Raw genomic sequence first — 230,686 nt, 5'->3', positions numbered from 1 at the left:
GACCGACGAACACGGCGGCGACCTGATCTACTTCCAGGGCCACACCTCGCCAGGCGTTTACGCCCGTGCGTTCATGGAAGGCCGCATCACCGAAGACCAGATGAACAACTTCCGCCAGGAAGTCGACGGTCAGGGCCTGTCGTCCTATCCGCACCCTTGGCTGATGCCTGACTTCTGGCAGTTCCCGACCGTATCGATGGGTCTGGGTCCGATTCAAGCGATCTACCAGGCACGTTTCATGAAGTACCTGGAACACCGCGGCTTCATCCAGCCGGGCAAACAGAAAGTCTGGTGCTTCCTGGGCGACGGCGAGTGCGACGAGCCGGAATCCCTGGGCGCAATCTCCCTGGCCGGCCGCGAGAAGCTGGACAACCTGATCTTCGTCATCAACTGCAACCTGCAGCGCCTCGACGGCCCGGTTCGCGGCAACGGCAAGATCATCCAGGAACTCGAAGGCGTGTTCCGCGGTGCTCAGTGGAACGTGACCAAAGTCATCTGGGGCCGTTTCTGGGACCCACTGCTGGCCAAAGACGTCGACGGTATCCTGCAACGTCGCATGGACGAAGTCATCGACGGCGAGTACCAGAACTACAAAGCCAAAGACGGCGCGTTCGTCCGTGAACACTTCTTCAACACGCCAGAACTCAAGGCGATGGTTGCTGATCTGTCCGACGACGAGATCTGGAAACTCAACCGTGGCGGCCACGACCCGTACAAGGTCTATGCGGCTTACCACGAAGCGGTCAACCACAAAGAACAACCAACCGTCATCCTCGCCAAGACCATCAAGGGTTATGGCACCGGTGCCGGCGAAGCGAAAAACACTGCGCACAACACCAAGAAAGTCGACGTCGACAGCCTGAAGTTGTTCCGCGATCGTTTCGACATCCCGGTCAAGGACGAAGAGCTGGAGAACCTGCCGTTCTTCAAGCCAGAGCCAAACAGCGCCGAAGCCCGCTACCTCAGCGAGCGTCGCACTGCACTGGGCGGTTTCGTGCCTCAGCGCCGCGCACAAAGCTTCAGCGTGCCGACGCCGGACCTGGACACCCTCAAGGCCATCCTTGACGGTTCCGGCGACCGTGAAATTTCCACCACCATGGCTTTCGTGCGGATCCTCGCGCAACTGGTCAAGGACAAGGAAATCGGCCCGCGCATCGTTCCGATCATCCCGGACGAAGCCCGTACCTTCGGTATGGAAGGTATGTTCCGTCAGCTCGGTATCTACTCGTCCGTCGGCCAGCTCTACGAGCCAGTCGATAAAGACCAGGTGATGTTCTACAAGGAAGACCAGAAAGGTCAGATCCTTGAAGAAGGCATCAACGAAGCAGGCGCCATGAGCTCGTTCATCGCCGCCGGTACTTCGTACTCCAGCCACAACCAGCCGATGCTGCCGTTCTACATCTTCTACTCGATGTTCGGCTTCCAGCGTATTGGCGACCTGGCCTGGGCTGCCGGCGACAGCCGTACCCGTGGCTTCCTGATCGGCGGCACCGCCGGCCGGACCACCCTGAACGGTGAAGGCCTGCAACACGAAGACGGTCACAGCCACCTGTTGGCTGCAACCATCCCGAACTGCCGCACCTACGATCCAACCTACGGCTACGAGCTGGCGGTGATCATTCAGGACGGCATGAAGAAGATGACCGAAGAGCAACAGGACATCTTCTACTACATCACCGTGATGAACGAGTCGTACCAGCAGCCAGCCATGCCGGCCGGTGCCGAAGAAGGCATCAAGAAAGGCATGTACCTGCTCGAAGAAGACACTCGCGATGCGGCGCACCACGTCCAGCTGATGGGCTCCGGCACCATCCTGCGTGAAGTCCGTGAAGCGGCGAAGATTCTGCGTGAAGAGTTCAACGTCGGCGCTGACGTGTGGAGCGTTACCAGCTTCAACGAACTGCGTCGCGACGGCCTCGCTGTCGAGCGCAGCAACCGTCTGAAGCCGGGCCAAAAGCCTAAGCTGAGCTACGTCGAAGAGTGCCTGAACGGCCGTAAGGGTCCGGTCATCGCCTCTACCGACTACATGAAGCTGTTCGCCGAGCAGATCCGTCAGTGGGTACCGTCCAAGGAATTCAAAGTCCTCGGCACCGACGGTTTCGGCCGCAGCGACAGCCGCAAGAAACTGCGTCATTTCTTCGAAGTTGACCGTCATTTCGTGGTGTTGGCAGCCCTGGAAGCACTGGCTGACCGCGGTGATATCGAACCTAAAGTCGTGGCTGAGGCCATCGTCAAGTTCGGCATCGACCCGGAAAAACGCAACCCACTGGACTGCTGAGGAGACATTTTGTGAGCGAACTCATTCGCGTACCTGACATCGGCAGCGGTGAAGGTGAAGTAATTGAACTGTTTGTGAAGGTCGGCGACCGTATCGAAGCCGACCAGAGCATCCTGACCCTGGAATCGGACAAGGCCAGCATGGAAGTGCCGGCCCCGAAAGCCGGCGTCATCAAGAGCCTGAAAGTAAAGCTGGGCGACCGTCTGAAAGAAGGCGACGAACTGCTTGAGCTGGAAGTCGAGGGCGCCGCTGAAGCGGCCCCTGCTCCGGCTGCTGCGCCAGCTGCAAAAGCGGAGGCCAAACCGGCTGCCGCTCCTGCTGCTGCCGCGCCAGCTGCTGCCCCTGCTGCCGCTTCGGTTCAGCAAGTGCACGTGCCGGACATCGGTTCGTCGGGCAAGGCGCAGATCATCGAGATCCAGGTCAAGGTCGGCGACAAAGTCGAGGCTGATCAATCGCTGATCACCCTGGAATCCGACAAGGCGAGCATGGAAATCCCGTCGCCTGCCGCTGGCGTGGTCAAGGCCATCAGCGTCAAGCTCAACGACGAAGTCGGCACTGGCGACCTGATTCTGGATCTGGAAGTGGCGGGTGCTGCGGCCCCTGCGGCTGCCGCTCCGGCTCAGGCTGCTGCTCCGGCCGCTGCCGCTGCGCCTGCTCCGGCAGCCGCGCCAGCAGCTCCGGTTGCCGACAGCGTTCAGGACATCCACGTTCCGGACATCGGTTCGGCTGGCAAAGCCAAGATCATCGAAGTGTTGGTCAAGGCTGGCGACAGCGTTGAAGCCGACCAGTCGCTGATCACCCTGGAATCCGATAAGGCGAGCATGGAAATTCCATCGCCTGCCGCTGGCGTGGTGGAAAGCGTTTCCATCAAGCTGGATGACGAAGTCGGTACCGGCGACCTGATTCTGAAGCTGAAAGTCAAAGGCGCAGCCCCTGCTGCTGCCCCGGCTCCAGCTGCTGCTCCGAGCGCTCCGGCACCTGCCGCTGCTGCTCCGGCTGCCGCTGCACCTGCTGCCGCTCCAGCCGCCGCACCGGCTGCTACGCCAGCGAAACCGGGCGCGAAAGTTCACGCCGGCCCTGCCGTGCGTCAACTGGCCCGCGAGTTCGGCGTCGAGCTCAACGCTGTCGGCGCCAGCGGCCCGCACGGTCGTATCTTGAAAGAAGACGTGCAGGTTTACGTCAAAGCGATGATGCAGAAGGCCAAGGAAGCACCGGCCGCTGCTGCTGGCGCAACCGGTGGCGCGGGCATCCCGCCGATTCCGGTCGTCGACTTCAGCCGTTTCGGCGAAATCGAAGAAGTGCCGATGACTCGCCTGATGCAGATCGGCGCGTCGAGCCTGCACCGCAGCTGGCTGAACATCCCGCACGTGACTCAGTTCGATTCGGCCGATATCACCGAGCTGGAAGCGTTCCGCGTCGCGCAGAAAGCCGTTGCAGAGAAGGCTGGCGTCAAGCTGACCATCCTGCCGCTGCTGCTCAAGTCCTGCGCGCACATGCTCAAGGAACTGCCGGACTTCAACAGTTCGCTGGCACCAAGCGGCAAGGCGATCATCCGCAAGAAATACGTGAACATCGGCTTCGCCGTCGACACCCCGGATGGCCTGCTGGTACCGGTCATCAAGAACGTCGACCAGAAGAGCCTGCTGCAACTGGCAGCCGAAGCCGCTGCGCTGGCCGCCAAGGCCCGCGACAAGAAGCTTACCGCTGACGACATGCAAGGCGCCTGCTTCACCATTTCCAGCCTCGGCCACATTGGCGGCACCGGCTTCACGCCGATCGTCAACGCGCCGGAAGTGGCGATCCTCGGTGTTTCCAAGGCAACCATCCAGCCAGTCTGGGACGGCAAAGCCTTCCAGCCGAAACTGATGCTGCCGCTGTCGCTGTCCTACGATCACCGTGTGATCAACGGCGCCGCTGCCGCACGCTTCACCCAGCGTCTGGGCAGCCTGCTGGCGGACATCCGCACGATCCTGCTGTAACTCGATCGGCCCTCCGGCAACGGAGGGCCGATTGCTGCACCCTTTCGAGCGCCACACGCTCGTACCTCAACCCCGTCAGTTTGGCGGGGCTTTTTTTTGCCTGAAAAAACTCTCTTCTCGTCTTTTTCCCACAAGCCGTGCTGATTTCGGCCACAACCCTGGTCGACTTGGCCCCGATCTTTTTTATTCGATACACAACTAACCTAGGCACAGCAAAAACAACTAAGCAAACTTAAAAAACCTTCCTGTTTATTCAAATTCATTCGAATGGATTCGACATGTTAAAACCAACTATCGGCCCGATTGTCGGCCACGTTACAACTCGTCATGCACGCATATTCATGCGTGGCGATCGACAGAACAATGCATTGGTATTTGCCGGAATACGTTACCGCCCATCCGGCACAGAACAATGGTCTACCGGCAACTTCGCGCAGCTGAGTGAGCTGCGTGACATGTCGAAAGTTTTCGCCCTCAATAACTTGAGCGAAGATACCGAATATGAATATCAGGCCGGCTGGTTCAGTCCGATGAATCCGGTGCACACGCCGGACAGCGTCGCCGAACTGCCGCTGCAATGGCCGCGCGAGATCTATCGCCTGCGCACTCGGTCCAGCAAGCCCCTGCAGGCCAGAGCGTATATCATCGGCTCCTGCCGATACCTGCGCATGACCGCCGGCATCGCCTCCCTGCCACAATTGGGCGACCGGATCTTTGCATCCATCAATCAGATCATCGAAGGCATTCAGCCACCGATCAGTGCGGTATTGATGACTGGCGATCAAATTTATGTGGATGACTTGAACTTGATCGCACCGGACCGCGAATACAAAGACATCCTCAGTAAATACCGCGCTGCGTTTTCCCAACCGAATATCAAACGTTTGATGTCCGGCACTTCGACTTACATGATTCTCGATGATCACGAAATCGAAGACAACTGGCCCGCCAATGCGAGCAAGTCCGACGCCGACTTATACCGCAATGCAATGGCGGCTTATGAACTGTATCAGGCCAGTCACAGCCCGGTACATCCGCTGACAACTAACGGTGAAATAGATCACTCATCACTTGAGCATTACTGGTATCAATTCAGCGACGGCGATATCGAATGGTTTGTCACTGACAGTCGCACCCGCCGCAACTTGTCCGCCGATGATCGACGCATCCTCGACGAGGCACAGGAACAGGCGCTGCTCAAATGGCTGAGCAACAGCACGGCGCGGGTCAAGTTCGTGGTCACCAGCGTGATGTTCTATCCGGATCGAAAACTTCACGGCGATGACGCCTGGAAAGCCTTCCCCGAACAACGCTTGCGCTTGCTGGAAACCATCCGCACCCGGCGAATCAAGAATGTCGTGTTCATTTCGGGGGACGTGCATGGCTCGCTGACGGCTCGCTTGAGTCACAGTGAAGACCCGGATTTCGAAGTCCACACCGTGGTGTCCTCACCGCTGTGCAACAGCAAACTGCTGCCATATGCCAAAGCGTCCACGTTCATTCTCGATCAGCCGCTGGTGCGTACGGCGGCCGGCGATTATCGACATGAGCTGACCAGCACGGTGGTCAGCGAAGACAATTTCGCCCACATGGTGGTCGAGGCCGGGCAGATTCAGGTCAATTACCACGACCGCGATGGCAAACAGCTGCAGTCGATCGCCATAAAACTGCGCTAAGCCTTGAAGATCGCAGCCTTCGGCAGCTCCTGCAGAGGGCGCATTCCCCTGTAGACACTGGCGCAGGCTGCGATCTTTGGCTCTTTTCAACCATAGGCTGGAGAAATGTTCAGTGCAGCCGACATATTCTTATAGCACTTGGCCTTCATCTCTCTTGTCAGTCGGTGCCGCAATGATGCAACCTTGCCGCAGGCAACAGTAAAGAGGGCGCGAGCCCGGCGCGTTCAGCATATTTCCAAGCGAGTTCCCTTCATGAAGAGCCAACCCGATGCCGCCAGCCGTATGGCGGCCGAGGTAGTGACGCAGTTGCCTGTGCCCTCGCGGCTCGGCATGCTGCGTTTCGAGCGCTTGAATGAAGCCAGTTGGGCCATGCTGTTTCTCGATCCCAACTGCGAACGCCAGTTCGGTCAGCCGGCCGTCGAGCTTTGCGCGCTGGTCGGCTCACCCTACGCCAGCCTGATGGAACCCGAAGCGCGTTATCAACTGCACGACGCGATCCAGCAACAGCTGACCGCCAGCCCGCATTATCTGGTGCGATACACCCTGCACACCGCGGCCGGCGCGCTGAATATCCTGGAACTGGGCGAAGCCTACAAACAACACAATCGTCATCTGCTGCGTGGCTATCTGCTGGCGGTCGATCATGTCTTCGACGAAGCGCCGCCACTGCCCTCCGTTGACCTCGAAACCCAGAATTCCCGCCTGCAGATCGCCCTGGAACTCAACCAGCGCGCCCAGCAGGAACAACTGCAGCACCTGGAGCGCGTACGCGCCCAGCAGGACTTGATTCTGTTGCTCGCTCGTCAGCGTTACAGCACGCACAACTCGCTGCAGGAAGCCGCCGAACTGATCACCCGCTGCGCCTGCGATATCTATGAAATCGACTGCGCCAGCCTGTGGAACCTCGAAGGCCAGCAGCTGGTGCCGATTTCCGCGTACCACCGCGCGACCCAGGAATACATCCTCCCGGACGTGATCGACATCAGCAGCTTCCCCGATTACATGGAGGCCCTGCACGGCAGTCGCGCCATTGATGCGCACAACGCGATGCGCGACCCGCGCACCCGGGAGATGGCCGAAGCCCTGCGCCCGCGCGACGTCAACGCGATGCTCGATGCGAGTATTCGCGTCGATGGCCAAGTGGTCGGCGTGCTGTGCCTGGAGCAGACCGGCGTCACCCGCGCCTGGCAGTCCGACGAAATCGCTTTTGCCGGCGAGCTGGCCGATCAGTTCGCGCAAGTCATCAACAACCACAACCGCCGCACCGCCACCAGCGCCCTGCACCTGTTCCAGCGTGCAGTCGAGCAAAGCGCCAACGCGTTTTTGCTGGTCAATTGCGACGGCGTGGTCGAGTACGTCAATCCAAGTTTTACCGCGATCACCCAGTACACCACCGAGGAAGTCCACGGCCAGCGTCTGTCCGAGCTGCCGGCGCTGGAAAACCTCAGTGAACTGTTGTTCGACGCGCCCTCGGCGCTGGCCAAAAGCAACAGCTGGCAGGGCGAATTCAAAAGCCGCCGCAAGAATCTCGAACCGTACTGGGGCCAGTTGTCGATCTCCAAGGTCTATGGCGACAACCGCGAGCTGACGCACTACATCGGCATCTACGAAGACATCACCCAGACCAAACTGGCGCAGCAGCGCATCGAGCGTCTGGCGTACACCGACAACCTGACCAACCTCGGCAATCGCCCGGCGTTTATCCGCAATCTCGACGAACGCTTCGCCCGCGACAGCGATACGCCGATCAGCCTGTTGCTGGTGGACATCGACAACTTCAAGCGGATCAACGACAGCCTCGGTCACCAGACCGGCGACAAACTGCTGATCAGTCTGGCCCGGCGTCTGCGCAACAGCCTCAGCCCGAGCGGCAGCCTCGCGCGGTTCGCCAGTAACGAGTTTGCCGTGTTGCTCGACGATACCGATCTGGCGACCGGCCAGCAGATCGCCAACCAGTTGCTGGCGACGCTGGATAAACCGATGTTCGTTGACAACCAGTTGATCAGCGTTACCGGCTCGGTCGGCCTTGCGTGCGCGCCACTTCACGGTCGCGACCCGCAAACGCTGATGCGTAACGCCGGTCTGGCGCTGCACAAAGCCAAGGCCAACGGCAAACATCAGGTGCAAGTCTTTACCGAGGCGCTGAACGCCGAGGCCAGTTACAAACTGTTCGTTGAAAACAACCTGCGCCGCGCTCTGACTCAGAACGAGCTGGACGTGTTCTACCAGCCCAAGCTGTGCCTGCGCAGCGGGCGCCTGCTGGGCATGGAAGCGCTGTTGCGCTGGAACCACCCGGAACGCGGCATGATCCGTCCGGACCAGTTCATCAGCGTCGCCGAAGAGACGGGGCTGATCATTCCGATCGGCAAGTGGATCGCCCGCCAGGCCTGCCGTATGAGCAAAGCGCTGACCGCTGCGGGGATGGGCAATCTGCAAGTGGCGATCAACCTGTCGCCGAAACAGTTTTCCGACCCGGATCTGGTTGCCTCCATCGCCAACATCCTCAAGGAAGAAGCGCTGCCGGCCTATCTGCTCGAACTGGAGCTGACCGAAGGCCTGCTGCTGGAAGCCACCGAAGACACGCACTTGCAACTCGACCAGCTCAAACGCCTCGGGCTGACGCTGGCCATGGACGACTTCGGCACCGGTTACTCGTCGCTGAGCTATTTGAAGAAATTCCCGATCGACATCATCAAGATCGATCGCAGCTTCATCCATGAAATCCCCGACAACCAGGACGACATGGAAATCACCTCGGCGGTGATCGCCATGGCGCACAACCTGAAACTCAAGGTCGTGGCCGAAGGCATCGAGACCGCCGAACAACTGGCGTTCCTGCGTCGCCACCGTTGCGACGTCGGCCAGGGTTACCTGTTCGACCGGCCGATCCCGGGCGGCGAACTGATCCAGGCGCTGAAGCGCTACCCGCGCGGCCCGTTGTGCCTATAAACACCGCAAATCCCTTGTAGGAGTGAGCCTGCTCGCGATAGCGGTGTGTCAGCAACAAACCCTCTGACTGACCCACCGCTATCGCGAGCAGGCTCACTCCTACAATGTTGTGCGAGTACCAGCACATTTTGGGTAGTGATTAACCGGGCATCATTGGGCACACTGGCGGTCTGACTTTTTACATCCAACCTGACTGAGAGGAACGATCATGGTTCTGCGCTCGGAAATTCTGGTGAACAAAAACGTGCTCCCGACTAAAGAACAAGCTCTGCCCGGCCGCGAAACCGCGATGACCCTGCCTGAAAAGCACTTCGTTTTCGAAGAAACCCCGCTGCTTGGCCCGTTTTTCCAGGACGTCGATTTTGCAATTTTCGGTCTGGGTTGCTTCTGGGGCGCCGAGCGGCGCTTCTGGCAGCGTGAAGGCGTGGTCAGCACGGTCGTCGGTTACGCCGGCGGTTTCACGCCGAATCCGACCTACGAAGAAGTCTGCTCGGGCCTGACCGGCCACGCTGAAGTGGTGCTGGTGGTGTATGACAAGGCCAAAGTCAGCTACGAAGAGCTGCTGACGATGTTCTGGGAACTGCACAACCCGACACAGGGCATGCGTCAGGGCAACGACATCGGTACGCAGTACCGCTCGGTGATCTACGCGACCTCGCCTGAGCATCTGGATGCGGCGCTGAAAAGCAAGGCGACCTATCAGGCCGAGCTGTCGAAGGCAGGTCTGGGGGAAATCAGCACTGAGATCGAACAGGCGCCGACCGTGTACTTCGCCGAGGCGTATCACCAGCAGTATCTGGCGAAGAATCCAGAGGGTTACTGCGGGATTGGCGGCACCGGCGTGTGCATGCCAGCGAGCCTGGCAGGCAATTAAATCCTGAAAGCAAAAGATCGCAGCCTTCGGCAGCTCCTACAGGAGACCAGTGATCGTCCGCACATTGGTGGACGCCGCCGAACCGTGTAGGAGCTGCCGCAGGCTGCGATCTTTTGATCTTGCCGTTGATCAGCTCTCGGCAATCAACCAATCCATCTGCCACCCGCCCTGAGTCTGCCCAAGCTTCTTCGATAACCACGGCAACAACTCACGCAATTCTTCCTCCAGCCCCCACGGCGGATTGGCAATCGCCATGCCCGAGCCGTTCAGGCTGTTCGGCGTATCCAGCGGGTGCACCAGCAATTCCACGCGCAACAACTTCGGCGCACCGGTGCCAGCCAGATCCTGATAGAAACGGCGCAGCGCACGCTGGTCCTTCACCGGATACCAGATCGCCGCCACGGTTTGACGCATCCGGCCAATCGCCTCTTTCAACGACGCCGCGCAACGCTGCATCTCGTCGAGCTGCTCGAACGGCGGATCAATCAACATCACTGCGCGTTTCTCCTGCACCGGCAGCATCGCTCGTGCAACGTGCCAGCCCTCGCCGAGATGAACTTTGACCCGACGATCACCGGCCATGTTGTCCTTGAGCAGCACGCCGTCTTCCGGGTGCTTCTCGTTGAGCATCACCCGATCCTGCGGGCGGGTCAGGCGCCGCGCCAGCTCCGGCGAACCCGGGTAGTAGCGCAGCTGGCCATCCGGGTTCATCTCGTGCAACACCTTCATGTAGTCGGCGGTCAGCGCCGGCAGATCCGGCTGATCCCACAAGCGCGCGATGCCTTCCAGGTACTCACCGGTACGGTTGGCCTGATCGCCCTGCAAGTCATACAGGCCGATGCCGGCGTGCGTGTCGAGATAGGCAAACGGCTGCTCCTTGCGCGACATCAGGGCGATGAGGCGGGTCAAGGTCAGGTGTTTGAACACATCGGCATGATTGCCGGCATGGAAGGCGTGACGATAATTCATGGCTGCTCCTGCGAAGGGCGCAAAGTTTACCTTTTACCGGGCGGCAAGTCAGGGGTTCGCAGCCGAGCGGACAAAAGCCTGCCCTCACCCTAGCCCTCTCCCGGAGGGAGAGGGGACTGACCGAGTGATCTTGCGAGTTACATCGACCTGAAAGATCAGCGGGATCTCAGGCTTGGCCAAGCGAAGATCAGCGCGGAAGTCGGCGCACATCGCCCAGACAACTCGGTCCGCCCCCTGAAACAACAACTCCATCCAGGCTTGGCCAAGCCAAATTCACCACTGAAGTCGCAGGTCGGCGTACATCACCCAGACAACTCGGTCAGTCCCCTCTCCCTCTGGGAGAGGGTTAGGGTGAGGGGCTTTGCTTTTATGGCGCGGCGCGCAGGCGCCTGCCGATGACATCGAGCACATCGCAGCCGTCACGCAGAGGAATCACGCAGAGCTGGGCGAAATCGCTGAGGATGACGGAGTCGCATTCGACCGAGCCGCGCATGCACATGTTTTCCAGGACCTGGATCACCGCGCGCAGGCGGTGGTTGGCGGCGTCCATAAGGATGTCGAGGGGCACGTGGGTGTCGATGAACAGGGTGGGCATGTCGCTGCAATTGCCGGTCAGGGCCATGAAGCGGTTGTCGGGATGGGGAATGATTTTTTCGTAGGGTGGAGCCGTTCGTATTGTCGTCATTTCTATCTTCCATAGAGTGTAAAAGTGAACTGCCGCATTCCTTCCTACGGGATTGGGTGGCAGCCGTGCGCGGGAGTAGGAAACCGACCCATGGAATTCGGCCACGCCGAAGCGTGTCCCGCACACAGCCGCCGCTGACGACATTGCTCACACAAGTTACGTGCCGCAATTCAAACAACAGCGCTGATGCACCACAGGTAGAGGGCTCCTACACCCTGTCACCACTCTCGCAGTGACAACGAAAAGACTATCCCTGCAACCCACCGCCCACCAGTTCATGAAAACCGCCGCAACTCGAAGGAATCGTCCGAGACCTTCGCCCCGAAAACTCATTCCGACTCTGCCAGCAAAAACGCCAGCAACACCGATTGCGACGATTCTTCCGACATTGAAACCTGAAAAAACCGCCTGACCTTGCAACGCAAAACCGCCTCGGGAAAGGCCTCGAAGACTGCCGGACACTCTTCGCTCAACCACTGCAACGCATTGGCTGTTCGAACGTCATTGCCCTGCTGCGCCAGCACCGATTCCGGCACCTGCCACCAAGGAAATATCCGCCCCGAAACCTGCGCCCTGCCACCGATATCCAGCGCCTGCCCATTGATCAAGCAACGCCCGATCAGCGGAAACAGTTGCGCCGCATCCACCTCATCGGCCTGAAGAATCGGCAACAGAAACCGCCCATCCCAGAAACGAAAAAACACCGTTTTGCCGTCAGGCAACAGCACTTGGGTGAGGCTGCGAAAGTGCGCCAACACCTCTTCAAGACTCGCCGCAGACACCGCCAGCCACCCCCAATCCTGCGACTCGTTGGTTGCAACCCAATGCAGAAACTCACTGTCGGTGGCGACAATTCCCACGTAAGGCATCACCGCATCCCACTCGGCATAGATCGTCTCGGCCCAGATCGGGCTCGCCGTGTCTGGCCAACCCTCAAGCGGCTTCGCCTCGCTGGCATTGCTGAACACCGCGAACAATTGCTCGGATGCTTGCAAAGGTTCGCGCGCCAACCAATCGGCAGGCAAAAGAAAATCAGGCTGCACAGAGACCGTCCTTGCAACGCTCGCACTCTTCGCAGAATGGCGCATCACCCTTGAAACTCATGATTTGTGCAGCGGTGAGCATGGCAGCCGGCGCGGCGGCGAGTTTCTCCAGCAATCCCGGTACAACCGGCGCGGCACTCATCGCCGCCATCGCTGCGCCGCCCACGACAATCGGCACGCTGCTGAAAATGCCACCCGGGCCGATGTTGATCCATTGCCCGCCAGCCTGAATCGTCGCACTCGCGCCGCCGTCGATGACCACTTGCTGACCAGCGCTGACGTGGAATTGCCCACTGGCGCTGATCGCTTGATTACTCACGCGAACATGACGGTCGCCGGTCACGCTCAGATGATCGTCCTGCCTCACTTCGGTCTGGCGCTGACCGTGGGTGATGCGCTGTTCATCAGCCTTCAACTCATGCCGCGCGGTGCCGGTGACGACGATGCTGCGCTGGTTATCAACCTGCACCTGTTGATCGTTCAACACATGCTGCGTCCAGTTACGCTGGGCGCGCAGATAGATTTCCTCAGCGCCTTTCTTATCCTCTATGCGCAGTTCGTTGTAGCCACCGCCGCCGGGGCTGCTCTGACTGCGGAAAATGCTACGAGTCTTGTCCGCCGGCAGATCCAGCGGAATCGGCGTCGCGGCATTGGGCAGGCAGCCCACGACCAAAGGTTTGTCGGCGTCGGCATCGATGAAACCGACCAGCACTTCCATACCGACTCGCGGAATCAACACACTGCCGTAACGGTCGTGCGCCCAATTAGTGGCAACGCGCAGCCAGCAACTGGAATGCTCATTCAATTCACCGTCGCGATCCCAAGCCAGTTGCACCTTGACCCGGCCGTACTCGTCGCAGTGGATTTCGGTATCTTTCGGCCCGGTCACAACCGCTGGTTGATAACCAGGCATGCGTGGTTTTTCCGGCCCCAGCGCCGGGCGGAAAAACACGTCCCACGGCGTGGCGAGAAAGGTATTACGGTAACCCTGAAATCCCTCGCCATCGCTGGTCACCGATTCTTCCAGTACTTGCGGCTGACGGCCGTGGTGTTCAACGGCGGTCAACAGCCACAGGTCATTCCAGCCGTCGCGCGGATGCTCGCTCAGTTGCAGGAAATGTCCGCAAACCAGTGCGGATTCGTCGCTGATGCCTTCGGCCTGACGATAATCGGCGATATGTCGCTCAAGTGCGCGCTGGGCGAGATGCTTGCCGGTCTCCCGATCATTGAATTGGCCAGGGAAGTGATAGTCCTCCAGCACCGGGCGCTGCTCAGCGTCGACACGACTTTGCAACTGCAGTCGCGGCTTGATGAAATTGTAATCACGCCGTGTGACCACGCTGGTGCGGGTTTCCACGCGAACATTGAAACGCTGAATCGCCGGCGCACCAGCGGACATGCCGCTGCCCGGCAGATAAACCGTCGGCTCGGCCAGACGCGGGAACACGGTCTGGTCATCGCCGAACACCAATAGGTGACCTTGCGGGCTGTGCTGAAAGTGGTAATGAATGCCCACCTCGGCACACAGGCGCTGAATAAACGCCAGATCGCTCTCGGCGTACTGCACGCAATACTCACGAACCGGGTATTCACTGCCTAACCGAAAATCGAAAGCATCACGAAGGATCGCGTGGTCCTTAAGCACCTGCGCAACAATTTGCGGCACGCTCTGATGCTGGAAAATCCGCTGATTGATGCGGTGTCCCAGATACGTCAGACGTGGCACGAGGCTTAAGTGATAGCGCGTCAGACGTTTCCCCGAATCGCCCTGCCCGACCTGATAAATCTGACCGTGGATACCGGAACCCTGAGCATCCAGATTCAGAAACGCCTGACAATGCAGCAGGCTTTCGAGATCCAGATCCGGTCGTTCACTGACCAGTTCCAGCTCGAAACGAAAGGGTTGACTGATGGCTTCCTTGCCCGTGAACTCAAGGACTTTGAGGTCATGTTGGGCGCCTTCGAGGGTCAACGTGAAACGCGGTTGATTGGCAGGCGCGAACATCCGATGTCTCTCTGCAGTGTGAGGGCGGGCGATTCTGCATGAGGGGCAACGGGGGATGAATGGGTGACGAGAAAATCAGATTTGCCCTACCTTCATTGACGAAAAACCCTGCAAAAAGCGGCGCTTTCAACTACAGACAAATCCCTCAAGTCATCCATAGAACCCTGTGGGAGCTGGCTTGCCAGCGATAGCGATGTGTCAGTTACTGAATGTTCTGAATGTGCCGCCCTCATCGCTGGCAAGCCAGCTCCCACAGGTTTCTTCAGCGTCGGCAAGAAATCACAGGCACAAAAAAACGGCCCGTATCCTGTAGGAAACGGGCCGTTTTCGGGTGAGCCTCAGCTCAGAACAATCACTTGTTCAGGTGGAAATCTTTTTCCGCCGCTTCGAAGCGCTGCACCATGCCTCTGGTCGGCTCGCCCATCTTGCTGACGATGTAGATGGCCAGGCTGGCGAAGATGAAGCCCGGGATGATTTCGTAAAGACCCAGCAGTTCGAAATGCTTCCAGACCACCACGGTGATCGCGCCGACCAGAATACCGGCCAGTGCGCCGTCGCGGGTCATACCTTTCCAGATCACCGAGATCAGTACAACCGGACCGAACGCAGCACCAAAGCCGGCCCAAGCGTAGGACACCAGGCCCAGTACGCGGTTTTCCGGGTTGGCGGCCAAGGCGATCGCGATCAGTGCAACCAACAGCACCATGGCGCGGCCGACCCAGACCAGTTCAACCTGGGAGGCGGATTTACGCAGGAAGGTTTTGTAGAAGTCTTCGGTCAGGGCGCTTGAGCACACCAGCAACTGGCAGCTCAGGGTGCTCATCACCGCAGCCAGAATGGCCGACAGCAAAACACCGGCAATCCAAGGGTTGAAGAGGATCTTGGCCAGTTCGATGAACACACGCTCGTGGTTCTCGGTCACGGGACCGGCCACTTCCGGGTGTGCCGAGAAGTAGGCGATGCCGAAGAAGCCCACGGCCACGGTGCCGCCCAGGCACAGGATCATCCAGGTCATGGAAATGCGACGCGCCTTGGCGATCGATTTCACCGAATCCGCGGCCATGAAACGCGCGAGGATGTGCGGCTGACCGAAGTAGCCCAGACCCCAGCCCATCAGCGAGATAATGCCGATAAAAGTGGTGCCTTTAAGCATGTTGAAGTTGCTTGGATCTTGCGCTTCGATGGCCAGGAACGTGGTGTCGACGCCGCCGGTGGCCAGCAGAACAATGATCGGCGTAAGGATCAGCGCAAAAATCATCAGCGTGGCTTGTACGGTGTCGGTCCAGCTCACGGCCAGGAAACCACCGATAAAGGTGTAGGCAATCGTCGCCGCAGCACCGGCCCACAGCGCCGTCTCGTAGGACATGCCGAAGGTGCTTTCGAACAGACGGGCACCGGCCACAATGCCGGAAGCGCAGTAGATGGTGAAGAACACCAGAATCACGATCGCCGAGATGATCCGCAGCAGGCCGCTTTTGTCTTCAAATCGGCTGGCGAAGTAGTCCGGCAGGGTCAGGGCGTCGCCGTTGTGCTCGGTCTGCACGCGCAGACGGCCGGCAACGAACAGCCAGTTCAGGTAGGCACCGATGATCAGACCGATGGCGATCCAGCTTTCGGACAGACCGGACATGTAGATGGCGCCTGGCAGGCCCATCAGCAACCAGCCGCTCATGTCGGAGGCACCGGCAGACAGCGCGGTGACGACGCTGCCGAGGCTGCGACCGCCAAGAATATAGTCAGAAAGGTTGTTGGTGGAGCGATAGGCCATCAAGCCGATCAGCACCATTGCTGCGATGTAGATCACGAACGTGATCAGGGTTGGATTGCTTACGCTCATTGAGTTACGCCCTGGCTTTGTTTTTATGTAGCGGCGGTGGTGAACCGCACGCAAACGACGACGTTTGGCAGACGATCCGGGATCCCGCGCATTTAGGACTGATGTTTCCCCAGGAAAGCCATCAGCCGGTACACCGGGTTATTCCCGGTTGCACCTAGGGCGCGAATGCTATGCAACAAATCAAATAAGGTGCAACCAGTTTCGTGAGAATTAGTTGCACCTAGTCGGAATTATCGACAATCACCCCGTTTTTGCTCCCTTTTGTCGCAGTCATGGCCCTTTGCTAGAAGCAAAAGCACCAAGCGTGAGCAGCACTTTCGTACCAGAAAATAATTCCTGACGAGCTGCCTATTATTCCGACAAAAAAAGGGTTGCACCCGGTTGCACCTCTTTCGGCGCACGGCTAATCTTGCCGCCAGCTGATGCCACGCAACTGTGGCAACCATGAGGATAAAAATATGGCTACCACCACCCTTGGGGTCAAACTCGATGACCCGACCCGCGAACGCCTGAAGGCCGCCGCAACCTCGATTGATCGCACGCCGCACTGGCTGATCAAGCAGGCAATTTTCAATTACCTGGAAAAACTCGAGGGTGGTGCAACCCTGACCGAGCTGAACGGTTTGACCGCCAAGGACGCCGATGAGGCGGGCGAAGTCCACACCGATCACGCCCACCAATGCTTCCTCGAATTCGCCGAAAGCATCCTGCCGCAATCCGTTCTGCGCGCTTCGATCACTGCCGCTTACCGTCGCCCAGAGCCGGAAGTCGTGCCGATGCTGATCGAGCAGGCTCGCCTGCCAGCGCCAATGGCTGAAGCCACCAACAAACTCGCCGCAGCCATCGCGGAAAAACTGCGCAACCAGAAAAGTGCCGGCGGTCGTGCAGGCATTGTTCAGGGTCTGCTGCAGGAGTTTTCCCTGTCGTCCCAGGAAGGCGTAGCGCTGATGTGCCTGGCCGAAGCGCTGCTGCGTATCCCGGACAAAGGCACTCGCGATGCACTGATCCGCGACAAGATCAGCACCGGTAACTGGCACCCGCATTTGGGCAACAGCCCGTCGCTGTTCGTCAATGCCGCGACCTGGGGCCTGCTGCTGACCGGCAAACTGGTCTCGACGCACAACGAAGCGGGCCTGACCTCTTCGCTGAGCCGCATCATCGGTAAGAGCGGCGAGCCGATGATCCGCAAGGGCGTCGACATGGCCATGCGCCTGATGGGCGAGCAGTTCGTTACCGGCGAAACCATCGCCGAAGCGCTGGCCAACGCGAGCAAGTTCGAAGCCAAGGGTTTCCGTTATTCCTACGACATGCTCGGTGAAGCGGCGCTGACCGAACACGACGCGCAGAAGTACCTGGCGTCGTACGAACAAGCCATCCACTCGATCGGCAAAGCCTCGCACGGTCGTGGGATTTATGAAGGCCCGGGCATCTCGATCAAGCTGTCGGCGCTGCACCCGCGTTACAGCCGTGCACAGTACGAGCGTGTGATGGACGAGCTGTACCCGCGCCTGCTGTCGCTGACCCTGCTGGCCAAGCAATACGACATCGGCCTGAACATCGACGCCGAAGAAGCCGACCGTCTCGAACTGTCGCTGGATCTGCTTGAGCGCCTGTGCTTCGAGCCGCAGCTGACCGGCTGGAACGGCATCGGTTTCGTGATCCAGGCTTACCAGAAGCGTTGCCCGTACGTGATCGACTACGTGATCGATCTAGCTCGCCGCAGCCGTCATCGCCTGATGATCCGCCTGGTGAAAGGCGCGTACTGGGACAGCGAAATCAAGCGCGCCCAGGTCGAAGGCCTGGAAGGCTATCCGGTCTACACCCGCAAGGTGTACACCGATGTTTCCTACATCGCTTGCGCACGCAAACTGCTGTCGGTTCCGGAAGTCATCTACCCGCAGTTCGCCACGCACAACGCCCACACCCTGTCGGCGATTTACCACATTGCCGGTCAGAACTATTACCCCGGCCAGTACGAATTCCAGTGCCTGCACGGCATGGGCGAACCGCTTTACGAACAAGTTGTAGGCAAAGTTTCCGAAGGCAAGCTAAACCGTCCGTGCCGCGTGTACGCACCGGTCGGTACCCACGAAACGCTGCTGGCGTACCTCGTACGTCGCTTGCTGGAAAACGGTGCGAACACCTCATTCGTCAACCGCATCGCCGACCAGTCGATTTCGATTCAGGAACTGGTGGCCGATCCGGTGGCGCAGATCGAGCAGATGGCGACCGTGGAAGGTGGATTCGGCCTGCCGCACCCGCGCATTCCGCTGCCGCGTGACCTGTACGGCGCCGAGCGAGCCAACTCCAGCGGCATCGACATGGCCAACGAACATCGTCTGGCTTCGCTGTCCTGCGCTTTGCTGGCCACTGCCCACAACGACTGGAAAGCCGCGCCGATGCTCGGTTGCGCTTCCAGCACTGAAACGCCGGCAGCGGTGCTGAACCCGTCGGATCACCGCGATGTGGTCGGTCATGTTCAGGAAGCTACCGTCGAAGACGTCGACAACGCCATTCAATGCGCGCTGAACGCTGCGCCGATCTGGCAGGCCACCCCGCCCGCCGAACGCGCAGCGATTCTGGAACGTGCCGCTGATTTGATGGAAGGCGAGATCCAGCCGCTGATGGGCCTGCTGGCTCGCGAAGCCGGCAAGACCTACGCCAACGCCATCGCCGAAGTCCGCGAAGCAGTCGATTTCCTGCGTTACTACGCAGTGCAGGCGCGCAACGATTTCAGTAACGACGCCCACCGCCCACTGGGTCCGGTGGTGTGCATCAGCCCGTGGAACTTCCCGCTGGCGATCTTCAGCGGTCAAGTCGCTGCGGCATTGGCTGCCGGTAACCCGGTATTGGCCAAGCCTGCCGAGCAAACTCCGCTGGTGGCGGCTCAAGCCGTGCGTTTGCTGCTTGAAGCCGGGATCCCGGAAGGCGTGCTGCAACTGCTACCGGGTCGCGGTGAAACCGTCGGCGCCGGTCTGGTCGGCGATGAGCGCGTCAAAGGCGTGATGTTCACCGGTTCCACCGAAGTCGCGCGTCTGCTGCAACGCAACATCGCTGGCCGCCTCGACAGCCAGGGCCGTCCGATTCCGCTGATCGCCGAAACCGGTGGCCAGAACGCGATGATCGTCGACTCCTCGGCTCTAACCGAGCAAGTCGTCATCGACGTGGTGTCCTCAGCTTTCGACAGCGCCGGTCAGCGTTGCTCGGCGCTGCGCGTATTGTGCCTGCAGGAAGATTCCGCCGATCGCGTCATCGAAATGCTCAAAGGTGCGATGGCGGAAAGCCGTCTCGGCAACCCGGAGCGTCTGTCCGTGGACATCGGCCCGGTGATCGACGCCGAAGCCAAAGCTGGCATCGACAAGCACATCCAAGGCATGCGCGACAAAGGTCGCAACGTCTACCAAGTGGCGATCGCTGACACCGAAGAAGTCAAACGCGGCACCTTCGTCATGCCGACCCTGATCGAGCTGGAAAGCTTCGACGAGCTGCAACGCGAGATCTTCGGCCCGGTGCTGCACGTGGTGCGCTACAAGCGTAAAGAGATCGATCAACTGATCGCTCAGATCAACGCTTCCGGTTATGGCCTGACGCTGGGCGTGCACACGCGTATCGACGAGACCATCGCCAAGGTGATCGACAACGTCAACGCCGGCAACGTCTACGTTAACCGCAACATCGTTGGTGCCGTGGTTGGCGTGCAGCCATTCGGCGGCGAAGGCCTCTCGGGCACTGGCCCGAAAGCCGGTGGCCCGCTGTATCTGTACCGTTTGCTGGCGACCCGTCCTACTGACGCCATCGAACAATCCTTCGCTCGCGGTGATGCTGCCGTGGCCCCGGATGTTCGTCTGCGCGATGCCATGAGCAAACCACTGAACGCGCTGAAAGCCTGGGCTGAAAGCAACAAATACGCCGACCTGAGCACTCTGTGCGTGCAGTACGCTGCGCAATCGCAGAGCGGCATCACCCGCGTACTGGCCGGCCCGACTGGCGAGAAGAACAGCTATGCGATTCTGCCGCGCGAGCACGTCCTGTGCCTGGCGGAGGTTGAAGGTGATCTGCTGACGCAACTGGCGGCGGTGCTCGCGGTAGGCGGTTCGGCGGTATGGCCAGAGTCCGACATCAGCAAAGCATTGTTCGCACGTCTGCCGAAGGAGATTCAGGCGCGGATCAAGCTGGTTGCTGACTGGAACAAGGATGAGGTGGTGTTCGATGCGGTTCTGCATCACGGCCATTCCGACCAGTTGCGCGGCGTTTGCCAGCAGATTGCCAAGCGTGCCGGCGCGATCGTTGGGGTTCAGGGCTTGTCCCAGGGCGAGACCAACATTGCGCTGGAGCGTCTGGTGATCGAGCGCGCGTTGAGCGTTAACACTGCTGCGGCGGGTGGTAATGCCAGCTTGATGACAATCGGCTAAACCGCTGTAAGTCCAGGCGACGGCAATGGTCGCCTGGAATGCATTTCCCCTGTGGGAGCGAGCCTGCTCGCGAAGACGGAGTGTCAGTCGACATCAATGTTGCCTGACCCACCGCTTTCGCGAGCAGGCTCGCTCCCACAGTTGTTCTCGAGCGCCTGTTAAGTCGGCGCGCGGCTCCAACATCACGCTTATCAATCATCCTGTTCAGCCACTATTCCCCCGCCTTAGACTCGGCCCAACCCCAATTTCAGGTAAGCCGCCATGTCCGAGACGCTGCTCAGTTCCCGCAATCTGGCTTTCGAGCTGTACGAGGTCCTTGATGCCGAGGGCCTGACCCGGCGTGAGCGCTTTGCCGAGCACAACCGCGAGACCTTCGACGCCGCCATCGGCACCGCGCGCAACATCGCCGAGAAGTACTTCGCGCCGCACAACCGCAAGGGCGACGAGAACGAACCGCGCTACGAAGACGGTCAGGCGATTCTGATTCCTGAGGTGAAACCGGCTGTGGATGCCTTCCTCGAGGCTGGATTCCTCAACGCCGCGAGAAGTTTCGACGCCGGCGGCATGCAACTTCCTACATTACTTTCGCAAGCCTGCTTCGCGCATTTCCAGTCGGCCAACGCGGCTTCGACGTCCTACCCGTTCCTGACCATGGGCGCGGCAAATCTGATCGAGAGCTTTGGCACCGACGAGCAGAAACAGCGCTTCCTGCAGCCAATGATCGATGGCCGCTTTTTCGGCACCATGGCCTTGACCGAACCCCATGCCGGTTCGTCCCTGTCGGATATTCGTACGCGCGCCGAGCCGGCGTCCGACGGCACTTATCGCCTCAAGGGCAACAAGATCTTCATCTCCGGCGGCGATCACTCGCTGTCGGAAAACATCGTGCACATGGTCCTGGCCAAGCTGCCCGACGCGCCTGCGGGCGTCAAAGGCATTTCGCTGTTTATCGTGCCGAAGTTTCTGGTCAACGATGACGGCAGCCTCGGCCCACGCAATGACGTGCTGCTGGCGGGGCTGTTCCACAAGATGGGCTGGCGCGGCACCACCTCGACGGCGCTGAATTTCGGCGATAACGGTGAGTGCGTCGGCTATCTGGTAGGCGAGCCGCATCGCGGTCTGAGCTACATGTTCCAGATGATGAACGAAGCGCGGATCGGCGTCGGCATGGGCGCAGTGATGCTCGGTTATGCCGGGTATCTGTATTCGCTGGAATACGCTCGCGAACGTCCGCAAGGCCGGGTAGCGGATAGCAAGGACCCGACCACCGCGCCGGTGGCGATCATTCAGCACGCGGACGTCAGACGCATGCTCTTGACGCAGAAATCCTACGTCGAAGGGGCGTTTGACCTTGGCCTGTATGCAGCGCGGCTTTTCGATGACACCACGACGCTTGAGTCTGAAACCGAGCGTAAACAGGCCCATGAGTTGCTGGATCTGCTAACGCCGATCGTCAAATCCTGGCCATCGGAGTTCTGCCTCAAGGCCAACGAACTGGCGATCCAGATTCTTGGCGGCCACGGTTACACCCGCGAGTACCCGGTCGAGCAGTATTACCGCGACAACCGCTTGAATCCAATTCACGAAGGCACCCACGGCATTCAGTCGCTGGACTTGCTCGGACGCAAACTGGCACAGAATGGTGGCGCGGGGCTCAAGCAACTGATTCGACTGATCGCCAACACCGCTGAACGCGCGACGGCGTATGAATCGCTGACCGCACTGCGTGAACCACTGGAAAAACTGGTGGCACGCCTGCAAACGGTGACCATCGGTTTATTGACTGATCTGGCACAGGGCAAGGTCAACAGCAGCCTGGCTAACTCGGCGTTGTACCTGAAGGTGTTCGGCCACACGATGATTGGCTGGCGTTGGCTGGAACAGGCGATTCGTGCAGAAGAAGGGTTAGCGAAGGGGAATGTGGTGGATGCTGACTTCTATAAAGGCAAGCTGCAGGCGGCGCGGTATTTCCTGACGTGGGAAGTGCCGGGCTGCCACCATGAACTGGCATTGCTGGAGGTGCGGGATGATACGTGCCTGGCAATGCAGGATGCATGGTTCTGATTTCAGCGCCATTACCCAGACAAAACACATTATCACGCGCTCCACACCTGTCATGTTTGACAGGTGTGGAAATGAGCCCTGCGCGATAGGCTGTATTCGCCTGACATGTAGTTTGCAGTTTGCCCGGCAAGTTCGGACTTAACGTCCTCTTCTTACCCTACAAAAGAGCGAACGCCATGAACAGCAAAGCGGCCGCAAAAACCATCAAACTTGCCGGACTGGTAACGCGGGACGATTGCGTTCTCGCCTCAATTTCGCAGTTTGGCACGCGAAACGGCACTGAATGGACGCACACGGACTCAGAAGAGTCCATCGTCATCAGCAAGAATCACCAGCATCTCTCTAATGAGAGATCAATTGTCAGCATCACAACGTCACCTGATAAAGCTGTGCCCGGCTTCGAAACGACAGCGGCAGAAATGTTCCAGGTCATTTCGGCAGAAGACCGATATGACACAAATAATCGTGTTGCCTACAAAGAGTTTTCACGCCAGGTCGGCAGTGATTGGCGCTCGGTAGTGTATGGCGGGGCTGATTTGAGCGACCAGTCAGCACCATTGGAGATTGATCCCTACATCATTCTTAACGAAGAACAGTTTATTTTCTCGGCACGATTCAATGACGTGGTGAAAGAACCGAATGCAGCGCGTGTATCAGAAAAGCGTTATATCAAAAAGGGCAAGGACCTCTACCAGGCCATGGTAATTACTTCCGAGTACATCTATGCCACTGTCAGGGATTTCGATAGTTACGATATGTTCAGAACGATCGCGACTGGGGACAAGTATCACGAAGGCTCGCAGGTGTGGACTGTCCAGGAGAAACGAGTGTTTTATTTAACGACAATCGGCAAAATCGATTTTTATGGGCGGGAAATTCTGCTGTTTTGAACACATTGCTCAAGCCAGAGCCGACGCGCTTTTGCAGTGCGTCGGCATAGGACAACCATATGTTTAACTTAAGCGAAACCCACCCATCTGCCGCGCCAGATCATCCGCCAACCTCTGCAACATCTGACAATCCTCACGACAAGCCCTGACCTCCCCCGCCGTCGCCCGCGCCAGATCGGAAATCCCCTGCACATTGCGATTGATCTCTTCCGTCACCGCCGACTGCTCTTCCGTCGCCGTCGCCACTTGATGGTTCATGTCACTGATGCGCTCGACCTGACCGGTAATCGCCGTCAACGAAGCCCCAGTGCGCTGGCTCGACTCAACCCCGGTGCCGGTTGCCGCCTGGCCGGTGCGCATCGACGACACGGCGTTTTCCGCGCCTTGCTTGAGGCTGCCGATCATCTGCTGGATTTCATCGGTGGATGCCTGAGTGCGGCGCGCCAAGGTGCGTACTTCATCGGCAACAACTGCAAAGCCGCGCCCCATGTCCCCGGCGCGCGCCGCTTCGATGGCGGCATTAAGTGCCAGCAGGTTGGTCTGCTCGGACACGCCACGAATCACTGCTAATACAGAGTCGATCGAGGCCACTTGATGTGCCAGCTCACCGACCGCACCCGCCGCTACGCCAATCTCATCCGACATGCTTTCAATATGCTTGATCGAGCCGCCCACCACTTCCCGCGCCTGCATCGCTTCATCCCGCGCGGTTTGCGAAGCGAGTGCCGCGTTACCAGCGTTCTGCGCAATCTCCTGCACGGTCAGGCCCATCTCGTGAACCGCAGTTGCGACCATGTCGGTCATTTCCTGCTGGCGGCCGGAACGCTCAGCGGTGTTCTCCACCACTTTCGCCACTTGCCCCACAGCCGTGCGCAGACGTTCGCTGGTGGTCAGCACTTCGCCGATCATGCCGCGCTGGCTATCGAGGAAACGGTTGAAGCCGCGGGCGAGGTCGCCCAGCTCATCGGCGCGGCTGGAATCTAACCGCTGGGTCAAATCTCCACCGCCGCTACCGATTGCTACGAGCGCGGCTGTTACCTGACGAATCGGCCGCACCAGCCCTTGCGCCAGCCACACCACCAACGCGAGACACACCAGCGCTACCGCCAGACCGATGCCGCCACTCATCCACATCGCCTTGCGGGCCTCGGCATAGATCTGCAACTGCGGCACTTCGGCCACCAAGGTCCAGCCCAGATCACGCAGAGGCAGGCTGAAGGCGAGGAAGTCTTCGCCATCCCTCTGGAAGCTGCTGCTGATCGCCGTTTTCTGGCCCATGACGGATTGCGCCGCATTGGCGCCAATCTGCTCGCTCAAGGTGCGTTTGCCGCTGAACTGCGCTTCGGGATGCACTTGGATCAAACCGTCGGAGCGCACGAGATAGACCTTGCCGCGCTGACCAAAGCTGAAGTTGTGAATCAGCTCCGACAGCTCTTTCATGCTCAAACCAAGCCCGGCTACGCCGACCACTTTACCGGCCTGCTCGACTTTCAGATCGATGAACAGCGCCAATTCTCCGGTGGCGCCGTCGTTGTCGATATTGAGGGTGCGCGGCTGATTGCTGTCGAGGAAGGAATAGAACCACGCGTCGGCCGGTTTGGAACGACTGAGGGTGCGATCCAGGCCTTTTTCGGTGATGTAATGATTGGATTCGGTGCCGATGATCAAAGCGGTAAAGGCTTTATGTTCGGCGCGGATGCCTTCCAGATACTGCGCGAAGCCCGCCGTTTTGCTGCTGTCTTCGCCTGAGGCGAGCCAGTCGCGGACCATCGTATTGCTGGCGATATCTTTGGCCGCCGTCAGCGGTTGCACAAGGATGCGTTCGATATCGTTGCGCGTCGCTTCGATGCTCGATGGCAGCGCTTGCTCGACCAGATAGCTCTGGGCGAGGCGGTTGACCACCAGGGTATAAATGCCAACCACGATCAGGATACTGACCAGCAGGGCGGTGCCCATGCTGAGAATCAGCTGCCATTGAATACTGCGTCGCCACAACTGCATGGAGCACCCCCAAAGAATAAGTGGCCGAAACAATGCAACAGCCGTGCCGATTGTATACAACCCGATCGATAATCTATTCTTTGGTTGTGCGCAACCCGATCAACCCTGATTGATGGTCTTGGCGATAGTGTCGACCGTGGCGCTGACTTGCTCTTGGTAACGGTCGAGTTCTTCTTTGTGCTGCTTCTTCATTTCAATCTGCTGCGAGCACAGATTCATCGCCGCGAGCACCAGCAAGCGGTCACCGATCAATGTCGGGTATTTGCGCTTGGTGTCATCCAGCGCTGCCTTGAGCATCATGGCCGCGTCCAGCAGGGTCTGTTCTTCCCCGGCCGGTGCCTTGATCGAATAGTCCTCCCCGAGAATGGAGACGACTTTTACCCCTGCTGTGTGGTGGTTCATGCGCTGACAGGACCTGCGTTGACGCGATCAACCAGGGCTTGAATGCGGGCTGCGGTGGCGCCGTGCTTTTCTTCCTGCTCCATCAGGTTCAGTTGCAGGCTTTCGTTTTCATCCTTGGCCTGGGCCAGTTCCGTGGACAAGGTCTGGTTGGTCTGCGCAAGGCTCTGGTTCTGTTGCACCAGGTCGCTGACGAGCTGTTCCAATTGGCTGAGGGATGCTTCCAACATTTTGATCTTCCAAGCGTTTTTCAAAGGGCGCGTACGATAAAGAAAAGTCACCACGGATGCCAGGGTTAAACCGGCGCAAGGCCTTGATTTTCCTGGTGGCGGATCGTTCCTGCGAGTTTTAAAGACTGTGATCTGCCGATCTGGTTCCTGCACTTCGTCGCCCCAGCCCTTCTGCGACAAATACGCACAGTGCCTCAAGACTTTAGTCGTATGACCGATAAGTCATCCATATCGCAGTCTCAGCCCGCATGGAAGCGGCCCTCTCTTGGTATCCGCCCATGTCCCTCCGCAATATGAATATCGCCCCACGGGCGTTTACCGGCTTCGCCCTGATCGGCGGCCTGATGCTGATTCTCGGCGTGTTCGCCCTGAATCAGATGAGCAAAATCCGCGCAGCAGGCGAAGACATTGCGACGGCCAGCGTGCCTTCCATCAAGGCTCTCGACGAATTCACCCAACTCACTCTGCGCCTGCGCGTTTTGTCGTATCGGTTGCTGATCAACCGTGAACCGGACGTTCAACAAAAGACTGTCGAACTGTTCGAGTTGCGCAACAAGCAGATCGCCGACGCCCAGCGCGCCTACGAACCGTTGATCGACGGCCCGCAAGAACGTGCGGCTTACGATCAATACGTGCAGTTGCTCGCGCAGTACCGCCAGCTCGAAGACCGGATGAAAACTCTGTCGCGCAACAATCAGATCGATGAACTGAGGCAGATGCTCAACTCGGACTTGCTAAGCAACTCGGAAGCGGTGAACACCGCCCTGGCGCGCCTGCTGGAGATCAACACCCAGCAAATCGCCGACACGGATAAGGGCGCGAGCGATCAGTTTTCGATGTCTTTCAACCTTGTGGTCACGTTGTTGGTGATCGCCACTGGCCTGACCTTCCTCTTCGCCTGGCTGCTGACCGTCAGCATTACCAAGCCGATCTCCAAAGCATTGGACGCTGCGGAAACCATCGCCGAAGGCAACCTGACTCAACCGATCCACGTTGACGGTGAAGACGAGGCAGGACGTCTGCTCGCGGCCATGGCCAAGATGCAATCGAAGCTGCGTGACACCCTGCAGCGTATTTCCGGCTCGGCCACTCAATTGGCTTCGGCGGCTGAAGAACTGAACAGCGTCACCGACGAAAGCGCGCGCGGCCTGACTCAGCAGAACAATGAAATCGAACAGGCGGCCACTGCGGTCAATGAAATGACCAGCGCCGTGGAAGAAGTCGCGCGCAACGCCGTGAGCACTTCGGAAGCTTCGAAAAACGCCACCACGTCTGCCGGCGACGGCCGTGATCTGGTGCAGGAAACCGTCAGCGCGATCGAACGCATGAGCGCTGATGTGCAGAGCACCGCTTCGCTGATCGGGGATCTGGCGAATGAATCCCGTGATATCGGTAAAGTGCTAGACGTGATTCGTGGTCTGGCCGATCAGACCAACCTGCTGGCACTGAACGCAGCGATTGAAGCGGCACGTGCCGGTGAGGCCGGTCGTGGTTTTGCGGTGGTGGCAGATGAAGTCCGTGCCCTGGCGCACCGTACCCAGCAGTCGACCAGCGAAATCGAGCGGATGATCGGCAGCATTCAGAGCGGCACCGAACACGCCGTGGATTCGATGCGCAACAGCACCGAGCGCGCCGAGTCGACCCTGAACATCGCCCGTGGTGCCGGCATGTCGCTGGACACCATCAACACCGCCATCGTCGAAATCAACGAGCGCAACCTGGTGATCGCCAGCGCCGCCGAAGAGCAGGCGCAAGTGGCGCGGGAAGTGGATCGCAATCTGGTGAATATTCGTGATTTGTCGGTGCAATCGGCGACCGGCGCGAATCAGACCAGTGCGGCGAGCAATGAGCTGTCGCGTCTGGCGCTGGACCTGAACAACATGGTTGGGCGGTTCAGCCTGTGATTCAGTAGATCAAGATCAAAAGCGCCCTCACCCCAGCCCTCTCCCAGAGGGAGAGGGGGAAAGGGAGCAGATCGGGGGCCTTTCAGATTTTCAGTTCGGCGCGATATTTCAGGTCGGCGTACCTCGCACAAACACCGCGGTCGATCCCCTCTCCCTCCGGGAGAGGGCTAGGGTGAGGGCAGCAATCGCCCGCCGAACACAAATCCTGATGCTCCGCTGAAAAAGCTTTTTGACAGCATCACATTTCAACAGGTTAGAATCGCTGGCACGCAGACTGCATGGTCAGTTTGTGCCCGTATTTACGCTTCTGGAGTACTGCCTTTGAATGCGACGACCATCAACAGCCTGTTCTTGATCGGCGCGTTGCTGGTAGGCGCAAGCATTCTCGTCAGCTCCCTCTCCTCCCGTCTCGGCATTCCGATTCTGGTCATTATTCTTGCGGTCGGCATGGCCGCCGGGGTCGATGGCGGCGGGATCATTTTCGATAACTACCCGACGGCCTATCTGGTCGGCAACCTCGCCCTGGCGGTGATCCTTCTCGACGGCGGCTTGCGTACGCGGGTGTCGAGTTTCCGCGTGGCCTTGTGGCCGGCGCTGTCGCTGGCCACGGTCGGCGTGTTGATCACCACCGGGCTGACCGGCATGGCTGCCGCGTGGCTGTTCGATCTGAACCTGATCCAAGGCCTGCTGATCGGCGCCATCGTCGGTTCAACGGATGCCGCAGCGGTGTTTTCACTGCTCGGCGGCAAAGGCTTGAACGAACGGGTCACCGCCAGTCTGGAAATCGAATCCGGCAGCAACGACCCGATGGCGGTGTTTCTCACTGTCACTCTGATCGACATGCTCGCCAGCGGCCAGACCGGTCTGCACTGGAGCCTGTTGACCCACCTGATCCGCGAGTTCGGCATCGGTGGTGTGATCGGTCTCGGCGGTGGCTGGCTGATGCTGCAACTGGTCAACCGCATCAATCTGGCGGCCGGTCTGTATCCGATTCTGGTGATTGCCGGCGGTCTGGTGGTGTTCGCCCTGACCAACGCCTTGCACGGCAGCGGCTTCCTCGCGGTTTATCTGTGCGGTCTGGTGATTGGTAACCGTCCGGTGCGCAGTCGCCACGGCATTCTGCACATGCTCGACGGCATGGCATGGCTGGCGCAGATCGGCATGTTCCTGGTCTTGGGGCTGCTCGTGACCCCGCACGACTTGCTGCCGATAGCCCTGCCCGCTCTCGGTCTGGCACTGTGGATGATTCTGTTTGCGCGGCCGCTGTCGGTGATGGTCGGCCTTCTGCCGTTCAAGGCCTTCCATGGCCGCGAGAAAGCGTTTATTTCCTGGGTAGGCCTGCGCGGCGCGGTACCGATCATTCTCGCGGTGTTCCCGCTGATGGCCGGGCTGCCGAATGCGCAGCTGTATTTCAATCTCGCGTTCTTCATCGTGCTGGTGTCGCTGCTGGTGCAGGGCACGAGCCTGCCGTGGGTGGCCAAGCTGTTGAAGGTGACCGTACCGCCGGAGCCTGCGCCGATTTCCCGCGCGGCGCTGGAAGTCCACGTCACCAGCGAGTGGGAGTTGTTCGTTTACAAGCTCGGCGCGGAAAAATGGTGCATCGGTTCGCCCCTGCGCGAACTGAAAATGCCCGAAGGCACACGTATCGCGGCCCTGTTTCGTGGCCAGCAACTGCTCCATCCGTCGGGTAGTACGGTGCTGGAAGTCGATGATTTGCTGTGCGTTATCGGCCATGAACATAACCTCGGCGCCCTCGGAAAACTCTTCAGCCAAGCGCCGCAACGGGGTCTCGATCTGCGCTTCTTCGGTGATTTCGTGCTGGAAGGAGACGCCCAGCTTAAAGCGGTTGCGGCGCTCTACGGGTTGCCGGCCGAAGGCATCGATCCAGACATGACCCTGGGCGCCTTCATTGCACAGAAAGTCGGCGGTGCGCCGATCGTCGGTGACCAGGTGGAGTGGAACAACACCCACTGGACGGTTGCGGTCATGGACGGGAACAAGATCGGCAAAGTGGGCGTCAGATTCCCCGAAGGAAGTCGCCCGGGCCCCGGACTCTTCCTCTAAACTGCGTCCACTCTCACTTGCTTGACCGGTCTCTATGCCTACCCTGCGCTCCTTTTTCGCCGCGGCCCTGCTGGGCCTGAGTCTTACTGTCGGCCCGCTGTACGCCGCCGAACCACCGTCCAGCGACGCCGTGCAGGCCAGTCTCGACAAACTGGCCGACAGCAAACTGCCGGATGCCGATAAGAAGACCCTGCAGACCGTCCTGCAGAACACGCTCAATCAGCTGAACAACCAGCGTGATTACGAGCAGAAACTGATCGATCTCAAGCAGCAACTGGCGAGCGCGCCCAAGCAGACGATTGAAAGCACCCGCGAACTGACGCGCCTCAAGGCTACGGCCGTGGTGCCGGTGGCACAGCGTTTTCCCAAAGAGTCGATTCAGCAACTGGAGCAAATCCTCACCGATCGCTCGACTCAGCAAAGTGACCTGCAAAAAGCCCTCGCCGACGCCAACAGCCTGATCATCACCGCACAGACGCGCCCCGAGCGTGCTCAGGCAGAGATTTCCGCCAGCCAGACGCGCATCCAGCAGATCAACAACATCCTCAAGTCCGGCAAGGACGCGGGTAAAACCGTCACCGCCGAGCAGCGCGACCAGTTGAACGCCGAACTGGCGGCGCTGAATGCGCTGATTCCGTTGCGCCGTCAGGAGCTGGCCGGCAACAGCCAGTTGCAGGATCTGGGCAACGCTCAGCATGACTTGCTCTCGGAGAAGTCCGACCGCCTCGACCGCGAGATCCAGGAACTGCAAACCCTGATCAACCAGAAGCGTCTGGCGCAGTCGCAGGAAACCGTGACCCAGCAGTCGATCGAAGCGCAGAAGGCCGGTAGCAGCAGTCTGCTGGCCATCGAAAGCACGGCCAACCTCAAACTCTCCGACTACCTGCTGAAAAGCACTGACCGCCTCAACGAAGTCACCCAGCAGAATCTGCAGACCAAACAACAGCTCGACAGCCTGACCCAAAGCGATTCAGCGCTGGACGAGCAGATCAGCGTGCTCAAGGGCAGCCTGCTGCTGTCGAAGATTCTCTACAAACAGAAACAAGCCCTTCCGCGACTCAAGGTCGACCGCGACCTGGCGGATCAGATCGCCGACATTCGCTTGTGGCAATTCGACGTCAGCCAGCAGCGTGAGCAACTGAGCAATCCCGCCGCCTATGTCGACAATTTGCTGGCCACTCAGCCGCCGGAGCAGGTCACCCCGCAATTGCGCAAAAACCTGCTGGAGCTGGCCAACACCCGCGCCGACCTGCTGGAGCGACTGAATCGCGAACTGAGCGCCATGCTCAACGAGTCGATCACCCTGCAACTCAATCAGAAACAACTGCTGAGCACCGCGCAGGGGCTGCGTGCGACGCTCGATGAGCAGATGTTCTGGATTCCGAGCAACAAGCCGCTGGATCTGGAATGGATGCGCGCGGTGCCGGAGCGCCTGAAACGCCAGGTCGACACCCTGCCGTGGGCCTCCAGCCTCAGCGAGCTGACCGACGGCCTGACTCAGCGTCCGTTGCTGTTCCTGCCGCTGGCACTGTTGATCGGCGCACTGCTGTGGCGGCGCAAAAATCTGTACGCGCGGCTGAACAAAGTTCACCAGGACATCGGCCACTTCAAGCGTGACAGCCAGTGGCACACGCCGCAGGCGATTCTGATCAATATTCTGTTGGCGATGCCGGTCGCGTTGGGCCTGGCCTTGTGTGGTCTGGCGTTGCAGATCGACGCGCGCGGACAGAACGCCAACATGGGCGCGGCTTTGCTGCAAATGGGTCAGGCGTGGCTGGTGTTCTACACCGCTTACCGGATTCTGGCGCCGGGCGGCGTGGCGGAACTGCACTTCCGTTGGGAGAAACCTCAGGTTGAATTCCTGCAAGGCTGGATCCGTCGACTGGGTCTGGTGGTCATGGCGCTGGTGACCATTGTTGCCGTCGCCGAATTGCAACCGGCGGCCCTGGCCGATGATGTGCTCGGCATGCCGGTGGTGCTGACTTGCTACGCCTTGATGGCATGGCTGCTCAGCCGTCTACTGATCAGCAGCCCGGCCCACGAGAACACCTCGTTGTTCCGCAAGGCCGTCGGTGTGATGTTCACCCTGCTGCCGATCGCGTTGTTCGTGGCGGTGTGCTTCGGCTACTACTACACCGCGCTGAAACTCAGCGACCGCTTGATCAACACCCTGTACCTGCTGATGTTCTGGCTGGTGATCGAAGCGACTTTCGTCCGTGGCCTGAGCGTTGCCGCGCGACGCCTGGCCTATCAACGCGCCCTGGCCAAACGTCAGGCCGCAAAAGAGGCTGGCGACGGCGAAGCGGTGATCGAAGAGCCGACGCTGGACATCGAAAAGGTCAACGAGCAGTCCCTGCGCCTGATCCGTCTGGCCCTGCTCGGCGGTTTCATTGCCGCGCTTTACTGGGTCTGGTCGGACCTGATTTCGGTGTTCTCCTACCTCGACAACATCACCCTCTACGAATACACCAGCGGCACCGGCGCCAACATGAGCATGGTGCCGATCAGCATCGGCGACATGCTCGGCGCGCTGATCATCATCGGCATCACCTTCGCCCTCGCGCGCAACTTGCCCGGCCTGCTCGAAGTGTTTGTGCTGTCCAAGCTCAATCTGGCTCAGGGCAGTGCCTACGCGACCACGACGTTGCTGTCGTACGTGATCGCTGGCGTCGGCTTCGTCTCGACCCTGTCGACCCTCGGCGTGAGTTGGGACAAGTTGCAATGGCTGGTGGCGGCGCTGTCGGTCGGCCTCGGTTTCGGCATGCAGGAGATCTTTGCGAACTTCATCTCCGGCATCATGATCCTCTTCGAACGCCCGGTACGGATCGGTGACACCATCACCATCGGCAACCTGTCGGGCACGGTGAGCAAGATCCGCATCCGCGCCACGACCATTACCGACTTCGACCGCAAGGACATCATTGTCCCGAACAAGACGTTCATCACCGGGCAACTGATCAACTGGTCGCTGACCGACACCATCACCCGCGTCACGCTGAAACTCGGCGTCGATTACGGCTCGGACCTGGATCTGGTCAAGGAACTGCTGCTCAAGGCTGCCCGCGAGAACCCGCGCGTGCTCAAGGAACCCGAGCCGCACGTGTACTTCCTCAACTTCGGCGAAAGCACCCTCGACCACGAATTGCGCATGCACGTGCGCGACCTCGGTGACCGTAACCCGGTACTCGATGAGGTCAACCGCTTCATCAACCGCGAGTTCAAGAAGCAGCACATCAACATCTCGTTCCGCCAGATGGAGGTTTACCTGAAGAACCTGCACGGTCAGGAATACAAGATGGTGCCGATCGAACCGGAAACGAAAACCATCGTGCCGGTCGCCGACGATCAGAAACCGCTGCAAGAGCCGCCGCCGGCCAAACTCGACTAACCGGCCTATACCCAGCAGAATGCTCGGACATTCTGCTGGAGCCGGCCCTTGAAAGCCCTCGACGAACTGACCTTCGATAATCGCTTCGCCCGCCTGGGCGATGCGTTCTCCGCCCATGTGCTGCCCGAGCCGATCGACCATCAGCGCCTGGTCGTCGCGAGCCCGGCGGCGCTGGCCCTGCTTGATCTCGACCCGGCGACCGCCGAAACCCAAGAGTTTGCTGAACTGTTCGGCGGCCACAAGCTGTGGGCCGATGCCGAACCACGGGCGATGGTCTACTCCGGGCATCAGTTCGGTGGCTACACGCCGCAACTTGGTGACGGTCGGGGCTTGCTGCTCGGCGAGGTCTACAACACTGCCGGCGAGCATTGGGACTTGCACCTCAAGGGCGCCGGGCAGACGCCGTTTTCGCGTATGGGTGATGGCCGTGCGGTGCTGCGTTCGTCGATCCGTGAATTCCTTGCTTCCGAAGCGTTGTACGCGTTGAACATTCCTTCGTCGCGCGCGGCTTGTGTGATCGGCTCCGACACCCCGGTCTGGCGTGAAAAGCAGGAACGCGCAGCGATGGTGCTGCGTCTGGCGCCGAGCCACATCCGCTTCGGCCACTTCGAATACTTCTATTACACCAAGCGTCCCGAGCAGCAAAAGCAGCTGGGCGAACACGTATTGGCGATGCACTTTCCCGAATGTCTGGAACAGCCGGAACCGTATCTGGCGATGTTCCGCGAAATCGTCGAACGCAACGCCGAACTGATTGCCAAGTGGCAGGCCTATGGCTTCTGTCACGGCGTGATGAACACCGACAACATGTCGATCCTTGGCATCACCTTCGACTTCGGCCCGTTTGCCTTCCTCGATGATTTCGACACCAACTTCATCTGCAACCACTCCGATGATCAGGGCCGCTACTCGTTCAGCAATCAGGTGCCGGTTGGCCAGTGGAACCTCAGTGCATTGGCTCAAGCGTTGACGCCGTTCATCAGTGTTGAAGCCCTGCGCGAAACCCTCGGCTTGTATTTGCCATTGTTCCAGGCGCACTACCTCGACCTGATGCGCCGCCGCCTCGGCTTCACTACCGCTGAAGACGAAGACCAGAAGCTGCTGGAAGACCTACTGCAACTGATGCAGAACAGCGGCGTCGACTACACGCTGTTCTTCCGCCGACTCGGTGAAAAGTCGGCCGAACAGGCCGTCGCCCGGTTGCGTGATGACTTCGTCAACATCAAGGGTTTTGATGCCTGGGGTGAACGCTACGTCGCCCGGGTTGCCCGCGATGGCGATGCTGATCAAACGCAGCGCCAAGCGCGGATGCATGCGGTCAATCCGCAATACATCCTGCGCAATTACCTGGCGCAAAAAGCCATCGATGCGGCTGAGCAAGGGGATTACTCAGAAGTACGCCGGCTGCACGCGGTGCTGAGCAAACCGTTTGAAAAGCAGCCGGGGATGGACGGTTATGCCGAGCGGCCGCCGGAGTGGGGCAAGCATTTGGAGATCAGTTGTTCGTCTTGAACCAGCATCAGGTAAACACATCGATTGGCACATTGAAGCGCTCTGCCAACCAACGAATCTGGCGCAAGTTAAGCTTGCGCTTGCCGTTCAAAATCTCCGAAACAACCGACTGAGTACCAACACCCGGCAAGTCGCTCTGAGTCAGGCCGTGCTCACGCATCATGTAACCGAGAACCTCTTCGCCACTTGCCTGGGCCATGGGGTGATGGGTGTGATCCCATTCTTCGATCCAGTCACCGATGATGTCGACCAAGCTCATCAACGGGTGCGACTCATCATCGCCGGTAATTTCCAGCAGTTCGTCGACTGCCAATACCAAAGCATCGTAGTCGTCTTCGTTTTTCGGTTTCCGAACCACTGGAGAGACAAATTCCCAGTGCTCGACAACCGTTTTAATCAAAGCATTCATACCCTACCCTCCTTCCATTTACCGCGGTCATATTCGCGGTGATCCATCACATGCTTTATGTAGAGTCTCTGAGAGCGATAACTGACAAAAGCAATCAGTCTCAATTTATTGTCACCGATATCGAAGACATGAAACTCGCCAACCTTGTCGGTCGCAGGAAATATCGATTTCATCGCTGAAAAATCCTTTGGATAAATTCTGCTCGCCAAACGAAACCACTGCGCCAGAGCACTTGCTGCTTGTGGCCATTGCTCCTTGGCCTGTCGAATGGGTTTTTCACTGAACACATGCATGCAACATCCTTATCGCATTCTGCTATGGGGAGTTAATCACAAACCAAAAATATCGCAAGTTGCGATAAAACTAGGCAGACCAATGGATTGGCCTGCTGCGTCTTCAGCCTAGGCACAACGCGAGAGCCTGCACGATTGAAAATATGAGCAAACGTCTCCAACTAGGTGTTATCAGCTCAATTCCGGATTTCGCTCATGACCACCCCACTCCTCATCCCCTGCCCCTCCTGCAACGGCCTCAACCGCATCCCTGCCGAGCGCCTCGCGGACCAGCCCAAGTGCGGACGCTGCAAATCCGCCGTGCTGTCGAGCAAACCGTTCGAACTCAAGCAAGGCGACTACGCCAGCCAGATCAAGGGGGATTTACCGCTGTTGGTTGATGTCTGGGCGGAATGGTGTGGGCCGTGCAAGTCATTTGCGCCGGTGTTCGAGCAGGCGGCGGCGCAGCTGGCGGGCAAGTGCCGCTTGGCCAAGCTTGATAGTGAAGCGAATCAGCAGTTGTCGGCGCAGTTGGGGATTCGCTCGATTCCGAGTCTGATTCTTTTCAAGAACGGAAAGGAAGTGGCGCGGCAGAGTGGCGCGTTGCCGTTGCCGCAATTGATGGCGTGGCTGCGTAGCCAAGGGATCTGACACACCGCCAAACAATGTAGGAGTGAGCCTGCTCGCGATAGCTTCCTTTCAGTCACTCAAGTGTTGGCTGACAGGACGCTATCGCGAGCAGGCTCACTCCTACAGGGGATCTGCGTAGCTCAGGAGATCAGTGATCTTCGAGCAAGTTGTGCAGTTCGACGAATTGCTGGGTCAGCTTATGGCGCGGGTCGAGGTGGATCAGCGGCATGCTGGCCTGGTGCGATTCGCGCATGCGCACCGAACTGGTCAGATACACCGGCAGAACCGGCAAGCCTTCGGCAATCAACTCATCAAGAATCTGCTGTGGCAGGCTCGCCCGGGCCTGGAACTGGTTGACTACGATGCCTTCGACTTCCAGTCCTTCGTTATGGTCATCTTTCAGCTCTTCGATTTCCGCGATCAGGCCGTACAAGGCCTGACGGGAGAAACTGTCGCAATCGAAGGGAATCAGCACACGATCAGCGGCAATCAGCGCCGAAACCGCATAGAAATTCAGCGCTGGCGGCGTATCGAGGTAGATGCGGTCGTAATCTTCAGACAACTCATCGAGCAACTTACGCAGCTTGTTGATCTTGTGCTTGGCCTCAAGTTTGGGCTGCAAATCGGCCAGCTCGGCCGTCGCGGTGATGATGTGCAGGTTGTCGAACGGCGTTTCGTAAATATCCGCCTGATTCTTCTTCGAGAACGGCCCCGAGGACAGCGTCTGCTTGAAGAAGTCGGCAATGCCCATCGGGATGTCGTTGCCAGTCAGCCCGGTCAGATATTGAGTGGAGTTGGCCTGGGCATCAAGGTCCACCAACAGCGTGCGATAACCCTCGCTGGCGCTGACCGCCGCCAGATTGCAGGCAATGCTGGACTTGCCTACGCCACCTTTCTGATTGAACACCACGCGCCGCATGACCAAACCTCCGTGTATCAAAGAATGACCGAGTGTAGATGCGCTCGACCTCGCTTCGCTACCTTCACGGACACGGACTACAAAGTCAGGTGCAAATATCCGCGGACAGATAGGGCAATCGCCGCCATTGATCGCCGAGATGCCCGACAGACAAGCCGCTCACGATCTGGATAATGGCCAAGTGACAGTTTTCTTGCGAACCACTCGGTACATTTCGTTGCGCAAAATGTAACCAGCATTTGCTACACACCCGTCGCACCGGGATAATGCGCGCCACCCGGCGCCATGCGCCACGTCAAGCCTGCTGCGGCTCTGGCCACTCAACGCGTCAACGAATGCCCGCAGGGGCGGGATGAATGTCCGTGATCAACTTCAACATCGCCCAATGGCGCGCGTGGGCTCCCGGGCTCGACAGCGTGGACGCCTGGCAGGCCTGGAGCCGACAACCGGTGGTACTCCAGAGCAGCGATGCCGCGCCCGATGTGTCGTTTTTGCCGGCCATGCAACGCCGCCGCCTCAGCCGACTGGCACGCATGGCGTTCAGCGTTGGCTGGCCCCTCGCCGACGGACGGGAGGATCTGCCGCTGGTGTTCGTTTCGCGTCACGGCGAAACCCCGCGTACCTACGAGATCCTCACCGATCTGGCCAACGAACAGCCCCTGTCGCCGACGCAGTTCAGCTTGTCGGTGCACAACGCGATTATCGGCCTGTGGTCGATCATGCGCGGCGAGACCAGCGAAATGACCGCCCTCGCCGCTGCCGGCGACGGCCTCGAACACGGCATGCTCGAAGCCGCAGCCCTGCTCAATGAGGGCGCCCCGGCGGTGCTGCTGGTGATCACAGAAGAACAACCGCCCGAAGCGTATTCAGCGTGGATCGACGACGTGCCGTTTCCGTACGCGCTCGGCCTTTTGCTCACCCCCGGTACCGACTGGCGGCTGACCCTGAACAGCACCACAGAAACACGGTCAAAAGCGCACTGGCCCCACGCGCTCACTCTGCTGCGAACCCTGCTTGGCCAGCAACCCCTTTGCCAACATGCCTGGAAAAATCGTGTATGGACCTGGCAACGCAACCCGTGACCGAAAAAAACCGCGACGCCTATTACTGGCGCCTGCTGGCTACCGCCGCAAGCTTCGCCCTGTTCGGGCTGGGGGGACTGTGCCTGCGCGTACTGGTGTTTCCGTTACTCGGATGCCTGCCGGGTGATGCGCTGAAACATCGGCAGCGCGCGCGGCAGACCGTCAGTCGGCTGTTCTGGTTTTTCGTGCGCTTCATGGCCCGTACCGGCGTGTTGACGTATGACATTCAAGGGGCCGAACGTCTTGGCCGTCCCGGGCAGATGATCATCGCCAACCACCCGTCGTTGATCGACGTAGTGTTCCTGATCGGACTGGTGCGCCAAGCCAATTGCGTGGTCAAGAAAACCCTGTGGGAAAACCCCTTCACCCGTGGCCCGCTGCGCAGCACCGAATACATCAGTAACGACGGCAGCATGGACATGCTCGATGCCGCTGCCCAGTCCCTGCAAAACGGCCAGACCCTGATCATCTTTCCGGAAGGCACGCGCACCCAGCCAGGTCAGGCGCCGGCCTTTCATCGCGGGGCGGCAGCGATTGCCCTGCGCGGTGCGAAAATAGTCACGCCGGTGATCATCAAGGTCAACCCGACCACGCTGACCAAAGCCGAACCCTGGTATCGGATCCCCAGCCGCCGCGTGCACTTCAGTTTTCGCGTCGGGGCCGATATAGACCCACAGACTTTCGCCGCGCAAGGGCCAGCCCCGCAAGCCTCGCGCAAGCTCAACGATTATTTGCACACCTACTTTATTAAGGAGCTCGCCGAAGATGAGCGATCTGAATCGTGATATCAAACTACTGATCATCGATGCTCTCGGCCTCGAAGACATCAGTGTCGACGACATCGGCGACGAGCAGACGCTGTTCGGCGAAGGCCTGGGCCTGGATTCCGTCGACGCGCTGGAACTGGGTCTGGCGATCCAGAAAAAATACGGCATCAAGATCGACGCCGACGCCAAAGACACCCGTAACCATTTCACCAACGTGGCCAGCCTTGCGGCATTCGTCACGGCAAAACAGGCAGCTTGAGACCGGACCATGCAAACTCGTGACGATATTTTCAACACCCTGCGCGATGCCTTGGTCGAGCTGTTCGAACTGGATCCGGCCCGTGTGAGCCTGGAGTCCAACCTGTATCAGGATCTGGAAATCGACAGCATCGATGCGGTCGATCTGATCGATCACATCAAGCGCCAGACCGGCAAGAAAATCGCCGCCGAAGAGTTCAAATCGGTGCGCACTGTCGGTGACGTGGTCGAGGCGGTCTACCGCCTGGTTCAACCGGCCGCATGAGCCGACTGATCGGCCTCGGCCTGCTGCTGGCCGGTCTGCTGTACCCCTTTGCGGTGTATTTCGGCATGGAGCACTTTGCTCCATGGCAGTTCGGCCTGCTGCTGGGCAGCCTGTGGCTGGCGCGGGCGCTGACCGGCGAGCGCAAGCCCGGCAGCCTGTGGATGGCCTGTGTGGCGATCGTCTTCTGCCTGTTGCTGGCGCTGTTCGACAGTCCGCTGTTGCTGCGCTGGTACCCGGTGCTGATCAGCGGCTTCATGCTGGTGCTGTTCAGCCTTAGCCTGAAATACGGCCCGCCGATGGTCGAGCGGCTGGCGCGCTTGCGTGAACCAGAGCTGCCGGACATCGCGATCCACTATACGCGCAAGGTCACGGTGGCCTGGAGCGTGTTTTTCTTCTGCAACGGTTTGTGCGCCGCCCTGCTGACACTGTGGGCGCCGCTGAATTGGTGGATGTTGTACACCGGCCTGATCTCCTATGGATTGATCGGCCTGATGTTTGCCATTGAATGGCTGATACGACAACGGGTAAGAGGCCGTACATGAACTGGATAAAGCTTGAGCAGCTGTTGCTCAAGGCTGCGCCGGCGCGGGCTGTCAGCCACGCACCGGCCCTCGATCACGCGCAACTGTGCGAGCAGGCGCTGAGCGTTGCCGCCGGTCTGCAAGCGCAAGGCGTGAAGCGCCTGGCTGTGCACCTGGAAGATGCCGCAGAACTGGCCATCGCTTTGCTGGGCGCATGGCGTGCCGGCGTCAGTGTGCTGCTGCCCTCGGATCTGCAAGCACAAACCCGCCAGCGCTGGTCGGCTGAAGTCGATCAGTGGCTGACGGATCACGCCGATGACGCGCAGCTGAGCGACTTTCATCAGCCGCCGTTGCCCGGCGCCGAGCTGGATCTCGACCAGTGCCGTCTGAGCCTGTGCACGTCCGGCTCCAGCGGCGAGCCCAAGCGCATCGACAAAACCCTGCGCCAACTGGCCAATGAAGTCGAAGCGCTGGAGCAACTGTGGGGCGCCGATCTCGGTGAGGCCTGCATCATCGGCAGCGTCGCCACCCAGCATATTTACGGTTTGCTGTTTCGCGTGCTGTGGCCGCTGTGTGCCGGGCGCCCGTTTGCGCGTAAACAACTGGCGTTTCCCGAAGACTTGCAGCGTGCCAGCCGCGAACATCCGGCCTTCGCCTGGATTGCCAGTCCGGCGCTGCTCAAACGCATGGGCGACAACCTTGACTGGCCGGCCCTGAGCGCCGTGCGCCGGGTGTTTTCCTCCGGCGGCGCGTTGCCCTTTGAAGCCGCGCAGAGTCTGCAACAACGCTTGCAACAATGGCCGACGGAAATCCTCGGTAGCTCGGAAACCGGTGGCATTGCCTGGCGTCAGGGCGAACAACTGTGGCAACCGTTTGCCGGTGTTGAATTGAGCCAAGACAGCGAAGGCGCCCTGCTGATCGCTTCACCTTACCTGCCCGCCGGGCACGTCGAACACACCGCTGACGCTGCGCGCATCGCCGCCGATGGCCGCTTCGAACTGCTCGGGCGGCTGGACCGGATCGTCAAACTGGAAGAAAAACGCATCTCTCTGCCCATGCTCGAACAAGCCTTGGTTGCCCACGAATGGGTCGCCGAAGCGCGCTTGGGCGTGGTCCAGGAAAACCGTGCTTCCCTCGGTGTGTTGCTGGTGCTTAGCGAGGATGGCCTGTTTGCCTTGCGTGAGCACGGCCGTCGCAGCCTGACTGAAACCCTGCGCCAGCATTTGCACCAACACTGCGAAGCCCTGGCCCTGCCCCGCCGCTGGCGACTGGTGCGGCAATTGCCGTTGAACAGCCAAGGCAAGCTGCCGCAGGCCGACGTTGAAGCGCTGTTGATGGCGCCGCGACCGAAATCGCCGGAAGTGCTGTCGCAGGTCGAGACCGAGGGTGAATGGAGTCTGCAACTGAGCGTGCCGCCGGATCTGGCTTATTTCAGTGGTCACTTTCCCAAAGCTCCAGTATTGCCCGGTGTGGTGCAGGTGGAATGGGCGCTGAACCTTGGGCGGCAGTTGCTGAATCTGACCGGCCCGTTTGCCGGGATGGAAGTGCTGAAGTTCCAGCAACTGGTGCGCCCCGGTGATGAAATCCAGTTGCACCTGCGCTTTGATCCTGAGCGCCGCAAATTGTATTTCGCTTACCGTAATGACACGGCAACCTGCTCCAGTGGGCGGATTCTTTTGGGTGTAGAGCATGATTGACCTTGGTGAGTGCTGCGCACTCAATCGCGAGCAGGCTCACTCCTACAGGGATCGCGGTTTTCCAATGGAGAACTGCTATGCATAACCCTTGCGCGGTGATCCCGGTTTATAACCACGAAACCGCGATCACCACGGTGGTCGACGCCCTGCTCGCGCAAGGCCTGCCGTGCATTCTGGTGGACGACGCCAGCACGCCATCCTGTGCCAGGGTTCTCGACGCACTGGCCGAGCGCGACAACGTGCATCTGGTGCGCCTGACCGCGAATCAGGGCAAGGGCGGTGCGGTGATGACCGGTTTGCGCGAAGCCTCACTATTGGGTTTCAGCCATGCGCTGCAGGTCGATGCCGACGGTCAGCACGACTTGCACGACGTGGCGCGTTTCGTCGAGGAATCCCGTGCCCATCCCGAGGCGATGATCTGCGGTTATCCGCTGTTCGACGAGAGTGTGCCGAAAGGCCGTTTGTACGCGCGCTACCTGACCCACGTGATGGTCTGGATCAACACGCTGTCACTGCAGATCCGCGATTCGATGTGCGGGTTTCGCGTCTATCCGCTGGCCCCGACGCTGGCGGTGATCGATTCGGCGAAAGTCGGCAAGCGCATGGATTTCGATTCGGACATTCTTGTACGCCTGTCGTGGCGCAATCAGCCGATGCGCTGGCTGCAAACCAGCGTGCACTACCCGCTGGACGGTGTGTCGCACTTCCGTCTGTTCCACGACAACGCACTGATTTCCAGCATGCACACGCGGCTGTTTCTTGGCATGTTGCTGCGCTTCCCGGTGATCCTCTGGCGGCGGTGGCGAACATGACCAGCGAGACCGACAAGAAGCACTGGGCCGACCGCGAAGAACGCGGCAGTTTCCTGCTGATGAAATTCACCGCGTTCGCCGCCAAGGTCCTTGGTCGACGCCTGCTCAGCCCGTTGCTCTACGGCATCGTCCTGTACTTTTTCCTGTTCGGCCGCACCGCACGGCGCAGTGCCTGGCAATACCAGCAGCGCCTGGCCGCATGGAGCCAGCGCGACGCGTTGCGCCCGACGCATTGGCGAGTGTTCGGCCAGTTCATGGCCTTCGCCGATTCCATGCTCGACAAGCTCGACGTATGGAATGGCAAGCTCCGTATCGAACAGATCGAAATCATCGACCCGGCGCTGCTGCGCAACCAGTTGCGCGGCAGTCGCGGGCAACTGCTGGTCGGCGCTCACCTGGGCAATCTCGAAGTCTGTCGCGCACTGGCGGAGATCGGCGAAAAGGTCACTATGAACGTGCTGGTGCACACCAAACACGCCGAGCAATTCAACCGCCTGCTCGGTGAAGCCGGGGCGACCAATCTGCGCCTGATTCAGGTCAGCGAGCTCGACCCGGTGATCATGCTGCAACTGCACGAACGGCTGGAGCGCGGCGAGTGGCTGGCGATTGCCGGCGACCGCGTGCCGCTGCACGGCGGGCGCAGTGTCACCGTAGACTTTCTCGGCCACCCGGCGCCGTTCCCGCAAGGCCCGTGGCTGCTCGCCGGTTTGCTGAAATGCCCGGTCAATCTGCTGATGTGCCTCAAGCAGCCGGACGGTCACTATCGCCTGACCCTCGAGCCCTTCGCCGATGCCGTGGTATGGAAGCGCAGTGAGCGCGAGCAGGTCATTCATCAGTGGGCCACCCGCTATGCGCAGCGCCTGAGTCACTATTGCCTCGAAGCGCCGCAACAATGGTTCAACTTTTACCCTTTCTGGAAGACCGATGACGACGCCAACCCATGAGCCGGTAACCTTCGGCGAACGCCCATTGCGCATCGAAGACGTGCTGGCCCTGGCCAATCGTCAGGCGCCCGTGCAGTTGCAGAGCGACGCCGACTACCGCGAGCGCATCGCCAAAGGCGCGCGGTTCCTTGATTCGCTGCTGGACAAGGAAGGCGTGATCTACGGCGTCACCACCGGTTACGGCGATTCCTGCGTGGTCGCGGTGCCGTTGCATCACGTCGAAGCGTTGCCGCGTCATCTCTACACCTTCCACGGTTGCGGGTTGGGCAAGCTGCTTGATGCGCAAGCCATTCGCGCGGTGCTCGCGGCACGTTTGCAGTCGTTGTGCCACGGCGTTTCCGGGGTACGCGTGGAGCTGCTGGAGCGTCTGCACGCGTTTCTCGAATACGACATCCTGCCGCTGATTCCTGAAGAAGGCTCGGTGGGCGCCAGCGGCGATCTGACGCCGTTGTCTTACGTCGCCGCAACACTGTCCGGCGAGCGTGAAGTGATGTTCCGTGGCGAACGCCGTCAGGCGGCCGACGTGCATCGCGAACTGGGCTGGACGCCTTTGGTGCTGCGCCCGAAAGAAGCCTTGGCGCTGATGAACGGCACTGCGGTGATGACCGGCCTCGCCTGCCTGGCTTTCGCCCGCGCCGACTATCTGCTGCAACTGGCCACGCGCATCACCGCGCTCAATGTGGTCGCGCTGCAAGGCAACCCGGAGCACTTCGACGAACGCCTGTTCGCCGCCAAACCGCATCCGGGGCAAATGCAGGTCGCCGCGTGGCTGCGCAAGGATCTGGCGATCGACGCACCGACCGCGCCACTGCATCGATTGCAGGATCGCTATTCGCTGCGTTGCGCCCCGCATGTGCTTGGCGTGTTGGCCGACAGCCTGAACTGGCTGCGTTCGTTCATCGAAACCGAACTGAACAGCGCCAATGACAACCCGATCATCGACGCCGAAGCCGAGCGCGTGTTGCACGGCGGGCACTTCTACGGCGGCCATATCGCGTTCGCCATGGACAGCCTGAAAAACCTCGTGGCCAACGTTGCTGACCTGCTCGATCGGCAGCTCGCCTTGCTGGTGGATGAGCGCTACAACCACGGTCTGCCGAGCAACCTCTCCGGCGCCCCGGCGGATCGCGCGATGATCAACCATGGCTTCAAAGCCGTGCAGATCGGCACCAGCGCCTGGACCGCCGAAGCATTGAAAAACACCATGCCGGCCAGCGTGTTCTCGCGCTCCACCGAGTGCCACAACCAGGACAAAGTGAGCATGGGCACCATCGCCGCCCGCGATGCGATCCGTGTGCTGGAACTGACCGAACAGGTCGCCGCCGCGACATTGCTCGCCGCCAACCAAGGCGTGTGGCTGCGTGCTCAAGCGGAGGATGCCCGACCGCTGCCACCGTCACTGGCGGCAATGCACGAAGAACTCGCCAAGGACTTCCCGCCAGTTATCGAAGACCGCGCACTGGAAGGCGAATTGCGCCTCTGCCTGCAACACATCGCCGCGCAACACTGGAGGCTGCATGCGTAGCGCCGGAGTGCTTCACGCCGACACCGAAATCCTCGTGCCGTTTTTCGACGTCGACACCATGCACGTCGTCTGGCACGGCCATTACGTCAAGTATCTGGAAGTCGCGCGTTGCGCACTGCTGGACAAGATCGGCCACAACTACACGCAGATGCTCGAGTCGGGTTACGCCTGGCCGATCATCGACCTGCAATTGCGCTACGTGCGCGGTGCAGTGTTCGGTCAACGCCTGAACGTACGCGCCAGTCTGGTCGAGTGGGAAAACCGGCTGAAGATCAATTACCTGATCACCGACCTGCACAGCGGCGAACGCCTGACCCGCGCCAGCTCGGTGCAGGTCGCCGTTGAGGTGAGCAGTCGCGAGATGCAGCTGGCTTCGCCGAGGGTCTTCACCAATGCCGTGGAAAGGATGCTGCGATGAATGTATTTGTTAAAAGCCTGAGCGTGTTGGCGCTGCTGACGCTGCTGACGCTGTCGGCGCTGGCCAACGCCTTCGATCTGCAACAGCTCAGCGAACAACTGGCGAAACCGGACGTGATCCACGGCCAGTTCATCCAGGAAAAACACCTGCGTGCATTACCGCAGCCGCTGATCAGCAAGGGCCATTTCGTTCTGGCGAAAAACCACGGCCTGCTCTGGCTGCTGAAAACCCCGCTGCAGCAGGATTACCGCATCAGCGCCAAAGGCATCGCCCGCCGCGACGATAACGGCTGGCAATTGCTGCCGAACAAGAGCGCAGGGGCTGAACAGAACCGCTTGTTCCTCGCCGTGCTGCAAGGCGACAGCAGTGGCCTGCAACGCGACTTCGAACTGGCCCTGAGCGGTGATGCACAACAGTGGAAACTCACCCTGACGCCGCGCTCGCTGCTGCTCAAGCAAGTGTTCAACCAGATCAACATCGACGGCGGCGCGCTGGTGCAGACCATCGAACTGCTGGAAACCCAAGGCGACAGCACTGTGCTGCGCATGCAGGACAGCATCGCCAGTCAACCGTTGAGCGACGCGGAGCAACATGACTTTGCCGAGTGAACGCAGGCTGCCCTGGCTGTTTCTGATCCTGCTGCTGGCCGTCGTCGCGCTGGCCGGTTGGCAGTGGCGTGACGGTGCGCCGCTGTCGGCGAATTTGATGGAGCTGGTACCCGGCACTGACCCTGACGCTCTCGAACTGCGCGCCGAACAACGCATGCAGGAACCGCTCAACCGCGAAATGCTGGTTCTGGTCGGCCACACCGATCGCCAGCAAGCCGTCACCATGGCGCAGACCCTGGGTGAGCAATGGCAAGCCAGCGGGTTGTTCGAAAAAGTGCAGTGGAACCTGCAAGCGGATCTGCCGGCCCTGCGCACGCAACTGCTGCAAGGGCGGCTGGCGATGCTCTCGGCGGATGACCGGCAACTGCTGATCGAACACCCCGACGCCTTCATTCAGCAACGCGTGCAGGCCCTGTTCGATCCGTTCAGTGGTTTCAGTCTGGTGCCAAGTCAGGACGACTGGCTGGGCCTGACCGGGCGCATTCAGAACAGCCAGCCGCAGCACGGTTCGGTGCAACTGGACATCGGCAGCGGCGCGTTGATTGCCGATGCCGACGGCAAGAGCTGGGTGCTGCTGCGAGCGCGCACCACCGGCAACGCCTTCGACATGAACTTGCCGCTGCAAGTCGCCGCACTGCTGCAACACAGTCGCGAGCAGGCCGCGAAATCCGATGTGCAACTGCTCGCCGCCAGCGGCTTGCTGTACGCGGCCAACGGTCAGCAGCAAGCGACTCGTGAAATGACCTGGGTTGGCGGCGGCGCCACTGTCGGCATTCTGTTGCTGCTGTTGCTCGCTTTCCGTCGCTGGCGCGTGTTGCTGGCATTTGTGCCAGTGCTGGTCGGCATGTTGTTCGGTGCGGTGGCGTGTGTGGCGCTGTTTGGCCATATGCATGTGATGACACTGGTGCTAGGTTCCAGCCTGATCGGCGTGGCCGTGGATTATCCGCTGCATTATCTCTCGAAGAGCTGGAGCCTGAAGCCGTGGCGCAGTTGGCCAGCCTTGCGCTTGACCTTGTCGGGGCTGACCCTGAGCCTGATCACCAGCGCCATCGGTTATCTGGCGCTGGCATGGACGCCGTTCCCGGCGCTGACGCAAATCGCCGTGTTCTCTGCCGCAGGATTGCTCGGTGCGTATTTGTCGGCCGTCTGCCTGCTGCCAGCGCTACTGAGCAACGTCGAACTGCGGCCCGCACAATGGCCGTTGCATCTGGCCCAGCGCCTGGTCAATCTGCGCGAAAAACTTCTCGAACGCGTGCGCACACCGGTGTTGCTGGCGCTGCTGATCGCCTTCTGCGTGGGCGGTCTGGTTCAGTTGCAAAGCAAGAATGACATCCGCCAATGGGTCGGCGCTCCGCAACATCTGACCGACGAAGCGCAGGCCATCGCGCGCATCACCGGCTATCAGCCCACCAGCCAGTTCTTCCTCGTGCGCGCCGACAATCAGCAGCAATTGCTCGAACGGCAGGCCGCACTGAGCGAGCGTCTGCAGCAACTGGTCAACCTCGACAAGCTGCAAGGCTATCTGGCCCTCGATCAACTGGTCAGCCCACCGAACCAGCAAGAACAGGTGCGCGAGGCGTTGAACAAACTGCCGCAATACTGGCAGCCATTGCTCGACCTCGGTGTACCGCTCGCCGCCCTGCAAGCAGAACTGCAACAGCTGCAGACCGTGCCCGCTGAAGACATCGACGCGGCATTGGCCGGTCCACTTGGCGAGCCTTATCGCATGCTTTGGCTCGGCCCGAGCGAAGACGGCGTGGCGGCGATGACCAGCCTGCAAGGTTTTAACAACCCGGCGCTGCTGCGCGTGCAAGCGCTGGACTTGCCGGGGGTAATGCTGGTCAATCGCCTCGGTGAGTTGAACGAGGTTTTCGCCGCGACGCAGATCAGCGCCGCTGAACTGAAACTCGCTTCCTGCGCGTTGATCGTGCTGGTGCTGATGTTGCCGTTCGGTCTCGGCGGTGCGCTGCGCATCGTCGCCCTGCCGTTGCTCGCCGCGCTGTGCAGCCTCGCCAGTCTTGGCTGGCTTGGTCAGCCACTGACCCTGTTCAGCCTGTTCGGCCTGCTGCTGGTGACCGCAATCAGCGTCGACTACGCGATTCTCATGCGTGAACAAGTCGGTGGCGCAGCGGTGAGCCTGCTCGGCACCTTGCTGGCCGCTGTGACGACGTGGCTATCGTTTGGTTTGCTGGCGGTTTCCAGCACGCCGGCGGTGAGCAATTTCGGCCTGTCGGTGAGCCTCGGTCTGGCCTTCAGCTTCATGCTGGCGCCGTGGGCCGGACGCCACGAACACACCGCGACAGTCGCGGAGCCAGCGGCATGATGATCGTCGTTTTCTGGCTGCTGGCCATGGCCTTGTTCGCCGTGGCCACTCGTGTTGGCCGCCACTTTGGCCTGATTCCGATTGTCAGTCAGTTGCTCCTGGCCAGCTTCGGCTTGCCGCTGCTGATGTACTTCTGGATCGAACCGGGCTGGCAGCTCAGCGGCGCCGAACTGATCGCTCCAGACTGGCTGAAAAACCTCTACAGCCTGAGCTTTGCCCTGCTGCTCGGGCATATTTTCAGTGATGTGATTGATCTGAAACTCGATCGGCAGAGCGTGAAAATCGCCGTGCCGAGTTTTGCCGTGCCGTTCACTTGCGGCTTGGCGGCGGCTTACTGGCTACTGCCAACGCAACCGTGGCTCAACTCGCTGGCCTTAGGACTAGTATTCGCGATCACTGCGATCCCGGTGCTGTACCTGTATCTGCGACACATCGATTACCCGCCCGCCGCCACCCGGCGTCTGGTGCAAACCGCGATCCTCATTGATCTGACCTGCTGGACGCTGTTCGGCCTCGCCCAGGGCAGTCTGCATCTGAGCAGTCTGTTGCTGCCGCTGGGTTTCGCCTGTGTGCCACTGCTATTAAATCTGTTGCGTGTGCGTCGGCCGCTGACTTACAGCCTCGGTTTCTTTGCGCTGCTGGTGATGGCCGAGCATTACAAACTCAACGCGTTGATCTTCGGTATCGGCTACCTGCTGTGCATGGCCGCGCTGAAAGTGCCGCTGGTGCTACCGTTCCCGGCGCGCTGGATGAGCCGTTTGCAGACGTGGCTGGCAATCCCGCTGATCCTCACGTTCGGCATCGTCCAGATCGACGTGCACAGCGCCCTCGCCAGCCTCGGCGTGGTGCAATGGGCGGCGCTGCTGCTGTTGCCGATTGCCAGTAAACTGCTCGGCAACTGGCTCGGTCTCGGCTGGGCCGGCGCTTCGTTCGAAGGCGCCAGCCGCTGGCGCGAAAGCGTGCTGCTGAACATTCGTGGCCTCAGCGAAATCGTCTTTCTCAATCTGCTCTTGCAACAACAGCTCATCACCCCGGCGCTGTACTTCGCGCTGATGCTGATGGGCCTGATCGCGACGCTGCTACCGGCCCTGATCGGCCTGCATCGCGCGCCTTTGAATCTGCAACATCCTCTGCCCCGGAGTTCACGTGCCAATCGTTGAAATGGAATCCCGTCAGGTCGTGATCATCGGCGCCGGCCCTTCAGGCGCCATCGCCGCCGCGCTGCTCAAGCGCAAGGGCCACGATGTGCTGGTGCTCGAGCGCCAGCACTTCCCACGCTTTTCCATCGGCGAAAGCCTGCTCAGCCATTGCCTGGATTTCGTCGAAGAGGCCGGCATGCTCGACGCCGTCAATGCCGCCGGCTTCCAGCGCAAGACCGGCGCCGCATTCGCTTGGGGTGAGCGTTACAGCGCCTTCGATTTCAGCGAGACCTTTTCCGGCGGCAAACCGACCACGTTCCAGGTGCAGCGTGCCGACTTCGACAAACTGCTGGCTGATCAAGCGGCATTGCAGGGCTCGGAAATCCGCTACGGCGATGCCATCGTCAGCGTCGATTTCGAGCGGACGAAACCGCAGCTGGATGTGCGCCGCGAGGACGGCAGTGAGTACCGCGTCGAAGCGGATTTCGTCCTCGATGCCAGCGGCTACGGCCGCGTGTTGTCGCGACTGCTGGACCTGGAAGCACCGTCGAATTTCCCGGTGCGTCAGGCGGTGTTCACCCACGTCGAAGATCACATCGACAACCCGGCATTTGATCGCGAAAAAATTCTCGTCACCACTCATCCAGAGCACCGCGATATCTGGTTCTGGACGATCCCGTTCAGCAACGGCCGCTGCTCGGTGGGCGTTGTCGCGGCCGAGGAACACTTCAACGACCGCGACAGCGATCTGGATGCCTGCCTGCGCAGTTTCATTGCCGAGACGCCAAGTCTTGCCGGCGTATTGAACAACGCTGTCTGGGACACCCCGGCGCGCACGCTCGGCGGTTACGCCGCCAATGTGAAAACCCTGCACGGGCCTGGCTTTGCCTTGCTCGGTAACGCGGCGGAATTTCTCGACCCGGTGTTCTCCTCCGGTGTGACCATCGCCATGCGTTCGGCGAGCATGGCGGCAGCGGTTTTGCACCGTCAGTTGCAGGGCGAAACCGTCGACTGGCAAAGCGAATTCGCCGAACCGCTCAAGCGCGGCGTCGACACCTTTCGCTGCTACGTCGAGGGTTGGTACGCCGGCACCTTTCAGGACGTGATTTTCTATGAAGACAGCCAGGCGGAAATTCGCCGGATGATCTGCTCGATCCTCGCCGGGTACGCCTGGGACGAACGCAACCCGTTCGTCAGCGAAGCGCGCCGCCGCTTGAAGATGATTTCCGAACTCTGTGCAAAGGACGCCACATGAACTACTTGAGCGACAGCTACGTCGAGGAAACCCGCTTCGGTTTCTGGTTTCTGCGCAGCCACACCTGGCAGCACCATGTGTTGCGCGTGGCGATCAATGATTTACGCGGCTTGTTCAGTGAAACGCTGCCGGAACATCCGGTGTTGCTGGATGCCGGTTGTGGTCAGGGCAAGTCGTTCGGTCATCTGCGCCAGACCTTTGCGCCACAGCGTTTGATCGGCGTAGATGCTGACCCGCACAGCCTTGAATTGAGCGGCGCAGAAGCGACGCGTCTGGATCTGGACGTGGAACTGATCGGCAGCGATTGCGCGACACTCAATGTGGCAGACGCCAGCGTTGACCTGCTGTTCTGCCACCAGACTTTTCATCATCTGGTCGAGCAGGAAAAGGCCCTGGCCGAGTTTTATCGGGTGCTGAAACCGGGTGGCTATCTGCTGTTCGCCGAGTCCACCGAGGCATACATTGATACGTGGGTGATCCGCTGGCTGTTCCGCCATCCGATGCACGTGCAGAAGAGTGCAGCGCAGTATCTGCAGATGATTAGCGAGCAGGGTTTCGAATTTGGCGAGGGCAATGTTTCCTACCCGTATTTGTGGTGGAGCCGGTCGAAGGATTTTGGCTTGCTGGAACGGTTTGGGTTGCGCAAGCCGAAGCCGTTTGGTGAGCGCGAAGAGACGTTGGTGAACGTTGTCGCGCGCAAGCCGCTTGAAGGTGATCGTTGATGCGACACATAACCTGTGGGAGCGAGCCTGCTCGCGAAAGCGGTGTGTCAGCCAGCCTCTTTGTTGAATGTGCCGGCGTCTTCGCGAGCAGGCTCGCTCCCACAGTGTCCGCGGTGTGGCGACTTTTTGTGGTCGGCGTGATGCTTCTGTTGAGTGCCTGCGCCAGCCAGGCGCCGCTACCGGCGAGCAACCCGACTTTACCGCTGCCCTTGCAACTGCACATCGAACGCCAACAAGCCGAACAACGCCAGGACTGGCTGCTGGTGATCCAGCGCGAAGGCCCGGGCATTCGCTGGTCGATGATGGACCCGCTGGGCATTCCCCAAGCGCGGCAGCAACTGATCGACGGCCATTGGCAGGCCGATGGGCTGCTGCCGCCGAACCCCGAAGCCCGAGAGCTGTTTGCCGCGCTGTTGTTCGCCCTGACCCCGTCCGGCGAGCTGCTGCGCAATTACCCCGCCGCACTGCAGCAGGGCCAGCAACGCGCCCTGCCGGCGCGCTGGGACATCCGTTATGCACAACCGTTGAGCTTCGAATTGAACCTGCCTCAAGGCCCGCACTATCGCGTTTCTCCGCTGGGTGAACCGACGCCATGACCGCTTACCTGAATGCCCTCGGGGTGATTTGCGCCCTCGGTCGCGACAAGTCGGAAATCGCCCGCAACCTGTTCGCCGGCGACTGCTCGGGCATGCGCCGAGAGTCCGGCTGGGTGGCGGAGCGTGAGTTGCCGGTGGCCGCCGTCCACGGCGAACTGGCGCCGATCCCGGCAGAACTCGCCGATCAGCGCAGTCGCAATAATCAGCTGTTGCTGGAAGCGGCATTGCAGATTCGCGATGACATCGATCAAGCGATCCAGACCTTTGGCCGCGAGCGCATTGGCGTGGTGCTCGGCACCAGCACTTCGGGCATCGACGAGGCCAGCCGTGGTCTGGCGCACTACATTCGCGAACAGCAGTTCCCGGCAGAATACGATTATCGGCAACAGGAACTCGGCGCCCCGGCCAATTTTCTCGCCGACTGGCTGCAACTGAGCGGCCCGGCCTATGTGATTTCCACGGCGTGCACCTCCAGCGCCCGGGCACTGATGAGCGCTCAGCGTTTGCTCGATCTGGGCCTGTGCGACGTGGTGCTGTGTGGTGGCGTCGACAGCCTGTGCAAACTGACTCTCAACGGTTTCTCGTCACTCGAAGCGATGTCCGACGAGCGCTGCAATCCGTTCTCGGCCAACCGCAGCGGCATCAATATCGGCGAAGCGGCGGTGCTGTTCGTGATGAGCAAACAACAGGGCGACGGCCCGGCCATTGCCTTGCTCGGCGCCGGCGCCAGTTCCGACGCCCATCACATTTCCGCCCCTGAACCGACCGGGCGCGGCGCCCTGCAAGCGATGCAGAAGGCCTTGAACCGCGCGCTCCTGCAGGCAACGCAGATCAACTACCTGAACCTGCACGGCACCGCCACCCAGCACAACGACGCCATGGAAAGCCTGGCGGTTGCCATCCTGTTTCCCGAAGGCGTCGCCTGTTCCTCGACCAAACCGATGACCGGCCACACCCTCGGTGCGGCCGGTGCGCTGGAAGCAGCGTTCTGCTGGCTGAGCCTGAGCGCCGAAAACCCCGACCACGCCTTGCCGCCACACGTCTGGGATGCTCAGGCCGATCCCGCGTTGCCACTGCTGAACTGGGTGACCGCGAGCGAACGCCTGACGTCCATTGCACCCCGCTACCTGATGAGCAACTCGTTTGCCTTCGGCGGCAATAACGTCAGCCTGATTATCGGAGACGCCCCATGACGGCCTGGCCGCTCGCCGAACTGCTGCCCCATGCGGGCGACATGATTCTGATCGACAGCATCCTCAGCTTTGACGAGGAGCAGATCTTCACCCGCCTCACGGTCAAGCCCGAAGGCTTGTTCAGCCTGCCCGACGGCAGCCTGCCGGCGTGGGTCGGCGTCGAACTGATGGCACAGAGCGTCGCCGCGTTTGCCGGTTGCCACGCGCGACTCAAAGGCAATCCGGTGGAGCTGGGTTTCCTGCTCGGCACGCGCAGGTTCGAATGCAACGTCGAAGCCTTTCCCGCCGGTAGCGATCTGACCATTCATGGTCTGCGCTCGCTGGAAGACGACAACGGCATGGGCGTATTTGAATGTCATATACACGGCGCCGGCATTCACGCCAGCGCACGCCTGAACGTGTTCCGTCCGCCTCAGGTCACTCAATATCTGCAACAGACACAGGAGTCGAACCATGACTGAATCCGTACTGGTCACCGGCTCCAGCCGTGGCATCGGCCGCGCCATTGCCTTGCGTCTGGCGCAGGCCGGGCACGATATCGTCCTGCATTGCCGCAGCGGCATGGCCGAAGCACAAGCCGTTCAGGCTGAAGTCGAAGCGCTGGGCCGCAAGGCGCGGATCCTGCAATTCGACGTCGCCGACCGCGAGACCTGCAAAACCATTCTGGAAACCGACGTCGAAACCCATGGCGCCTATTACGGTGTTGTGTTGAATGCCGGCCTGACCCGTGACGGTGCGTTCCCAGCGCTGAGCGACGACGATTGGGACGTAGTTTTACGCACCAACCTCGACGGTTTCTACAACGTTCTGCACCCGGTGATGATGCCGATGATCCGCCGTCGCGCCGCGGGTCGCATTGTCTGCATCACCTCGGTGTCGGGGCTGATCGGCAACCGTGGCCAAGTCAACTACAGCGCCTCCAAGGCCGGGGTGATCGGCGCGGCAAAGGCGTTGGCGATCGAGCTGGGCAAGCGCAAAATCACGGTTAACTGCGTCGCGCCGGGCCTGATCGACACGGCGATGCTCGACGAAAACGTGCCGGTGGAAGAATTGATGAAAATGATCCCCGCACAACGCATGGGCACCCCGGAAGAGGTCGCCAGTGCGGTGAATTTCCTGATGTCGGCGGAAGCCTCGTACATCACCCGTCAGGTTCTGGCGGTCAACGGAGGCTTGTGCTGATGAAGCGCGTCGTCGTCACCGGCATGGCCGGCATTACCTCGCTGGGCAGCGACTGGCAGACCATCGCCGGCAACTTCGCGGCTAACCGCAGCGGCATTCGCCGGATGGACGAGTGGGATCGTTTCAGCGAACTCAACACGCGCCTGGCCGGGCCGATCGATGATTTTGCAGTGCCCGCGCACTGGACGCGCAAGCAATTGCGCAGCATGGGCCGAGTGTCGCGGCTGGCGGTCGGTGCGGCGGAAAAAGCCCTGGCGGACGCCGGTTTGCTCGGTGACGAGTCGATCAAGGACGGCCGCATGGGCGTCGCGTGCGGCTCGTCCACTGGCAGCACCGATGAGATCAAAGCGTTCGGCAACATGCTGCTCAACTCGGTCGCCGAAGGCCTAAACGCCAACTCCTACGTGCGGATGATGCCGCACACCACCGCCGCCAACATCAGCATCTTCTTTGGCCTCACCGGTCGTTTGATCCCGACGTCCAGCGCCTGCACCAGCGGCAGCCAAGGCATCGGTTACGCCTACGAGGCGATCAAGTTCGGCCGCCTGCCCTTGATGCTCGCCGGTGGCGCCGAAGAGCTGTGCCCGACCGAGGCCATGGTCTTCGATGCGCTCTACGCCACCAGCCTGAAAAACGATGCGCCACAGACCAGTCCACGCCCGTACGACAAGGGCCGCGATGGTCTGGTGATCGGTGAAGGTGGCGGCATGCTCGTGCTCGAAGAGCTGGAACACGCCCTCGCTCGCGGTGCGCACATCCACGCCGAGATCGTCGGCTTCGGCAGCAACGCCGACGGCCAGCACACCACGCGCCCGGAACAAGTGACCATGCGCCGCGCCATGGAACTGGCGCTGGAAGACGCCGGCCTCACGCCGGACGCCATCGGTTATGTAAATGGCCACGGCACGGCTACAGAACAGGGCGACATTGCCGAAACACTGGCGACCAGCAGTTTGTTTGGCGAACGCATGCCGATCAGCTCGCAGAAGAGCTTCCTCGGCCACACCCTCGGCGCCTGCGGCGCGCTGGAGTCGTGGTTCAGCATCGAGATGATGAATCGCGACCTGTACGTGCACACCTTCAACCTCGACGAGGTCGATCCGCACTGCGGCAAACTCGATTACCTGCGCGGTGAGTTCCGCCAGATGCATCACGACTACGTGATGAACAACAATTTCGCTTTTGGTGGCGTCAACACCTCGTTGATTTTCCGCCGCTGGCACTGACCGCAACACCTTTGGAGTGAAGGGAATGACTCAGTTTCACCGCATCGCCGCTCTGTTGGCACTGTTTTTTGTGCTCGGCGGCTGCACCAGCAAACCGGTTTACAACGCCAAGGAAGAGTTCTCGCCCAACCTCGGTTTCACCCAGCAACAGATGAGCCGCGCGATCGTCACTGCGCTCAACGACCGCCAGTGGGTCGTGCAATCGGTACGTCCGGGCATGATCAAAGCGGCGATCACCGTACGCGGTCGCCATCACGCCGAAGTCGATATTCCGTTCACGCCGACTTCGTTCGAAATCGACTACCGCAGCAGCTACGGCCTTGATGCCAAGGACGGCAAGATCCACGGCAACTACAACCGCTGGGTCAACCGCCTGCGCGACAACGTGCTCAAAGAGCTGTCGATCAACCCGGACATCGAGTTCGTCAACGACCTGGGCATCGTCAAACAAGGCGCCGACGAGCCGACCTACCTGAGCTTCCGTGAAGGCGTCAAACGCGCCACCGACGCCGGCCTGCTCGACGGCAGCGTGAAGTTCTACCTGGCTGGCGAAACCCTGCCCAAGCAAGTGCGCAAACTCGACACCGTGAGCAGCAGCCGCAAAACCAACGGCTCGAACAAATCCAACGAAGACGCCTGCTTCTGGGCCCTGCAATCGGCCCTGGCGACTCTGCAGAACGCCGCAAAAAAAGCCGACGCCAACGCGGTGATCAACATCGCCAGCGTCGACCAGCGTGATCTGTACAAGGACACTGAGAAATTCCAGTGCCGTGCCGGGCTGGTGGTGTCGAGCGTGGCGCTGCGCGGGGACTTGGCGCACGTGGATTGATGGGATTGCAGAAACGACAAAGGGCGCCATTCGGCGCCCTGCTCATTTCAGCTCTACACTCGTCCGGACAGGCCGTCGCACCGCGCCTGATGGAACGGCGAGCCTATCAGCCCTGCACTCGCGGTTCTCTTTCACCGTCAAGGAGATGACCATGCAAGTGAAAGCCCTGATCGCCGCTGCGCTTTTCGCGCTACTGCCCAGCGCCAGCCACGCCACCAACTTGATGTACATGCCCTTCGAAACCGTGCTGTCGGACGCGATTCGCGCCGGACGGCTGGATGGCAGTGTGAAGTTCTATCTGCTCGGCAATGGACCGCAGGGGACTCAGCAGTTATTGCGCAGCGGGGTGGTCAGTGATTTGAAGACCAATGGCTTCAACAAGAGTGACCACAACTCTTGCGAGTGGGTGTTGCAGTCGAATCTGATCAAGTTGCAGGCCGATGCCAAACGGGTCGGGGCGAATGCGGTGGTCAATATCGTCAGCTATTACGACCAGCATGTGCGCAAGGATTTGAATACGTATGAATGCCGGGCAGGGATTTTTGTCACGCGGGTGGCGTTGAAGGGGGATTTGGTGCGGTTGCCCTAACGGCAAGATCAAAAGATCGCAGCCTTCGGCAGCTCCTACAATGGAATTCGCGTTTCCCTGTAGGAGTTGCCGAAGGCTGCGATCTTTTAAGCGGACTCGACTTTGCGCGTGAGCAAATCTACGAACGCCTTGGCCATTGGCGATTTCTGATCCTTGCGCTGCACCAGCCACACCGCCGACACCGCTTCCGGATCGAGCAACGGTCGGTAGACCACGCCATCGATGCGCATCCGCTGATAGGACGCCGGCAGCACCGAAACCCCCAACCCCGCTGCGACCAGACCGATGATGGTCATCGCCTCCCCCGCCTCTTGAGCGAAGTGCGGGCTGAACCCGGCATCGCGCGCCAGGCTCAGCAATTGCGCATACAGCCCGCTGCCGTAACTGCGCGGAAAGAACACGAACGGCTCCAGCGCCAGCGCCGAGAGGAACAAGCCCTCCTCCGATCCCTGGGCCAGTGGATGCTTGGAACCGAGCACGGCGACCAGCGGCTCACGCATCAACTCCACCACGCTGAGCGAATCCGGCAACCCAAGCGGGCGCATGATGCCGACCTCGATCGACTCATCCACCAGGCCCTCGGCGACCTGCGTGCTGCTCATCTCACGAAGGTTGAGGTGCACCGCCGGAAAACGCTGGCGAAAGGCAAAGATCGCTTGGGGAATGGTCGAGTTGAACGGTGCCGACGAGGTGAAACCAATCTTCAACTCGCCCAGTTCACCGAGTTGCGCACGTCGGGCGACGTCCGCCGCTTTATCAACCTGCGCCAGCACCAGCCGCGCCTCTTCCAGAAACAATCGCCCCGCCTCACTCAACTCAACCCGACGATTGGTCCGTTCGAACAACCGCGCGCCAACCTCTTGCTCCAGCGCCTGAATCTGCTGACTCAGTGGCGGCTGAGAAATCCCCAGCACTTGTGCGGCACGGCCAAAATGCAGCTCTTCGGCAACGGCGATGAAGTAGCGCAGATGACGCAATTCCATGGAAACCCCATTAGGTCGTTAAAGCTATCAAACAGGTCGAACAATATATTGGATAGAAACATTAGCCAGCTATATGATTTTTTCATTGCCTGCCTGGCCGTGCCCTCCGAGGTCTGAAGTGAAAACTGCTGTCGCGCCCCTAGCCCATGAAGTCCCGCCTGCTGCGGCGGACGATGTCGTCGCCGAGCTGCAAGAGATCTACATCGAAAAAGGCACGCCGATGTTCATGCGCACGGTGCTGGCGCTGTTCAGCGGCGGCTTCGCGACGTTTGCCCTGCTGTATTGCGTGCAGCCGATGATGCCGCTGCTGTCCCACGAGTATGGAATCAACGCGGCGCAGAGCAGCCTGATTCTCTCGGTGGCCACCGGCATGCTCGCCATCGGCCTGCTGATCACCGGGCCGATTTCTGATCGGGTCGGGCGCAAACCGGTGATGGTGACCGCGCTGTTCGCGGCAGCGCTGTGCACCATGGCCAGTGCAATGATGCCGAGCTGGGAAGGCGTGCTGATCATGCGTGCGCTGATCGGGCTGTCGCTGAGCGGGCTGGCGGCGGTAGCGATGACTTATCTGAGCGAAGAGATCCATCCGCAACACATTGGTCTGGCGATGGGTTTGTACATTGGCGGAAATGCGATTGGCGGGATGAGCGGACGTTTGATCACCGGCGTGTTGATCGACTTCGTCAGCTGGCACACGGCGATGCTGGTGATCGGTGGTCTGGCGATGATTGCCGCAGCGGTTTTCTGGAAGATCCTGCCCGAATCGCGCAACTTCCGCTCACGTTCGCTGCATCCGCGCAGCTTGCTTGACGGCTTCACCATGCACTTTCGCGATGCCGGTCTGCCGTTGCTGTTTCTGGAGGCATTCGTGTTGATGGGCGCGTTTGTCACGCTGTTCAACTACATCGGTTATCGCTTGCTGGCCGCGCCGTACAACCTTGATCAGGTGTTTGTTGGATTGTTGTCGGTGGTGTATCTGTCGGGGATCTACAGCTCGGCGAAGATTGGTTCGCTGGCGGACAAACTGGGGCGACGCAAAGTGCTGTGGGCGACCATTGCGCTGATGTTTGCGGGTCTTGCGTTGACAATGTTTACGCCGCTGCCGCTGGTGATTGTCGGCATGTTGATTTTCACCTTTGGCTTCTTTGGCGCGCACTCGGTGGCGAGCAGCTGGATCGGGCGGCGGGCGACCAAGGCCAAGGGTCAGGCGTCATCGTTGTACCTGTTCAGTTATTACGCCGGGTCGAGCATTGCCGGCACGGCGGGTGGGGTGTTCTGGCATTTGGGCGGGTGGAATGGCATAGGCCTGTTTATTGGTGCGCTGTTGCTGATCGCGCTGCTGGTCGCATTGAAGCTGGCGAAGTTGCCGCCGCTGCAGGGCGTCAAAGCCTGACACAGGACCCAGGTGGGAGCGAGCCTGCTCGCGAAGGCGTTTTGTCAGTTGATGCAAAGTTTGCTGATCCACCGCTTTCGCGAGCAGGCTCGCTCCCACAGTGGATCTGTGTCCGACATTGAATCGTGCCAACAAAAACGCCCGGCATCTAGCCGGGCGTTTTTTATGGTGTGGCGATCACTCGTGATACTGCGCCGACAGCTCATGCACCGCACGCAGGAACGCACCGGCGTGCTCCGGATCAACCTCAGGCGTGATGCCATGGCCGAGGTTGAACACGTGGCCGCTGCCCTTGCCGTAGCTGGCCAGAATGCGTCCGACTTCAGTGCGGATCGCTTCCGGTTTGGCGTAGAGCACGGTCGGGTCCATGTTGCCTTGCAGGGCAACCTTGTCGCCAACGCGGGCGCGGGCGTTACCGATGTCGCAAGTCCAGTCCAGGCCCAGTGCGTCGGCGCCGGCGTCGGCGATGCTTTCCAGCCACAGGCCACCGTTTTTGGTGAAGAGGATCACCGGCACTTTGCGTCCATCGTTTTCGCGGATCAGGCCGCTGACGATTTTCTTCATGTAGGCCAGCGAGAACTCCTGATACGCCGCCGCCGACAGGTTGCCGCCCCAGGTGTCGAAGATCTGCACCGCTTGCGCGCCGGCCATGATCTGGCCGTTGAGGTACGAGGTCACCGACTGCGCCAGTTTATCCAGCAGCAGGTGCATGGCTTGCGGGTTGTCGTAGAGCATCGCTTTGGTCTTGCGGAAGTCTTTCGACGAGCCGCCTTCAACCATGTAGGTCGCCAAGGTCCACGGGCTGCCGGAGAAACCGATCAACGGCACACGGCCGTTCAGCTCGCGACGGATGGTGCTGACAGCGTCCATCACATAGCCGAGGTCTTTGTGCGGATCCGGGATCGGCAAGGCTTCGATATCAGCGAGGGTGCTGACGACTTTCTTGAAGCGGGGACCTTCACCGGTCTCGAAATACAAGCCTTGGCCCATGGCATCGGGGATGGTGAGGATGTCGGAAAACAGAATCGCCGCGTCCAGTTGTGGATAACGGTCGAGCGGTTGCATCGTGACTTCGCAGGCGAATTCCGGATTCATGCACAGGCTCATGAAATCACCGGCCTGGGCGCGGCTGGCGCGGTATTCCGGCAGGTAGCGGCCGGCCTGGCGCATCATCCACACAGGGGTGACGTCTACGGGTTGCTTGAGCAGGGCGCGGAGGAAACGGTCGTTCTTCAGGGCAGTCATGTCGGCATCCGGAAAAAAAGTGCGGGCATTTTCTCAGAGCGCGACGCAAAAGGCACGGATGCAGGTCAGCCTTTTGTCTATCGGGTCAATTTATTGCGCTGGAATGCTGATTTTGCAGCACCAGGAAACAACTGTGGGAGCGAGCTTGCTCGCGAAAGGGCCGGCACATCCAACATTGCAGTTGGCTGATAGACCGCTTTCGCGAGCAAGCTCGCTCCCACATTTTTGATCGCATTTCAGATTGAAATGTAATCAGACGCCCAGGTAATCGAGGATCCCTTCGGCGGCGTTGCGGCCTTCGAAGATCGCCGTCACCACCAGGTCGGAACCGCGCACCATGTCGCCACCGGCGAAGATTTTCGGGTTGCTGGTCTGGTGCTTGTACTGACCTTGCTCAGGCGCGACAACGCGGCCCTGGCTGTCGGTCTGGATTTCGAACTGTTCGAACCACGGCGCCGGGCTCGGGCGGAAGCCGAAAGCGATGACCACGGCGTCAGCCGGGATGATCTCTTCGGAGCCCGGGATCGGCTCAGGGCTGCGACGGCCACGGGCGTCCGGTTCGCCGAGACGGGTCTCGACCACTTTCACACCTTCAACCTTGTCTTCACCGACGATGGCGATCGGCTGGCGGTTGTAGAGGAATTTCACGCCTTCTTCCTTGGCGTTCTTCACCTCTTTGCGCGAGCCGGGCATGTTCGCTTCGTCACGACGATAAGCGCAGGTCACCGATTTGGCACCCTGACGGATCGAGGTACGGTTGCAGTCCATCGCCGTGTCGCCGCCGCCCAGCACCACAACCTTCTTGCCTTTCATGTCGACGAAATCTTCCGGCGACTTTTCAAAGCCCAGGTTGCGATTGACGTTGGCGATCAGGAAGTCCAGCGCGTCATACACGCCCGGCAGATCCTCACCGGCAAAACCGCCCTTCATGTAGGTGTAGGTGCCCATGCCCATGAACACCGCATCGTATTCGGCGAGCAGTTGTTCCATGGTCACGTCTTTGCCGACTTCGGTATTCAGACGGAACTCGATGCCCATGCCGGTGAAGACTTCGCGGCGATTGCTCAGCACGGTCTTCTCAAGCTTGAACTCGGGGATGCCGAAGGTCAGCAAGCCACCGATTTCCGGGTTCTTGTCGAACACCACCGGGGTCACGCCGCCGCGTACCAGCACGTCGGCACAACCCAGGCCCGCCGGGCCCGCGCCGATGATCGCGACACGCTTGCCGGTCGGTTTGACCTTGGACATGTCCGGGCGCCAGCCCATCGCGAACGCGGTGTCGGTGATGTACTTCTCGACCGAACCGATGGTCACCGCGCCGAAGCCGTCGTTAAGGGTGCAGGCACCCTCGCACAGACGATCCTGCGGACAGACCCGACCGCAGACTTCCGGCAGGGTGTTGGTCTGGTGCGACAGTTCGGCGGCCTGGAGGATGTTGCCCTCGGCCACCAGCTTCAACCAGTTGGGAATGAAGTTGTGCACCGGGCACTTCCATTCGCAATACGGGTTGCCGCAACCCAGACAGCGGTGGGCCTGATCGGCCGACTGCTGGGGTTTGAACGGTTCGTAGATTTCGACGAACTCTTTCTTGCGTTGACGCAACAGTTTCTTCTTCGGATCTTTGCGCCCGACATCGATGAATTGAAAGTCGTTACTGAGACGTTCGGCCATCTTCAAAACCTCTTACACGACAGCTCCAAGCTACAAGCTTCAAGCTGCAAGAAAATCACATTAGTCCGTTACAGCGCGCACTGGCTCCAGCTTGCTGCTTGAAGCCAGTGGCTTGCAGCTGCGCCGTTATTGCGGACTCGCACGAGTACTGGAGAGCAGAGATTTCAAACTCGCCGCCTTCGGTTTGACCAGCCAGAAACGGCGCAAGTAGTCATCGAGGTTTTCGGCGAGTTCACGACCCCACTCGCTGTCGGTTTCCGCGACGTACTCGTTCAGCACGTTTTGCAGGTGGCTGCGATAGGCTTCCATCGCCTCGCCGCTGATCCGCTGGATTTCCACCAGTTCGTGGTTGACCCGGTCAACGAAGGTGTTGTCCTGATCGAGCACGTAGGCGAAACCACCGGTCATGCCAGAGCCGAAGTTGTAACCGGTCTTGCCCAGAACGCAGACGAAACCACCGGTCATGTACTCACAGCAGTGATCGCCAGTGCCTTCCACAACCGTGTGGGCACCGGAGTTACGCACGGCGAAACGCTCGCCTGCGGTGCCGGCGGCGAACAGCTTGCCGCCCGTGGCGCCGTACAGGCAGGTGTTGCCGATGATGGCGCTTTCCTGAGTTTTGTAAACGCTGCCCTTCGGCGGCACGATGGTCAGCTTGCCACCGGTCATGCCTTTGCCGACGTAGTCGTTGGCGTCGCCTTCGAGGTACATGTTCAGACCGCCGGCGTTCCACACACCGAAGCTCTGACCGGCAGTGCCCTTGAAGCGGAAGGTGATCGGCGCTTTCGCCATGCCCTGGTTGCCGTGCTTGCGCGCGATTTCGCCGGAGATCCGCGCGCCGATCGAACGGTCGCAGTTGCAGATGTCCAGATCGAACTCGGCGCCGCTCATGTCGTTGATCGCCGACGAGGCCATCTCGACCATTTTCTCGGCCAGCAGGCCCTGGTCGAACGGCGGGTTGCGCTCAACGCCACAGAACTGTGGTTTGTCCGCCGGGATGTGATCGCTGCCCAACAGCGGCGTCAGGTCCAGGTGATTTTGCTTGGCGGTCTGGCCTTCGAGGATTTCCAGCAGATCGGTACGACCGATCAGCTCTTCGAGGGAGCGTACGCCGAGCTTGGCCAACCACTCACGGGTTTCTTCGGCGACGTAGGTGAAGAAGTTCACCACCATGTCGACGGTACCGATGTAGTGATCCTTGCGCAGCTTCTCGTTCTGAGTCGCAACGCCGGTGGCGCAGTTGTTCAGGTGGCAGATACGCAGGTATTTGCAGCCCAGCGCGATCATCGGCGCGGTACCGAAGCCGAAGCTTTCAGCGCCAAGAATTGCAGCCTTGATCACGTCGAGGCCGGTTTTCAGGCCGCCGTCGGTCTGCACCCGGACTTTGCCACGCAGGTCGTTACCGCGCAGGGTCTGGTGGGTTTCGGCGAGGCCGAGTTCCCACGGTGCGCCCGCGTATTTGATCGAAGTCAGTGGCGAAGCACCGGTGCCACCGTCGTAGCCGGAGATGGTGATCAAGTCCGCATAGGCCTTGGCCACACCGGCGGCGATGGTGCCGACGCCCGCTTCAGCCACCAGCTTCACCGAAACCAGCGCTTTCGGGTTGACCTGTTTCAAGTCAAAAATCAGCTGCGACAAGTCTTCGATCGAATAGATATCGTGGTGCGGCGGTGGCGAAATAAGGGTCACGCCTGGCACTGCGTAACGCAGCTTGGCGATCAAACCGTTGACCTTACCGCCCGGCAGTTGCCCGCCCTCGCCCGGCTTGGCGCCTTGGGCGACCTTGATCTGCAGCACTTCGGCGTTGACCAGGTATTCCGGAGTTACCCCGAAACGGCCAGTCGCAACCTGCTTGATTTTCGAGCTCTTGATGGTGCCGTAACGCGCCGGATCTTCACCACCTTCGCCGGAGTTCGAACGCGCACCGAGGCGGTTCATGGCTTCGGCCAGGGCTTCGTGAGCTTCCGGCGACAGTGCGCCCAGCGAGATACCGGCGGAGTCGAAGCGCTTGAGCACCGATTCCAGCGGCTCGATTTCACTGATGTCCAGCGGCGTGTCGAGGGTCTTGACCTTGAACAGGTCGCGGATCATCGACACCGGACGGTTGTCCACCAGCGAGGTGTATTCCTTGAACTTGGCGTAGTCGCCCTGCTGCACAGCGGCTTGCAGGGTGTTGACCACGTCCGGGTTGTAGGCGTGATATTCGCCACCGTGGACGAACTTCAGCAGACCGCCCTGCTGGATCGGCTTGCGCGGACTCCAGGCTTCGCTGGCCAGTGCTTTCTGCTCGGCTTCGATGTCGACGAAACGCGCACCCTTGATGCGGCTCGGCACGCCACGGAAGCTCAGGTCGCAAACTTCTTCGGACAGGCCGATGGCCTCGAACAGCTGCGCACCACGATACGAAGCAATGGTCGAGATACCCATCTTCGACAGGATCTTCAGCAGACCTTTGGTGATGCCTTTGCGGTAGTTCTTGAACACCTCATAGAGGTCGCCCAGCACTTCACCGGTACGGATCAGGTCGCCCAGCACTTCGTAGGCCAGGAACGGATAAACCGCCGAGGCGCCGAAACCGATCAGCACCGCGAAGTGATGCGGGTCACGGGCGGTCGCGGTTTCAACGAGGATGTTGGAATCGCAACGCAGGCCTTTTTCGGTCAGGCGGTGGTGCACGGCACCGGTCGCCAGGGATGCGTGGATCGGCAGTTTGCCCGGGGCGATATGACGGTCGCTCAGGACGATCTGAGTACGACCGGCGCGCACGGCTTCTTCAGCCTGATCGGCGACATTGCGGATCGCCGCTTCAAGGCCAACGCTTTCATCGTAGTTGAGGTCGATGATCTGCCGCTCGAAGCCCGGGCGGTCGAGGTTCATCAGCGAACGCCACTTGGCCGGCGAGATCACTGGCGAGCTAAGGATCACGCGCGAAGCGTGTTCCGGCGATTCCTGGAAAATGTTGCGCTCGGCACCGAGGCAGATTTCCAGCGACATCACGATCGCTTCACGCAGCGGGTCGATCGGCGGGTTGGTGACCTGCGCGAACTGCTGGCGGAAATAGTCGTACGGCGTGCGCACACGTTGCGACAGCACGGCCATCGGCGTGTCGTCGCCCATCGAGCCCACGGCTTCGTAGCCTTGCTCGCCGAGTGGACGCAGGACCTGATCGCGCTCTTCGAACGTGACCTGATACATCTTCATGTATTGCTTGAGCTGATCGACGTCGTAAAAAGCCGAACCGTGGTCGTTGTCTTCCATGGTCGCCTGAATGCGCAGGGCGTTCTTGCGCAGCCATTGCTTGTACGGATGACGGGACTTCAGACGGTTGTCGATCGCATCGGTGTCGAGGATCTGCCCGGTTTCGGTGTCCACGGCGAAGATCTGGCCAGGGCCGACACGACCTTTGGCAATCACGTCTTCCGGCTTGTAATCCCACACGCCGATTTCCGAGGCGAGGGTGATGAAACCGTTGGTGGTGGTGACCCAGCGCGCCGGGCGCAGACCGTTACGGTCGAGCAGGCACACCGCGTAACGACCGTCGGTCATGACCACGCCGGCCGGGCCGTCCCACGGCTCCATGTGCATCGAGTTGTACTCGTAGAACGCACGCAGATCCGGGTCCATGGTTTCGACGTTCTGCCACGCCGGCGGAATGATCATCCGCACGCCACGGAACAGGTCGATGCCACCGGTGACCATCAGCTCGAGCATGTTGTCCATGCTCGAAGAGTCGGAACCGACACGGTTGACCAGCGGGCCGAGCTCTTCCAGATCCATCAGATCGTTGCTGAACTTGGTCCGACGGGCCTGTGCCCAGTTGCGGTTACCGGTGATGGTGTTGATCTCGCCGTTGTGGGCGAGGAAGCGGAATGGCTGGGCCAGCGGCCATTTCGGCAGGGTGTTGGTGGAGAAGCGCTGGTGGAACACGCAGATCGCGGTTTGCAGGCGCTCGTCGCTCAGGTCCGGATAAAACGCAGCCAGGTCGGCCGGCATCATCAGGCCTTTATAGATGATGGTCTTGTGCGAAAAGCTGCAGATGTAGTGGTCGGAGTCGACGGCGTTGGCCACCGACGAACGACGACGTGCACTGAACAGCTTCACGGCCATGTCCTGATCGCTCAGGCCTTCACCGCCGATGTACACCTGCTCGATCTGCGGCAGGCGCTCAAGAGCGAGGCGGCCGAGGACGCTGGTGTCGATTGGCACTTTGCGCCAGCCGATCAGTTGCAGGCCTTCAGCGAGGATCTCGCGATTCATGTTTTCGCGAGCGGCTTCGGCCTTGGCCGGATCCTGGTTGAAGAAGACCATGCCCACTGCATATTGCTTGGGCAGTTCGACGCTGAAGGTTTCCTGGGCAATGGCTCGCAGGAACGCGTCAGGTTTTTGAATCAGCAGACCGCAACCGTCACCGGTCTTGCCGTCGGCATTAATCCCACCGCGGTGGGTCATGCAGGTCAGGGCCTCGATGGCCGTTTGCAAAAGGGTATGACTGGGCTCGCCCTGCATATGGGCTATCAGGCCGAAACCGCAGTTATCCTTGAATTCATCTGGTTGGTACAGACCTGCTTTCATAGACACTTTCTCACCAGGCTGCCTCTTTTCGAGGCAAATTTCTTTTCAATTCAACCACTTGCATCCCGCGCCGAACGTACGCCAGCTTAGCAGGGGCAAAAGGGTGGTCATTGTACACAGCGGCACAGAGGCTCACAAATTTGACGACGAAATGTCGCAAATTCATGTCGCATTTGTGAAAGGTTTAAAGCGATCTGCTGTGCTAGTCAAAACTTTTTTAATTTTGACCGCAACGACTCAAAGACTACTGTGACGCAGACACCACAAGGCACGCGACCTGGAAGGAAGCGCGCACTCGTAGAAATTTTGAGGTGCTTGGAGAGGCGGCCTGGGTAAGGCCGCCGAATCTTCAGCGAGTTGTTGCCAGTTCCTGTTGGACGCTGGCGACAGTGCGAGGCCAAGGTTTACCAGCCTGAACCTTCGCTGGCAAGGCCTTGATGGCAGAAACGGCTGCATCACGATTGGCAAAGTTGCCGTAGGTGATCACATAGAGAGGTTTGCCGTTGAGCACTTTCTTGAAATAACGGTACTCGCCGCCCTGCTCTTTGACGAAGTTTTGCGCAGTGGCTTCAGAGCTGGTGCCGAGGATCTGTACCACGTAGTTGCCGGTCGGCTGACCCGCGTACCAGCTGCCACCGGCAGCCTTGGCGACGGTCACCGGCTTCTCGGCCGGTTTGGCAGCAGCGGCTGGCTTGGCTGGCGCTGGAGCAGGTTTGGCGACTGGCGCGGCCGGAGCAGGCTTGGCGGTGGCAACTTGCGTCGGCGCCGGCGTCGGCTTGGCGGCTGGCAATGGAACCGGAGTCGGTGCAGGACCGGCCGGAACGCCCGCAGGCGGTGCGGAAGTGGTGACGGTCGGCGGGGTATCGCTGGAACCTTCCAGCGGCACACCATCGTCGCCTTCGGTAATGCCACCGGCCGCTTCGGCCAGCGGGCCGCGCATCACTGGCTGAGAGTTGCCGACCAGCGGCAACGGCATCGGCTGTGTATTACCGGCGAACTCGACGTTCGGCGCGCCGCCATTGGCTGCGCCCTGGCCCAATGGCAACTGTGCCTGTTCATTGGCCGGTGCACCGGTGGTCGGCGCCTTGTTGCGACCCGGCATCAGCCAGGCGGCGGCGACCGCGACCACAACGACGGCGGAAATCGCCAATACGTGTTTCTTCGGCATGTTGAACCCCATACTTGGACGCTTGACCGCTGAGCGGCTGGCAATCATGACTTCGATCAGAGCATCGCGAGCGACCTGGTTGATATTGCCCGGCCAACCCTCGGCACTTTCGTGAATATCAGAGATCTGATCCGCGGTGAAAAGTTCGACACCCCGGCCTGCACCTTCGAGCCGTTGGTCGAGATACTCGCGGGTCTCTTCTTCGGTGTACGGCTGCAATTCGATGACGTGGAACCGCTCTTCCTCAAGGTGCAAAGCCTCGAGCTGAGCGATCAGCGACGACTCGCCGAACAGGAACACGTGCGGGCGACCTTCCGGTGCGCCGGCACCCAACGCCATCAGCGCTTCCAGAGCGGATTCGTCGAGCTGCTCGGCGTCATCTACCAGTAGATAGACTTCCTGGCCGGTCAGCGCAAGTTGCACCACCTGATCCAGAATCGCGCCCACTTCGGCCTGAGCAACGTTCAGCGCCTGCGCCACTTGGCGCAGCACACCGGCTGCATCGCCGGCGCCACGGGCGGAAACCACCACGCTCTGCACCGATTGCTTGTTGGTGCTGGCGACCAAGGCCTGACGCAGCAAAGTCTTGCCGCTACCCTGAGGACCAGTGACCACCAACAACAACTGGCTGTAACGCGCCAAGTGATGCAGTTGACCCAGCACCGGCTTGCGCTGGGCCGGGAAGAACTTGAAACCCGGAACGCGTGGCGCGAACGGGTCGTGACTTAACTGGAAATGGCCGAGAAACGCCTCGTCGGCATGCAAACTAGTCATCGGAATCTTATTAACCTTTAAGCTGAGCCAGGGCGCGGTAATCCGCTCCCAGCGTGGCCTGTAGAACCTCTTTCGGATAATCGTCGGTCACTACCGCTTCGCCCATCCGGCGCAGCAGCACCAGGCGCAGACGACCGTCGATCACTTTTTTGTCGATTGCCATGTGTTGAAGAAAATCGGCTTCGGTCATTTCAGTTGGCGGCACCACCGGCAGGCCAGCGCGCTGGAACAGACGAATACCGCGATCACGCTCCTGCTCGCTGATCCAGCCGAGCCGCGCGGACATCTCCAGCGCCATCACGGTGCCAGCCGCGACCGCTTCCCCGTGCAACCAGACACCATAGCCCATGTGGGTCTCGATGGCGTGGCCGAAGGTGTGGCCGAGGTTGAGCGTGGCGCGCACCCCGGTTTCCTTCTCATCGGCACCGACCACCGCAGCCTTGGCTGCGCAAGAGCGCTCGATCGCGTAAGTCAGGGCTTTCTGATCCAGCGCCCGCAGGGCATCGACGTTGTCTTCGAGCCAGGTCAGGAACGGCTCATCGCAGATCAGACCGTACTTGATGACTTCGGCCAGACCGGCGGACAGCTCGCGCTCTGGCAGGGTTTTCAGGGACGCCGTATCGATCAGCACCACGTTCGGCTGATAGAACGCGCCGACCATGTTCTTGCCCAGCGGATGGTTGATGCCGGTCTTGCCGCCCACCGACGAATCGACCTGGGACAGCAATGTGGTGGGAATCTGGATGAAGTCGACGCCGCGCTGGTAACAGGCAGCGGCGAAACCGGCCATGTCGCCGATCACACCGCCGCCGAGGGCGATCACTGTGGTGCGGCGATCATGACGGGCGGTCAGCAGACCGTCGAAGATCAGTTGCAGGGTTTCCCAGTTCTTGAAGGCTTCGCCGTCCGGCAGCACCACGGAGATCACCGAGTACTGCGCCAGGCTGCGAGTCAGACGTTCGAGATAGAGCGGCGCAACGGTCTCGTTGGAGATGATTGCCACCTGCCGCCCATGAATATGCGGTGCCAGCAACTCGGGCTGATCCAACAAACCTTCGCCAATATGAATCGGGTAGCTGCGCTCGCCTAGATCGACCTTGAGTGTCTGCATGTGTCCCCACAGTGAAGATGGAAGCAGGCGTCCTGCCCTGAATTATTGGTTATCTGCGGCCTATAGCGGGTATGACGCCGCTCGCACGCCATCCGCCACAACCTCGGCGGGCTGTGACAGGACGCCGAGGATAGCGCATTTCGAGCGATGCTTTAACGGGGAGGCAACTGCGCCAGACGATCGAGAATATCGAGTACGACCATGCGTGGCGGCCGTTCGTCGGTTTCCACCACCAGATCGGCGATTTCCCGATAGAGCGGATCACGAATCGCCAGCAGGTCGCGCAGGGTTTTCTCCGGATTGGCAGTGCGCAGCAACGGTCGATTGCGGTCACGCGAAGTGCGGCCGACCTGCTGCTCGACGGAGGCGTGCAGATACACCACTCGCCCGCCCTCATGCAGGGCTTTGCGATTGGCATCGCGCATGACTGCACCACCGCCGGTCGCCAACACCACGCCATCGAACGCGCACAGCTCGGCGATCATCGCCTGCTCACGGTCACGAAAGCCGGGTTCGCCTTCCTTGTCGAAGATCCACGGGATATTGGCGCCCGTGCGCAGCTCAATTTCCTTGTCGGAATCTTTGAACGGCAGGCGCAGCTCTTTGGCCAGTAACCGGCCGATGGTGCTTTTACCAGCACCCATCGGTCCTACAAGAATCAAATTTCGCACAGAATCAACGACTCACAGCAATCGCCTGGTTATTCATGATACGTGGTGTGAGAAATACCAGCAGCTCGGATTTTTTCTCCGAAACCACATCACGCCGGAAAAGGCGGCCAAGATACGGCACATCGCCAAGAAATGGCACCTTATCTACGACCTTGCTTTGAGTATTTGAGAAAACACCGCCAATCACGATGGTTTCGCCGTCGTTGACCAGCACCTTGGCGTTGACCTCGTTTTTCTTGATCGGCGGCACATCCTGCACTTTGTTCAGGTAATCCGGTTCGTCCTTGGTGACCTTGACCTCCATGATGATGCGGTTGTCGGGGGTGATCTGCGGGGTGACTTCCAGTGACAGCGAGGCCTCCTTGAACGACACCGACGTCGCGCCGCTTGAGCTGGCTTCCTGATAAGGAATCTCGGTGCCTTTGAGGATTTTTGCGGTTTCCTTGTCGGAGGTGACCACTTTCGGCTGCGAGACGATTTCACCGTTGCCGGTTTTCTCCATCGCTGTCAGCTCGAGATCGAGCAAGACATTGTCAGTGATGAAGGCAATGCCGATCCCCGAGGTATTACCCACGGTCCCCATGTCGACGAACGGCGAGTTGGTGCTGGTGCTGCCTGGTGTGCCGATGGTGGTCGATGAGCCATTACTGACGCCCGAAGTGTTCCAGTTACCCTTGTTCTGGATCGACCCGCCCCAGCGTACGCCCAGGCTTTTGTCGTAATCGACGTTAGCCTCGACGATCCGCGCCTCGATCATCACCTGACGCACCGGAATATCCAGCTGCGCCACGATCCGCCGCAGTTCGTCGAGACGATCCTGAGTCTGGTAGGCAATGATGTTGTTGGTTCGCTCATCGACGGTAATCGAACCGCGCTCATCGATTTTAGCCTCGGCACTGGTCACCGACTGGAACAGCTTGGCGATGTCCGCCGCCTTCGCGTAGTTCACTTGCAGCAGTTCACGGCGCAACGGCGCCAGCTCGGCAATCTGCTTCTGCGACTCCAGTTCCTGGCGCTCGCGGGCAGCGATTTCATCGGCGGGAGCCACCAGCAGCACGTTGCCGATCTTGCGTTTATCCAGACCTTTGGTTTTCAGCACCAGATCCAGCGCCTGATCCCACGGCACGTTTTGCAGGCGCAAAGTGATGCCACCCTGCACCGTGTCGCTGGCGACAAGGTTGAGGTTGGTGAAGTCGGCGATCAGTTGCAGCACCGAGCGCACATCAATGTCCTGGAAATTCAGCGAAAGCTTTTCGCCGACGTAAGCCTGACGATCGGCGTTGCGCTTTTGCAGGTCATCGACCGTCATAGGGCGGACGCTGACGGTCAGTTTGTTGTCGGTCTGGAAGGTCGAGTACTCGTAAGTACCACTGGGTTCAACGGTAATAACCGTGCGATCAGCGGTCACTCCGGCATTGACGAACTGCACCGGGGTGGCGAAATCCTTGACGTCAAGGCGCACCCGCAGCTTGTCCGGCAACTGCGTGCGGGCAAAGCTGAGGATGATCTTGCCGTCATGCTCCTGGATATCCGGGGCAATGGTCGGGTCGGACAGGTCGATGACGACATTGCCTTCACCTGCCGTACCGCGCTGGAAGTCCACACCGCGAATCGCCCGGTTTTTCGGCACAAAGGCCTTGGCGGGCGCAACCGCTTTAGCAGTAGCACGAGGTGCAACGGCAGCAGGACGCGGCGCCGCTGCCGGTGCGCCCTGACCGACCACCACGAACAGGTTATTGCCTTCGACCCGCGTGTTGTAAGGCGCCAGTTGCGTGAGGCTGACGATCAACCGAGTCCGATCCTTGGCCTCGACCACCGTGGCCGTGCGCGCATTGCCACTGCCCAGATCAAGATTCTTGCTGGCCAACTGACTGGCGACACCGGGCAGATCCAGGGCGATCCGCGCCGGCGATTCAGTGGTGTAGCCCTTGGGTTGCGGCGGCGGGCCGTCGAACGACAACTTCAGCTCGACGCGATCACCCGGCAACGCTGCCACATCCAGCGTCTTCAGATTGGCCGCGAGTACCATCGGCGACATCAGCGCTATCCATAGCGAAAAACCGAGGGTGGAGAAAATCCTGTTCATTGTTCGACTTCCACTATGAGTGCTCTTTCAAAGGAATGGTGCGCGGACGCTCCAGCCAGGCGCCTTCGCCGTCGGGAACGATTTCGACCACATCGACCTGGGTGGCACTGATGGCGACGATACGTCCGTCGTTGCGCCCCAGGTAATCGCCGACTTTCAACCGATGCACGCCGCCAGCACCGCGCAGCAGCGCGAAGGAGCCGGAAGCATTGGCAATCGTGCCGACCATCTCGAACTGCTCGATGTTGAAACCTTCGAGGTATTGCTTGACCCGGTTGGGGTCGGGTTTGACGTTGCGTGACCCGTGTTTCTGCCCGGCCAGATCAACGCGCACCTGTCGCGAGAACGGACTGCGCAGGTTGGCCGCGCTGTAAGTGAATGTTGGGTAAGACCGGAATGTCGGGGTTGGTTCAATCTTGCCTGCCGGGCGCAGGCGCACTTCATTCAGGTAGGCGTCGAGGTCACTGAAGTCATCGCTGCCACCACAACCGTTCAACGCAAGCAGCGTCATCGACAACGCGATACAACGAATCGGGCTCATTTCTGCAGCCCCTTGTCGTTGTACCGGTAGGTCTTGGCAAGGATGCTCATGCGTAACTTCGGCCCGCCTTCTTTATCTGCAGGCGCCAGTTCGAAGTCATGCAGGGTAACGATGCGCGGCAGGCCGGCCACGCCGCTGACGAAGGTCGCGAGGTCGTGATAGGCGCCGGTGACGGTGATCTGAATCGGCAGCTCTATGTAGAACTGCTGAGTGACCTCCGGCAGCAGTTTGATCTCTTCAAACTCCAGACCACTGCCCAGGCCAGTGCGGGTGATGTCCTCGAGCAAACCCGGCACTTCGGTGTCACTGGGCAATTGCCGCAACAACACGCCGAAGGTGTTTTCCATCTCCTTCATTTGCTGGGTGTACAACTCAAGATTGGCTGACAGGCGAGCCTTGCTGGCGAACTGCTCCTTGAGCGCGGCCTCTTCCTCGCGCTTGGCCTCCAGCTGGTTCTCCATATCACTGATGAAAAAGTTATAGCCAAACGCCAATACCAGCACCATCAACAGCGCCCCGGCGATGGCTTTCACTGCCGCCGGCCACGAGCCGATGTTGCTCGTATCGAGGTCGTTGAAATCGATATCGCGCAGACTTTCCAGCCATTCGGACGGCTTCATTGCTCGTCCTCCAAGGTCTTGGGCTGGGTCTGCCGAACGGTCAGTTCAAAGGTGTTGGCCTCATCCACCTGGCCTGCGGTCGTCGCTTTCACCTCATTGAGGCTCGGCGCGTCGAACCAGTCGGAGGCATCCAGATTACGCATCAGCTCGGAGACCCGGTTGTTCGATTCTGCAGCACCGCTGATCGACAGAGTCTTGCCAACCATCTTCACGTCGGTGAAATACACCCCGTCCGGCAGCGAACGTGCCAGTTGATCGAAGATCCGCCCGCTGATCTGCCGGTTGCCCTGCAAGTCCTGGATGATGCGCATGCGTTCGACCAGTTGCTGACGGCGCGCCTTGAGATCGCTGATCTGTCTGATCCGTTCGTCGACCACGGCGATCTGCTTGCCGATGTAGTCGTTGCGCGCCACTTGCCGCTCAATGGCCGCACTGATGACCTGATCGGCAATCAGCACCGCACCGACCGAGCCGACGACAACACCGATCAAGGCCAGCAGGAAGTGTTTGCGCCGTTCTTCACGGCGCTCTTCGCGCCAGGGCAGGAGGTTGATCCGCGCCATCAGTCGAAACTCCTGAGCGCGAGCCCGCAGGCGATCATCAGGGCCGGCGCGTCACTGGCCAGCGCCCCGGCGTTGACCTTGCTGCTCAAGGCCATGTTGGCAAACGGGTTGGCCACTTGCGTTGGCGTGTTCAGGCGCTGCTCGATCAGCCGATCCAGCCCGGATACCGACGCCGTGCCGCCAGCCAGCAGAATGTGGTCGACCGCGTTGTATTGCCCGGAAGCGAAGAAGAACTGCAGCGAGCGCGAAACCTGCTGGACCAGCGCCTCTCGAAACGGCTGCAAGACCTCGCTGATGTAATCATCGGGCAGGCCGCCCTGTTTTTTCGCCAGCCCCGCCTGCTCGAGGGTGAGGCCATAACGCCGCTGGATCTCCTCGGTCAATTGCCGACCGCCAAACAATTGTTCGCGGGTGTAGATGATCTTGCCGTTGTGCAAGACGCTAAGGGTGGTCATGGTCGCGCCGATATCGACGACGGCGACAGTGAGCCGCTCTTGCGTGGCCGCCAGTTGCGTGGCGAGCAACCCGAAAGAGCGCTCCAGCGCATAGGCTTCGACATCAACGACCCGCGCAGTCAGCCCGGCGAGTGCCAGCGCCGCTTCACGGACTTCGACGTTTTCCTTGCGACAAGCTGCCAGCAGCACGTTGACTCGTTCAGGGTTGCGCGGCGAAACGCCCTGGACTTCGAAATCGATGGCGACTTCGTCCAGCGGATAGGGAATGTATTGGTCGGCTTCGATCTTGAGCTGGTTTTCCAGTTCGTCGTCGGTCAGCCCGGCGTCCATTTCGATGACTTTGGTGATCACGGCGGAACCGGCCACCGCGACCGCCACGCTTTTGAGCCCGGTGCGCGCCTTGACCAGCACCCGGCTCAGGGCCTGGCCGACGCCTTCAAGCTCGGCGATGTTCTTTTCGACCACGGCGTTGACCGGCAATGGCTCTACCGCGTACGCCTCGACCCGGTAGCGATCACCCTGACGGCTCAGTTCCAGCAGCTTCACTGACGTAGAGCTGATGTCGATCCCCAGTAACGTATTGGTCTTTTTATTGAAGAGTCCCAGCACTACCAATTCCCTATGACTTTCCGTGAGTTACGGACTCTGTAATACGCATTGCGTTCCTTCACCCCGTCTTGACAGAAGCGCAAATGACGCCCCCAGCAGAAAAGTGCTTATAATGCCCAGCGTTTTTTTCCGCTTTTTACTGCCTGCGCGGATGGTTCTGTGTGTAGCCGGAACCCCGTCGCCAAATTCATTCTTTGCACTGGATGTCCAAAAGCCTTGATTCGTCTGCTGAAATTTTTCGGTTGGTCCATCGTCGCCGTTTTCTGCGGACTGCTTTTAGGTCTCAGCGGCGCGTTTCTTTACCTTAGTCCGGGTTTGCCTTCTGTGGAGGCTCTGCGAAGCATTCAGTTGCAGATTCCATTGCGGGTCTACAGTAGCGACAACAAGTTGATCGCCGAATTTGGCGAAATGCGCCGCACACCGATCCGTTTCGCCGACATTCCGCCCAATTTCATTAATGCGTTACTAAGTGCTGAAGACGACAATTTCGCCAACCACTATGGCGTCGATCCGAGCAGCCTGATGCGTGCGGCGACCCAACTGGTCAAAAGCGGGCACATTCAGTCCGGCGGCAGCACGATCACCATGCAGGTGGCGAAGAACTTCTTCCTGACCAGCGAACGCAGCTTCTCGCGCAAAACCACCGAAATTCTGCTGGCCCTGCAGATCGAACGACAACTGACCAAGGACGAGATCCTTGAGCTGTACGTCAACAAGATCTATCTGGGTAACCGTGCCTATGGCATCGAGGCGGCGGCGCAGGTGTATTACGGCAAGTCGATCCGTGATGTCAGCCTGGCGCAGATGGCAATGATCGCCGGCCTGCCGAAAGCGCCGTCGCGCTTCAACCCGTTGGCCAACCCGGCGCGCAGTAAAGAGCGTCGCGACTGGATCCTCGGGCGCATGTACAAGCTCGGCAAGATCACCGAAGCGGATTACACCGCCGCGATCAACGAACCGCTGAACGCCAGCTATCACGTGCCGACCCCGGAAGTGAACGCGCCGTACATTGCCGAAATGGCCCGTGCCGAAATGGTCGGCCGTTATGGCAGCGATGCTTACACCGAAGGTTTCCGCGTCACCACCACGGTGCCGAGCAACCTGCAGGAAATGGCCAACACCGCGCTGCACGAAGGCTTGATGACCTACGACCAGCGCCATGGCTACCGCGGCCCCGAGTCGCGCCTGCCGGGCAAGACTCGCGAAGCCTGGGCCAGTGAGCTGACCAAACAACGCACCATCAGCAGCCTCGAACCGGCCATCGTCACTCAGGTCGACAAGAACGGTCTGCAAGTGCTGACCCGCACCGGCGAAGAACACGTCGCCTGGGACACCATGAAATGGGCACGACCGTTCCTCAACACCAACAGCATGGGCGCCAATCCGCGCCAGCCGTCGGATGTCGCGGCGGTCGGTGATCTGGTTCGCGTGCAGCGTCAGAAAGACAATTCGCTGAAATTCAGCCAGATTCCACAAGCGCAAGGTGCGCTGGTGTCGCTGGATCCGCAGAACGGTGCGATTCGCTCGCTGGTCGGCGGTTTCGCCTTCGAACAGAGCAACTATAACCGCGCGATGCAGGCCAAGCGTCAGCCGGGTTCGAGCTTCAAGCCGTTCGTCTACAGCGCTGCGCTGGACAGCGGCTACACCGCTGCCACGCTGGTCAACGACGCACCGATCGTGTTCGTCGACGAGTACCTGGACAAGGTCTGGCGTCCGAAGAACGACACCAACACCTTCCTCGGCCCGATCCGCTTGCGTGAAGCGCTTTACAAGTCGCGTAACCTCGTATCGATCCGCTTGCTGCAGGCGATGGGCGTGGGCAAGACCATCGACTACATCACCCGCTTCGGCTTCAACAAGCAGGACCTGCCCCCAAACCTGTCGCTGGCGCTGGGCACCGCAACGCTGACACCGATGGAGATTGCCACCGGTTGGAGTACGTTCGCCAACGGCGGCTACAAGATCACCCCGTACATCATCGACAAGATCGAAAGCCGTAACGGCGACACGCTGTTCGTCGCCAACCCGCCGACTGTGCCTCAGGGTGGTTCGGCGACGGACGGTATCGCGGCACCGAATACCGAATCCTTTACGGTCAACGCCGCACCGGTTGCGGGTGAAGCGCCAGGCAACGCAGCGGTACCGCAAGCGCCGGCCGTGGCTGAACGAATTGTCGACGGCCGCACCACGTATATCCTCAACAGCATGTTGCAGGACGTGATCAAGCTCGGCACCGGCCGTCGCGCATTGGCCATGGGCCGCAGCGATATCGCCGGTAAAACCGGTACCACCAACGAATCGAAAGATGCCTGGTTCTCTGGTTACAACGCCGATTACGTGACCACGGTCTGGACCGGTTTCGACCAGCCGGAAAGCCTCGGCCGTCGTGAGTTCGGCGGCACCGTGGCGCTGCCGATCTGGATGAACTACATGTCGGCTGCGCTCAAGGACAAGCCGCCGCACGTGCAGCCTGAGCCGGAAGGTTTGCTGAGCTTGCGTGTGGATCCGGTCAGTGGCCGTGCGGCGACGCCGAGCACGCCGGGCGCGTACTTCGAGCTATTCAAGTCCGAAGACACGCCGCCGTCGGTGAATGAACTGGGCAATGGTACGGCGCCGGGCAGCCCGTTGCCGGCGGATGAGCAGGCGCCGATCGATTTGTTCTGATCCAGCGGCATTGAAAAGCCCCGCCTTCGATTGAAGTGCGGGGCTTTTTTATGGCTGAAGATCAACAGCCCCTCACCCTAGCCCTCTCCCGGAGGGAGAGGGAACTGATTGGGGGATGCTGGTGAGGGATGCCGACCTGAACGTGCTGTGCCGAATCCATAATCGACACCACTCTTTCAGGTCGGCATATAACCCCAGACGACTCGGTTAGTCCCCTCTCCCTCCGGGAGAGGGTTAGGGTGAGGGGGCTCTTGATCTTCAGGCAATAAAAAGCCCCGACTCTCACGAGCCGGGGCTTTCGGTTGAAGCGCTACAACGACTTAGCCGTTGAACACGTCATCCACGCTTTTCAGCGGGTAGTTCTTCGGATACGGCAGGGTCGCCACACCAGTCTCGATCGCGGCCTTGGCTACAGCGTCGGAGATCAGGGTGATCAGGCGCTTGTCCATTGGCTTCGGAATGATGTACTCACGGCCGAATTCCAGCGGCGCGCCACCGTAGGCATCGCACACGTCCTGTGGAACCGGCAGCTTGGCCAGTTCACGCAGGGCGTTGGCAGCAGCCACTTTCATTTCTTCGTTGATGCGCTTGGCGCGAACGTCCAGGGCACCACGGAAGATGAACGGGAAGCCCAGTACGTTGTTGACCTGGTTCGGGTAGTCCGAACGGCCGGTCGCCATGATCACGTCGCTACGGGTGGCGTGCGCCAGTTCCGGGGAGATTTCCGGATCCGGGTTCGAGCAAGCGAACACGATCGGGTTGGCCGCCATCGACAGCAGGCCTTCAGCGCTCAGCAGGTTCGGACCGGACAGACCGACGAACACGTCAGCGCCTGCCAGTGCGTCAGCCAGGCTGCGCTTGTCGGTGGCGTGAGCGAATACTGCTTTGTACTGGTTCAGGTCGTCACGGCCGGAGTGGATCACGCCGGTACGGTCAACCATGAAGATGTTTTCGATGCGTGCGCCCATGCTCACCAGCAGTTTCATGCAGGAGATGGCGGCAGCGCCGGCGCCCAGGCAGACGATCTTGGCGTCTGGCAGGGTTTTGCCGGCGATTTCCAGGGCGTTGATCATGCCCGCAGCGGTCACGATCGCGGTGCCGTGCTGGTCATCGTGGAATACCGGAATGTCGCACTGCTCGATCAGAGCACGTTCGATCTCAAAGCACTCTGGCGCCTTGATGTCTTCCAGGTTGATGCCACCGAAGGTGATGGAGATGCGTTTTACCGTGTCGATGAAGGCTTGCGGGCTTTCGGAGTCGACTTCGATGTCGAAAACGTCGATGCCGGCGAAGCGCTTGAACAGTACGCCTTTACCTTCCATCACTGGCTTGGAAGCCAATGGGCCGAGGTTGCCCAGACCGAGAATCGCGGTGCCATCGGAAATGACTGCAACCAGGTTGCCCTTGCCGGTGTATTTGTAGGCCAGTTCGGGATCGCGGGCGATCTCACGCACTGGTTCAGCTACGCCGGGGCTGTACGCCAGCGACAAGTCGCGAGCGGTAGCAGTGGCCTTGGTGAGCTCGACACTCAGCTTCCCTGGACGAGGATTGGCATGATATTCGAGAGCGGCAGTTTTCAGATCAGACATTTTGGCATTCCGCTTTTTACTGTTGGACAGACTGGTCAGCGAGGATACGCGCCTCGCAAAGTCCCCACAAGACTGAGCGGTCACCCCTGTCAAGCGCCCTGCCCTACGACTTTGGGCCAAGAGCCACGGCGCACAAGGGCTAGACTGTTCACAATCGACATAAAAAATGTCTACAATTTTTTCTTCAGCGCGGCGTTTGCAACATCGATGGATCGGTCAGCGGAAGTAGCCAACGCGACTGACCGGATTGCAATCCGCCGCGCCGCGAGCGATCAACGATCCAGCCGCGAGCCTCGATCTGCTTGCCTTTCAGCGCCTGCAACCGGGTATTGTCGAATTGTCCGACCAGATTGGGTGCAACGCGCAATACAAGCGCGTCCTGCAACTCGATCCAGATTCCCCCGCGATTGCGCTGAACCTTGCTCACACGCCCACTGACCACAGCAAAACCCGAGCGCTGGATCTGCTCCGCTTTCAGTACAGGAGACTGCCGCCAGAGGCCCAGCCCGGCCTTTCGCGCACTGCGTTCGGCGGCTTGCTGACAGGTAACAAGATCGACATTCGGCGCAACGGCGACCTGGAAACCGAGGCCATCGGCGAGCATCTGCGCTTCGAGATTGGCGCCGCTGGCGCTGTAAATATGCGCAAGCGTACGCCCGTAATGGTCTTTGGCTTGCTTGCCGGGGCGCAAACCGACACGTCCGCCGCTGGCATCGACCAGCGCTTGCAGGCGTTTGCGTGCCGCCACCGCGAAGGGTTCATCGCCGCGGCCCTGTTTGCCCAGCTCAGGCGTGTTGAGGCCGATCATCCGCACGCTGCGACCGTCGCTCAGGCGCAGCGTGTCACCATCGACCACGCGCTGCACCGTGACGCTGGTCAGCTGCGCAGGCGTCGGACAGAAAGCGTGCGCGCCGGACAGCCAAAACGCGGACACAAAAAAGGCGCCCGCAAGGGACGCCTTTTTCAGCAATGAGGAAAAGCCCACCGGGCCCTTCAACCTTACTCTGCAGCAGCAGGTTTCTTGCCGAAAGCACCGAAACGGTCTGCGAACTTCTGAACGCGACCACCGGTGTCCAGAGTCTTCTGCTTACCGGTGTAGAACGGGTGGCATTCGTTGCACACGTCGATTGGCAGAGCTTTGCCGAAAGTCGAACGGGTTTCGAACTTGTTGCCACAGCTGCAGGTAACAGCGATGACTGGGTAATTCGGGTGGATATCAGCTTTCATGGTGTCTTCCTCAGCTAGCGTGCCGCCATCCAACACTATTGTTGAATACCGCACGTAATTAGGCCGCGGATTCTACCAGACCTTTTCAAACACGCAAGCTGTCACCGAGACCGACCGTCTGCTAGGCTCCCGGCCCATTGCGCTGTCCCTGTGGGAGCGAGCCTGCTCGCGAAGACGATCTATCAGCCAGCATATTAGCCGCCTGACACACCGCTTTCGCGAGCAGGCTCGCTCCCACAGGTTATGTACGCAGTCCTTTTAATCGCCTGTTGATAGAGATCCCCCCGCGTGCCCGACGCCATCTTGCGCCTCGCCTTGCCTTCGCCCTTGCGCCGCCTGTTCGACTATCGGGCGCCGGCCGGCGTGCTGCGCGAACAATTGCAGCCGGGCATGCGCCTGCGGGTGCCGTTCGGCCGGCGCGAGATGATTGGCATTCTGGTCGAGGTCACGGACACCAGCGAAGTGCCGGTGGAGAAACTCAAACCGGCGCTGGCCCTGCTCGATGCCACGCCGCCGCTGCCACCGGCACTCTTCAAGTTGTGCCTGTGGACCTCGCAGTATTATCAGCACAGCCTAGGTGACACCCTGAACTGGGCACTGCCAGTCCTGCTGCGTCAGGGTGAGCTGGCCGAAGCCCGCCAGGAGCGTTTCTGGTCGATCACCCCCGGCGCCAGCCTTGATGATCCGCGCGTTGCCCGCGCGCCGCGTCAGCGTGAAGCACTGGCGACGCTGGCCCAGCACCCACACGGCGTCGCCCATCAGTTGCTGAGCAAACTGATGCTGAGCAAGGACAGCCTCGATCTGTTGCTGGCGAAAAATCTGGTGCAAGTGGAAATACGCCGCCATGCCCCGGGCGCGCGTCACGAACACTGGCTCGCTCAGCCGGAATTGCCGCTCAACGCCGAACAGCGCGCTGCCTATGAGGCGATCCGCGCCGGTTTCGACAGTTATCACGCGTTCCTGCTGGCCGGGGTTACCGGCAGCGGCAAGACCGAAGTCTATTTGCAACTGATCCGCGAAACCCTCGAAGCCGGCAAGCAGGCGCTGGTGCTGATCCCGGAGATCAACCTCGGCCCGCAGACCCTGGCGCGCTTCGAGCAGCGTTTCAACGCGCGGATCGCCCTGCTGCACTCGGCAGTCAATGACCGCGAGCGCCTCGACGCCTGGCTCGCCGCCCGGGATGGCGAGGCCGACATTATTATCGGTACCCGATCGGCGCTGTTTACGCCGATGAAGAATCCCGGGCTGATCATCATCGACGAAGAGCACGACGGCTCTTATAAACAGCAGGAAGGTTTGCGCTACCACGCCCGCGATCTGGCGCTGGTACGTGCCCGCCAGGAAAACATCCCGATCGTGCTGGGTTCAGCCACCCCATCGCTGGAAAGTCTGCACAACGCCTACACCGGCCGTTACGGTCTCCTACGCCTGAATGAACGTGCCGGCGGCGCCAAGCAACCACGCTTCCTGCGCCTGGATGTAAAAAGCCGCCCACTGGACAGCGGTATTTCCGGGCCGATGCAGCAAGCTATCGGTCAGACACTGGCAAACGGGCAACAGGTTTTGGTGTTCCTCAACCGTCGCGGTTTTGCACCGACGTTGCTGTGCCACGATTGCGGCTGGATGTCCGAGTGTTCGCGCTGCGATGCGCGGATGACCGTGCACCAGCGCTACGGCGAATTACGTTGCCACCATTGTGGCTATGTCGAGCGCACGCCGCGCCAGTGCCCGAAGTGCAACAAGGTTGATTTGCGGCCCGTGGGCGCCGGCACCGAGCGCGCCGAAGAACGCCTGGCGATTCTTTTTCCGGACTATCCGGTGCTGCGCGTTGACCGCGACAGCACATCGCGCAAGGACGCGATGAATCAATTGTTCGCGACGATTCAGAAGGGGCAGCCGTGCATTCTGGTCGGCACGCAAATGTTGGCGAAAGGGCACCACTTTCCACGAGTGACGCTGGTGTCGATCCTCGATGCCGACGGCGGTTTGTTCTCCGGCGACTTCCGCGCCAGCGAGCGCATGGCGCAGCTGATCGTGCAGGTGGCCGGGCGTGCCGGGCGAGCAGAAGAACCGGGCAAGGTGATCATTCAGACGCACCTCGCCGACCATCCATTATTGGTGCAGCTCACCGAACAGGGCTATTTCGCCTTTGCCGAACAGGCCTTGAGCGAGCGCCGGGCTGCCGGGTTGCCGCCGTTTGCGCATCTGGCATTGTTGCGTGCCGAAGCGCACAAGCCGGGGCAAGCAGAAGGCTTTCTCGATGAGGCGTGCAGCGAAGCCGAGCGCTTGCTGGCTGAGCAGAATCTGAGCGGGATCGAATTGCTCGGGCCAGTGCCTGCGCCGATGGAGCGCCGTGCTGGCCGTTATCGCGCGCAGTTGTTGTTGCAGGCGACGGCGCGGGCGCCGCTGCATCGGTTGCTGGCGAGTTGGTTGCTGGTGCTGGAGCAGATGCCGAGTGGGCGCGCGGTGCGCTGGTCGCTGGATGTCGATCCCGTCGATTTGTATTGAAATTCAAAAGATCGCAGCCTTCGGCAGCTCCTACAGGAAAATGCGTATCACCGTGTAGGAACTGCCGAAGGCTGCGATCTTTTGATCTGAATGTCACCACATATCCATAAGCTGCCTGCTAAGGTTGGCAAGCCCGTCTTCGCAACGGATAATGCCCAGTTTTTCCACCCGCGCATCGATGCGCCCGCCGCGCTTGCGGTCGAAAGAGAAGACCATGAAAGACACCATTCGCCAGCTGATCCAACAAGCCCTCACCCAACTCGTCAACGAAGGTGTGTTGCCTGAAGGCCTGTCGCCGGCGATTCAGGTGGAGAACGCCCGGGACAAGACCCACGGTGATTTCGCCAGCAACATTGCCATGATGCTGGCCAAGCCTGCGGGCATGAAACCGCGCGATCTGGCGGAAAAAATCATCGCCGCACTGCCGGCTGACGAGAACGTCACCAAAGCCGAAATCGCTGGCCCGGGCTTCATCAACTTCTTCCAGAACACCCAGGCTTTGGCCTCGCGTCTCGACGCTGCCTTGGCTGATGCCCATGTTGGCGTACGCAAGGCCGGCCCTGCGCAGCGCACCGTGGTCGACCTGTCGGCACCGAACCTGGCGAAAGAAATGCACGTCGGCCATTTGCGCTCGACGATCATCGGCGACGGCGTGGCCCGCGTCCTTGAGTTCCTTGGCGACGAAGTGATCCGTCAGAACCACGTCGGCGACTGGGGCACCCAGTTCGGCATGCTGATGGCGTATCTGCAGGAAAACCCGATCACCAGCGACGAGCTGTCGGATCTGGAAAACTTCTACCGCGCCGCCAAACAACGTTTCGATGAATCCGAAGAATTCGCCGACCGCGCCCGTGGCCTGGTGGTCAAGCTGCAGGCCGGTGATGCCGAGTGCCTGGCGCTGTGGACCAAGTTCAAGGACATCTCGCTGTCGCACTGCCAGAAGATCTACGAACTGCTCAACGTCAAACTGACCATGGCCGACGTGATGGGCGAAAGCGCCTACAACGACGACCTGATCAACGTGGTCAACGATCTGAAAGCCGCAGGCATGCTGGTCGAGAGCAACGGCGCCCAATGCGTGTTCCTCGACGAGTTCAAGAACGCCGACGGCGACCCGCTGCCGGTGATCATCGTCAAGGCTGATGGCGGTTACCTGTACGCCACCACTGACCTGGCAGCCGTGCGCTATCGCAGCGGCAAACTGAAAGCCGATCGCGCGCTGTACTTTGTCGATCAGCGTCAGGCCCTGCACTTCCAGCAAGTGTTTGCCGTGGCGCGCAAGGCCGGTTTCGTCACCCATCCGATGGAAATGGAGCACATGGGCTTCGGCACCATGAACGGCGCCGACGGCCGTCCGTTCAAGACCCGTGACGGCGGCACCGTGAAGCTGATCGATCTGCTGACCGAAGCGCAGGAACGCGCCTACAGCCTGGTGAAAGAGAAGAACCCGGAGCTGGCCGAAGACGAACTACGCAACATCGCCAAAGTCGTCGGCATCGGCGCGGTGAAATACGCCGACCTGTCGAAGCACCGCACCAGCGACTACAGCTTCAACTTCGACCTGATGCTGAATTTCGAAGGCAACACTGCGCCTTACCTGCTGTACGCCTACACCCGCGTCGCCGGTGTGTTCCGCAAACTCGGCAAGGACTTCAGCGAAGTCGATGGCCAGATAGTATTGGAAGCGGCGCACGAACAAGAGCTGGCGGCAAAACTGGCGCAGTTCGGTGAAGTGCTGAATAACGTGTCCGACAAAGGCACGCCGCACATTCTCTGTACTTATCTGTACGACGTTGCCGGTCTGTTCTCCAGCTTCTATGAGAACTGCCCGATCCTCGCCGCCGACACCCCGGCCCAGATGCAGAGCCGTCTGCGTCTGGCCGCGCTGACCGGTCGCACCCTCAAGCAAGGCCTGGAGCTGTTGGGTCTGGAAACTCTGGAGCGTATGTAAGTTGGCTGCCAAGAAAAAACCTGCACCCAAACGTGGCGCCAGCCGTTACCAAGCTCCTGCGAAGCAACCGATTCCGGGCTGGCTGTGGATGGCCATCGGCCTGACAGTCGGCGCGTTCATCGTGTTCCTGATGAAGCTGGAGCCGGGCAAGGGCAGCGACACGGTCAAGCGTGAGAAGGTCGAGCAGGCACAACAGCAGAAAGCGTCGAAGATTGCCGAGGCCAACAAGACCCCGCCGAGCCCGACGCAACCGGTCAAGCCGAAGTACGACTTCTACACCCTGCTGCCGGAATCGGAGGTGATCGTGCCGCCGGACGCCGTGCCGGAGAAGACCTTGCCGACGCCACAAGTGCCGGCCATCCCGACCACGCCGGTGACCCCGGCGGAAGCGGCGAAGATCGACACCGCGCGCGCGCAGGCAGCCCTGGCCGGGATTACCCCACCGCCAGCGCCACCAGTGAGCAAAGCGGCGCCGGTGACCAAGTTCTTCCTGCAGGCCGGCTCGTTCCGCAAGGAAACCGATGCCGACAAGGTCCGCGCGCAGATCATTCTGCTCGGTCAGGCGGTGGCGGTTGAGTCCGGCACAGTGAAGGATGAAACCTGGTACCGCGTACTGGTCGGCCCGTTCAGCAACCGCGAACAACTGACCACCGCGCAGAAACAACTGGCCGGCGCCGGCTTCAGCAACCTGTTGTTACAACAACGCCAGAGCCGCTGATTCCACCAGTAGTACCGCGTCATCGTTCATTCGCGAGCAGGCTCGCTCCCACAGGAATAACGCAGTCCCTGTGGGAGCGAGCCTGCTCGCGAAGGCGTCTTATCAAGCACTAGATCCCCCCGATCAAACACCCGCCGTTCGTCCCTGCGCACCCTCCCCGGTTGAAATCCTCTCCAGCACCCCCATATGAATGGGCATAAGGCACTTTCGCCCCGCTGTGTGGAGACTCTTCCCTTGACCACCATCGTTTCAGTCCGCCGTCACGGCAAAGTCGTCATGGGCGGCGACGGCCAGGTTTCTCTCGGCAATACCGTGATGAAAGGCAACGCGAAAAAAGTCCGTCGCCTGTACCACGGCCAGGTCATCGCCGGTTTTGCCGGTGCCACCGCCGACGCCTTTACCCTCTTCGAACGTTTCGAAGGCCAGCTTGAAAAACATCAGGGCCACCTGGTGCGCGCCGCTGTCGAACTCGCCAAAGAATGGCGCACCGACCGCTCCCTGAGCCGCCTCGAAGCCATGCTCGCGGTTGCCAACAAAGACGCCTCGCTGATCATCACCGGCAACGGTGACGTGGTCGAACCCGAAGACGGCCTGATCGCCATGGGTTCCGGTGGCGCCTATGCGCAAGCCGCCGCCAGCGCGCTGTTGAAAAAGACCGACCTGTCGGCCCGTGAAATCGTCGAGACCGCCCTCGGTATCGCTGGCGACATCTGTGTATTCACCAACCACACTCAGACCATTGAGGAGCAGGATCTCGCTGAATAAGCCTGACGCGGCCCTGTGCCACGGCTTGTTTCTGCTTGAGGACCGTCAACTACTATGTCCATGACTCCCCGCGAAATCGTCCACGAACTCAACCGCCACATCATCGGCCAGGACGATGCCAAGCGCGCCGTCGCGATTGCCCTGCGCAACCGCTGGCGCCGCATGCAGCTGCCTGAAGAGCTGCGCGTTGAAGTGACCCCGAAGAACATCCTGATGATCGGCCCGACCGGTGTCGGTAAAACCGAAATCGCCCGTCGTCTGGCGAAACTGGCCAACGCGCCGTTCATCAAGGTCGAAGCGACCAAGTTCACCGAAGTCGGCTACGTTGGCCGCGACGTCGAGTCGATCATCCGTGATCTGGCCGACGCTGCGATCAAGATGCTCCGCGAGCAGGAAATGACCCGCGTTCGCCATCGCGCTGAAGATGCTGCCGAGGATCGTATCCTCGACGCACTGCTGCCGCCGGCGCGCATGGGCTTCAGCAATGAAGAAGCGCCGAGCAGCGATTCCAACACTCGTCAGCTGTTCCGCAAGCGCCTGCGCGAAGGTCAGCTGGACGACAAGGAAATCGAGATCGAAGTCGCCGAAGTTGCCGGCATCGAAATCGCCACGCCGCCTGGCATGGAAGAGATGACCAACCAGTTGCAGTCGCTGTTCGCCAACATGGGCAAGGGCAAGAAGAAGGCGCGCAAGCTCAAGGTCAAAGAAGCGCTGAAACTGGTGCGCGACGAAGAAGCCGGGCGTCTGGTCAATGAAGAAGAGCTGAAGGCCAAAGCGCTGGAAGCGGTTGAGCAGCACGGCATCGTGTTCATCGACGAGATCGACAAAGTCGCCAAACGTGGCAATGTCGGCGGCGCCGATGTCTCCCGTGAAGGCGTACAGCGCGACCTGCTACCGCTGATCGAAGGCTGCACCGTCAACACCAAACTGGGCATGGTCAAGACTGACCACATCCTGTTCATCGCGTCCGGTGCGTTCCACCTGAGCAAGCCGAGCGATCTGGTGCCTGAGCTGCAAGGTCGCCTGCCGATCCGCGTCGAACTCAAAGCCCTGAGCCCGTCGGACTTCGAGCGCATCCTCAGCGAACCGCACGCTTCGCTCACCGAGCAATACTGCGCGCTGCTGAAAACCGAAGGCCTGAACATCCAGTTCCAGCCGGAAGGCATCAAGCGTCTGGCGGAGATCGCCTGGCAGGTCAACGAGAAGACCGAGAACATCGGTGCCCGTCGTCTGCACACGCTGCTTGAGCGTTTGCTCGAAGAGGTGTCGTTCAGTGCCGGCGATCTGGCCAGCACCCACGATGAGAAGCCGATTCTGATCGACGCCGAATACGTCAACAGCCACCTCGGCGAATTGGCGAAGAACGAAGACCTGTCCCGTTATATTCTGTAAAGCGGCAAGCTCCGAGCTACAAGCGGCAAGCTGAGTTAAGCTTGCAGCTTGTTGCTTGCAGCTCAAGGCTGTTTTTATGATTCCTACCGACATCAAACTGCACAAAGCCTCGAAAACCCTGACGCTCACCTACGCGTCCGGCGAGGAATACACCCTGCCCGCCGAATTCCTGCGCGTGCATTCGCCCTCCGCCGAGGTCCAGGGCCACGGCAAACCGATCCTGCAATTCGGCAAGATCAACGTCGGTCTGAGCAAGCTGCAACCGGCCGGTCACTACGCACTGAAACTGACCTTCGACGACGGTCACGACAGCGGCTTGTTCACCTGGGATTATCTCTACGAGCTGGGGCGACGTTATGACGCACTCTGGGCCGATTATCTGGCCGAGCTCAAAGCCGCCGGAAAAACCCGCGACCCGAACGAGTCGATCGTCAAGCTGATGCTCTAGCCCGAGCCTTGCGCTCATTAGAGGGCATTTTCTAAATTCATCTGTTTGAATGCTCCGCTGTGTGGCCGAGGATCGGCCCGCTTGCGAAAAAAATTAAACTCGGGTAACCAATGGAGCTGGCAAGTTCCCTGCAGTGCTCTACGACTGTAAAGCAGCTATGCAGAATTAACGGTCACCCGAGCAGTAGTACCTGGCATTGGCTGTGGAACTGCACAGAAAACCGGGTACTCGTCTCAGGACAATGGAGCGTCGTAGATGAGTAACAAGAATAACGATGACCTGAAGTACCAAGCCTCGGAAAACACCCTGGGGCTTAATCCCGTCGTTGGGCTACGCGGAAAGGATCTGCTGGCCTCTGCTCGTATGGTGCTGAAACAGGCCATCAGACAACCGATCCATAGCGTCAAGCACGTCACCCATTTCGGCCTCGAACTGAAGAACGTGTTGTTTGGAAAATCCGAACTGCAACCGGCTGGCGATGACCGTCGCTTCGCTGATCCTGCGTGGAGCCAGAACCCGCTCTACAAACGTTATCTGCAAACTTACCTGGCGTGGCGCAAGGAACTCCATGCCTGGATCGATGACAGCAGCCTGTCACCCAAAGACATTGCCCGCGGCCACTTTGTCATCAACCTGATGACCGAAGCCATGGCCCCGACCAACACCGCCGCCAACCCGGCCGCCGTGAAACGCTTCTTCGAAACCGGCGGCAAAAGCCTGCTCGACGGTCTCTCGCATCTGGCCAAGGATCTGGTGCACAACGGCGGCATGCCGAGCCAGGTCAACATGGGCGCGTTTGAAGTCGGCAAGAGCCTCGGCGTCACCGAAGGCGCGGTGGTGTTTCGCAACGACGTGCTGGAGCTGATCCAGTACAAGCCGATCACCGAGCAAGTCCACGAGCGCCCTTTGCTGGTGGTGCCGCCGCAGATCAACAAGTTCTACGTATTCGATTTGAGCCCGGACAAGAGTCTGGCGCGCTTCTGCCTGCGCAATAACGTGCAGACGTTTATCGTCAGCTGGCGCAACCCGACCAAAGCACAGCGCGAGTGGGGCCTGTCGACCTATATCGACGCGCTGAAAGAAGCCGTCGACGTGGTCACCGCGATTACCGGCAGCAAAGACGTGAACATGCTCGGCGCCTGCTCCGGCGGCATCACCTGCACCGCCCTGCTCGGCCATTACGCGGCGATCGGCGAGAAGAAGGTCAATGCCCTCACGCTGCTGGTCAGCGTGCTCGACACGACGCTGGACAGCGACGTCGCCCTGTTCGTCGACGAGCAGACTCTGGAGACCGCCAAGCGCCATTCGTACCAGGCCGGCGTGCTCGAAGGCAAAGACATGGCCAAGGTCTTCGCCTGGATGCGTCCCAACGACCTTATCTGGAACTACTGGGTCAACAACTACCTGCTCGGCAATGAGCCGCCGGTGTTCGACATCCTGTTCTGGAACAACGACACCACCCGGTTGCCCGCTGCGTTCCACGGCGACCTGATCGAGATGTTCAAAAACAACCCACTGATCCGCCCGAATGCACTGGAAGTGTGCGGCACGCCGATCGACCTCAAGCAGGTCACGGCCGATATCTTCTCGCTGGCCGGCACCAACGACCACATCACGCCGTGGAAGTCCTGCTACAAGTCGGCGCAGTTGTTCGGCGGCAAAGTGGAATTCGTGCTGTCGAGCAGTGGGCATATCCAGAGCATCCTGAACCCGCCGGGCAATCCGAAATCGCGCTACATGACCAGCGAAGAAGTGGCTGCCAATGCCGATGAATGGCAAGAGAACTCGACCAAGCACACCGACTCCTGGTGGCTGTACTGGCAGACGTGGCAGGCCGAGCGCTCGGGCAACCTGAAAAAGGCCCCGCTGAAACTGGGCAATAAAGCGTATCCGGCGGGTGAAGCCTCGCCGGGCACTTACGTTCACGAGCGGTAACTGACACACCCGGCCCAATGTAGGAGCTGCCGCAGGCTGCGATCTTTTGATTCTGTTTTTAAAATCAAGATCAACAGATCGCAGCCTTCGGCAGCTCCTACACAGGGGGCGGGGTGTACTTGAAATCCACAGGGCCTGACGCATGCCGCAACCGTTCATATTCCGTACCGTCGATCTGGATGGCCAGACCCTCCGCACGGCGGTACGCCCCGGCAAGCCTCACTTGACGCCCTTGCTGATTTTCAACGGCATCGGCGCCAACCTGGAGCTGGTGTTTCCGTTTGTCGCGGCACTGGATCCAGATCTGGAAGTGATCGCCTTCGACGTGCCCGGTGTCGGCGGTTCCTCGACGCCGAACCGGCCGTATCGCTTTCCCGGTCTGGCCAAGCTGACCTCGCGCATGCTCGATTACCTCGACTACGGTCAGGTCAACGTCATTGGCGTGTCGTGGGGCGGCGCGCTCGCGCAGCAGTTCGCCTACGACTACCCCGAGCGCTGCAAGAAACTGGTGCTGGCGGCGACCGCTGCCGGTGCGGTGATGGTGCCGGGCAAACCGAAAGTGCTGTGGATGATGGCCAGTCCCCGGCGCTACATCCAGCCGTCCCATGTGATCCGCATCGCCCCGCTGATCTACGGCGGCTCGTTCCGTCGCGACCCGACGCTCGCGGCCAGCCACGCCGCGAAAGTGCGTTCGGCGGGCAAGCTCGGTTACTACTGGCAACTGTTCGCCGGCTTGGGCTGGACCAGCATTCACTGGCTGCACAAGATCCATCAGCCGACGCTGGTGCTGGCCGGCGATGACGATCCGCTGATCCCGCTGATCAACATGCGCATGCTCGCCTGGCGCATTCCCAACGCCCAACTGCACATCATCGACGACGGTCATCTGTTCCTGATTACCCGCGCCGAAGCGGTGGCGCCGATCATCATGAAATTCCTCCAGGAGGAACGTCAGCGCGCGGTGATGCATCCGCATCCGACACCGCTCGGCGGTTAAACCCGGCGGCAGGCTTTATGCAGGCCTTTGGCAAAGAGTGCGCGGCAGGACGCCGCGCAGGCAACAACCCGCAACAGCGTCTATGGTGTTCTGGTTCGGTGAGTTTGTTTTTGGCCTGAAGACGAAGGAGTGTTGAGTCATGCGCGACAAACCAGCGACGGGCGTAGTGCCCAGCCCCGCCGTGTTCATCAACGCACAAAGTGCGATCACCGGCCTGCGTGGGCGGGATTTGATTTCGACCTTGCGCAATGTGGCAGCCCATGGCCTGCGTAACCCGATCCACAGTGCGAAGCATGCCTTGAAACTCGGCGGCCAATTGGGCCGCGTGCTGCTCGGCGAAACTCTGCACCCGACCAATCCGAACGACAGCCGCTTCGCCGATCCGGCGTGGAGCCTCAACCCGTTTTACCGGCGTAGCCTGCAGGCCTATCTGGCCTGGCAGAAGCAGGTCAAAAGCTGGATCGATGAAAGCAACATGAGCCCGGACGATCGCGCTCGTGCGCACTTCGCCTTCACCCTGCTCAACGACGCCGTGGCGCCGTCGAACACCCTGCTCAATCCACTGGCGGTCAAGGAGCTGTTCAACTCCGGTGGGCACAGCCTGGTGCGCGGTCTCAGTCATTTGTTCGATGACCTGCTGCACAACGACGGCTTGCCACGTCAGGTGACCAAACAGGCTTTCGAGGTCGGCAAAACCGTCGCCACCACCACCGGCTCGGTGGTGTTTCGCAACGAGATGCTGGAACTGATCCAGTACAAACCGATGAGCGAAAAGCAGTACGCCAAGCCGCTGCTGGTGGTGCCGCCGCAAATCAACAAGTACTACATTTTCGACCTGAGCCCGCACAACAGCTTCGTCCAGTACGCCCTGAAAAACGGTTTGCAGACGTTCATGATCAGTTGGCGCAACCCGGATGTGCGCCATCGCGAATGGGGCCTGTCGACCTACGTCGAGGCTGTGGAAGAAGCGATGAACATCTGCCGGGCGATCACCGGCGCCCGCGAGGTCAACCTGATGGGCGCCTGCGCTGGCGGGCTGACCATCGCCGCGCTGCAAGGGCATTTGCAGGCCAAGCGGCAGCTGCGAAGGGTTTCCAGCGCGACGTATCTGGTCAGCCTGCTCGACAGCGAAATCGAAACCTCGGCTACGCTGTTTGCCGATGAGCAAACCCTCGAAGCGGCCAAGCGTCGCTCCTATCAGAAAGGCGTGCTCGAAGGTCGCGACATGGCCAAGGTCTTCGCTTGGATGCGCCCCAACGATCTGATCTGGAGCTACTTCGTCAACAACTACCTGCTGGGCAAAGAGCCGCCGGCCTTCGACATCCTCTACTGGAACAACGACAACACCCGTCTGCCCGCCGCGTTTCACGGCGACTTGCTGGACTTCTTCAAGCACAACCCGCTGACCCATCCGGGTGGACTTGAGGTCTGTGGCACGCCGATCGATCTGCAGAAAGTCACCGTCGACAGCTTCAGCGTCGCCGGCATGAACGACCACATCACACCGTGGGATGCGGTGTATCGCTCGACCCTGCTGCTCGGTGGCGAGCGGCGTTTCTTGCTGTCCAACAGCGGCCATGTGCAGAGCATTCTCAACCCGCCAAGCAACCCGAAAGCCGCGTACGTCGAGAACGGCAAGATGAGCAGCGACCCGCGCGCCTGGTACTACGACGGCAAGCACGTCGACGGCAGTTGGTGGCCGCAGTGGCTGGAATGGATTCAACAGCGCTCCGGCGCCCAGCACGAAACCTCGTTCACCCTCGGCAATCCGAACTATCCACCGATGGAGGCAGCGCCCGGTACTTACGTGCGTGTGCGCTGACGCTTAACCGAACTTTTCTAAGAAGACTGGATGAAAACCCGCGACCGGATTCTCGAATGTGCTTTGCAACTGTTCAACGAAAAGGGCGAGCCGAACGTTTCCACCATGGAGGTGGCCAACGAAATGGGGATCAGCCCGGGCAATCTCTACTACCACTTCCACGGCAAGGAACCGCTGATTCTCGGGTTGTTCGAACGCTTCCAGAATGAACTGGCGCCACTGCTCGATCCGCCAGCGGATGTGGAACTGGCACCTGAGGATTACTGGCTGTTTCTGCATTTGATCGTCGAGCGGCTGGCGCAGTATCGCTTTCTGTTTCAGGACCTGTCGAACCTCGCCGGACGACTGCCAAAACTGGCCAAGGGCATTCGACATCTGCTCAATGCGTTGAAGCGCACCCTAGCGTCGTTGCTGGCGCGGTTGAAGGCTGGAGGGCAGTTGGTCAGTGATACGCAGGCGTTGGGGCAGTTGGTGGAGCAGATCACCATGACGCTGCTGTTTTCGCTGGATTATCAGCGGATTCTGGATCGGGAGGGTGAGGTGAGATTGGTCGTGTACCAGATCATGATGCTGGTAGCGCCGCACTTGCTGCCGCCGGTTAAGGTCGCCACCGAACGCATGGCCCTGCAGTACCTTGAAGATCACGACTGAATCAAAAACCCCTCCCCCTAACCCTCCCGAAACGTCGGACCGCCCGGAGGGAGAGGGGACTGATCCGGGGATGCTGATGAGCTACGCCGACCTGAAATTTCTCTGTTGAATCCATAATCGACTCGGTTTTTCAGGTCGATGCATGACGCAAGACATTGCGGTCGGCTCCCTCTCCCTCCGGGAGAGGGCTGGGGTGAGGGTAAGCTTTTAAAAAGCACAAACAAAAACGCCCGACCTTCACAGGCCGGGCGTTTTGTTTTGCCCTGAAGAATCAGGACTGACTGGTTGGCGTCGACGGGGTCGATGCAACAGTCGGGGTAGCCGCCGGAGTCGGTGCCGCGGCGGAGTTCGACGCGCTCACCGGGGCTGCCGGAGTGGCCGGCCTGGCTGCAGCAGGTGCTGCTGGCTTCGGCGCTGCGGCTTTCGGCGCGGCCGGTTTTTTCACTGCCGGTTTCTTCGCTGCTGCCGGTTTGGCCGCAGGCTTGGCAGCTGGTTTGGCCGCAGCGGTTTTCGCTGCTGGCTTGGCGGCTGGTTTCGCTGCAGTTTTGGCCGCAGGTTTTGCTGCAGTTTTGGCAGCGGCTTTGGCGGCAACCGGTTTGGCTGCAGCTTTGGCTGCGGGCTTGGCGGCAGCGGTTTTCGCAGCCGGTTTAGCCGCGGCTTTTGCCGCGGGTTTAGCTGCCGCTTTGGCCAGTGGCTTGGCAGCAGACTTGGCCGCTGGTTTGGCCGCAGCCGTTTTCGCTGCCGGTTTTGCCGCAGCGGTTTTCGCCGCCACAGGCTGGGCTTTCAGACCGGTGAGTTTCTCGATCTGTTTGGTCAGTGTGTCGACCTTGCTGTTGAGTGCTTTGACTTCATTGCGGCTCGGTACACCGAGGCGCGAAATCGCGCTGTTCAGGCGCTTGTCGAAAGCCCCTTCCAGCTCGTCCCACTTGCCCAGTGCGCGATCTTTCACGCCGCTGATGCGCGACTTGGCCGAAGAAGCGGAGTCCTTGGCGGCATCGACTTTTTTGCCGACTGCGGACTTGGTGAGCTTCTCGGCTTTCTCGCCGTCTTTGACCAATGTATCGAAGAGCTTGCTGCCGTCAGTGTCGATCTTCGAGTACACGCCTAAACCAGCCAGCCAGATTTTGCGGGAGTAGTCTTCGACTTTCCCGATCCACGAGCTGCCTTCTTTATCGGTGTTCTTTTTACCAGCCATCCCGTTCTCCTTAAGATTTACGCGCGACGCGTTCGAGCAATGCCGTCAGCTCATCGAGCTTAGCAGAGAGTGTCTCAACGTCATGTTTAGACGGAATGCCGATACGATTCAAGGCGCTTGCTACGCGGGAGTCGAACGCCTTCTCGACCTTGTCGAGCTGAACTTCGACACGACCTTTGAAAGAACTCACTTCGCTCTTGGCTTCATCGATCTCGGCGTTGGCCGCTTCGAGTTTTTCGGTGACGGCTTTTTTGCCTTTCTTTTCAACAGCTTGACCAGCTTTGATCAACTCTTGAAAGTAGTCGCTGCCCTCTTGGCCGACCTTGGCGTAGGCACCCAGGCCTGCCAGCCAGATCTTGCGGGCATAGGATTTGACGTCGCTCAGAGCAGAAGTCGAAACGTCGATTTTTTTCTTCAAAATAACTTTGGCCATGGTGCACCCCACGCGCAGAAGGTTTGAGGAACTGCCCGGGAAAGTGTCGGGCTCAGGCACAAAGTAGGCAGAAAAATTAGAAACGGCACCCTAACAACTGACATGAATCGGTGGTGCCTGAATGAAAAGATCGCAGCCTTCGGCAGCTCCTACAGGGGAATGTGTACGTCTGTAGGAGCTGCCGAAGGTTGCGATCTTTTGATGTTCAAACCAAAGCTTTGTCGAGGGCTTTTTCGATTTCGGCTTTGATCATGCCGCTCATGGCCGACATCATCAGGCCCAGCTCAACGTCGACCTTGATCGAATCGTCCGCCACATGCACCGCGCCTTTCACGCCCGAGCGCTTGAGGTTCAGGGTGTCGCCGGACCATTGCGGCTCCAGGCCATATTGCTCGGAGAGTTTTTGCGCCAGCTTGTCGGCCTTCTCGCGGGCAGCTTCCTTACCCAGATTGTGGGCACGCTCAACAGTGATTTTGGCCATTGATTGACTCCTGCTTTTTGAATGGGGCGAAAAAGATGTGTCGGTAAATCTTGACCGCCGCTGCGGCAAATCGTCCCGAGGGTTGCCCATCTTACCTTTAGCCATTCCAAGACAAAGCATGGCTTGGGGATTAGAATGTCGCGCATTCTCTTTTGGTGACAGCGATATGACTGATCAGCGCAAAGGCAGCGATGCCGAACCCACCACTCACTTCGGCTTCAAAAACGTTCCGGAAAGCCAGAAAGCGGAAAAAGTCGCTGAGGTTTTCCACTCGGTAGCCGCCAAGTACGACCTGATGAACGACCTTCTGTCGGGCGGCATGCACCGTCTGTGGAAGCGTTTTGCGATCGAACTGTCGGGCGTGCGCAGCGGTAACCGCGTGCTGGACATCGCCGGCGGTACCGGTGATCTGACCAAAAAATTCTCGCACCTGGTCGGCCCGACCGGTCAGGTGGTATTGGCTGACATCAACGAATCGATGCTCAAGGTCGGTCGTGACCGTCTGCTCGATCTGGGTGTTGCCGGCAACGTCGAATTCGTTCAGGCGGACGCAGAAAAACTGCCGTTCCCGGACAACCATTTCGATTGCGTGACCATCGCCTTCGGCCTGCGCAACGTGACGCACAAAGAAGACGCCCTGCGCTCAATGCTGCGCGTGCTCAAGCCCGGCGGTCGTTTGTTGGTGCTGGAATTCTCCAAGCCGACCAACGCGCTGATGTCGAAAGCCTACGATGCCTATTCGTTCGCCTTCATGCCGCTGATGGGCAAGCTGATCACCAACGACTCGGAAAGCTATCGCTATCTGGCCGAATCGATCCGCATGCACCCGAATCAGGAAACCCTGAAGTCGATGATGGTCGACGCCGGTTTCGACCGCGTGACCTATCACAACATGACCGCAGGCATCGTCGCCCTGCACCGTGGCATCAAGCCCTGATGTTGCTCACCGGGCTGCTCGCCAGCGTTGAACTCGGCCTCAACCGGGTGCTGCGTCTCGACAGCACGGCGTTGCCACGGCTGGCGCATTTGACCGGCAAGGTGATTGCCGTCGACTGCCGCAGCCCGGCGCTGCAACTGTTCATTCTGCCGAGCGACGAAGGTTTGATGCTGGCGTCCCATTGGGAAACCGCTGTCGACTGCACCCTGCGTGCGCCGGCCTCGAGCCTGATCAAACTGGCCGTGAGCAAAGACAAGACTGCGGTGCTGCACGCCCCGGAAGTCGAACTCGATGGCGACAGCGGCGTGCTGCTGGAACTGGCCGGTGTGCTGCAGGATCTTGAGCTGGACTGGGAGTACGAACTCTCGCGCTGGCTCGGCCCGGTCGCCACGCAACTGGTCGGTGGCCATCTGCGCAGCCGCGCGCGCTGGTATCAACAAGGATTTGCCAGCCTTAACCAGAACCTCGCCGAATACCTCGCCGAAGAATCGCGCACCCTCGTCGGGCAGCGCGAAGCCGAAGCGCGGTTTAGCGAACTGGACCGGATCAAACTTGATCTGGAACGTCTCGAGGCGCGTTTCGAGCGCCTTTCCCGATCCCTCGACCCAAGCGATAACGCATGAAGCTGCTCGCCGTCCGCCGTCTGCTGCGCATCCAGTCTGTCGTGATCCGCTACCGCCTCGATGACCTGCTGTTCGATCTGCCGCTGCCCTGGTTTCTCCTGGCGCTGCGCTATGTGCTGCCGTGGCGCTGGTTCCCGCGCAAGCCGCTGGACCTGAGCCGGGGCGCGCGTTTGCGCCTGGCGCTGCAGGACCTCGGGCCGATTTTCATCAAGTTCGGGCAGATTCTTTCGACCCGCCGCGACCTGCTGCCGGAAGACATCGCCGATGAGCTGATGCGCTTGCAGGATCGCGTGCCGCCGTTCGATTCGCAGCTGTCGATCAAGCTGATCGAGGAGCAACTGGGCAAGAAGATCAGCGACGTGTTCAGCCGTTTTGACGTCGAACCGTTGGCCTCGGCTTCGGTGGCGCAGGTGCATGCCGCGCAGCTGAAAACCGGCGAAGAAGTCGTGGTCAAGGTCATCCGCCCGGGTCTGAAGCCGATCATCGCGCAGGATCTGGCGTGGCTGTTCATCCTTGCCCGCGCGGCTGAAAAACTGTCTGCCGACGCGCGTCTGCTGCACCCGGTCGACGTGGTGCAGGACTACGAAAAAACCATCTACGACGAACTCGATCTGCTTCGCGAGGCGGCCAACGCCAGCCAGTTGAAGCGCAACTTCGAAGGCTCGCCGCTGCTGTATGTACCGCAAGTCTATTGGGACTGGTGCCGGCCGAAAGTGCTGGTGATGGAACGCATCTACGGCATTCAGGTCACCGATCTGGCAACCCTCGCCGACCAGCGCACCGACATGAAAATGCTCGCCGAACGTGGCGTGGAGATCTTCTTCACCCAAGTATTCCGCGACAGCTTTTTCCATGCCGACATGCACCCAGGCAACATCTTCGTCAGCACCGTCAATCCGTGGAGCCCGCAGTACATCGCGATCGACTGCGGCATCGTCGGCAGCCTGACCCCGGAAGACCAGGATTATCTGGCGCGCAATCTGTTCGCCTTCTTCAAGCGTGACTACCGTCGCGTGGCGCAGTTGCACATCGATTCGGGTTGGGTGCCGGCAGAAACCAAACTCAACGAATTCGAAGCGGCGATCCGCACCGTGTGCGAACCGATCTTCGAAAAACCGTTAAAAGATATTTCATTTGGCCAGGTGCTGATGCGCCTGTTCCAGACCGCGCGGCGCTTCAACATGGAAGTGCAGCCGCAACTGGTGCTGCTGCAAAAGACCCTGCTGAACATCGAAGGTCTTGGCCGTCAGCTGTATCCGGATCTGGACCTGTGGAACACCGCGCAGCCATTTCTCGAACGCTGGATGCGCGAGCGCGTCAGCCCGAAAGCCTTGCTGGGCAACGTGCAGAGCCAGTTTGAACAGCTGCCGCATTTGGCCAACATGGCTCGTGATCTGCTCGAACGCATGTCGCAACCGCACGCCTACGACCCACCGCCGCCATGGCATAAACGCAAGGACGACTGGTTCCTGCGCCTGCTCGGTTGCGCGCATCTGGCCGGCGGGGTAATCCTCGCCATCGGTGGCCCGCTGCACGAATTGGGGCATTGGCCGGCCGGAATCATGGTGGCCGTCGGCTTGTATCTGGTCGTTCGCCGATAGCACGAATCAGCTGCAAGTTATAAGCTGCGAGCTGCAAGCCTGACGATACTGGAACACCGCAATCTGCTCTTACTTGCAGCTTGGAGCTCAAAGCTTGTAGCTGCGTTTCGGGAATTGAAGATGAAAAACTGGCTGGACGAGATCAAATGGGACGCTGATGGCCTGGTGCCGGCGATTGCCCAGGATCACAAGACCGGACGCGTACTGATGATGGCTTGGATGAACCGCGAAGCGCTCGAACTGACCGCTGCGGAAAACCGTGCAATCTACTGGTCACGTTCCCGTGGCAAGCTGTGGCGCAAGGGCGAAGAGTCCGGCCATGTACAGACGCTGCATGAAATGCGTCTGGACTGTGACGCCGACGTGATCATCCTGATGGTTGAACAGATCGGCGACATCGCTTGCCATACCGGCCGTCAAAGCTGCTTTTACCGTGTCTTCGAAAACGGCGACTGGAAAACCGTCGACCCGGTTCTGAAAGATCCGCACGCTATCTATTCCGCAGGACACAAACATGAGTGACACCCTGACCCGCCTCGCTCAGGTACTTGAAGAGCGCAAAGGCGCAGCCGCCGACAGCTCGTATGTGGCTAGTCTGTATCACAAGGGTTTGAACAAGATTCTGGAGAAAGTCGGCGAAGAGTCGGTCGAAACCATTATTGCCGCCAAGGACGCCGCCATCAGCGGCGACTGCAGCGACGTGATCTACGAAACCGCCGACCTGTGGTTCCACAGCATGGTCATGCTTGCTCAACTGGGGCAGCATCCGCAGGCCGTGCTGGATGAACTGGATCGTCGCTTCGGCCTGTCCGGACACGTCGAGAAAGCCTCGCGTCCGTCCGCCTGAACAATTTTTAGAGAGGAACAGCAACATGGGCATTTTTGACTGGAAACACTGGATCGTCATTCTGGTTGTCGTGGTGCTGGTGTTCGGCACCAAGAAACTGAAAAACCTCGGCACCGACGTTGGCGAATCGATCAAGGGCTTCCGCAAAGCCATGAACGACGATGAAAAACCGGCCGCTGATCCAACCGTGACGCCTGCGCAGCCAGTGCCACCGGTGCAGCCGCAAGCCACCGCTCAGGCCAACCCGCCGCACACCATTGACGTGCAGGCGCAGAAAGTCGAAGAGCCGATCCGCAAAGACGTGTGAGCACTGACTAATGTTTGGTATCAGCTTCTCTGAACTGCTGCTCGTCGGCCTCGTCGCCCTGCTGGTGCTGGGCCCCGAGCGTCTGCCGGGCGCTGCACGCACCGCAGGCCTGTGGGTCGGCCGGCTGAAGCGCAGCTTCAACGCGATCAAACAGGAAGTTGAACGTGAAATCGGCGCCGACGAGATCCGTCGGCAACTGCACAACGAGCACATTCTGTCGCTGGAGCAGGAGGCGCGGAAGATTTTCACGCCGGTTCAGCAAGAGCCGACGCCGGTTGAGCATGTAGGTCAGCAGACAATTCATGCGCCGACCGCGCCTGTTACGCCAGCACCGGCACCCGCTGCCGTTGTAGCACCGACAGAGCCGGCGCCAGCCGCTGTGGAACAATCTGTTGAACACGTTGCGCCAACCGCCGCGCCGATCACACCAGCGCCTCAAGACCCTACTCTGCCGCCGCGAGCCCCATGAGCGATCTCCCCGAAAACGACCAGCACATGCCGCTGGTTTCGCACCTCACCGAGTTGCGCACCCGCCTGCTGCGTTGTGTGGCGGCGATCTTCATCATCTTCGCCGGGCTGTTTGCGTTCACCCAGCAGATCTACACCTTCGTCTCGACGCCGCTGCGCCAATACCTGCCGGTCGGCGCGACGATGATCGCTACCGACGTGTCGTCGCCGTTCCTGACGCCGCTGAAGCTGACGATGATGGTCTCGCTGTTCCTCGCGATCCCGGTGATCCTGCATCAGATCTGGGGCTTTATCGCGCCGGGCCTGTACAAGCATGAGAAGCGCATCGCGGTGCCGCTGCTGGTGTCGAGCATTCTGTTGTTCTACACCGGCATGGCGTTCGCCTATTACTTCGTGTTCCCGCTGATCTTCAAATTCTTCGCCGCTGCCACCCCGGCCGGCGTGGAAATGATGACCGACATCGCCAGTTACCTCGACTTCGTCATGACGCTGTTTTTCGCCTTCGGCGTGGCGTTCGAGATCCCGGTGGCCGTGGTGCTGCTGGTGTGGATCGGCGTGGTCGACGTGGCCTACCTGAAAAAGATCCGCCCGTACGTGATCATCGGCTGCTTCGTGGTCGGCATGATCCTGACGCCACCGGACATCTTCTCGCAGACCCTGCTGGCCGTGCCGATGTGGATGCTGTTTGAAATCGGCATTCTGTTCGGTGGTTTGATCAGCAAGCGCGAACGTCCGGACGAGAACCCGGCCGACGACCACAACGACCAGCCGCCAGCGACCCAGGCATGAACCTGCTGTTGCTCGAAGAGGCCGACTTCATTGCGGCCGACCGCGTAGTGCTGCGTGATCGACGCCTGACCCATATGCAGGAAGTTCACCGTTCGGAAGTCGGTGACAGCCTGCGCGTCGGGCGCATCGATGGGCTGATGGGTTCGGCTGAATTGCTGCGTCTGGAAGCGGGTGAAGCGGAGTTGCGTGTCAGCCTCGATCAGCCGCCACCGGCCAAACTGCCACTGACGCTGGTGCTGGCCCTTCCGCGTCCGAAGATGCTCCGCCGGGTGTTTCAGACCGTGGCGACCATGGGCGTGTCGAAGGTGATTCTGGTCAACAGCTATCGGGTCGAGAAGAGTTTCTGGCAGACGCCGTTTCTTGAACCCGAGGCGATTCGTGAGCAACTGATCCTCGGCCTCGAACAGGCGCGCGACACTGTCCTGCCAGAGATCATCATCGAGAAGCGCTTCAAGCCTTTCGTTGAGGATCGGCTGCCAGCGATTACCGAAGGCACTCTCGGACTGGTTGGCCATCCCGGCAACTACCCGCCGTGCCCACGCGCCCTCAGCGAACCCGTCACCCTGGCCATCGGCCCCGAAGGCGGCTGGATTCCCTACGAAATCGATCTGCTGGCCAAGTCCGGCCTGCAACCGGTGCAACTCGGCGAACGCATCCTGCGCGTCGAAACCGCCGTCACCGCCCTGCTCGCACGCCTCTTCTGATTCTGCGCAGCAGATAAGTGGTGTTACAGATTGCCATCATTCGGCCGATACCCTCTCCATAAGTCCAATTAGTGGTCCGAAGGGAGTGGTCGCATGTACCGTTGGTTAGCCGAGAGTCTTGGAAACGTCAGCGTCAAACGCAAGCTGGGCATCGGTTTCGGCCTGGTGCTGTTGCTGACCCTGTTGATCACCTTCACCGGCTGGACCGGCATGAGCGGCATCATCAGCCGTGGTGACAAACTCGGCTTTATCTCCAGCCTCAACGAGCTGACCAAGGACCTGCGCCTGGCGCGCATGGACTACGACATGCGTCGCGGCGAGCAGGGACCGGGCACGGTCAACGAATTCCTGAGCAAACTCGAAAGCGGTCTGCAATCGGCACGCGGCATGATCGAGCAGCCGTCCGATGTGGCGATGGTTGATCAACAATTGGCTGCCGTGGCTGAATACAAGCGTGCCTTCGGTGAAATGACGCAGGCCACCGTGCAGCGTGAAGACGCGCGCAGCAAGCTCGGCGCCAATGCCGACAATGCCGTGGCCAAGGTCGGCGAGGTCGAGAGCGCACTGCTACAAGGCGACAGCATCGCGCAATACAACGCGGTGATAGAACTGAGCAAACTGCTGCAGCAAGCGCGATATCAGGTGCGCGGTTACACCTACAGCGGCAAGGCCGATGCCGAGCAACCCGCCCTGACCGCGATCGACAATGCCCTGAAAAACCTCGTAAGCCTGCCGTCCCGCGTCCCGGATCAGCATATCGGCAACCTGCAGCAAGCCACCGACTCGCTTAAGGCTTACCGTGCAGCCGTGGCTCAATTCCGTGATTCTCAAGTAAAAAACGCTGCAGCACTGGCCAACATGTCTGCTCAGGGCGACATTTTGATCGCTGTGAGCAAGAAACTCACTGAATCGCAGACCGTGGTTCGCGACACTGACGCGGCGCGTGCCAAAAACCTGCTGCTGATCGCCACCGCACTGGCGGTAGCATTCGGTCTGCTGGCCGCTTGGGCGATCACCCGGCAGATCATCATCCCGCTGAACCAGACCCTGAAAGTCGCCGAGCGCGTGGCCGCTGGCGACCTGACCCACAATCTGGTGTCCCTGCGTCGCGATGAACTGGGCCAATTGCAACGCTCGATGCAGAGCATGACTCAAGGCTTGCGTGAACTGGTGGGCGGGATCAGCGATGGCGTCACCCAGATCGCCAGCGCCGCTGAAGAGCTGTCGGCGGTGACCGAACAAACCAGTGCCGGGGTCAATAATCAGAAAATCGAGACCGATCAGGTCGCCACCGCCATGAACGAAATGGCCGCCACCGTGCAAGAAGTTGCGCGCAACGCCGAAGAAGCTTCCGAAGCCGCCGTCGCCGCTGACCAACAGGCTCGCGAAGGCGACAAAGTGGTGGGCGAAGCGATCGCACAGATCGAGCGTCTGGCGGTTGAAGTCGGCCACTCCACCGAGGCCATGGGCGAACTGAAACGCGAAAGCGACAAGATCGGCAGCGTCCTCGACGTGATCAAATCCGTGGCCCAGCAAACCAACCTGCTGGCCCTCAACGCCGCCATCGAGGCTGCGCGTGCCGGTGAAGCCGGGCGTGGGTTTGCCGTGGTTGCCGATGAAGTACGCAGCCTCGCCCAGCGCACGCAGAAGTCCACCGAAGAGATCGAAGAGCTGATCGTCGGTCTGCAAAACGGCACCCAGCAAGTGGCAACGATCATGGACAACAGCCGCACCCTCACTGACAGCAGCGTTGAGCTGACCCGTCGCGCGGGCGGTTCGCTGGAAAGCATCACCCGCACAGTTTCGGCGATTCAGGCGATGAACCAACAGATTGCGGCAGCGGCCGAGCAGCAGAGCGCGGTGGCTGAAGAGATCAACCGTAGCGTGCTGAATGTGCGGGATGTGTCGGATCAGACGTCGGCGGCGAGCGAAGAGACGGCGGCTTCCAGCGTTGAGCTGGCGCGCTTGGGCACGCATCTACAGATGCTGGTCGGTCGATTCAAGGTTTGAAGTGATTCATCGGCCTCGGTTCACTGTGGACCGGGGTGATGCCATTCGCGAGCAGGCTCGCTCCCACATTGGACCGCGTCCGCCTGGACTACTCGGTCAACTGTGGGAGCGAGCCTGCTCGCGAAGGCGTCCTGAGAGACGCTGAAATTACAAGACCTGACGTAAGAAAGCCTTCGCGCGCGGATCCTTCGGCGCATCAAAGAATTCCGCCGGCGCCGCATCTTCCAGCAGCTTGCCGTGATCGAAAAATAACACCCGATCCGCCACTTCCCGGGCAAAGCCCATCTCGTGGGTCACGCAGACCATGGTCATGCCTTCCACGGCCAGGTTCTTCATCACGTCCAGCACCTCGCCGACCATTTCCGGGTCGAGCGCCGAGGTTGGCTCATCGAACAACATGACCTTCGGCTCCATCGCCAGCGCCCGGGCGATCGCCACGCGCTGTTGCTGACCGCCGGACAGGCGTGACGGAAACTCATTGGCCTTCTGTGCAATACCGACCTTCTGCAGCAACTCAATCGCCTTGGCCTCGCGCTCTTTCTTGCCGCGCTTGCGCACGACTTTCTGCGCCAGACAGAGGTTTTCCAGCACGGTCATGTGCGGGAACAGGTTGAAGTGCTGAAAGACCATGCCGACTTCGCGGCGGTAGGCGTTGACGTCGGTTGTCGGGTCGGCCAGTTGCAGACCGTCGATGCTCACCGAGCCGGAATCGAATTCCTCCAGGCCATTGAGGCAACGCAGGAAAGTCGACTTTCCGGAACCGGACGGGCCGATGACCACCAGCACTTCGCCCTTGGCCACCGTGGTACTGACGTTATCCACCGCGCGCACCACTTGCCCACGGGTGTCGAAGACTTTTACCAGATCGCGGACTTCAATCACTTTGCGCGAGCCTCCGCTCAAGTCGGCTGGCGATTTTCGACAGCGGCAGGTTGATCAACAGGTACAGACCGGCGACGCAGAACAGAATCTCGAACGGCGAGAACGAGGTGGTGATGACTTCACGGCCGCTTTTCAGCAGCTCGGTGATGGCGATCACCGACACCAGCGAGGTGTCCTTGACCAGGCTGATGAACTGCCCGGCCAGCGGCGGCAGCACGCGTTTCAGCGCTTGCGGCAGCACCACGTGGCGCATCGACTGACCGGCACTCAGACCGAGCGAACGCGCCGCTTCGTTCTGGCCACGGGCAATCGATTGCACCCCGGAACGGATGATCTCGGCCACGTAGGCACCGGTGAACAGCGACAGCGCGGCGATCCCGGCGAATTCGCGGGACAGGTTCATCACCGTGCCGATGAAGAAATAGAAAATGAAAATCTGCACCAGCAGCGGCGTGCCGCGTACCAGCTCGACGTAAATGGTCGAGAGGTCGCGCAGGGTCGGGTTGTTCGACAGCCGGCACAGGCCAGTGACCAGACCGATCAGCAAACCCAGGACACCGGAAACGACTGACAGCCAAAGCGTGGTCCAAAGGCCCCACAACAACGGTCCTGCCGCCCAATGCCGGGTCACGCCCACGACGTCGCCTTCGGCCACATCGTCGCCCTGAGCGAATTGCAGGCTGTTCTCGTCGACGGTCAGGTGCTGCTCGTCACCGGCGTCATTGCGCAGAGTGACTTGCGCGCTGCTGCCCTTGCGCACCAGTTCGGTGACGGTGGAAATGTCCGTGGCACGCTGGGTTTCTTCAGCCTGATAGGCGAAGTACTGCGGCACGCGATTCCAGCGCCATTCGTAGGACATCAGCGACGTCGCGTAATACAACGCGCCCGCGAGGCCGACCAGCACCAGCACGGTGAGGACGTGCCAGGGCCATTGGGCTTTTTTCTGTTTCATTGCAGGTTCCGGAATTGGTGTTGCTTACAAGGCCCTCTTCGCGACCAGGCTCGCTCCCACATTTGAAATGCATTCCAATGTGGGAGCGAGCCTGCTCGCGAAAGGGGCGACGCGGTCTGGCAGACCAGCGTTATTCCATGTCCTTGAGCCACTCGGTGCTCTTGAACCACTTGTCATGGATGCGATCGTAGGTGCCGTCTTCGTGGATCTGGTGCAGGAAGTTATTGATGAAGTTGAGGCTGTCGTAATCACCTTTCTTCAGACCAAACGCCAAAGGCTCGTAGGTGAACGGCTTGTCGAGGAACACCAGTTTGCCGGCGCCGACTTTGGTCACCGCGACCACGTTGTAAGGCGCGTCGTAGATGAAGGCGTCAGCCTTACCATTGACCACGTCGAGCACGGCTTCCTGCTCGTTGTCGTAGCCGTGGTATTTGGCTTTGGAGATCAGCTTCTTGGCGACCATTTCGCCGGTGGTGCCGAGTTTGGAGGTGATACGGTAGTCGGCAGTGTTCAGGTCTTTGTACGACTTGATGGTGCCTTCCAGCTCCTTGCGGATCAGCAGGGTCTGGCCGACAACGATGAACGGTTCGCTGAAGTTCAGGCGCAGGTTGCGTTCCTGAGTCAGGGTCATGCCGCTGCCGATCATGTCGAACTTGTCGGTCATCAGCGCCGGGATGATGCCGTCGTAACCCGTGGAAACCAGCTCCAGCTTGACGCCCATGGCCTTGGACATGGCCTTGAGGATGTCGACTTCAAAGCCGATGATTTCGCCGCGCTTGTTGGTCATTTCGAACGGCATGTAGGTCGGATCCATACCGACTTTCAACGTGCCGCGCTTGACCGCGTCATCGATTGCACCGGCTTGCGCCGCATTGACTGCAACCAGTGCCGTGACGCCGACCAGCAGCATCGACAGATACTTCTTCATCTTCAAGTCCCCAAAACCATTGCGTGTGCGGCGCGAAAACCAACAGTGACGGGCAAAAAAGCCCGGGTGCGCCAATTCGGGGACGGATGCTAACGCACTCGTTTTTTTGCACAAGGTTTAATGGACGATTTGTTTAACAATCACGAGCTGACCCTCACCCCAGCCCTCTCCCGGAGGGAGAGGGAGCCGACCGAGGTGTCTCAAGCTATACGCGGACCTGAAAGATCGAGTCGATTATGGATTCGGTAAAGCAAGATCAGGTCGGTGTAACTCGAACATCCAACTCGGTCAGTCCCCTCTCCCTCTGGGAGAGGGCTAGGGTGAGGGGCTTTTCGGCGCCACAAAAAAACCCCGCTGAATCAGCGGGGTTCTCTCATCAGGCCGGCTGAGCCTGCAAGCTCACCGGTCTCAACGGCAACAACGGCGCATGCGGATCGGCTTTCACCGAAGCGCGCCATGCATCCAGCCACTCGGCGTGACCTTCGGCCCAGACCAGCTCATGCAGACGCGCCAGCGCCACAGGGTCGCTCAGTAATTGCAACCGATCATGGTTGTTCAGCCCGGCCGGGCCGACCTTGATCGCGTGACGCACACGTTCCTGACGCAGCCACTCGATCGGCTCGGCCTGACCGTGACGCGAGGTCGCCAGCGAGCACGCCAAAGCGTTCTGCTGTGGGTCGACCACCGCGCGGACGAAGCCGTCGTTGAGGGCGTGGTAACGATTTTCGTGGGTGTACTGATCAGTCGCCAGCAGCGCCTGTGGCGGATTGTATTCCTCAGGGATGAGGAACAGGCTCTCGTCACGGGACTTCAGGCCCAGACCGACACGGCTGGAGATCACCGATACCGGGATCGACAGCATCAGCGAACCGACGATCGGCACCAGCCACCAGAGGAAGCTCGGGTTCAGCCAGATCACCAGCAGCGCCCAGCAGAAGCCCAGCAGGGTCTGCGGGCCGTGGCGTTTGACCGCTTCGCTCCATGGCGTCGAGTCGTCGTCACGCTGCGGGGAATTCCAGGTCGCCGCCCAGCCGAGGAACGCGGCAAGGACGAAACGGGTGTGGAAAATCATCCGCACCGGCGCCAGCAGCATGGAGAACAGCATCTCCAGCAGCATCGACAGGGTCACCTTGAACTTGCCGCCGAACTCTTTCGCGCCCTTGGCCCAGATCAGGATGATGCTCAACAGTTTCGGCAGGAACAGCAGCACGATGGTCGTCGAGAACAGCGCGATCGCCTTGTCCGGGTGCCATTGTGGCCACAGCGGATAGAGCTGACGCGGTTCAAGGAAGTACTGCGGCTCCATCAGCGTGTTCACCGCCAGCAGCGCGGTCGACAGCACCAGGAAGAAGAACCACAACGGCGCCGACAGGTACGACATCACGCCGGTGAGGAACACCGCGCGGTGCACCGGGTGCATGCCTTTGACCAGGAACAGGCGGAAGTTCATCAGGTTGCCGTGGCACCAGCGACGGTCACGCTTGAGTTCGTCGAGCAGGTTCGGCGGCAGTTCTTCGTAGCTGCCCGGCAAGTCGTAGGCAATCCACACGCCCCAACCGGCACGGCGCATCAACGCGGCTTCAACGAAGTCGTGAGACAGAATCGCACCGGAGAACGCACCTTTACCCGGCAACGGCGCCAAGGCGCAGTGGTCGATAAACGGCTTCATGCGAATGATCGCGTTGTGACCCCAATAGTGGGATTCACCCAGCTGCCAGAAGTGCAGACCGGCGGTAAACAGCGGGCCGTACACGCGGGTCGCAAATTGCTGCATGCGCGCATACAGGGTGTCCATGCCCGACGCACGCGGCGCGGTCTGGATGATCCCGGCGTCCGGCGTGGCTTCCATCAAGCGCACCAGACTGGTCAGGCACTCGCCGCTCATCACCGAGTCAGCGTCGAGCACGACCATGTACTTATAGTCACCGCCCCAACGACGGCAGAAGTCGTCGAGATTGCCGCTCTTGCGTTTCACACGACGGCGACGGCGACGATAGAAGATCTTGCCGAAGCCTTTGGCTTCGCGGCAGACATCCAGCCAGGCCTGTTGCTCGGCGACACAGATATCGGTGTCGTTACTGTCGCTGAGCACGAAGAAGTCGAAACGATCCAGATCACCGGTGGCGGCGACCGATTCGAACGTTGCGCGCAGACCGGCGAACACGCGCGGTACGTCTTCGTTGCAGATCGGCATCACCAGCGCGGTACGGGCGTCTTTGGCAATCGGCTCGTTGCCGGCGCTTTTGCCGGAGATACGGTATTTATCGTGACCGGTGAGCAACTCGAGGAAGCCCATCAATGCGGTCCAGAAACCGGCGGATACCCAGCAGAACAGAATCCCGAACAGAATCAGGATGCTGGTTTGCAGCGCATATGGCAGCACTTGCGTGGCGGTTTGCAACAACGGTTGATGCAGGACTTCTTCCAGATCGACGAAGGACCAGCCCTGGTACGGCATGATGCCTTTCATGTACCAGCCGGCGACGATGGTCTGACCGAGCATCAGCAGCAACAGAATGTAGCGACGGATCGAACCGACGGTGCGCCAGCGCGCGGCCGGCAGGACGTTTTCGTCCTTCGGCGGCTGCGGCGGGTTGGTGCGACCGGTCATACGGCGCCAGCCACGCACCAGAATATTGGTGCGCCACGGCTCCGGAACCACCTTGGTACGGCGGATCGGTGGGGTGGCCTTGAGGCTGACCCGACCGCTGGCGTCGAGCACCAGCATTTCCGCTTCTTCCAGCTCTTCAGCCGTGCTCAGCGTCAGGCGCTTGCCCACCGAAGCCTGGGCGGCTTCGGCAGGGGCGTCGAATGTCGAGGACGACAGGCGTTCATGCAACTCGCTGAACGACTGGCAGCCCGCGAGTTCCGCGCGCTGCTCGTCGGTCATCGGCAGATGCGCCAGATACTCGGACAGAGTCTCTGGCTGTACTTGAGAGTTACTCATCGGCAGGCAACTGATAGCTCCAGGTCTCGGTCAGGACTTCTTCAGTCGGTGCCGATTCCGGTGTGGCTGGGGCCGCGTCCGCAGCAACTGGCTGCTTGGCGTCTTTGTTGGCCTTGTCCTTGGCATCCGCGGCTGGCTTGGCGTCGGCCTGTTTGGCCTCGGCGGCCTTGGCTTCCTTGTCGATTTTCTCTTGTTGCTTGGCGGCAACCTTGTCGGCCTTGGCGACGGACGAGTTGGACGCCGGCACCGATTTCGCCAGATCAGCGGTCACGACTGGCTGAACCAGAGCGGCACGCATCTCGGTCGACTTGCTCGCGTCCTTGATTTTCATCCGCAGGGTCAAGCGCCAGCCTTTGGTTTCCGGGTTGTAGCGCACGCTGTTCTCAACCAGTTCGGCGTTGTCACCAACACTGACCTGACTGCGCACATCGGCATCCGGGGTCAGCGCGGCCAGCGACGGACCTTCGAAGTCGACCAGGTAGGCAACGCTGCCGTCCGGCTGACGAATCAGGTTCGATTGCTTGACGTCACCGGTCGAACGCAGAGTCTGCGATACCCAGGCGCTGTCAGGCGCGTGAATCGCCGCTTCGTCCATGGTCCAGTGCATGCGGTACGCGAAGTCCAGTGGTTGGCCCGGCTCCGGCATTTTTTCCGGGCTCCAGAACGCAACGATGTTGTCGTTGGTTTCGTCGGCGGTCGGGATTTCTACCAGATCAACGGTGCCCTTGCCCCACTCGCCCTTCGGCTCGATCCAGGCGCTTGGGCGCTTGTCGTAGCGATCGTCGAGGTCTTCATAGTGGCTGAAGTCGCGGCCACGTTGCAGCAGACCGAAACCACGCGGGTTCTCGACGCTGAAGTTGCTCACGGCCAGGTGTTTCGGGTTGTTCAGTGGACGCCAGATCCACTCACCGTTGCCGGCATGGATCGACAGACCGCTGGAGTCGTGCAGTTCACGACGGTAGTTGAGGACCTTCGACGGCTGGTTGGCGCCGAACAGGAACATGCTGGTCAGCGGCGCGATGCCCAGTTTGCCGACCTTGTCACGCAGGAACATCTGCGCCTTGACATCGACAATGGTGTCGCTGCCCGGACGCAGGATCAGACGATAGGCACCGGTGGCACGCGGCGAATCCAGCAGGGCGAAGATCACCAGGTGCTTGTCGCCCGGCTTCGGCTGTTGAATCCAGAACTCGCGGAAACGCGGGAATTCTTCACCCGACGGCAGCGCGGTATCAATCGCCAGACCACGCGCCGAGAGGCCGTAGGTGTGGCCCTTGCCGACAACGCGGAAGTAACTCGCGCCGAGCATGGTCATGATTTCGTCTTGCTTGTCAGCCTTGTTGATCGGGTACAGCACACGGAAACCGGCGTAGCCCAGTTGTTCGGTGGCTTTCGGATCGAATTTCAGGTCGCCGAAATCGAAGCGCGTCGGATCGTATTTGATCTCTTCGACGGTGTTCGCCGTGATTTCGTTGATTTTCACCGGTGTATCGAAGTGCATACCCTGGTGATAGAAAGAGAGTTTGAACGGAGTCTTCTGATCAGCCCACTCAGCCTTTTCGGTGAGGAAGCGGATTTTCTGATAGTCCGCGAATTTCATGTCGCGGAATTCGTTCGGCAGGTTGCTGCGCGGGGCCTCGAACTTCTGCCCGGCCAGCTCTTTGGCCTTGGCCGATACATCGTCAAGATTGAACGCCCAAAGCTGACCGGCGCTGAGCAGGCACAGGAGCGCCGAACCCGCTACCAGGGCACTTCGCATGCGTTTGGCAGACATTTTTGCTGCATTACAGGGACTAACAATCACGAGCAACCCTCGCCGAAAACAGATCAATAAACCAACGGCCAGATGAAGTGCCTGTGAGGCTTTCGGCAGTGAAAAGCCGAGCTTCCAGAGCACCCTTGCCAAGTTGGCGAGCATTGTTCCGACTCCGCTGGGGCAAAATGATTCCCCAATCGGATCCGGACAAGTCTCTACCTAAGTGAAAATGGATCAGCGAACGCTGATCCCAGTGCGCGCGATTATCTAGTAGCCCGCATGACAACGCATCAGGGGTAACAAAGTATTTATCGCGAAAACACCCTAAAAACAGTCGAAATTTCCCAAAAAGGTGTTTCAAGCGCATTCAGGTCTGTAACAAAAAGGTAACCGGGCCATCATTGACCAAATGCACCTGCATATCGGCGCCGAATCTACCTGATGCCACAGTGCCATGCACCTGTTTCGCACTGCTCAATAGATAGTCGAACAATTCCTCGCCCAAGGCTGGAGGCGCGGCCGTCGAAAAGCTCGGGCGCAACCCGCTTTTGGTGTCGGCCGCGAGGGTGAACTGCGAGACCAGCAGCAACCCGCCACCGACATCGGCGAGGGACAAGTTCATCTTGCCCTCCGCATCACTGAATACCCGATAGTTAAGCAGTTTATGCAGAAGTTTGTCGGCGCTGGTACGCGTGTCGTCGGGTTCGACCGCCACCAGCACCAGCAAACCGTGATCAACGGCGCCCACTACCTCTCCATCTACCTCGACGCGCGCACCGCGAACGCGCTGTAAAAGGCCCTTCATGCTTCTTCGGGCGGCAGGTCGAGCAGGCGCCGGGCCATGTTGCCCGCAGCACGCACCAGTGCATCGGTGATGCCCGGTTCCGAGGCTGCGTGGCCGGCATCACGGATTACCTGCAGTTCGCTGTTCGGCCAGGCTTGATGCAGTTCCCAGGCGTTGTCGAGCGGGCAGATCACGTCATAGCGGCCGTGAATAATCACGCCCGGCAGATGGGCAATCTTGCCCATGTCGCGAATCAGCTGGTTCGGCTCAAGGAAAGCATTGTTGGTGAAATAGTGGCATTCGATCCGCGCAATCGACAGCGCGCGTTGCGGCTCGGAGAACCTATCGACCACCAGCGGGTTCGGCCGCAGGGTCGCGGTGCGCCCTTCCCAGGTCGACCAGGCTTTGGCCGCGTGCATCTGGGCGATCTGGTCGTTACCGGTCAGACGCTTGTGGAAAGCGCTGAGCAGGTCGTCGCGTTCGTCCAGCGGAATCGGCGCGATGTAGTCCTGCCAGTAATCAGGGAACAGACGACTGGCACCGGCCTGATAGAACCACTCGATTTCCTGCGGACGGCAGAGAAAGATCCCGCGCAGGATCAAGCCGTGAACACGCTCCGGGTGGGTTTGCGCGTAAGCCAGCGCCAGGGTCGAACCCCACGAACCGCCAAAGAGCACCCATTTGTCGATGCCCAGGTGTTTGCGGATGCGCTCAAGGTCAGCGACCAGATCCCACGTCGTGTTGTTTTCCAGGCTGGCGTGCGGCGTGGAGCGACCGCAGCCGCGCTGGTCGAAGGTGACAATGCGATAGAGGTTCGGATCGAAATAGCGACGGCTCTGCGCGTCGCAACCGGCGCCGGGGCCGCCGTGGATGAACACAACCGGCAAACCCTCCGGTGAACCGCTTTCGTCGACATACAGCGTATGGGTGTCATCGACAGCCAGATCGTGCCGGGCGTGAGGTTTGATCTGCGGAAACAAAGTCTGCATTGCGCGCTCCGTAAGGGGTCGTGGTCATCCCTGGGGGGACTTCTATTATTCTGCCGTTGGGCATCATAAACCCGATTTACGTCAATGAGCATGCTCCAGAGCAGTCACCGTTTGTCAGCCGTAAACTTCGCAGGCTGGACACCATCCTGTGGGAGCGAGCCTGCTCGCGAATGCGGTGTGTCATTCAACGTAGATGTTGGCTGACCGGACGCCTTCGCGAGCAGGCTCGCTCCCACAGGGGTTATGCGGTGTAGTGAGACTTTGCCCACGCCAGATAGCCCTGCAGCAACTCTTTGAGCACCACCCGCGTCGGCTCGGCCAGATCGGCGCGATAGCGGAACGGTTCGAACTCTTCCATGTAGGTGCTCTGGCACAACTCCAGTTGCACCGCGTGGATGTTCTCGGCCGGGTTGCCGTATTGGCGGGTGATGTGGCCGCCCTTGAAGCGGCCGTTGAGCACGTGGCTGTAGTGGCTGTGGCCGGCGCAGATTGCTTCGAACTGACTGGCCAGTTGCGGATCACAACTGGCGCCGTTGAAGGTGCCGAGGTTGAAGTCCGGCAGTTTGCCGTCGAACAGATGCGGGATGATCGAACGGATCGAGTGCGCATCGAACAGCAGCGCGTAACCGAACTCGGCTTTCAGTCGTGCCAGCTCTTCTTGCAGCGTGCGGTGGTACGGCGTCCAGATCTGCTCCAGATAAGTCGCGCGCTCTTCTTGCGACGGCTCGTGCCCTTCGCGGAACAACGGAATGCCATCGAACAGCGTCGCCGGATACAGTCCGGTGGTGGCGCCGGCGTACAGCGGTTTGTCGTCGGACGGACGATTCAGGTCGATGACGAACCGCGAGTACTCGGCAGCCAGAGTGCTCGCGCCCAGTTCTTCGGCGAAGTCGTACAACTGCGGAATGTGCCAGTCGGTGTCCGGCAGGCTTTTCGCGTCCGCGATCAACCCGGCTTCCACCGCTGGGGTCAACCGCACCCCGGCATGCGGCATGCTGACCAACAACGGCACGCGGCCTTGTTTGAAGTTCAGAACCTTATCCACAACCGCTCTCCTACAGATTTGATTCGACGCCGTGACGCACGACGCGTTTGTCCAGATCACCGCCGAGCCAATAGGCCAGATCCGCCGGACGATCGATGTGCCAGGCAACGAAATCCGCGACCTTGCCGACTTCCAGCGATCCGTGGGTGTCGGCCATGCCCAGTGCCTGCGCGGCGTGAATGGTCGCGCCGGCCAAGGCTTCTTCCGGGGTCATGCGGAAACAGGTGCAGGCCATGTTCAGCATCAGCCGCAACGACAGCGCCGGCGAAGTGCCGGGGTTGAGGTCGCTGGCGATGGCGATCTTCACCTTGTGCTTGCGCAGGGCGTCCATAGGCGGCAACTGGGTTTCGCGCAGAAAGTAGAACGCGCCCGGCAGCAGCACCGCGACGGTGTCTGCTTCGGCCATGGCGATGGCGTCGGCTTCGTCCATGAATTCCAGGTGATCGGCGGACAGCGCCTTATAGCGCGCGGCGAGGCTGGAGCCATGCAGCGACGACAGTTGTTCGGCATGCAGTTTCACCGGCAGACCGAGGTTTTGCGCGGCGATGAAGACACGCTCGACCTGTTCTGGCGAGAACGCCAGGTATTCGCAGAAGGCATCCACGGCATCGATCAGATCTTCCGCTGCCAATGCCGGCAGCATCACGTCGCAGACCAGATCGATGTAGTCGTCGGCGCGATCCTTGTATTCGGGCGGCAACGCGTGGGCAGCCAGACAGGTACTGCGCACGCTGATCGGCAGCTCTTTTTCCAGGCGACGGATGACGCGGAGGATTTTGCGTTCGTTGCCCAGATCGAGGCCGTAGCCGGATTTCATTTCGACCGTGGTCACGCCGTCGCGCATCAGGCTTTTCAGGCGTTTCGCGGCGCTGGCGAACAGCTCGTCTTCGGTAGCTTCGCGAGTCGCACGCACGGTGCTGGCGATGCCGCCGCCGGAGGCTGCGATTTCGGCATAGCTAACGCCTTGCAGACGTTTTTCGAATTCGCCGCTGCGATTGCCACCGAACACGGTGTGGGTGTGGCAGTCGATCAGGCCGGGCGTGACCCACGCGCCTTGCAGATCATTGACCGCCGGGTATTCGCCAGATGGCAGTTGATTACGCGGGCCGATCCACTCAATGAGCGCACCGGACGTTACGATAGCCGCATCCTCGATGATCGAGTAGACGCCCTGCGCCATGGTTGCCACGTGGCAGTGTTGCCAGAGGGTTTTCACTGTTGGCCTCCGTTGGGGGTTGGTTTGGTGGGTGGCCTCTGAAAAGCCCCTCACCCTAGCCCTCTCCCGGAGGGAGAGGGGACTGACCGGGTTGTTCTGTCGAGATACATCGACCTGAACGTCTTGAGCCGACCTCAGGCTTCGAAAACGATGAAGATATACTCCCTTCCCCCTCTCCCCCCTGGGGGAGAGGGTTGGGGTGAGGGGGATCGATTTCAGCAACTGCAAACATCCCCCTGAAAACACACTTACAAACTAGGCAAAAGCTTCGCCGAAACCAACCCAGTCAAACACCGCGAAGCCAACAGCTCAGTCGCCGCGTTAATGTCCGGCGCAAAGAACCGATCCTTCTCATAAAACGGCACTTCCTTACGCAGAATAGCCCGCGCCTGCTCCAGCTTCGCCGAGGTCTTCAGGCCGTTACGCAGATCCAGCCCTTGCACCGCCGCCAGCCACTCCACCGCAAGAATCCCGCGCGTGTTTTCGGCCATTTCCCACAAACGCTTGCCAGCCGCAGGCGCCATGGAAACGTGGTCTTCCTGGTTGGCTGAAGTCGGCAGGCTGTCCACCGAATGCGGATGCGACAACGCCTTGTTCTCGCTAGCCAATGCCGCTGCCGTCACTTGAGCAATCATGAAACCGGAGTTCACCCCGCCATTGGCCACCAGGAACGGCGGCAGCTGCGACATGTGCTTGTCCATCATCAGAGAGATTCGGCGTTCGCTCAGCGAGCCGATTTCAGCGATGGCCAGGGCCATGTTGTCAGCAGCCATGGCCACCGGTTCGGCGTGGAAGTTACCGCCGGAAATCACATCGCCTTCAGCAGCGAAGACCAGCGGGTTATCGGAAACGGCATTGGCTTCGACAGCCAAGACCTCAGCGGCCTGACGGAACTGGGTCAGGCAAGCGCCCATGACTTGCGGCTGGCAGCGCAGCGAGTACGGGTCCTGAACCTTCTCGCAGTTCTGGTGCGAGTCGGAGACTTCGCTGCGCTCACCGAGCAGATCGCGGTAAGCCGCAGCGGCGTCGATCTGACCTTTCTGGCCACGCGCGGCGTGAATACGTGCATCGAACGGCGAACGCGAACCCAATACCGCTTCAACCGTCAGACCGCCCAGCGCCAACGCACCGGCAAACAAGTCTTCACCTTCAAACAGACCACGCAGCGCGAACGCGGTGGACACCTGAGTGCCGTTGAGCAGCGCGAGACCTTCTTTCGCCGCCAGTGTCAGCGGCGTCAGGCCGGCCACTTTCAGCGCCTCGACAGCTTCCATCCACTCACCCTTGTAGCGCGCCTTGCCCTCGCCCAGCAGCACCAGCGACATATGCGCCAACGGCGCCAGGTCGCCCGACGCGCCCACCGAACCTTTCAGCGGAATGTGCGGGTAAACCTCGGCATTGATCAGCGCGATCAGCGCATCAATCACCACACGGCGAATGCCGGAGAAACCACGGCTGAGGCTGTTGACCTTGAGCACCATGATCAGCCGCACCAGCTCGTCGCTGATCGGCACGCCAACACCGGCGGCGTGGGACAACACCAGCGAGCGCTGCAGATTTTCCAGGTCTTCGCTGGCAATGCGCGTCGAGGCCAGCAGGCCGAAACCGGTGTTGATGCCGTAAGCGGTGCGATTCTCGGCGAGGATCTGCTCGACGCAAGCGACGCTGGCTTCGATCTGTGCCGAGGCGCTGTTGTCGAGAGTCAGCTTGACCGGGTTCTGGTAGACGTCACGCAGTTGGGCCAGGCTCAGTTGGCCGGGAATCAGGTTCAGCGCAGTCATTTTGTGCTCCTTTTGAGAGTTTGTTATTAACTCGCCAGACGCTCCGGAGATGTCCGTTGTCCGTCGCGTCTCGCCTTTTGGGGAGTCGCGCCTTGGCACGCTGGCGTGGGTATTGGTCAGTGCAAATTCGGTAAAACGTTGTGCGGCAGATTCGGGTTTTTCAACACGCTCGCAGCGGCAGCGATGTCCGGCGCCAGCCAGCGATCCTGATCGTAGGCCGGGACTTTTTCGCGCAGCAGTCGCCAAGCGACATCGGTGCCAGCGCCAAAGCGCTGTTCCTTGAGAAATTCAAACGCCTGCGCCGCCAGCAGGTATTCGATGGCGAGGATCTGCGTGCAGTTTTCCAACGCGCGATGCAGCTTCAGCGCGGCATTGGTGCCCATGCTCAAATGGTCCTCCTGCAGGCCCGAGGTGATGTAATTGTCGAGCACCGCCGGTTGCGCCAATTGGCGGTTTTCCGCACACAGCGATGCGGCGACGTACTGAACGATCATCATCCCCGAGTTCACCCCCGGATTGGCCACCAGAAACGCCGGCAGACCGCTGACGTGCGGGTTGACCAGACGATCGAGGCGACGCTCGGCAATCGAACCGATTTCGGCCATGGCAATTGCCAGCAAATCCGCCGCCATCGCCACCGATTGGCCGTGGGGGTTGGCCTGTGACATCACCCGGAAATTGTCCGGTGTGCCGAGCAACAGCGGGTTGTCGGTGCAGCCGTTGAGTTCCGCTTCGACCTGCTTGATCGCATGGTCGAGTTGATCACGCGCGGCGCCGTGCACTTGCGGGATCGAGCGGATGCTCAGCGCATCCTGAGTGCGGATGCCTTTGCTCGACGCAATCACTTCACTGCCATCGAGCAAGGCGCGCAGATTTGTGCCGACTTGCTGCATGCCCGGATGTGGTTTCAGCGCGATGATCTCGGCATCGAACGCATCGATCTGACCGCGCTGGGCTTCGAAACTCATCGCGCCGATAACGTCGGCCCACTGCACCAGCCGCGTGGCGTCGGCAATCGCCAGACAGCTGAGGCCGGTCATGCACGGCGTACCGTTGACCAGGCACAAACCGTCCTTCGCACCGAGTTGCACTGGTTGCAGGCCTTCTTCGGCCAGCACCTGTTGCGCCGAGGTGATCTGCCCGCGATAGCGGACATTACCGACGCCGAGCAACGCGATGCCGATGTGCGCCATGTGGGTCAGGTAACCGACCGAGCCTTGCGACGGAACCTGCGGGGTGACGCCGCGATTGAGCAGTGCCAGCAGGCCTTCAACCACGCGGCGGTGGATGCCGGATTTGCCGTGGCTGTAGTTGTGGATCGCCGCGCAGATGATCGCGCGGGTCTGCTCGTCGGCAAGCACCGGGCCGACACCGCAGGCATGGCTGAGCAGGGTGTTGCGCGAGAGCTGGCTGAGTTGTTCGTCTTTCAGGGAAACGTTGGACAAACCGCCCAGGCCGGTGTTTACGCCATAGGCGCGCTCGCCGCTTTCGACGATGCGCTGGACGATGGCTTGGGCGTTTTCGATGCGCGCCCAGGTGTCGCTGGACAGCTCGAGTTGAGCGCCGTGACGGGCGACGGCGACCACGTCCTGCCAACGCAGAGGGGCGCCGGTGATAATGATTTTTTCAGCCTGGGACATCATTAACCTCATCCGAACATTGATGCAGCTTTACCGACGCTTTCGCGAGCAGGCTCGCTCCCACATTGGAATGCAGTCCCCTGTGGGAGCGAGCCTGCTCGCGAAGAGGCCAGCCCAGCCAACACAAATCTACCTAAACCACCGCCGCCCGCCGCTGCACAAACCGGTCGACATACTCATCCGCTGGCGAATGCAGAATCTCGCGTGGCGTACCAACCTGAATCAACTTCCCATCCTTGAGAATCGCAATGCGGTTACCAATACGCACCGCCTCATCAAGGTCGTGGGTAATGAAGACGATGGTCTTGTGCAACGTCTTTTGCAGCTCCAGCAACTGATCCTGCATCTCCGCACGAATCAGCGGATCCAGCGCACTGAACGCCTCATCCATGAGGATGATGTCGGTATCCGCCGCCAAGGCCCGAGCCAGACCGACGCGCTGACGCATGCCGCCGGAGAGCTGGTGCGGGTATTTGTTTTCGTAGCCTTTGAGGCCAACGGTGTTAATCCAGTGCAGCGCGCGTTCCGTGCACATTTGCTTGCTCTCGCCACGCACCTTCAGGCCGTAGGCGACGTTGTCGAGCACAGTCTTGTGCGGCAACAGGCCGAAGCTCTGGAACACCATGCTGATCTTGTGCCGGCGAAATTCGCGCAGGGCGTCCATGTCGTATTGCAGGATGTCGACGCCGTCGACGAGGATCGCGCCGCTGGTTGGATCGATCAGGCGATTGAAGTGGCGTACCAGCGTCGACTTGCCCGAGCCCGACAGGCCCATGATCACGAAGATCTCGCCGGTGCCGATGCTCAGCGACAGATCGTTCACGCCGACCACGCAACCGGTCTCGCTCAGCACCTGATCCTTGGTCTTGCCCTGGCCGACCATGGCCAGCGCATCCTTGGCGCGGTTGCCGAAAATCTTGAAGACGTTTTTGACTTCGATCTTGCTCACGGTTGCGTTGCTCATTTGCTCACCTCATGCCGTGGCCGACCGTACGCCTGAGTAATGCGGTCGATGACCACTGCGAGAATCACGATCGCCAGACCGGCCTCGAGACCACGTCCAACGTTGAGGGTCTGAATCCCCACCAGCACATCTTCACCCAGGCCACGGGCGCCGATCATCGAGGCGATCACTACCATCGACAGGGCCATCATGGTGGTCTGGTTGATCCCGGCCATGATGCTCGGCAGGGCCAGTGGCAGTTGCACGCCGAACAGTTGCTGCCAGCGGTTGGCGCCGAAAGCATTGATCGCTTCCATCACCTCGCCGTCGACCTGGCGAATGCCCAGATCAGTCAGGCGAATCAGCGGCGGCGCGGCGTAGATCACCGTGGCGAAAATCGCCGGGACCTTGCCCAGACCGAACAGCATCAGCACCGGAATCAGGTACACGAAACTTGGCATGGTCTGCATGATGTCGAGCAGCGGCATCAGCACCGAACGCAGGCGATTGCTGCGCGCCGAGAGAATCCCCAGCGGGATGCCGATCAGCACCGAAATGATCGTCGCGACCATCATCAGCGCCAGCGTCTGCATAAGCTTGTCCCACAAGCCAACGGCGCCGACGAGGAACAGCAGACCGACGATGACCGCCGTGGTCACGACTTTGCGCGTGGCGTGCCAGGCAACCACACCAACGATGGCCAGCATCAACCACCATGGCGCCGCACGCAGCAGGCCTTCGAGGTTGACGATGGCCCAGAGCAGGGTGTCGGAGATGTGGCGGAATACATCACCGTAGTTGGTGACCAGCGAATCGACCCAACCGTTGACCCAGTCGGCGATGGAAAAGGTAAAGCTTTCGGGAAACATAAGCGGCTCTCAATCAGAAATCTCAATCAAGCGTTTACGGCATATCTCCCGGCCAGCCTCACGGTTGACCGGGAGGTATCGACCTACAGCGCCGCGTCGATTTTCCTGGCAGCGTCTGCACTGACCCACGCATGCCAGACTTCAGGATGTTCCTTGAGGAAGATTTTCGCCAGTTTTGGCGACTCGATACGTTCCTTGGCCATGCGACCGAGGTTCTGGTTCAGCAGGTCGATCGGCAGGTTGACCTTTTCCAGCACGGCGACCAGTTCCGGAGCTTCGTCGTGGAAGGTTTTCGACAGGCCGACCTTGATGCTCACAGACTTGTCGACGCCCGGTTTTTCTTCGAGTTTGACCAGATCCACCTGGCCCATCAGCGGGGTTGGCGACCAGTAGTAGAACAGGATCGGCTCGCCACGCTTGTAGCTCGACAACACCGCCGCATCCAGCGCCGGGCCAGTGCCCGGACGGAAGTTGGTGTAGCTGTTTTCCAGACCGTAGCTTTTCAGCATTTCGCTGTTGTCGAGTTCGCAGGTCCAGCCGGCCGGGCAGTTGTAGAAACGGCCCTTGGAAGGCTCTTCAGCGTCCTTGAACACGGCGGCGTACTTGCCCAGGTCAGCGATGTTTTTCAGGTCCGGGGCTTTCGGCTCAAGCTTGCGCTTGGCGTCGCCTTCGATCACGTAACGCGGCACGTACCAGCCTTCCACCGCGCCGACGACCGGAGCGCCTACACCAACAACCTTGCCGGCCTTCTCGGCCTTGTTCCAGACCTCGCTGCGACCGACCCACTCTTCGGCAAACACTTGAATATCGTTGCTGCTCAGGGCGTTTTCCATGGTGATGGAGTTGCCCGGCAGACTGTCGGTCTTGCAGTCGTAACCTTTCTCCAGCACCACTTGCAGCACGTCGGTCAGCAGCATGCCGCTTTCCCAGTTCAGCCCGGCGAACTTCACCGGTTTGCCCGATTCGCACCAGCCAGCAGCTTGGGTCGCACCGGCACTGGCCAGCAGGCCCATGGACAGCAATGTGGTCAGCAGGGTCTTGTTCGATTTCATTGTTGTGACGCTCCTAATCATGAATTGGCTTACGGCAGTCAAGAGGCATCCAGCCCTGTCCACGTCCAAATCAGGCCTGCGCCGCAGCGCGACCGGCCCCGCTTGTTTTAGGTTGTACAACGCTGTTCTGCTCGACCGGCAGAATCAGTTGATCGGGCACCGCGCTGTGCCATTTTTTTGCGCACACGTAGTAGACGACGGCCGGCAGCACCAGGCCGATGATCCAGGAAATATCCACGTCACCGAGGGCAGCCACCAGCGGGCCGGTGTAGAACTTGGTGGAGATGAACGGCAGCTGCACCAGCACACCGAACACATAGACGCTGATACCGAGCAGGTTCCAGCGACCGTAGCGTCCGTTCGGATCGGCCAGTGCCGGCACGTCGTAACGCTCACGGGTGATGCAGTAGTAATCCACCAGGTTGATCGCACTCCACGGTGTGAAGAACGCGAGCAGGAACAGGATGAAAGACTTGAACGCACCGAGGAACGAGTGCTGACCAAGCAGCGCAATCAGGGTCGCTGCGCCAACGATCACCAGCACAAACACCAGACGCTGCATCCGGGTCACCGTCAGATGGCCTTTGAAACCACTGATGATGGTCGCGATGCACATGAAGCTGCCGTAGGAGTTCAGCGTCGAGATGGTCACCTTGCCGAACGCAATGCTGAAGTACAGCAGCGCGGCGGTGGCACCGGTGCCGCCCAGACCGACGATGTAAGCCACCTCATGACCGGCGAACTGGCCGTTGGCCGAAGCCGCAGCAAAGACGCCGAGGATCATCGCCACTTGCGCGCCAACCACTGAACCGGCACCGGCGGCGAAGAAGGTTTTTACCGCCGAAGTATTGCTCGGCAGGTAACGGGAATAGTCAGCCACGTAAGGACCGAATGCGATCTGCCAGGAGGCCGCGAGCGACACTGCGAGGAGGAAACTGCTCCAGCTGAAATGACGGATTTGCAGGAGTGCGCCGACGTCGGTCTGGCTCATCAGACGCCAGAACAGGAAGACGAAAGCGATCACGCCAATGACGCTGGCGACACGACCAATCCAGTGGATCACCCGATAACCGAGCACCGTCACCAGCACGATAACGCTAGCGAAAATCAGGATGCCGACGCTGTCGCTGACATTGAATAGCTGGCCTAACGCCTGACCGGAAAGCACCGTGCCTGTCGCGGTAAAACCCAGGTACATCAGGCACACCAAGACGATAGGGATCGCCGCACCATAGACGCCAAACTGCACGCGGCTGGAGATCATCTGCGGCAGACCGAGTTTCGGCCCTTGCGCGGCATGCAGCGCCATCACGCCACCGCCGAGCAATTGACCGATCAACAGACCAATCAATGACCAGAACACATCACCGCCCAGCACCACGGCCAAGGCCCCGGTGACGATTGCGGTGATTTGCAGGTTGGCCCCCATCCACAGGGTGAACTGGCTAAACAGACGACCGTGTCTTTCCGCTTCCGGGATGTAGTCGATCGAACGCCTTTCGATCAACGGTTTGTTGCCTGCACGATCGGTGTTGACAGCCATGATTCAACCTCTGTGGATTGTTCCGGGTTTTGTTCTTTTTTGGCTTTTGCTTTTGTAGGAGTGAGCCTGCTCGCGATTGCGGTGGGTCAGTCAGCACATTTGCTGAATGTGCCGGCCTTATCGCGAGCAGGCTCACTCCTACAGGGGAAAGCATTACTTTCCGGTAATCATCGGCAGGTTCAGGCCCTGCTCCTTGGCGCAGTCGATGGCGATCTGGTAACCGGCATCGGCATGACGCATGACGCCAGTGGCCGGGTCGTTGTGCAGCACGCGCGCAATGCGCTCGGCCGCTTCGTCCGTACCGTCGCAAACAATCACCATGCCCGAGTGCTGCGAGAAGCCCATGCCAACGCCGCCGCCGTGGTGCAGGGAAACCCAGGTCGCGCCGCTCGCGGTATTCAGCAGAGCGTTGAGCAGTGGCCAGTCGGACACGGCGTCGGAACCGTCCTGCATCGATTCGGTTTCACGGTTCGGGCTGGCCACCGAGCCGGAGTCGAGGTGGTCGCGACCGATCACGATTGGTGCGGACAATTCGCCGCTACGAACCATTTCGTTGAACGCCAGGCCGAGCTTGGCGCGCAGGCCCAGGCCGACCCAGCAGATACGTGCCGGCAGACCCTGGAAGCTGATGCGCTCGCGGGCCATGTCCAGCCAGTTGTGCAGATGCGCGTCGTCCGGGATCAGCTCTTTGACCTTGGCGTCGGTTTTGTAGATGTCTTGCGGATCACCCGACAGCGCCGCCCAACGGAACGGGCCGATGCCACGGCAGAACAGCGGACGGATGTAGGCCGGTACGAAGCCCGGGAAATCGAAGGCGTTTTCGACGCCTTCTTCCTGGGCCATCTGACGGATGTTGTTGCCGTAGTCGAAGGTCGGAATACCTTGCTTCTGGAATTCCAGCATGGCTTTCACGTGCACGGCCATCGACTGCTTGGCGGCTTTGATCACAGCAGCCGGTTCGGTCTTGGCGCGGGCGCGGTATTCGTCCCAGGTCCAGCCGGCGGGCAGGTAGCCGTTGAGCGGGTCGTGGGCGCTGGTCTGGTCGGTGACCATGTCCGGGCGCACACCACGCTTGATCAGTTCCGGGAGGATTTCTGCGGCGTTACCCAGCAGTGCGATGGAGATCGCCTTGCCTTCCTTGGTGTATTTGTCGATGCGCGCCAGGGCGTCGTCGAGGTCTTTGGCTTGCTCGTCGACGTAACGGCTTTTCAGGCGGAAATCGATGCTCACTTGCTGGCATTCGATGTTCAGCGAGCAGGCGCCGGCCAAGGTTGCCGCCAGCGGTTGTGCGCCGCCCATGCCACCGAGGCCGGCGGTCAGGACCCACTTGCCGGTGAGGTTGTCGTTGTAGTGCTGGCGACCCGCTTCGACGAAGGTTTCGTAGGTGCCTTGGACGATGCCCTGGCTGCCGATGTAGATCCAGCTGCCGGCGGTCATCTGGCCGTACATGGCCAGGCCTTTGGCGTCGAGTTCGTTGAAGTGCTCCCAGCTCGCCCAGTGTGGAACGAGGTTGGAGTTGGCGATCAGTACGCGCGGGGCGTTGCTGTGGGTCTTGAACACGCCGACCGGCTTGCCGGATTGCACCAGCAGGGTCTCGTCGTCATTCAGGTTGGTCAGGCTTTCGACGATTTTGTCGTAGCACTCCCAGTTACGCGCGGCGCGACCGATACCACCGTAAACCACCAGTTCTTTCGGGTTCTCGGCGACTTCCGGGTCGAGGTTGTTCATCAGCATGCGCAGCGGCGCTTCGGTCAGCCAGCTCTTGGCGGTCAGCTTGTTGCCGCGCGATGCACGGATTTCGACGTTACGAACCTTAGTAGGCTTATTGTCAGTCACGAAAAAGACTCCTCAGCGATCAATTCAAACCAACCCTGGCAGTGGGCAAGCAGCCTGTGCGCTTCGATGCGCGACAAGCGAATCAGTGGACGCTGCGGAGAGTCTCGAGCGACTCATACGCATACGTCTTTACTTGTACATACAAGCATATGCAATCAAGCGGCCAACTTGTTGGAGGGGTGTTCAAGAAAAATCGCGGGCAGGGCTGGAGAGCGCCTGAATCAAGGGTTCTGGCGTTGATGAAATTTTTCGAGGATATTGATTGAGAGCGTCAGGGACTGTTACTAAAGCGAGGTTTTGCGCCACGCTGGGGCGTTCGGTAACAAGTTGGTGCGTGGGTTGGGAACACCCAAAAAACAAAGATCGCAGCCTTCGGCAGCTCCTACAGGGCGTACATCAATCCCATTGTAGGAGCTGCCGAAGGCTGCGATCTTTTAAGATTTTTCAATCAGCGGGCAGTCAGCTCAATGACACAGCAACCCGCATCAACGGACACTTCAACCAAGCCCTTGTTACCGTCCAGTTGCAGGCAATCATGGCGACCGAGTTGCGAAACGGCGTCACCAACCTGCACTTCCAGCAACTCACTGACACTGAACACCAGCACCGTCCCCGCCGAGCTGAAAAGCCGCTGTTCACCTTCAAGCCACTGCAACCGCGCGCTGTACCGCTGCGGCGCGTAGATAAGGTTGAAGTCGCGAATCGCGCCACCAAGTAAAGTGCACGAGACCTGGCTTTCCCCGCTGAAGGCAAACGGGTCGAGCGGTAACAGCGGCCGCGTATCGTCGCCATCAACGCATAGGGTCATGCCGTCACCCTGCAATACCGTAATCACTCGCTGGTAACCGGCGAAGGTCGAGAAGCCGCCGGACTCGGCGATGTCGGCAATCGACAGGCGCCAGCCGAAACCATCCAACCCTGCACCGGCATCACGGGTGATTTCTTCAGTGCTGCCGCCGCCGTTTTTCCACGGCATGCGCGGGTAGCCTTCAGCGCGTAAAACCTTCACCTGACTCATTTATGAAAGCGCCCTTCCAGACGATGACGAGAACCCGGATGAATCAAACGTGCAGCCGTCACCGGCTGACGCCCCGACCACGTGCGGCGACGAATCAACAAGCACGGCTCGCCTTTTTCAATCTGCAGCAACTTGCACTCGGAAGACTCGGCGAGGATCGCTTCAACCACGTGCTCGCCCTCAGTCAGCGGCGCCACCTGATTGAGATACGCGTAAGGCGTTTGCAGGGTGAAGTCCTGCTTGAGGTATTCCGGGGCGACCAGCGCGTTGACGAAACGGTCTTCGATTTGCACCGGAATGTCGTTTTCGTAATGCACGATCAGCGAGTGAAACACCTTTTGCCCTTCACGCATGTCCAGCGCCAGTGCGCGCTCGGAACCGGCGGCCTCTTCTTCGAGGGTAATGACCTGGCAGGTGTGGCGATGGCCACGGGAGGCGATTTCGTCGGCGATGTTGTGCACTTCGAACAACGCAGACTGGCTCTTCGGTTCGGCGACGAACGTGCCGACACCTTGCATGCGCACCAACAGGCCATCGGCAGTCATCTCGCGCAGCGCGCGGTTGATGGTCATGCGGCTGAAGCCGAGTTGATTGACCAGCTCGCTCTCGGACGGCACACGGTAGTGCGGCGGCCAGTTTCCGCTGTCGATCTGCTGGGTAATCATCTGTTTGACGCGGGCGTACAAGGGCGCCGGACTGTCGCCCATGTTCGCGGCCAACGGGGAGACTGGAGGCGGAGTCGGCACGGTTGATCCCTGTTCATTGGATGAAGGTTGCTAGCTTGCCGGAGTTTACCGGGCAGGCAAACGTCTGTATATGTATATACAAATAACACACGATGGGGTGCTGAACCATGTCCGCCTTCTTTGCCGAACGCGCACTGCTGCCTAACGGATGGGCCAACAATGTACGTCTTGAAGTCAGCGCCGATGGCCTGCTCACCCAAATCCAGGCCGATTCCACCGCAGATGGCGCCGAACGGCTGAGCGGCCCATTGCTGCCGGGCATGCCCAATCTGCACTCCCACGCCTTCCAGCGCGCGATGGCGGGACTGGCCGAAGTGGCCGGTAATCCGAACGACAGTTTCTGGACGTGGCGTGATCTGATGTATCGGCTCGTCGGAAAAATCAGCCCGGATCAGCTCGGCGTGATTGCCCGGCAGCTGTACATCGAAATGCTCAAGGCCGGTTACACATCGGTGGCCGAATTTCATTACGTGCATCACGACAGCAATGGTCAGCCTTATGCCGATCCCGCTGAGCTGGCGTTGCGCATCAGTCAGGCGGCGAGTGAAAGCGGCATCGGTCTGACCCTGCTGCCGGTGCTCTACAGCCACTCTGGTTTTGGCGGGCAGACGCCGAATGACGGCCAGCGCCGCTTCATCAACAGCACCGAAAATTACCTGAATCTGCAATCGCGCTTGCAGCCAATGCTGGCGCAGCAAAAGGCGCAATCGCTGGGCCTGTGCTTCCACTCCTTGCGCGCGGTGACGCCACAGCAGATCAGCGAAGTATTGGCCGCCAGCGACAAACAATGTCCGGTGCACATCCACATCGCCGAACAGCAGAAGGAAGTCGACGACTGCCTGAGCTGGAGCGGTCGGCGTCCGCTGCAATGGCTGTATGAAAATGCCGAAGTCGATCAGCGCTGGTGCCTGGTCCACGCCACTCACGCCAACCCTGAAGAAGTCACGCTGATGGCCAAAAGTCGCGCCATCGCCGGCCTGTGCCTTACCACCGAAGCGAACCTGGGCGACGGGATTTTCCCGGCGGTGGATTTCCTCGCCCAGAGCGGACGCATGGGCATCGGTTCCGACAGCCATGTCTCGCTCAGCGTCGTGGAGGAATTGCGTTGGCTGGAATACGGTCAGCGCCTGCGTGATCAGCGACGTAATCGCTTGTATGGCGCGGATCAGCCAATGGTCGGGCGCACGCTATATGACGCGGCGCTGGATGGCGGTGCGCAAGCGTTGGGGCAGCCGATTGGTGCGCTGGAGGTTGGCAAGCGTGCGGACTGGATTGTGCTCGATGGCAACGATCCGTATCTGGCGACGGCGAGCGGTGACGGGATTTTGAATCGCTGGTTGTTTGCCGGCGGCGATCGTCAGGTGCGCGATGTGCTGGTCAATGGTCAGTGGGTAGTGCGTGATGGTCGACATGCTGGCGAAGAAGACAGTGCTAGCGCCTTCACCCAGGTCCTGCGTGACCTCCTAGGCTGACGCATAACCCAATGTAGGAGTGAGCCTGCTCGCGATAGCAGCGTGTCAGTCACTTATTTGTGCTCTGACACAACGCTATCGCGAGCAGGCTCACTCCTACATTGGTTTTGTGGTGTTCTTTAGTTTGAAGTCTTGGCCATCTGCCGATCCGACGCCCGCCAGATCAAGCGCGTGGTGTCATAGCCCTGCTGACGCGCCTTGCTCAGCAGTTCTTCACGCACCACACCATTAACGGTCGGCGTGCGCGACAGCAACCACATGTACTTGCGACTCGGGTCGCCGACGATGGCCGTCTTGTAGTCATCGCTGACGTACAACACCCAATATTCGCCTTTCGCCACACCCGGAATCAGCCGCGAGAACCAGGTATCGAATTCGACCCAGAGCTTGTCGGTCTTGCCCGGCACCTGTGGATAGGCCGTGCCCTTGGCCTCTTCCCACTGCCAGTCCGGCGTCAGGCAGCGATTGAGCACCGCGACATTGCCGTCAGGCTTGAGGGTGTAATGCGCTTCGGACTGCGCGCAATTGCGCTGGAAATACATCGGCAAGCGCGCCAGTTCATACCAGGTGCCCTGATAGCGCTTGAGATTGACGCTGTTGACGGTTTTCGGCGCCAACGGGTCGACGCCGGAAGTGGCGCAGCCGGCCAGTACCAGGCCGGCAAAAAGGATCAGCAATAACCGCTTCATTTTTCTTCTCCGTGGGCGCGAAGCCCCGGTTTACTTCAGGCCTTGGCCGGAAAACATCAGCACTTTGTCACCGGCGTACTGCACGCTGATAAAGCTGTTCTTGTCGCCCCAGGTGCAACTGGACATGCCGAGCGCGCCCGAGCAATCGGTGGGCTTGCCGAGCAGCGTCTCGACTTCGGCCTTGGCCATACCGGCCGAGAGCTTCGAATAGTTTTCCTGATTGACCTTGCTGCATGCGGCCAGCAGCACGCAAAACGTCAGAAGGGCGATAGATCGCAGCGACATGGTGTAACTCCTGGAACGAGGGGGGATGGCATGGTGCCAACCAGAAGCTTAGAAGAGAAAACCCTCATCTGGTTCCGTGGGCGAACGGCTATTTATTAGCCCGCCCGTCTGGCATTTGCCGATAAATCAGACACTTTGTAGGGCTATTGAGCATTTCGTCGCCTTTCGCCAAAGACGCCTAATCTTTGGCGCGCCGCGGTCGAAATAAGAGCAGCGCAAAGCCCCCGAGTGTGGCAAATTGCCGCCCTTTCTTGACCAGCCCCTTCGCGGTAGTTCATTCGATGACCAGAAACATGAAATTCAGCCATAAGATCTTGTTGGCTGCCGCCCTTGTGGTGGCCGTTGCGTTCGCCTGTTTCATTTTCTTCAACGACTATCGACAGCGCGAAGCCCTGAGCACAAGCACCGAAGCCTCGATGCAAGAGCTGGGCAGCCTGACCACCAGCAACATCAAGACCTGGCTGGAAAGCCGCATTCAGTTGCTGCAATCGTTGTCGCAGCAAGTCGCCGTCGACGGTAACGCTCCCGCCAGCCTGAAACGCATCATTGACCTGCCCGCCTATACCGGCAATTTCCAGCTCAGCTACTTCGGTGGCGCCGACGGCGTGATGTTTTCGGTGCCAGCCGGCAACCGCGCCCCGGACTACGACCCGCGCGCACGCGGTTGGTACAAAGCGGCCAACAGCGCACAGCAGACCATCGTCACCGAACCGTACATCGCCGCGTCCTCGGGCAAACTGGTGATCACCGTTGCCACGCCAGTGCAGCGCCAAGGCCAGATGCTTGGCGTCGCCGGTGCCGACATCGACCTGACCAGCGTCAGCGCGATCATCAACTCGCTGAACTTCGGCGGCCACGGCCACGCGTTCATCGTCAGCAGCGAGGGCAAGATCCTGATCCACCCGGACAGCAAACTGGTACTCAAGACTCTCGCCGAGGCCTACCCGAACGGCGCGCCGAAAGTCAGCCCGGGCTTGAAAGAAGTCGAGTTCGACGGCAAGACTCAGTTGATCTCCTTCACCCGCGTCAACGGCGTGCCGTCGGCCGACTGGTACGTGGCGCTGGTGCTCGATAAAGACACCGCGTTCGCCATGCTCAGCGAATTCCGCACCTCGGCACTGATCGCCATGATCATCGCGGTGGTGATCATCATCGCCCTGCTCGGCATGCTCATCCGCGTGCTGATGCAACCGCTACTGACCATGGGCCGCGCGATGCACGACATCGCCGAAGGTGAAGGCGACTTGACCAAACGTCTGGTGATCCATGGCAACGACGAGTTCGGCGCACTGGGCACCTCGTTCAACCGCTTCGTCGAACGTATCCACACCTCGATCCGCGAAGTGTCTTCGGCCACCGGCCAGGTCAACGAAGTCGCCCTGCGCGTGGTCGCGGCATCGAACTCGTCGATGTACAACTCCGACCAGCAAGCCAGCCGCACCAACAGCGTCGCCGCCGCGATCAACCAGCTCGGTGCCGCCGCGCAGGAAATCGCCCAGAACGCCGCCCTCGCCTCGCAGCATTCCAGCGACGCGCGCAGCCTTGCGGTCGACGGTCAGCAGGTTGTGGATAAAACCATCCAGGCCATGCAGCAGCTGTCGGCGAAGATCAGCGATTCCTGCGGCAACATCGAAACCCTGAACAGCAACACGGTGAACATCGGCCAGATTCTCGAAGTGATCACCAGCATTTCCCAGCAGACCAACCTGCTCGCGCTCAACGCCGCGATCGAAGCGGCGCGTGCCGGTGAAGCCGGTCGTGGTTTCGCCGTGGTCGCTGACGAAGTGCGCAACCTAGCCCACCGCACCCAGGATTCGGCGCAGCAGGTGCAGAAGATGATCGAAGAGCTGCAAGTCGGCGCACGTCAGGCGGTCAACATCATGACCGAGAGCCAGCGTGAGAGCGAAAGCAGCGTCGGCATCGCCAACCAGGCAGGCGAGCGCCTGGGCAGCGTGACTCAGCGTATCGGCGAGATCGACGGGATGAACCAGTCGGTGGCCACTGCGACTGAAGAGCAGACGGCAGTGGTTGAGTCGATCAATGTCGATATCAACGAGATCAATACGCTGAATCAGGAAGGTGTGGAGAACTTGCAGGCGACGTTGCGGGCTTGTTCGGATCTGGAGCAGCAGGCGGCGCGGTTGAAGCAACTGGTGGGTAGTTTCCGCATTTAAGCGGCGCTGCTTTTGGCGCCTTCGCGAGCAAGCTCGGCCCTACAATGGTTCTGTATGGTTCACAGATATCCTGGGGGAGCGGACTTGCCTGCGATGGCGGCATCAGCAACGAAAGAATTTGGAATTGAAACACGCTCGTCTGCTCGAACTGACGCTGGACTGAATTAAGACTAAACTCAGTCCCATTCAATTTAGCGGGGCTCAACCATGAAGCTTTCATCGCAAATCAAACCCATCAGTTACCTGAAAAGTCACACAGCCGAAATCGTCAAATCAATCACAGAAAGCCGCGAGCCTCTGGTAATCACTCAAAACGGTGAAGCCAAGCTAGTGGTGATGGATGTGAAAAGCTTTGAAGAGCAAGAAGGCACGATGGCCTTGTTGAAACTGTTGGCGATGGGTAATCGGGAGATTGAGGAAGGCAAGTTCAGTGATGCTGAAGATGTCTTTGCCGATTTGGACAAGGCCGATCACCAATGAGTTTAAAGGTCGTTATTCTCCAGTCCGCACAAGCAGATCTCAAAGAACTTCGCTCCTACCTCGTCAGACAGTTCTCATTTCAAATTTGGCAAAGCACTTATGCCGATCTCAAGACTGCGATTCTCGGCCTCGCAGATCTGCCTTATTCAGGATCAATCCCCGAAGAAATCGAGAAGCTCAATCTCGGCCAATACCGCCAGATTGTTTTGGGAAGGAACCGGATTATTTATGAGGTGCGAGAAAAAACGGTTTTCATCCATATCATTGTCGATACGCGAAAAAGCCTACCGGCACTGTTGATGAAACGGCTTCTACGAGGCAATCCTTGATTTAGAACCGTGATCCAGGCTGATCGAGAAATACCAACTCCTCAGCCGTAGACTCCCGCCCCAACACCGCATTGCGATGCGGAAACCGGCCAAACCGCGCAATCACCTTCTGATGCCGCTCGGCATAATCCAGATTGTCAGCAAACACCGCCCGTTGCGCTTCCGGCTGTTCCGCCACCAGTTCGATAAACCGGGAAACCGCCTCGTTCTGCACCGCAAGATTCTCGCAGTGCTCAAACACCAGATAAATGAACACACGCTGAATCGGTTTTAACTGCCGATCGAAATCCGCAGCAATGCCTTGCGCAACGAGCTTCTGCGCACGCAGATCGCCGGAGAAAGCTTTGGGAGAGTCGCGAAAGATCATTCGCGGCAGTTGATCGAGCAGTAACACCACCGCCAGCCAACCTTCGGGACGTTGCGTCCACTCGGTCAATTCGCCGGCCAGGGCCTGATCGACAAAGACCCCGAAACGCTCACGCGCTTCGAGGTCTTGGCTGTCTCGCTTGCCGAACCACAACTTGCCCTTGTCAGCCGATATCTCGTCGGGGGATTCGGCTTGTCCGAACCACCAATCGAGCAACGGCTGCCAGGGCGCGGTCATGGTTTACTCCTTGTGGTAGGCCGTAGCGCGAGCAACTTCTTCTTTCGAACCGAGGAACACCGCTACGCGCTGGTGCAGGCCTTCCGGCTGAATGTCGAGGATGCGCTGGTGACCGTCGGTGGACGCGCCGCCGGCTTGTTCCACCAGGAACGACATCGGGTTGGCTTCGTACATCAGACGCAGTTTGCCTGGCTTAGATGGCTCACGGCTGTCGCGCGGGTACATGAACAGACCGCCACGGGTCAGGATGCGGTGCACGTCGGCAACCATCGCCGCGACCCAACGCATGTTGTAGTTCTTTTTCAGCGGACCTTCTTCACCGGCCAGCAGCTCGCCGACGTAGCGTTGTACCGGGGCTTCCCAGTGACGCTGGTTGGACATGTTGATGGCGAATTCCTGGGTCGACTCAGGAATGGTGATGTCTTCGTGGGTCAGCACGAAGCTGCCCATTTCGCGGTCGAGGGTGAAGCCTTTGACGCCGTCGCCCAGGGTCAGTACCAGCATGGTTTGCGGGCCGTAGATCGCGTAACCGGCGGCAACTTGCTGAGTGCCTGGCTGCAGGAACGCTTTCTCGTTCAGCGGCTCGTTCTGGCTCAGGTATTCGTTCGGGCAACGCAGTACCGAGAAGATGGTACCGACCGGAGCGTTGATGTCGATGTTCGACGAGCCGTCCAGTGGGTCGAATACCAGCAGGTACGCGCCTTTCGGGTATTTGCCCGGGATCTGGTAGGCATTGTCCATTTCTTCGGACGCCATGCCGGCCAGGTGACCGCCCCATTCGTTGGCTTCGAGCAGGATCTCGTTGGAGATCACGTCGAGCTTCTTTTGCACTTCGCCTTGGACGTTTTCAGTGCCCATGCTGCCCAGAACACCACCCAGGGCGCCTTTGGACACGGCGTGGCTGATTTCTTTGCAAGCACGCGCCACCACTTCGATCAGGAAACGCAGATCGGCAGGAGTGTTATTGCTGCGGGTCTGCTCAATCAAATAGCGACTCAGGGTAACGCGGGACATGGACGGCTCCGGTGGAATGGGGGGCTAAAAACCCGCGCAGTTTACAGGGAGTCTGAAAACGTAGCGAGCGAAGACGCCCGGTAACGTGCGTTGGGGTGTAATTGCCTGCATGAGACGTGATTGTCGGTGGAGAGTTCAGGTAGCGGATTTAGCGTAGTCCGAAATCGGACGGGTGTGGCTGGGGGTTAATTGATCAGTTCGGAATATGTATTGGCTGAAACGCCGCTTTCGCGAGCAGCGCCAGCCATTCTCAGGTGTTAGTTGGAGGCTTGCGCAACAAGCTCAACGCCATCGCCCCAAGGAAAACCACGCTCAATAACAACACCGCCCACAACCCGATCTTTTTCCAGTTGGTCTCAGCCACCGCCGCCGTGGTCGCCGTGGAGGTCTGCGTAGCCACCACCTCTCCCTGAACCGCAGCCTTACTCAACGCCGCCAGTTTCTCCGGTTTGAAATCCGGAATCAGCGTCGCCAACGGCAGATTCGCTGTCTTCACACTCGGATTGCCCAACGCCAGACTGTACGGCCCCTCCCCGCGCGCGAGGAAAATCACCTGCGTCGCTCGCACCGCGTACTTCACGCTTGGCGCCTGCTCACCCAGACCACCGCCACGCTCATCCACCGTCAGCTTCAACTGCTGCACGGTTTGCCCGTAAAGCTGCAATTCGTTCTGCACCACGTCCTGACCATTCTGGGTCAGGCGATAGAGCAACCCGCTGCTCAGCTCCTGCCAAGGCAAGCTGCTTTCGCGGCGTCCCGCCAATGTCACCGGCGCCAGACTGTTCGGTTGTTTGATTTCGACCTGCACCCGCTCGACATTCAGCCCCATCGGCAATTGCCAGGTGTACTCGCCGACCTTGGCACTGCTGCCGGCCAATGCCTGCGACCAGACCAACGGCAGCGGAACATTGCGCGGATCACTGCTTTTCAATTGTGCCGCCGTCAGGATCGGCGCCGAGTTCGGCGATTCCCACAGCAACCGCACATAGCGCGCCGATTGCCCCGGCAACGTCACCTCATGCTGCTCGATGCGCTCATCGGAAAAGGTCAGCCGTGCCACCTGCCCTTCGCCCCAGGCTTGCCAATGTTGCAGGTCGTCGCTGGCTTCGATGCTGAAGCGCTGGAAGCCGTCGCGCTCGCTGGTCCAGTCGAGGATCAACTGCTGCAACGGCGCCTTGATCGCGCTGGCATCGAGCAGCCAGCCACGCAGCACTTCTTCACCCGCCTCCAACTGGCTGGACGGTTGCACTTCGACCAGCGTGCCGCTGGTCGTCGATTGCACGCGCACATTCGGCGCGCGCTCGCTGGCGTCGGCGGCGTTGTACAGCGGGAACCACTTCACCTCGTGCAACTGACCGTCGTCGCGGGTCTGTGCCGATTCGCGTGCCAAGGCGTAAGCCTGCGGTTCGCCGGCGGCGTTGAACACACGCAGATCACTGAGATCGGTCTGGCGTGCCTGCAATTGCACGCTCAACGGCAACTCGAGGCGATACCAAGGGCCATTGCCTGTGACTGACAGCGGCACCTGCGTGGCGAAGTCCGCCGGTTTTTCCTGGGCACCGGCCACCATCACCACGCCCAACGCCAACCAACCCAGATTCAGCATGCGACTCAAGATGAAACTCCTTCGGTGTCCGGGATCGGTTTGTCCGCCGCCGGCTCAGCTTCAGCGCGTTTGGGCGGCAGCGGTGCGAAATAACCGACCACCAGCAGTAACACGCCAACGCCGATAAACGAGACGATCCGGGCGAGGCCACCACGGTTGCTCAATTCGACAAAAATCAGTTTGGCCACCACCAGCGCAATCAACGCCGCGCCGATCAGCCACACTTCGCGACGATGACGCAGATGCCCGCCGATCATCAGCCCGAGCGCCATCAGCGTCCAGACGATCGACAATCCGGCCTGCACCAACATTGAGGCGAGCAGCGTATCCAGCTCAAACGGGATGCCCGCCCAATGGTGCGCGGCGCGGGTGACCAGCGCCGTGCAGAAGGCGAACAGCGAAACCCCGGCGATCAATTGCGTCGCGTATTCGGCGTAGTCCTGACGAATCGACAGCTGCGAAACCGCACTGCGCGACCAGACATAAACACCGAACAGCGCGAACAGCAGACCCAACTCCAGCGGATTGAGCAGCGGCACGTACGGCAACGGCTCGGCATTGCCATCGCTGACACCATTGGCCAGCCAGAACCATGCGAGCATCAACACCGCCAGCGGCGCAGCGGCGTACAAACGGTACTCGCGAGGGAATGCCGCCACCGGCCACGGCCAACTGCGCGGTACTGCCGCCAGCAGCAGATAAAGGCTCGGCAGAATCGCCCAACCGAGCCAGCGCCAAGCGTTGTATTGCTCGGACAACAGCAGCAGGCCGTAGCGCAACTCCAGCGCCAGCACGCCGATCAGCAGCCAGCAGCCGAGTACATGTGCCGCACTCAAGGCGCGCGCCGGCAGCATCGGCGCCAAGCGTCGCAGACTGAAGAAGTGCACGGCAAACACCGCCGCCCACGCCAGCCAACCGAAATCGGCCGCTGGGTGATAACGCGAATGCCAGGCAGCGAGCAACACCAGACCTGCTGCCGGAATCAGCAAGGTACAGAGCAAGCCCAGCGCCGGCCATTTCAACCGCAACGACAGCAGCGTCCACACCGCCACGCTGACGGCTGCAACCAACAGCAGCAACGTGCCTTGCAGATTCGGAGCAGCAAAACGCAGCACCTCGCTGACCCACGCCAACGCCCACCAGCCGGCGCCCCACACCAGCAATACTTCGGACAACCGCTGCAAACTCAACGCATCGAATGCCGAGGCGTGATTGCCCAGTTGCAGGCGCCACGCACCGATCATCGCGGCCAGGCCCAACACCAGCGGCGTCCAGAATCCGCCATCGGCCAAAGGCTTCAGACCTTCGCTGGACAACGGTCCAAGCAACTTGGGGCCGGCCAGCAAAAACGCCGCACCGCCAATCACCTGCAACAGCAGACCAAAGACAAAACTTACGCGTTGCTTGAGGTACAGGCTCAACCAGATAATCAGCAAACCACTCGCTGCCCACACCGCACTCGCGGTCTGCCACGGCAGCACAAACAGCACTGCCAGATTGATCAGCACCAGACCGGCCAACAGCACCACCGACAAACCGCGCAGCAGACGCACATCACCGCGCACCATTTCATCGCGAGCCGCCAACAGCATGCCAGCGATCAACGCCAGACCAATCAACGACGCACTGAGCAAGCCGCTCCAACCGGCGCTGAACACTGCGGCGGAATCTTCCCCTGCACCTTGCAGACGCAGCAGGAACAACGCGCCACCGAGTAGCTGCACGGCAAATGCGCTGAACAGGAACGTACGCGACTGAATCCGCAGACCGACAAACAGCGTCACCAAACCGGCCAACGCCCAACTGATCGCCGTGGCCTGGACGAAGAAGAACAGTGGCGCGAGCAGATAGAGGAACGTCAAACCCAGACACGCCAGCACCGGCAAACCTTGACGTTCCCAAGGCGCGGCCTGTTCCGGCGAAGCCTTGCGCAATTGGTAGAAACTGAACAGCAGCGCGAGGCCGAGCATCAACGCGCCCAGCGGCGCACCGTCGAGCAAACTGCTCTCGCCGACGCCCAACTGACTGAGGAAGGCCAACGCGGAACCCAGTTGCAGCAGCAAGGCAAACGCCCGGGCGAACGGTCGATGCTGACGCAGACCGAGCCAGAAAATCCCCGCGCCTTCCACCGCCCATGCCGCTGAGGTCCAGCGCGCATCCAGCCCCAACGGAATGGCCAGGCTGGCAAAAATCACCCCGAGCGCCAGACAGGTTTCGCCCAGCAGCACCGCGCGTCCACCCATTAACAGCTTGGCCAGCGCCATGTAGATCATGCCCAGCGCTAGCGCACTGAACGCAGCAGCAAACTCCAGATGCTGCACCAGCTCAAACTGCAAACCAAAGCCAATGAGCGGCGGGCCGAACAGCATCGTCCCGTCGACGTAATCGCCCTTGCGCGCAGACCAGTGCAGTAACGCTTCACGGTCACCCTCTGCCGGCGCATCTGGCATATCGAGCAACTTGCGCCGCGCGAACAACAGACCGATGGCGAGGTACATCAGGAAAAACAGAATCAGGAACGGCTCGGTACTCCACAACAGCTCCGGCGCATAAGAGCGCAAGCCCCAGGCGAAACCGATGCCGAAGGTGCCGACGAAGCCGATCAGGTTGAGCAGACGCCAGGCCTTGAACCAGGCGATGGCGAGAATGCCAGCGTTGAGCAACGCGAAATAACTGAATAGCGCGACGTGGTTGCCGGCGCCGGTCGAGGTCAGGATCGGCGCGGCGAAACCGCCCAATGCCGCCGCAGCCGCCAACCCTAAAGCATCCTGAGTGATGGCGAGGATCGCCGAGAAAACGGTGACCGCCACCAGCAGGCCGAGCGCGGCCGATGGATCAAGCAACGGATGCAGACGCATCGCCGCAAACACCGTCAGGTACAGCACCGCGATCCCGGTACCTTGCAGCATCAACGCGTAATTACTGTTGCGCCGGCGCAGCCACCAGCCCAGCGCGAGCAAGCCCAACGCCGCCGCCGCGACGCCGGCGTAACGCAACTCGATCGGCACGACCATGCCTTCGGTGGCGTAGCGCAGCAGGAACGCCAGACCGAAGAACAGCAACACCACGCCGACTCGCAGCACGGTGTTGCCACCGAACAGCCAGTTACGCGCAGCACTGATGCCGCGTTCGATCAGGTTCGGACCACGAGGTTCGGCGGGTTTTGACGGTTCGGGCGTGACGGCGTCGAGGCGCCACACATCAGCGGGCAGCGGTTGGCTGGTCTCGCTGGCGACGGCGGAAATCGGTTCGAGTTCGGGCGGTAGCTCCCAGACCAGTTCAGGGGCCGGGGCTTGTTCGGCGGCTTTGACCGTTTCTACGATTGGCTCGGTAACGGGCGGCGTACTCGGTGATGACGCGGCACGAACCGGTGCACCTTCGAGCAGAAACAGACGCTGTTCGACGCCCTGCAAAGCGACCTTCGCCTGCTCAAGTTGACGTTGCTGCTCCATAGCCTGCGAGCCTAGCCGCGCGATGCGGATCGTCTGCCCGAATGCCAGCCCCAGCAACGCGCCTAATAGCGCATCACTGAACGACTCGTCGAGCAGCCAGCCGAGCACCAGCCCGATCAACATGAACATCCATTGCATGGTCGATATCCCTAAGCGCGAAGGCTAATCCGGGAAGATTAGCGCAGCCTGACCCAAAAAGATCGCAGCCTGCGGAAGCTCCTACAGGGTTATGTGAACACCTCTGTAGGAGCTGCCGCAGGCTGCGATCTTTTCCGGCGCGCGATTATATCGAGCCGAGTGGAAAGTTACTCCAGTGCTTTCCAGATATCCGTGGCGTACTCGCGAATCGTCCGGTCCGAGGAGAACCAGCCCATCCGCGCCGTATTGAGGACCGCCGAACGCCACCAGTTGTTGGAATCGTGCCAATGCGCCTCAACGCGTTTCTGTGCTTCCCAATAGGAATCGAAGTCGGCGCAGACCAGGAAGCGGTCGTAATCCACCAGCGAATCGATCAGCCCGGTATAGCGCGAAGTGTCATCCGGCGAGAACACCCCGCTGCGAATCGCTTGCAGCACATCGTTCAAACGATGCGACGCGGCGATGTCCGGCAACGCGCTGAACTCGTGGTTCTGTTTGCGCGCCTCCACCTGCTGAGCGCTGAGGCCGAAAATGAACATGTGCTCGGCACCGATGCGTTCGCACATTTCCACGTTGGCGCCATCCAGCGTGCCGATGGTCAGTGCGCCGTTGAGGCCGAACTTCATGTTACTGGTGCCCGACGCTTCGAAGCCGGCAGTGGAAATCTGCTCGGACAAGTCCGCCGCCGGAATGATGCTTTCCGCCAGGCTGACATTGTAGTTAGGCAGAAACACCACTTTCAGCAAGCCGCGCACCGTCGGATCGTTGTTCACCACCCGGGCGATGTCGTTGGTCAGCTTGATGATCAGTTTGGCCTGGTGATAACTCGCCGCCGCTTTACCGGCGAAGATCTTCACCCGTGGCACCCAGTCGACTTCCGGCTCGGCGCGAATCGCCTGATACAGCGCCACGGTGTGCAGCAGGTTGAGCAACTGACGTTTGTATTCATGGATCCGCTTGACCTGCACATCGAACATCGCCGCCGGATTGACCGCGATGCCCAGCCGTTCGTGAATCAGATAGGCCAAAGCTTTTTTGCTGTGCAGGCGTTGCTCGGCGAAGGCCTTGCGGAATGCGGCTTTTTCAGCGAACGGTTCTAGATCGAGCAGGCGCTCTTCAGGGTTATCGAGCAAATCCGGGCCGAGCGCATCGACCAGCATCGAAGTCAGTTCGGAGTTGGCCTGATACAACCAGCGGCGGAAGGTAATGCCGTTGGTTTTGTTGTTGATCCGCTCGGGATAGAGCTTGTGCAGTTCGGCGAACACGGTTTTACGCATCAACTGCGTGTGCAGTCCGGACACACCGTTAACGCTGTGCGAACCGAGGAACGCGAGGTTACCCATGCGCACGCGGCGACCGTTGTCTTCTTCGATCAGCGACACCGCGCGCAGCACGTCGAAATCGTGAATGCCTTTGGCTCGCAGCGAATCGATGTGCTGGGCGTTGATCAGGTAAATGATCTGCATGTGCCGTGGCAGCATGCGTTCCATCAAACCCACCGGCCAGGTTTCCAGTGCTTCCGGCAGCAGCGTGTGGTTGGTGTACGACAGCGTGTCGACAGTGACTTGCCACGCCGCGTCCCACGCCACGTCGTAGACGTCGACCAGTTGGCGCATCAGTTCGGCAACAGCAATTGAAGGGTGCGTGTCGTTGAGCTGGATCGCCGCGTGATCGCCCAGGGTCAGCACCGAGGTGTGCATGTTGCGATGGCGGCGCAGCAGATCTTGCAGCGACGCGGCGACAAAGAAATATTCCTGGCGCAGGCGCAGCTCTTGCCCCGCTTCAGTGCTGTCCGCCGGGTAAAGCACGCGGGAGATACTTTCGGCGCGAGCAACCTCGGCGACGGCGCCCAAGTGGTCACCGGCGTTGAAGCGTTCCAGGTGCAAATCTTCCATGGCGCGGGCACGCCACAGGCGCAAGGTGTTGACGCTTGCCCCGCGCCAGCCAACCACCGGCGTGTCGTAAGCAATGGCGCGAACAGTTTCTGCTGGCGACCAGACCTGTTTGGATTTGCCGGAAACGTCGGTGACGGTTTCAACGCTGCCGCCGAAGCCGATGGAGTAGACGACTTCCGGCCGTTCAAACTCCCACGGGTTGCCGAAATCCAGCCAGTGCTCGGTCTGCTCCTGCTGCCAACCATCGACGATGGCCTGGCGGAACAAGCCGTGTTCATAACGGATGCCGTAGCCGTGACCAGCGATGCCGAGGGTCGACATGCTTTCCATAAAGCATGCGGCCAGACGACCGAGGCCGCCGTTGCCGAGCGCCGCATCGGGTTCCAGCAAGCGGATGCGCTCCAGATCGACACCGAGTTCAGTCAGCGCTTCACGGGCGACGTCGAGCAGGCCAAGGTTGCTCAGACTGTCGTAGAGCAAGCGGCCGATGAGGAACTCCAGCGAGAGGTAATACACCCGCTTCTGGCCTTTGCGATAAATCTGCCGGGTGTGGTCCATCCAGTGTTCGACCATGTGATCGCGCGCAGCCAAAGCGATGGCTTCGAACCAGTCATGGTCGAAGGCGTGATCGGGGTCTTTGCCCACCGCATAGGTGAGCTTGGTCAGGACGGCGTCGCGGAATGCGGCCACCTCTGCTTCGCGAACTAGTGGTTCTTGAGTCATCGATAGGACCTCGAGCGAGCGGGAATTGTCTGAGCCTAGACGGTCTGACCGACGGTGAAGGCTCTGGTTCGGCAGTATTTCCTGAGACGGTGAGATGGCCCGGCATTACCTTGGCGGATGAGCTAATGAATGCAGGGGCCGTGCCGAATTGTCCGGCAATGTGCCTGTATGCAGAAAAAATCTGGCGAAAGGTTGTTCAAAAATCCACCAGTCCCGGTATGATCGCGCGCCCTGATGCACACACGCCTGGTAACTCCCGATGATGAAGCCCAACTTGATTGCCGCCGCCGAGATCGATCGTCTCGATACGTGGGCAAAATACTCAGCCCCGATGTGCGGTTCCTGCGTGTCCAGCTGCTGCACGCTGCCGGTTGAGGTGAAGATCAAGGATCTGGTGCGCATCGGTGTGGTCGACGAGTTCGAACTCGGCGATCCGCCAAAAAACATCGCCAAGCGTCTGCAAAAGGAAGGCCTGGTTGAACGCTTCAATCAGAAGTCCGGCATCTTTACCCTCCAGCGCATGAGCAACAACGATTGCTACTACCTGGATCGTAAGAGCCGCCTGTGCACCATTTATGACAAGCGCCCGGATACCTGCCGCAATCACCCGAAGATCGGACCGCGTCCTGGGTATTGCGCGTACAAGCCGAAGGAAGTGGTGCGCGAGCAGAATTTCCGCGCGATCGAGCGCTTCTGAACGACGCTGAGTTCTTCGGTAGCCGTTAACCCCCAGCCCCTCACCCCAGCCCTCTCCCGAGGGAGAGGGAGCCGATCTCTGTCGCTTCCAAACCTGAGGTCGACTCGATTACTCAGATCGATGCAAAGCCAAAGAACAACTCGGTCAGTCCCCTCTCCCTCTGGGAGAGGGCTAGGGTGAGGGGCTCTTGATCTTCAAGACCCAACTGCATTTCCTCCAGACAAACAAAAACGCCCCCGGTCTCTCGACCGGGGGCGTTTTCATTCAGCCTGAACTAATGACTCAGTTCTTGGCTTTCTTGGCAGCGCGGGTACGCTCGCTTTCGTCTAGGATCTTCTTGCGAAGACGGATGGACTTAGGAGTGACTTCGCACAGCTCGTCTTCCTGGATGTATTCCAGAGCCTGTTCCAGGGTGAAGCGAACAGGTGGTACCAGAGCGATGGTTTCGTCTTTACCCGAAGCACGCATGTTGTCGAGCTTCTTGCCTTTGGTCGGGTTTACACCCAGGTCGTTGTCGCGGCTGTTCTGACCAACGATTTGACCGTTGTAGATCTCCTGGCCGTGTTCTACGAACAGCTTGCCACGAGCCTGCAGGGTTTCCAGCGAGTAGGTCAGTGCCTTGCCGGTTTCAACCGAAACCAGAACGCCGTTCTGACGGCCGGACATGTGGCCCGACTTCACGGTGTCGTAGCGATCGAAGATCGAGGTCAGGATGCCAGCACCGTTGGTCAGGGTCAGGAACTGGTTACGGAAACCGATCAGACCGCGAGCAGGGATGTTGTATTCCAGACGAACACGGCCCTTGCCATCAGGAACCATGTTGCTCAGGTCGCCTTTACGCAGACCCATCTCTTCCATGACCTTGCCCTGAGCTTCTTCAGGGATGTCGATGGTTACGTTTTCAAACGGTTCTTGCTTGACGCCGTCAACTTCACGAATGATCACTTCAGGACGGCCCAGGGCCAGCTCGAAGCCTTCGCGACGCATGGTTTCGATCAGTACCGAGAGGTGCAGCTCACCACGGCCGGAAACCTTGAACTTGTCAGCGGTGTCGCCTTCTTCAACGCGCAGGGCAACGTTGTACAGCAGCTCTTTGTCCAGACGGTCCTTGATGTTACGGGACGTCACGAACTTGCCTTCTTTACCGCAGAATGGCGAGTCGTTTACCTGGAAGGTCATCGAAACGGTTGGCTCGTCAACGGTCAGAGGCTTCATCGCCTCGACAGTATCCGGGTGGCACAGGGTGTCGGAGATGAACAGCGAGTCCATACCGCTGATGCAAACGATATCGCCTGCTGCAGCTTCTTCAACGTCAACGCGGTGCAGACCGTGGTGACCCATCAGTTTCAGGATACGGCCGTTACGGCGCTTGCCGTCGGCACCGATCGCAACAACCGGGGTGTTCGGCTTGACGCGGCCACGAGCGATACGGCCAACGCCGATAACACCCAGGAAGCTGTTGTAGTCCAGAGCGGAGATCTGCATCTGGAACGCGCCGTCACGGTCAACAGCCGGAGGCGGAACGTGGTCGACTACCGCTTGGTACAGCGGGGTCATGTCTTCAGCCATGGCGGTGTGATCCAGACCGGCGATGCCGTTCAGGGCCGAGGCGTAGACAACCTGGAAGTCCAGTTGTTCTTCGGTAGCACCGAGGTTGTCGAACAGGTCGAAGATCTGGTCCAGAACCCAGTCCGGACGCGCGCCTGGACGGTCAACCTTGTTGATCACCACGATTGGACGCAGGCCGGCTTCGAAAGCCTTCTTGGTCACGAAACGGGTTTGCGGCATAGGGCCGTCTTGAGCGTCAACCAGCAGCAGAACGGAGTCAACCATCGACATTACACGTTCAACTTCGCCGCCGAAGTCGGCGTGGCCCGGGGTGTCCACGATGTTGATGTGGTAGCCGTTCCAGTTGATGGCGGTGTTTTTCGCCAGAATGGTAATACCGCGCTCTTTTTCCTGGTCGTTGGAGTCCATCACGCGCTCGTCGTTGAGCTCGTTGCGCTCCAGAGTGCCGGATTGACGCAGGAGTTTGTCTACCAGGGTGGTTTTACCATGGTCAACGTGGGCAATGATGGCGATGTTGCGTAGATTTTCGATCACTTGTGTATCTCGATCAGAGGATTCGGTTTGCTGACAAGTCTTGGCAGCGATTAGCAGTAGTGTCCGGCATGGCCGTTACAGCTTGACGGCGGTGTCGGGGGGCCGGTGACGCAGGCCACAGGCAAACAGCCCCGGGCACTTAGCTCGGTCGATAAACGCGCACATTGGCATGCCCCTCACTGAGCAAATGGTGAGCATGCAGGCGACTCATCACGCCTTTGTCGCAATACAGCAGGTACTGGCGAGTCGGATCCAGCTCCTTGAAACGAGCGTTCACTGCGTAGAACGGCATCGTCTGTACTTCTACGCCAGCGAGTTCCAGCGGCTCATCCTCGGCGGCATCCGGGTGACGGATGTCGATCACGATCTGGCCGGCCAGTGCTTCGCTGACTTCTTCAATCTGTACGTCCTGGCCCAATTCGTCGATCACCCGATCGATCGGCACCAGTTTGGCGTTTTCGAGCGCACGCTCGAGGACCGCCATGTCGAATTCTTTCTCTTCGTGTTCAACGCGACCGCGTTTGGCGGCGGTCTTCGGGTTGACCGAAATGACCCCGCAGTATTCCGGCATGTGCCGGGCGAAATCGGCGGTGCCAATTTCGTTGGCGGTGTCGATGATGTCCTGCTTGTGCGCCACGATCAGCGGACGCAGGACCAGCTTGTCGGTCACACAGTCGATCACCGACAGGTTCGGCAGTGTCTGGCTCGACACCTGGGAGATCGCCTCGCCGGTGACCAGCGCCTCGATCTGCAGACGGTCGGCGATGTTGGAAGCCGCGCGCAACATCATACGCTTCAACACGACGCCCATATGACTGTTATCGACTTTGCCAAGAATTTCGCCCAAAACTTCTTCGAACGGAACACTGACAAATAGCACGCGTTGCGAGCTGCCGTACTTCTTCCAGATGAAATGCGCGACTTCCATCACGCCCAATTCATGGGCACGACCGCCCAGATTGAAGAAGCAGAAGTGCGTCATCAGGCCGCGACGAATGATCTGGTAGGCCGCAACGGTCGAGTCAAAGCCGCCGGACATCAATACCAGCGTCTGCTCCAACGCACCCAGCGGATAGCCGCCGATGCCGTTGTGCTGGCTGTGGATCACAAACAACCGTTTGTCGCGAACTTCGATACGGACTTCGATTTCTGGCGCTTTCAGGTCGATACCAGCAGCACCGCACTCACGGCGCAGCTTGCTGCCGACGTATTTTTCGACGTCCATCGAGCTGAAGGTGTGCTTGCCGGCACGCTTGCAGCGCACCGAAAAGATCTTCCCGGCCAATGCATCGCCGTAGTGCTGTTTGCACTTCTCGGTAATGTCGTCGAAATCGCCCAGCGGGTACTCGTCGATCTGCAGAAAGTGCGCGATGCCCGGCATGCAGGTCAGGCGCTCACCCATCTCTTTCAAGGCTTTGGCGTCGGTAACGCGGGTTTCCAGCTCGAGATTGTCCCACACACCGTTCACCACCACGGCCGGGTCCAGGTCACGGAGCACGGTGCGGATGTTCTTGGCCAGCTGGCGGATGAATTTCGTCCGGACAGGTCGGCTTTTGATGGTGATCTCGGGGAAGACTTTTACGATTAGTTTCATGAAAACAGCGCGCGAACGGCCAGCCGAAAAAGGGGGGCGCGGATTATAGCGGAAATTGCTCAAGGTTTAACCAGTTAATGTGCAGAAGGTTTTGTGCGCACCAAAACGGGTCATTTTCGAATCAAGACGCTACATTAGAGGGCGATATTTTCATCATTCAGGCGTTTGAAGCCTTAATAAGCGTGAATTTGGGGCGAAAAACCCATGCTGGGGCACTGGCATGCAATTTGCTCCCTTGTGAGGCAGGTTGCCTTGGCAGAGTATTCGCGCCGGCATCAACCAAATTCAAGGGCATCCACTACCAAGCCCGAAGCCACCCGGAGGACATATGTCGAAGACGGTTCAACTCATCAAAGATCATGACGTCAAGTGGATTGATCTGCGCTTCACGGACACCAAAGGTACTCAGCACCACGTGACCATGCCGGCTCGCGATGCTTTGGACGAAGACTTCTTCGAAGTCGGCAAGATGTTCGACGGTTCCTCCATCGCTGGCTGGAAAGGCATCGAAGCCTCCGACATGATCCTGATGCCGGTTGACGAAACGGCCGTTCTCGACCCGTTCACCGAAGACGCCACCCTGATCCTGGTGTGCGACATCATCGAACCTTCGAGCATGCAAGGCTACGACCGCGACCCACGTGCGATCGCCAAGCGCGCCGAAGAACACCTGAAAGCCACCGGTATCGGTGACACTGTGTTCGCCGGTCCAGAGCCAGAGTTCTTCATCTTTGACTCGGTGAAATTCAAGTCGGACATCTCCGGTTCGATGTTCAAGATCTACTCCGAGCAAGGTTCGTGGATGTCCGACCAGGACATCGAAGGCGGCAACAAGGGTCACCGTCCAGGCGTCAAAGGTGGCTACTTCCCGGTTCCGCCGTTCGATCACGACCACGAAATCCGTACCTCCATGTGCAACGCACTGGAAGAAATGGGCCTGACCGTCGAAGTTCACCACCACGAAGTGGCGACTGCCGGCCAGAACGAAATCGGCGTCAAGTTCAACACCCTGGTGAAGAAAGCCGACGAAACCCAAACCCTGAAGTACGTTGTCCACAACGTTGCTGACGCTTACGGCCGCACCGCGACCTTCATGCCGAAGCCACTGTACGGCGACAACGGTTCGGGCATGCACGTACACATGTCGATCTGGAAAGACGGCAAGAACACCTTCGCAGGTGAAGGCTATGCCGGCCTGTCCGATACCGCTCTGTACTTCATCGGCGGCATCATCAAACACGGTAAGGCCCTGAACGGCTTCACCAACCCGGCGACCAACTCCTACAAGCGTCTGGTGCCAGGCTTCGAAGCTCCAGTGATGCTGGCCTACTCGGCTCGCAACCGCTCCGCTTCGATCCGTATTCCTTACGTGTCGAGCCCGAAAGCCCGCCGTATCGAAGCCCGCTTCCCGGATCCGGCTGCCAACCCGTACCTGGCCTTCGCAGCACTGCTGATGGCTGGTCTGGACGGTATCCAGAACAAGATCCACCCAGGCGACGCTGCCGACAAAAACCTGTACGACCTGCCGCCTGAAGAGGCGAAAGATATCCCACAAGTTTGCGGCAGCCTGAAAGAAGCTCTGGAAGAGCTGGATAAAGGCCGTGCGTTCCTGACCAAGGGCGGCGTGTTCTCCGACGACTTCATCGACGCTTACATCGCGCTGAAATCGGAAGAAGAAATCAAGGTTCGCACCTTCGTGCACCCACTGGAATATGAGCTGTACTACAGCTGCTGATCCGGTAGCGCCGCGTTACGTGGCGTGAGTGAAAGAGGCCTCCTTCGGGAGGCCTTTTTTATTGCAGATCAAAAAACCCTCACCCTAACCCTCTCCCAGAGGGAGAGGGGACTTATCTCCATGCTTTTCCGAACCTGAGTTCACATGGCAATTTCAGGTCGATGAAATTTGTCAGAGAAACACGGTCAATCCCCTCTCCCTCTGGGAGAGGGTTAGGGTGAGGGCGTTACCAGATGTTTACCGGGTTGGGCCAACCGCCGCGTCTGGCCTATGCTGCACCCCATCGCTTTCAATCCCGGTCGATTTCATGGGTCGCACCTTTCTCTACATTCTGCTGCTGATCGCCCTGCCCGCCGACGCGCAGATCTACAAATACACCGATGCCAACGGCAACACGGTGTACAGCGATCATTCGCCGGACGGCGTGCAAGCGAAGCCGATGGAGTTGCCGCCGCTCAACCGGGTCGAACCGCAAACGCCTAGCACAGTACCCGCGACTGAAGCTGACAACCGTGAGCCTGCGCGCAACGCCTACGACATTCTTGAACTCGCTGGTCTGCCCACCGAAGAGGCCCTGCGCGCTAACAACGGCACCTTCACCGTCAACGTGCTGATCAAGCCGCGCCTGCAAGCGCCGCATCAATTAAGGCTGGTATTGGACGATGAGCCTTACGGTCAGCCGAGCAACGTGCCGATCCTGCAACTGGTGAACGTCGATCGCGGCGAACACCGGCTCGCGGTGCAAGTGATCGACGGCCAGACGATCATCCAGCAGAGCCCACCCGTCGCCCTTAGCGTGCAGCGGGTGCACAAGCCATGATCCGCGCGTGGTTGTTCGTCCTGTCGGCGCTGATGCCGCTGCAAGCCTCAGCCGAGGTCTTCACTTATACCGACGTGCAAGGCAATCGCGTCTACACCTACCAACCGCGCGGCAATGCCAAGCGAGTGCCGATCGCCACCAGTAACCGCATGCCGGCCAACCCCACCGCCGCCGCGCCGATCACCACCGCGAAAAAATCCCCGGAGCAACCGCCCTTCCACTACGACATGCTGCGCATTCTGGTGCCTGAACCCGATGCAACCATTCGCAGCAGCGCTGGCGAAATCATCGTCAGCGTTACCAGCGAACCCGGCCTGCAACGCGGTCACCGCTATCGCCTGCTGCTGGATGGCCAAGCCACCGGCGAACCCGGCCTCAGTCCTGTGTTCCCGCTGACCAATATCGATCGTGGCAGCCACAACCTTTCCGTGGAAATCCTTGACACCGAAGGCCGTACCGTCGAACGCACGGCCAACCAGCCCTTCCATATGCTGCGCATCTCGCTTGCGCAGAAGCGTCAGGTCAAACCCTGCACCAAGGAGGATTATGGCGTACGCCCGGAATGCCCGCTGAAAGACAAACCGCCCGAGCCGAAAAACCCCTTCCTGCGTTTCTTCTAACGCCGCTCAGCTTTGCGCACTATATTGGTGCAATAGGCTGCACCGTACTCACATTCCAACCCATTTTGGTTCGAAACTACCCGTGAGAGCTGGCCCTGTGCCACGCAAACGAGCGTCAAACGGCTGTTTCAAGGGTTAAACGCTTCTTTTCGGAGCCTTGGTTTGGTTTTTGCATTTTCCCGATACCGACGCTTGCTTGTTGCGCACGCTCCGCCCCCAAAAGAGGCTCCGATGACCATTAGCGACGCAATCCACCGTTTGCTGCTCGACAACCTGACCACCGCCACTATCCTGCTCGACGCCGAATTGCGCCTCGAGTACATGAACCCGGCGGCGGAGATGCTGCTCGCCATCAGCGGGCAGCGCAGCCATGGCCAGTTCATCAGCGAGCTGTTCACTGAATCCACCGAGGCGCTGAATTCCCTGCGCCAGGCGGTGGAACAGGCGCATCCGTTTACCAAACGCGAAGCCATGCTCACCGCGCTCACCGGCCAGACCTTGACCGTTGATTACGCGGTGACGCCGATCCTCAGTAACGGCGCGACCATGCTCCTGCTGGAAGTCCATCCGCGTGACCGCCTGCTGCGGATCACCAAGGAAGAGGCGCAGCTGTCCAAGCAGGAAACCAGCAAGATGCTGGTGCGCGGCCTTGCCCACGAGATCAAGAACCCGCTCGGAGGCATCCGTGGCGCCGCGCAATTGCTGGCCCGCGAGCTGCCGGAAGACAGCCTGCGCGATTACACCAACGTGATCATTGAAGAGGCCGACCGCCTGCGCAATCTGGTCGACCGCATGCTCGGCTCGAACAAGCTGCCGTCGCTGGCCATGTGCAACGTCCACGAAGTGCTCGAGCGCGTCTGCCAACTGGTCGAAGCCGAAAGCCAGGGCTGCATCACCTTGGTGCGCGATTACGACCCAAGTATTCCCGACGTCTTGATCGACCGCGAGCAAATGATTCAGGCGGTGTTGAACATCGTGCGCAACGCGATGCAGGCGATCAGCAGCCAGAACGAGCTGCGTCTTGGCCGCATCAGCCTGCGCACCCGCGCCATGCGCCAGTTCACCATCGGCCACATCCGCCATCGCCTGGTGACCAAGATCGAGATCATCGACAACGGCCCCGGGATCCCGGCGGAACTTCAGGAAACCATTTTCTTTCCCATGGTCAGCGGACGCCCGGACGGTACCGGACTCGGCCTGGCCATTACCCAGAACATCATCAGCCAGCACCAGGGCCTGATCGAGTGTGACAGCCATCCAGGCCACACCACCTTCTCGATCTTTCTGCCACTGGAACAAGGAGCCACATCGACATGAGCCGTAGTGAAACCGTGTGGATCGTCGATGACGACCGTTCTATCCGTTGGGTTCTGGAAAAAGCCTTGCAGCAGGAAGGCATGACCACCCAGAGCTTCGACAGCGCTGATGGCGTGATGAGTCGCCTGGCCCGTCAGCAGCCTGACGTGATCATTTCCGATATCCGCATGCCGGGTGCCAGTGGTCTGGACCTTCTGGCGCGGATTCGCGAGCAGCATCCACGGTTGCCGGTCATCATCATGACCGCTCACTCCGATCTGGACAGCGCTGTCGCCTCGTATCAGGGCGGCGCGTTCGAGTACCTGCCGAAGCCGTTCGACGTTGATGAAGCGGTGTCGCTGGTCAAGCGTGCCAATCAGCACGCGCAAGAACAGCAAGGCCTGGAAGTCGTGCCGGCACTGACCCGCACCCCGGAAATCATCGGTGAAGCGCCGGCGATGCAGGAAGTGTTTCGCGCCATCGGCCGCTTGAGCCACTCCAACATCACCGTGCTGATCAACGGCGAATCCGGCACCGGTAAAGAACTGGTCGCCCATGCCCTGCACCGCCACAGCCCGCGCGCGGCCTCGCCGTTCATCGCGCTGAACATGGCGGCGATCCCCAAGGATCTGATGGAATCCGAGCTGTTCGGCCACGAAAAAGGCGCGTTCACCGGTGCGGCGAACCTGCGTCGCGGGCGCTTTGAACAGGCTGACGGCGGCACGCTGTTCCTCGATGAAATCGGCGACATGCCGGCCGACACCCAGACGCGCCTGCTGCGGGTCTTGGCCGACGGCGAGTTCTATCGTGTTGGCGGCCATGTCCCGGTCAAGGTCGACGTGCGCATCATTGCGGCGACGCACCAGAATCTGGAAACCCTCGTCCATGCCGGCAAATTCCGTGAGGACTTGTTCCATCGCCTCAACGTGATCCGCATCCACATTCCGCGCCTGTCGGACCGTCGCGAAGACATCCCGACCCTGGCCAAGCACTTCCTCAGCCGCGCCGCGCAGGAACTGGCGGTCGAGCCGAAACTGCTGAAAAGCGAGACCGAGGAATATCTGAAGAACCTGCCGTGGGGCGGCAACGTGCGTCAGCTGGAGAACACCTGCCGCTGGATCACCGTGATGGCGTCCGGGCGCGAAGTGCACATCAGCGACCTGCCGCCAGAACTGCTGAACCTGCCGCAGGATTCGGCACCGGTGACCAACTGGGAGCAGGCGTTGCGTCAATGGGCCGACCAGGCCTTGGCGCGTGGCCAGTCGAGTTTGCTCGACAGCGCGGTGCCAGCGTTTGAGCGGATCATGATCGAGACGGCGCTGAAACACACCGCCGGACGTCGGCGTGATGCTGCCGTTTTGCTGGGTTGGGGGCGTAATACCCTGACGCGCAAGATCAAGGAACTGGGAATGAAGGTGGATGGTGGGGATGATGATGAGGGGGATGAGGGTTAAACCTTGTTCGCTTGAGAGTGGTTGTGTACTCAGGATCCATCCCCCTCACCCCAGCCCTCTCCCCCATGGGGGAGAGGGGGAAAGGGAGCCGATTGCAGTGTGATGTAAAAGGCCTGAGCTCGGCTCGGTATTTCAGGTCGACGTAACTTGACCGGGCAACTCGGTCAGTCCCCTCTCCCTCAGGGAGAGGGTTAGGGTGAGGGGCCGCCGTGCACCGCATCAATGCACAATGACCCGCGATCGCGCACAGCCGCATCGCCACACTTCCCCCTAATAACACTGAAAACCCTTTTTTCATCAACACAAAAGCCCCGATGTACGGGGCTTTCGCGTTTCTGACCAGCTTTTTTGTTTCAGCAGATTAAAACCTGGCACGCCCCCTGCAATACCTCTTACAGGTGATTCGTTTCACCACCCGTTTCGGGGACCTTGGTACAGGCAGGCCGGGGATTCCCCTCTTTACATCGGGCTCATACCGCAACGCGACGAGCCCACCCTTTTGGGATCCTTGGTACAGGCAGGCCGGGGGTTCCCTCTTTACACCGGACCGACGCTCGCAGCGAAGTCCAGCCGTTTTGGGAACCCTGATACAGGCAGGTCAGGGATTCCCGCTTTTACACCACTCGCCGAGGCGTTCAGCCCGGCTTTAATCAAGCTTCGGACGTTTGGGTAAGTGGTGCAGGGGCTGGTTTTGCCGCCCCGAATCATTTTCCCGTATCTCTGCTTCAAGCCGGTCCAGCATTTTCCCAGGGCTGGGTTCATTGATCAGAATGTCCGTCAGCCGTGCCTTTTCGCCGGCGTCAGCTTTGACGTAGACCTCGAGAAACCACCAGACCCGCCGCTGCAGAAGCGGATACTCAACGTGAAACTCAGGCGTGCGGCTCAGTTTGCGGAGCCCGCCCGAAAGATGGCCAACGCTGTCCCAGAGTTCCAGTTTTTTAGGCACTTCTCCTGCCGGCACATGCTGCAACCAAAGATTTGCCGACGAATCATTACTTTCCGCTCCCAGCCAAATATCGGAGTCAGTTTTTATCCGTGCGCGTATTAACCGCCGGAGTGAGGCCGGGTCCGTTATTGGATTGCCGATGAGATTAAAGCCTGCTCTGAGTTCAACGGATTCCGGGATCGAGGTAATGCGATTGTTCGCCAGATTCAACACCTTCCCCGGAATCTCAGGGGTGATGCCCTCCGGAAATCTGTCTAACCTCATGTTGGAAAGATCCAGCTCCTGCAACGCAGTCATTGCTTTGAGTGAAGGTGCGACAGAAAGCGCATTGTCGCCTAGCCTCAATATTTCCAGGCTTGACGGCCCGCTGTCGGCATCAAGCCCGATAGGGATTCGGTGTATTCCGGCTCCTGTCAGGTCCAACACGCGCAACTCGGTCATCCCGGAGATGTCAGGATCCGTTAGCAAAACAACGCTCGGGTGTTGAAGAAACAACTGAGCGCGCAAGTCGTCGGGATAATAACTCAGCCTTGCCGCCTGTATTCTACCAAGCCTCAACACCTGCAATCTGGTCATGCCCCTCAGCGAAAAATCATCCTGTAAGTCACAATCCTGCAGGCTCAATTCTCTTAAACGGGGGAGCTTCACTAATTGCTCGGTAAAGCGCGAATCCATATTGAATCTTGAGTAAGCACGCTCATATATAGAGGCGCCGAAGGATCTTCTGGTGATTAACTGGCTTGTTACCGTCAGACTTTCAATGTTTGGAAACTGCGCAAAAAACACCTCAGGGTTCAGCGGTGCATGACCTCTTAACGTAAGAGAAACGACTGAGTTGAACTTCAATGAAAGCAACTTATCGACTGGCCATAGCGTGAGATTGATATCCAGCTTGAAACCCGACAGCCGCCCATCGTTATAGACCCGCTGATCAGGCTCACCTTGCCACTTGTACAATTGGCGTAGCCTGGTCCACATGCCAAACGCCTCAGATATCTCATGGGACTCGGGTACGTGATTTTGGTGGTTCGGGATGCTGACGTGTTCGCTGCCCAGTTGCGGTAGCCCGAGCTGAATACGTTTAAGCTCCACATCCGCCACATCCTTGTCACTGAACCGGGCGATAAAGTCATCTGCGTGTTGATCGGTCGAATCCGGAAAATACTGTTTGATCTGCGCTCGAGTGGCTGGCTCAACGACCTCACGCTGGTACCAGATGCCGCTGTCGGCATCGCGCAGCATCACCGGCCCCAAAAGCAACTCGCTTGTGCGTCGGGCTCGATGCAATCCCGTTTGCGGATCCACGGCGACAAGAACAAGGTCGCCACCGGCCACATCAGCGTAAGTTCGCTTGTTAAAAACCCTTAAACCTTCACTGTTGATTTCTGGAAGTATCGCCCGGGCATTGACTACGTAATGATCCAGCGAAGGCTGAGATGCTGGCAGACGAGTTTCAGCGGGAATCGTCTGAACGACGACGGCCGGAGCCGGATGGATGACATCAATGTCTGTAGCGCCGGCGCGCGAATGCGGATTGTCGAAAGTAATACCTGAGTCGACGCCTCTGCGGCCTGAGGGACCGGGGAGCGAAGTGTCCACTTCCACCGATCGATTCGAGCTGCCGGGAACATCCACGTGGGTACCGCCACCGCGCGGTGGTTTTACTGGCATGTTTTTTCATCCTTGAAAAAGTCGCCCTTCGCATTTGCCTAAGGGACGAAGGGATCGGCATCCTGCCGATCTGAAAGAGGAGCCTACGGTAGCGTGCGCAAGTGTTGAAGGAGATAGGAAAGGCAGACTGGCGCAGTGAGAAACAACGCCACGAAATGTAGGAGAGCACGAGAAGGACGGGAATTTTACAATCAGTCCGTTTGCAGTCGAATCTCCAGCCGCCAGCGGTCCTCGGCCTCGCTGCCTGTCCACTCACCCTGCAGCGGCCGCGCAGCCAGCACCGTCAGCAGCAAGCCACCGTCACTTTTGCGCGTACGCCAGTTCACGTCCTTGCCGTTGAGTTTGAACTGGCCCTTCTGCGCAGGGCCTTCAGCCTGGAACAACAGCGCCACCGTGCCGTCGATGATCTCGCCGTGCAGCTTGGGCTCATTGTTGAACCACACCACCAACCCGCCGTCAGTCACGTCAACCTGCTGCAACACCGTCGGATCCGGCGTGGTCAGGCGACCAATCATCAAGCCAATCATCACGCCGACAATCGCCAGCGAACCGATGACTCGCGGGAATAGTTTCGAACGGTTGTCCACAGGCGGCGTAGAATGCCGCTCATCTTTACCTTCGGAGCCGTGCATGTTTCACGTCATCCTTTTTCAACCAGAAATTCCGCCGAATACCGGCAACGTTATCAGGCTGTGCGCCAACAGCGGCTGCCACCTGCATTTGATCGAACCGTTGGGCTTCGAGATGGACGACAAGCGCTTGCGCCGTGCCGGTCTCGACTACCACGAATATGCCACGCTGCAACGTCATGCGGACCTGGCCAGTTGCCTGGAAAGCCTCGGCAACCCGCGACTGTTCGCGTTTACCACCAAGGGCTCGCGGCCGTTCCATGATGCCGCATTCGTACCCGGGGATGCGTTTCTGTTCGGCCCGGAAAGCCGTGGGCTGCCGGCGGACGTGCTCGACGCCCTGCCTGCCGACCAGCGCTTGCGCCTGCCGATGCGCGAAGGCTGCCGCAGCCTGAACCTGTCCAACACCGTGGCCGTCGCTGTGTACGAAGCCTGGCGCCAGAACGACTTTAAATAACACTACAAAACAAATGTGGGAGCGAGCCTGCTCGCGATTACGGAGTGTCAGTCAACATTGATGTGTCTGACAGACCGCTATCGCGAGCAGGCTCGCTCCCACATGGGGTGTTGCTAAACCGTCTTACTGAACGGTTGGCGTCTCGCCGCTTTCCTGCATGCGCTGCAGCTCTTGCGCGTACAGGGCATCGAAATTCACCGGAGCCAGCATCAGTGCCGGGAACGAACCGCGGGTCACCAGGCTGTCCAGGGTTTCGCGCGCGTACGGGAACAGGATGTTCGGGCAGAACGCACCCAGGGTGTGGCTCATCGAAGCCGCGTCGAGGTTCTTGATCAGGAAGATACCGGCCTGTTGCACTTCAGCGATGAAGGCGACTTCTTCACCGTTTTTCACGGTGACGGACAGGGTCAGCACGACTTCGTAGAAATCACCTTCCAGCGCTTTCTGGCGAGTGTTCAGATCCAGCGCGACTGCCGGATCCCACTGCTGGCGGAAGATCGCCGGGCTTTTCGGGGCTTCGAAGGACAGGTCGCGTACGTAGATGCGCTGCAAGGAGAATTGCGGTGCGGTTTCTTCTTCGCTGGCTGCAGTGTTCTGTTGGTCAGTCATCTCAGATCCTTATCGATCTTGGGTCTTTTAGGGAGTGCTGTACGTGGGTGCAGCCGTTCAGGCCTTGAGCAGCGCGTCGAGTTTGCCCGCGCGCTCCAGGGCATACAAATCATCACAACCGCCGATGTGCTTGTCGCCGATCCAGATCTGCGGCACGGAGGTGCGTCCGGCCTTCTGGCTCATGGCAGCACGAATCTGCGGCTTGCCATCGACCTTGATCTCTTCGAAGGCCACACCTTTGTTCGCGAGCAATTGCTTGGCTCGCATGCAGTAAGGGCAGTAATCGCTGGAGTAGACGATGACGTCGCTCATATCACTTCACCAACGGCAGGTTGTCGCCTTTCCAGCTGGAAATCCCGCCGGACAGCTTGGCGGCGGTGAAGCCGGATTTCATCAGCTCGCGAGCGTGGGTGCCGGCGGTCTGGCCCAGGGCGTCGACCAGAATAATGGTCTTGGCCTTGTGTTTTTCCAGCTCGGCGACGCGCGCAGCCAGTTTGTCCTGGGGAATGTTGATCGCGCCAACGATGTGGCCGGCAGCGAAATCCTTGGCCGGACGGATGTCCACCACCACGCCTGCGTCTTTGTTGACCAACGCGGTCAGCTCGCCGGTGCTCAGGCTTTTACCGCCGCCCTGCATCGTGTGCGCCAGCAGCAGAGCCAGCAGTACGACGAAGATACCGACAAGAATGTAGTGGTTAGTGGCAAATTCAATCAGGTGAGCAACCATCGAAGGAGGTTCCAGGGCGTTAAAATGTCGGCCAGTATACACAGCCACTATGGTCGGCCAAACCCCGTCCGGCGGTGACGCGGTCGGAACTTAGCTTTAAACTCCAACTCCCTTTTCCATCGCCCTCTTCTTTATTAGCCACGAGTGGATTCCATGACGACTACGCCTAAACCTTTGGTCCTGATGATTCTCGACGGCTTCGGTCACAGCGACAGCCCTGAATCCAATGCCGTTTTTGCGGCGAAGAAGCCCGTCCTTGATCGCCTGTGGGCCACCGTGCCCAACGGCTTGATCTCGGGCAGCGGCATGGACGTCGGTCTGCCGGACGGCCAGATGGGCAACTCCGAAGTCGGCCACATGAACCTCGGCGCCGGCCGCGTGGTGTATCAGGACTTCACCCGCGTGACCAAGTCGATCCGCGACGGCGAATTCTTCGAGAACCCGACCATCTGCGCCGCTGTGGATAAAGCCGTGGCCGCCGGTAAAGCCGTGCACCTCATGGGCCTGTTGTCCGATGGCGGCGTGCACAGCCACCAGGATCACTTGATCGCCATGGCCGAACTGGCCTTCAAGCGTGGCGCTGAAAAAATCTACCTGCACGCTTTCCTCGATGGCCGCGACACCCCGCCGAAAAGCGCTGCATCGTCGATCGAGTTGCTCGACGCGACCTTCCAGGCACTCGGCAAGGGCCGCATCGCCAGCATCATCGGCCGCTACTTCGCCATGGACCGCGACAATCGCTGGGATCGTGTCGCTCAGGCGTACAACCTGATCGTCGATGGCAACAGCGAATTCAACGCGGCCACCGCGCAGGAAGGCCTGGACGCTGCTTACGCTCGCGGCGAGAGCGACGAATTCGTTAAAGCCACTACCATCGGTGAGCCGGTAAAAGTCGAAGATGGCGACGCAGTGGTGTTCATGAACTTCCGCGCCGACCGTGCCCGCGAGCTGACTCGCGTATTCGTCGAAGACGACTTCAAGGATTTCGAACGCGCACGCCAGCCGAAACTGGCTGGCTTCGTCATGCTGACCCAATACGCGGCAAGTATTCCGGCACCGTCGGCATTCGCGGCGGGCAGCCTGGAAAACGTCCTTGGCGACTATCTGGCGAAGAACGGCAAAACCCAGCTGCGCATCGCTGAAACCGAGAAGTACGCACACGTGACCTTCTTCTTCTCCGGCGGTCGTGAAGAACCGTTCCCGGGCGAAGAACGCATCCTGATCCCGTCGCCGAAAGTCGCCACTTACGACTTGCAGCCGGAAATGAGCGCACCCGAGGTTACCGATCGCATCGTCGACGCCATCGAAAACCAGCGTTACGACGTGATCGTGGTCAACTACGCCAACGGTGACATGGTTGGCCATAGTGGCGTGTTTGACGCAGCCGTGAAGGCCGTTGAATGCCTCGACACTTGCGTGGGGCGCATTGTTGAAGCACTGGAAAAAGTCGGTGGCGAAGCGCTGATCACTGCTGACCACGGTAACGTTGAGCAAATGGCTGACGAATCCACTGGCCAGGCGCACACCGCGCACACCACTGAGCCGGTGCCGTTCATTTACGTCGGCAAGCGTGACCTGAAAGTCCGTGAAGGCGGCGTGCTGGCGGACGTGGCGCCGACCATGCTGAAACTGCTGGGCCTGGAAAAACCGGCGGAAATGACCGGCACTTCGATTCTGGTCTGACCCTAATCGTCAAAGCACCGCAAAACCCTGTAGGAGTGAGCCTGCTCGCGATAGCCATCTGACAGTCAACTACTCTGTTGAATGTCAGTAAGCCATCGCGAGCAGGCTCACTCCTGCATTGGTTTGCGGTGTTTTTCAGGCCAGTTATCACACAGCCCCAATTGGGCGTTTTTTTTGCAGCCTCGGGCGGGCATACTAGGCCGTCCATTACCCTGGTGCCGCCCGCCTCTATGCTCCGCGTCCTGATCGCCCTCGCTCTGACCTGCCTGCTCCAACCGGCCTTCGCTGACGAGCGCGCGCAAACCCAACAGCAGTTGGACGCCACGCGTCAGGACATTGCCGAGCTGAAAAAGCTGCTGAGCAAAGTCCAGGAAGAAAAATCCGGCGTACAGAAAGAGCTCAAGGGCACTGAAACCGAGCTGGGCAAGCTGCAGAAACAGGTCGATGCGCTGCAGAAAGAACTGCAGAAAAGCGAATCCGAGCTGCAGCGACTCGATGCAGAGAAAAAAAAACTCCAGAGCGCGCGCACTGAACAGCAGCGACTGATCGCCATTCAGGCCCGTGCGGCTTATCAGAACGGTCGGCAGGAATACCTCAAGCTGCTGCTCAACCAGCAGAATCCCGAGAAATTCGCCCGCACCCTCACCTATTACGATTACCTGAGCCAGGCCCGCCTGGAGCAGTTGAAGAACTTCAACGAAACCCTGCGCCAGCTGGCCAATGTCGAAAAAGACATTGCTGCCCAGCAGGCACAGTTGCTGGTGCAGAAAAGCAGCCTCGATACCCAGCGCGACGAACTGGAAAATGTTCGCAAGGAACGTCAGCAGGTCCTCGCCAAGCTCAACGATGACGTGAAAGCCCGCGACCAGAAACTCGCCGCCCGCGAGCAGGATCAGGCAGACCTGTCTAAAGTCCTTAAAACCATTGAAGAAACCTTGGCCCGTCAGGCCCGTGAGGCAGAAGAAGCGCGGCAGAAAGCGCTGATCGCCCAGCAGGAAGCGGAAAAAAAGCGTTTGCGTGAGGCGCAGGCTGAAAACAGCGACGCCCCACGGAAACCGGTCAAATCCACTCCCGGCGTGCTGGTCTCCAGCAGCGGCGAGACCTTCGGTGGCCCTTTTGCTGCAACCCGGGGAAAACTTCCATGGCCGGTTGATGGTCGACTGCTGGCACGCTTCGGCGAAAGCCGTGGCGACGATGCCCGGACCAAGTGGGACGGCGTGATGATCAGCGCCTCCGCTGGCAGCCAGGTGCATGCGGTACACGGTGGTCGTGTGGTGTTTGCCGACTGGTTGCGTGGCGCCGGTCTGCTGGTGATCCTCGATCACGGTAACGGTTTTCTGAGTCTTTACGGTCACAACCAGACGCTGCTCAAGTCGGCCGGTGATGTGGTTAAAGCCGGTGAGTCCATCTCCACTGTCGGTAATAGTGGCGGTCAGGACACATCAGCGCTGTATTTCGCAATTCGTCAGCAGGGTCACCCGAGTGATCCGGCGCAATGGTGTCGTGCGCAAGGATAAGCGCACCGCCTAATTAAGGAGTTCGTTCGACATGCTGCATTTGTCCCGCCTTACCTCGCTGGCCCTGACGATCGCTCTGGTGATCGGCGCGCCTCTGGCGTTCGCCGCGCAACCGGCCCCGGCCGTCGCTCCGGCAGGCACTGCCGCGACCTCCAAGGCGCCGTTGCCGCTGGAAGAGTTGCGCACCTTTGCCGAGGTCATGGACCGGATCAAAGCCGCTTACGTCGAGCCGGTGGACGACAAGACCCTGCTGGAAAACGCGATCAAGGGCATGCTCAGCAACCTTGATCCGCACTCGGCCTACCTTGGCCCTGAAGATTTCACCGAGCTGCAGGAAAGCACCAGCGGTGAATTCGGCGGCCTGGGCATCGAAGTCGGCGCCGAAGACGGTTTCATCAAAGTGGTCTCGCCAATCGATGACACCCCGGCGTCGAAGGCCGGTATTCAGGCCGGCGACTTCATCGTCAAGATCAATGGTGCGCCAACGCGCGGCCAGACCATGACCGAAGCCGTGGACAAGATGCGCGGCAAGATCGGCCAGAAAATCACCCTGACCTTGGTACGCGACGGCGGCACGCCATTCGACGTGACTCTGGCCCGTGCGGTGATTCAGGTGAAGAGCGTCAAGGCGCAGCTGCTGGAAACCGGCTACGCGTACATCCGCATCACCCAGTTCCAGGTCAAGACCGGCGAAGAGGTCTCCAAGGCCCTGGCCAAGCTGCGCAAGGACAACGGCAAGAAGCTCAACGGCATCATTCTCGACCTGCGCAACAACCCGGGCGGCGTGTTGCAGGCGGCGGTGGAAGTGGTCGACCACTTCATCACCAAAGGTCTGATCGTCTACACCAAAGGCCGGATCGCCAATTCCGAACTGCGCTTCTCGGCCACCGGCAAAGACGAAAGCGAAGCGGTGCCGATGGTTGTGTTGATCAACGGTGGCAGTGCCTCGGCCTCGGAAATCGTCGCCGGTGCCCTGCAGGATCAAAAACGCGCGGTGGTCATGGGCACCACCAGTTTCGGCAAAGGCTCGGTACAAACCGTGCTGCCGCTGAACAACGACCGTGCACTGAAGATCACCACGGCGCTGTACTTCACGCCGAACGGCCGCTCGATTCAGGCGCAGGGCATCGTCCCGGACATCGAAGTGCGCAAAGCCAAGATCACCAACGAGGCGGACGGCGATTACTTCAAGGAAGCCGACCTGCAAGGTCACTTGGGCAACGGCAACGGCGGCGCGGACAAACCGACCGGCTCCGGCGCCAAGCCCAAAGCCATGCCGCAGGATGACGATTACCAATTGGCCCAGGCCCTGAGCCTGCTCAAAGGGCTGAGCATCACATCCGGCCGCTGAGGATGTCTTTGCGTTTCGTCTTCGTTCTGTTGTGCTGTCTGGCAGGTGCTGCTCACGCAGAGCCCGCCAGCCCGAAACCGCACAAAGCCTACCTGACACTGATCATCGACGACCTGGGGCAGAATCTGCCCCGGGATCGCCGCGTGCTGGCCTTGCCCGGCCCGGTGACCACGGCGATCATGCCTGATACCCCGCACGCCACCGAGTTCGCCCGCGAAGCCCATCGCGCCGGCAAGATTGTCATTCTGCATATGCCAATGGATCCGGCCACCGGGCCGTTCGCCTGGCACCCCGAACTGCCCATCGAAGAACTGGAAAAACGCCTGAACGCCGCGTTCAAAATGGTCCCGTACACCGCCGGCATCAATAACCACATGGGCAGCCGCATGACCGCGCAGCCAGTGGCGATGGCATGGTTGATGGGCGAATTGCAGCGCCGGCACAAGTTCTTCGTCGATAGCCGCACCAGCGCCCAGACCGTCGCCGCGCAGCAGGCGCAGAAGATCGATCTGGCCAGCGTGTCGCGGGATGTGTTCCTTGATGACGAGCGCACTGAAACCGCGATTTACACGCAACTGCAGACTGCGATCAACCTGGCGCGCAAACAGGGTTCGGCGGTGATGATCGGCCATCCGTATCCGCAAACGCTGGCGGTGCTGGAGCGCGAATTGCCGAAGTTGAAGGCTCAGGGCATCGAGTGGATCGATATCAAACAGATGATCAGCGTACGCAGCAATCGCGCCATGGCTGGCCATGGCAAGGACGGCGTGTATCGGTAGCACTTTGTGACGCTGACACATACATAGTTACCACCCGATAACCATCTCCGTTCCCGATAGTGCGACCTGCAACAGGTCGTGACGCCCTCGCGTCGCTTTCAACTATCAGGAATCATCATGACTATCGAAGACAACACCGCAGCCCACCCCAAGCAGATGGAACCGATCACGCAGGACAATCTGCTGATCAACTTCACCACGGAGTTTCACCGGGTCTGGAGCACCAACGGTTCCAAAGCAAAACCCGCCACGTTCTGGCGCCCCACCCCTGCTCCGGATGCATTGCCGGGCTACTTTCCGCTGGGCGACGTGCTCATTCCCGGCGGCACCAATATCAATGGCGAAATGGTCGCAGCGGTGGTCTGCGAGAAAGATATGGAAGGGGCCCAGAGCACTAAAGGGAAGGCACTGGCCCGCCCTGTCGACTTTGAACTTGTCTGGAAAGAAACCGGGGCGCCCAGTGTCACACCCATGTCGATCTGGCGACCTTTGGCCCCTGTAGGCTACGTCGCTCTGGGGCTCGTGTGCTCCAACGATCACTGTAAACCTTCGTTGAACTCGGTGCGCTGCGTCAGGCTCGACCTGGTGATCGCAGCGAACGTCGGCGAGTTGATCTGGAATGACAAGGGCAGCGGCGCCAAACTCAGTTTCAGCGCCTTTGGCATCGAACCGCCGACTGCCGCCGCAGGCGACATCCATTTTGCGCCCTGCACCTTCGTGGGCATCCAGGGTTATAGCAAGCCTGTAGCACCCTCGACGGCGTACAGCCTGCGCATGCAAATCCCGCTACAAGTCAGCGCACCGCCGCCAATTCCGATTCTGACCGGGTACGCGAAGCCCGCAGTAAACGAACCTGCCACTGTCACCCAGATTGCCCACCTGCCTTGGTTTGTAGTGCGAGACCATGCTCATCCCGGCGAACAATTTCGCAATTCGCCCTACTACGCACTGAAAAGAACTGACGAATACTTGCTCATTGGTCACGAACGCAATGAGTCGGACAAGTATCGGGCCGTTAAATGGACGGCGCCGCGTGCGCAAAACGCGGTGACGATGCGCATGTTCCAGGGTTTTACCGCCATGGAAATCGTCAAAGCCTGGCCGACCATGCCTCTCAGCGATATCCGCCTGACAAAGTTCTCAGCCTGCCTGCCGAAGAGTTTGACCCACACCGAGACGTCTTCCAGCGGCTGGAACGAGCTACGACCTCAAGTGGTGATTGGCATGGCGCCGAAGCAAACAGCCGTCGCGGTTTATCAGCTGCAAAGCCATTACGAGTTGGTACGGGAAGACGGCACTCAAGTAGCGGTCGACTTTGGTTATACCGACGATTCAAGCGTGCTGTTGACGCAATATCCGCCGGAGTCCGTCGCGGTCGTCAGCGCATGTCCGCCACTGAAGACAGACACCCCGGCAGATCCGGACATCGATGGCACCAACGTTAGCGCGCAACCACAACCGGACCTGGAGGTTGCTATAGATAGCGCGCCATGATTTCGTCGACCACACCTTCCTTGCGCAGCTGATCCAGCGCAGCCTGAAGCCTGGCGACGACTTCATCGGAGACGTCCTTGTTCAGCGCCAGGTACAACTCGGCACTGTTGAAGCGCAGCACGGTTTTCAGGCCGGTGACCCCATCCTGCCGTGCCAGATAACGGCCGGCAGGATCACCAGTGGCCCACAGATCAATCTGGCCATTGACGAGTTTCTTCGCGTTGTCCTGATCGCGCAGTACCACGATCGGCTTCAGGCCTTGTTTGGTCAATGTCTCGGCAATCGCATCGCCCTTGTAGGCGCCGATCTTGTATCTACGCGCATCATTGAGGGTTTCGAGGGTGATCTTGCTGTCAGCCTTGGCCAGCATGATCCAGTCATCGGGACCGATGGGACCAACCCATTTGAAGAGTTTTTCGCGGTCTGGCAGACGCGCCATCACAAAGGCGCCGTAACCGGGATTTTCCAAAGCCAGTTTATAGACACGCTCCCAAGGAAAGCGCAGGGTCAGGCTGTAGGTGATGCCGGCGCGCTGGAACACCTCACGGACGATGTCGGTGGCGATGCCGTTGATGTTCTCACCCTGGGCGAAATTCTTGCCGTTCTTCGCCATGTTGTACGGCGGGAAGTTTTCGGTTAGAAGCACCAGATCGGTGTCGGGACTGTTTTCGGCCCGGGCAATGTTGATGAGCAACATCGATGCACTGGCGCAAACAAGAAGCAGGCGTTTGATCATGTCGGGCTACCGGAATCCATGGCGTGCCCAAGAGTGCCTTGGGTGCGCCATGCTGTCCACTGGCCTGTATCGATCTTGACGCTTAACGCATGACGATGCCGCGTTTGGCCATGTAGGCCTTGGCTTCCTGCACGGTGTATTCGCCGAAGTGGAAAATACTCGCCGCCAATACAGCGCTGGCGTGGCCTTCGAGAATACCGTCAGCCAGATGCTGCAAGTTGCCGACACCGCCGGAAGCGATCACTGGAATGCCCAGCGCATCGCTGATCGCGCGGGTCACGCCGAGGTCGAAGCCGTTTTTCATGCCGTCCTGATCCATGCTGGTCAGGAGGATTTCGCCGGCGCCGAGGCCTTCCATTTTCTTCGCCCACTCGACTGCGTCGAGGCCGGTTGGCTTGCGCCCGCCGTGGGTGAAGATTTCCCAACGCGGGGTCTCGCCCGGGCCGGAAACCTTCTTGGCGTCGATGGCAACGACGATGCACTGCGAGCCGAAATGCTGCGCCGCTTCACCAACGAATTCCGGGTTGAACACGGCAGCGGTGTTGATCGAGACCTTGTCCGCACCGGCATTCAGCAGGTTACGGATGTCCTGCACGGTACGCACACCACCGCCGACGGTCAGCGGGATGAACACCTGACTGGCCATGCGCTCGACGGTATGCAGCGTGGTGTCGCGGCCATCGACGCTGGCGGTGATGTCGAGAAAGGTAATCTCGTCGGCGCCCTGCTCGTCGTAACGACGGGCGATTTCCACCGGGTCACCGGCGTCGCGGATGTTTTCGAACTTCACACCTTTGACGACCCGGCCGTTGTCCACGTCCAGGCAAGGGATGATGCGTTTGGCCAGCGCCATGGTCAGTCCTCAGCCTTGGTACGAATCGCAGAAAGCTTGCGCTTCGGCGACGTCGAGGGTGCCTTCATAAATCGCCCGGCCGGTGATGGCGCCGATGATGCCCGGCGCCCTGGCGTCGAGCAGCGACTTGATGTCACCCAGATTGTGGATGCCGCCGGAAGCGATCACCGGGATTTTCGTGGCAGCGGCCAGCGCAGCGGTGAACGGCACATTGCAGCCCTGCATCATGCCGTCTTTGGCGATGTCGGTATAAACGATCGAGGACACGCCGTCGGCTTCAAACTGCTTGGCCAGATCGATGACCTGCACGGTGCTGATTTCAGCCCAGCCATCGGTGGCGACAAAGCCGTCTTTGGCGTCCAGACCAACAATGATCTTGCCTGGGAACGCGCGGCAGGCTTCAGCGACGAATGCAGGATCTTTCACGGCTTTGGTGCCGATGATCACGTAGCTCACGCCCGCCTTGACGTAGTGCTCGATGGTTTCCAGCGAGCGGATGCCGCCACCGATCTGGATCGGCAGGGTCGGGTAGCGTTTGGCGATTGCGGTGACCACTTCGCCGTTGACTGGCTGGCCTTCGAACGCGCCGTTCAGATCGACCAGATGCAGACGGCGGCAACCGCCCTCCACCCACTTGGCAGCCATGCTCACCGGGTCATCGGAGAACACTGTGGAATCTTCCATGCGGCCCTGGCGCAGACGTACGCAGGCACCGTCTTTAAGATCGATAGCGGGAATAATCAGCATCTGGCAAACCTTCAAATTTGAATGTTCAGCTTGGCTCGGAAATCAGTTTTTCTCGAGCGCCCACAGGTCGCTTTCGATGCTTTCAAACCGCTCTTTGAGGTGGGTCTGCACATCGAAAATCGCCCTGTTGTAATAGTGCGGAGCAATTTCGCGGGTAAACAGCTCAAGAATTTCCGCCGCTTCGAACGAACCCAGGTCCAGTTCGAAGCGGTCTTCCATGAACCGCTGAATCTTGCGATTGGCCTCGTTCTCCTGCTCGGGAGTGAGGGTCAGAATCGGCGGTTTGGATTTCTTGGCAGCCATTTACCAGCGACCGTCCCACGCGGCGAAGTTCTGCAGCAATTGCAGGCCATGGGTATGGCTTTTCTCCGGGTGGAACTGCACGGCGAAACGCGAGCCATCGGCCAGCGCCGCAGCGAAATCGACGCCGTAATGACCGCCTCCCACCACTTGCCGCGCATTGGCGGCGGCGATGTAGTAGCTGTGCACGAAGTAGAAACGCGCCATGTCCGGAATGTCATGCCACAGCGGATGGCTGACCATCTGTTTCACTTCGTTCCAGCCCATGTGCGGGACTTTCAGGTGCTCGCCGTCTTCATGCAGGTCTTTGCCGAAGAATTTCACCGCACCCGGGAACAGACCGATGCAGTCGACGCCATCGTTCTCTTCGCTGGTGTCGAGCAAGGCTTGCATGCCGACACAGATGCCGAGGAACGGACGATCCTGACTGACTTCGCGCACCAGCGAATCGAAACCGAGGCGACGGATTTCCGCCATGCAATCGCGAATCGCGCCAACACCGGGGAACACCACGCGGTCAGCTTCGCGAATTACCGCAGCATCGCTGGTGATCAGCACTTTACCGGCACCGACGTGCTCGAGGGCCTTGGCCACCGAGTGCAGGTTGCCCATGCCGTAATCGATAACTGCCACCGTCTGCATTACAGAACGCCTTTGGTCGATGGCATTTGCCCGGCCATGCGCTCATCCAGCTCGACGGCCATGCGCAGCGCGCGGCCGAAAGCCTTGAACACGGTTTCGATCTGGTGGTGGGTGTTGGTGCCGCGCAGGTTGTCGATGTGCAGGCTGACCAGCGCATGGTTGACGAAGCCCTGGAAGAATTCCTGGAACAGGTCTACGTCGAAACCACCGACGCTGGCGCGGGTGTACGGCACGTGCATCTGCAGGCCTGGACGGCCGGAGAAGTCGATGACCACGCGCGACAGCGCTTCATCGAGCGGCACGTAGGCATGACCGTAGCGACGGATGCCTTTTTTATCGCCGATGGCTTTGGCAAATGCCTGGCCGAGGGTGATACCGACGTCTTCCACCGTATGGTGGTCGTCGATATGCAGATCGCCCTTGCATTCAATATCCAGGTCGATCAACCCGTGACGGGCGATCTGATCCAGCATGTGCTCAAGAAAAGGAACACCGATATCGAATCGGGCCTTTCCGGTGCCATCAAGGTTGATCGAGGCTTTGATCTGGGTTTCCAGAGTGTCGCGCTCGACAGAAGCCTTACGTTCGGCCATCACCAGCTCCGCAAAATCATTGGGCGAAAAAGGCAGCCATTATAGGCACGCGGGGCGTAAACAGAAACACGAGAGGTGAGATGGCTGACGGATAGAACGCCCGGCTGTCGCGGGTAGACATGTCCATACAAGCCATTACAGGCAGCGCAAAAACAAATGTGGGAGCGAGCCTGCTCACGAATGCGGTGGGTCAGCCAACAATTAAGTTGACTGACATTCCGTCTTCGCGAGCAGGCTCGCTCCCACAGGTTCGGTGTTTATTCAGCTAACACCTTAGTGAAACAGTACCGCCGTCTTCTGCAGGGTCACCCACACACCCCACGCCAACGGAATACCCACCACCAGCCACGCAGCGATCGCCAGCGGCTTGCTGCCCGGCGCGGCTTTCCACTCCAGAACCGTGCTGGCATCAGCACCCTTGTCATGGCCCAGCGCCTGTTCGGCCGCCAGTTCCGCGTCGGTCATGAAGTACTTGTCGGCCACCGGACGCACCATCAGATTGCACAGGAAACCCAACACCAGCAGACCGGCGAGGATGTACAAGGTGATGTCGTATGCGGCAGCACGTTCAACGCCGATGCTCAGCTGATATTCACGCAGGTAGTTCACCAACACCGGACCCAGCACGCCAGCCGCAGCCCAAGCCGTCAGCAGACGACCGTGGATCGCACCAACCATCTGCGTACCGAACAGGTCAGCCAGGTACGCCGGAACCGTGGCGAAACCGCCGCCGTACATCGACAGAATGATGCAGAACGCCGCCACGAACAGTGCAACGTTGCCCAAATGACCCATGTTCGGGATCAGCGCGTACAGGGCAAAACCCAGGGCGAAGAACACGAAATAGGTGTTTTTGCGGCCCAGGTAGTCCGAGAACGAGGCCCAGAAGAAGCGGCCACCGATGTTGAACAGGCTCAACAGACCGGTGAAACCGGCAGCAATCGCCGCGATCGACGCCAGTTGCCCGGCATCGAGCTGGCCAAATGGCACATCAACACCCAGCAACTTGCCGCCGAACACTTCCTGCAGCAGTGGCGAAGCCATGCCGAGGATACCGATACCGGCGGATACGTTCAGGCACAGCACCAGCCAGACCAGACGGAATTGCGGGGTTTTCCACGCCACATTCACGTGCACGTGGCGATGCGTGATCATCGAATTGGAAGCCTTTTTCGCCGGAGCGGTCCAGCCTTCAGGTTTCCAGCCGGTTGGCGGCACGCGGTAAGCCAGCGCGCCACCGATCATGAACACAAAGTAGATAGCAGCCATGGCCACGAAGCTCTGCCAGACGCCAACACCTTCAGCCGAGCCAAAGTGGCTCATCAGCGCGGTTGCCAGCGGTGCGCCGACCATCGCGCCGCCACCGAAGCCCATGATCGCCATGCCAGTGGCCATGCCGCGCTTGTCCGGGAACCACTTGATCAGGGTCGAAACCGGCGAGATATAGCCCAGACCCAGACCGATACCACCGATCACGCCGGAGCCGATCCACATCAGCCAAATCTGGTGGGTATAGATACCCAGCGCCGAAATCAGCAGACCGCCGCACCAGCATAGTGCCGATACCACGCCGGCCTTGCGAGGGCCTGCGTGTTCGAGCCAGCCACCCCAGATCGCTGCCGAGCAGCCGAGGAAGATGAAGAACAGGGTGTAGATCCAGCCGAGCATGGAGATCGGCCAGTCGCATTGCGACGAAAACACTTGTGCGATGAAGCTCATGTCCGGTGCGCAAGCCACCGGAGCAGTAACGCCCAGCGCCTTGGACAGCGGCAACCAGAACACCGAGAAGCCGTAGGCCATGCCGATGCACAGGTGGATGGCCAGAGCGGCCGGTGGAACCAGCCAACGGTTGAAACCGGGTTTGGCGATGATGCGTTCCTTGGACAGGAACGCGGGCTGGTCGGCTTTGAGGCCGTCCGCCGTGATGCTCGTGCTCATTGTGTATCCCCCAATTATTAGTATGGTTCGCCAGCCACTGTTCACCCCCGGCCTTTATGCACGCAGGCATGACCGTTTTTTTGGGTGAAGCTCCTTGAAGGCGCGACGTTAAGTCGCAGAAGGACGGACGAACGGGCGAAGGTTACCATTTGCACGTGACAGAAAAACCAAACTGATATCACCTTTTTTCTGTCATCTGTTCTCGTACCACCAGGAAAACGTCATGCCGATCATTGTCCAAGCCTTGAAAGACGCCAGCTATCAGGATCAACAGGATCTGCAGAAGATCTATCGCGACGCGCCAGAATGGCTGTTCACGCCGTTTTCCGGGGAGGCTGACCTGATCGAAGGCGCCCTCGCAGACGGCTCTTTTATTGCTGGCCGCTTCAACGACCGCTTGCTCGGTGCAGCCATTCTGCAAAGGCACCACGACGTCTGGTACTTGTCCCATTTATGCGTAAGAAAAGTTACCCGCCGCCGTGGGGTTGCCGAACGGCTGGTGAACCAAGCGCAGAAAATGGCGTCGCAAGCGGGGGCCGAACTGCGCCTGCTGGCCCCTGCGGAGCATCTTGAGGCTCAGGCACTGGCCGCCAAGTTGCAGGTACCGCTGGAGGTCCTGGCAACATGACGTCACAGCGAACCGGGTGGTTGCAGCGCTATACTCCCCGGCTAAATTACGAATTCGACTAACTACAAGGACTCGCCCATGAAAGCGTTCGGCAAAATCCTGGGTCTGGTACTTCTCGGGCTGTTGCTGATCATCGTGGCGGCAGGTTTTGCCCTGACCCACCTCTTCGATCCCAACGATTACAAAGACGAGATCCGCCAGATAGCCCGCGACAAGGCCCACATCGAGCTGACGCTCAATGGCGATATCGGCTGGAGCCTGTTCCCATGGCTTGGCCTGGAATTGCACGAGGCCAGCGTCGCCACCCTGGTCAAACCTGCCGAACCGTTTGCCGATTTGCAGATGCTCGGTCTGTCCGTGCGCGTGCTGCCGCTGCTGCGCCGTGAAGTGCAGATGAGCGACGTGCGCGTCGAAGGCCTGAACCTGCGCCTGAACCGCGACAAGGACGGCCACGGCAATTGGGAAGACATCGGCAAGGTGCCCGCCCCTGCCGGAGCAACGCCGCCAGCCGCTACCCCGGGCCAGCCGGCCAGCGAAGCCCCTGTTGCAGTGGAAAAACCGCCGCAGCCGATCCGCCTCGACATCGATAGCCTGACCGTCAACAACGCCCGCGTTGAATACAACGACGAGAAGACCGGCAAGCAATTCAGCGCCGAAAGTATCCAGCTGAGCACCGGCCCGGTACACGACTCGACCAATATCCCGGTGAAAGCCACTGCATTCCTCGGTACTAATCAGCCGGTTCTGCGCGTGCGTACCGAACTCACCGGCGAGCTGCGCATCGAGCGCGCGCTGCAACGCTACAGGTTCGAAGACATGAAGCTGTCCGGCGAACTGGCCGGCGATCCGTTGCAAGGCAAAACCATGACATTCGCAGCTCAGGGCCAGTTATCGCTGGACAAAGCCGCGAACGTCGCCGAATGGACTGGCATCAAGATCTCCGCCAACCAGTTGCGCGCCTTGGGCGAACTGAAAGCCAACGACCTCGACAAGACCCCGCAGATCAGCGGCGGCATCTCCATCGCCCAGTTCGATCTGGCGAAGTTCGTCGACAGCATCGGTCAGAAACTCCCGGCCATGGCCGAAGGCAGTCTGAGCAAGGTCGAACTGGTCAGCCGCGTTGCTGCCACGCCAACCAGCATCGCCTTCGACAACATCAACCTGAAACTCGACGACAGCAGCTTCAGCGGCCGCATCGCCGTCGAAGACTTCGCCAAGCAATCGTTGCGGGCGATCCTCAAGGCTGACACGTTCAACGCTGACCGTTACCTGCCACCAAAATCGGAAAAAGCCGCCAACGCCACACAAACGCGCCAAGCTGAAGTCGCCAGCACCGAAGCCGATGCCATGGCCGGCGCGGGCTCAACGCCTCTGCCGGACAAACCAAGCAAAACCGCCTGGAGCACCGAGCGCTTGTTACCGGTTGAACGTTTAGCCAAACTCGATGTGGACGCCGACCTGACCTTCGGCCAGCTGACTCTCGACAAATTGCCGATCCAGAACGCCGCACTGAAAGCTACCGGCCAGGGCGGCCTGCTGACCCTGACCAACCTGAGCGGCGAGCTGTACAACGGCGGCTTCGCAGCCAACGGCACACTTGATGTGCGCCCGAGCGCGCCAGTGCTGAACCTGCAGACCAGACTCAACCGCGTCCCCGTAGAAAAAATCCTCGAAAGCCAAGGCAAGAGCCCGCCGGTAAAAGGTCTGGTAACCCTCACCAGCAACGTAACCGGCAGCGGTAACAGCCAGCAGGCACTGATCGATACGCTTAACGGCAACGCCAGTTTCGTGATCAACAACGGCGTGCTGCTCAACGCCAACCTTGAGCAGCAACTGTGCAAAGGCATCGCCACGCTTAACCGCAAAACCCTCAGCGGCGAGCCACGCGGCAAGGACACACCGTTCCAGGAGCTGAAAGGCAACCTGACCTTCCGCAATGGCATTGCCAGCAACCCGGATCTGAAGGTGCGCATCCCCGGCATGACCGTCAACGGTGACGGCGACATCGACCTGCGTGTGCTCGGCATGGATTACCGCGTCGGCATCATCGTCGAAGGCGATACCAGTGCCATGCCGGATCCGGCGTGTCAGGTCGGCGAAAAATTCGTCGGCATCGAATGGCCGCTGCGCTGCCGTGGCCCTCTCGAATTGGGCGCCAAGGCCTGCCGCGTCGACAACGATCGCCTCGGTCAGGTCGCAACCAAGCTGGCCGGCGACAAGCTCAGCGAGAAGATCGACGAGAAACTCGGTGACAAGGTCAGCCCGGAATTGAAAAACGCATTGAAGGGGCTGTTCAAGCGATGAGAGCGGAGCAATTTTCCACGGCGGTGCTGGATTGGTTCGACCGCCACGGCCGCCACGATCTGCCTTGGCAGCAGGACATCAACCCGTATCGGGTATGGGTGTCGGAGATCATGTTGCAGCAGACCCAGGTCAGCACGGTGCTCAACTATTTCGACCGTTTCATGGCCGCGCTGCCGACGGTCGAAGCGCTGGCCGAAGCCCCCGAAGACGAAGTGCTGCATCTGTGGACGGGGCTGGGTTACTACACCCGCGCACGCAATTTGCAGAAGACCGCAAAGATTGTCGTCAGCCAGTACGGCGGCGAATTTCCGCGTGACGTTGAAAAGCTTACGGATCTGCCGGGCATTGGCCTGTCCACCGCTGGTGCCATCGCCAGCATCAGCATGGGCCTGCGCGCGCCGATTCTCGACGGCAACGTCAAACGCGTGCTGGCACGCTTTACCGCGCAAGAGGGCTATCCCGGGGAGCCGAAGGTCGCCAAACAGCTCTGGGCCAACGCTGAGCGCTTTACGCCGCACGATCGGGTCAACGCTTACACCCAGGCGATGATGGATCTCGGCGCCACACTGTGTACGCGCAGCAAGCCGAGTTGCCTGCTGTGTCCACTGGAGCGTGGCTGCGAGGCGCACATGCTCGGCCTCGAAACCCGCTACCCGATTCCCAAGCCGCGCAAAGCCATCCCGCAGAAGCGCACGCTGATGCCGATGCTCGCCAATGGCGACGGCGCGATTCTGCTTTACCGCCGCCCCTCAACAGGTTTGTGGGGCGGCCTGTGGAGCCTGCCGGAACTCGATGACCTCGACGACCTGCAACATCTCGCCGATCAGCACTCGCTGACCATGGGCGAGCAGCAGGCCCTGCCGAGCCTTGTCCATACGTTCAGCCATTTCCAGCTGTCCATCGAACCCTGGCTGGTTCAGGTGCAGGAGGCCGCCCATCACGTGGCCGAGGCCGACTGGCTCTGGTATAACCTCGCCACCCCGCCGCGCCTGGGCCTCGCCGCCCCGGTCAAAACCTTGCTCGAACGCGCGGCCGCCGTCTTGAATGCAGGAGAGTCGCCATGACCCGCACTATCATGTGCCGTAAGTACAAAGAAGAATTGCCCGCGCTGGAACGTGCTCCTTTCCCGGGCGCCAAAGGTCAGGATATTTTTGACCACGTCTCCGCCAAGGCCTGGGCTGACTGGCAGAAACACCAGACCCTGCTGATCAACGAAAAACGTCTGAACATGATGAACGCCGAAGATCGCAAATATCTTCAGGGCGAAATGGACAAGTACTTCTCCGGCGAGGAATACGCCAAGGCCGAAGGCTACGTTCCGCCTGCAGAGTAAACCCTGCAAAATCGGGGGTCGGATCGTAAGCGACGGAATTAATTTAAGAAATTTTAAAAAAGTCGTTGACGTAAATCCGAAAAACCCTTTTAATGCGCCCCGTTGCCCAGATAGCTCAGTCGGTAGAGCAGGGGATTGAAAATCCCCGTGTCGGCGGTTCGATTCCGTCTCTGGGCACCAAATACCGAAAACCCTGAATCGCAAGATTCAGGGTTTTTTTATGCCTGCGATTTAACAGGCCGCGCTTCACCCCCTCTTTCAGTGCTTTTGCTGGCCATTATTTTGATGTTAGGCTCCGTCAGCTTTTTCCGGCAGGTCATTGCTGACTGTCGAGAATGTTCGCTGGGCAGTTCAGCCCTGATGACCGGCGTTTAACGCATTACCCAATTAACGCACTCCGCGCCCTCTAATCATCGGAACCTACCGAGGTTATTGCAGGCAGCAGGAGAGTTGCGTCTGCAAGCAGGATCGCTTGCAGAACAAAGACCCCTCATAAAGTTGTCATGGAGGACAAGACCTCAGCGCAGGTCATCTGCTGTTGTTTCAACTGTCAGGCAAGCGACAGCAAACATTGAACCGGCATTCAACACTTGTTTGAACTGTCGCGTCACAGCGCCCTGTGCCCTCCCGAAAAAACCAGACCTGTATCAACTCGCCCACGTCCGGATCTGTGCGTGCGCTCGGCACGCATTGCATCATCGAAACAGCCAACAGCTCCCACAAAAAAATACAAAGGGAGCCGATACGACAGGGATGTAAACAATGACCGAAGTCCTACAACAAACCAATAAAACCGTTGAGTCTTTAGTTGAACAGGAAGTCAGAACTTTCAGTTTTGATACGCAACAAGCAAAGCTGCTGCACACCTTCTCCGAAGAACTGGCGGTCATGGGCGGGCCACAAATCGCAGGTGCCAAGTCCAAGGCCTCGCTGGCAGCGACCGAGTTGAAGTTTTCGTTTTCCAAGGATCAATGCGAACTACTGGGCGCTTACTCAGACGGCCTGGTTTCCCTGCTGATTTTTGAGGGGATGCAAACATTCACCGAGACCAGCCCACCGGATGAACTTCCCGAGCTGGCCGCTCTGGAGAATCGTCACGACGTACTGTGTCTGGCGGCACGCAATCAGATTCTGTTGAAACTGGTGGATAACAGCTCCTTTGCCTACGACATGGACAACGAAGGCAAACTCGTCCGGCTCGTCGCCAACTTCAAGGGCGGCGGGCTGACCAAAATCAATGATGAACCGGAAATCAAAGAGCTGAGTTCCCACTCCGGTCTCGCGCTCGGCCCGCACACCGAAGCGCCGTACTGGTGCGCCGTCAATGCGCAGGACGGGCACTCGCCCTCGCCTTCGTCGTTGATTCTATCGGCGCTGTGGAATCCAGGCCTGGAACCGACCTCGGTGATTCCGCTGCCACCTCTGCTGGACGAAATCGGCGTCACTGGATGCCTCGCACTGACGACAGGCAGCTTCCAGTTCACCCGCAGCGACTCTTTCGTCAATGGCAAGGGCGAAGACGGCCGGAATGTTTCGATTCTGGAGTTCGATGACAACGTCGGATTCGCCGCGCGATTCAACTCTTACCGTTTTTCGGTCAACGAAAACGCCTCGGACTTTGTAAAAGCGGCTTATTCCGCGCTTTGCCAAAGCGTGGGTAAAGCAACACCGGTGCAATACACACTGACGCAAGAATCGGCCATGGTGATCAATAACGTCCGGGCCCTGCACTGTCGTGATGTCATCAAAGACAATCGACGTGTACTGGTGCGCATCTTCGGCTTGTCGAAGTTCTCGTCGCCGATCGTCATTTCAGACGATCCGCTGCTGATTCAGGGCTGATATTTACCGCACGTCAAAGCTGCAGAATGGCCAGTCATGTGGATGGCTGGCCAATAACTATAAAAGGGAAAATGTAATGGCTTGGGATGTAATTGGCATGTTGGCGCTCGTGGCTTTTTGCGCCGGTTTTTTTGATGCGATTGCCGGGGGAGGTGGATTGATTACTTTGCCTGCCTTGTTTCTGGCCGGTGTCGACCCGATCAGTGCGATTGCCACCAACAAGTTCCAGGCCGCGTCGGCGACTATTTCGGCCACGGTCACTTTCGCTCGCAAAGGCATGATTGAATGGCGCGAAGGACGTTTCCTGGTTATCTGCGCATTTCTCGGCGGCGCCAGCGGAGCACTCTTGGTCAGTTCTATTGATAAGCGCTATCTGGAAGTGTGCGTGCCCGTCATGCTTATTCTGGTGGCGATCTACTTTGCGCTCTCGCCGAAACTGGCCCATGAGGATCGTCGCAAGAGAATCGGCATTCTACTGTTCTCGTTCACCGTGGCGCCGATCCTGGGCTTCTACGACGGCATCTTCGGTCCGGGTGTAGGCTCGTTCTTTATCGTCGGTTTCGTGCTGCTCTGCGGGCTTGGCATGATGCGGGCCATGAGCTTCACCAAACTGGCCAACGCTTCGTGCAACCTGGGTTCGCTGTCAGTTTTCATCACCAAAGGCGTGATCATCTGGCCGATCGCGATTGCCATGGCTTTGGCAGCCTTTCTTGGCGCACAACTCGGCGCCAGAGCCGCCGTGCGCGTCGGCCCACGCTTGATCAAACCCATGTTGATCGTGGTCTGCTGCGCCTTGGCGATCAAGCTGCTGAGCGTGGAGACCAATCCATTGCGTGTTGCTGTCCTGCACACCCTGGCAGCCCTGTGATCAGTCGGTTGGCGTTGACCGGCGCGTCTCGACTTCGGTCTCGATTGCAGTTCGACGAGGCGCCAACCGGCCCTGAGTTTTTCTTTGCGCAAACCTTCGCGGGCTACCAATTGGAAGGTCGGGTACTGGCGGGCTGCGCCGGAGAATCGCCAATGCCAACAGTGCTGGCGATTCACGGTGCCCGCTCTGACTATTCGCGACTCAACGCCATCCTGCATCCCTTGCAGGCGCTGGGAGTTGCCAGCCTGAGCTTCAATCTTTCAGGTCACAACCCCTGCACCGACATCGCTCTTGAAAAAACTTCGCTGGCGCACAACCTTCAGGAGGCTTTGCAGTTTGCCGGTCATCTTGGCGCCGAACTCAACACCGTGATCGGTCACAGTCTGGGCGGTGCACTGGCACTCAAGGTGGCGCAAGCGCATCGCGCTTCAGTCAGGCGCATTGTGCTGTTCTGTCCCGCCCTGTACGCGGAGGCGGCCTGGCAGCAACCGTTTGGTCCACCGTTCAAACGTGCCATTTCGGTGCCTTACGGTTTTCTCGACTCGACATCGCTGGAGTTCCTGCGCACGTTCGAAGGGGAGGTCTTGCTGGTGATCGGCGAATACGACGGCCTTCGGGCAACCGCGTTTGGCGGGATCGCCGGTACATCTGCCGGGACGCAGCAACTGGGCGCGCGCATGATCAATAGCGCCATTCCCTATGAGGTTATCGAGGCCATTGAAAAGAGCCTGGGCCCCCTTCAATTCAGAAAGATCGTGCTGCCGGGTTGCGACCACGCTGTATCAACGTGGCTCAGGGAAAACCCGCTACGCGCCGCAGAGTTGGCGAACGAGATAACGCAGTTCATCAATGCCGGAAACAGGTCCCAAGTGTCATGAACCAAAGGAAAACCCGCGTCCCTCTGCCCCATCCGCCGCCCTATCGCCCAAGTCGGGTGACTTACTGGCTGACTGTTCTCGTTGCTCTGCTGATTACTGTCGCCATTGGGTTGTCGATCTGGATGCTGATCGACAGCTGGATCACCGGCTCTATCACCACCAATAACCGCGGCCCGCGCAGCACTTACACCCTGGCCCTGCAGCCTCGGCAGTTCTGGTTCGAGTTTGTCTGGCAGAGCGTTGGCACAGTGTTTCTGCTGGCAGTTGGAGTGTTCGGCGTGTGGATCTATCGCAAGGTTCAAGAGCCCGTGCACACGCCGAAAAGCAAACGCCGCGCAAAGAAAACCTAAAGCGTATTGATGTAATCGACAGGCAGCAGAACTGTGTCCAGAGCGGCGTCCACTGGCAGGGATACAACAGTGATGAGCGGACAGACAATCATCATGTAACAGACGATCGCCGCCGGCATACCATCGCTGCCGCCGCCACGCACGCCCAGCAGGTGAAGGTTGCCATCAACCCCTCGGTAATACTGGGCATCGGACAAACCGTCATTCAAACGCCCGATAAACGTTCCGCAGCCGGCCAACAGCAACCCGAGGCCAGCAACACAAACCGCACGTAAAATCCCTTTCAAACCGGCGCTTCCTTACATCACAAAACGAGAGGCGCGGGATTGTACCCGCGCCCAGGCTTTGCAATCACATCCATCGCTATCCCGCGTCATTCCAGTGGAACACCAGATTGCGCGGAACGCCTGCGCCAACGTCTGTCACGTCGCGCCGCGTTTCGCCTTTACGCGTGGCCACCACCGTGTACTTGCCGGGAGGTAGTTGCACGTATACCAACGGGCCCGTCTGGTTAAGCGTCAGTATGGTTTGCCCTGGCGACTTTTCAATCATCACATCGACATCAGCGGTGTACTCGTCTTGCGCGCCCACAGCGAACGTCATGTGCAGGTTATAACCGCTGCTTTGCTGAATGGCCTTCGCCTCATCCTCACCGATCCCGCCGGCCAGATAAGTGACGCCGCTCTGTTGTTGCTGATGAACTTGCACCCCGGCACTGTCGATGGGCTCAAGACTGGCTGCCTGCAACATCACCGGAAACAACAGTGCAGCGACGGCGGCGATGGGCAGCATGAATGAAAGAACGCGTTTCATGATCACGACTCCCGGGTTCGTGTAGAACCCAACCGTTACTCCTTTTAGATTTTGCGTATCGGGGTGGGTTTTAGATTGTTTGGAACTTGGCGCATGTACGAAATGGACTACAGGCCATTACCCTCTGACGCCTCTTTCAGCGGCAACGTCCTGCAACATCAATCCCTTCTTCCGTCCCACATCACCGTCTCGCCCGACATACCCGCGCGACGACTCTTGGCATGCTTTGACGCCTGTTTCCAACGATGTGGAAGAGCCGATGAGCCCGCTAAAACCTGCTGACACGCAAGACCCGAAAATCGATTCGTTGCTGGGGGAGTTGGACGAACTGATTCGCCAGGCGCGGCAAAAAGTGCTGCGTGCGGTGGACACGATTCAAGTGCAAACCTGCTGGCAGATCGGCAGGCATATTGTCGAGTTTGAACAAGAGGGAGCCCAGCGTGCGGGCTATGGAAAACAGTTGTTGGGGTTGTTGGCGAAAGATCTGACGGCGCAGTTTGGTAAAGGGTTTGATGATCGTAATCTGCGATACATGCGCAGCTTTTATCAGTTGTTTCCAATTTGGAACGCAGTGCGTTCCGAATTGAGCTGGACCCACTATCGTCGGCTTCTGGGCGTGACCAATGAAAAAGCACGCCATTGGTACATGGACGAATGCGCCAACCTGAACTGGTCGAGCCGCGCCCTCGATCGCCAGATCCTTACGCTCTACTACGAACGGCTTCTCATGAGTCGCGACAAAGCCGATGTCATCGAAGAAGCCACCACCAATATCGAAGCGCTGAAATGCAATCCGCGTGAATTCATTCGCGATCCCGTCATGCTCGAATTTCTCGGTCTGCCCTCAGCCGGCAAGGTCAGGGAAAGCGGTCTCGAACAAGCTCTGATCGACCATCTGCAGGGCTTTCTGCTTGAGCTGGGCAAAGGCTTTTCCTTTGTCGCCCGCCAACAACGCATCAGTACCGACGGCGTCGATCTGTACATCGATCTGGTGTTCTACAACTACCTGCTCAAATGCTTTGTGATCATTGATCTCAAGCGCGGCAAGCTCAGCGCCCGCGATGTCGGACAGATGGACATGTATGTGCGCATGTACGACGAACTCATGCGCAGCGAGGGCGACAAGCCGACAGTCGGGATTATCCTGTCTGCCGAGAGCAACGACTCGGTGGCGCGCTACTCAATGCTCAAGGGTAATGAGCAACTGTTCGCCAGCAGTTACAAAACGATACTGCCGAGTGAAGACGAGTTACGCGCAGAGCTCAATCGCGAACAGGCGTTGATCGAGGAGCGCATGCTCACTCAATCCTCCGAGTAAAACGTGCGGATTGTTGCCGGGCGGCGCTGAGACTATCGTTGTCAGCTTATTCTTCCAGGTCGAGCGTCATGAGCTGTCAGGACACGCCCGCAAGGCAAGACATGCAGTCAGGGTCGCCAACCTTGACTGCTGAGCAAGGTGAGCCTTTCAAAGAAGCTGCCGCCGACGGCTTTGCACTTGGCGGTTTCACCTGGCGTCAGTTCTTGCCTGATAGCCAACGCCCAGTAGTGATCATCAGCGCCGCCACGTCGGTACGTTGCCGCCACTACTCGCGTTTCGCGGCTTATCTGTTCGCAAACGGCTTTGACGTTATGACCTACGACTACCGCGGCATCGGCGAATCGCGGTCCACTTCGATCAAAGGCTTGAACGCCTCGTGGACAGATTGGGGCGCACTGGATTTCGAAGCGATGCTCAAACGCGCGCAACGCGAGTTTCCCGGTCAGCCGATTGATGTGGTCGGCCACAGCTTCGGCGGTTGTGCGGCGGGTCTGGGCGAGTCCGGGCAGGTTATCCGACGGCTGGTCACCGTTGGTGCGCAGTTCGCCTATTGGCGCGATTACGCCCCCGAACAGCGCTGGCGCATGTTCGGCAAATGGCATGTGATGATGCCGTTGCTGACACTGTTCTGCGGCTTTTTCCCCGGCAAGCGACTCGGCTGGCTGGAAGATACGCCGACCGGCGTTGTACGCGACTGGAGCACGCCTGCTGCGCGTTACGAACGGCGCCCCAGTGGTCGCGCACTGATGAACAAGAGCGGCGCCCTGCCCTTCGCTAACGTCCACGCGCAGACTCTGGCCATCAGCATCAGCGACGATCCCTACGGCACGATTCCAGCGATCGAACGCCTGCTCGGTTACTTCGACAACGCTGCAAAAACCCACCTGCGCATCGAGCCGCAGGACATCGGCGAACAACAAGTCGGACATTTCGCCTTTTTTCGCAGCGCATACCAAGCCACACTATGGCCCATCGCTCTGACCTGGCTGCAAACCGGCGCACTGGCCCCCGACACACCCGGGCGGCAAGTCCCGCGCAGCTGAGCCCTCTCAACGCACGACGGAACACATCATGGCCTCCGCCAACAAACAGCAGAAACGCGCCACCCGGGCCAAAGCCAAGGCCAAGCAGAACCGCACCAAACGCGCCGAAGCGCCGGTCGAGCTAGACCCGAACGATGATCGCATCGACTTCGAATCGGTGGACCTGACCGAGCTGTTCAAGAAAATGATCGACGCCGAGAAGATCGGCCAGCAAGCGTTGTGCACCGCGTTCCTCGAAGACCCGCTGCTGGAACTGGTTTACGAGCAGGAAGGCGAAGAAGGCGCGATGGATTTCATCCTCGCCGCGCTGATCGAGTATCGCCAGTGGTCGCAGGAAACCGACGAAGCCGGCGCGCTGGCGTGGATCGAGTCCCCGGCCTTCCAGGCCGACTATGTGGCGGCGTCCGACGCGATCGCCGCGCAAACCCAACAGAAGAACTGAGCTCCCATGGCATCCCTGAACAAACAACAGAAACGCGCCAAACGCGCCAAGGCCAAAGCCAAGCAAATCCGTATGGTCGGCCGCAAGCCGCTGGAGCAGGACGAAGATCTCGACCACCTCGCTGAGCCGGTGCCGGAATACGTCCTGGCGATGTTCAGCAAAATGCGCGACGCCGAAGCCATCAGCCGCAACGAGATGCTGCTGACCCTGCTGCGCGAACTGGCGTTCGTCATCGTTGACCATCCAGAGCTGCTGGACATGGAAAACGCCGACAACGAAGGCATGGCCGCCACCCACTTGGCCGCCGACATGCTGATCGACTACCGCATGTGGGCCGAAGGCGCAACGATCGAAGAGGCCCAGGCCTGGCTGAGCGAGCCACAGTTCATCACCGATTTCGGGGTGGCGCTGGATGCTTATGGCAAGTCGGTGGACACCCAGGAAGACAAGAGCGAATAAACAACGCTCACAAACAAAAACGGCCGCTAGTCATCACTGACAGCGGCCGTTTTGCATTACGCGTTACGGATCAGTTCAATACCACCGCGCCACGTTTTTCCAGCTTGCGACGACGCGCCACCAGCAAACCGGCAGCCACCACCATCAGGCTCAGCAGACCGGTCGCAAGAATCTCCACGCGGTGCGCTTCCTGGAACAGCATGATGGTCAGGGCCGCGACGATGAAGATGATCACCGCGTAGGTCAGGCCCGGGAACAGCCACATGCTGAAGACGATTTTCTCGCCGCGCGCCATGCGTTGTTTACGCATACGCAGTTGCGAGAAGGCGATCACCAGATACACCAACAGTGCGATGGCGCCGGAGCTGGCCAGCAGGAATTCGAACACCGCCGCCGGGGCCACGTAGTTGGCGAAGGTGCACAGGAATGCTGCGCCAGTCGACAGCATGACCGCCCAGTAAGGCGTGCCGCTCTTGTTGGTACGGGTCGACATGGCCGGTGCATCACCACGCTTGCCGAGGGAGAAGAGCATGCGCGACGAGGTGTACAGCGCCGAGTTCAGGCAACTGGTCACCGCGACCAGAACCACAATGTCGACGATCATCTTGGCGTTCGGGATGCCCATGCGCTCGAGCACAGTCTGGTAGGAACCGAGGTTCGCCAGCGTAGGATCATTCCATGGCACCAGGGCCACAACGATGAAGATCGATACGAGGTAGAACAGACCGATCCGCCAGATCACCGAGTTGGTGGCCTTGGAGATCTGCTTGCCCGGGTTCTTCGATTCCGCGGCCGCGATGGTTACGATTTCGGTACCCATGAAGGAGAACATGGTGGTCAGGATCGCGCCCAATACCGCGCCCATGCCGTTAGGCAGGAAGCCGCCGCTGTCGAACAGGTGCGAAACACCGCTGACCTGACTGTTCGGCAGGAAGCCAAAGATCGCTGCCAGACCGAGGATGATGAAGCCGATGATCGCCAGCACTTTGATCAGGGCAAACCAGAATTCGAACTCGCCGTAATTCTTCACGCTGAACAGGTTGGTGACGGTCAGCAGCAGGGTGATGACCAGCGCGAACGCCCAGATGCCGACATCAGGGAACCATGCATGGAGGATGGTTGCGGCGGCGTTGGCTTCCAGTGGAATCACCAAGACCCAGAACCACCAGTACAACCAGCCGATGGTGAAACCGGCCCAGTGCCCGATGGCACGGTCGGCGTAAGTCGAAAACGAACCGGTGTCCGGCGAGGCAACAGCCATTTCGCCGAGCATGCGCATCACCAACACCACCAGCGTACCGGCGGCGGCATAAGCCAGCAGCACAGCTGGGCCGGCGGCAGCGATGGCGTGGCCGGAGCCAACGAACAGACCGGCGCCGATCACACCGGCGATCGACAACATGGTCACATGACGCGGTTTGAGCCCCTGTTCGAGGCCATTGGAGCTTGGGGTACTGCTCATCGAAACTACCTTTGCAAGGAAAGCGATTGCGTCCGGCCCGTCTGGCATTTCCTTCTCGTAAAAAGAATCCAACGGGGCGTTCCTTATTCTGCACGCAATAAATGCGCCAAAATGTTTCAACCTCTTCCGGGCTGCGGCTTTGCGCGCGACCGGATGATCATCGCAAGTCCTTGAGATTAATGGCTATTCGCCAGAGCGTTACCCTGCGACTCACTTTCAAGACGAATTCGCGCACCAGAAACACACTGAAAAAGTGTGGGATGCACAATAAAAGGGCGAATCAGGAACGTTCGGCCGGATAGCGCTTCCAACACCCCGCCAAAGCTGGCAACATCGCGCCTTTTTTTACGCGACACCCACGGGTCTGCACGATCAAACACCCGTTCGGTTGTTGATGGGGCGACAGTCTGCTGTGCCGATGCGACAACCTGCCACATGCCACCCGTTAACCGCTCGTAGCGCTGTTGGCTGTCATTGAAACGCTATGCTAGCTTGGCCGCCTCGCCAGGAAGGCCATCCAACAGCAGGAGCGCAACATATATGAGGAACGCACATGGCTGAGGCCACGCCCGCGCTTGAAATCCGCAACTTGCACAAACGCTACGGACAGCTTGAGGTGCTCAAAGGTATCTCGCTGACCGCCCGCGACGGCGATGTGATCTCGATCCTCGGTTCTTCCGGTTCCGGTAAGTCCACGTTCCTGCGGTGCATTAACCTGCTGGAGAACCCGCACCAGGGCCAGATTCTGGTGGCCGGTGAAGAACTCAAGCTCAAAGCCGCCAAAAATGGCGAACTGGTTGCCGCCGATGGCAAACAGATCAACCGCCTGCGCTCCGAGATTGGTTTTGTGTTTCAAAACTTTAATCTGTGGCCGCACATGAGCATCCTCGACAACATCATCGAGGCACCGCGCCGCGTGCTCGGCCAGAGCAAAGCCGAAGCCATCGAAGTTGCCGAAGCGCTGCTGGCCAAGGTCGGCATCGCCGACAAGCGCCACGCCTACCCGGCGCAACTGTCCGGCGGCCAGCAACAGCGCGCAGCAATAGCTCGCACGCTGGCGATGCAACCGAAGGTTATCCTGTTCGACGAACCGACCTCGGCGCTTGACCCTGAAATGGTTCAGGAAGTACTTAGTGTCATCCGCGCACTGGCCGAAGAAGGCCGCACCATGCTGCTCGTGACCCACGAAATGGGCTTTGCCCGTCAGGTCTCCAGCGAAGTGGTGTTCCTTCATCAGGGCCTGATAGAAGAGCAAGGATCGCCTCAGCAGGTGTTCGAAAACCCGCTTTCGGCGCGCTGCAAACAATTCATGTCCAGCAACCGCTAACGGAGCAACATGCATGCAGAATTTCAAGAAGGTCTTCCTGGCCGCCGCCGTCACCCTCGCGTTCAGCGCCGGTGCCATGGCTGAAACCCTGAAGATGGGCATCGAAGCGGCGTACCCGCCGTTCAACAACAAAGACGCCAGCGGCAACGTGGTCGGCTTCGACAAAGACATCGGCGACGCTCTGTGCGCGAAGATGAAAGTCGAGTGCACCGTGGTCACTTCCGACTGGGACGGCATCATTCCGGCCCTGAACGCGAAGAAGTTCGACTTCCTGATCTCCTCGCTGTCGATCACCGAAGAGCGCAAAGGCGCGGTCGACTTCACCGACCCGTACTACTCGAACAAGCTGCAGTTCATCGCCCCGAAAAACGTCGACTTCAAAACTGACAAGGACTCGCTGAAAGGCAAGACCATCGGTACCCAGCGTGCAACACTGGCCGGCACCTGGCTGGAAGACACCTACGCCGATGACATCAAGGTCAGCCTCTACGACACCCAGGAAAACGCTTACCTCGACCTGACTTCCGGTCGTGTCGACGCGATTCTCGCCGACAAGTACGCCAACTATGACTGGCTGAAAAGCGACGCTGGCAAGAACTACGAGTTCAAAGGTGACCCGGTCGTAGAAAGCGACAAGATCGGCATCGCTGTGCGTAAAGGCGACCCTCTGCGTGAGAAGCTGAACGCTGCCCTGAAGGAAATCGTCGCCGACGGTACCTACAAGAAGATCAACGACAAGTACTTCCCGTTCAGCATCTACTGATCCTGACCTGTGGGACTGGCGCCGTGATGCAACGGCGCCGGCTCCCGACTTTGCCTGCCGCAATTTGAACAGAAACCCATGATTATCGACCTCTACGGATTCGGCCCGGCCCTCGCTGCCGGCGCGCTGATGACCGTCCAACTGGCTCTCACCGCCCTGTGCCTGGGACTGGTGCTCGGCCTGCTCGGCGCCTTGGCCAAGACTTCCCCGTACAAGCCGCTGCAATGGCTTGGCGGCACTTATTCGACCTTGGTGCGTGGCGTTCCGGAATTGCTCTGGGTGCTGTTGATCTACTTCGGTACGGTCAACCTGATGCGCGCCCTCGGTGAGTTCTTCGGCAACCCCGACCTGCAGCTCAACGCCTTCGCCGCCGGTGTGATCGCCCTCGGCCTGTGCTTCGGCGCCTACGCCACCGAAGTGTTTCGCGGCGCGATTCTCGCCATTCCCAAAGGCCACCGTGAGGCCGGCCAGGCCCTGGGCCTGTCGAAATGGCGGATTTTCACCCGGTTGATCATGCCGCAGATGTGGCGCATTGCCCTGCCCGGCCTGGGCAATCTGTTCATGATCCTGATGAAAGACACAGCGCTGGTTTCGGTGATCGGTCTGGAAGAAATCATGCGTCACGCGCAAATCGGCGTAACCGTGTCGAAACAACCGTTCACCTTCTATATGGTCGCCGCGATCATGTACCTGGGCCTGACCGTGCTGGCGATGACCGGCATGCACTTCCTGGAAAAACGCGCCGCTCGCGGCTTTGCGAGGAGCGCTTAAATGAACTGGGAAGTCATTATCAAATGGTTGCCGAAACTGGCGCAGGGCGCGACCCTCACGCTGGAACTGGTCGCCATCGCCGTGATCGCCGGTCTGCTGCTGGCGATTCCGCTGGGCATCGCCCGCTCTTCGAAGCTGTGGTACGTGCGCTCGCTGCCTTACGCCTACATCTTCTTTTTCCGTGGCACGCCGTTGCTGGTTCAACTGTTCCTGGTTTATTACGGACTGGCGCAGTTCGACGCGGTGCGTGAAAGCGCGTTGTGGCCGTACCTGCGCGATCCGTTCTGGTGCGCGACAGTGACCATGACACTGCACACGGCGGCGTACATCGCCGAGATTCTGCGCGGGGCAATTCAGGCGATTCCGCCGGGTGAGATCGAAGCGGCGCGGGCCTTGGGCATGTCCAAGCCGAAAGCGATGTTCTACATCATCCTCCCGCGTGCCGCGCGCATCGGCCTGCCGGCCTACAGCAACGAAGTGATCCTGATGCTCAAGGCCAGTGCGCTGGCCAGCACCGTGACTCTGCTGGAACTGACCGGCATGGCGCGCACGATCATTGCCCGCACCTACTTGCCGGTGGAGATCTTCTTCGCTGCTGGCGTGTTCTATCTGCTGATGGCTTACGTGCTGGTACGCGGCTTCAAGCTGCTGGAACGCTGGCTGCGCGTCGATGCCTGCCAAGGGCGCTGATACTTCCTACGTGCTGACGGACGAGGACTTACTCGCCCGCTTCACGGCGCTGGATGCTTTTTTGATTGAGCATCAGGCGCTGTGGAAACCTCGACCGTTCACTCATCTTTCGCTTGATTGGGAAGCGTCCTACCCGGAGCTGGCCTTGTGGCTACGCGGACGGTCGCTGGAAGACGCGGAAAACGCTCACAACCAACCTGCTGATCTTGTTGATGCGCCGGAGCCGTTTGCTTCATTGGCGGCGTTGTCGGCTGAGTTGAGTGCAGTTGGTGAGTTGCCGGGACATGCACTGGAACCTGCGGGCCATCGACTGAATGTCGATGTGCCGGGGCGCAAGTGGCAGCAGATCGAGGCGTTTGCCAGTCGCTTGTCCTTTGCTTCTCAGCCGACGCACTGGCTGGATTGGTGCTCGGGCAAGGGACACTTGGGGCGGCGCTTGTTGGGTTCGGGGCAGCAACTGACTTGCGTTGAATATGATCCTCAATTGGTCGCCAGCGGACAGGCGTTGAGTCAGCGTCATCATCTGCATGCTTTGCATGTGGAGCAAGACGTACTGGCGACTGATGCCTCTGCTGTATTGAGCGCGGCTCACACGCCCGTCGCCCTGCATGCGTGTGGCGATCTGCATGTGCGCTTGATGCAACTGGCCAGTGCTGCCGGTTGCCAACGAATGGCGATTGCGCCCTGCTGCTACAACCGCATCAGTCGCAGCGAATATCAGCCGTTGTCCCACGCCGGACTGGCATCGCTCCTACAACTCTCGCTGGAAGATCTGGCACTGCCGATGAGCGAAACCGTCACCGCCGGTGCTCGCGTCCGACGTCAGCGCGACACTTCGATGGCCCGTCGTCTGGCCTTTGACCTACTGCAACGGCAAGTGCGCGGCGTCGACGAATACCTGCCGACGCCCTCCCTACCCAGCGCCTGGCTGGAAAAACGGTTCGCTGATTACTGTCGAGATCTGGCTACGCTCAAAGAGTTATCCACAATCGGTGCGCCAGATTGGCCCGCACTCGAAGCAGCCGGTTGGCAGCGATTGGCCGAAGTTCGCAATCTGGAATTGCTTCGCGGATTGTTCCGACGGCCGCTGGAGCTTTGGCTGAATCTGGATCGAGCGCTTTTCCTCGTCGAACAAGGCTACGTCGTACGCCTCGGCACCTTCTGCGAAACAGCCCTCACACCACGTAATCTGCTGCTGTTGGCCGAACACGAATAAATCATCGACTCCCTGTGGATAACTCTGTTGATGAATTCTTCGTGGATCCAATATCCATGCCTGTTTCGAGCCTTTCACAGCGCTGGTCATTTTTTGTTCATATTGATAAAAAACCAATAAAACAGCGATTTGCGAACAAAATGAGAACGAGTCCACAAATAACCGCCTAAGCACGGTTTCGTGCCAGCCGGTTGTGCATAAGCCGCCAATCAAAACGACATAACCGCCGAAATTCACCAGTTCGAAGCGAATAATTGCGGCGCATCGCCAGCCTTGCTATACAAGTCCACAGCGTGCCGCTAGCGCACCTCCAAACAAGAACAATCAGACCGACAGGAAGCGACCGTGACGTTCATTTCTTATGCGCAGAATTTTGAAGACGTCCGCTTGTGGCGTGCCCTCAAGCAAGTCGAACACGGCTTCTACATCGATGTCGGTGCCAACGATCCACATCACGACTCGGTCACCAAAGCCTTTTATGACCACGGCTGGCAAGGCGTGAACGTCGAACCGATGCAGAACTACCACGACGCCCTCTGTCAGCAACGCCCGCGCGACGCCACCGTGCAATGCATCGCCAGCGACCAGCCTGGCGAAATGACCTTCTACGCCATCCCCGACACAGGCCTGTCCACAGCCGATCCGGCGATCGCCCAGTTCCACAAAGATCAAGGCATGGACGTGCGCAGCCTCACCGTGAAGGCCCGTACGCTGACGTCGATCTGCGAACAATATGCCGCCGATCGGCCGATCCACTTTCTGAAAATCGACGTCGAAGGCCACGAAGAAAGCGTCCTGCGCGGCATGGACTTCACTCGTTTCCGTCCTTGGATCATAGTCATCGAAACCCCATGGGAGCGCGACCACACCTGGGAACCGCTGGTCACCGACGCCGGTTACCAAGCGATCCTCTTCGACGGCCTCAACACCTGGTTCCTCGCCGACGAATACATGCAGCTCAAACCGGCTTTCGACATTCCACCGTGCAACCTCGACAACTTCCAACTGTGCAAAGGCCACGCCTTCGCCCACCCGATCAGCGCCAGCGAAGTCGACACAGCCCAACAACTGACCAACGCTCTGCAACGCGCCGAACAGGCCGAAGCGCAACTGGCAGCCCTGCAAAACAGCCGCACATTGAAGGCGGTGCAAACGCTGCGAAATGTGCTGCGCAGGGCTTGATTCGAGCGAATGCAAAAATAGTCTGAATTCAGGGGTTTACAGGATCTTCCCAATCGCTATAATCGTCGCCCACACGCCGGTATAGCTCAGTTGGTAGAGCAACTGACTTGTAATCAGTAGGTCCCGGGTTCGACTCCTGGTGCCGGCACCATACAAAACAAAGGCTTGCAGCGATGCAGGCCTTTTGTTTATCTGAAAGACGTAACAAGCGACGTAACAACGACCCTACCTATCAGGTGCCCCCTGTGAGCGCCGGCGAGGTCAAAGACCTTTTCAGTCAGATCAACCATTTCCAGGGAATGGCGATGAATCTAATAACTGACGCTCCAGATCCTAACGAAAACGGTGTAATCGGAAGTCAAACGATCGGATCGTTCGACATCCCACCAGACTCTAGCCCGCCTCTATCAGGAGAGCTTCTGCCGAAGACTTTCCGAGGATTGGCTGCTGAGAACCCTAAGAGTTTTGGTGGTGCTCACAGCGCTCGCATTTTTGACGCCTGGGTGAATGATCTCGTTATTGAAAGAGATCGCGCTAAAACCTTGGCTGAAAATACTCAATCCAAGCTTGATGAAGCACTAGCCAATTTCCACGAAGAAAAAACGGAAAGAGTAAGGCTCGAACAACAAATTCGTTCGGACTTCAGGATGGGCTTACTCCAGCGTGGCTGCACATTTGTCAGCCCGTTTTTCTTCGGCATTGCTGTTGATGTTTTCAAAAAAGATCCCATCTCGTCTTTTCTCATTTTCGGTCTTGCAGGAATTTTACTCCTGGCTAATTTCATACCCAGTCGAGGGAAGCGCTGATGCTTTTTGACACGATCACCAGCCTGCAAATAATCAATGTTTTCGATCATGGTGTGCCCAATATGGAGCGCATCGGAATCTATGTGAAGGAACCATGCGACCTCGGGGAATATTGCCTTTTCATTGGCCTACCTGCCGCAGACGGATCGACTTCGCCTATCAAAGATCACATGCTTTGGTTTGGGAATGGTTTCGTGAACCCTGGCGATTGGCTATTCGTATACACGGCAAGTGGCAATACCACCATTCATCCGAACGGCCTCCCCTCAGCCGGATCTTCAATTTCCCCCAGATTGATTAGCATCCATTGGGGCAAAGATCACACCATATTTCAGAACAGGGCGCTGGTACCCATGCTTATCAGGATGAATGGTTTAAGCACGCCTGCGGCGCCCAAGCCTTCCTACCAAGGCCCTTCCAACCTGACTCAGCATCGACTTTTTTGAGTTCCTGCATCAACAGCTGAAAGCGAGGGGGGCCCCATCTCCCCTCTCAATTTCTGAGTCCCTCATGAGATGTGAGGTAGCACCAGTCGAGATTGGCATCAGTCGACTAAGGGCTGGCCACATCCACACACGCGTCTTGTGCTCGGGGCCGCACTTTTCCTTTCCCGTTTTATGTTGAGCCAAGGGGAAAAGGTAATTTTGGTAATTTGATTTTCAATAGGCAGATAAAGCCTTTTCAATCAAAGGCTTAGGCTAATGTCTTAAAGGTAATAATAGGGTAATTTTCTAGTAATCAGATTACCCTTTACCATAGTCAGATCCTAACCTTGTAAAAGCCTTTAAAATCAGTGGCTTGCGAAAAAATTACCTTTTCAATTACCCCAAATTACCTTCTTTGGTAATCGCTCAAAGCCACGTCACACAGGGCTTACACCCCTCCCTCGCTACCAAATTCCCAAAATTACCTTTTCCCCAGCCCTCAACTGGGAATGGCCATCTGAGAGCCCCAAAAAACAGATCTGCAGACTCACCATGGCCATTTTCGGATATCGGATCTGCCTTGCTTACCTGGTCGAAATCGAGTGCAGTCGCATGAAAGCTCAGCTACCCACTCGGATCGGGCTACAGCGATCGACTGGCGGGCGTTGTAGCCGAACGGTGTGCGCCCGTTCGCATTGCTCTGTGCCGCCAAAAAAAGATTGATCGAAAATCAAAAAATGCCCGCAATCCCACGTTTTACAAGATCTCGCCCACTGAAACCGGGCACCTCAGCGATATCGCCCCCGAGATCAATCCGGGCGCCGCTGTGCAAACGCACTGCATTTCCCTTCAAAACTTTGCACGCTGTGCAATGGACGATCGACCGCAGAGCCCTACAGCCCGCCTGGGCTGCAGCTTCGTTTGCACTAATTCCGCATTTGCACAAAAAACGGACGCAAGGCCCGTTGGCGGGAGGGGGATAAGTGCTTTTTTATTCATTTTTTTATTAATCGTGGCATTTTTCATAATGTCGCGTAAGGCGCCGCATCAAGTGAAATTGTGTCACCCGTCGAAATGTTCTACACACGAGATTGACCGTGGCTACCCCTGAGCGCTTACTGTATGGGTATACAGTCAATTTCTCATCAGGTTCCCATCATGAGTGTCACTATCGTTGGCCCGCTTTCGGAGGGTGGCGAAAAGCTCCCGCTTTATTCCTTTCGAATTCCTGCCGGGTTCCCTTCGCCGGCGGCCGATCACATCGAAAAGCACATTTCCCTAGACGAGCTGTTCGAGATCCGAGCGCCGCACGTTTATTTGGCAAAGATTGAGGGCGACAGCATGGAAGGGGCCGGCATATTTTGCGGGGACATGGTGGTCGTCAATCGCAGTTTGACCGCCGAGCACGGCGATATCGTCATCGCTGGTCTCAACGCAGAACCGATCTGCAAGCGCCTGCACATTCGCGATAACACCATCATCCTGATGTCCGCAAATACCAAGTACCCACCGCGTTACGTGATGGAGGGTGACGAGCTGCTGATCTGGGGCGTGGTGACATACAGCGTGCGCGATCATGCCAAGTCGTGAATCGGTCTTTGCCCTGATTGACTGCAACAGCTTCTACGCCAGCTGCGAGCGCGTGTTCCGGCCGGACTTGGCAAAGACGCCAATCGTCGTCCTGAGCAACAACGATGGTTGCGTCATCGCGCGCAGCTACGACGCCAAGCCATTCGTGAAAATGGGCGCGCCGTATTTCCAGATCAAAGACGTGTTGCGCAAGCACGGCGTGCAGGTATTCAGCAGCAATTACGCACTGTACGGCGACATGAGCGAACGGGTCATGAGCATCATCGAATCCATGGTGCCCACCGTCGAGGTGTACAGCATCGACGAGGCCTTCGCCGACCTGACCGGCATTCCCGGTAACCTCACCACATTTGGCAGAACGATCCGCGCCGCCGTCTACAAAGGAACGGGAATCCCGGTTGGTGTCGGCATCGCTCCCACCAAGACCCTCGCCAAACTTGCCAACCACACAGCGAAACGCTTGCAGGCGGAGACGGGTGGCGTCGTCGATATCTGCGACCCGGCCAAACGCGACTGGGTGCTGCGAAACACGGACGTAGGCGAGGTGTGGGGCGTCGGCCGTCGCATGAAAACGCATCTAGAAACAATGCAAATCAGATCAGCGATGGATTTGGCGAAAGCCGATCCGTGGACGCTTCGGCAGAAGTTCAGCGTAGTGATCGAAAAGACCGCCCGCGAGCTGACCGGGACGTCGTGCTTGGAACTCACCGAGGCGGAACCGGCGAAGCAGGAGATCTGCAGCAGTCGCATGTTCGGCAAGCGCCTTACAACCATAGAGCCGATCAAAGAAGCGGTCGCCACCTACGTGCAGCGTGCGTCGGAAAAGCTGCGGGCGCAGAACTCCCTGTGCAAAAAACTGCGCGTCAGCATCCGAACCGGCATGTTCAGTCCGGAGGAAGCCAAGTACGCCAATGGCGCGCTAGTGGAACTGCCTTATCCGACCAACGATGTAAGGCTGCTGACCAAAGCCGCGACCGAGGCGGTCAACCGGCTTTTCCGGCCGGGCTTCAAATACAGCAAGGCCGAAGTACTGTTGATGGATCTGCGGCAACCCGGAGAATTTACGGATGACCTGTTCGCCCAGTCGCAACCACAAGCGGCCGAGAAAGTTATGAGTGTGCTGGATGAGATCAATCAGCGATGGGGCCGGGGAACGTTGCGCGCCGGCAGCGTTCCGGCAACGCCTGATTGGGGGATGCGGCGGGAGATGATGAGCCAAAGCTTTACGACTAATCTTGACCAGCTTTGGGTCGTGAAATCGAGCTGATACAACGGTCGTAAATTGGATCACCCTCTGCTATATGCTGCTCTTCCCCACTCAGAATTTTGCGCAGGATGCTTATGAAGCCAAAAGATTTCGAAGTTAAACGTAAGCACCACTATGTTTGGGCTCGCTATTTAAAGGCATGGGCAACCCGCGACAACATTCATTATATTTCGAAAAAAGGGCTACCTGCGACTGACAGCGTAAGAGGGCTGGCCAAAGAACTAGGATTTTATAAAATATCTTCTTTCAACGAAGATGACCTACTGTACATTCGGTCGCTATCGAAGCTTGCAAGTGAAGACCTGCAATCTTTGCACATGGCTTTTTTAAACAATTTCATTGTTGTATCGAATATGCTCAAAGCTAGAGCTAAAAACTTCAATTTAGATACCGATCTCCCGTCTCAAATCCTTCAATATAATATTCTAGAAAATTTACACGGCGGTATCGAGCGAGACTCTTGGCCGATTATCAGTGAGTTAAGGCAGGGCAATACAGATGGTTTGACCGATCAGCTCAATAGATCTAAGTTTTGCTTTTATATTGCCCAGCAGCTGGTTCGAACGAAGACTGTTCGCGACAAGTCCCTCGCAGCCTCTTTAAAGAGTAACTTACCGGAGCAGTTCACGGATGCGATGAAGCGAAACTGGTGGTGCGTAAGCTACATGCTAGGGATAAATTTGGGTAAAGCCTTGCTCGAAACACCTAGAGACAGGCATTTTCTCATCGAAAATAAAACAGGCACCCCATTTATCACAAGCGACCGACCAGTTGTTAATGTACATTCGTGCATGAAGGCAACAGCTCCGGATACCTCTCCAGAAAAGCTAGACCTTTATTACCCGCTATCACCTACACATGGATATATGATTTGTGACTCTGAAGACTATTTTCTTTTGAAAGAAAAAGTCACTGCTGACGATGTAGCCCATTTAAACAAATGCGTGGCCGAGACGTGTGGCGAAACCGTATATGGCTCAACCTTAGAATCCGTCCTTCAAACACGTCGGCACGTAACATATTGGAAACGGTAACCAACATTGAGACTTGCGGATGCACTTTACAACGTGATCGGTTTGAGCACCGTGGAGAAAGTCAGAGCTTTAGCCGCTCTGGCAGTGAATGCTGCCGCATCGGTTGGACTCGGCGTCGGCCCAGGCACATGCGTGTGCGCCGCTAGCTGTGTATTCATTTGCTGTAGCAAATCAAGCGTGTCACAGACCACTTGAAACAGGTTCACGCTTTCGGACCCGATCCAGTTCTTCGGCGCCTGCAAACGCTGGCTGGCGCCTGCCACGCTTTTACGCAACCCCTCGATCCGCTCCTGCATGTCACCGCCTACCGTGGCGTTGTGCTTTTGACCCACGACGACGTTCAGATCCCGACCGGTCGCCTGGTGCAGATCATCGACCGCCGCCAGACTCGCAGATCCACCCGATAAAAGCTTGAGCGCGCCCAGCGCCTCAATCTTCTTGATGCCACCCACTGACTCGGTCGAATGATCGTCCACCGTCCTGGTGTGATTCTGGAATGCCTCGGTGTTGTCCAGGGCTTCGACCTCGCGCTCGATCGCCTTGTCCTGGATCTTGCCATCAGTCTGGCGCAGCCAGTTGCCATCCGCGTCGACGCGCTGCTGGCACGCCTCGCTGTGCTGCCACACCTGGTCGCCCTTCGGCACTCGGGGCAGGCTCAGACCGTGCGGTAGGATCTGCGTGATGAACGGCTTGTGCGGCAGGCCATAGGCGAAACAGATCACGACCGTTGTGCCCTCCTCCGGAAAGCCAAACATCCCCGCTTCTTGCCCGCCCATCGGTGCCGGCAATGGCAGGCCTTCGAGGATCGGCAGGTCCGGATCAGGCTCGCCATCGGCCAGCAGCACTTCGACGTCGACGCCAAAGCGCGGCCGGAAGTCGTCACACAGCCCGGGCGTCGCCGGCGCATCAGGTACCGCGACCACGCGGCCAAAGCGCGGCAGGTGGTAACCGCCGCTCAATTCAGGAAATTGGCGCGCTACGCTGCGCTTTATTGCGTCGTCCATTTGATCGCCATTTGATTGCCGGCGAGCGTCACGCTGGTGATCCGTTCGCCCTGGTTGATGGTTGCGCCTGGTCGAAGCCCCGGAAGGGGCGCGATCACCGCGCTTTGATTGCCTTGGTAGCCGTCGAACAGTTCGACCGGCAGCTGCAGCGCAGTGCGGGTACCGAAGAAGCTGTCGGCCCAACTGCCCACAAACACTTCACCGTCGCCCTGCTGCTGCCAGATGAAGTCGGGGATGTTGAAGACGTTGGCCAGACTGTCCATCGCTAAATAGCCCGCCGCCAGGCTGTAGAAATACGGCGCTTTGACCCTTGCGTAAGCCTTGTCCGGAACCCGAAAGCCCAGCCCGGTCTTCTCGCTGATCTCGGCCAGTACCGCCTGCAGGTCGACGTGACGCAGATTCAGCGGTAACGGGTTGGCCAGGATCGAGGACAGCTCACGGCAGGCAACCAACTGCTGGGTGCTGTTGGCGGCGGTCGACCGTTCGACGTAGCCAAGGAAGTGACGCTGCAGCGTGCGCTCGTTGTAGCCGATATCCAGCATCACCAGCCCTTTCAAGGATTCACCGGCCTGCACCGTGAACGTCGCACGGCCAGGGCTTTTGATGTCCAGGCGCACTTCGTCCTTGATCAGCGGGTAGACCTGGCCGGCGATCGTCAGAACCTTATGCAGCTTCATGTTTTGGGCGCCAGGTAGTCGTCCAGCTTCTTCAGAGTTTTCTCAAAACCGCTCAATTCCTGACCTTCCCCAGACTTGCCATCGGCGTTCGTTCCACCAACCGCCTGACCAGGTGCAGACTGAGCACTGGCGCCGTTCGCTGCCCGTCGCTGCTCTACCTTCTCAGGGTTCGAGGCTTTTTCCGACAGAGTGAACTGGACCAGCCAAGCGGCCAGCGTGTCGTCTTCCCGGGCGCTGACACCGTCCGAAAACTGCACCTCACGGATGCCGAACGCGGCGGCGGTATCGTTGACGATCCGATACATCTTGAGCTGACCACCGCCGGCCGTGGCCTCGGCCAAGCGCATGATCGTGCGCATCTGCACCGCATCAACAAAGGGGATCATCAGCGACACCGCTAGGGTTTTAGGCTTGAAGCCCTTGTGGGCAGTCTCGGTGTTGCTGGTCTGGCCAGACATGTCATCGGCTTCAATGCGCAGGTTGGCGGTGATCTTCATCCGCTTGCCCAGGACCTGCTCGCCGTCGAGTAATAGCGTCATAGGCCGACCAGCTCCCGTACGAAGCTCAAGCCTTCCAGCGACCCCACCAGTAGCACGCCTACAGACAGCACCCACTCATGACCCGGTGCTTCGCCCTCGAGTAGCGAGCGGCGCAGCTCATTGACGTCGCCCGGACCGATCAGACGTGCGCGCATGCTGGTGTCGGCCGAGCCTCCGGCCAGCAGCGCCTTGAGGTCATTCAGCTGTTGATCCCGGCCCTGCTGCTGCGCCGCTTTGCGTGTGGCCAGCGCTGCCAGATCGGCCATCGGCGAACTGTCCGCCGCGTAGCTCTCAAGCACCGCCAGTTGGCCCGACATAGATTGCTTCGCGGCTTTAACCAATGTGCAGCGCTCAAGCGGCAGCGATTGCCAACGCGGCAGCGGGCCAGAACTGGGGACAACCCACTTGTCTGTCTCTAGCGTCGATAGATGTCCGGCCCGACGCTCAGTGCGCACCAAATCCGGGATCGGTAGCAGCGCATTGAAGCGCGACAGCGTGGCGGCCAACTGGGCGTAATTGGTGCCCAAGAACATCAGTGACAGCGCGTACTGCGGCCCGGTCGGGCGCGTAGTGTCAGTGTCGTCAATGAGTTTGCCGGCCAGCCGCTGCAGCAGGTTCGGAGCTGACAGGAATCGCTGATTTCCACGACCCTGACCAACACCACTTTGAAACGGTGTGACTACCAAGCAGACCGGTGCCTCTCCCAGCTGTTTGGCCAGCTCGGCGCGCCCAGCGGCAATAGCCTCTTTTGCAACATCGCCGACCGGCCCAGGGTTGGTGCTAGCCAATCCATCGAGACTGGCAAGACGCAGGGCTGTGCTGGCCAGCTCACCCGTTGCCAGATCTTTGGCCGCGCTGAGTCCATCCATCCACTGGGTGGACTGCTCAGGCCAGCGCATCGTCACCGGTGCCCAACTCACGATTGAGCGCTCCAAGTGACGGCCTCTAGCGCATCGCAGTCGTCGGCAATCAGCGCCTGATCGAGCTGCTGCTTAAGAGTGTTGGCTTTTTGTAGCAACTGCTGCTTGAACAGAGTCAAGTCGTCACCCACCTGACGAATCTGCGCGAAGGTGTGCGGTCTGAAGTCCCTGACACCGTGGATGTCGCGGCAGGCGTAGAGGGTGTCCAGTCCTGTCAAAACGACGCCGGCCAAGTTCAATTGGTCATCAAGCTGGCTGCTATATAGGTGCGCGGCACCTAGGGCGGACGAGAAAAAACCGGCGGTGATAGCGGCCTGACAGTCAGCATTGATTCGCCGTTCGGCGTCTGCATGTACCGATTGCAGATTGATAACCCACTGCCCCGCCTGCCAGTGATAATCCGGTGAGGGCCTCGGCGCTTTTGTATATCCGTTGGGCACATCACCCAACTGGTGATATTGAAGTTCTGCACCGGTATCGATTTCATACAGCGTGCCGCGATGATCGGCCACTTGCTGAGGCTCACCGTCGACAAGCGCCCAGACTTGACCAGGGAGTGGCTCCGGTAGCAGCTCACTCAATTGCATGCCGTTACCTGGGATTTGTACCCCCAGACCTGGCACCACAGGCAAATGCACAGGGCCGGTCAAGATGCCCATGTCGTCAGCTAGGTAGAGATTCATGGACACCTCAAATCAATTTGATTCGGCCAGGATAGGCCAGGTTACGGGGACGGGTTTCAGCGGCGGTACGGACCACGCGGGAGGCATCGAACGAAAGCCGCTGGTGGTCAATGTAGGTGCCGACGCTGTTGGACTGAGTGGCGCCCGCCATAAAAGCGAAGGCGCCGGTGTTAGCCACAGAAGGCGTGGAGTTGGCTTTAAAGTCACCCAACGTACCGGTGATGTTTTGCAAGGCATCCTGTTGCAAACTGCCCGCAACACGGCCGCTATCAACATTTTTCCCGGCATCATGCACACGGAAAAACCCGCCGCGCGCTTCAGGTCCTCGGAACGTCGTCGCACCGTCGCCACTGGTCCAGCCGCCCTCCATGCCAGTGCGGTTTGCCTCAGTGGTCAGCATGCCGGACTGTTGGGCGTGATCCCACAGCCATGGCCATTCAGCCCGGTTGAACAACGGGCCATTGAGTGCGCCATACCCTCCAGGATTGAACAGGGTTGTCGTCTCAAACACCGGACGTCCAACGGGCGTACTGTCATAGCGACTGATCGGCCACCAGCTGCCCGCACCGTCACTGCGCAGGTGCCACCAATCACCGGCGCCCATTAGCACTAAGAAGGCATACCCGGCGGCGTTGAGGTGTGTATGAAATTTGATTTTGTCGGCACCGGATGCCTGAACTACCACCCGCTCGCTGCCGTTATCCACACGGCGAATGATCAGATCCACAACACCAAGCTCGTTATCTGAGACCGGCAGCCTGATCGTACGAGGACCGGCTGTAGAATCAACCAAGACGAGACCGCGATTCAAACCTGTCAGCGTTGAGTCGACATTTAGCCGGGTGACGACGTTGCGTATGGCGAAGTGCTGAACCAAAGACCCGTTGATGGGTTCCACCGAACGGCGATCAGTCACTGTATTGGAGTTAGGTAAATCGGCAATGGCCACGCAGTAATGGCGAGCACCGGCATTGTCGGTGTAGTCCGGGCGATCAGCGGCAAATACCACTTTCCAGCTGAACACGACGTCATTCAATTCGCGTTGCAAAGCGACATCTAGCCACGCGATCGTGGGAAACGAAGGAGGCACCACCGGCAGCTCAACCGATCGCACTAGCCGGATGCCTTCAACATAGGCTGTACCGGGATTAAGTCGATACGCGCTACCCACTTTCTCCAGTTTCAGCGCGTTAGCGAAGAAACAGGCACGTCCATAAATGTCGCGATTGCTCAGACGCTCACGCTCATCGATTCCGGTCAAACGCACGGTGAAATCGTGCTGCCAGGTCCTTGCATCGATCGTGATACCGGTCAGCGCCTGGGCACCGTCGAATGCCACCAGAAAATTGCGCGTAAGGTTATTGCCGATCTGCAGTGGCGGGATGTTGCGGCGCTTGATCTGCAGCGGCACGTACGCAACAGCAAACAGCACGCCCTCGGCCGTCTCCAATCCGATCCAGTTGAAGTCCCAGTCGCCAACGTCGGAGCCGATCTGCGAGCTGTAGACCACCTGGTTGGGATTCACATAGCCGGCGTTTTCTTCGGGAATGTCGTAAACGTGAACGATCTGCTCGGCGGCAGGCCTCGGCGCGGCGCGATCGACCGGCCCGCTCGGGTCAAGCCCGGGCACATTGGCAAAAATGAAGCGCGTGACGTCAAGGCCTAACTGTGCGGCGTGTTTCTGCGCGATCAGGCTTTCACCCGCAAGGGTAATACTGGCTCCCATGAGGGCTCCTAAAGGCTGGCGACCAGCGTTTGCTGGTCATCGTTGAAATCGACCAGGGCGATGCGAAACGGCACCGGTGTGATGGTCACGAAGTCATAGCGACGGCAGGTGCGGCCGTATTGCTGAATCAAAACCCGCAGCAGTTCCGGGTTCTGTGAAAGCTGGGTGTCGGAAAAACGCAGCAGCACCACGTCCCAATCCCGATCGGGCATCCGTTCCTCGATCTCGATGTAGCCGACGCCCAGGCGCTGCAGGATGCGTTTCATCCCGGCGGTGCTGCCCGCGTCAACCGCGTTGATAAAGGCGAACTTAACGCGCAACCGGTACAAGCTTTCAGGCTCGCCTTTGAAGCGCGTGATGTCGCGCTGCCAGGCCAGCAAATCGAGCACGGTCAAATGGCAGGTGTCAGCGTCCAGCTGGAGCAGCGGCCAGCGCAACCAGCCCTCGACCTTGCCCCACCAGGACTGTGCTGCGTCCTTCAGCTTGGTCAGCTCGGTACCGGCCAACCAGAATTTCAGCTCGAGCTTAATCATTGGTCAGCACCTCCAGACTCTGGATCCGGGGGATGTTCAGCTCTGAAAGGATGTCGTCGTTGTCGAAGTGCAACGACTCGATCCCCGGGAATTGCTGGTGCAGCTCTTCACCCAGCCGGCTGAATGAAAAGCGCGACTGTGGATAAGTCAGCGTCGGCTGGTAGTCGCTGGCGGTGCTTTCGCGAAACGCCGCCCGGATGAACAGCGCGGTTTCGTCCTGCAGGGTTTGCCGCTGGGCATCGCTCAGGTTGGAGCGCGGCCAGAGGGTCACTCGCAAAGTGTGCTGGGTTTCTGGCATGACCATCACCTGCAGATCATCACCGTGGCCGTGGTTGCCCTGGTCCCGGATATGCGAGTTGATTTGCTGCAGGTACGTCGCTGCCGGCACGTCGGCATCGAACAGCACAAAGGCGTTGGCACTGCCCGGCCCCCGTGGGGCGCCGTGCTCGAAATACACGCCGTCCGGACGCACGCCCGGGAACGCTGAAATCATTGCCCGATACACCGCGTCGGTGTGCCATTGGTTAACCGCCGAGAACTGATTGCGCACGCGCAGACGCAGTTCATCGTTGGGCTCCCTGTCAGCGCCTGGCGTGGTCAACCAGCCGTCCGCGTTGACGACCTGGGCGATACCTGGAATCGGCACTGGCAACACGGCGTAATAGCCGGGCGCCAAGTTGTAGCCGCTGCCGACATCCACCGCTTCGACCGGTACCAGCAACTGCATCAGGCCATCGGTAAAGGTCCCGACCGCCGTCGTCACCAGCTGATAAACGTGGCCATTGATCGCGGCGGACTGCACCACTGTGCCTTTCGCGACCTCGAGCGCGCCGCCCGGGGCGACACGGGTGAACAGCAACAGGCCGCTGGCTTTCGTCGCACCCTTGCGCTCGACATTCACACCCCAGGCCAGCATGTCGAGCCAAGCATCTACGGCGGTTTTGACGAAGAAGTTCGGCAGTACCGTGGCGACAAAAAAGTCGAGGATCCACAGCACGGGTTTGGTCACCAATGCGGTGACCACCCGCCAGAACGGCGACCAGGTGCTGGTGTTGCTCAGCTTGCTGCCCTGAGCTAGTACTTCCGCTTCCCACGCCTGGCGCAGGCCGGACTCAGTGGTCGGAATGCCGGCATCGGACAAGGCCTGTTTGAAATCCACGTCACTCACAACGTCACCTCGATATTGCCGAATTTCAGAGTTGTGGCCGTCACCAGGAACTTCCCAGGCTCAAGCTGGGTAATCAGTGCCGTACCAGGGACGAGGCGCTCGTCCGCCTCGACCAGCAGCTCCAATTGCTGAATGCAGTCGCGCTGTCTCAGGCGATTGCGCTCGGCTACCAACGTCACAAGCAGGCCGCTGTCGCGGATCATGTGAGCGATGTCCTGAGCGATGCTGGCCCGGTCATCGATGAGCTCGGGCTGGCGGGACGGATCGAGCACTAGGTCGTTGTCGTGGATCAGCAGGTCGATGTATTCGCTCATCCCGGCACCGCCATGCTCATCATGTTTTCAAGCTCCAGCGGGGTCATGGGTTTGGCGGTATTGATGTTCAGTGTTTCCACATGGGTGCCCTTGGTTTGGCTGCTGTTGTTGTTCTGAATGCTGGTCAGCAGGCCACCCGGCGGCACGGCGTTGGGACGCACAGGCGACAGGCTGGGAATAGCCGCGTTGATGGTCTGCTGGGCCTTTTTCGCCGCTGCAGCGCCGTCTACAGCGTTGACGCCGGTGTCGGTACCGGGTACCTGGGGCATTGCGCCCATCTTGGTCTCGATCTCAGTACCGGGCACCTCTGGCATTGCGCCGAACTTGGTCTCGATGTCGACGCCGGGGATCTTGTTCAGCATCTCGATCAGACTGTTGATCGCCTTGTGAAAGATCGCGACGATGCCATCCCAAGCGCCCTTGGCCATGCCACTCCAGCCACCCATGGACGCGAACCACTCCGACAGCGCGGTCAATTGGTCGCTGACCCACTTGAAGGCTTCGCTGTTCATCAGCGCGGCCGTCCACTCGTCCCAGTACACAACGGCGGCGATCACCGCGGCGACCAAGGCCATAACGCCGATCACGATCCACACGACCGGGTTGGCCAGCATGGCCGCGTTGACGAGCCAGATCGCGCCTTGCCAGAGCATCATCGCGCCGCGAATCAGCGCCATGGTGGTGTAAAGGATCGTCAGGCCAGCGATGTACAGCGCGATGACGGCCACCTGCAGAAGGAAACCGGCCACGGCGCGCAGGTTGAGCAGTTGCACCACCTTCCAGACAGTGACCATGGCCAGCCACGCCATACGGCCGGCGCCGACTGCGAACGTCAGCAATGACATCGCGGCGATAAGCGCAAGGATCGTCAGAGAGACGATGCCGATTACACGGGTGATGTTGGGGAACATCTGGGTCCAGCGGGTCATGGTGCCAGCGATGCCGGAAAGCTTGGCCATCAGCGGCGTCAGGATCGGAATCAGCGCCTGGCCGAAGGCAATGCGCAGCGCTTCGACCGCTGCAGCAAATTGTTGCCACGGGTCCACCATGGCTTTAGCCATGTTCTCGGCGTCCTCGAGGCCGCGCACTTTGCCCAGTTTGTCCATGCCGTTGCGCAACCGATCGGTGTCCTTGGCCAGGGACGTGATCACCTGCGCACCCTCCCCACCAAACGCCTCCATCAGTTTGGTATTGGCCGACGCGCTCGTCAGGTCGCCGAGTTTGCCCTGCAGCTTTTCCATGATCTGCAGCATGGGCAACGCTTTACCGTTGGAGTCGGTGAACTTCATGCCCATCTTTTCGGACGCGGCGCCCAGGTTCTCGAAGAACGCCTTGTAGCGGCCGCCGGCATCACCGCCTTCCATGGTGCTGCTCAGCGAACCGATGACCGCGAACTGCTCGGCGATGTCCACGCCGGCGGCGGTGGCGATCGAGCCGACTTCCTTGAAGGCGTCCTTGAGCTGGGCGCCGTCGGTGCGGAACAGTTGCACGGCCAAGGCCGTCTGACCGCCCAGCTTTTCAACCCATTCGCCCTTGCCCATCGCATCGGCTTGGCCTTTGAATAGGTTGTACATGGTGCCCACGTAGGCGCCCATGGTTTCGGCGTCAGACTTGGTCGCCTTGGCCAACAGGTTGCTGGTATTGGTGAACGTGGCAAGCTGGTTACCGGTCAGGCCTTTGATCGCGCCTTCGATCGTGTACGCCGAAGCGACAAAATCCCGAGCGTTCTCACCATAGGCCACCGAGAACTCCAGAGATTTTTGATTCAGCGCCGTGAGCGCGTCCTCGGCCACGCCCAAGGATTTGACCTCGCCCAGGGCGCGGTTCATTTCCAGCGCAGGCTGCAGCGATTCGTTGATGCCGACGAAAGCACCCGTGACACCGGCCAAGCCCATGCCCATCGTTTTGATGTTCTTTTCGCTTTGCTCGGCAAGGTCGGAAAAACCTGTTTTCACCTTGCCCAACGGTGCAGTGACCTTGTCGGTCAGGGCCAGGATGAAGTCCAGGCGAGCGCTACGGTCGGCCATGTGTGTCCTATCCGTTCAGCGCATGGGCAATGCCGTTGGCCACAGCAAATTCCATGCGCTTCCAGTGTTCGTCTTCCAGCCACTTGGCCGTGCCCATGTTCTCGATGGTGGGCTCGGCACCAGGCAGCCAACGGTTGGTCAGGGCCATCAGTTGGCCGAGCCCGTCCTCGGTCAGGCGGTCAGCGTACTCAAGGGCTTTTTTACGATGATCCCGATGTCAGGGGCGTACTCCTCGAGCAGCGCGCCGGCGATCTGCATGGTGTTAACAGGGTTAACCATCAGCTCGCGCAGATCGGCTTTTTGCGCCGGCAGCACGGTGGTGCTCAGCAAGTTGAAGGACGGCGCGACTTTGTTGTTGGCGGTCATCGCGTTGAAGTACTTGGTCACGTCCTGGGGCGTCAGGTTGAAGGCGAATTCTTTCTCACCGATTTCCAGGGTGATTTCGCGGGATTGGATCTGGCTCATGTTCATGTCCGTTTTGGTGGTTGGGTTAAAGGGGTGATTCGTGGTCAGCGCAGGCACACCTGGCTGACGTAGTCCTGCAGGCCCAGGATCATTTGCTTGCTGAGGGCAAGCTGATCTCTGAGGGTGAAATAATCCGGTCGAGCGTCTGCTGCGAGTTCGGCGGTACCTGCATCAGCCACGCCGCCGGCGGCGGTGGTAGCTGGCGTGGTGCTGCTGCAGATGGCTTTGACGCGCAGCCGCTGACGGCCATCGGCAACGTCAAGGCGCAAAGCATCGATTTCAGTGCGTGCATCGGTCAGTTCCTGGGTACGGTTACGGTCTATCGCGTCTCGGGCGGCGATCATCTCGCCGGTGATTCGGGCCGCTTCACGCAGGCCGCTGGCTTCGTACTGGGCTGCATCACGCTCGACCCGCGCGGTGTCTCGCTGTCCCTGCAAGATGTCGAACCCAACGAACGCCGCCAGGCAGGCCAGCAGTGGAAACAGAAGCTCGCGCAGCATCACAAGTCCTCAGCGCACACGGTGGCTTCGTCCCGCCGGCGAGCGTGCAGCCCTGGTACAAATTGTTTTCGGCCTTGGGCATCGGTCACAAACGACCACACCGGTGTTTTGCCATCCGGGGCCCAGGCCAACGCCTTGCAGCCCTCGGCGATGCGACCGGCATTGATCAGGCCGACAGCCCGACTGGCGCAGGTACTGGCCACGCCGAAGTTGTGCGAGTGGCTGCTCAGGGCGTCGAAGGTCTTCTGGCCGATCGCCTGATTGCTCAGGCAGTCAGCCAGAGCCAGTTGGCCTTTCTCGATCACCAGCTGCTCCACCTCGGCACAGCGGTCCGTCGACCAGTAGTCACCGACGATCAGCGGATACGGACTGGTGTAACCGGTGATGCCCTTGCACACCGTAGGAAGGCCACGTGCCAACTTGTCGGCGTACACCACGTTCTGGCCGTTGCCTTCCCATTTGCCCAGGAACGCGAGCAGCGGAGCGCTGGCCAGCACGATCGCACCGGTGGCGATCTTGGTGCGCAGGCTCACGACTTGCCCTTCCAGTCGAGCAGCATCTGGCGATACTTCGGAATCAGCAGAAGGATCTGCAGCACCATGTAGAGCGCGGTCAGCATGTAGGCGACCGCCGACCAATCGACGGCGCCCGTCACACCTGTAGCGGCCACGCCGATTGCGGGCGATGCCTTGGCCAAGGCAACGGCGGTGTCCTGGGCGACCTGATTCGCGCTCATCGCAGAACCTCTTTCTCAAAAATGGTTTGGCACGGCACGCAGCGGGTCATACCGCCCAGCGCCTGGCGTTTTTCCGGGATCGGCTGATCGCAGCCTTCGCAATGGGTCAGGCTTGGCCCGATCGGCCGCGTGCGGGCCAGCTGAGCGGCGATCGCCTGATCACGCTGGCGTTGCTCCAATGCCTGGGCGCGGTCGAACGGGCAGACCATCAGCGCAGGCCCTCGATCTCGGCCGCAGCCAGGTACGGCACGCCGTTGATACGGATGAAGTCTGGACTGGAAACGTCGAACGGCACCTTGTGCTTGGTTTTCTCGCCGCCTTTCGGGTCGACACTGAGCAGGCTGGACACCTTCAGCTTGCAGCCGAAGGCCTCGATGCGCAGCTCTTCATCGCCTGCTTTGGCGAAGAACACCGAGTCGAAAGGCTCCAACTGGCGAAAGCTGCCGGCAGAGCGTGCCGCCTCGATCAGCAGGTTGAAGTTGTTGGTGTCGAACTCGAACTCGCCACTGGCAGACACATCGCCGTCAACGGTGCCGTTGGGCACGCCACGGGTTTGCGCCACGGCGGTGTTGTCGGTGATATCCAGGGTGCAGCTTTCGACATGGATCTGCAGATCGCCCAGGTTGATGTCGAAGTTTTTACCGCCAATACGGGACATAAGGGTTACTCCGAATCTTCGCTGGAAAGGTCGAGGGCGATGTTCGCCGTGAGGTCTTTCGGGCAGTCGAGCGGTCGGATCTTGATGTAGATCTCAACCTTGGTTTTGCTGGTCCAGGTCAGGACGATATCGCCGTCCTTGGGGGACTCGATTTCGCCCGGGAACACCTCGCCGGCGAAGGTTGTGGACTTGGCCATCTGGCGAAGCGGCTTCATGAATGCACTGATTGCGGCAGCCATGCTGTTGGGCGAGTTGTTCAGTCGGCGGTCACCGACGCGGCGGATCAGCAGCGGGCGAACCTGGCGCGCGGCCTTGTCGGCCAAACGCAGATACTCGACCACCTGAAAGTCACTGGCCGGCGCATCAAGCATGTTGCCGTCGCCCCAGAACACGCCTGGGTAATCGGGGTAGGTTTGCGATACGGAGAAACGTGCCGCATCCAGCTCGGCGCGAATGGCGGACGGCAACGGCACGCCTTCCTTGTCAACGGGCACGGTGCCCAGGCCCAGCAACGCACCGGACGCGACGCGCATAGGACTGTCGGCAATGCTCACAGCCGCGTTGGCCAGTCGACCAGCCAGCACGCCTAGGTCGTTGCCGTGCAACTGCGGCACGACCAGCACACGCGGCGCAGCCAGATCAGCGGTGATCCCCTTCTGCTCGATCAGGTATTCCGCCCAGGTCTGTTGCACAGTAATGCCAGCACTTGCCGCCATGACGAAAGCGCGACGGCCGAAGGTGTTGTTCAGCGCGATCGCCGCGTCATGCATGGTCGACAACTGCGCGCCCTCGGTCACCGGTTTGGTGATAACCACCGCCTCGACGGAAAACCCTTTTTGCTGGGCGTTGGTCAGTGCTTCGGACCAGTTGCCATCGGCGGCGATCGGAGCAGCCAGGCACGCCCAGCGATCGCCGCCGTTGAGACGTGCGGCCGTGATCTGGGTTTTCAGATTACTGGCCGGAATACCCAGCGAACCGTCGAGGTCGCTGTCGGTGTTGAGGGCGAGCAACTGGCCGACGTTTTTTGCGGCGGTGCCGATGAAAAGGAAATAGCGTTCGATCTCAGTCACGGCACCCTGGCCGAGATTGAGGTTGTTAACGCTGACTTTGCCGAGTGCCATGCAGTGCCTCGCTAGCGGGGTGAATTAAGAATTTGTTGGAGCACCTGGTTCAGCAGCAAGCCAGTGTCTCGCTCGGTGCTGACGCCGATGAACTGGCGCTTGGGTAGGGTGATTTCCCAGCTCTGCGCGCCACTGCTCTCGGCTTTTTCATCGTCCAAGATGCGGATCAGCAGCCCCGCCTTGGCGTAGTTCACATGCTCTTGAATCCATGCCACGGATGGCCTGGTCAGCGATTTTTTGCCCTCCTGGCGAACCTTGAAGCCCAAGCGACGTAGACGCTTTGCCTGTTTCTCGGTGGCTGCCAAGCCCTCCGGGACTTTGTTCCAGCGCTTCATCTGGGCGGCGGTGCGCCGTTCGCTCACACCGTTGTGTTGCTGCGCCGCGACCCAACTGGTCAGGGCGTTTTTCCAGCCCAGCACGGCTTCGTCAGGGCTCACGCGGGTGACCTGCATCAGTTTGGCAAGCCCCGCTTCCATCTTTTTCTTGCCCTTGCCCGAACCTTTGCGTGCCTCGAAAGGCGAGCCGTCCAGGTTCTGCTGGTCGCGCACACGCTTGCGACTCATCGATCGCACGCGCTTGGAAACGTTGTTCAGCAAACGCCGGCGCAGTTGCGGTGGCAGACTCAGCAGCGCCAGTTGCTCACGCACGCCCAGGTAACCCCGGACATCGAGCTCGAACGTGCTACGACCGGCCACGACTCGACACCTCGCCGTGTTCGGCGACCCACAGGTCAAACGGGATGAACGACCAGGTCTTGCCAAAACCCTCTATTTCGCCCTCCGGATCCTCGGCCAGGTATTGCGGCTCGATGAATTCGAGGGTGATGTCGACGTCGGCCAGGTCGTTGTCGAGCATGGTGATGTCGAACTTCGCCGCCGGCAGTTCGTCGCGGTCCTTGTCGTTGCTTTCAAGCCAACTGCCCACCAACGCCATCAAGCGCCCCGGGTGATCGGCGAAACGTTCCAGGGCGATCGTGGCGCTGTAGCGCATGTCTCCCATGCGCATGCCGCCGACGTCGGGCTTCCAGATCAGTTCGAGATTCACCTGGTTGGTCCAGCTGTCGAGCTGCTCGGCCAAGACCAAGCGGCGCTCGATCAGGTACGTGGTCAGGGCGCGGAGCTTGATCACAGCAGCACCGCCGTGATGCGGCCGCGACCCTGCAGCGATCGGACGGCCTGCTGGCTGAATTCGAGGAAGGTTTCCTTGCGCTCGGGGGCTTCCTTGCCCAGGTTCTCCGCGCTTTCGCGACGGATGATCGAGGCGAACTCCGGCAGCAAGCTGGCCTTCGCACGGCAATACACGGCGCGTTTGTACGTCTCAGCTTGATAGGTGCGCTCCGGCAGGACGGTGGTGTCTGCAGATTCAACGCGTGACACTCCAGCGCCCTGCCAGCGCGCTTTTAAACTGGCCAGATCACTGTTGACCTGGGCCATGGCCGTAGCCAAGTTAATGACCAGCATCTCTACCAGGTGCTCCGCCGGCAGGCGGTAACCCTTCTGGAATTCGGCCACAGAGAGGTCCGGCCAAAAGCCGTCGTTCTCGATCGCGTGTTCCACAAAGGTGGTGGGTTTCCCGGAAAAGCTCATTGCTGGCCGCTCGAATAGGGCGGGGAGCCTGTTTTCAGTGGGACGGTCCATAAATGGGCGGCTCACTTCCACAGGTCCCCGCTGGGGGGGTAGTCGGTTATTCGGAAGCCGGGTTAGCGGCGACTTTTTTGGTCAAGGCCTTGCGGACCTTCTCGATGCGTGTGTCATTGCCGGCTTGGGCATATAGCTCGGTCGAGCGCTCCAAATGCTTAAGCGCGACTTCCAGATCCCCGGCCTCGATGGCTCGCATGCCGATCAACTTGTGGTACTTGCTCGGGATCTGTTCGGTCAGGTTCCACTCGCCGTCGACCAGCGGCAGCAGGTCGGACAGGTAGGGTTCCGGACTGCGGTTTGCCTTGTATTCGGCGTAGGCCCACTCACACACCGCGTCGGCAACAAAGGTCTGGATATCCCGGCGCTTGAAGCGCTCCGGCATTTCCTGCCCCTGCTCGATCAGGAAGTCCGCCAGTTCCAGAGCGTCGTCGAACTGCGCGGTATCGAATAGCCAGACCATGACTTGCACGGCAACGCGATTCGGGAAATTCAGGCCTGATTCGCAGTACCGCTGAACGTATTCCTGGTACTTGGGCAGCAGCTCCTCGCGCTTCAGTGCCTGGCGACCGGCAAGGCCGTTGATGGCACTGATGCGGGCCAGATCCAGATCCAACGCCGCTTCCTGCAGCAGCAAATGCTTGCGGGCATTCGCGGGACTGCTAAGCGCGTCGGCCGGGGTGTAGGCCATGGCCGCGCTCGACAGAGCGGCGGCAACAGCGGTTACCCCCAAAGCCAAGGTGCGGCGCTTGTGCGCCAGGGCCAGGCTCACGCCACCAGCTCCACGTTCTCGGTCAGCGCGATCTTTTCCAACTGCTCGATCACGTAACCTTCGTTGCGGCTGTTGTAGTCCTCGACGCGGGAGCGTTTCGGGTTGTCGACCGCCTGCTTGCGCCAGCTGGAGTCCTGGAAGTAGATCGACAGGTTGTCCCAGCTGGTAACCAGCACGGCATTGACCGGGAAGTTCGGCACGCTGAACGAAGGCAGACCGCCGTAGGTCGCGATGACCTGCAGGTTTTCGATGCGCTCCTTCTCGGTTGGGGTGTCGCCCTGCTTGGTGTACAGCTTGGCCTTGTCGGCCGCCAACAGGTCGGAACCGATGATCGCCACCAGGTCACCGTCTTCGCGCAGTATCTCGTCGACCATTTGCTTGGTGTCATGCACCAGGGCATCGAGGTTGGCGTAGTCGCCGCCGGCACCGAGTGTCACCTTGCCTGCAGCGGCGCCTTCCTTGAGCACCTGCTGCGGGGCCTGCTCACGCAGTTGTTGCAGCCAGCCCTTGTTCACGTCCTGCAGCTTGGGATACGCCGCCAGATCGGTTTGAATTGCCGCATGAGTGCCGTGGAAGCCAATCACGATGCGGTCCTGGGCGATACGCTTCTGCACCGCGCCGGAATAGCGATCCTTGAAGTCTGGAAACTTCGCCCAGGCGTCGATTTTCGCGTACGGCAAACCCACGTCGGACTGCGTGTCGCTCAGTTCGTAAGTGGTATTTTCCAGCGCCGAAGCATCCTTGGCTTCGCGATCGGTGGTCTTGGTGTTGGTGCGGCCGGTCACTGGGCCGTTGACACCAATGAACACTTTTTCGCCCTTGATCTCGCTGACCGGAACGACGTTGATGCGCTCCAGGAAATCGGCCTTGGCGGTAATGGAATCGTTCAACTCTTGCGCGATCGACGGTTCAACGCTGAAGGTCTTACTGGCGCGTTCAATGCCGTAAGTTTCCGCCATCGCTTCCTGCAGATCGGCATATTGCTTGGCGCCCTTGGCGCTCAGTGGCTGGCCCATGTCAGAGCACTCGCTTTTTGGCAGTGGTCACAGGACCGGGGTTGCGTGGCAGCTGGCGGCCGGTCGGGGTGTTCTGCAGTGCGTTGAACTGCTTCTGCAGAGCGGCCATGCTGGCCAGCAGAGCCTTGTTCGTGGCGCCGCCCTTGCGGCCGAACTCACGCTCCTCCTCGGCAGTGGTCACGATGCCGTCGACCGCCGCTTGCACGTCGTCGATCGGTGCGGCTTCAGGCTCAGGAGCCTCTTCCGCGACGGGCTCAATCACAGCCTGAATGCCAGCAGCGACAATCAGCAATTGAGCCAGCAGGGCTTTAAGGGCCGTTGCTGTAGCTTCATCCATTGGGGGTTTGCTCTCGGTTGGGGTGGTGGGTTCGGCGGGCGGGGCGTCCGCTGCAAAGCGCTTGAACAGGCCGGTGAGCAAGCCAATCAGCTTGCCCACTTCGCCTTGGGGTTCCTCTTCAAAGGAGCCCAATTCGACGGACGCGGCGTAGAAAGCGTCCTTGTGGGTTTTCTTCGAAAAATAGAGTTCCTGCGTGCCCAGGCTGGCCGGTTCATCAGTCACGCCCAGGCCGGTCAGGTACGCTTTGCCACTGCCGGCGAAGTTCGGAGTGATCTCGATGCTGGTGAACAGCTTCTGGCCCTGGTCATTCAGGTACAGCAGTCGATCGTTGGGTTTGAGCTGGGCTTCGAGAGCAATTTGCCCCTCTTCCAGGTCATCGCCCTCTTCCACCAGGCGCACCGCATAAACGGTGCCGTGGGAACCACTCCAGCGTTCGTGGTCGCACCAGATTACAGCCGTGTATTTGGACGGCTTGTAGGTCTCGGCGATATCGCGCAGTTCCTGGGGAAGGATCTCGCGACCATCGGCGGTGGTGCCGCTGGTGGCGACACGTTTCCAGAACGAAACAAGGGAACGGGGCATGGGCGATAACTGCGCTCAATCGGTGGTTTGAGCCGCCAAGATATGGAGCAAAACGCCCCCTAACAAACGGTTCGACTGCGCGTTCCTCCTAGATTCAAGTTCTAGGTAAATCGCAGAATTTAACCCCGCGTTTTCGCTGTTTTCGCCGCATAGACTGCGGCCCATGTACTACTCGACCGAAGTTAAAGAAGCCGCCAAACGCCTGTTTCTACGCCGCTGTAAGGCCAAGGAAATTCAGGCGCAACTCAATCTGCCCAACATCCGGATCGTCTACTACTGGATCCGCCAGGGTGGATGGGAGGACATGCTGTCGGACGAGGAACCGCTGACCGCTGTTGGCCGGCGTATCACCTTGCTGCTGGACAAGGTTGGAAGCCTTTCCAAGGACGATCTAAACGAACTCGACCGACTGACCGCCGTGCGCGAACGGCTGTTAAAGCAAGCCGCCAAACCGGCGCCGGCGGCGGCATCGATCGGAGACGATCCGGGCGATTCCTCGGAACCTCGCCAGCGCCCACGTAGTGATCGCTCCGGTCGTGGCGAAGGCGGCGGCAAGAAGAAAGAGAAGAAGGCCAAGAACGACATCAGCGGGCTGACTGAAGTCGACTTCCTGGATAAGTTCATCAGCAAGATGTACCGCTACCAGCAGGAGCTGTTCGCGGCCAAGCAGAACCCACTGACCTGCCGGATCCGCAACATCCTCAAAAGTCGGCAGGTAGGCCTGACCTATTACTTTGCCGGCGAAGCGTTCATGGACGCGGTGTTGAGTGGCGACAACCAGGTCTTTCTGTCGGCCAGCCGATCGCAGTCTGAGATCTTCCGCAGCTACATCATCCAGTTCGCCAAACAGTGGTTCGACATCGAGCTGACAGGCAACCCGATCGTGCTGAGCAACGGCGCCGAGCTGCGCTTTCTCAGCACCAACAGCAGCACCGCCCAGGGTTACCACGGTCACGTCTACGTCGACGAATATTTCTGGATCCGCGATTTCGAAAAACTCAGCACCGTGGCCAGCGCCATGGGCACCCACAAGAAGTGGCGCAAAACCTACTTTTCGACGCCTAGCGCTGTGTCGCACCAGGCCTATCCGTTCTGGACCGGCGAAGAGTTTCGCAACAGCAAGCGAGGGAAAAAGATCGGCGGCACCTGGCCGATCGAAGCATCATATTCACAGGGCGCTCTGTGTCCGGACGGCCAATGGCGCAAGACCATCACCATTCAGGATGCGATCGACGGCGGCTGCGATCTGTTCGACCTCGAGCAGCTGCAGCTGGAGTACGACGAGGACAAATTTCAGCAGCTCTTCTACTGCAAGTTCATCGACAGCACGCAGAGCGCGTTCGGCTTAAAGGATCTGGAGCGGTGCTATTCCGACCTGTCGTTGTGGGAGGACTACAAGCCCGACGAAGAACGCCCGTTCGGCAACAGCCCGGTCTGGCTGGGCTACGACCCGAGCCGGACTCGCGACGACGCGACGTGCGTTGTCATTGCCCCGCCGCTCGAGCCTGGCGCGAAGTTCCGGATCCTGGAGAAGCACAGCTGGCGCGGCCACTCGTTTACCTACCAGGCCGCTCAGGTCAAGAAGCTGACCGAGCGTTTCAACGTCCAGCACATCGGCATAGATGTCACCGGTGTGGGTTACGGCGTGTTCGACCTGGTGCGCGACTTCTACGCCAAAGCGACGCCGATTCATTACAGCCTCGAGGCGAAGAACGCCCTGGTGCTCAAAGCCCAGGACACGATTCAAGGCAGCCGCATCGAGTGGGATGCTGGATGGACCGACATCGCCCAGGCGTTCCTGACCATCAAGCGCGGCACCACCAACAGCGGCCAAGTTACCTACAGCGCTTCGCGCACTGACGCGACCGGCCACGCCGATATCGCTTGGGCGGTCATGCACGCCTTGGCCAACGAACCTTTGAACACCAACAAGCGGCGTCGTAGCCGCTACGTCACGAGTGGAAACAATGCCCAATCCTCGACACAAAAAGCGCCAGGTCAAACAACAGGCACGACAGCAGCAACCGATGCGGGCGTTTACGTTCGGCGAACCCGAACAGGTGCTGTCGGGCAACATCGGCGAGTACCTGGGCGTGTTCCTCAGCGACGACGGCGAGATCTACAAGCCGCCAGTGTCACGTCCAGGCCTGGCCAAACTGTTGCGCGCCAACGCCCACCACGGCGCAATCCCGAAGTTCAAGCGCAACCTGCTGTTGCGTGAGCTGATCCCCTCGGCCGGCTGCAGCGCTCGCACGATGGGCTGTGCGGGGTTGGATTACATGGTGTTCGGCGAAGCCTTCTTCTATCGAGACACCAACGCCTTCGGCCAAGTCCTGGAGCTGCAGCACCTGGCTGCGATCAATATGCGGATCAAGGTCGACGGTGGCTTCCGGATGCTGCTGCCCGACAACAAGTTCATGGACTTCGACCAGGACGAGATTGAGCACGTCCTCGACTATGACGTGGAACAGAACATCTACGGGGTGCCGGACTACCTGGGCGGCATGCAGGCGCTGCTGCTCAACGAAGCCGCCACGTTGTTCCGCCGGCGCTACTACAGCAACGGTGCCCACGCCGGTTACATCTTCTACACCAACGACCCGGACCTGACCGAGGAGGACGAAGACAACCTGCGCGCGCAGATCAGCTCCAGCAAGGGTGTGGGCAACTTCCGATCGATGTTCGTCAACATCCCGAACGGCAAAGAGAACGCGATCCAGATCATCCCCGTGGGCGACTTCCAAGCCAAAGACGAGCTGGAGAAGGTGAAGAACATCACCCGCAACGACGTGATCGCCGCCTGGCGGATGAATCCCGCGCTCGCCGGCATCATTCCGGAAAACAGCGGTGGTTTTGGCGACATCGAAAAGATTGACCGGGTCTACACCAGCAACGAGATCCGGCCGATCTGTCAGCTGTTCAACCAAGTCAATGACACCTTACGGCCAGACAGGCGAATCAGCTGGAGAGATGCGGATATTCCAGTTGATCCCACTGCGTCAGGTGCTTAGCTAAGAGATTGCCACTACATATTATGGCAATATGGTGGCGATTGGCTGCCCTGGGGAGGGACACAATGCGAGTTGAATGCAAATGCGGACACAGAGGACGGATCGCTTCGCGAGAGAAGCTATCGACGGAGTTTGCGAAGCTGTACTGCCAGTGTCTGGACGCAAAATGCGGGCACACCTGGGTCGCGAACCTGACGTTCTCGCACACGTTGAGCCCATCGGCTCAGTCTTTCGAAAGGATGTTGTTCGACCATTTGCGGGATATGCCCAGGGCGAAACAGCGGGAGCTGTTCGAGCAGCTGGGATCACAGGCGGTGGCGTGATTTGCAAACCGCCGACTCATAGGTGTCGGCGATCGTATCTATCGATTGAGCTAACAGCGATCAGCTTGCTTCCAGTTCCTCTGGAATCGTCGCCAATGCCTCGGTGAGGCGCCGTAGTTGCTTTCGATCTTCTTCGGTCAACTGGCGATATAGCCCAACCAAGCGACGTTCAATATTCGAGAGGGCGTGCCATTCAAACTCAACAGTTTGTACATGACCGTTATCGATTCTTGCGCGATCCAACATGCTCACTACTCCATATAAGTGCATTGCTGAATCGACGTTATCGGGGACTGGAAAGGGCTTTAAAACCGGGGTGCGACGAATGTCTTACATGTTTTGTTACAAGTTAATTCGAGCTCTTGGCCACGTCATCTGCGATGGCCTGCAGAAAGCGACGCACAGATTTTTGGTCTTCCTGAGGCATGCTGCGATACCGTTTCACCATCACCTCTTCGTCCGCGCTCAACCCCCCAACGGGAGAAGGCGTTCGGACTCCCGTGACGACATACAGGATGTCGAGACCCACGGCATGCAAGGCCTTCAAATAGCCAGTATCCGGGCGGCGCTCATCTCGTTCGTAGCTCCCTTGAGTGTTTCGGGTTACGCCGCCAATTTGAGCCATTTCTTCCTGTTTAAGCCCTAATCGAACCCTTTCTTCGCGCAAGCACTCGCCCGCACTCAACTCCGAGATCTCACTCGATGACAACTTTTTCAAACTTTAGCCCCTTTACAGGACAAATAAACTGGTCATAATCAGCGCCGTACGAACACGAATCCACACAAACGCACACGAGCGAACACTATGCCCGCCACCCTTACACCCGAGCAAGCCCGCGAGGCCTTGGATCACAAAGGAATGAGCATTGCGGAGTTTTGTCGGATCCACACACTGAATAAGAATTTGGTCAGCGACCTTCTAAACGGTCGTAAAAAAGGTCGCCGCGGGGAGGCACATCGCGCCGCGGTCCTGCTAGGTATCAAAGACGGCGTGATTGAACAGTAGTGGCATCGCGCCACAGGGAAAAGCAGAACATGAAAACCACAGTTCTAAAAACTCGGCGTCAGGTAGTCAGCGCAATCATCTGTGCCTATCCAGGCGGACGCGAATGCGCCGCCCCCCGCATCGGTCTGCCACTCAAGAAGTTCGACAACCACGCCTATGAGAACAACAACAGCCGTCCGCTGACCGACGCGCAGATCTACCAGCTTGAGCTCGAGGCAGGAACAACCTTTTTGCCCGAGTACATCGCTGCGATGTACGGCGGCATGTTCGTTCCAGTTGTTGAGCCTGAAGCGTTGGACAACGTTGAAATGTATGCCCGGTGCGTTGAGGCGGCAGCCAAGAAGGGCACTGTCGACCAGATCATTGCAAAGGCGCTGGAAGACGGAACCATCAACGATGCTGAGGCGGAAGCGATCCTCCAAGCGGACACCCTGCATCTGGCCGCAAGGCACGCCGAAGTACTCGCCCTCATTCAGCTGCACGCTTCGAAGTCGGAGAAAGCCAAATGACTGCCCTGCCCGCAGTGAACGAATACCAGGACATTCTGCAGCGCGCCGCACTGTCATTTCTGGAACGTCACCAGTCCGAGCACCTGAGCGACGATCAGCAACTGTTCAGCCGAGCAGTTCAACACCTGGTTGCAGACTTCGACGTGCAGACGCAGGTCGCTGAAAAAATCGTTCATCTGGCCAACAGCACCATGGTCGCCGTTCGCGATCGGCAGCGCCTGAACATCCAGAGCAGCACGTCGACCCACACCGTAATAGTTGACCCAGTCACCGGTAGCCAGTGGGCCGTGCCTGTCAGCCTGATCTACGAGCGAATCATCAACGCACCGGACGTCGGGCGCTTTCGCTTAGCCAACTCGTAACACCCACCCCCAAACAAACGCCTGCCCCACACCCCGTGGGTTTGGGTGAGCTGCGCCCGAAATTGAGGTTTGACGATGGAAAACGCCCTGAACATCAACGCAAAGCTGCCGCCGGAGCAAGCTCAAGCGCTCTTGGCCAACCTGCGCGAGCAATACCGTCTCAGCCTCAATGACCTTTGGTACGCAGACCAGTACCGCTTTATCCCCGAGGGCCTGCGCCACGGATCGATTCTCACCAACGATCCAGTGATGGCCGCTCGAAAACATCTGATCGGCGCTCTTGCCGGCGCTCTGACCCAAAGCCTTAAAACAGTGAAAAAACCATGAGAGACGATCTGCGTCACGACGTCCTGCAGCGCATCGAATCGGAGTTCGGCTTGAAGCACCGCGCACCCACAAATTACATGCGTGGTGGCACCTGCCCTAAATGCAACAAGAAGGAGCTGTACACGCGCTTCGACAGTCCGTGGCAGCTGATTTGCGGTCGTCAGGAAAAGTGCGGCCACACACTGCATGTGAAAGAGATCTACGACGATCTGTTCGAAGACTGGAGCAAGCGTGCGCCCGCAACCGAGAGCGTGCCCACTGCGACCGCTCGGGCATATCTGGAGTTTGCCCGTGGCTTCGACATCTCGCTGATCGCTGGATGGTTCACCCAAGACACGTTCTATTCGAGCCATGACCAGATAGGCAGCGCAACAGTGCGTTTCGCCTTGGAGAAGGGTGGTTACTGGGAACGCCTGATCGATCGGCCGGCGCGCTTCGGGAAGATGAAAGCCCGCTTCAAACCAGGTGAAACCTATCGCGGCGTCTGGTGGTGCCCGCCGTGCGTCGACCTGCTCGAGGTCAAAGAGATCTGGATTGTTGAAGGGATCTTTGACGCGATCGCTCTGGTGCATAACGGTCTTTCAGCCGTGTCCGCAATGTCCTCGAACGCCTTCCCTGAAGAGTCGCTGAAAGCTTTGCTGCGCGATCGCACCGACAAGTTGCCAAAGCTCGTTTGGGCTATGGATAACGAACCAGGTGCGCACGCCTACACCCGCCGCTGGGTCCGCCAGGCGCGTGAAATGGGCTTTGTCTGCGAAGCAGCACAGATCCCCCAACGCGACGGCCGCAAGGTCGATTGGAACGATCTGCACCAACGCTGGGCGTTCATCGAAGGCGATGAAAAGCGAGCCGATCAGATTGCTACAGAGATCAAGCAGATCCGCCATCAGGGCGCGCTGCTGATCGCTGAAAGCGCCGCTGAGAAGGCGCTGCTGATGTACGACTGGAACAAGCGCGGTGAATTCCACCTCGGCTTCGGCAACCGCCTCTACTGGTTCAAGTTGGACATGGAGAAATACAACCGTGCCGTCCAGGACATCGAGGACAGCGAACAGCACGACGATCAGCTGCTGAACCAGGCGCAGATGCGCGAAAAGGCGCTGCAGCAGTCCGGTAGCGTGGTGGAGATCGCCAACTGCTACCCGCAAGCCCTGTACTTCCAACGCAACGAAGTCACCGATGAGTCCTGGTACTACCTGCGCGTGGACTTTCCCCATGACGCCGGCAGCGTCAAGAACACCTTCACCAGCGGCCAGCTCGCCGCCGCCAGCGAATTCAAAAAACGACTGCTCGGGATGGCCGCTGGTGCCATGTACACCGGCAGCGGCCAGCAACTGGACAAGCTCATGAAAGACCAGCTCTACGGCATTAAGACCGTGTCCACCATCGACTACGTGGGCTACAGCAAGGAATACGAGTGCTACATCTACGGTGACGTGGCCATTAAGGACGGCAGCGTTTACCCGGTGAACAGCGAGGACTATTTCGAGTTCGGGAAAATGCGCCTCAAGACCCTGCAGAAGGGTGTGCCGGTGCAACTGCAGCGCGATGCCAAAGGCTATGACGAGGAATGGCTGCGCTTGCTTTGGATCTGCTTCGGCACCCAAGGATTGGCGGCGCTGTTGTTCTTCTTTGGATCATTGTTCTGCGAGCAGATCCGCGCCCGCTATCAGTCGTTCCCATTCCTTGAGGCCACCGGTGAAGCCGGCGCCGGCAAGACCACGCTGCTCAACCTGCTGTGGAAGCTGCTCGGCCGTGAAGGCTATGAGGGGTTCGACCCGATGAAGTCCACCAAGGCAGGCCGGTCACGCTTGATGGGACAGGTGTCCGGTATGCCGGTCGTGTTCCTTGAGGCCGACCGCCATAGCGAAGATAAGGCGCACGCCAAAACCTTCGAATGGGACGAGCTGAAAGACTTTTTCGGCGGCGGCACGCTGGCGACCAAAGGCGTCAAGACTGCCGGCAACGAAACCTACGAACCACCGTTTCGCGGCACGATCGCAATCAGCCAGAACGCAGCCGTGGTGGCTCACGAAGCGATCATGACGCGCATTGTGAAGCTTCACTTCATTCGCCCGACAGTCACGCCGGAAAGCCGCGCTGCAGCAGACAAGCTCAACGCCCTGGACGGGAAAACGCTTAGTCACTTCCTTCTGCAGGCGGTACGTAAAGAGACCGAAGTGATGGATCTTTTCAGCAAGCGCTTTCCGGAACACGAAACGAAACTGCGCCGGCTGCACACCCATTGCTTCGCATGTGACACCCAGTTCAAAGGTGACGGCGCCTGCAGTAAGTGCGGCAACGCTTTGCGGGGCTACATCGGTGTCGAGCGAATCATCAAAAACCACGCTCAGCTATTCGCGCTTCTGGATGCTATCCGCCTGGTTGTCACCTTGACCGAGGTTCAAGTCAGCTCCACGCGCCGGCAGATCGTCGAAATGGCGCTCGAGCGCCAAAGCACCACAAACGCTGACCACAGCGCCGTTGCCGAGTTTTGGCAGGTCTATGACTACCTGGAATCGATCTACGACGAGCCCCTGGTCAACCACAGCAAGAACCCTGACGTCATCGCCATCAACCTCAACGAATTCGCCGAGCGTGCCGCTGAACATCGCCAGAAGCTTTCCGACGTCACCACGTTGAAAGACCTGCTCAAGGAATCCCGGAGCCACAAGTTCCTTGATTACAAGGCCGTCGACAGCGCGGTGCGGTCTGCTCAGGCAGCCAAAAACCCGATGATCACCCGCTGCCCCACCGTCAAATGCTGGATTTTCAAAGCCTGATCAGGAGGCCACTCGATGCAGATCCAACTGATTCTTGAGCGACAAGGAGACAACGCGATCGAGGAGATCCGCCGGATCAACACGGTAATGACCGAGCTGGGATACGAGGGCAGAACAGTGTTCGCAGAAGCTTACGGCGCTGACGGCCTGGTGCAGATCCTCGATGTTCGTGCCAGCGGTGGCCAGCGGGAAATTCTGGCCATGGATTGTTCACGCGAACAGGTGCAAGCGGTGCTGGAGTGGCAGTCCTGCGACGACGAAGGCGAGTTTGAAGACCTGGTGATTCACCTGGTGCGTAAAGGTTCGGAGGTTGTGAATGGCTGATTTAACGCTCACTCGGATACGTCCCGCGCTGGCGAGTAAGAGGCTTGACCTCCCCAGCATCTGCGACATCTGCGGCTTTGCTCGGTCGATACGCCGGCACCAGAGCTGCAGCAAGTTACGGCAACAAAGGAAAACAGAGGAATGGAATGCCTTGATGGCCGAGAAACTTGCCGCTCGAGCAGCACGGGAGAAACGTTATGCACGTTGAACCAGGGAATGAAATGCCGCAGGAGACACGGCTGCCACAGACCATCAAGGGCCTAAAACGCCAAGCCACCAAAATTAAGAAAGAGCGTGGCATTCGCCACGCGGCAGCCTTGGAGATCGTCGCTCAAAGCATGGGCTACAGCAGCTACAAGGCGGCACTGAATGAATTGGGAGACTCGGCGCTCGAGCAGAACCTGTAGATCCCAGTAGCTTGTATTCCAACTTCTAATAACGATGCCCCGGCCGCAGCGCTAGACTGCCCGGGGTGCTCCAGCTTACAGAGGGCTAGCAATGAACTCCCGATCGGACAACGTCCTGGTATTCACTGACCTGCAGCGCATAACCGGCTATCAACGGCGGTCCGATGTCGAACGGTCACTGATCGACCAAGGCGTTCGCCTATTCCGTGGCCGCACCGGACCTTGGACAACATTGGACCTTATCAACCAGGCCGCCGGCATGAAGCCAGCGGCACCAGATCGATACGACGCTGACATCCTATGAGGAAAGCACGGAAGCGGAAGCACAATCCGCATATTCCCGCCCATATCGACCAGGCCGCTCTCCCAGCGGCCGTTTACTTTGACCACCGAAAAGGTCGGGTCTGGTACACGTTGCACTACGACGAAACGGGAAAACAACGCCGGCGCAACATCGCGCCGGCCGACGTCTCTCTGGCCGAACTGCACCAGATCATGGACGAGGCGTCCAACGTCGACCGTGGAACGCTTCGCTACGTTTGTAGCCAATTTCATGAGAGCGATCGTTACAAGAAGCTCAGCCCCAAAACTCACGATGATTACTGCTACTCGCGTGATGTTCTACTGACCTTACCCACAAAGCTGGGCAAGCCCTTGGGAGACTTGGCCGTGCGGAAATTCACTTCTGCTCTGGTGCAGCGCATCGTCGATCGACTTGCAGACGAGGGGACCCCGTCCAAGGCAGCGCACGCGCTTCGTTACTTGCGGCGCGTTCTGCAGTGGGGGCGCAACCGTGGCTTCCTGGAAGTGAACCCCGCGCTGGGTATCGAAGCCCCAGTGGAACGAAAGCAGCGCCGACTTCCAAACCATCAGGTCATGGACACGCTGATCGATCGGGCCATTGCTCGCGGCCTGCTGATACGCGGCGAGAAAGGCGGCTGCCCCGAATACCTCGGTTACGTCATGGAGCTGGCCTATCTCTGCAGGCTGCGCGGAATCGAAGTCGTTACCCTGACCGACGCAAACGAGCTGGAAAGCGGGATCCTCACCAACCGTCGGAAGGGAAGTCGAGACAACATCGTTCGCTGGACGCCACGCCTGCGCAAAGCTTGGGACCACGCGAAGGCCTATCGGGCCAAGGTCTGGGCCAAACGCAAGACCGCTATACCGATCGCACCGTCACGTCGGAACATCATCGTGGCCAGCCACGGTGGACCGCTCCGCAAGTCCAGCCTGGATACGGCATGGCAAAGATTCATTAACTTGGCTCTCGTCGACGAGGTGATCACACCGGAGCAAAGGTTCGCCCTTCACGACCTGAAACGACGTGGCATCACCGACACGGCCGGCACTCGGGCTGATAAGCAAGAAGCCAGCGGCCACCGCGATCCGAAGATGATGGACGTCTACGACCACAGTGTCCCCACCGTCTCCCCTTCTGCTGACTGAGCAAATCGGACGTAACAAGCGAACCAAGGCCCGCTATCTACGCGGGCTTTGGCGCGTCTGGACGTAACAAGTAATCACGTAAGTGCTTGATTTGTATGCTTGAAGCACCTTCCTTGTAATCAGTAGGTCCCGGGTTCGACTCCTGGTGCCGGCACCATACAAAACGAAGCCCCTGCAGAAATGCAGGGGCTTTGTTGTTTCTGGGGTGTTTATATTCTTGGCAGTTTACCCTCAGTGAAAATAGCTTCTCCCCTCGCACTTCGCGCAATTAGCCACACTTCCTCTTACACACTTCGAAAGCGCGGACTTTGAACCAACGGTTCACATTTCCATCTTTATGCTAAATTATGAAATAGCAATAATTATGGTGTACACATAAAAAGGTGTAATCGTATGAGCAGCATTTTTCAGCGCCCAGAACTGGCCGAGTCAATGGCTAACCAGCTTCTCAATCCAGGTGTGCTCGACGAAGGTCTGCGCTCAGGTCTATTTCTATCTGGTCTACGCCGCACAGGTAAAACAACGTTTCTGAGGAACGACCTCATCCCTGCCTTGGAAGAAGCTGGTGCTTTGGTCATCTACGTCGACTTATGGAGCGACACTCTGGCTAACCCGGCAACGCTCGTGCACAACGCCATCCGGGAAACCCTGAAAGATCTGCAAACACCTGGCTCCTCTGCCTTGGAAACATTCAAGCGAGTCAGCAATGTTGAAATCGGCGCCGGGGGATTCAAGTTCGGCTTCAAACTCAACAGCATTGGCAACGTCGATGGCCCAACACTGGCGCAAGCACTCACCGAAGTCGTGGAACAAGCCAAGACTGATCTGGTGTTGATCATTGACGAGGTCCAGCACGCCATTTCCTCAGACGACGGCAATCAGCTGCTCCTGGCACTCAAAGCCGCTCGCGATGCAATCAACCCTCGTCCGAAAACGCCGGGATACTTTCTATTTATCGGAACAGGTTCGCACAGAGCGCAAGTCAGCGAACTGACCGCCAAACGCAACCACGCCTTTTCCGGCGCCACGTCCGCAGCCTACCCATTGCTGAAAGGCGATTACGTTGAATTCCTGCTCAACCGACTCGCAATGACCGTGAAGAAGGACAAACTGCCGTCCCTCGAAGCCGCTATCGAGGCGTTCGACACTTTGGACAATCGACCTGAAGAAATGCTGAAGGCCCTACGCCAACTCTTGCAGCAAGAGGGCCAGCCCGATGTTTTCCTACCGGTAATCGCCAGCACATTGCGCTCGGCAGCGGCGAGCATCGAGCTGGAAAAAGTCGAGCAACTGGGTAGCCTCGCTCAAGCCGTTTTCAACAAGATCGCCTCTACAGCAGGCGATGCTCGCGGAATTTTCTCCACTGACGCAGCGGCTGAGTATTCAAAGTCAGTCGGGCGAGAGGTACGGGTCGAAGAGATTCAACCGGTGGTAATTGCACTGGTTGCCGAGAACATCATCATGCGACGCGGGCACGGGATTTACGCGATTACAGATCAGTTTGTTCAAGAGATCTGGCTGGAAGAGCGGGCTTTGATAGAAGGGAGTTAGGCGGCAAGGCATACGTTACGGAAAAAGCCCCTGTAGAAATGCAAGGGCTTTGTTGGTTCAGACTTTAAGCAGAATGCAGATCCCGCAACGCTTCAGGATGCTGACTTGCAACGCGCAACAGGGTTTGCGCTGCACCTGTCGGCTGCCTGCGCCCCTGCTCCCAATCCTGCAAAGTCCGCAGACTCACACCGATCAGTTTGGCAAACGCACTTTGAGAAACGCCCACTTTGGCACGCGCTTCTGCTGCCGCAGAGAGCGGCACTTGAGTCACGCGTGCGGCCTTTCCGGCTTTCATCTGACGTACAGATTCCAGCAAGTTCTTCTGGAATTCCTCCAGTTCATCGACCATCGATGATTCCTTTCAGTTGCTTAAGGAAGGCTACGGACAAGTTGCTGAGCTTTGCCCAGATACAACACCATCAGCAACCAAATTGAGCCTCAATATGTCTGCTTAAAAACACCGAGCCGCACACGTTTTTCAGAATAGGCTCTCTTAGGTTGATCGCTATGGTGGCGTTTCCCAACGTTAAATGCGGAACCTAGGCTGCTTCAACCGAAAGCGAGATCCTTCGCCCAAGCTGTTGCAACGCACGCTCAACATTCTCGATCTTTGAGTGGTGCAGAAAATCCACCAGTCGGTCTACCTGAGGCCTTTGCACTCCTAGCCGACGCGCCAGTTCGGCTTTGCTCACACCGGACTCCAGGAGCGTATTCCAAAGCGCAACCTTCGCTGCGGTCAGCGTAGGCAGACGCAACACGACGTCACTTTTCTGTTCTCCCGCCTGCCCCGTCGGAATCAATCGACGATCATCGACGTAGATCGACAGGGCGGTCTCGATGGCATCGATAGCACTGTCGAGCGCCTGTTCAAGGGTGTCGCCAACGGCGTGCATCTCTGGAATTTCTGCGCAGGACAACCAGACACTGTCCGGCTCTTCGTGAACTTCCAACGCATATTCGAACATCACGATTCCTCTCATGGGGTACAACTGGGCCTCAATCCTTGAGGCCCAGCTGTTTGATTATCGATTTTCTCAACCCTTCGCCCATTTCCTTGGCTCCGTGGTCGGGAAACACAGTTGATTTGCCGTTCAAGGAAACCTTGAAGTGGCTACCCTTGCCGTTTTGGAACTCTACGCCTTGGGCTTTCAACCATCGCCGAAACTCGCTGTACTTCATGTGCATCACTCGCCGTTTCGGTAAAGCGAATGTGCAACATATTTGCTGCACATGCAACATAAGTGTTGCACTGCAAAGAAAACACCAGCAGCCACCACCTGGCCACGATTGCGCATCCGTCCTCCGCAAGCTACCGTCAAACCCGTCGCTGCCAATTCAGCGACCGGGCCTGATAACCCGGGTAAGATACAGGCGCACCAGCGCCCCAACTCACGTTTGCCGGCGCATTTTTTGTGTCTGCATTACCGTGCAATGGCGGCTGTGCGTGGGAGACCTTCGGGTCTGCCGGGTTCCTGTATCTCCGGTTTATCAGCCCGCGCATAGCTGCCACCCATTCGTCTGATAACGAATTGGCAGCTCTCATTTGATACAGGGAGTTCACAAATGAAAAGCATTGATCCGTCAGCATACCGGTCACTTCACGCCCGTCCATCTCGAACGGCGGGTGAACCGAAATGACCCATTCTCAAGATCTGAAAACTCTCGGCCTCACCCACTTTTCCTTCCAATCCAATCAGGCGATGTTCCGCACCAATCGTGGTGTGCCGGTGATTGCCGCCCTTTCCCATGCCTCACACTTGCTTCACATTTCACGCCTGCTCACTGCGGACACTTCAGTCTCGCGCGATCCTGATCTTCACGTTTATGCCTCGCAGTATCTGCAGGAGTTAAGCAAAGCGCTGATCGATGATGTCGTGAAAGTGATGGATGCGCCGCCAGACAAGCCGTTGATGTAAACGCCGGTGTCAGGCCCTCGCCGATGCGAGGGCTTTTGCGTTTCAGACCTGACTGATCTCAAGCACAAACGAAATCTTCTGCTGACTCGCACTCCACACATACCGCAAATGCTTGCCCTGCTTGGGAATCGAAACCGCTGGCGGTCGAAACGCGGCGACACATTCATGGCCCGGCAGGCGGACGCTGCTGTAGAGCAGTCCCCACGACTCAGTTTCGCGCAGTTGCCGGGCGAATAGCTGAGACGGCCCATAAGCCTCGGGATCCGGATTGTGCAATTCGGGGTGATCGTGGCGAATGTCGTGTAACGGTTTAACCACCCGATTGACGTAAGTCCGCATGGTCAATTCAAGGTCCGCTTCTTGGGTCGCCGCAAGAAATCGTTCCTGGTGATAACAAGTTTCGGCGATGGCCGCAGCCTGACTGCTCGCAGCGTAGTAGACGCCGAAGGTGCCATCGCAGAACCGACTGCGTTTGCCGATGTGGGTGAACGCAGCCATCACCGGGGTCGAACCGGGGCCGAAGAGTCGATCTTCGGGTCGCACGCGGGCGAGTACGCCGGCCTGTTCTATCAGGCGATCATTGGTCAGCGCTTCCAGCGCGTAGGCAACTTCCAGGTCTTCTGGATCGAGCACGTCTTCGAACAGCGCAATCGGCGGGAAGCTGCTGTTTACGATCCGATAGGCTCGCGGCCAGGCCACATCAACCAAATCGAGCGCCTTCAACCGCGCACCCCATCAAGGTAGCGGCGTACATCGGCGATATCGACTACGCGTCCGGCGAGCATGTAATCCAGCGCCGTTCGCCCATTGAACGGCGCCGCCGTGTTCGGACTGCTGACCCATGAGTAGGCGCGCTCACGGCTGTTACTGAAGATGATGCTCAACGCCTTGTGAATGCCCATCAGGTAGGAGATGCGCTCTAGAGTGTCGTTAGGCAGGCGTATATTCGGCAGGTGTTTATATTTGTAGAACGTGGTGTTGCCAACGCCTCCCAACAGTGTGCGCTGCTGCTCGGCGCTGCATCCCCAACGCTCCATAAGGTTGAAGAAGAACTTCAACGCGACGCGACCAGCTTCGGGGGCGTCGAGTTGTTCGCGTGGGGTGAGGGCTGGGGATGAGGTGGGCATTTAGCCGCCTCCTTGATTAGGTACATGAATATGAGCGTAGTACAGATACGGATACAAATTAGTTTTTAATACATAACCGAATAATAATTTCGCTAGGTATCGGCGACGAAAACCCATCTCACGCACCAAAACCACGCACTTTTTTTGACCCCCATCACCCCCACGTCACCAAAAACCCCGATCCTGTGTCAGCCTCCAGCCATCGGCGAGGACATCAATTCGCTACTAAACCCGCGACAACTATGCTCAGGTACAGGAATATAGCCAGCATATGGCGCCTGACCGACAGTCTCGTAAACAACAATACCCAGCCCACTTCAGAGGGCATTACCCATGGATAGCAGAACCTTACGCAACCTCATGCGCATCGTGCAGACCGGCTCTTTGTCGGCCGCAGCCGAGCATTCGTGCCTGACTGTGCAGGCGTTGGCCGCGCAGTTGAACAAGGTCGAAGAGCAGTTCGGTTTCCGCTTGTTTCGACGTTCCAACAAAGGGCTGACGCTGACGCCGCAAGGCACTGAGCTGACGCCCTATATGGACAAAGTGCTGATTGCCACGCGACAGATGGAAGAGAAGGTCGAGGCGCTGAAAGTGCCGGGCCAGCGCACGTTGAAGGTTGCGTTGAACAACACCTTGTCACCGGATTTCAACCGGCGAATGATCGGACGCCTGATTGAGGTTTTTCCCGATTATCAGATGGAGTTCAGCTACGCCGAGTCGATGGAAAACCTCAGCAAGCTGAAGAACGAAGACTTCGACCTTGCGGTGCTGATCGGTCCGCAGCGGCCGGGTCTGCCGAGCATTGTCTTGCCGGATGTGCAGGTACAAGTCGTCGGTGCGCATTGCGGGCAGGAGAACGATCCGCTGACGTTGCTGGGCAACAAGTTTCAGGTGCGTCCTGCGGAAGATTGTCCGTATTCCCACAGCTTTTTGCGTTTTCTCGACGCCGGGCTGGGCAATCACGAGAACGGCCAGCGCATGGTCTATTCGTGCAGCGAGACCCTGACGCTGTCGCTGATCACGCAGATGGATGCGGTCGGCATGGTCTCCCGTGAGGCCGCGCAGAAGAACGGCCTGACGATTTTCCCCGGGTTCGAGGATTTCCTCGAAGTGCGCCTGGCGGTGAACAATCCGGAGTTGTCGAACCAGGCGTTGAATGATGTCGTCGATCTGCCGCTACATGAAAGAGCCGAGCGCAATGTACGCAGCCGTCCCAACCGCCACACTGAGAAAGAGGTTTTTGCTGAAATACGCACATAGCAACGTCGGAATCGCGGCATAGAATTCCGGGCGATCGAGCTGTATGTGCTGATCCTTGATCAACAAGGGAGTCAGGCTGATCGCAGCGACGATCGCCACCGGCAAGTACTCCAGCGCCCGCGCGACAAACGGCGGCCAGTGCTCGGTATTCACTTGCAGGGGCAAGGCGCGCGGCAGAAAGGTCACGGCCATCATCAGCGCGACCACCAGAATCAGGAACGTTTGGTCAGGCATACACCCACTCCGCAGCCCACAAACGTGGCGATAAACACGTTGAATGGCGAACTGCCGACCAGGCTCAGTGCGCCCATGCACAACACCGCAGCGGCGGCCGCGATGAGTTTGTTGCGGGTGTTGCACAGCGACACCAGCACGTAGAGCATCATCGCCGTCAGGGCGTAGTCGAGCTGATATTTGATCAGGTGCGCCGCGTACTGCGCGCACACTGCGCCGAGCAAACCGCCAAGCACCCACGAGGTGTGGCAGAACAGATTGAAGCCGATCAGATAACGCACGTTAACCGGTGCGCCAGTGCCGAGTTTAACGCTGTGGAACGCGAAGGATTCATCCGTCAGGCCACCGGCGTAAGCCCAGCGCTCCATGCGGCTCAAGCCGAGGGCGCGCAGGGCCTTGGCCATATACACCGACATCAGCATGTGCCGCGCGTTGATTAGAAACGTGGTCAACACAATGGTAGTCAGCGAGGCGCCGCTGGAGATCAGTGCCAGCGCGGCGAATTGCGAAGCGCCGGCGTAAACGAACAAACACATTGCCACCGGCAGCCACATCGGCAGGCCGGCGTTGACGGCCATCAGTCCGAATACGAATGACACCGTGAAGTAGCCAGCTATTACCGGACTGGCTTCGGCAAACGTGCGCGACGGCTGATGGTTGACCATCAGCGGCGCACTGCCGGACGTTTCATTCATAGATCCCTCTCAAATGTCCGTTCGCCGTGGGGCTCGCAAAAACCCTGGGCAGTCCAAAAACGCTTGCCCGCGAGGTTAGCATCGTCGACGAACAGAAACATCCGTAACACCCCGACCCGTTTCATATCGGACGACGCCGCTTCAACCAGTCGTTGACCGACGCCTTGGCTGCGATAGCGCGGGCTCACGGCCAAATGGTTGATGGTGCCGCGACTGCCGAGCATGCCGCCGAGCACCGCACCGACGATTTCGCCGGCGACGTCGAAGGCGAGATAGGCCGTGGTGGTTTTCTGGATCAGCACGCCGCGCAGGCACTTGGCGTCCTGCCATTCACAGAAGGACACTTCGTCGAACTGGCGGAAGAAGCGCTCCATGCGCTGCGCATCCTTGGCCGTGGCGCGTCGCAGCACCACCGGCGTCGAGCACTCGACGCCGTCGATTGGGGTGATCTGATTAGCGAACAATGTCGAAAGCGGTCCCGGGCCGCGAGAAGGAAATCGCCAGAATCTGCCGGTACGCCATCGCATGCGTGT

Annotated in this window: 218 protein-coding genes, 2 tRNA genes and 1 pseudogene (2 of these 221 only partly in view); 114 read left to right on the top strand and 107 right to left on the bottom strand. The window is 59.4% G+C overall.

The genetic code is table 11. The annotated features are described in order from the left end of the window. The 5 genes from aceE to msrA all read left to right on the top strand — a co-directional run. On the top strand, positions 1–2,278 hold the 3' portion of the coding sequence (aceE, locus tag PspR84_RS02580) for a pyruvate dehydrogenase (acetyl-transferring), homodimeric type (protein WP_007915682.1). Its footprint begins 368 nt before the window's first position; the window shows 2,278 of its 2,646 coding nt (coding positions 369–2,646); the start codon falls outside the window, past its left edge; it ends in the stop codon at positions 2,276–2,278. Positions 2,279–2,289: 11 nt separating this feature from the next. Next, positions 2,290–4,257: a dihydrolipoyllysine-residue acetyltransferase gene (gene aceF, locus PspR84_RS02575; protein ID WP_160055220.1), complete on the top strand. Its 1,968-nt coding sequence runs from the start codon at positions 2,290–2,292 to the stop codon at positions 4,255–4,257. Between the two features lie 278 nt (positions 4,258–4,535). Beyond that, the gene (locus PspR84_RS02570; RefSeq protein ID WP_160055217.1) at positions 4,536–5,933 is read left to right on the top strand and encodes an alkaline phosphatase D family protein; all 1,398 of its coding nucleotides are present in this window, start codon (positions 4,536–4,538) and stop codon (positions 5,931–5,933) included. A 252-nt stretch (positions 5,934–6,185) separates the two neighbouring features. Then, positions 6,186–8,882, top strand: coding sequence for a GGDEF and EAL domain-containing protein (locus tag PspR84_RS02565; RefSeq protein ID WP_160055214.1), 2,697 nt, complete (start codon positions 6,186–6,188; stop codon positions 8,880–8,882). Between the two features lie 208 nt (positions 8,883–9,090). Then, on the top strand, positions 9,091–9,756 hold the full coding sequence (gene msrA, locus PspR84_RS02560) for a peptide-methionine (S)-S-oxide reductase MsrA (protein WP_160055211.1): 666 nt from the start codon (positions 9,091–9,093) through the stop codon (positions 9,754–9,756). 129 nt (positions 9,757–9,885) lie between these two features. Here msrA and rlmJ read toward each other — a convergent pair whose 3' ends face one another. The 5 genes from rlmJ to putP all read right to left on the bottom strand — a co-directional run bounded on the left by rlmJ (position 9,886) and on the right by putP (position 16,295). Beyond that, entirely contained in the window at positions 9,886–10,725 is an 840-nt protein-coding gene (gene rlmJ, locus PspR84_RS02555; RefSeq protein ID WP_007915674.1) for a 23S rRNA (adenine(2030)-N(6))-methyltransferase RlmJ, read from the bottom strand. A gap of 367 nt (positions 10,726–11,092) precedes the next feature. Next, a complete protein-coding gene (locus tag PspR84_RS02550; protein WP_160055208.1) occupies positions 11,093–11,410 on the bottom strand; it encodes a hypothetical protein in 318 nt (105 codons plus the stop codon). Positions 11,411–11,739: 329 nt separating this feature from the next. Continuing rightward, positions 11,740–12,453, bottom strand: coding sequence for a DUF4123 domain-containing protein (locus tag PspR84_RS02545; protein ID WP_160055205.1), 714 nt, complete (start codon positions 12,451–12,453; stop codon positions 11,740–11,742). Continuing rightward, positions 12,443–14,458, bottom strand: coding sequence for a type VI secretion system tip protein VgrG (locus PspR84_RS02540; protein ID WP_160055202.1), 2,016 nt, complete (start codon positions 14,456–14,458; stop codon positions 12,443–12,445). The genes PspR84_RS02545 and PspR84_RS02540 overlap by 11 nt, the downstream gene beginning before the upstream one ends. Before the next feature lie 352 nt (positions 14,459–14,810). After that, positions 14,811–16,295, bottom strand: coding sequence for a sodium/proline symporter PutP (putP, locus tag PspR84_RS02535; RefSeq protein ID WP_160055199.1), 1,485 nt, complete (start codon positions 16,293–16,295; stop codon positions 14,811–14,813). 458 nt (positions 16,296–16,753) lie between these two features. On the opposite strand from putP, the gene putA reads away from it, so the two are divergent. The 4 genes and pseudogenes from putA (at position 16,754) to PspR84_RS02520 (ending at position 23,661) form a co-directional block, all read left to right on the top strand. Next, entirely contained in the window at positions 16,754–20,707 is a 3,954-nt protein-coding gene (gene putA, locus PspR84_RS02530; RefSeq protein WP_160055196.1) for a trifunctional transcriptional regulator/proline dehydrogenase/L-glutamate gamma-semialdehyde dehydrogenase, read from the top strand. 33 nt (positions 20,708–20,740) lie between these two features. Next, positions 20,741–20,851, top strand: a pseudogene (locus PspR84_RS29550) (metal ABC transporter ATP-binding protein); the annotation flags it as partial. Between the two features lie 117 nt (positions 20,852–20,968). Continuing rightward, on the top strand, positions 20,969–22,771 hold the full coding sequence (locus PspR84_RS02525) for an acyl-CoA dehydrogenase (RefSeq protein ID WP_160055193.1): 1,803 nt from the start codon (positions 20,969–20,971) through the stop codon (positions 22,769–22,771). A 176-nt stretch (positions 22,772–22,947) separates the two neighbouring features. Further along, entirely contained in the window at positions 22,948–23,661 is a 714-nt protein-coding gene (locus PspR84_RS02520; RefSeq protein WP_160055190.1) for a hypothetical protein, read from the top strand. Positions 23,662–23,724: 63 nt separating this feature from the next. Here the strand turns inward: PspR84_RS02520 and PspR84_RS02515 are convergent, their stop codons facing one another. The 3 genes from PspR84_RS02515 to PspR84_RS02505 all read right to left on the bottom strand — a co-directional run bounded on the left by PspR84_RS02515 (position 23,725) and on the right by PspR84_RS02505 (position 26,291). Beyond that, complete coding sequence (locus PspR84_RS02515) at positions 23,725–25,662, bottom strand: methyl-accepting chemotaxis protein (RefSeq protein ID WP_160055187.1); 1,938 nt, start codon at positions 25,660–25,662, stop codon at positions 23,725–23,727. A 99-nt stretch (positions 25,663–25,761) separates the two neighbouring features. After that, positions 25,762–26,064 carry a cell division protein ZapA gene (locus PspR84_RS02510; RefSeq protein ID WP_064117128.1) on the bottom strand — a complete coding sequence of 101 codons (303 nt, stop codon included), beginning with the start codon at positions 26,062–26,064 and terminating at the stop codon, positions 25,762–25,764. Continuing rightward, the gene (locus PspR84_RS02505; protein WP_016987570.1) at positions 26,061–26,291 is read right to left on the bottom strand and encodes a hypothetical protein; all 231 of its coding nucleotides are present in this window, start codon (positions 26,289–26,291) and stop codon (positions 26,061–26,063) included. Before PspR84_RS02505 ends, PspR84_RS02510 begins: the two co-directional genes overlap by 4 nt. 278 nt (positions 26,292–26,569) lie before the next feature. On the opposite strand from PspR84_RS02505, the gene PspR84_RS02500 reads away from it, so the two are divergent. From PspR84_RS02500 to PspR84_RS02485, 4 genes are all read left to right on the top strand, one after another. Further along, on the top strand, positions 26,570–28,195 hold the full coding sequence (locus PspR84_RS02500) for a methyl-accepting chemotaxis protein (protein WP_034151712.1): 1,626 nt from the start codon (positions 26,570–26,572) through the stop codon (positions 28,193–28,195). Between the two features lie 321 nt (positions 28,196–28,516). Beyond that, positions 28,517–30,259 carry a potassium/proton antiporter gene (locus PspR84_RS02495; protein WP_016983888.1) on the top strand — a complete coding sequence of 581 codons (1,743 nt, stop codon included), beginning with the start codon at positions 28,517–28,519 and terminating at the stop codon, positions 30,257–30,259. 34 nt (positions 30,260–30,293) lie between these two features. Continuing rightward, entirely contained in the window at positions 30,294–33,647 is a 3,354-nt protein-coding gene (gene mscK, locus PspR84_RS02490; protein ID WP_160055184.1) for a mechanosensitive channel MscK, read from the top strand. Positions 33,648–33,695: 48 nt separating this feature from the next. Then, positions 33,696–35,159: a YdiU family protein gene (locus PspR84_RS02485; RefSeq protein ID WP_160055181.1), complete on the top strand. Its 1,464-nt coding sequence runs from the start codon at positions 33,696–33,698 to the stop codon at positions 35,157–35,159. Positions 35,160–35,166: 7 nt separating this feature from the next. Here the strand turns inward: PspR84_RS02485 and PspR84_RS02480 are convergent, their stop codons facing one another. Together PspR84_RS02480 and PspR84_RS02475 are read right to left on the bottom strand one after the other, a co-directional pair. Next, on the bottom strand, positions 35,167–35,568 hold the full coding sequence (locus PspR84_RS02480; protein WP_095047236.1) for a transcriptional regulator: 402 nt from the start codon (positions 35,566–35,568) through the stop codon (positions 35,167–35,169). Further along, entirely contained in the window at positions 35,565–35,861 is a 297-nt protein-coding gene (locus PspR84_RS02475) for a type II toxin-antitoxin system HigB family toxin (RefSeq protein WP_160055178.1), read from the bottom strand. The genes PspR84_RS02480 and PspR84_RS02475 overlap by 4 nt, the downstream gene beginning before the upstream one ends. 195 nt (positions 35,862–36,056) lie before the next feature. Here PspR84_RS02475 and trxC point away from each other — a divergent pair, with 195 nt between their 5' ends. Next, positions 36,057–36,491 carry a thioredoxin TrxC gene (trxC, locus tag PspR84_RS02470; RefSeq protein ID WP_160055175.1) on the top strand — a complete coding sequence of 145 codons (435 nt, stop codon included), beginning with the start codon at positions 36,057–36,059 and terminating at the stop codon, positions 36,489–36,491. Between the two features lie 127 nt (positions 36,492–36,618). Here the strand turns inward: trxC and PspR84_RS02465 are convergent, their stop codons facing one another. After that, positions 36,619–37,389, bottom strand: coding sequence for a ParA family protein (locus PspR84_RS02465; RefSeq protein ID WP_038360142.1), 771 nt, complete (start codon positions 37,387–37,389; stop codon positions 36,619–36,621). Positions 37,390–37,745: 356 nt separating this feature from the next. Between PspR84_RS02465 and PspR84_RS02460 the strand changes: the two genes are divergently transcribed. The 22 genes from PspR84_RS02460 to PspR84_RS02355 all read left to right on the top strand — a co-directional run bounded on the left by PspR84_RS02460 (position 37,746) and on the right by PspR84_RS02355 (position 57,340). Then, positions 37,746–38,471: a beta-ketoacyl synthase chain length factor gene (locus tag PspR84_RS02460; protein ID WP_160055172.1), complete on the top strand. Its 726-nt coding sequence runs from the start codon at positions 37,746–37,748 to the stop codon at positions 38,469–38,471. Next, a complete protein-coding gene (locus tag PspR84_RS02455; protein WP_134175903.1) occupies positions 38,447–39,256 on the top strand; it encodes a lysophospholipid acyltransferase family protein in 810 nt (269 codons plus the stop codon). Before PspR84_RS02460 ends, PspR84_RS02455 begins: the two co-directional genes overlap by 25 nt. After that, a complete protein-coding gene (locus PspR84_RS02450; protein ID WP_016983882.1) occupies positions 39,237–39,497 on the top strand; it encodes a phosphopantetheine-binding protein in 261 nt (86 codons plus the stop codon). Before PspR84_RS02455 ends, PspR84_RS02450 begins: the two co-directional genes overlap by 20 nt. 9 nt (positions 39,498–39,506) lie before the next feature. Further along, entirely contained in the window at positions 39,507–39,761 is a 255-nt protein-coding gene (locus PspR84_RS02445; protein ID WP_007909503.1) for an acyl carrier protein, read from the top strand. Further along, positions 39,758–40,303, top strand: a complete 546-nt coding sequence (locus tag PspR84_RS02440; RefSeq protein ID WP_160055169.1) for a hypothetical protein — start codon at positions 39,758–39,760, stop codon at positions 40,301–40,303. The genes PspR84_RS02445 and PspR84_RS02440 overlap by 4 nt, the downstream gene beginning before the upstream one ends. Then, positions 40,300–41,979 (top strand): acyl-CoA synthetase family protein, encoded by a 1,680-nt coding sequence (locus tag PspR84_RS02435; protein ID WP_160055166.1) that lies wholly within the window; start codon positions 40,300–40,302, stop codon positions 41,977–41,979. The genes PspR84_RS02440 and PspR84_RS02435 overlap by 4 nt, the downstream gene beginning before the upstream one ends. Positions 41,980–42,056: 77 nt before the next feature. Beyond that, complete coding sequence (locus tag PspR84_RS02430; protein WP_160055163.1) at positions 42,057–42,791, top strand: glycosyltransferase family 2 protein; 735 nt, start codon at positions 42,057–42,059, stop codon at positions 42,789–42,791. Beyond that, a complete protein-coding gene (locus PspR84_RS02425) occupies positions 42,788–43,735 on the top strand; it encodes a glycosyl transferase (RefSeq protein ID WP_150794116.1) in 948 nt (315 codons plus the stop codon). The genes PspR84_RS02430 and PspR84_RS02425 overlap by 4 nt, the downstream gene beginning before the upstream one ends. Continuing rightward, complete coding sequence (locus tag PspR84_RS02420; RefSeq protein ID WP_160055160.1) at positions 43,716–45,260, top strand: aromatic amino acid ammonia-lyase; 1,545 nt, start codon at positions 43,716–43,718, stop codon at positions 45,258–45,260. Before PspR84_RS02425 ends, PspR84_RS02420 begins: the two co-directional genes overlap by 20 nt. After that, positions 45,253–45,678, top strand: coding sequence for an acyl-CoA thioesterase (locus PspR84_RS02415; protein WP_160055157.1), 426 nt, complete (start codon positions 45,253–45,255; stop codon positions 45,676–45,678). The genes PspR84_RS02420 and PspR84_RS02415 overlap by 8 nt, the downstream gene beginning before the upstream one ends. Beyond that, the gene (locus PspR84_RS02410; protein WP_160055154.1) at positions 45,675–46,286 is read left to right on the top strand and encodes an outer membrane lipoprotein carrier protein LolA; all 612 of its coding nucleotides are present in this window, start codon (positions 45,675–45,677) and stop codon (positions 46,284–46,286) included. The genes PspR84_RS02415 and PspR84_RS02410 overlap by 4 nt, the downstream gene beginning before the upstream one ends. Further along, positions 46,270–48,609: an MMPL family transporter gene (locus PspR84_RS02405; RefSeq protein WP_160055151.1), complete on the top strand. Its 2,340-nt coding sequence runs from the start codon at positions 46,270–46,272 to the stop codon at positions 48,607–48,609. The genes PspR84_RS02410 and PspR84_RS02405 overlap by 17 nt, the downstream gene beginning before the upstream one ends. Next, positions 48,606–49,769: a sodium:proton antiporter gene (locus tag PspR84_RS02400; RefSeq protein ID WP_160055148.1), complete on the top strand. Its 1,164-nt coding sequence runs from the start codon at positions 48,606–48,608 to the stop codon at positions 49,767–49,769. Before PspR84_RS02405 ends, PspR84_RS02400 begins: the two co-directional genes overlap by 4 nt. Further along, the gene (locus PspR84_RS02395) at positions 49,756–51,003 is read left to right on the top strand and encodes an NAD(P)/FAD-dependent oxidoreductase (RefSeq protein WP_160055145.1); all 1,248 of its coding nucleotides are present in this window, start codon (positions 49,756–49,758) and stop codon (positions 51,001–51,003) included. The genes PspR84_RS02400 and PspR84_RS02395 overlap by 14 nt, the downstream gene beginning before the upstream one ends. Continuing rightward, the gene (locus PspR84_RS02390) at positions 51,000–51,725 is read left to right on the top strand and encodes a class I SAM-dependent methyltransferase (protein ID WP_160055142.1); all 726 of its coding nucleotides are present in this window, start codon (positions 51,000–51,002) and stop codon (positions 51,723–51,725) included. Before PspR84_RS02395 ends, PspR84_RS02390 begins: the two co-directional genes overlap by 4 nt. A 113-nt stretch (positions 51,726–51,838) precedes the next feature. Beyond that, complete coding sequence (locus PspR84_RS02385; protein WP_160055139.1) at positions 51,839–52,321, top strand: hypothetical protein; 483 nt, start codon at positions 51,839–51,841, stop codon at positions 52,319–52,321. Continuing rightward, complete coding sequence (locus PspR84_RS02380) at positions 52,318–53,514, top strand: beta-ketoacyl-[acyl-carrier-protein] synthase family protein (RefSeq protein ID WP_160055136.1); 1,197 nt, start codon at positions 52,318–52,320, stop codon at positions 53,512–53,514. The genes PspR84_RS02385 and PspR84_RS02380 overlap by 4 nt, the downstream gene beginning before the upstream one ends. Then, positions 53,511–53,975, top strand: a complete 465-nt coding sequence (locus PspR84_RS02375) for a hotdog family protein (protein ID WP_160055133.1) — start codon at positions 53,511–53,513, stop codon at positions 53,973–53,975. The genes PspR84_RS02380 and PspR84_RS02375 overlap by 4 nt, the downstream gene beginning before the upstream one ends. Next, positions 53,968–54,696: a 3-oxoacyl-ACP reductase FabG gene (fabG, locus tag PspR84_RS02370; protein WP_160055131.1), complete on the top strand. Its 729-nt coding sequence runs from the start codon at positions 53,968–53,970 to the stop codon at positions 54,694–54,696. The genes PspR84_RS02375 and fabG overlap by 8 nt, the downstream gene beginning before the upstream one ends. Beyond that, a complete protein-coding gene (locus PspR84_RS02365) occupies positions 54,696–55,922 on the top strand; it encodes a beta-ketoacyl-ACP synthase (protein ID WP_160055129.1) in 1,227 nt (408 codons plus the stop codon). Before fabG ends, PspR84_RS02365 begins: the two co-directional genes overlap by 1 nt. Before the next feature lie 25 nt (positions 55,923–55,947). Further along, positions 55,948–56,751 (top strand): hypothetical protein, encoded by an 804-nt coding sequence (locus PspR84_RS02360; RefSeq protein ID WP_160055126.1) that lies wholly within the window; start codon positions 55,948–55,950, stop codon positions 56,749–56,751. A gap of 151 nt (positions 56,752–56,902) precedes the next feature. Further along, positions 56,903–57,340: an excinuclease gene (locus tag PspR84_RS02355; protein ID WP_116029238.1), complete on the top strand. Its 438-nt coding sequence runs from the start codon at positions 56,903–56,905 to the stop codon at positions 57,338–57,340. 86 nt (positions 57,341–57,426) lie between these two features. Here PspR84_RS02355 and PspR84_RS02350 read toward each other — a convergent pair whose 3' ends face one another. Then, positions 57,427–58,323: a LysR family transcriptional regulator gene (locus PspR84_RS02350; protein WP_116255738.1), complete on the bottom strand. Its 897-nt coding sequence runs from the start codon at positions 58,321–58,323 to the stop codon at positions 57,427–57,429. 118 nt (positions 58,324–58,441) lie between these two features. On the opposite strand from PspR84_RS02350, the gene PspR84_RS02345 reads away from it, so the two are divergent. Further along, on the top strand, positions 58,442–59,716 hold the full coding sequence (locus PspR84_RS02345; protein WP_160055123.1) for an MFS transporter: 1,275 nt from the start codon (positions 58,442–58,444) through the stop codon (positions 59,714–59,716). A gap of 177 nt (positions 59,717–59,893) precedes the next feature. Here PspR84_RS02345 and hemE read toward each other — a convergent pair whose 3' ends face one another. The 11 genes from hemE to PspR84_RS02290 form a co-directional block, all read right to left on the bottom strand. Beyond that, positions 59,894–60,961: a uroporphyrinogen decarboxylase gene (gene hemE / locus PspR84_RS02340; protein ID WP_053116656.1), complete on the bottom strand. Its 1,068-nt coding sequence runs from the start codon at positions 60,959–60,961 to the stop codon at positions 59,894–59,896. 252 nt (positions 60,962–61,213) lie between these two features. Then, entirely contained in the window at positions 61,214–62,632 is a 1,419-nt protein-coding gene (locus PspR84_RS02335; RefSeq protein ID WP_039757038.1) for an FAD-dependent oxidoreductase, read from the bottom strand. 126 nt (positions 62,633–62,758) lie between these two features. Further along, positions 62,759–67,204, bottom strand: a complete 4,446-nt coding sequence (gene gltB, locus PspR84_RS02330; RefSeq protein ID WP_160055120.1) for a glutamate synthase large subunit — start codon at positions 67,202–67,204, stop codon at positions 62,759–62,761. Between the two features lie 349 nt (positions 67,205–67,553). Further along, positions 67,554–69,146: an AAA family ATPase gene (locus PspR84_RS02325; RefSeq protein WP_160055117.1), complete on the bottom strand. Its 1,593-nt coding sequence runs from the start codon at positions 69,144–69,146 to the stop codon at positions 67,554–67,556. 10 nt (positions 69,147–69,156) lie between these two features. Continuing rightward, a complete protein-coding gene (gene aroB / locus PspR84_RS02320) occupies positions 69,157–70,257 on the bottom strand; it encodes a 3-dehydroquinate synthase (protein WP_160055114.1) in 1,101 nt (366 codons plus the stop codon). Positions 70,258–70,409: 152 nt separating this feature from the next. After that, on the bottom strand, positions 70,410–70,928 hold the full coding sequence (gene aroK, locus PspR84_RS02315) for a shikimate kinase AroK (RefSeq protein ID WP_011332081.1): 519 nt from the start codon (positions 70,926–70,928) through the stop codon (positions 70,410–70,412). Positions 70,929–70,932: 4 nt separating this feature from the next. Beyond that, entirely contained in the window at positions 70,933–73,014 is a 2,082-nt protein-coding gene (pilQ, locus tag PspR84_RS02310) for a type IV pilus secretin PilQ (protein WP_160055111.1), read from the bottom strand. Positions 73,015–73,027: 13 nt separating this feature from the next. Continuing rightward, positions 73,028–73,555, bottom strand: a complete 528-nt coding sequence (locus tag PspR84_RS02305; RefSeq protein ID WP_160055109.1) for a pilus assembly protein PilP — start codon at positions 73,553–73,555, stop codon at positions 73,028–73,030. After that, positions 73,552–74,175 carry a type 4a pilus biogenesis protein PilO gene (gene pilO / locus PspR84_RS02300; RefSeq protein WP_160055107.1) on the bottom strand — a complete coding sequence of 208 codons (624 nt, stop codon included), beginning with the start codon at positions 74,173–74,175 and terminating at the stop codon, positions 73,552–73,554. Before pilO ends, PspR84_RS02305 begins: the two co-directional genes overlap by 4 nt. Continuing rightward, a complete protein-coding gene (locus PspR84_RS02295; RefSeq protein ID WP_160055104.1) occupies positions 74,172–74,738 on the bottom strand; it encodes a PilN domain-containing protein in 567 nt (188 codons plus the stop codon). The genes pilO and PspR84_RS02295 overlap by 4 nt, the downstream gene beginning before the upstream one ends. Then, positions 74,738–75,802 carry a pilus assembly protein PilM gene (locus tag PspR84_RS02290; protein ID WP_160055101.1) on the bottom strand — a complete coding sequence of 355 codons (1,065 nt, stop codon included), beginning with the start codon at positions 75,800–75,802 and terminating at the stop codon, positions 74,738–74,740. Before PspR84_RS02290 ends, PspR84_RS02295 begins: the two co-directional genes overlap by 1 nt. A 216-nt stretch (positions 75,803–76,018) precedes the next feature. On the opposite strand from PspR84_RS02290, the gene PspR84_RS02285 reads away from it, so the two are divergent. Next, complete coding sequence (locus tag PspR84_RS02285) at positions 76,019–78,466, top strand: penicillin-binding protein 1A (protein WP_160055098.1); 2,448 nt, start codon at positions 76,019–76,021, stop codon at positions 78,464–78,466. A 320-nt stretch (positions 78,467–78,786) separates the two neighbouring features. Here the strand turns inward: PspR84_RS02285 and PspR84_RS02280 are convergent, their stop codons facing one another. The 3 genes from PspR84_RS02280 to rpmE form a co-directional block, all read right to left on the bottom strand. Further along, on the bottom strand, positions 78,787–80,055 hold the full coding sequence (locus PspR84_RS02280; protein ID WP_038360054.1) for a malic enzyme-like NAD(P)-binding protein: 1,269 nt from the start codon (positions 80,053–80,055) through the stop codon (positions 78,787–78,789). 184 nt (positions 80,056–80,239) lie between these two features. Next, positions 80,240–81,040, bottom strand: a complete 801-nt coding sequence (locus PspR84_RS02275) for a thermonuclease family protein (RefSeq protein WP_160055095.1) — start codon at positions 81,038–81,040, stop codon at positions 80,240–80,242. A 14-nt stretch (positions 81,041–81,054) separates the two neighbouring features. After that, a complete protein-coding gene (rpmE, locus tag PspR84_RS02270; RefSeq protein ID WP_007909403.1) occupies positions 81,055–81,282 on the bottom strand; it encodes a 50S ribosomal protein L31 in 228 nt (75 codons plus the stop codon). A gap of 288 nt (positions 81,283–81,570) precedes the next feature. Between rpmE and PspR84_RS02265 the strand changes: the two genes are divergently transcribed. Next, positions 81,571–83,790 carry a primosomal protein N' gene (locus tag PspR84_RS02265; RefSeq protein ID WP_160055092.1) on the top strand — a complete coding sequence of 740 codons (2,220 nt, stop codon included), beginning with the start codon at positions 81,571–81,573 and terminating at the stop codon, positions 83,788–83,790. Between the two features lie 93 nt (positions 83,791–83,883). Here PspR84_RS02265 and PspR84_RS29755 read toward each other — a convergent pair whose 3' ends face one another. Continuing rightward, complete coding sequence (locus PspR84_RS29755; RefSeq protein WP_256579857.1) at positions 83,884–84,006, bottom strand: hypothetical protein; 123 nt, start codon at positions 84,004–84,006, stop codon at positions 83,884–83,886. Here PspR84_RS29755 and argS point away from each other — a divergent pair. The 9 genes from argS (at position 84,005) to PspR84_RS02220 (ending at position 94,469) form a co-directional block, all read left to right on the top strand. After that, positions 84,005–85,741: an arginine--tRNA ligase gene (gene argS, locus PspR84_RS02260; RefSeq protein WP_160055089.1), complete on the top strand. Its 1,737-nt coding sequence runs from the start codon at positions 84,005–84,007 to the stop codon at positions 85,739–85,741. The two genes, PspR84_RS29755 and argS, sit on opposite strands and share 2 nt — an antisense overlap. Before the next feature lies 1 nt (position 85,742). Beyond that, a complete protein-coding gene (locus tag PspR84_RS02255) occupies positions 85,743–86,459 on the top strand; it encodes an SPOR domain-containing protein (RefSeq protein WP_007909385.1) in 717 nt (238 codons plus the stop codon). 234 nt (positions 86,460–86,693) lie between these two features. Then, positions 86,694–87,224, top strand: coding sequence for an ATP-dependent protease subunit HslV (hslV, locus tag PspR84_RS02250; protein WP_003186641.1), 531 nt, complete (start codon positions 86,694–86,696; stop codon positions 87,222–87,224). 54 nt (positions 87,225–87,278) lie between these two features. Beyond that, complete coding sequence (gene hslU, locus PspR84_RS02245; protein ID WP_160055086.1) at positions 87,279–88,616, top strand: ATP-dependent protease ATPase subunit HslU; 1,338 nt, start codon at positions 87,279–87,281, stop codon at positions 88,614–88,616. A 76-nt stretch (positions 88,617–88,692) separates the two neighbouring features. Continuing rightward, positions 88,693–89,064 carry a DUF971 domain-containing protein gene (locus PspR84_RS02240; RefSeq protein ID WP_160055083.1) on the top strand — a complete coding sequence of 124 codons (372 nt, stop codon included), beginning with the start codon at positions 88,693–88,695 and terminating at the stop codon, positions 89,062–89,064. A 255-nt stretch (positions 89,065–89,319) separates the two neighbouring features. Beyond that, positions 89,320–90,999: a class II poly(R)-hydroxyalkanoic acid synthase gene (gene phaC / locus PspR84_RS02235; RefSeq protein WP_077570403.1), complete on the top strand. Its 1,680-nt coding sequence runs from the start codon at positions 89,320–89,322 to the stop codon at positions 90,997–90,999. Between the two features lie 142 nt (positions 91,000–91,141). After that, positions 91,142–91,996: a poly(3-hydroxyalkanoate) depolymerase gene (gene phaZ, locus PspR84_RS02230; RefSeq protein ID WP_034152967.1), complete on the top strand. Its 855-nt coding sequence runs from the start codon at positions 91,142–91,144 to the stop codon at positions 91,994–91,996. A 139-nt stretch (positions 91,997–92,135) separates the two neighbouring features. Further along, entirely contained in the window at positions 92,136–93,818 is a 1,683-nt protein-coding gene (gene phaC, locus PspR84_RS02225; protein WP_160055080.1) for a class II poly(R)-hydroxyalkanoic acid synthase, read from the top strand. A gap of 30 nt (positions 93,819–93,848) precedes the next feature. After that, complete coding sequence (locus tag PspR84_RS02220; RefSeq protein WP_122855557.1) at positions 93,849–94,469, top strand: TetR/AcrR family transcriptional regulator; 621 nt, start codon at positions 93,849–93,851, stop codon at positions 94,467–94,469. A gap of 271 nt (positions 94,470–94,740) precedes the next feature. Here the strand turns inward: PspR84_RS02220 and PspR84_RS02215 are convergent, their stop codons facing one another. The 3 genes from PspR84_RS02215 to PspR84_RS02205 all read right to left on the bottom strand — a co-directional run bounded on the left by PspR84_RS02215 (position 94,741) and on the right by PspR84_RS02205 (position 96,578). Next, positions 94,741–95,664, bottom strand: a complete 924-nt coding sequence (locus PspR84_RS02215) for a phasin family protein (protein ID WP_160055077.1) — start codon at positions 95,662–95,664, stop codon at positions 94,741–94,743. Positions 95,665–95,674: 10 nt separating this feature from the next. Further along, complete coding sequence (locus PspR84_RS02210; RefSeq protein WP_160055074.1) at positions 95,675–96,097, bottom strand: phasin family protein; 423 nt, start codon at positions 96,095–96,097, stop codon at positions 95,675–95,677. 205 nt (positions 96,098–96,302) lie between these two features. Then, on the bottom strand, positions 96,303–96,578 hold the full coding sequence (locus PspR84_RS02205; protein ID WP_007909364.1) for a polyhydroxyalkanoic acid system family protein: 276 nt from the start codon (positions 96,576–96,578) through the stop codon (positions 96,303–96,305). Between the two features lie 166 nt (positions 96,579–96,744). Between PspR84_RS02205 and ubiE the strand changes: the two genes are divergently transcribed. The 10 genes from ubiE to PspR84_RS02155 all read left to right on the top strand — a co-directional run bounded on the left by ubiE (position 96,745) and on the right by PspR84_RS02155 (position 104,864). Next, positions 96,745–97,515, top strand: coding sequence for a bifunctional demethylmenaquinone methyltransferase/2-methoxy-6-polyprenyl-1,4-benzoquinol methylase UbiE (gene ubiE, locus PspR84_RS02200; RefSeq protein ID WP_008080626.1), 771 nt, complete (start codon positions 96,745–96,747; stop codon positions 97,513–97,515). Next, complete coding sequence (locus PspR84_RS02195) at positions 97,515–98,138, top strand: SCP2 domain-containing protein (protein ID WP_034152973.1); 624 nt, start codon at positions 97,515–97,517, stop codon at positions 98,136–98,138. Before ubiE ends, PspR84_RS02195 begins: the two co-directional genes overlap by 1 nt. Continuing rightward, positions 98,135–99,739: a ubiquinone biosynthesis regulatory protein kinase UbiB gene (gene ubiB / locus PspR84_RS02190; RefSeq protein ID WP_150707963.1), complete on the top strand. Its 1,605-nt coding sequence runs from the start codon at positions 98,135–98,137 to the stop codon at positions 99,737–99,739. Before PspR84_RS02195 ends, ubiB begins: the two co-directional genes overlap by 4 nt. Before the next feature lie 120 nt (positions 99,740–99,859). Further along, positions 99,860–100,261 carry a phosphoribosyl-AMP cyclohydrolase gene (gene hisI / locus PspR84_RS02185; RefSeq protein WP_007909357.1) on the top strand — a complete coding sequence of 134 codons (402 nt, stop codon included), beginning with the start codon at positions 99,860–99,862 and terminating at the stop codon, positions 100,259–100,261. After that, positions 100,254–100,586 (top strand): phosphoribosyl-ATP diphosphatase, encoded by a 333-nt coding sequence (locus PspR84_RS02180; RefSeq protein WP_003220849.1) that lies wholly within the window; start codon positions 100,254–100,256, stop codon positions 100,584–100,586. The genes hisI and PspR84_RS02180 overlap by 8 nt, the downstream gene beginning before the upstream one ends. Positions 100,587–100,611: 25 nt before the next feature. Next, positions 100,612–100,893, top strand: a complete 282-nt coding sequence (locus PspR84_RS02175) for a twin-arginine translocase TatA/TatE family subunit (protein ID WP_003220847.1) — start codon at positions 100,612–100,614, stop codon at positions 100,891–100,893. Positions 100,894–100,903: 10 nt separating this feature from the next. Continuing rightward, positions 100,904–101,362, top strand: a complete 459-nt coding sequence (tatB, locus tag PspR84_RS02170) for a Sec-independent protein translocase protein TatB (RefSeq protein ID WP_160055071.1) — start codon at positions 100,904–100,906, stop codon at positions 101,360–101,362. Beyond that, on the top strand, positions 101,359–102,150 hold the full coding sequence (gene tatC / locus PspR84_RS02165) for a twin-arginine translocase subunit TatC (RefSeq protein ID WP_007909342.1): 792 nt from the start codon (positions 101,359–101,361) through the stop codon (positions 102,148–102,150). The genes tatB and tatC overlap by 4 nt, the downstream gene beginning before the upstream one ends. Next, on the top strand, positions 102,147–102,854 hold the full coding sequence (locus PspR84_RS02160; protein WP_160055068.1) for a 16S rRNA (uracil(1498)-N(3))-methyltransferase: 708 nt from the start codon (positions 102,147–102,149) through the stop codon (positions 102,852–102,854). The genes tatC and PspR84_RS02160 overlap by 4 nt, the downstream gene beginning before the upstream one ends. 93 nt (positions 102,855–102,947) lie before the next feature. Continuing rightward, on the top strand, positions 102,948–104,864 hold the full coding sequence (locus PspR84_RS02155; protein WP_160055065.1) for a methyl-accepting chemotaxis protein: 1,917 nt from the start codon (positions 102,948–102,950) through the stop codon (positions 104,862–104,864). Between the two features lie 147 nt (positions 104,865–105,011). Here PspR84_RS02155 and PspR84_RS02150 read toward each other — a convergent pair whose 3' ends face one another. The 18 genes from PspR84_RS02150 to hutC all read right to left on the bottom strand — a co-directional run bounded on the left by PspR84_RS02150 (position 105,012) and on the right by hutC (position 127,752). Continuing rightward, positions 105,012–105,746, bottom strand: coding sequence for an amino acid ABC transporter ATP-binding protein (locus PspR84_RS02150; protein WP_160055063.1), 735 nt, complete (start codon positions 105,744–105,746; stop codon positions 105,012–105,014). Continuing rightward, positions 105,739–106,698 (bottom strand): amino acid ABC transporter permease, encoded by a 960-nt coding sequence (locus tag PspR84_RS02145; RefSeq protein ID WP_150794142.1) that lies wholly within the window; start codon positions 106,696–106,698, stop codon positions 105,739–105,741. Before PspR84_RS02145 ends, PspR84_RS02150 begins: the two co-directional genes overlap by 8 nt. A gap of 130 nt (positions 106,699–106,828) precedes the next feature. Further along, entirely contained in the window at positions 106,829–107,626 is a 798-nt protein-coding gene (locus tag PspR84_RS02140) for a transporter substrate-binding domain-containing protein (RefSeq protein ID WP_034152980.1), read from the bottom strand. A gap of 376 nt (positions 107,627–108,002) precedes the next feature. Next, positions 108,003–110,573 carry a glucans biosynthesis glucosyltransferase MdoH gene (gene mdoH / locus PspR84_RS02135; RefSeq protein WP_160055061.1) on the bottom strand — a complete coding sequence of 857 codons (2,571 nt, stop codon included), beginning with the start codon at positions 110,571–110,573 and terminating at the stop codon, positions 108,003–108,005. Next, positions 110,566–112,347 (bottom strand): glucan biosynthesis protein G, encoded by a 1,782-nt coding sequence (locus tag PspR84_RS02130; RefSeq protein WP_174244426.1) that lies wholly within the window; start codon positions 112,345–112,347, stop codon positions 110,566–110,568. The genes mdoH and PspR84_RS02130 overlap by 8 nt, the downstream gene beginning before the upstream one ends. A gap of 349 nt (positions 112,348–112,696) precedes the next feature. Beyond that, a complete protein-coding gene (gene dtd / locus PspR84_RS02125; RefSeq protein WP_077570377.1) occupies positions 112,697–113,134 on the bottom strand; it encodes a D-aminoacyl-tRNA deacylase in 438 nt (145 codons plus the stop codon). Next, positions 113,131–114,102, bottom strand: coding sequence for a prolyl aminopeptidase (gene pip / locus PspR84_RS02120; protein WP_008080611.1), 972 nt, complete (start codon positions 114,100–114,102; stop codon positions 113,131–113,133). The genes dtd and pip overlap by 4 nt, the downstream gene beginning before the upstream one ends. Positions 114,103–114,343: 241 nt before the next feature. Beyond that, positions 114,344–115,147 carry an N-formylglutamate deformylase gene (gene hutG / locus PspR84_RS02115; protein WP_160055058.1) on the bottom strand — a complete coding sequence of 268 codons (804 nt, stop codon included), beginning with the start codon at positions 115,145–115,147 and terminating at the stop codon, positions 114,344–114,346. A gap of 10 nt (positions 115,148–115,157) precedes the next feature. Continuing rightward, the gene (hutI, locus tag PspR84_RS02110; RefSeq protein WP_160055055.1) at positions 115,158–116,363 is read right to left on the bottom strand and encodes an imidazolonepropionase; all 1,206 of its coding nucleotides are present in this window, start codon (positions 116,361–116,363) and stop codon (positions 115,158–115,160) included. A 248-nt stretch (positions 116,364–116,611) separates the two neighbouring features. Further along, a complete protein-coding gene (hutH, locus tag PspR84_RS02105) occupies positions 116,612–118,144 on the bottom strand; it encodes a histidine ammonia-lyase (protein ID WP_160055052.1) in 1,533 nt (510 codons plus the stop codon). 116 nt (positions 118,145–118,260) lie between these two features. Then, entirely contained in the window at positions 118,261–119,784 is a 1,524-nt protein-coding gene (hutH, locus tag PspR84_RS02100) for a histidine ammonia-lyase (RefSeq protein WP_160055049.1), read from the bottom strand. A gap of 133 nt (positions 119,785–119,917) precedes the next feature. Beyond that, positions 119,918–120,748 (bottom strand): glycine betaine/L-proline ABC transporter ATP-binding protein, encoded by an 831-nt coding sequence (locus tag PspR84_RS02095; protein ID WP_160055046.1) that lies wholly within the window; start codon positions 120,746–120,748, stop codon positions 119,918–119,920. Next, complete coding sequence (locus PspR84_RS02090; protein ID WP_007949591.1) at positions 120,745–121,596, bottom strand: proline/glycine betaine ABC transporter permease; 852 nt, start codon at positions 121,594–121,596, stop codon at positions 120,745–120,747. The genes PspR84_RS02095 and PspR84_RS02090 overlap by 4 nt, the downstream gene beginning before the upstream one ends. Before the next feature lie 83 nt (positions 121,597–121,679). Beyond that, positions 121,680–122,648: an ABC transporter substrate-binding protein gene (locus PspR84_RS02085; RefSeq protein ID WP_160055043.1), complete on the bottom strand. Its 969-nt coding sequence runs from the start codon at positions 122,646–122,648 to the stop codon at positions 121,680–121,682. A gap of 70 nt (positions 122,649–122,718) precedes the next feature. Beyond that, on the bottom strand, positions 122,719–124,191 hold the full coding sequence (locus PspR84_RS02080) for a cytosine permease (RefSeq protein ID WP_150692952.1): 1,473 nt from the start codon (positions 124,189–124,191) through the stop codon (positions 122,719–122,721). A 153-nt stretch (positions 124,192–124,344) separates the two neighbouring features. Beyond that, entirely contained in the window at positions 124,345–126,027 is a 1,683-nt protein-coding gene (gene hutU, locus PspR84_RS02075; protein ID WP_160055040.1) for a urocanate hydratase, read from the bottom strand. A 448-nt stretch (positions 126,028–126,475) separates the two neighbouring features. After that, the gene (locus PspR84_RS02070) at positions 126,476–127,045 is read right to left on the bottom strand and encodes a HutD family protein (protein ID WP_160055037.1); all 570 of its coding nucleotides are present in this window, start codon (positions 127,043–127,045) and stop codon (positions 126,476–126,478) included. Beyond that, a complete protein-coding gene (gene hutC, locus PspR84_RS02065) occupies positions 127,042–127,752 on the bottom strand; it encodes a histidine utilization repressor (RefSeq protein ID WP_162130175.1) in 711 nt (236 codons plus the stop codon). Before hutC ends, PspR84_RS02070 begins: the two co-directional genes overlap by 4 nt. Positions 127,753–127,898: 146 nt before the next feature. Between hutC and PspR84_RS02060 the strand changes: the two genes are divergently transcribed. Continuing rightward, positions 127,899–129,263 carry a formimidoylglutamate deiminase gene (locus PspR84_RS02060; protein ID WP_160055034.1) on the top strand — a complete coding sequence of 455 codons (1,365 nt, stop codon included), beginning with the start codon at positions 127,899–127,901 and terminating at the stop codon, positions 129,261–129,263. A 119-nt stretch (positions 129,264–129,382) separates the two neighbouring features. Here the strand turns inward: PspR84_RS02060 and PspR84_RS02055 are convergent, their stop codons facing one another. Both PspR84_RS02055 and PspR84_RS02050 read right to left on the bottom strand, forming a co-directional pair. Further along, positions 129,383–129,952 carry a lipocalin family protein gene (locus tag PspR84_RS02055; RefSeq protein ID WP_093430049.1) on the bottom strand — a complete coding sequence of 190 codons (570 nt, stop codon included), beginning with the start codon at positions 129,950–129,952 and terminating at the stop codon, positions 129,383–129,385. A gap of 30 nt (positions 129,953–129,982) precedes the next feature. Further along, complete coding sequence (locus tag PspR84_RS02050) at positions 129,983–130,237, bottom strand: hypothetical protein (protein ID WP_003220802.1); 255 nt, start codon at positions 130,235–130,237, stop codon at positions 129,983–129,985. 281 nt (positions 130,238–130,518) lie between these two features. On the opposite strand from PspR84_RS02050, the gene PspR84_RS02045 reads away from it, so the two are divergent. The 3 genes from PspR84_RS02045 (at position 130,519) to PspR84_RS02035 (ending at position 133,220) form a co-directional block, all read left to right on the top strand. Then, complete coding sequence (locus PspR84_RS02045) at positions 130,519–132,411, top strand: methyl-accepting chemotaxis protein (protein WP_202982145.1); 1,893 nt, start codon at positions 130,519–130,521, stop codon at positions 132,409–132,411. Between the two features lie 207 nt (positions 132,412–132,618). Then, complete coding sequence (locus tag PspR84_RS02040) at positions 132,619–132,891, top strand: type II toxin-antitoxin system Phd/YefM family antitoxin (protein WP_127925505.1); 273 nt, start codon at positions 132,619–132,621, stop codon at positions 132,889–132,891. Next, complete coding sequence (locus PspR84_RS02035; protein WP_127925504.1) at positions 132,888–133,220, top strand: type II toxin-antitoxin system RelE/ParE family toxin; 333 nt, start codon at positions 132,888–132,890, stop codon at positions 133,218–133,220. Before PspR84_RS02040 ends, PspR84_RS02035 begins: the two co-directional genes overlap by 4 nt. A 1-nt stretch (position 133,221) precedes the next feature. On the opposite strand, the gene PspR84_RS02030 is transcribed toward PspR84_RS02035, so the two are convergent. The 5 genes from PspR84_RS02030 to PspR84_RS02010 all read right to left on the bottom strand — a co-directional run bounded on the left by PspR84_RS02030 (position 133,222) and on the right by PspR84_RS02010 (position 142,652). Continuing rightward, the gene (locus PspR84_RS02030) at positions 133,222–133,824 is read right to left on the bottom strand and encodes a DUF924 family protein (protein ID WP_160055029.1); all 603 of its coding nucleotides are present in this window, start codon (positions 133,822–133,824) and stop codon (positions 133,222–133,224) included. A 3-nt stretch (positions 133,825–133,827) separates the two neighbouring features. Next, a complete protein-coding gene (locus PspR84_RS02025; RefSeq protein WP_007909265.1) occupies positions 133,828–134,838 on the bottom strand; it encodes a class 1 fructose-bisphosphatase in 1,011 nt (336 codons plus the stop codon). Positions 134,839–135,088: 250 nt separating this feature from the next. Then, positions 135,089–136,453, bottom strand: coding sequence for a DUF3999 domain-containing protein (locus PspR84_RS02020; RefSeq protein ID WP_160055026.1), 1,365 nt, complete (start codon positions 136,451–136,453; stop codon positions 135,089–135,091). Continuing rightward, entirely contained in the window at positions 136,450–140,034 is a 3,585-nt protein-coding gene (locus tag PspR84_RS02015; protein WP_160055023.1) for a DUF2339 domain-containing protein, read from the bottom strand. The genes PspR84_RS02020 and PspR84_RS02015 overlap by 4 nt, the downstream gene beginning before the upstream one ends. Positions 140,035–140,201: 167 nt before the next feature. Next, entirely contained in the window at positions 140,202–142,652 is a 2,451-nt protein-coding gene (locus PspR84_RS02010) for a glycogen/starch/alpha-glucan phosphorylase (RefSeq protein WP_160055020.1), read from the bottom strand. A 259-nt stretch (positions 142,653–142,911) separates the two neighbouring features. On the opposite strand from PspR84_RS02010, the gene PspR84_RS02005 reads away from it, so the two are divergent. After that, complete coding sequence (locus tag PspR84_RS02005; RefSeq protein WP_007909261.1) at positions 142,912–143,349, top strand: YkgJ family cysteine cluster protein; 438 nt, start codon at positions 142,912–142,914, stop codon at positions 143,347–143,349. A gap of 282 nt (positions 143,350–143,631) precedes the next feature. On the opposite strand, the gene typA is transcribed toward PspR84_RS02005, so the two are convergent. Beyond that, positions 143,632–145,452: a translational GTPase TypA gene (typA, locus tag PspR84_RS02000; protein ID WP_160055017.1), complete on the bottom strand. Its 1,821-nt coding sequence runs from the start codon at positions 145,450–145,452 to the stop codon at positions 143,632–143,634. 139 nt (positions 145,453–145,591) lie between these two features. Further along, on the bottom strand, positions 145,592–147,046 hold the full coding sequence (gene thiI / locus PspR84_RS01995; RefSeq protein WP_034153004.1) for a tRNA uracil 4-sulfurtransferase ThiI: 1,455 nt from the start codon (positions 147,044–147,046) through the stop codon (positions 145,592–145,594). A 328-nt stretch (positions 147,047–147,374) separates the two neighbouring features. Between thiI and glnA the strand changes: the two genes are divergently transcribed. From glnA to ntrC, 5 genes are all read left to right on the top strand, one after another. Next, entirely contained in the window at positions 147,375–148,781 is a 1,407-nt protein-coding gene (gene glnA, locus PspR84_RS01990; protein WP_160055014.1) for a type I glutamate--ammonia ligase, read from the top strand. Between the two features lie 307 nt (positions 148,782–149,088). Beyond that, positions 149,089–149,601 carry a DUF4124 domain-containing protein gene (locus PspR84_RS01985; RefSeq protein WP_160055012.1) on the top strand — a complete coding sequence of 171 codons (513 nt, stop codon included), beginning with the start codon at positions 149,089–149,091 and terminating at the stop codon, positions 149,599–149,601. Further along, a complete protein-coding gene (locus tag PspR84_RS01980) occupies positions 149,598–150,221 on the top strand; it encodes a DUF4124 domain-containing protein (RefSeq protein WP_160055011.1) in 624 nt (207 codons plus the stop codon). The genes PspR84_RS01985 and PspR84_RS01980 overlap by 4 nt, the downstream gene beginning before the upstream one ends. Positions 150,222–150,452: 231 nt before the next feature. Beyond that, positions 150,453–151,538 carry a nitrogen regulation protein NR(II) gene (gene glnL / locus PspR84_RS01975; protein ID WP_064117045.1) on the top strand — a complete coding sequence of 362 codons (1,086 nt, stop codon included), beginning with the start codon at positions 150,453–150,455 and terminating at the stop codon, positions 151,536–151,538. Further along, complete coding sequence (gene ntrC / locus PspR84_RS01970; protein ID WP_007909238.1) at positions 151,535–152,971, top strand: nitrogen regulation protein NR(I); 1,437 nt, start codon at positions 151,535–151,537, stop codon at positions 152,969–152,971. The genes glnL and ntrC overlap by 4 nt, the downstream gene beginning before the upstream one ends. A gap of 646 nt (positions 152,972–153,617) precedes the next feature. Here ntrC and PspR84_RS01965 read toward each other — a convergent pair. After that, positions 153,618–155,588 carry a leucine-rich repeat domain-containing protein gene (locus PspR84_RS01965; protein WP_238785195.1) on the bottom strand — a complete coding sequence of 657 codons (1,971 nt, stop codon included), beginning with the start codon at positions 155,586–155,588 and terminating at the stop codon, positions 153,618–153,620. 191 nt (positions 155,589–155,779) lie between these two features. Then, positions 155,780–156,220, bottom strand: a complete 441-nt coding sequence (locus PspR84_RS01960) for a hypothetical protein (RefSeq protein ID WP_160055008.1) — start codon at positions 156,218–156,220, stop codon at positions 155,780–155,782. Here PspR84_RS01960 and trmL point away from each other — a divergent pair. Next, positions 156,219–156,674, top strand: coding sequence for a tRNA (uridine(34)/cytosine(34)/5-carboxymethylaminomethyluridine(34)-2'-O)-methyltransferase TrmL (gene trmL / locus PspR84_RS01955; protein WP_065615411.1), 456 nt, complete (start codon positions 156,219–156,221; stop codon positions 156,672–156,674). The genes PspR84_RS01960 and trmL overlap by 2 nt on opposite strands. Positions 156,675–156,797: 123 nt before the next feature. Here the strand turns inward: trmL and secB are convergent, their stop codons facing one another. The 3 genes from secB to PspR84_RS01940 are packed head-to-tail and all read right to left on the bottom strand — an operon-like array spanning position 156,798 to position 158,010. Beyond that, positions 156,798–157,283 (bottom strand): protein-export chaperone SecB, encoded by a 486-nt coding sequence (gene secB, locus PspR84_RS01950; RefSeq protein WP_007909233.1) that lies wholly within the window; start codon positions 157,281–157,283, stop codon positions 156,798–156,800. 57 nt (positions 157,284–157,340) lie between these two features. After that, positions 157,341–157,595, bottom strand: a complete 255-nt coding sequence (gene grxC / locus PspR84_RS01945) for a glutaredoxin 3 (RefSeq protein WP_160055005.1) — start codon at positions 157,593–157,595, stop codon at positions 157,341–157,343. A 1-nt stretch (position 157,596) separates the two neighbouring features. After that, positions 157,597–158,010: a rhodanese-like domain-containing protein gene (locus PspR84_RS01940; protein ID WP_077570333.1), complete on the bottom strand. Its 414-nt coding sequence runs from the start codon at positions 158,008–158,010 to the stop codon at positions 157,597–157,599. Positions 158,011–158,163: 153 nt separating this feature from the next. On the opposite strand from PspR84_RS01940, the gene gpmI reads away from it, so the two are divergent. The 5 genes from gpmI (at position 158,164) to PspR84_RS01915 (ending at position 164,834) form a co-directional block, all read left to right on the top strand. Next, positions 158,164–159,693 carry a 2,3-bisphosphoglycerate-independent phosphoglycerate mutase gene (gene gpmI, locus PspR84_RS01935; protein WP_160055002.1) on the top strand — a complete coding sequence of 510 codons (1,530 nt, stop codon included), beginning with the start codon at positions 158,164–158,166 and terminating at the stop codon, positions 159,691–159,693. A gap of 230 nt (positions 159,694–159,923) precedes the next feature. Next, positions 159,924–161,210 carry a murein hydrolase activator EnvC gene (locus tag PspR84_RS01930; protein ID WP_160054999.1) on the top strand — a complete coding sequence of 429 codons (1,287 nt, stop codon included), beginning with the start codon at positions 159,924–159,926 and terminating at the stop codon, positions 161,208–161,210. A gap of 31 nt (positions 161,211–161,241) precedes the next feature. Continuing rightward, positions 161,242–162,561, top strand: a complete 1,320-nt coding sequence (locus tag PspR84_RS01925) for a S41 family peptidase (protein WP_016986344.1) — start codon at positions 161,242–161,244, stop codon at positions 162,559–162,561. A gap of 2 nt (positions 162,562–162,563) precedes the next feature. After that, positions 162,564–163,340 carry a divergent polysaccharide deacetylase family protein gene (locus tag PspR84_RS01920; protein ID WP_160054997.1) on the top strand — a complete coding sequence of 259 codons (777 nt, stop codon included), beginning with the start codon at positions 162,564–162,566 and terminating at the stop codon, positions 163,338–163,340. A 117-nt stretch (positions 163,341–163,457) separates the two neighbouring features. Next, the gene (locus tag PspR84_RS01915) at positions 163,458–164,834 is read left to right on the top strand and encodes a Vps62-related protein (RefSeq protein WP_160054994.1); all 1,377 of its coding nucleotides are present in this window, start codon (positions 163,458–163,460) and stop codon (positions 164,832–164,834) included. On the opposite strand, the gene PspR84_RS01910 is transcribed toward PspR84_RS01915, so the two are convergent. From PspR84_RS01910 to PspR84_RS01880, 7 genes are all read right to left on the bottom strand, one after another. Then, entirely contained in the window at positions 164,815–165,570 is a 756-nt protein-coding gene (locus PspR84_RS01910; protein ID WP_160054991.1) for an ABC transporter substrate-binding protein, read from the bottom strand. The genes PspR84_RS01915 and PspR84_RS01910 overlap by 20 nt on opposite strands. Positions 165,571–165,652: 82 nt before the next feature. Beyond that, a complete protein-coding gene (gene hisF, locus PspR84_RS01905) occupies positions 165,653–166,423 on the bottom strand; it encodes an imidazole glycerol phosphate synthase subunit HisF (protein ID WP_007909211.1) in 771 nt (256 codons plus the stop codon). 9 nt (positions 166,424–166,432) lie between these two features. Then, positions 166,433–167,170, bottom strand: coding sequence for a 1-(5-phosphoribosyl)-5-[(5-phosphoribosylamino)methylideneamino]imidazole-4-carboxamide isomerase (gene hisA, locus PspR84_RS01900; protein WP_160054988.1), 738 nt, complete (start codon positions 167,168–167,170; stop codon positions 166,433–166,435). Positions 167,171–167,212: 42 nt separating this feature from the next. After that, positions 167,213–167,473: a DUF2164 domain-containing protein gene (locus tag PspR84_RS01895; RefSeq protein WP_003220751.1), complete on the bottom strand. Its 261-nt coding sequence runs from the start codon at positions 167,471–167,473 to the stop codon at positions 167,213–167,215. Further along, positions 167,474–168,112 carry an imidazole glycerol phosphate synthase subunit HisH gene (gene hisH, locus PspR84_RS01890; protein ID WP_160054985.1) on the bottom strand — a complete coding sequence of 213 codons (639 nt, stop codon included), beginning with the start codon at positions 168,110–168,112 and terminating at the stop codon, positions 167,474–167,476. After that, complete coding sequence (hisB, locus tag PspR84_RS01885; protein ID WP_160054982.1) at positions 168,112–168,705, bottom strand: imidazoleglycerol-phosphate dehydratase HisB; 594 nt, start codon at positions 168,703–168,705, stop codon at positions 168,112–168,114. Before hisB ends, hisH begins: the two co-directional genes overlap by 1 nt. A 273-nt stretch (positions 168,706–168,978) precedes the next feature. Beyond that, positions 168,979–170,643, bottom strand: coding sequence for an OFA family MFS transporter (locus PspR84_RS01880; protein ID WP_160054979.1), 1,665 nt, complete (start codon positions 170,641–170,643; stop codon positions 168,979–168,981). A 223-nt stretch (positions 170,644–170,866) separates the two neighbouring features. Between PspR84_RS01880 and PspR84_RS01875 the strand changes: the two genes are divergently transcribed. The 9 genes from PspR84_RS01875 to PspR84_RS01835 all read left to right on the top strand — a co-directional run bounded on the left by PspR84_RS01875 (position 170,867) and on the right by PspR84_RS01835 (position 178,846). After that, the gene (locus tag PspR84_RS01875) at positions 170,867–171,271 is read left to right on the top strand and encodes an acetyl-CoA sensor PanZ family protein (protein ID WP_160054976.1); all 405 of its coding nucleotides are present in this window, start codon (positions 170,867–170,869) and stop codon (positions 171,269–171,271) included. A gap of 78 nt (positions 171,272–171,349) precedes the next feature. Continuing rightward, the gene (locus tag PspR84_RS01870) at positions 171,350–173,575 is read left to right on the top strand and encodes an AsmA family protein (RefSeq protein ID WP_160054973.1); all 2,226 of its coding nucleotides are present in this window, start codon (positions 171,350–171,352) and stop codon (positions 173,573–173,575) included. Beyond that, entirely contained in the window at positions 173,572–174,639 is a 1,068-nt protein-coding gene (mutY, locus tag PspR84_RS01865; RefSeq protein WP_160054970.1) for an A/G-specific adenine glycosylase, read from the top strand. The genes PspR84_RS01870 and mutY overlap by 4 nt, the downstream gene beginning before the upstream one ends. Next, positions 174,636–174,908, top strand: coding sequence for an oxidative damage protection protein (locus PspR84_RS01860; protein ID WP_008024947.1), 273 nt, complete (start codon positions 174,636–174,638; stop codon positions 174,906–174,908). Before mutY ends, PspR84_RS01860 begins: the two co-directional genes overlap by 4 nt. Before the next feature lie 104 nt (positions 174,909–175,012). Continuing rightward, positions 175,013–175,088: transfer RNA gene (locus PspR84_RS01855), tRNA-Phe, on the top strand. Between the two features lie 582 nt (positions 175,089–175,670). After that, positions 175,671–176,750 carry a hypothetical protein gene (locus PspR84_RS01850; RefSeq protein ID WP_160054967.1) on the top strand — a complete coding sequence of 360 codons (1,080 nt, stop codon included), beginning with the start codon at positions 175,671–175,673 and terminating at the stop codon, positions 176,748–176,750. A 76-nt stretch (positions 176,751–176,826) separates the two neighbouring features. Further along, the gene (locus PspR84_RS01845) at positions 176,827–177,618 is read left to right on the top strand and encodes a TSUP family transporter (protein ID WP_160054964.1); all 792 of its coding nucleotides are present in this window, start codon (positions 176,827–176,829) and stop codon (positions 177,616–177,618) included. A gap of 44 nt (positions 177,619–177,662) precedes the next feature. Continuing rightward, positions 177,663–178,496: an alpha/beta hydrolase gene (locus tag PspR84_RS01840; RefSeq protein ID WP_238785194.1), complete on the top strand. Its 834-nt coding sequence runs from the start codon at positions 177,663–177,665 to the stop codon at positions 178,494–178,496. After that, a complete protein-coding gene (locus PspR84_RS01835) occupies positions 178,493–178,846 on the top strand; it encodes a hypothetical protein (RefSeq protein ID WP_116029282.1) in 354 nt (117 codons plus the stop codon). Before PspR84_RS01840 ends, PspR84_RS01835 begins: the two co-directional genes overlap by 4 nt. On the opposite strand, the gene PspR84_RS01830 is transcribed toward PspR84_RS01835, so the two are convergent. Together PspR84_RS01830 and PspR84_RS01825 are read right to left on the bottom strand one after the other, a co-directional pair. Further along, positions 178,843–179,133, bottom strand: coding sequence for a YceK/YidQ family lipoprotein (locus tag PspR84_RS01830; protein WP_160054958.1), 291 nt, complete (start codon positions 179,131–179,133; stop codon positions 178,843–178,845). The two genes, PspR84_RS01835 and PspR84_RS01830, sit on opposite strands and share 4 nt — an antisense overlap. A 76-nt stretch (positions 179,134–179,209) precedes the next feature. Next, a complete protein-coding gene (locus PspR84_RS01825; RefSeq protein WP_160054955.1) occupies positions 179,210–179,659 on the bottom strand; it encodes a carboxypeptidase regulatory-like domain-containing protein in 450 nt (149 codons plus the stop codon). Between the two features lie 259 nt (positions 179,660–179,918). On the opposite strand from PspR84_RS01825, the gene PspR84_RS01820 reads away from it, so the two are divergent. The 4 genes from PspR84_RS01820 (at position 179,919) to PspR84_RS01805 (ending at position 182,921) form a co-directional block, all read left to right on the top strand. After that, the gene (locus PspR84_RS01820) at positions 179,919–180,977 is read left to right on the top strand and encodes a PDDEXK nuclease domain-containing protein (protein WP_160054952.1); all 1,059 of its coding nucleotides are present in this window, start codon (positions 179,919–179,921) and stop codon (positions 180,975–180,977) included. Positions 180,978–181,078: 101 nt separating this feature from the next. Continuing rightward, complete coding sequence (locus PspR84_RS01815; protein WP_238785193.1) at positions 181,079–182,020, top strand: alpha/beta fold hydrolase; 942 nt, start codon at positions 181,079–181,081, stop codon at positions 182,018–182,020. A 28-nt stretch (positions 182,021–182,048) separates the two neighbouring features. Next, entirely contained in the window at positions 182,049–182,462 is a 414-nt protein-coding gene (locus tag PspR84_RS01810; RefSeq protein ID WP_160054947.1) for a hypothetical protein, read from the top strand. Positions 182,463–182,468: 6 nt separating this feature from the next. Continuing rightward, entirely contained in the window at positions 182,469–182,921 is a 453-nt protein-coding gene (locus PspR84_RS01805) for a hypothetical protein (RefSeq protein WP_160054945.1), read from the top strand. A gap of 70 nt (positions 182,922–182,991) precedes the next feature. Here PspR84_RS01805 and gabP read toward each other — a convergent pair whose 3' ends face one another. Beyond that, entirely contained in the window at positions 182,992–184,383 is a 1,392-nt protein-coding gene (gabP, locus tag PspR84_RS01800; RefSeq protein ID WP_160054943.1) for a GABA permease, read from the bottom strand. A gap of 553 nt (positions 184,384–184,936) precedes the next feature. Here gabP and PspR84_RS01795 point away from each other — a divergent pair. The 12 genes from PspR84_RS01795 to PspR84_RS01740 all read left to right on the top strand — a co-directional run bounded on the left by PspR84_RS01795 (position 184,937) and on the right by PspR84_RS01740 (position 195,454). Then, on the top strand, positions 184,937–185,710 hold the full coding sequence (locus PspR84_RS01795; RefSeq protein ID WP_007909167.1) for an ABC transporter ATP-binding protein: 774 nt from the start codon (positions 184,937–184,939) through the stop codon (positions 185,708–185,710). 13 nt (positions 185,711–185,723) lie between these two features. Further along, positions 185,724–186,473: an ABC transporter substrate-binding protein gene (locus PspR84_RS01790; protein WP_034153033.1), complete on the top strand. Its 750-nt coding sequence runs from the start codon at positions 185,724–185,726 to the stop codon at positions 186,471–186,473. A gap of 78 nt (positions 186,474–186,551) precedes the next feature. After that, a complete protein-coding gene (locus PspR84_RS01785; protein WP_007909165.1) occupies positions 186,552–187,244 on the top strand; it encodes an ABC transporter permease in 693 nt (230 codons plus the stop codon). Then, positions 187,245–187,934, top strand: a complete 690-nt coding sequence (locus PspR84_RS01780; protein ID WP_007909164.1) for an ABC transporter permease — start codon at positions 187,245–187,247, stop codon at positions 187,932–187,934. Next, a complete protein-coding gene (locus PspR84_RS01775) occupies positions 187,915–189,150 on the top strand; it encodes a methyltransferase (RefSeq protein ID WP_160054941.1) in 1,236 nt (411 codons plus the stop codon). Before PspR84_RS01780 ends, PspR84_RS01775 begins: the two co-directional genes overlap by 20 nt. A gap of 345 nt (positions 189,151–189,495) precedes the next feature. Further along, the gene (locus PspR84_RS01770; RefSeq protein WP_160054939.1) at positions 189,496–190,332 is read left to right on the top strand and encodes an FkbM family methyltransferase; all 837 of its coding nucleotides are present in this window, start codon (positions 189,496–189,498) and stop codon (positions 190,330–190,332) included. Positions 190,333–190,407: 75 nt separating this feature from the next. Beyond that, a tRNA-Thr gene (locus PspR84_RS01765) sits at positions 190,408–190,483 on the top strand. A 94-nt stretch (positions 190,484–190,577) separates the two neighbouring features. Next, a complete protein-coding gene (locus tag PspR84_RS01760; protein WP_160054936.1) occupies positions 190,578–191,138 on the top strand; it encodes a hypothetical protein in 561 nt (186 codons plus the stop codon). After that, complete coding sequence (locus PspR84_RS01755; protein WP_160054933.1) at positions 191,138–191,584, top strand: hypothetical protein; 447 nt, start codon at positions 191,138–191,140, stop codon at positions 191,582–191,584. The genes PspR84_RS01760 and PspR84_RS01755 overlap by 1 nt, the downstream gene beginning before the upstream one ends. Positions 191,585–192,721: 1,137 nt before the next feature. Then, complete coding sequence (umuD, locus tag PspR84_RS01750; RefSeq protein ID WP_160054930.1) at positions 192,722–193,153, top strand: translesion error-prone DNA polymerase V autoproteolytic subunit; 432 nt, start codon at positions 192,722–192,724, stop codon at positions 193,151–193,153. After that, positions 193,140–194,420, top strand: a complete 1,281-nt coding sequence (locus PspR84_RS01745) for a Y-family DNA polymerase (RefSeq protein WP_160054927.1) — start codon at positions 193,140–193,142, stop codon at positions 194,418–194,420. The genes umuD and PspR84_RS01745 overlap by 14 nt, the downstream gene beginning before the upstream one ends. A gap of 74 nt (positions 194,421–194,494) precedes the next feature. Beyond that, complete coding sequence (locus PspR84_RS01740; protein WP_160054903.1) at positions 194,495–195,454, top strand: DUF4238 domain-containing protein; 960 nt, start codon at positions 194,495–194,497, stop codon at positions 195,452–195,454. A 26-nt stretch (positions 195,455–195,480) separates the two neighbouring features. Here PspR84_RS01740 and PspR84_RS01735 read toward each other — a convergent pair whose 3' ends face one another. The 24 genes from PspR84_RS01735 to PspR84_RS01625 form a co-directional block, all read right to left on the bottom strand. Then, positions 195,481–196,458, bottom strand: coding sequence for a hypothetical protein (locus PspR84_RS01735; RefSeq protein WP_160054900.1), 978 nt, complete (start codon positions 196,456–196,458; stop codon positions 195,481–195,483). Next, entirely contained in the window at positions 196,443–197,135 is a 693-nt protein-coding gene (locus tag PspR84_RS01730) for a hypothetical protein (protein ID WP_160054897.1), read from the bottom strand. Before PspR84_RS01730 ends, PspR84_RS01735 begins: the two co-directional genes overlap by 16 nt. Next, a complete protein-coding gene (locus PspR84_RS01725; RefSeq protein WP_160054894.1) occupies positions 197,132–197,674 on the bottom strand; it encodes a DNA-binding protein in 543 nt (180 codons plus the stop codon). Before PspR84_RS01725 ends, PspR84_RS01730 begins: the two co-directional genes overlap by 4 nt. After that, positions 197,671–198,594, bottom strand: a complete 924-nt coding sequence (locus PspR84_RS01720) for a hypothetical protein (protein ID WP_160054891.1) — start codon at positions 198,592–198,594, stop codon at positions 197,671–197,673. The genes PspR84_RS01725 and PspR84_RS01720 overlap by 4 nt, the downstream gene beginning before the upstream one ends. Beyond that, complete coding sequence (locus tag PspR84_RS01715; protein WP_160054889.1) at positions 198,591–199,277, bottom strand: hypothetical protein; 687 nt, start codon at positions 199,275–199,277, stop codon at positions 198,591–198,593. The genes PspR84_RS01720 and PspR84_RS01715 overlap by 4 nt, the downstream gene beginning before the upstream one ends. Positions 199,278–199,284: 7 nt before the next feature. Further along, on the bottom strand, positions 199,285–201,003 hold the full coding sequence (locus PspR84_RS01710; protein ID WP_160054886.1) for a phage tail protein: 1,719 nt from the start codon (positions 201,001–201,003) through the stop codon (positions 199,285–199,287). Between the two features lie 8 nt (positions 201,004–201,011). Further along, positions 201,012–201,536, bottom strand: a complete 525-nt coding sequence (locus tag PspR84_RS01705) for a phage tail protein (RefSeq protein ID WP_160054884.1) — start codon at positions 201,534–201,536, stop codon at positions 201,012–201,014. Continuing rightward, a complete protein-coding gene (locus PspR84_RS01700; RefSeq protein ID WP_160054881.1) occupies positions 201,529–202,704 on the bottom strand; it encodes a baseplate J/gp47 family protein in 1,176 nt (391 codons plus the stop codon). Before PspR84_RS01700 ends, PspR84_RS01705 begins: the two co-directional genes overlap by 8 nt. Further along, positions 202,701–203,018 (bottom strand): DUF2590 family protein, encoded by a 318-nt coding sequence (locus tag PspR84_RS01695; RefSeq protein ID WP_160054879.1) that lies wholly within the window; start codon positions 203,016–203,018, stop codon positions 202,701–202,703. Before PspR84_RS01695 ends, PspR84_RS01700 begins: the two co-directional genes overlap by 4 nt. Next, positions 203,015–205,045: a phage tail tape measure protein gene (locus tag PspR84_RS01690; protein ID WP_160054877.1), complete on the bottom strand. Its 2,031-nt coding sequence runs from the start codon at positions 205,043–205,045 to the stop codon at positions 203,015–203,017. The genes PspR84_RS01695 and PspR84_RS01690 overlap by 4 nt, the downstream gene beginning before the upstream one ends. Before the next feature lie 7 nt (positions 205,046–205,052). Then, positions 205,053–205,193, bottom strand: coding sequence for a hypothetical protein (locus PspR84_RS29435; RefSeq protein ID WP_163005298.1), 141 nt, complete (start codon positions 205,191–205,193; stop codon positions 205,053–205,055). Positions 205,194–205,216: 23 nt separating this feature from the next. Then, a complete protein-coding gene (locus PspR84_RS01685) occupies positions 205,217–205,510 on the bottom strand; it encodes a putative phage tail assembly chaperone (RefSeq protein WP_064392723.1) in 294 nt (97 codons plus the stop codon). Positions 205,511–205,554: 44 nt separating this feature from the next. Then, positions 205,555–206,010: a lysis protein gene (locus PspR84_RS01680; protein WP_160054874.1), complete on the bottom strand. Its 456-nt coding sequence runs from the start codon at positions 206,008–206,010 to the stop codon at positions 205,555–205,557. Then, a complete protein-coding gene (locus PspR84_RS01675) occupies positions 206,010–206,543 on the bottom strand; it encodes a lysozyme (RefSeq protein WP_160054871.1) in 534 nt (177 codons plus the stop codon). Before PspR84_RS01675 ends, PspR84_RS01680 begins: the two co-directional genes overlap by 1 nt. Further along, on the bottom strand, positions 206,540–206,746 hold the full coding sequence (locus PspR84_RS01670; protein ID WP_064392730.1) for a hypothetical protein: 207 nt from the start codon (positions 206,744–206,746) through the stop codon (positions 206,540–206,542). The genes PspR84_RS01675 and PspR84_RS01670 overlap by 4 nt, the downstream gene beginning before the upstream one ends. Then, positions 206,743–206,955, bottom strand: coding sequence for a TraR/DksA family transcriptional regulator (locus PspR84_RS01665; protein ID WP_160054868.1), 213 nt, complete (start codon positions 206,953–206,955; stop codon positions 206,743–206,745). The genes PspR84_RS01670 and PspR84_RS01665 overlap by 4 nt, the downstream gene beginning before the upstream one ends. Then, on the bottom strand, positions 206,955–207,404 hold the full coding sequence (locus PspR84_RS01660; protein WP_064381012.1) for a phage protein: 450 nt from the start codon (positions 207,402–207,404) through the stop codon (positions 206,955–206,957). The genes PspR84_RS01665 and PspR84_RS01660 overlap by 1 nt, the downstream gene beginning before the upstream one ends. 5 nt (positions 207,405–207,409) lie before the next feature. Then, positions 207,410–208,525, bottom strand: a complete 1,116-nt coding sequence (locus PspR84_RS01655; RefSeq protein ID WP_160054865.1) for a DUF2586 domain-containing protein — start codon at positions 208,523–208,525, stop codon at positions 207,410–207,412. Between the two features lie 11 nt (positions 208,526–208,536). Next, the gene (locus PspR84_RS01650) at positions 208,537–209,220 is read right to left on the bottom strand and encodes a phage virion morphogenesis protein (RefSeq protein WP_160054862.1); all 684 of its coding nucleotides are present in this window, start codon (positions 209,218–209,220) and stop codon (positions 208,537–208,539) included. Further along, positions 209,207–209,653: a phage tail protein gene (locus tag PspR84_RS01645; protein WP_160054860.1), complete on the bottom strand. Its 447-nt coding sequence runs from the start codon at positions 209,651–209,653 to the stop codon at positions 209,207–209,209. The genes PspR84_RS01650 and PspR84_RS01645 overlap by 14 nt, the downstream gene beginning before the upstream one ends. After that, complete coding sequence (locus PspR84_RS01640; RefSeq protein ID WP_160060041.1) at positions 209,650–210,111, bottom strand: head completion/stabilization protein; 462 nt, start codon at positions 210,109–210,111, stop codon at positions 209,650–209,652. The genes PspR84_RS01645 and PspR84_RS01640 overlap by 4 nt, the downstream gene beginning before the upstream one ends. Before the next feature lie 97 nt (positions 210,112–210,208). Then, on the bottom strand, positions 210,209–210,934 hold the full coding sequence (gene gpM / locus PspR84_RS01635; protein WP_160054857.1) for a phage terminase small subunit: 726 nt from the start codon (positions 210,932–210,934) through the stop codon (positions 210,209–210,211). Further along, positions 210,931–211,950: a phage major capsid protein, P2 family gene (locus PspR84_RS01630; RefSeq protein WP_160054854.1), complete on the bottom strand. Its 1,020-nt coding sequence runs from the start codon at positions 211,948–211,950 to the stop codon at positions 210,931–210,933. Before PspR84_RS01630 ends, gpM begins: the two co-directional genes overlap by 4 nt. Position 211,951: 1 nt before the next feature. After that, positions 211,952–212,869: a GPO family capsid scaffolding protein gene (locus tag PspR84_RS01625; protein ID WP_160054851.1), complete on the bottom strand. Its 918-nt coding sequence runs from the start codon at positions 212,867–212,869 to the stop codon at positions 211,952–211,954. A gap of 163 nt (positions 212,870–213,032) precedes the next feature. Between PspR84_RS01625 and PspR84_RS01620 the strand changes: the two genes are divergently transcribed. The 3 genes from PspR84_RS01620 to PspR84_RS01610 all read left to right on the top strand — a co-directional run bounded on the left by PspR84_RS01620 (position 213,033) and on the right by PspR84_RS01610 (position 216,203). Continuing rightward, positions 213,033–215,090: a terminase family protein gene (locus PspR84_RS01620; RefSeq protein ID WP_160054848.1), complete on the top strand. Its 2,058-nt coding sequence runs from the start codon at positions 213,033–213,035 to the stop codon at positions 215,088–215,090. Next, positions 215,029–215,880, top strand: a complete 852-nt coding sequence (locus PspR84_RS01615) for a phage portal protein (protein WP_238785192.1) — start codon at positions 215,029–215,031, stop codon at positions 215,878–215,880. The genes PspR84_RS01620 and PspR84_RS01615 overlap by 62 nt, the downstream gene beginning before the upstream one ends. A 65-nt stretch (positions 215,881–215,945) precedes the next feature. Then, positions 215,946–216,203 carry an ogr/Delta-like zinc finger family protein gene (locus PspR84_RS01610; protein WP_008084736.1) on the top strand — a complete coding sequence of 86 codons (258 nt, stop codon included), beginning with the start codon at positions 215,946–215,948 and terminating at the stop codon, positions 216,201–216,203. Between the two features lie 60 nt (positions 216,204–216,263). Here the strand turns inward: PspR84_RS01610 and PspR84_RS01605 are convergent, their stop codons facing one another. Continuing rightward, positions 216,264–216,449, bottom strand: a complete 186-nt coding sequence (locus PspR84_RS01605) for a hypothetical protein (protein ID WP_160054845.1) — start codon at positions 216,447–216,449, stop codon at positions 216,264–216,266. A gap of 103 nt (positions 216,450–216,552) precedes the next feature. Further along, on the bottom strand, positions 216,553–216,921 hold the full coding sequence (locus tag PspR84_RS01600; protein WP_160054843.1) for a helix-turn-helix transcriptional regulator: 369 nt from the start codon (positions 216,919–216,921) through the stop codon (positions 216,553–216,555). Positions 216,922–217,008: 87 nt separating this feature from the next. Between PspR84_RS01600 and PspR84_RS01595 the strand changes: the two genes are divergently transcribed. From PspR84_RS01595 to PspR84_RS01555, 10 genes are all read left to right on the top strand, one after another. Continuing rightward, positions 217,009–217,209: a DNA-binding protein gene (locus tag PspR84_RS01595; protein ID WP_160054840.1), complete on the top strand. Its 201-nt coding sequence runs from the start codon at positions 217,009–217,011 to the stop codon at positions 217,207–217,209. Positions 217,210–217,238: 29 nt separating this feature from the next. Next, entirely contained in the window at positions 217,239–217,718 is a 480-nt protein-coding gene (locus PspR84_RS01590) for a YmfL family putative regulatory protein (protein ID WP_160054837.1), read from the top strand. Next, positions 217,715–218,080 (top strand): hypothetical protein, encoded by a 366-nt coding sequence (locus PspR84_RS01585; RefSeq protein WP_160054834.1) that lies wholly within the window; start codon positions 217,715–217,717, stop codon positions 218,078–218,080. Before PspR84_RS01590 ends, PspR84_RS01585 begins: the two co-directional genes overlap by 4 nt. Positions 218,081–218,155: 75 nt before the next feature. After that, a complete protein-coding gene (locus PspR84_RS01580) occupies positions 218,156–218,407 on the top strand; it encodes a hypothetical protein (protein WP_160054822.1) in 252 nt (83 codons plus the stop codon). Continuing rightward, positions 218,404–221,190, top strand: coding sequence for a toprim domain-containing protein (locus tag PspR84_RS01575; protein WP_160054820.1), 2,787 nt, complete (start codon positions 218,404–218,406; stop codon positions 221,188–221,190). The genes PspR84_RS01580 and PspR84_RS01575 overlap by 4 nt, the downstream gene beginning before the upstream one ends. 15 nt (positions 221,191–221,205) lie before the next feature. Beyond that, entirely contained in the window at positions 221,206–221,514 is a 309-nt protein-coding gene (locus PspR84_RS01570) for a hypothetical protein (protein WP_160054818.1), read from the top strand. 197 nt (positions 221,515–221,711) lie between these two features. After that, complete coding sequence (locus tag PspR84_RS01565; protein WP_160054816.1) at positions 221,712–221,921, top strand: hypothetical protein; 210 nt, start codon at positions 221,712–221,714, stop codon at positions 221,919–221,921. Between the two features lie 91 nt (positions 221,922–222,012). Further along, a complete protein-coding gene (locus PspR84_RS29540; RefSeq protein ID WP_232201400.1) occupies positions 222,013–222,225 on the top strand; it encodes a hypothetical protein in 213 nt (70 codons plus the stop codon). Continuing rightward, positions 222,222–223,370, top strand: a complete 1,149-nt coding sequence (locus PspR84_RS01560; protein WP_160054814.1) for an integrase — start codon at positions 222,222–222,224, stop codon at positions 223,368–223,370. The genes PspR84_RS29540 and PspR84_RS01560 overlap by 4 nt, the downstream gene beginning before the upstream one ends. 393 nt (positions 223,371–223,763) lie before the next feature. After that, positions 223,764–224,921 carry an AAA family ATPase gene (locus PspR84_RS01555; RefSeq protein ID WP_160054812.1) on the top strand — a complete coding sequence of 386 codons (1,158 nt, stop codon included), beginning with the start codon at positions 223,764–223,766 and terminating at the stop codon, positions 224,919–224,921. Between the two features lie 64 nt (positions 224,922–224,985). Here the strand turns inward: PspR84_RS01555 and PspR84_RS01550 are convergent, their stop codons facing one another. From PspR84_RS01550 to PspR84_RS01540, 3 genes are all read right to left on the bottom strand, one after another. Further along, positions 224,986–225,270: a helix-turn-helix domain-containing protein gene (locus PspR84_RS01550; protein WP_174244425.1), complete on the bottom strand. Its 285-nt coding sequence runs from the start codon at positions 225,268–225,270 to the stop codon at positions 224,986–224,988. A gap of 190 nt (positions 225,271–225,460) precedes the next feature. After that, a complete protein-coding gene (locus PspR84_RS01545) occupies positions 225,461–225,886 on the bottom strand; it encodes a type II toxin-antitoxin system HicB family antitoxin (RefSeq protein ID WP_160054810.1) in 426 nt (141 codons plus the stop codon). A 31-nt stretch (positions 225,887–225,917) separates the two neighbouring features. Then, positions 225,918–226,100, bottom strand: coding sequence for a type II toxin-antitoxin system HicA family toxin (locus PspR84_RS01540; protein WP_095190108.1), 183 nt, complete (start codon positions 226,098–226,100; stop codon positions 225,918–225,920). A gap of 455 nt (positions 226,101–226,555) precedes the next feature. On the opposite strand from PspR84_RS01540, the gene PspR84_RS01535 reads away from it, so the two are divergent. After that, complete coding sequence (locus PspR84_RS01535) at positions 226,556–226,837, top strand: DUF3077 domain-containing protein (RefSeq protein WP_160054808.1); 282 nt, start codon at positions 226,556–226,558, stop codon at positions 226,835–226,837. A 42-nt stretch (positions 226,838–226,879) separates the two neighbouring features. Here the strand turns inward: PspR84_RS01535 and PspR84_RS01530 are convergent, their stop codons facing one another. Together PspR84_RS01530 and PspR84_RS01525 are read right to left on the bottom strand one after the other, a co-directional pair. Further along, complete coding sequence (locus tag PspR84_RS01530; protein WP_238785190.1) at positions 226,880–227,560, bottom strand: RES family NAD+ phosphorylase; 681 nt, start codon at positions 227,558–227,560, stop codon at positions 226,880–226,882. Beyond that, a complete protein-coding gene (locus tag PspR84_RS01525) occupies positions 227,557–227,964 on the bottom strand; it encodes an MbcA/ParS/Xre antitoxin family protein (protein WP_160054806.1) in 408 nt (135 codons plus the stop codon). The genes PspR84_RS01530 and PspR84_RS01525 overlap by 4 nt, the downstream gene beginning before the upstream one ends. A gap of 333 nt (positions 227,965–228,297) precedes the next feature. Here PspR84_RS01525 and PspR84_RS01520 point away from each other — a divergent pair, with 333 nt between their 5' ends. Beyond that, on the top strand, positions 228,298–229,224 hold the full coding sequence (locus tag PspR84_RS01520) for a LysR family transcriptional regulator (RefSeq protein WP_123529788.1): 927 nt from the start codon (positions 228,298–228,300) through the stop codon (positions 229,222–229,224). Here PspR84_RS01520 and PspR84_RS01515 read toward each other — a convergent pair. From PspR84_RS01515 to PspR84_RS01500, 4 genes are all read right to left on the bottom strand, one after another. Continuing rightward, complete coding sequence (locus tag PspR84_RS01515; protein WP_007952614.1) at positions 229,141–229,458, bottom strand: AzlD domain-containing protein; 318 nt, start codon at positions 229,456–229,458, stop codon at positions 229,141–229,143. The two genes, PspR84_RS01520 and PspR84_RS01515, sit on opposite strands and share 84 nt — an antisense overlap. Beyond that, a complete protein-coding gene (locus tag PspR84_RS01510; protein ID WP_160054804.1) occupies positions 229,437–230,153 on the bottom strand; it encodes an AzlC family ABC transporter permease in 717 nt (238 codons plus the stop codon). The genes PspR84_RS01515 and PspR84_RS01510 overlap by 22 nt, the downstream gene beginning before the upstream one ends. Next, the gene (locus PspR84_RS01505; RefSeq protein WP_008080517.1) at positions 230,150–230,527 is read right to left on the bottom strand and encodes a GNAT family N-acetyltransferase; all 378 of its coding nucleotides are present in this window, start codon (positions 230,525–230,527) and stop codon (positions 230,150–230,152) included. The genes PspR84_RS01510 and PspR84_RS01505 overlap by 4 nt, the downstream gene beginning before the upstream one ends. Before the next feature lie 79 nt (positions 230,528–230,606). Further along, positions 230,607–230,686, bottom strand: the 3' portion of a protein-coding gene (locus tag PspR84_RS01500) for a 2OG-Fe dioxygenase family protein (protein WP_160054802.1). 667 nt of this gene lie beyond the right edge of the window; the window shows 80 of its 747 coding nt (coding positions 668–747); its start codon lies beyond the right edge, outside the window; it ends in the stop codon at positions 230,607–230,609.

This window comes from Pseudomonas sp. R84 (assembly GCF_009834515.1).
In the GTDB taxonomy this organism is placed as follows: domain Bacteria; phylum Pseudomonadota; class Gammaproteobacteria; order Pseudomonadales; family Pseudomonadaceae; genus Aquipseudomonas.
Note: the sequence above shows the minus strand (reverse complement) of the source record. Positions and strands in the feature narration are given on the sequence as shown.

Bases quoted from the DNA above. Each gene is read 5' to 3' on its own strand.
- PspR84_RS02570 (WP_160055217.1), top strand. From the start codon at position 4,536: ATGTTAAAACCAACTATCGGCCCGATTGTCGGCCACGTTACAACTCGT.
- PspR84_RS02565 (WP_160055214.1), top strand. From the start codon at position 6,186: ATGAAGAGCCAACCCGATGCCGCCAGCCGTATGGCGGCCGAGGTAGTG.
- msrA (WP_160055211.1), top strand. From the start codon at position 9,091: ATGGTTCTGCGCTCGGAAATTCTGGTGAACAAAAACGTGCTCCCGACT.
- rlmJ (WP_007915674.1), bottom strand. From the start codon at position 10,725: ATGAATTATCGTCACGCCTTCCATGCCGGCAATCATGCCGATGTGTTC.
- PspR84_RS02550 (WP_160055208.1), bottom strand. From the start codon at position 11,410: ATGACGACAATACGAACGGCTCCACCCTACGAAAAAATCATTCCCCAT.
- PspR84_RS02540 (WP_160055202.1), bottom strand. From the start codon at position 14,458: ATGTTCGCGCCTGCCAATCAACCGCGTTTCACGTTGACCCTCGAAGGC.
- putP (WP_160055199.1), bottom strand. From the start codon at position 16,295: ATGAGCGTAAGCAATCCAACCCTGATCACGTTCGTGATCTACATCGCA.
- putA (WP_160055196.1), top strand. From the start codon at position 16,754: ATGGCTACCACCACCCTTGGGGTCAAACTCGATGACCCGACCCGCGAA.
- PspR84_RS02525 (WP_160055193.1), top strand. From the start codon at position 20,969: ATGTCCGAGACGCTGCTCAGTTCCCGCAATCTGGCTTTCGAGCTGTAC.
- PspR84_RS02520 (WP_160055190.1), top strand. From the start codon at position 22,948: ATGAACAGCAAAGCGGCCGCAAAAACCATCAAACTTGCCGGACTGGTA.
- PspR84_RS02515 (WP_160055187.1), bottom strand. From the start codon at position 25,662: ATGCAGTTGTGGCGACGCAGTATTCAATGGCAGCTGATTCTCAGCATG.
- PspR84_RS02510 (WP_064117128.1), bottom strand. From the start codon at position 26,064: ATGAACCACCACACAGCAGGGGTAAAAGTCGTCTCCATTCTCGGGGAG.
- PspR84_RS02505 (WP_016987570.1), bottom strand. From the start codon at position 26,291: ATGTTGGAAGCATCCCTCAGCCAATTGGAACAGCTCGTCAGCGACCTG.
- PspR84_RS02500 (WP_034151712.1), top strand. From the start codon at position 26,570: ATGTCCCTCCGCAATATGAATATCGCCCCACGGGCGTTTACCGGCTTC.
- mscK (WP_160055184.1), top strand. From the start codon at position 30,294: ATGCCTACCCTGCGCTCCTTTTTCGCCGCGGCCCTGCTGGGCCTGAGT.
- PspR84_RS02480 (WP_095047236.1), bottom strand. From the start codon at position 35,568: ATGAATGCTTTGATTAAAACGGTTGTCGAGCACTGGGAATTTGTCTCT.
- PspR84_RS02475 (WP_160055178.1), bottom strand. From the start codon at position 35,861: ATGCATGTGTTCAGTGAAAAACCCATTCGACAGGCCAAGGAGCAATGG.
- trxC (WP_160055175.1), top strand. From the start codon at position 36,057: ATGACCACCCCACTCCTCATCCCCTGCCCCTCCTGCAACGGCCTCAAC.
- PspR84_RS02465 (WP_038360142.1), bottom strand. From the start codon at position 37,389: ATGCGGCGCGTGGTGTTCAATCAGAAAGGTGGCGTAGGCAAGTCCAGC.
- PspR84_RS02460 (WP_160055172.1), top strand. From the start codon at position 37,746: ATGTCCGTGATCAACTTCAACATCGCCCAATGGCGCGCGTGGGCTCCC.
- PspR84_RS02455 (WP_134175903.1), top strand. From the start codon at position 38,447: ATGGACCTGGCAACGCAACCCGTGACCGAAAAAAACCGCGACGCCTAT.
- PspR84_RS02450 (WP_016983882.1), top strand. From the start codon at position 39,237: ATGAGCGATCTGAATCGTGATATCAAACTACTGATCATCGATGCTCTC.
- PspR84_RS02445 (WP_007909503.1), top strand. From the start codon at position 39,507: ATGCAAACTCGTGACGATATTTTCAACACCCTGCGCGATGCCTTGGTC.
- PspR84_RS02440 (WP_160055169.1), top strand. From the start codon at position 39,758: ATGAGCCGACTGATCGGCCTCGGCCTGCTGCTGGCCGGTCTGCTGTAC.
- PspR84_RS02435 (WP_160055166.1), top strand. From the start codon at position 40,300: ATGAACTGGATAAAGCTTGAGCAGCTGTTGCTCAAGGCTGCGCCGGCG.
- PspR84_RS02430 (WP_160055163.1), top strand. From the start codon at position 42,057: ATGCATAACCCTTGCGCGGTGATCCCGGTTTATAACCACGAAACCGCG.
- PspR84_RS02425 (WP_150794116.1), top strand. From the start codon at position 42,788: ATGACCAGCGAGACCGACAAGAAGCACTGGGCCGACCGCGAAGAACGC.
- PspR84_RS02420 (WP_160055160.1), top strand. From the start codon at position 43,716: ATGACGACGCCAACCCATGAGCCGGTAACCTTCGGCGAACGCCCATTG.
- PspR84_RS02415 (WP_160055157.1), top strand. From the start codon at position 45,253: ATGCGTAGCGCCGGAGTGCTTCACGCCGACACCGAAATCCTCGTGCCG.
- PspR84_RS02410 (WP_160055154.1), top strand. From the start codon at position 45,675: ATGAATGTATTTGTTAAAAGCCTGAGCGTGTTGGCGCTGCTGACGCTG.
- PspR84_RS02405 (WP_160055151.1), top strand. From the start codon at position 46,270: ATGACTTTGCCGAGTGAACGCAGGCTGCCCTGGCTGTTTCTGATCCTG.
- PspR84_RS02400 (WP_160055148.1), top strand. From the start codon at position 48,606: ATGATGATCGTCGTTTTCTGGCTGCTGGCCATGGCCTTGTTCGCCGTG.
- PspR84_RS02390 (WP_160055142.1), top strand. From the start codon at position 51,000: ATGAACTACTTGAGCGACAGCTACGTCGAGGAAACCCGCTTCGGTTTC.
- PspR84_RS02380 (WP_160055136.1), top strand. From the start codon at position 52,318: ATGACCGCTTACCTGAATGCCCTCGGGGTGATTTGCGCCCTCGGTCGC.
- PspR84_RS02375 (WP_160055133.1), top strand. From the start codon at position 53,511: ATGACGGCCTGGCCGCTCGCCGAACTGCTGCCCCATGCGGGCGACATG.
- fabG (WP_160055131.1), top strand. From the start codon at position 53,968: ATGACTGAATCCGTACTGGTCACCGGCTCCAGCCGTGGCATCGGCCGC.
- PspR84_RS02365 (WP_160055129.1), top strand. From the start codon at position 54,696: ATGAAGCGCGTCGTCGTCACCGGCATGGCCGGCATTACCTCGCTGGGC.
- PspR84_RS02360 (WP_160055126.1), top strand. From the start codon at position 55,948: ATGACTCAGTTTCACCGCATCGCCGCTCTGTTGGCACTGTTTTTTGTG.
- PspR84_RS02355 (WP_116029238.1), top strand. From the start codon at position 56,903: ATGCAAGTGAAAGCCCTGATCGCCGCTGCGCTTTTCGCGCTACTGCCC.
- PspR84_RS02350 (WP_116255738.1), bottom strand. From the start codon at position 58,323: ATGGAATTGCGTCATCTGCGCTACTTCATCGCCGTTGCCGAAGAGCTG.
- hemE (WP_053116656.1), bottom strand. From the start codon at position 60,961: ATGACTGCCCTGAAGAACGACCGTTTCCTCCGCGCCCTGCTCAAGCAA.
- PspR84_RS02335 (WP_039757038.1), bottom strand. From the start codon at position 62,632: ATGGCCGAACGTCTCAGTAACGACTTTCAATTCATCGATGTCGGGCGC.
- gltB (WP_160055120.1), bottom strand. From the start codon at position 67,204: ATGAAAGCAGGTCTGTACCAACCAGATGAATTCAAGGATAACTGCGGT.
- PspR84_RS02325 (WP_160055117.1), bottom strand. From the start codon at position 69,146: ATGACTAGTTTGCATGCCGACGAGGCGTTTCTCGGCCATTTCCAGTTA.
- aroB (WP_160055114.1), bottom strand. From the start codon at position 70,257: ATGCAGACACTCAAGGTCGATCTAGGCGAGCGCAGCTACCCGATTCAT.
- pilQ (WP_160055111.1), bottom strand. From the start codon at position 73,014: ATGAACAGGATTTTCTCCACCCTCGGTTTTTCGCTATGGATAGCGCTG.
- PspR84_RS02305 (WP_160055109.1), bottom strand. From the start codon at position 73,555: ATGAGCCCGATTCGTTGTATCGCGTTGTCGATGACGCTGCTTGCGTTG.
- pilO (WP_160055107.1), bottom strand. From the start codon at position 74,175: ATGAAGCCGTCCGAATGGCTGGAAAGTCTGCGCGATATCGATTTCAAC.
- PspR84_RS02295 (WP_160055104.1), bottom strand. From the start codon at position 74,738: ATGGCGCGGATCAACCTCCTGCCCTGGCGCGAAGAGCGCCGTGAAGAA.
- PspR84_RS02280 (WP_038360054.1), bottom strand. From the start codon at position 80,055: ATGTCTGATCTGAAAACTGCCGCTCTCGAATATCATGCCAATCCTCGT.
- rpmE (WP_007909403.1), bottom strand. From the start codon at position 81,282: ATGAAAGCTGATATCCACCCGAATTACCCAGTCATCGCTGTTACCTGC.
- argS (WP_160055089.1), top strand. From the start codon at position 84,005: ATGAAAGACACCATTCGCCAGCTGATCCAACAAGCCCTCACCCAACTC.
- PspR84_RS29755 (WP_256579857.1), bottom strand. From the start codon at position 84,006: ATGGTCTTCTCTTTCGACCGCAAGCGCGGCGGGCGCATCGATGCGCGG.
- hslU (WP_160055086.1), top strand. From the start codon at position 87,279: ATGTCCATGACTCCCCGCGAAATCGTCCACGAACTCAACCGCCACATC.
- PspR84_RS02240 (WP_160055083.1), top strand. From the start codon at position 88,693: ATGATTCCTACCGACATCAAACTGCACAAAGCCTCGAAAACCCTGACG.
- phaC (WP_077570403.1), top strand. From the start codon at position 89,320: ATGAGTAACAAGAATAACGATGACCTGAAGTACCAAGCCTCGGAAAAC.
- phaZ (WP_034152967.1), top strand. From the start codon at position 91,142: ATGCCGCAACCGTTCATATTCCGTACCGTCGATCTGGATGGCCAGACC.
- phaC (WP_160055080.1), top strand. From the start codon at position 92,136: ATGCGCGACAAACCAGCGACGGGCGTAGTGCCCAGCCCCGCCGTGTTC.
- PspR84_RS02220 (WP_122855557.1), top strand. From the start codon at position 93,849: ATGAAAACCCGCGACCGGATTCTCGAATGTGCTTTGCAACTGTTCAAC.
- PspR84_RS02215 (WP_160055077.1), bottom strand. From the start codon at position 95,664: ATGGCTGGTAAAAAGAACACCGATAAAGAAGGCAGCTCGTGGATCGGG.
- PspR84_RS02210 (WP_160055074.1), bottom strand. From the start codon at position 96,097: ATGGCCAAAGTTATTTTGAAGAAAAAAATCGACGTTTCGACTTCTGCT.
- PspR84_RS02205 (WP_007909364.1), bottom strand. From the start codon at position 96,578: ATGGCCAAAATCACTGTTGAGCGTGCCCACAATCTGGGTAAGGAAGCT.
- ubiE (WP_008080626.1), top strand. From the start codon at position 96,745: ATGACTGATCAGCGCAAAGGCAGCGATGCCGAACCCACCACTCACTTC.
- PspR84_RS02195 (WP_034152973.1), top strand. From the start codon at position 97,515: ATGTTGCTCACCGGGCTGCTCGCCAGCGTTGAACTCGGCCTCAACCGG.
- ubiB (WP_150707963.1), top strand. From the start codon at position 98,135: ATGAAGCTGCTCGCCGTCCGCCGTCTGCTGCGCATCCAGTCTGTCGTG.
- hisI (WP_007909357.1), top strand. From the start codon at position 99,860: ATGAAAAACTGGCTGGACGAGATCAAATGGGACGCTGATGGCCTGGTG.
- PspR84_RS02180 (WP_003220849.1), top strand. From the start codon at position 100,254: ATGAGTGACACCCTGACCCGCCTCGCTCAGGTACTTGAAGAGCGCAAA.
- PspR84_RS02175 (WP_003220847.1), top strand. From the start codon at position 100,612: ATGGGCATTTTTGACTGGAAACACTGGATCGTCATTCTGGTTGTCGTG.
- tatB (WP_160055071.1), top strand. From the start codon at position 100,904: ATGTTTGGTATCAGCTTCTCTGAACTGCTGCTCGTCGGCCTCGTCGCC.
- tatC (WP_007909342.1), top strand. From the start codon at position 101,359: ATGAGCGATCTCCCCGAAAACGACCAGCACATGCCGCTGGTTTCGCAC.
- PspR84_RS02160 (WP_160055068.1), top strand. From the start codon at position 102,147: ATGAACCTGCTGTTGCTCGAAGAGGCCGACTTCATTGCGGCCGACCGC.
- PspR84_RS02155 (WP_160055065.1), top strand. From the start codon at position 102,948: ATGTACCGTTGGTTAGCCGAGAGTCTTGGAAACGTCAGCGTCAAACGC.
- PspR84_RS02145 (WP_150794142.1), bottom strand. From the start codon at position 106,698: ATGAAACAGAAAAAAGCCCAATGGCCCTGGCACGTCCTCACCGTGCTG.
- PspR84_RS02140 (WP_034152980.1), bottom strand. From the start codon at position 107,626: ATGAAGAAGTATCTGTCGATGCTGCTGGTCGGCGTCACGGCACTGGTT.
- mdoH (WP_160055061.1), bottom strand. From the start codon at position 110,573: ATGAGTAACTCTCAAGTACAGCCAGAGACTCTGTCCGAGTATCTGGCG.
- PspR84_RS02130 (WP_174244426.1), bottom strand. From the start codon at position 112,347: ATGTCTGCCAAACGCATGCGAAGTGCCCTGGTAGCGGGTTCGGCGCTC.
- dtd (WP_077570377.1), bottom strand. From the start codon at position 113,134: ATGAAGGGCCTTTTACAGCGCGTTCGCGGTGCGCGCGTCGAGGTAGAT.
- pip (WP_008080611.1), bottom strand. From the start codon at position 114,102: ATGCAGACTTTGTTTCCGCAGATCAAACCTCACGCCCGGCACGATCTG.
- hutH (WP_160055052.1), bottom strand. From the start codon at position 118,144: ATGACTGCGCTGAACCTGATTCCCGGCCAACTGAGCCTGGCCCAACTG.
- hutH (WP_160055049.1), bottom strand. From the start codon at position 119,784: ATGTCCCAGGCTGAAAAAATCATTATCACCGGCGCCCCTCTGCGTTGG.
- PspR84_RS02095 (WP_160055046.1), bottom strand. From the start codon at position 120,748: ATGAGCAACGCAACCGTGAGCAAGATCGAAGTCAAAAACGTCTTCAAG.
- PspR84_RS02090 (WP_007949591.1), bottom strand. From the start codon at position 121,596: ATGTTTCCCGAAAGCTTTACCTTTTCCATCGCCGACTGGGTCAACGGT.
- PspR84_RS02085 (WP_160055043.1), bottom strand. From the start codon at position 122,648: ATGAAATCGAACAAGACCCTGCTGACCACATTGCTGTCCATGGGCCTG.
- PspR84_RS02080 (WP_150692952.1), bottom strand. From the start codon at position 124,191: ATGGCTGTCAACACCGATCGTGCAGGCAACAAACCGTTGATCGAAAGG.
- PspR84_RS02070 (WP_160055037.1), bottom strand. From the start codon at position 127,045: ATGAGTCAGGTGAAGGTTTTACGCGCTGAAGGCTACCCGCGCATGCCG.
- hutC (WP_162130175.1), bottom strand. From the start codon at position 127,752: ATGGGCGACAGTCCGGCGCCCTTGTACGCCCGCGTCAAACAGATGATT.
- PspR84_RS02060 (WP_160055034.1), top strand. From the start codon at position 127,899: ATGTCCGCCTTCTTTGCCGAACGCGCACTGCTGCCTAACGGATGGGCC.
- PspR84_RS02055 (WP_093430049.1), bottom strand. From the start codon at position 129,952: ATGAAGCGGTTATTGCTGATCCTTTTTGCCGGCCTGGTACTGGCCGGC.
- PspR84_RS02050 (WP_003220802.1), bottom strand. From the start codon at position 130,237: ATGTCGCTGCGATCTATCGCCCTTCTGACGTTTTGCGTGCTGCTGGCC.
- PspR84_RS02045 (WP_202982145.1), top strand. From the start codon at position 130,519: ATGACCAGAAACATGAAATTCAGCCATAAGATCTTGTTGGCTGCCGCC.
- PspR84_RS02040 (WP_127925505.1), top strand. From the start codon at position 132,619: ATGAAGCTTTCATCGCAAATCAAACCCATCAGTTACCTGAAAAGTCAC.
- PspR84_RS02035 (WP_127925504.1), top strand. From the start codon at position 132,888: ATGAGTTTAAAGGTCGTTATTCTCCAGTCCGCACAAGCAGATCTCAAA.
- PspR84_RS02030 (WP_160055029.1), bottom strand. From the start codon at position 133,824: ATGACCGCGCCCTGGCAGCCGTTGCTCGATTGGTGGTTCGGACAAGCC.
- PspR84_RS02025 (WP_007909265.1), bottom strand. From the start codon at position 134,838: ATGTCCCGCGTTACCCTGAGTCGCTATTTGATTGAGCAGACCCGCAGC.
- PspR84_RS02015 (WP_160055023.1), bottom strand. From the start codon at position 140,034: ATGCAATGGATGTTCATGTTGATCGGGCTGGTGCTCGGCTGGCTGCTC.
- PspR84_RS02010 (WP_160055020.1), bottom strand. From the start codon at position 142,652: ATGACTCAAGAACCACTAGTTCGCGAAGCAGAGGTGGCCGCATTCCGC.
- PspR84_RS02005 (WP_007909261.1), top strand. From the start codon at position 142,912: ATGATGAAGCCCAACTTGATTGCCGCCGCCGAGATCGATCGTCTCGAT.
- thiI (WP_034153004.1), bottom strand. From the start codon at position 147,046: ATGAAACTAATCGTAAAAGTCTTCCCCGAGATCACCATCAAAAGCCGA.
- glnA (WP_160055014.1), top strand. From the start codon at position 147,375: ATGTCGAAGACGGTTCAACTCATCAAAGATCATGACGTCAAGTGGATT.
- PspR84_RS01985 (WP_160055012.1), top strand. From the start codon at position 149,089: ATGGGTCGCACCTTTCTCTACATTCTGCTGCTGATCGCCCTGCCCGCC.
- PspR84_RS01980 (WP_160055011.1), top strand. From the start codon at position 149,598: ATGATCCGCGCGTGGTTGTTCGTCCTGTCGGCGCTGATGCCGCTGCAA.
- glnL (WP_064117045.1), top strand. From the start codon at position 150,453: ATGACCATTAGCGACGCAATCCACCGTTTGCTGCTCGACAACCTGACC.
- ntrC (WP_007909238.1), top strand. From the start codon at position 151,535: ATGAGCCGTAGTGAAACCGTGTGGATCGTCGATGACGACCGTTCTATC.
- PspR84_RS01965 (WP_238785195.1), bottom strand. From the start codon at position 155,588: ATGCCAGTAAAACCACCGCGCGGTGGCGGTACCCACGTGGATGTTCCC.
- trmL (WP_065615411.1), top strand. From the start codon at position 156,219: ATGTTTCACGTCATCCTTTTTCAACCAGAAATTCCGCCGAATACCGGC.
- PspR84_RS01960 (WP_160055008.1), bottom strand. From the start codon at position 156,220: ATGCACGGCTCCGAAGGTAAAGATGAGCGGCATTCTACGCCGCCTGTG.
- secB (WP_007909233.1), bottom strand. From the start codon at position 157,283: ATGACTGACCAACAGAACACTGCAGCCAGCGAAGAAGAAACCGCACCG.
- grxC (WP_160055005.1), bottom strand. From the start codon at position 157,595: ATGAGCGACGTCATCGTCTACTCCAGCGATTACTGCCCTTACTGCATG.
- PspR84_RS01940 (WP_077570333.1), bottom strand. From the start codon at position 158,010: ATGGTTGCTCACCTGATTGAATTTGCCACTAACCACTACATTCTTGTC.
- gpmI (WP_160055002.1), top strand. From the start codon at position 158,164: ATGACGACTACGCCTAAACCTTTGGTCCTGATGATTCTCGACGGCTTC.
- PspR84_RS01930 (WP_160054999.1), top strand. From the start codon at position 159,924: ATGCTCCGCGTCCTGATCGCCCTCGCTCTGACCTGCCTGCTCCAACCG.
- PspR84_RS01925 (WP_016986344.1), top strand. From the start codon at position 161,242: ATGCTGCATTTGTCCCGCCTTACCTCGCTGGCCCTGACGATCGCTCTG.
- PspR84_RS01920 (WP_160054997.1), top strand. From the start codon at position 162,564: ATGTCTTTGCGTTTCGTCTTCGTTCTGTTGTGCTGTCTGGCAGGTGCT.
- PspR84_RS01915 (WP_160054994.1), top strand. From the start codon at position 163,458: ATGACTATCGAAGACAACACCGCAGCCCACCCCAAGCAGATGGAACCG.
- PspR84_RS01910 (WP_160054991.1), bottom strand. From the start codon at position 165,570: ATGATCAAACGCCTGCTTCTTGTTTGCGCCAGTGCATCGATGTTGCTC.
- hisF (WP_007909211.1), bottom strand. From the start codon at position 166,423: ATGGCGCTGGCCAAACGCATCATCCCTTGCCTGGACGTGGACAACGGC.
- hisA (WP_160054988.1), bottom strand. From the start codon at position 167,170: ATGCTGATTATTCCCGCTATCGATCTTAAAGACGGTGCCTGCGTACGT.
- PspR84_RS01895 (WP_003220751.1), bottom strand. From the start codon at position 167,473: ATGGCTGCCAAGAAATCCAAACCGCCGATTCTGACCCTCACTCCCGAG.
- hisH (WP_160054985.1), bottom strand. From the start codon at position 168,112: ATGCAGACGGTGGCAGTTATCGATTACGGCATGGGCAACCTGCACTCG.
- hisB (WP_160054982.1), bottom strand. From the start codon at position 168,705: ATGGCCGAACGTAAGGCTTCTGTCGAGCGCGACACTCTGGAAACCCAG.
- PspR84_RS01880 (WP_160054979.1), bottom strand. From the start codon at position 170,643: ATGAGCACGAGCATCACGGCGGACGGCCTCAAAGCCGACCAGCCCGCG.
- PspR84_RS01875 (WP_160054976.1), top strand. From the start codon at position 170,867: ATGCCGATCATTGTCCAAGCCTTGAAAGACGCCAGCTATCAGGATCAA.
- PspR84_RS01870 (WP_160054973.1), top strand. From the start codon at position 171,350: ATGAAAGCGTTCGGCAAAATCCTGGGTCTGGTACTTCTCGGGCTGTTG.
- mutY (WP_160054970.1), top strand. From the start codon at position 173,572: ATGAGAGCGGAGCAATTTTCCACGGCGGTGCTGGATTGGTTCGACCGC.
- PspR84_RS01860 (WP_008024947.1), top strand. From the start codon at position 174,636: ATGACCCGCACTATCATGTGCCGTAAGTACAAAGAAGAATTGCCCGCG.
- PspR84_RS01850 (WP_160054967.1), top strand. From the start codon at position 175,671: ATGACCGAAGTCCTACAACAAACCAATAAAACCGTTGAGTCTTTAGTT.
- PspR84_RS01845 (WP_160054964.1), top strand. From the start codon at position 176,827: ATGGCTTGGGATGTAATTGGCATGTTGGCGCTCGTGGCTTTTTGCGCC.
- PspR84_RS01835 (WP_116029282.1), top strand. From the start codon at position 178,493: ATGAACCAAAGGAAAACCCGCGTCCCTCTGCCCCATCCGCCGCCCTAT.
- PspR84_RS01825 (WP_160054955.1), bottom strand. From the start codon at position 179,659: ATGAAACGCGTTCTTTCATTCATGCTGCCCATCGCCGCCGTCGCTGCA.
- PspR84_RS01820 (WP_160054952.1), top strand. From the start codon at position 179,919: ATGAGCCCGCTAAAACCTGCTGACACGCAAGACCCGAAAATCGATTCG.
- PspR84_RS01815 (WP_238785193.1), top strand. From the start codon at position 181,079: ATGCAGTCAGGGTCGCCAACCTTGACTGCTGAGCAAGGTGAGCCTTTC.
- PspR84_RS01810 (WP_160054947.1), top strand. From the start codon at position 182,049: ATGGCCTCCGCCAACAAACAGCAGAAACGCGCCACCCGGGCCAAAGCC.
- PspR84_RS01805 (WP_160054945.1), top strand. From the start codon at position 182,469: ATGGCATCCCTGAACAAACAACAGAAACGCGCCAAACGCGCCAAGGCC.
- gabP (WP_160054943.1), bottom strand. From the start codon at position 184,383: ATGAGCAGTACCCCAAGCTCCAATGGCCTCGAACAGGGGCTCAAACCG.
- PspR84_RS01795 (WP_007909167.1), top strand. From the start codon at position 184,937: ATGGCTGAGGCCACGCCCGCGCTTGAAATCCGCAACTTGCACAAACGC.
- PspR84_RS01790 (WP_034153033.1), top strand. From the start codon at position 185,724: ATGCAGAATTTCAAGAAGGTCTTCCTGGCCGCCGCCGTCACCCTCGCG.
- PspR84_RS01785 (WP_007909165.1), top strand. From the start codon at position 186,552: ATGATTATCGACCTCTACGGATTCGGCCCGGCCCTCGCTGCCGGCGCG.
- PspR84_RS01780 (WP_007909164.1), top strand. From the start codon at position 187,245: ATGAACTGGGAAGTCATTATCAAATGGTTGCCGAAACTGGCGCAGGGC.
- PspR84_RS01775 (WP_160054941.1), top strand. From the start codon at position 187,915: ATGCCTGCCAAGGGCGCTGATACTTCCTACGTGCTGACGGACGAGGAC.
- PspR84_RS01755 (WP_160054933.1), top strand. From the start codon at position 191,138: ATGCTTTTTGACACGATCACCAGCCTGCAAATAATCAATGTTTTCGAT.
- umuD (WP_160054930.1), top strand. From the start codon at position 192,722: ATGAGTGTCACTATCGTTGGCCCGCTTTCGGAGGGTGGCGAAAAGCTC.
- PspR84_RS01745 (WP_160054927.1), top strand. From the start codon at position 193,140: ATGCCAAGTCGTGAATCGGTCTTTGCCCTGATTGACTGCAACAGCTTC.
- PspR84_RS01740 (WP_160054903.1), top strand. From the start codon at position 194,495: ATGAAGCCAAAAGATTTCGAAGTTAAACGTAAGCACCACTATGTTTGG.
- PspR84_RS01735 (WP_160054900.1), bottom strand. From the start codon at position 196,458: ATGGACGACGCAATAAAGCGCAGCGTAGCGCGCCAATTTCCTGAATTG.
- PspR84_RS01730 (WP_160054897.1), bottom strand. From the start codon at position 197,135: ATGAAGCTGCATAAGGTTCTGACGATCGCCGGCCAGGTCTACCCGCTG.
- PspR84_RS01725 (WP_160054894.1), bottom strand. From the start codon at position 197,674: ATGACGCTATTACTCGACGGCGAGCAGGTCCTGGGCAAGCGGATGAAG.
- PspR84_RS01715 (WP_160054889.1), bottom strand. From the start codon at position 199,277: ATGAATCTCTACCTAGCTGACGACATGGGCATCTTGACCGGCCCTGTG.
- PspR84_RS01710 (WP_160054886.1), bottom strand. From the start codon at position 201,003: ATGGGAGCCAGTATTACCCTTGCGGGTGAAAGCCTGATCGCGCAGAAA.
- PspR84_RS01705 (WP_160054884.1), bottom strand. From the start codon at position 201,536: ATGATTAAGCTCGAGCTGAAATTCTGGTTGGCCGGTACCGAGCTGACC.
- PspR84_RS01695 (WP_160054879.1), bottom strand. From the start codon at position 203,018: ATGAGCGAATACATCGACCTGCTGATCCACGACAACGACCTAGTGCTC.
- PspR84_RS01690 (WP_160054877.1), bottom strand. From the start codon at position 205,045: ATGGCCGACCGTAGCGCTCGCCTGGACTTCATCCTGGCCCTGACCGAC.
- PspR84_RS29435 (WP_163005298.1), bottom strand. From the start codon at position 205,193: ATGGCCCTGACCAACCGTTGGCTGCCTGGTGCCGAGCCCACCATCGAG.
- PspR84_RS01685 (WP_064392723.1), bottom strand. From the start codon at position 205,510: ATGAGCCAGATCCAATCCCGCGAAATCACCCTGGAAATCGGTGAGAAA.
- PspR84_RS01680 (WP_160054874.1), bottom strand. From the start codon at position 206,010: ATGCTGCGCGAGCTTCTGTTTCCACTGCTGGCCTGCCTGGCGGCGTTC.
- PspR84_RS01670 (WP_064392730.1), bottom strand. From the start codon at position 206,746: ATGAGCGCGAATCAGGTCGCCCAGGACACCGCCGTTGCCTTGGCCAAG.
- PspR84_RS01665 (WP_160054868.1), bottom strand. From the start codon at position 206,955: ATGGTCTGCCCGTTCGACCGCGCCCAGGCATTGGAGCAACGCCAGCGT.
- PspR84_RS01660 (WP_064381012.1), bottom strand. From the start codon at position 207,404: ATGTCCCGTATTGGCGGTAAAAACTTCGACATCAACCTGGGCGATCTG.
- PspR84_RS01655 (WP_160054865.1), bottom strand. From the start codon at position 208,525: ATGGCACTCGGCAAAGTCAGCGTTAACAACCTCAATCTCGGCCAGGGT.
- PspR84_RS01640 (WP_160060041.1), bottom strand. From the start codon at position 210,111: ATGAGCTTTTCCGGGAAACCCACCACCTTTGTGGAACACGCGATCGAG.
- PspR84_RS01630 (WP_160054854.1), bottom strand. From the start codon at position 211,950: ATGGGCCAGCCACTGAGCGCCAAGGGCGCCAAGCAATATGCCGATCTG.
- PspR84_RS01625 (WP_160054851.1), bottom strand. From the start codon at position 212,869: ATGCCCCGTTCCCTTGTTTCGTTCTGGAAACGTGTCGCCACCAGCGGC.
- PspR84_RS01620 (WP_160054848.1), top strand. From the start codon at position 213,033: ATGTACTACTCGACCGAAGTTAAAGAAGCCGCCAAACGCCTGTTTCTA.
- PspR84_RS01610 (WP_008084736.1), top strand. From the start codon at position 215,946: ATGCGAGTTGAATGCAAATGCGGACACAGAGGACGGATCGCTTCGCGA.
- PspR84_RS01605 (WP_160054845.1), bottom strand. From the start codon at position 216,449: ATGTTGGATCGCGCAAGAATCGATAACGGTCATGTACAAACTGTTGAG.
- PspR84_RS01595 (WP_160054840.1), top strand. From the start codon at position 217,009: ATGCCCGCCACCCTTACACCCGAGCAAGCCCGCGAGGCCTTGGATCAC.
- PspR84_RS01590 (WP_160054837.1), top strand. From the start codon at position 217,239: ATGAAAACCACAGTTCTAAAAACTCGGCGTCAGGTAGTCAGCGCAATC.
- PspR84_RS01585 (WP_160054834.1), top strand. From the start codon at position 217,715: ATGACTGCCCTGCCCGCAGTGAACGAATACCAGGACATTCTGCAGCGC.
- PspR84_RS01580 (WP_160054822.1), top strand. From the start codon at position 218,156: ATGGAAAACGCCCTGAACATCAACGCAAAGCTGCCGCCGGAGCAAGCT.
- PspR84_RS01575 (WP_160054820.1), top strand. From the start codon at position 218,404: ATGAGAGACGATCTGCGTCACGACGTCCTGCAGCGCATCGAATCGGAG.
- PspR84_RS01570 (WP_160054818.1), top strand. From the start codon at position 221,206: ATGCAGATCCAACTGATTCTTGAGCGACAAGGAGACAACGCGATCGAG.
- PspR84_RS01565 (WP_160054816.1), top strand. From the start codon at position 221,712: ATGCACGTTGAACCAGGGAATGAAATGCCGCAGGAGACACGGCTGCCA.
- PspR84_RS29540 (WP_232201400.1), top strand. From the start codon at position 222,013: ATGAACTCCCGATCGGACAACGTCCTGGTATTCACTGACCTGCAGCGC.
- PspR84_RS01560 (WP_160054814.1), top strand. From the start codon at position 222,222: ATGAGGAAAGCACGGAAGCGGAAGCACAATCCGCATATTCCCGCCCAT.
- PspR84_RS01555 (WP_160054812.1), top strand. From the start codon at position 223,764: ATGAGCAGCATTTTTCAGCGCCCAGAACTGGCCGAGTCAATGGCTAAC.
- PspR84_RS01550 (WP_174244425.1), bottom strand. From the start codon at position 225,270: ATGGTCGATGAACTGGAGGAATTCCAGAAGAACTTGCTGGAATCTGTA.
- PspR84_RS01545 (WP_160054810.1), bottom strand. From the start codon at position 225,886: ATGTTCGAATATGCGTTGGAAGTTCACGAAGAGCCGGACAGTGTCTGG.
- PspR84_RS01540 (WP_095190108.1), bottom strand. From the start codon at position 226,100: ATGAAGTACAGCGAGTTTCGGCGATGGTTGAAAGCCCAAGGCGTAGAG.
- PspR84_RS01535 (WP_160054808.1), top strand. From the start codon at position 226,556: ATGACCCATTCTCAAGATCTGAAAACTCTCGGCCTCACCCACTTTTCC.
- PspR84_RS01525 (WP_160054806.1), bottom strand. From the start codon at position 227,964: ATGCCCACCTCATCCCCAGCCCTCACCCCACGCGAACAACTCGACGCC.
- PspR84_RS01520 (WP_123529788.1), top strand. From the start codon at position 228,298: ATGGATAGCAGAACCTTACGCAACCTCATGCGCATCGTGCAGACCGGC.
- PspR84_RS01515 (WP_007952614.1), bottom strand. From the start codon at position 229,458: ATGCCTGACCAAACGTTCCTGATTCTGGTGGTCGCGCTGATGATGGCC.
- PspR84_RS01510 (WP_160054804.1), bottom strand. From the start codon at position 230,153: ATGAATGAAACGTCCGGCAGTGCGCCGCTGATGGTCAACCATCAGCCG.
- PspR84_RS01505 (WP_008080517.1), bottom strand. From the start codon at position 230,527: ATGGAGCGCTTCTTCCGCCAGTTCGACGAAGTGTCCTTCTGTGAATGG.